Raw genomic sequence first — 223769 nt, forward strand, 5'->3', positions numbered from 1 at the left:
AAGCCCGCCAGCGGTGGTATCCCCCGACACGCCCGCGTTGATGACCGTTACATCCGCCCCGTTCTGATCCAGCCAGTTTTGCAGTTGAGGCACGAACCCGTCTTCGGCAGGCAGACCGTATCCCTGCGTCAGACTGTCGCCCAATGCCGCAAGAACAAGCGGTTCCGCCAGTGCGGGGCCTGCTAATACCAGAACAAGTGCCGTCGTAACCTTGCGCATCATGGTCGAACCTCCATATCCAACAGGGACCGTATTTCAAAAAGGCAGCCCTATGACCGACCCGGTGTTCCAGCTTCAAGATGCATCCCTGAAACTGAATGGCAACGCCGGAAAGGTCGATATCCTACATGGGATCACCTTGGACGTCGCACAAGGCGAGACGGTCGCCTTTACCGGCCCGTCGGGGTCGGGCAAGTCTTCGCTGCTAATGGTCATGGGCGGGCTCGAGAGGGCCACAGGCGGATCGGTGCGCGCCTTGGGCGAAGACCTCAGCACGCTGTCCGAAGATGGGCTGGCCAAGTTTCGCCGCGGAAGGATGGGCATCGTGTTCCAGTCTTTCCACTTGATCCCCACCATGACCGCGCTGGAAAACGTCGCCACCCCGCTTGAACTGAACGGCGTGGCTGATGCCTTTGACCGCGCCGAGGCGGAATTGCACGCTGTGGGTCTGGGGCACCGGCTGAACCACTATCCCGCACAGATGTCGGGCGGCGAACAGCAACGCGTCGCACTGGCCCGCGCCTCTGCCCCGCGTCCGGCGATCCTTTTGGCGGATGAGCCGACAGGGAACCTCGACAGTACCAATGGTGCCGCGATCATGGAGCTGTTGTTCGATCTACGCGAAAAACATGGGGCGACGCTGGTGCTGGTGACCCACGCCGATGATCTGGCCGCGCGCTGTGATCGGGTGGTGACCCTGACCGACGGGCGCATCGTTGGCGGGACCGGCGCATGAGCCTGCGTCTGGCCGGCCGTTTCGCCCGTCGCGAAATGCGCGGGGGGCTGCGGGGCTTCCGTCTGTTTCTGGCCTGCCTCGCCCTTGGCGTCGCGGCGATTGCTTCCGTAGGGTCTGTACGGTCCGCCATCGAAGGCGGGCTGCAACGCGAAGGCGCGGCCCTGCTGGGGGGCGCGGCAGAGATCGATTTCACCTATCGTTTCGCCACCCAAAATGAACGCGACTGGATCGAAACCCAAGCCAGCGCCGTGTCCGAGGTCGTCGAGTTCCGGTCCATGGCTGTCGCTGGTGACGGGGCCGCCGCAGACCGTGCGCTGACGCAGGTAAAGGCGGTCGATGATCTGTACCCGCTGGTGGGCGAGATGGCACTGGAACCGGCGATGCCGCTGGAACAGGCGCTCGGGCTGGAAAACGGGCTGTCGGGTGCCGTGATGGAGCGCGCCTTGTCCGACCGTCTGGGCCTTTCCCCCGGCGACACCTTCAAGCTTGGCGTCAAGGAATTCCGCCTCTCCGCCCTGATCGTGCGCGAACCCGACAGCGCCGCCAGCGGCTTTGCCCTTGGGCCCCGCACCCTGCTCCGGACCGAGGCGCTGAACGGGGCCGGCCTGCTGGCGGAAGGGACGCTGTTCAATTCGAAATACCGGATGCTGCTGCCTGCCGATACCGACCTTGATCAACTGCGCTCTGCCGCCCGTGCGCGGTTTGAAAACAGCGGGATGCGCTGGACCGATGCGCGCAATGGTGCACCGGGGGTATCGCGCTTTGTCGAACGGCTCACTGCGTTTTTGATCCTCGTGGGCCTGTCCGGTCTGGCCGTGGGCGGTGTGGGCGTATCGGCTGCTGTACGGTCCTACTTGACCGGCAAGACCGAAGTCATCGCCGTGTTGCGTGCGCTAGGGGCTGACCGCGCGACGATCTTCCAGACATACTTTATCCAGATCGGCGCCCTGTCGCTTTTAGGCGTCGCCATCGGCGTGGTGTTAGGGGCCGTGGCCCCGCTGGTTTTTGCGCCGCTCATTTCCGCGCGGCTGCCGATCCCTGCGGCCTTTGCCATCTACCCCGCGCCACTGGCCGAGGCGGCGATCTACGGGCTGCTCACGGCGTTTGCCTTCACGCTCTGGCCGTTGGCGCGCAGCGAGAACATCCGCGCGGCGACCCTGTTTCGGGATGCATGGGACGGGGCCGCGCGTTTTCCGGCACCGCGCTATGTGGCGATTATCGTGATGACCGTGGCGCTGCTGGTCGCGCTGGCGGGGTGGTTCAACGGCAGCTGGTGGCTGACGCTCTGGACATTGGGCGGCATCGCAGGCGCGCTTGGGATCCTCACGCTGGCGGCACTGCTGGTGCGTTTCCTTGCGCAACGCGCTGCCGTTCTGGCACGCGGACGACCGCGGCTTCGCTGGGCCTTGACTGCGATTGGCGGCAGTGGCGAAGGGGCGGGAGCCGTGGTGCTATCGCTCGGTCTTGGCCTATCGGTACTGGCCGCCGTGGGTCAGATCGACGGCAACCTGCGTCAGGCGATCTCGGGCAACCTGCCCGATGTGGCCCCGTCGTATTTCTTTGTCGATATCCAGAAAGACCAGATCGAGGGCTATACCAAACGGCTAACCGAAGACCCGGCTGTGCGGCGCATCGACAGCGCACCCATGCTGCGCGGCGTCGTGACCCAGATCAACGGCAAGCCCGCCAAAGAGGTTGCGGGCGACCACTGGGTCGTGCGCGGCGACCGCGGGCTGACCTATGCCGAGGCCCCCGACGACGACACGGTGATCACCGCGGGCGAATGGTGGGCGCCTGACTATGACGGCCCGCCGCTCATTAGTTTTGCCGCCGAAGAGGCCGAGGAGATCGGGTTAGAGCTTGGCGATACGCTGACCATCAACGTGCTGGGGCGCGACATCACCGGCACCATCGCCAGCTTCCAAGAGGTTGATTTCTCGACCGCGGGGATCGGGTTTATCCTGACCATGAACCCCGCCGCCCTGACCGGCGCGCCGCATACCTATATCTCGACCGTCTATGCCGACCCCGAGGCCGAAGCACCGATCCTGCGCGATCTGGCCACCGCCTACCCCAACATCACCGCCATCCGCGTGCGTGATGCGATCGACCGCGTGGCGGCGGTGCTGAGCGGGTTGGCAGCGGCGACATCCTACGGCGCGGCGGCTACTCTTCTGACCGGCTTTCTGGTATTGATCGGGGCAGCCGCCGCAGGTGCAGATGCCCGCCGCTATGAAGCCGCCTTGCTGAAAACGCTAGGGTCCTCGCGCCGCAGTATCGCCACCAGCTTTTTGTTGCGCGCCGCCCTGTTGGGGCTGTTCGCAGGGACCGTCGCGCTGCTGGCAGGTATTTTGGGCGGGTGGGCCGTCAGCCGCTTTGTGATGGACACCAGCTTTGCCGTGGTTTGGCCCTCGGCGCTGTTGATCATCACCGGCGGAGCGCTGGCGTCGATCCTTGCGTCGCTTGGCTTTGCGATCAACGCCTTGAACGCCAGACCCGCACAGGTGCTGCGCGCCCGCGAATAAGATGGATCCGATAGACTGCAAAGGGATACGACAATGACGCAGACCACCCAGACACTGCCAGCCCCCCTGCCGCCGGTACTGACGGCGGCCCAGCAAACCCATGTGATAAATGTCCTGCGCCGTGCCGCGCGGGCCGAGGTGCTGCCGCGGTTCCGCAATCTGGCACCGGCTGACATCGACACCAAATCCGGCCCGCATGATCTGGTCACCGCCGCCGATCTGGCCGCCGAAGCGATGATCACCCGCGCCCTCGCCACGGGCTATCCGGATGCGCTAATCGTCGGCGAAGAGGCGGTGTCGGCAGACCCCGGATTACTCGACAAGATCGCCGAAGCCCCTCTGGCCTTTATCCTTGATCCGATCGACGGCACATCGAACTTCACCCACGGGCTATCGATCTTCGGCATGATCCTTGCGGTGACACGCTTCGGTAAACCGGCCTTTGGCGTGATCTATGATCCGGTGAACGATGATTGGGTGATTGCCGATGATACCAGCACCCCGCGCTTTGAACGCGCTCTTGGCGTCTCGCGCCCGCTGCGGGTCAGCATGGGCAAGCAGATCGAAGAGCTCAGCGGATTTGTCCCGCTGGGAAACTTCAGCAATGAGCTGCGGGTCAAAGTCGCCACCACCCTGCCGAGCTTTGCCAAGGTGAACTCCCTGCGCTGTTCGGCCCACGAATACCGCACCGTCGCCCAAGGCCATGCCGATTTCATCCTAAGCGGCACGCTGCACCCTTGGGACCACGCCGCCGGAGCGTTGATCTGCGCCCAAGCCGGTGCCCACGTCGAGATGCTGTCGGGTGGCCCCTATGACGCGACCCTGCGGACGGGGCATATTCTGGTGGCCCCTGACAAAACCACATGGAACCGCCTGCGCAAGGTCTTTGCCTTTCTCGCCGACAGCTAAGGCCGCCCCACGCAAAACGGGCGCGAGGTTTCCCCCGCGCCCGTTTTGTCATTCAGATCCCTTGAAGCTTACTCAGCCGCCTCTGCGTATTCCTCCATCGGGGGGCAAGTGCAGATCAGGTTGCGGTCGCCATGCACGTTGTCGACGCGGTTGACCGGCGGCCAGTATTTGTCGACGCGGAACGCACCGGGGGGGAAGCAACCCTGTTCGCGGGTGTAAGGGCGATCCCATTCGCCGACCAGATCCTCGACCGTGTGCGGCGCGTTCTTGAGCGCGTTATTTTCACGCGGCATATCACCGTTCTCGATCGCACGGATCTCTTCGCGGATCGCCAGCATCGCATCGCAGAAACGGTCCAGCTCGGCCTTGGTCTCTGACTCGGTCGGTTCCACCATCAAGGTGCCCGCGACGGGGAAGCTCATCGTGGGCGCGTGGAAGCCCGCGTCAATCAAACGTTTGGCGATGTCATCCACCGTCACGCCTGCGCTTTCCTCGAACGGGCGCACATCGAAAATACATTCATGCGCGACACGGCCCGTTGGCCCTTTGTACAGCACCTCGAACGCCCCTTCGAGCCGCTTGGCGATGTAGTTGGCGTTCAGGATCGCGACGCGTGTGGCCTGCGTCAGCCCGTCACCGCCCATCATCAAACAATACGACCACGAGATCGGAAGAAGCGACGGCGACCCGTAGGGTGCAGCGGAAACAGCGCCTTCACCACCGTTCGGATGTCCCGGAACATGCGCGATGAGGTGCGATTTCACACCAATCGGACCCATGCCGGGGCCACCGCCGCCATGCGGAATGCAGAATGTTTTGTGCAGGTTGAGGTGGCTGACATCGCCGCCCACATCGCCCGGACGCGCCAAACCGACCATGGCGTTCATATTCGCCCCGTCGATATAGACCTGACCGCCGTGATCGTGGGTGATTTTGATCACCTCGGTCACGGTTTCCTCGAACACACCGTGGGTCGAGGGATAGGTGATCATGCAGCCAGCAAGGTTTTCGCTGTGCTTTTCCGCCTTGGCGCGGAAGTCGTCCAGATCGATATCGCCGTTGGCAGCTGTCTTGATCACGACCACCTTCCAGCCGACCATATTGGCGCTGGCGGGGTTGGTGCCGTGTGCCGACATCGGGATCAAGCAGATGTTGCGATGCCCCTGCCCGTTGGCACGGTGATAGGACGCAATTGCCAGCAGACCCGCATATTCACCCTGCGCACCCGAGTTGGGCTGCATCGAAATCGCGTCATAGCCCGTGATGTCACAAAGCTTGGCCGACAGATCGTCGATCATATGCTTATACCCAAGCGCCTGATCTTGCGGCACAAACGGATGGATCATCGAGAATTCGCGCCAGCTGACCGGCATCATCTCCGCAGCCGAATTCAGCTTCATCGTGCACGACCCCAGCGGGATCATCGCACGGTCCAAGGCCAGATCACGATCGGCCAAACGACGCATATAGCGCATCATTTCGGTCTCGGCGCGGTTCATGTGAAAGATCGGGTGAGTCAGATAGGCGCTTTCGCGCAGCATGTCGTCGGGGAAGCGATATTGCGCCTCGAACTTCTCATCTGTGCGGCGGATGCCAAAGGCGCGCCAGACGGCTTCGATCGTGGCAGGCACGCTGCGCTCGTCGAGGCTGATGCCGACGCGGGTCTCACCGACGCGGCGCAGGTTAATGCCCTCGTCCACGGCAGATTTCATCACAGCGGCCTGCAAGGGGCCGACATCGACCGTCACCGTGTCAAAAAAGGATTTCGGATCGACTTTGAAACCGGCTTCTTCCAGCCCGTTGGCCAAGCGTACAGCCTTGCGATGAATACGCTGTGCAATCGCCTTTAGACCGTCTGGCCCATGAAAAACCGCATACATCGACGCCATCACCGCCAGCAGCGCTTGCGCGGTACAAACGTTCGACGTCGCCTTTTCGCGGCGGATGTGCTGTTCACGCGTCTGCAGTGACAAACGGTAGGCACGGTTGCCGTGGGCGTCAATCGACACGCCAACAATGCGGCCGGGCATGGCGCGCTTATAGGCGTCCTTGCAGGCCATATAGGCCGCGTGCGGGCCGCCATATCCTTCGGGCACGCCAAACCGCTGGGTGGACCCGACAGCGATATCCGCGCCCATGGCACCGGGTTCTTTCAACAACGTCAACGCCATCGGATCAGCGGATACGACACCCAAAGCACCAGCGTCATGCAGCGCGGTCATATGGTCGGTAAAGTCGCGCACATGGCCGTAGGTGCCGGGATACTGGAACAGCGCCCCGAAAACAGCGTTCGCGTCCATCTTGTCGGGGTCACCGATGATCACTTCGATATCCAGCGGGGCCGCACGGGTCTGGATCACGGCGATGTTCTGGGGGTGGCAATCGCGGTCGACAAAGAACGCCTTGGCCTTCGATTTCGACAGGCGCATCGCCATCGTCATCGCTTCGGCACAGGCCGTCGCTTCGTCCAGCAGAGACGCGTTGGCGACCTCGAGGCCGGTTAGATCGCTGATCATCGTCTGGAAGTTCAGCAGCGCCTCAAGACGCCCTTGGCTGATCTCGGGCTGGTAGGGGGTATAGGCGGTGTACCACGCGGGGTTTTCAAAAATATTACGCTGGATCGCAGGCGGCGTCACCGTGCCGTGATAGCCCTGCCCGATCAGCGAGGTCAGCACCTTGTTCTTGCCCGCCACCACGCGCATGTATTCTAATACTTCGCGCTCTGACATCGGCTTGCCAAAATCCAGCGACTCTTTCTGGCGAATTTGGGCGGGCATCGTGTCATCAATCAACGCGCCAAGGCTCTGCGCGCCGACGGCTTTCAACATGTCCGACATCTCTGCCGGAGAAGGCCCGATATGTCTGCGGTTGGCAAAATCATACGGCAAATATTCGGTCGGCTTGAAAACCATGGCGCAAGGCCCCTCTTCCAAATGGTATAAAATCCCCGCCGGAGGCTCCGGCGGGGCAGCGGGCTTTACCCGATAAATTTTTGATAGGCGGCTTCGTCCATGAACTCGTCCATCTGGCTCGGGTCGGACGCCTTCATCTTAAAGAACCACGCCTCGCCCTGCGGGTCGTCATTCACCAAGGCGGGGTTGTCGGACAGCGTGCTGTTGACCTCGATGATCTCGCCATCAATCGGTGCCAGAATATCGGACGCCGCCTTGACGGATTCGATCACGACAACTTCGTCGTCCTTGCTGACAGTCGTGCCTTCATCGGGCAGTTCGACAAACACCACGTCGCCCAGCTGTTCGGCCGCGTGAATGGTGATGCCAACGACGATTTCATCGCCTTCAACCCGCAGCCATTCGTGTTCTTCGGTAAACTTCATTCTTCCATCCTTCACTAGATTATCTTTTAAAATTCGCCGCAACAAAGGGCAGCTTGGCAACGGTCACTGGCAGACGCTTGCCGCGGACTTCGCCCCACAGCATCGTATCAATACCCGCCTGCGCTTCACTGACATAGCCCATTGCGACAGGCCCGCCTACCGTCGGCCCGAAACTGCCCGACGTCACTTCGCCCACCTGCGTGCCACCTGTCGCGGCATCAAAAAGCGGTGTGCCGTCGCGCATGGGGGCGCGCCCTTCGGGGGCCAGACCGACACGCTTGCGCGCCGTGCCAGTTTCGAACGCGGCTTGCACAGCGTCGGCACCGGGGTAGCCCCCCGCACGGTCGCCACCAGCGCGGCGGGCCTTTTGGATTGCCCATGTCAGGCTTGCCTCTACCGGGTTTGTGCCCGCGTCGATATCGTTGCCGTACAGACACAACCCCGCCTCAAGCCGCAGCGAATCCCGTGCGCCCAGACCAATCGGCGCAACGCCCTCGATCTCCAGCAAATGGCGGACCAAGGCTTCGACCTGCGCTTCTGGAATAGACAGTTCGAACCCATCCTCGCCGGTGTAGCCCGACCGCGAGGCCCAGACCTCTACCCCGTCCAGCGTCAACGTCGCAAAATCCATGAACCGCATCGCGTCAGCCGCCGGATCAAGCGAGGCGATGGCCGCGCCTGCGGTTGGTCCCTGCACGGCAATTAAGGCACGGTCGGTGATCGGGGTCACGGTGAGCTCAGGCTCAAGCGCCGCTTTCATCCGCGCGATGTCGGCCTCCTTGCAGGCGGCATTCACGACAACAAACAGGTCATCGCCACGACGCGCAAACATCAGATCATCCTCGATCCCGCCCGCGTCATTGGTGAAAAACCCATAGCGTTGACGCCCGTCTTCCAGCCCCAGCACGTTCATCGGCACCAGTGCCTCAAACGCCAGTGCTACGGCGTCCCACGACGGGCCGGTCACCATCACCTGCCCCATGTGGCTGACGTCAAAAACGCCCGCAGCGGCACGGGTGTGCAGATGTTCTTTCATCACGCCCATCGGATACTGCACAGGCATGGAATAGCCCGCAAAGGGCACCATCTTGCCACCCAGGTCCAGATGAAGATCGTATAGCGGTGTCTGTTGCAAATCGCTCATGGTCACGCGGCCTTTTCCATATCCAGAAGGCCATTGACCATACTGGCACCCAGCAGACCGCAGGAATGCAGCCCGTCAAATGCCCCCTCTGTCCTTTCGCCTGAGATCGTTATCCCTTCGGCGGACGCTGTTGCGTCACTCTCCAGAGTTGTTAGGTCCCGTTGCGGTCCTTGCGCCTGAGAGTTTCCGGGGCGGTTGCTCCTTCGGCACCGGCTTGCGCCGGTTCTCCCGTAACGGTGTGGGCAAGTGCTATGCCGGATCGCGGCGCTGCGTCAAGCAAAGTTGACAGCGCAGCGCTAAAACTTTCATCCCGTGCCGCGATATTGAGCAGCCCACCGCGACCTGCGCGTGCAAGATGTGGACATCAGCGCCGCGCGGCGCCAAAACACGCATATGACACCATATTTTTTCGGCTATGGCAGCCTCGTAAATCGCAATACCCACGCCTACCCCGACGCCCGTCCGGCGCAGTTGCACGGCTGGCACCGGCTTTGGGTTCGCATCGCAGGGGCATCGCATGTCTTTCTCAGCGTGCTGCCTGAAAAAGACACCGTCATCGACGGCTTGATCGCGGCTGTGCCTGGTGCCGATTGGGTGGCGCTGGATACCCGCGAAACCAACTACAACCGCATCGGGTCGAACGGGGCTGTCGTACACGACATCATTCCCGCCCCCGATATGGCGCATTATTCCGTGCCGACGGACACCCATGTGACATCCGGCGACCACACCATTTTGCTCAGCTATATTGATGTCGTGGTCCAAGGGTTCCTGCGCGAATACGGGGTCGACGGCGTGCAGCGGTTCTTTGACACGACGCGCGGCTGGGACACGCCGATCCTGAACGACCGCGCAGCGCCGAAATACCCGCGCGCACAAGCACTTACCGTGCAGGAAACCGCGCTGGTGGACGACAATCTGACCCGCCTATCGGCGCAGGTGCAGTAGCGACATCAACCGCCCGTCGCGGGCAAAGACCTCGGGCTTGGCGCGTTTGCGCTGCCCCCCTTGCGCGATCATCCGACGCGCCAAAACCCACGCCAGCGTCCCAAAGACCACCCCCGCCGCCGCCTGCCCGATCAGCACGCCGGGCGCGCCGAACAGCAGGCTGCCGGCCCAGACCAAGGGGATCATCCCCAGCGTGTTGCGACCCCAGTTGGTGACCGTCGAATAATAGGGGTGGCCCATATTGTTGAACGCTGCATTCGACACGAACAACACGCCGTTGAAAAAGAACGCCAGCGAAAGCGGGCCGCAGAACAGATAGATCAGCGTCAACGTAATGCCTTCGGCGTCAAACATCGCCGCCAGCGGTGCGCGGAACGCAAACAGCGCGGCGGAAATCGCCACGATCACCAACGCGGCAAAGCTGACCCCCGCGGCATAGGTCCGTTTGACCCGCCCCAGATCGCCTGCGCCAAAATTCTGCCCGATGATCGGCCCCACCGCCCCAGACAGAGCAAAGATCACGGCAAAGGCTACAGGCATCATGCGGCTGACAATCGCCATGCCCGCCACCGCGTCTTCACCATAGGCCGCCATGGCGCGGGTGACATATGCCTGCCCGACAGGCGTTGCGACCTGCGTCAGGATGGCGGGCACCGCGATGGACAAAACCGGCAACAGATCGCGCCACAGTCCCGCAGGACGTGGCATCGCGATCCCGCCATAATGGCGCACAATCGGCATCAACGCGGTATAGGCAATCACCACCCGCGCGACAAAAGACGCCCAGGCGGCACCGGTCAGACCCAGGTCGAAGGTAAAGATCAGGATGGGGTCAAGAATGGCATTCACAATACCCCCTGCGATCGTTGCCATCATTGCGCGGCGTGCATCCCCATGCGCCCGCAGGATGGCGCTGCCCATCATACCAACCATGAGGAACGGGACGGACGGCACAACAATCTGCAAGAAATGCACCGCCAGTGTCGCCGTCTCACCGCGCGCGCCGACCAATCCGACCAGAACATCCAGCGATAGAAACACACACAGCGCAAAGATCACGCCGAAAAGCGCCCCATAGCACAGCGCATGGGTCGTTCGCTCTCGCGCAAGCTGCGCATCATCCTGCCCCAAGGCCCGCGCGACCAAAGCACCGGCCGCAATCCCCAGACCGATCCCGAAAGACGTGGTGAAAAACAGGATCGCCCCGGCATAGCCGATGGCCGCCGCCAGCTCGGCCTTGCCCAGCATAGAAATGAAGATCATGTCGACGAAATCGACAAGGAACACGGCCACCAGCCCGACCGAGGCCAGCAAAGACATGTTGGCCACATGCCCGAACAGGTTGCCCGATAAAAATTTGGCGCGCCCATCAACCATGATGGACGCGCCTTATGTCAGCCGACAGTGGCTTCATTTTGCCAGATAAACTCTCGCCGAAGGCTCCCGAACTTGCGCCCGCGAACCCGACCCGTTTCACCCGCGTGCCTTCACGACTTGCAGCAGCGGCAGCACGGCACCCATATCGGGTCCGTGGGGCTTGCCGGTCAGCGCCAGACGCAGTGGCATGAACAGCCCCTTGCCCTTGCGGCCCGTCTGCTCTTTCACGGCGGCAGTCCATGTGCTCCATGTGTTTTCGTCAAATTCGCCCTCGGGCAGAAGCGCCAAGGCTTCGGCGACGAACTCTTTATCCTCGTCCGCGATCACAGGCTCCGCGCCTTCGTTAAACATCTGCCACCATCCCTCAAGATCGTGAAGTGTCGTGATGTTTTCGCGGGTGACCTGCCAGAACAGGCCGGCCTTATCTGCGGGCACACCAAGGGCTGCGATATCATCGGCGACCGCCTCAAGCGGGAGGGTCTGCAGATAGCGGCCCGTCATCGGGAACAGGTCTTCGACGTCGAACTTGGTCGGCGCAGAGCCAAAGCGTTCGATGTCAAAGCCATCGATCAAGGCCTCCATATCGGTGCGCAGCTCGACCGGATCAGACGACCCCAGACGCGACATGATCGACAGCAAGGCAAACGGATGCACGCCGCGTTCGCGCAGATCGCGCAGCGCCAGCACGCCCAGACGTTTCGACAGCGCCTCGCCTTGCGGACCGGTCAACAGCGAATGGTGCGCAAAGGAGGGCACGGTGCCGCCAAGTGCGTGCATGATCTGGATTTGTGTCGCCGTGTTGGTCACGTGGTCGGACCCGCGCACAACATTGGTCACGCCCATCTCTGTATCATCGACAACCGACGCAAGTGTGTACAAAATCTGGCCGTCACCGCGGATCAAAACGGGGTCCGAAACCGACGCCGCATCAATCGAGATGTCGCCAAGGATGCCGTCCTTCCACTCGATCCGTTCCTGATCCAGCTTGAAGCGCCACACGCCCGGGCCGCGTTCGTCGCGCAGCTTGGCTTTTTCCGCATCCGACAGGTTCAGCGCAGCGCGGTCATAGACCGGCGGCTTGCCCATGTTCAGCTGTTTCTTGCGCTTGAGGTCCAGTTCGGTCGGCGTTTCCCACGCTTCATAGAAGCGCCCGATCTTGCGCAGCTCGTCCGCGGCAGCGTGGTATTTGTCCAACCGCTCGGACTGGCGTTCAACGCGGTCCCAATGCAGGCCGAGCCATGTCAGGTCTTCTTTCAGACCGTCGACGTATTCTTCTTTGCTGCGCACCGGATCGGTGTCGTCGATCCGCAGGATGAACTCGCCGCCGTTTTTGCGAGCGATCAGATAGTTCATCAGCGCCGTGCGCAGGTTGCCTACGTGGATATAGCCGGTCGGGGACGGGGCGAAGCGGGTGATGGTCATTGGGTTCTCCTGATTGGCCGCTGGCTTGTCACAGCGCGGCGTCATTGTCTAGATAACGTGCGGCATCGCCCGCGTGATCAACTGGGGTCGCGCCAGCGGTTCACGATGGGATAGCGGCGGTCCAACCAGAACGCGCCCTTGGTCAAACGGGGACCGGGTGCGGACTGAAACCGTTTGTATTCACTGATATAGAGCAGGTGTTCGACCTTTTTGGCAACATCGCGGTCAAAGCCCGCTGCCACGCAATCGGCGATGGACCCGTCGTCGTCGACAAGGATCGTCAGCATCGCATCCAGATCGGGATAGTCGGGCAGGCTGTCGCTGTCCTTCTGATCCTCGCGCAGCTCGGCCGAGGGCGGCTTGTTGATGATGCGCGGCGCAATCACCTCTCCCTCTGGGCCCATCATCCAGTCGCGGTGGTTCTCGTTGCGCCAGCGGCAGCTGTCAAAGACGCGGGTTTTATACATATCCTTGATCGGGTTATACCCCCCCGCCATGTCGCCATAGATCGTGGCATAGCCCACCGCGACCTCTGACTTGTTGCCCGTGGTCAACAACATCTCGCCGAACTTGTTACTGACCGCCATCAACAACAGCCCGCGCAGGCGCGACTGGATGTTTTCCTCGGTCAGGTCGGGTTCGGTGCCGTCAAACAGCGGGGCCAGCGTGTCGGTGATCGCGGCACGGCCCTGCGCGATCGGCACATAGTCATAGCGGCAGCCAAGCGCCTTGGCGACGGATTCAGCATCATCAAGAGAGGCTTGGGACGTATATTCGGACGGCAGCATCACACAGCGCACATTGTCAGCGCCAAGCGCATCCACAGCGATCGTGGCCACAATCGCCGAATCGATGCCGCCCGACAGGCCCAGCAACACTTTCTTAAAGCCGGTCTTGCCCATGTAGTCGCGCAAGCCCTGCACCATCACGCGGTAGTCCTGCTCAAGCTCCGATGGCATCGGCACCTTCTCGCCCTCGACCACGCGCCAGCCTTCCGGGGTCTGCTCAAGGTCGACATGGGTGATTTGCGCGTCAAAGGCCGGCATTTGAAACGCCAGCTTGCCGCCGGGGTTCAGCGCAAAGCTCGCCCCGTCAAAGACCTGATCATCCTGACCGCCCACCATATTGAGGTAAATCAGCGGCAGTTCAGTTTCGACCACACGGGCGACCATATGGTTCAACCGCGTCTCGAACTTGCCGCGATAATAGGGCGATCCGTTGGGCACCAACAGAAACTCCGCCCCGGTTTCGGCGAGTGTTTCGGCCACATCGGGGTGCCACGCGTCTTCGCAGATCGGGCTGCCGATGCGGGTATCGCCGACGGCGTACGGCCCGCCCAAAGGCGCGCTGTCGAAAATACGCACCTCGTCAAAGACAGTCTCGTTTGGCAGGTTGTGTTTGAACACGCGGCTGGCGATCTTGCCGCCTTTGAGGATCACATAGGCGTTATAAAGCTTGGCCCCTTCGACCCAAGGTGCGCCAATGGCCAGCGCGGGCCCATCAGCACAATCAGCGGCCAGCGCTTCGAGGTGGGTCATGACATCCAGCTGGAACGCCTGCTTCATCACAAGGTCTTGGGCATTGTATCCGGCCAGAAACATTTCTGGCAAAGCGACCAGATCGGCATCGGCCTCTTTGCCTTGGGCCCAGGCATCCCGCGCGAGGTCTGCGTTTCCGGCCAAATCCCCGACGGTGGGGTTCAACTGGCCAAGCGTGATGCGAAAACGCGATGTCATGAGGCGATCCTTCGATAATCTACGCAAGTGATGTAGCAGATCACGCGCCAAGTAAAAGACCAAGGCGCACCGCCGGGCAAAAGACGATTGCCCCCTCGCAGGCCATTGAATAGGCTAAGCGTTAACAAACTCGCCCGCCGCTCTTGGCCGCACTCTCTTTTGAAAGTTGCTGTATGACGAAATTGAACCTGACCCCGCTGATCCTTTGCCTTGGGCTGCTGCCCTTCACCGCACTTGCGCAAGACGGCGAAGTACAAAGCAAGCAATACGACGATGGTGGCGTCTATGAGGGGACGTTTAAAGACGGCGTTCAGCACGGGACAGGCACCTATACGCTGCCCAACGGCTATGAATACGAGGGCAATTGGGTCGACGGAGAGATCAAGGGAAAAGGCGTCGCGCGCTTTCCCAACGGATCGGTCTACGAAGGCAACTTTGAAAAGGGCAAGCCGGACGGGTTCGGCAAGATCACCTTTGCTGACGGCGGCACTTACGAGGGCGAATGGGAAGCCGGCGCGATCACCGGTCAGGGCATCGCACAATATGCCAATGGCGTGCGTTACGAAGGGTCGTTCCGCAATGCAAATCACCACGGCAAGGGCGTTATGCAGTCCCCCGGCGGCTATGAGTATCAGGGCGACTGGGTGGACGGCGTCAAGCAGGGCGTGGGCAAGATCACCTACCCCGATGGCGCGCTGTATGACGGTGACATCGTCGATGGCGACCGCAATGGCACCGGCACACTGACCATGCCTGACGGGCTGACCTATACCGGCCAGTGGAAAGACGGACAGATCGACGGCACCGGCACGCTGACCCAGCCCAATGGCGACATCTACGAAGGCGATCTGGTCGCCGGCCAGCGCCAAGGCACCGGCAAAGTGACCTACGCCACGGGCGACATCTACGAGGGCAGCTTTGCGGAAGACCGCCGCGAGGGACAGGGCACATTCACTGGCACCGATGGCTATGTCTACACAGGCTCTTGGGTTGCGGGAAAGATCGAGGGGATGGGCAAGGTAACCTACCCCGACGGTTCAGTCTACGAAGGCAGTTTTCGCGATGATCTGGCAGACGGTCAGGGCAAGATCACCTATCCGGACGGATCAACCTATGAAGGATCATGGGTCGTTGGCGTCATCGAAGGCCAGGGCCGTGCGACCTATCCCAATGGCATCGTCTATGAGGGCGGGTTCAAGAATGCCCGCAATGATGGTCAGGGTGTAATGACCTATGCCGACGGCTATAAATACGATGGCAGCTGGAAAGACGGCCAGCGCAGCGGCATGGGCACGGCGACCTATCCTGATGGCACCGTCTATACCGGCAGCTTTGCCGACGGGTTGCGCGATGGCACCGGCAAGATCACCATGCCCGACGGGTTCACCTATGACGGCCAGTGGTCCGGCGGAGAAATCGACGGCGCCGGCACCGCGACCTACCCCAACGGTGATATCTATGACGGGTCGTTCGAGGGCGGCAAACATCAGGGTCAGGGCACCATGCGCTATAAAACGGGCGAGGAAGTCTCGGGCCAGTGGGTGAATGGTGCATTGCAGGAAACGGGCGCGGCCCCTGCCGAGGATACTGGCGCCGCGACCACGCCTGACGCTACGGATGAGGCCACGGATGACGCCCCAGCAGAGTCCGAGACTCCGTCAGAGGCACCTGCCGACAGCACGGACGAGGCAGACAGCAACGACGGTTAAACCACCTCGCCCGCGTCCAGACGGGCGAGCAGGGCATCCCCTTCGGCCAGAACCGTCTTGCGTTTGTCGGCGTCCATCCGGTCCCATGTGCGGTACATATTGCCCATACGTGGATTGTTCGAGAACCGGTCGCGATGCCGGTCAAGAAAGTGCCAGTACAACAGATTGAACGGGCAGGCTTTTTCGCCCGTTTTCGCACTGACCGAATAATGGCAGCTTTTGCAGTGGTCCGACATGCGGTTAATGTAAGCCCCCGACGAGACATAGGGCTTGGACGCGATGACACCGCCATCGGCAAACTGGCTCATGCCGATTGTGTTCGGGGCCTCCACCCATTCGAACGCGTCGGCGTAGACGGCCAGATACCATTCATGCACCTGCGCCGGATCAATCCCCGCCAGCAGGGCAAAGTTGCCTGTCACCATCAGCCGCTGAATATGATGTGCATAGGCCTGCGTCTTGGTCTGCCCCACCGCCTTGGCCACACAATGCATCCGTGTTTCGCCACCCCAGTAGAACCAAGGCAGGGCGCGGTCATGCCCTAGGACATTGCGACTGGTATAGTCAGGCCCCTCGAGGAAATAGATGCCGCGCACATATTCGCGCCAGCCAATGATCTGCCGGATGAACCCTTCGGCAGCGTTGATCGGCGCATGACCTGCGGCATAGGCGTCGGCGGCGGCCTTGCAAATCTCGGTTACGTTCAGCAGCCCGATGTTGAGGTAGGGCGACAGGATCGCGTGATACAGGAATTCATTCTCGTTCAGCATCGCGTCTTGGTAATCACCAAACCGCGGCAGGGCGTTCGCGATGAAATGGTCCAGCGCCTGCAAGGCCTCTGCACGGGTGGTGGCGAACCAGAACGGCTCCAGATCCCCGAAGTTATCGCCGAAACGCGCCTGCACCAGATCGAGCACCTCGCGGGTGGTGGCATCCGGTTCAAACCGCAGGGGGCCATCGACGGTCACATCATCGGGCGCCGCCTTGCGGTTGTCGTGATCAAAGTTCCACTTGCCGCCAGCGGGTTGGTCTCCGTCCATCAGCAGGCCGGTCTTGCGGCGCATCTCGCGGTAGAAATACTCCATCCGCAGCGCCTTGCGCCCCTCGGCCCATGCCTCGAATTCGGCATGCGATGCGAGAAAGCGGTCGTCGGGCAGCAGATGCACCTTCAGCGGGGCGTCTTTCAGCTTGTCGATCAAGCGCCACTCCCCCGGCTCTGTCGCCAGAACCTCGCTTGCCCCCGTCTGCGCGGCACGGCGCAGCAATTCCCCCACGATAGAGCCCGCGTTTTCCGTATCGTCCAGCTGCGTATAGGCGACGGTCCAGCCGTCCGCCTCTAGGGCTTGGGCAAATTTGCGTATCGCGGCAAAGATCAGGGCGATCTTTTTAGGGTGATGCCGGACATAAGCCGCCTCGTCCGCGACTTCGGCCATGACGACGGTGTCACGCGTTTTATCCGCCTGTGCCAACGCGCTAAGCGTTTCGGTCAGCTGGTCGCCCAGAACCAGCACCAAGCGCCCTACCATGGCACCGGCTTTCCGGCCCAGTCAAAGAATTGGCCTGTGTCCGCAGGCGTCAGCCCGTCGATCACCGCCAGCAGATTTTCCGCCGCCTCCGACGGTGCGACAGCGGGATGGCGGGCAAGGTATTTCGCGGTAAATTCGGTTTTGACCGTGCCGGGGTGCAGGGCAACGCAGATGCTGTGCTTGTGGCTGCGCGTCAGTTCAATCGCGGCAGTGTGCACAATCTGGTTCACCGCCGCCTTGGCGCTGCGGTAGCTGATCCAGCCGCCGATCCGGTTGTCCCCGATCGACCCCACCCGCGCCGAGAGCACGGCAAACACGCACGCCGTGTCGCGCCGCAGCAGGTCACCCGCATGGCGCAACACCAGCGCGGGGCCGACGGCGTTCAGCGCGAATTGGTCCATCATCGCATCGCGGCTGATGGATTTGATAGATTTTTCGGGCGCAGCGCCGTTTATCTCAAGCGCGCCGGTGGCGACCAGCACCACGTCGAACGGCCCGCCCACAGCGGTGATGTGGCGATCCACGCTTGTCTCGTCGGTGATGTCGAACCCGTCCACCGACCGTGACAGCCGCGTGACCGCATCGCCGCGCGCCTCGTAGGCGGCGGCCAAGGCGGCACCGACACCGCCCGAAGCCCCTATAATCAAAACCTGTTTCATGCAGGGAAACCTAGCGGAAAACAGCCCCCCTTCAAGCGCGGGAAAAAGGGCGCAGAAAAACCCTTCCCATTTGCGAATGCGCGGGTATAACTTGTCGCCATGACACACGCCGATCATATGTCGATCCTGCCGCGCCACTGCGCGACTTTCCTGCGTGCCAACCTACTGCTCCTAATCCGCCTCTGAGCGTGCCATCCGGCGCGCCCGCTCAGAGGGATGTGCCGCGCGCCACGGATTTAGACAGCAGAATGAAAGAACCCAAAAGATGACAGATACTACACAACAAGACCGCGTCTTGATTTTCGACACGACATTGCGCGATGGCGAGCAATCCCCCGGTGCCACCATGACCCACGCCGAAAAGATAGAGATCGCGGGCCTGCTGGACGAGATGGGCGTCGACGTGATCGAAGCCGGTTTCCCCATTGCTTCCGAAGGGGATTTCGCCGCCGTCAGCGAGATCGCGAAACTGTCGAAGACTTCGGTCATCTGCGGCTTGGCCCGCGCCCAGTTTGGCGACATTGATCGGTGCTTTGAGGCGATCAAACATGCCGCACAGCCCCGCATTCACACGTTTATCGGCACCTCGCCGCTGCACCGTGCCATTCCGAACCTCACGATGGACGAAATGGCGGACCGCATTCACGAGACGGTCACCCACGCGCGCAACCTGTGTGACAACGTGCAATGGTCCCCGATGGATGCCACGCGGACAGAGCTGGATTACCTTTATCGCACCGTGGAAATCGCGATCAAGGCAGGGGCCACCACGATCAACATCCCCGATACCGTGGGCTATACCGCACCACGCGAAAGCGCTGATCTGATCCGCAAACTGTTGGAGAACGTGCCCGGCGCGGACGAAATCGTCTTTGCCACGCACTGCCATAACGACTTGGGCATGGCGACCGCCAACAGCCTTGCCGCCGTCGAAGCGGGCGCGCGTCAGATTGAATGCACGATCAACGGCCTGGGCGAACGCGCGGGCAACACCGCATTGGAAGAGGTCGTGATGGCCATGAAGGTCCGCAACGACATCATGCCGTTCCAGACCAAGATCGACAGCACCAAGCTCATGAACATCTCGCGCCGCGTGGCTGCGGTGTCCGGCTTTGCCGTGCAGTTCAACAAGGCCATCGTCGGCAAGAACGCCTTTGCCCACGAAAGCGGCATTCACCAAGATGGCATGCTGAAAAACGCCGAAACATTCGAGATCATGCGCCCCGAAGACGTGGGCCTGACCGAAACCAACATCGTCATGGGCAAACACTCTGGCCGTGCAGCGTTGCGTTCAAAGCTGGAAAACCTCGGCTATGAATTGGGCGACAACCAGTTGAAGGACGTCTTTGTCCGCTTCAAGGAACTGGCCGACCGCAAGAAAGAGATCTACGACGACGATCTCATCGCCCTGATGCGCACCGCGACCGACCCTGAAAGCGACCGTATTGTGCTGGGTAGCATGACCGTGGTCTGCGGCACCGAAGGTCCGCAAAAGGCCGAAATGACCTTGAGCGTTGATGGCGTCGAAGCAAAAACGTCGCAGACCGGTGATGGTCCTGTGGATGCGTCGTTCAACTGCATCAAAGCGCTGGTCGAGCATTCAGCGCGCTTGCAGCTGTATCAGGTACACGCCGTGACCGAAGGCACCGACGCGCAGGCGACGGTTTCTGTACGCCTCGAGGAAGACGGCCGGATCGTCACAGGGCAGTCAGCGGATACCGACACGGTTGTCGCATCGGTCCGCGCCTATATCCACGCGCTGAACCGCCTGCTGGTGCGCCGCGAGAAAGGCGGCACGGACAAGCGCGAGATCAGCTATAAGGACGTGGGCTGAACCATCGGCACCACGGCCCCGAAGATGCAAAAAAGGCCCCCGATTTCGGGGGCCTTTTCTTTGTCTGTCGTCTTGTTAGCGCAGATTAGAAATCTGTCAGACCTGCAAAGGAACCTGTCGCGCTCGAGAAGATGTTGCCCAACGAACGACGCTTGGATGTGCGGCGGCCCAGTTCGTAGTTCACGCCGAATGTCACTTGATCCACGTCTGCGCCACTGTCGAAGTCCAAGCGGCCCAGGGCCAGCTCTACGTTCGCACCGGGGGTGAATTCATACTGACCACCGATGGTGATCGCACGTACATCTTCCGAACCCAGATCAAGGAAACCGACAGAACCGATGGCCGAAAAACCGTTGGCGAATTCATAACCGCCTGCAACGGCGACGATGCTCAGATCGTCCAGTTTCACCAGATCGGCCTGCACGTTGTATTGCGCAACGTCATAGTCGGCGTAGGCAGCGTACAGTGTTTCGTCTTCGATGTGAACGAGGTCCAGACCGACGGTGCCTGTGGGTGTTACATCCCAAGCGGCGAAAATGCTGAAGGTCATGTCGTCCAGATCAGAGGAATCACCGATCGCGGCACCAAAAGTGTGTGCGCCTGACTGATACATCCCGAAGAGGCTGGTCACATCGGCATCCATCCCCGCAAGGTCGAAACGCGAGTAGTCCAGACCGATGTTGAACCCGTTGGCCAGCGCGTATTCAACGCCCACGGTACCCAGTTCAATGTCGACGCCTTCGATGTCGATGTTCGACAATTCGCCCGAGAAGATGAAGTTGTTGTAGCGGTATTCGATGCCACCGCCCAAGGATTTCACGTCGATCGTGCCTGCGCCGTCAACGTCAAAGTCGTGAAGCTTCGCGAATGCTGCGCCATAGGTCAGTTCGGCTGCAGCGGCGGTTGCCGACACGCTCAAGACGGAGGCGATAAAAAGATTACGGATCATGCTGGTTCCTTCACACAATTTATGATTGCTCGTGTGGCAGCTCTTAGGCGCGGCGGAATCCGCCTGCAACCACCAAGAGAAATCACCGTCATGATGCGTTTGAATGTGGTATTTTTGACCCGCCTGTATTCGGTACCGGACGGCCTTTAGCGATAGGGGTTCTTTGCGCTGCGATCCTCTGACAGGGACCTCTGCGAGCGCTTTACGATCATCACGGTGGCATCGGCCAGATGCTGGCGTTCGATGTGGTGATCGCCGCGGGCAACGCGCAGTTTATGCGCTTCGAGCATGACCTCGGCATGGGATGACCCGCGCGGCGGAATAAAGGTATAGCAGGCCAGTTCGATCAGGAACCCAAGCGGATCCTTGAAATAGATCGAATGCATGAACCCGCGATCCTTGACGCCGGAATTGCCGATCCCGCGTTCCTTGAGCCGATCCTGCACCTGGTCGAACATGGCGCGGTCGACTTCAAACGCGACATGGTGCACGCAGCCTGCATCGGTTGGCGTGCGGTTGTGCACGGGGTTGCGGTTTTCATTGGTAAAGATCGTGATCAAACGGCCATCGCCGGGATCAAAGTACAGATGTCCTTCGTCGGGATCGTCCAGATTTGGCTGGTCAAAGATAAACGGCATGCCCAGCAACCCCTCCCAGAAATCAATACTGGTCTGACGATCCGCGCCCATTAAAGTGATGTGATGCACACCAATAACTTGAATCTTCTGCATTTCTCGCATCCCCGTTTATCTGCCCTGACGGAAACCATAGCGCAGCGGCGGCATCATGCCACCCCAAAGGTCAACCCCCCTTTCGTCTTTGACGTCATCAGCCTATAAGCCGATGAGCCCGGGACTTGTCAGAGTCGACGGGCCAAAATGAATTTTTGCAAGGTCCGCTGCTCATGTCCTTTTTTGATCAATTCCGTGGTATGTTCTCGTCCGATATGGCCATCGACCTCGGGACCGCGAACACGCTGGTTTACGTCAAAGGCAAGGGCATCGTTTTGTCGGAGCCGTCGGTCGTGGCCTATCACGTCAAGGACGGCGTCAAAAAGGTACTTGCGGTGGGTGAAGACGCAAAGCTGATGCTGGGCCGGACCCCCGGCAGCATCGAAGCGATCCGCCCCATGCGCGAAGGCGTGATTGCCGATTTCGACACCGCCGAAGAGATGATAAAACACTTCATTCGCAAGGTGCATAAACGGTCGACCTTTTCTAAGCCCAAAATCATCGTCTGCGTGCCACATGGCGCGACGCCGGTCGAGAAACGTGCGATCCGCCAGTCGGTGCTGTCTGCAGGTGCACGCCGTGCCGGGCTGATTGCCGAACCGATTGCCGCCGCGATTGGTGCAGGCATGCCGATCACCGATCCAACCGGTAACATGGTCGTTGATATAGGTGGCGGTACAACAGAGGTTGCAGTGCTGTCGCTGGGCGACATCGTTTACGCACGCTCCGTACGTGTCGGTGGGGATCGCATGGACGAAGGGATCATCAACTACCTGCGCCGCCAGCATAACCTGTTGATCGGCGAGACAACTGCCGAGCGGGTGAAAACCTCTATCGGGACGGCGCGGATGCCTGACGACGGACGTGGCACCTCGATGCATATCCGCGGACGCGACCTGTTGAATGGCGTCCCCAAAGAGATCGAAGTGACCCAAGCCCAGATCGCCGAAGCGCTGGCCGAGCCCGTACAGCAAATCTGCGAGGCCGTGATGACCGCGCTTGAGACCACTCCGCCCGATCTGGCAGCCGATATCGTGGACCGCGGCGTCATGCTGACCGGCGGCGGCGCGCTGCTGGGAGATCTTGATCTGGCACTGCGCGAACAGACCGGGTTGGCCATTTCTGTGGCGGACGAGCCGTTGAACTGCGTGGCTTTGGGCACCGGCAAGGCGTTGGAGTACGAAAAACAGCTGCGCCACGCCATCGACTACGACAGCTAACCCAACAGCTCGGGATGCGGCAGGACGGCGCGGCCCTCGCGGTAGGAAACGTATAACGCATGGCCATCGACCGATCCTCTTCGAACGATTTTGGGCGCCCGTTGCGCCGCTTGTTGCTGGCCGTGATCGTGCTGGTGCTGGCTGGTATCTTTCTGCTGTGGCGGATCGACAGCCCTCGTGTGGAGCGGTTTCGCGCCCAGATCACCGATCGCTTTGTCCCTAATCTGGAATGGGCCATGGCACCGGTTACCGGTACCGTAAACCTGTTTCGCGACTTCCAAAGCTATCAACGGCTGACCGTTCAGAACCAGGAACTGCGTTCCGAGCTGCGCAAGATGCAGACCTGGAAAGAAGCCGCCTTGCAGCTTGAACAGGAAAACGCGCGCCTGCTGGACCTGAACAAGGTCCGCCTGGACCCGCGCCTGACCCATATTACCGGCGTGGTACAGGCAGACTCGGGCTCGCCCTTCCGGCAATCGGTGTTGCTGAACGTCGGTGCGCGGGATGGCATCGTCGATGGTTGGGCGACCGTGGACGGCATCGGGCTTGTGGGCCGTATCTCTGGTGTGGGGGAAAATACCGCGCGCGTGATACTTGTGACCGACACCTCAAGCCGGATACCAGCCGTAATTCAGCCGTCGGGGCAACGGGCGATTATCGCGGGCGACAATTCAGCCGCACCGCCGATTGATTTCCTTGAAAACCCTGATTTGGTGCGCCCCGGTGATCGCGTCAGCAGTTCGGGCGACGGTGGTGTCTTTCCCGCCGGCATCTTGATCGGTCAGGTTGCCGCTGACCCGGGAGGGCGGCTGCGCGTGCGGCTCGCGGCTGACTTTGAGCGGCTGGAGTTCCTACGCGTGCTGCGCCACCACGGGTCTGAAAAGGTAAACGAAGACGCGGCGGTCATTCGCGAAGACGGGCCCCGCCTGATCGCGCCTTTGCCAATCGCACCCGAGACTGAATGATGGATGATCTGTCGACCCTGCGGTTATGGCTGATGCGCGCGGCGTTTCTGCTGTTGGCGCTGGTGCTGCTGTTTTTCCATCTGCTGCCGCTTGATACCCAGCCGATCGCATTGTTCGCGCCTGACCTGTCCCCCCCCCTCGCGACCATCGACCCCGCAGAGGCGCGGCTGCGCGCGTTGCTGGATCAAGGCAGCGACCGCATCTGGATTGCCCCCGATCTGTTGATCGCCTTTGCGCTGGCGTGGTCTGTGCGGCGGCCCGACTATGTGCCTGCGGTGCTACTGGCTGTTGCGTTTCTGATGACCGATCTGCTGCTGCAACGGCCCCCGGGCCTATGGGCGCTGCTCGCGCTGCTGGCATGCGAAAACATGAAGACCCGCGGACGTACCCTGCGCGACAGCACCTTCGGCGCCGAATGGCTGGCGGTGTCGCTGTGGCTGATCGGCATTTTGATACTGAACCGGATCGTGTTATCTTTGCTGCTGGTCCCGCCGCCCCAATGGTCGCTTAGCCTGCTCGAGCTGGGCATGACGATCCTGACCTATCCGGCTGTGGTGTTCGTGACCCATGCGTTGATGGGCGTGCGCAAATCCGCCCCCGGTGATCTGGACAGTATGGGCGGTCGCTCATGAGGAGAGCAGAATGAGACGCAGCAGAGCCGATAGCGACGCCAGCCACTCAAAGCTGAGCCGCCGTGCTGTATTGCTGGGCGGCGCACAGCTGTTGTTCATGGGCGGGCTGGCGGCTCGGATGAACTACTTACAGGTCGATCAGGCCGATCAGTTTCGCCTGCTGGCCGAAGAGAACCGGATCAACATCCGGCTGATTCCGCCGGCGCGTGGCGAAATTTTCGACCGCAACGGGGTGCGGCTGGCGCAGAACGTGCCGTCCTACCGTATCGTGATCGTGCGCGAAGACGCCGATGATGTCGACGCGGTGATGCAACGTCTGGGAGAAGTGATCGACCTTGACCCCGAAGTACGCGCACGCGCAATGGCCGAGATCAAGCGCTCTGCCCCGTTCCTGCCCGTCACTGTCGCCGACGATGTCAGCTGGGACGAGGTCAGCCGCGTATCAGTGAACGCCCCCGCCCTGCCCGGTGTCAGCCCCGAAGTCGGCCTGACCCGTGTCTATCCGCGCGGATCGGATTTTGCCCATATCGTTGGCCGGGTGGGCCGCGTCAGCCAAGCCGATCTGGACGCGCTGGAAAACCCTGATGCAGTTCTGCGTATCCCGCGGTTCCAGATCGGCAAGATCAACGTAGAGGCCCGCCAAGAATCCCTTTTGCGGGGTTCTGCCGGTACCAAACAGGTCGAAGTCAACGCCACCGGCCGCGTGATGCGCGAACTGGCCCGCCGCGAAGGGCAGTCCGGTGCTGATATTCAGCTGACCATCGATTCCAATTTGCAGAACTTCGTACAGGCCCGACTGGGTGACGAAAGCGCTGCGGTGGTGATCATGGATTGTGACAACGGCGATCTGGTCGCAAACGCATCGTCGCCCAGCTATGATCCGAACCTCTTTATCGGGGGGATTTCGTCGGCCGATTACAACCCGCTGCTGCAATCCATCTACCGCCCGCTGGTGAACAAGACTGTGCAGGGCACCTATCCGCCCGGATCGACCTACAAGATGGTCGTCGCCATGGCCGCACTTGAAGACGGCATCGTCGGCCCCGAGGAAACCACATACTGCCCAGGGCACCTCGAAGTGGGCGGACGCCGGTTCCACTGCTGGAAACGCGCAGGGCACGGCTGGATCGACCTTGAAAACTCGCTCAAGCAATCCTGCGACGTCTATTACTATGATCTGGCGATGAAAGTCGGGATCGAGAAAATCTCGGCCATGGCAAACCGCTTTGGGCTGGGATGGAAACATGACCTGCCACTGTCCTCTGTTGCGGCAGGTCTGGCCCCGACGAAAGCATGGAAACAAAGCGCGCGTGGCGATTCATGGGTGATCGGGGATACGGTGAATGCCTCTATCGGGCAGGGCTTCACGCTCAGCTCGCCACTGCAACTGGCGGTGATGACGGCGCGGCTCGCGACCAACCGCGCCGTGGTCCCGCGGCTGATCAAATCGATCGACGGCGTCGAACAAGCCAGCGGTGCGGGCGAGCCCTTGGGCATGAATGAAAACAACATGCGTCAGGTCCGCAAAGGCATGTATTCGGTGGTCAACGACCGGCGCGGTACAGGCTACCGGTCGCGGGTCATCGCCGACGGGGTGCGCATGGCGGGTAAAAGCGGCACCAGTCAGGTGCGCAACATCACCGCCGCCGAACGCGCGCGCGGGGTCAGCCGCAACGAAGACCTGCCTTGGGAACGCCGTGACCATGCGCTGTTCGTCGCCTTCGCCCCCTTTGACAAGCCGCGCTATGCAGTATCGGTGCTGGTGGAACACGGTGGCGGCGGATCGACCGCAGCCGCCCCCATCGCCCGCGACGTCATGCTGCAAGCGATCTATGGCGGAGAGCCCCCGCTGGACGCCTACCCCACCGCCGACCGTGGCCGCATCGCCGAGCAGCAAAAAGCCCTGCGCGCGATCCAGCCCCAAGCGGATTTCAGCGGGAAAGACCAAGCATGAGCTACCTTGAATATACGGTCAAACATGTCCCCACAGGCTTTGCCAAGATCCTGCATCTGAACTGGCCGCTGACCATCCTGCTGGCTGCTGTTTCGGGGGTGGGGTTCTTAATGTTGTATTCGGTCGCAGGGGGCAGTTTTAATCCTTGGGCTGAACCGCAAATGAAACGCTTTGCGCTCGGCATCGCGCTGATGATTGCCGCCGGTATGGTGCCGATCTGGCTTTGGCGGAACCTTGCGGGCGTGGCCTATTTCGGCACGGTGATCCTGCTGATCGGGGTCGAACTTTTCGGCGCGGTCGGCATGGGTGCGCAGCGCTGGATCGAGCTCGGATCGTTCCGCCTGCAACCGTCAGAACTGATGAAGATCACGCTCGTGATGATGCTGGCGGCCTATTATGACTGGCTCCCGCCCAAGAAGACCTCGCGGCCGCTGTGGGTGTTACTGCCGGTCCTGATGATCTTGATCCCCACAGCGCTGGTGCTCAAGCAGCCCGATCTGGGCACCGCGATCCTGTTGATGGCCGCCGGCGGCGGGCTGATGTTTCTTGCAGGGGTGCACTGGGGCTATTTCGCGGTCGTTATCGCAGGCGCGGTGGGGCTGGTGTCGGCGGTGTTCCAGTCCCGCGGCACCCCGTGGCAACTGATCAAGGACTACCAGTTCCGGCGGATTGATACCTTTATCGACCCCAGCACCGACCCGTTGGGCGCGGGCTATCACATCACCCAATCCAAGATCGCGCTCGGCTCTGGCGGGTGGACCGGTCGCGGGTTCATGCAAGGCACCCAGTCGCGCCTGAACTTCCTGCCCGAAAAACACACAGACTTTATCTTTACCACGCTGGCCGAGGAATTCGGCTTTGTCGGCGGGTTCTCCCTGCTGGGTCTCTATGCGCTGATCATCGTCTTCTGCGTCGCTGCGGCGCTGATCAACAAGGACCGTTTTTCGTCGCTGCTAACCCTTGGTATCGCGCTGAACTTCTTTTTGTTCTTTGCGGTGAACATGTCGATGGTGATGGGGCTGGCACCCGTTGTCGGTGTGCCGCTGCCGCTGGTCAGCTACGGCGGGTCGGCAATGCTGGTGTTGCTGCTGGCCTTTGGCCTTGTACAATCGGCGCATGTCCACCGCCCCAGATAGGAAACCTATGTCCCTGAACGTCCTTTTCGCCGCCCGCCCCGAACGTTGGGTGACGTATGAAGCCCCCCTGCGTCAAGCGCTTGATGCCGCGGGGATCACGGCTCACCTATCAACGGATATCACCCCGCAGGACGTGGACTACATCGTCTATGCACCCAATAGCACGCTACAGGATTTCACTCCCTACACGCGGGCCAAGGCGGTGCTAAACCTCTGGGCGGGGGTAGAAAATATCACCAACAATGACACGCTGCATATCCCGCTGGCGCGGATGGTGGATCCGGGCCTGACCAAGGGCATGGTTGAATGGGTCACGGGCCATGTGATGCGCTACCATCTGGGGCTAGACACGGACATTCGCAAGACGGACACCGATTGGACCCCGCGCACCCCGCCGCTGGCACAGGAACGTCAGATCACCATTCTGGGCCTTGGTGCCTTAGGCGCGGCTGTGGCCGAGACATTGGTGTCTCTGGGTTTCAACGTCACCGGCTGGTCGCGCAGCCCCAAAGAGATTTCAGGCGTGACCTGTCTGCATGGGGACGACGGGCTAAGAGATGCCCTACACAGCGCCGAGATCGCGGTCCTGCTGCTGCCCAACACCCCTGATACCGAGAACACGCTGAACGCCGAAACCCTAGCGCAGATGCCCAAGGGCGCGTTTATTATAAACCCAGGCCGTGGGGCGTTGATCGATGACGACGCGCTGCTGGCTGCGTTGGATACCGACCAGATCGCCCATGCCACGCTGGATGTGTTCCGCATCGAACCGCTGCCTTCCGAGCACCCCTATTGGGCGCACCCCAAAGTCACTGTTACCCCCCATATCGCCGCTGAAACCCGCGCCAACACAGCAGCACAGGCCGTCGTGGAAAACATCCGCCGCGGCGAATCCCAAGAGCCTTTTTTGCATCTGGTGGACCGCGCCAAAGGCTACTGAGCCGCCCCGTATCGAGGGCGGGATTTGAGTTTATTTGGCAAAATGAAGCTGCAGCCCTGCGCCCCTTCATTTTGCCTCTTAAACTCTCGCCGAAGGCAGGTCAGCTGCGGGCGCTCAGCCCGCTGTCAGACCGCGCCCTTTCAACAAAGCCTCTACCCCCGGCAATCTGCCGCGGAACGCCTTGTACAGCTCCGCCGCATCCTGACTGCCGCCGGTCGACAGGATGTGTTGCTCTAGTGCCGCCGCGCGGCCGGGATCAAAGGCGCCGCCGGCTTCTTCAAAGGCGGCAAAGGCGTCTGCGTCCATCACCTCGGACCACATATAACTGTAATAGCCGCTGGAATAGCCATCGCCTGAAAAGACATGGGCAAACTGCGGCGTGGCGTGGCGCATGGTGATCGCGTCGGGCATCCCCAGATCGGCCAGAACCTGTGCCTGTTTCGCCAGGGGGTCAGCGGGTGCCGCGCCATCGTGGAATTCAAGATCCACCAGCGCAGAGGCGACATATTCGACCGTGGAAAACCCCATATCAAAGTTTGCAGCCCCCAAAACCTTTGCAAGCATTTCTGCCGGCATCGGTTCGCCTGTCTTGGCGTGTGTGGCGTACTGGCTCAGGACCTCGGGCACCTCCAGCCAATGCTCGAACAGCTGGCTTGGCAGTTCGACGAAATCACGGGCGACCGATGTACCGCTAACGGATTCATAGGTCACGTCCGACAGCATCTGGTGCAGCGCATGGCCGAATTCATGGAAGAGCGTGCGGGCGTCGTCGTAGGACAGCAGCGCAGGCGATGCTTTGGCAAAGTTGCACACGTTCATCACCACCGGCGACTGCACCTCGGGGAATTTAGCCTGAGACCGCATGGCGCTGCACCACGCGCCAGACCGTTTTGACCCGCGCGCAAAATAGTCACCGATGAACACCGCCACATGTTCGCCGTTGCGGGTCACTTCCCACGCGCGACAATCGGGGTGATAGAGCGGCACGTCGAGGGGTTTGAATTCGAGAGAAAAGAGCCGTGTGGCGCAGTCGAAGGCCGCGTCGATCATCCGGTCCAACTGGAAATACGGTTTCAACGCGGCTTCATCGAGATCATGTTCCGCCACCCGCCGTTTTTGCGCATAGTAGCGCCAGTCCCACGGGGCCAGATCGCCGTTTACGCCATCGTCGTGCATCATGCGGGTCAGCACCTCGGCGTCCGCCTCTGCCTGTGCTTTGGCCGGTGCCCAGACATCCATCAGCAGCTGGCGCACGGCCTTTGGCGTTTTCGCCATCTCTGTTTCCAGCTTGTAGGCGGCAAAGTTGTCATAGCCCAGCAGCTTGGCCCGTTCCTCGCGCAGCGCAAGGGTTTCAGCAGCGATGCCGCGGTTATCGGTCTCATTGCCGTTGGCCCCACGCGCCTGCCACGCCAGAAACGCCTTTTCGCGCAGATCGCGACGCGGCGAGAATTGCAGAAACGGCGTGATCAAAGACCGCGAGAGGGTAATGACCGGCGCGCCCGCCTCTTTTTCTTCGCCAGCAGCGCGGGCGGCATCGATGACGAAGTCGGGCAGCCCCTCCAGATCGGATTCTTCCAGCGGCATGAACCAACTGCGTTCATCGGCCAACAGGTTCTGGGTAAACTGTGTCCCCAGCACGGCAAGCCGGTTCTTGATCTCTTTCATCCGCGCATCCGCCGTCCCGTCCAACGCCGCGCCTGCGCGGACAAAGCCGCGGTGGGTCAGCATCAGCACCCGTGCCTGCTCTGGCGTCAGGTCAAAGCTGTCGCGGTTTTCCCAGACCGATGCGACCCGCGCGAACAGCGCCTTGTTGCTTGAGATGTCAGAGAAATGCGCCGACAGCAGCGGCGAGAATTTGCGTTGCAGGTCTTCGCGCACGGGGTTGCTATCGGCCCCTGCGACGGTGAAGAACACGCCCAACACGCGGTCAAGCTGGCTGCCTGCTTCCTCGAGCGCCTCGATCGTGTTTGAGAATGTCGGCTCGTATTCGCACGCGGCGATGGCTTCGATTTCCATGCGGTGCGTCTGCAGCGCCTCGTCCAGCGCAGGGGCGAAATCATCGTCGGAGATCTGGTCGAAGGGGGCAATCTCGAACGGGGTGTCCCAATCATGTAGCAACGGGTTTGTCATGGCGGTCTCCTTTACGGGTCAAGCTATGCACTGCAGCAGGGCAATACAATCGCAATAGCCGCGCGCGGAACCCCCATGACGGGTCGTCTATTCGCCCGCGTCGCCACAGATCGGGCAGTCGTCGCGCTTGGAGACACCGATCACGCGGTTCTCGCCATAAAGCGCGTCATACATCAGCATTTGACCGCGCAGCGGCGCACCGGCACCGGTGATAAGCTTGATAGCCTCGGACGCCATCATCGCACCGATCACACCGGGCAGCGGGCCAATTACACCAGCCTGCGCACAGCTGGGGGCCAGATGTGCCGCAGGGGCCTGCGGGAAGATGCATTGGTAGCAGGGCGCACCCTTTGAAGGGTCAAAGATGCTGAGCTGCCCTTCCCATTGCGACAGTGCGCCCGAAATCAACGGCAGCCTTGCGGCGACGCAGGTGCGGTTCACCAGATAGCGGGTGTCGAAATTGTCGGTGCCGTCCAGCACCAGATCGTAGTCGGCGAAAAGCTCTGCCGCGATGTCGTCGGTCAGGCGGCGATGGTAGGGGCGCACGGTGACAAAGGGGTTCTGTGCCTCCATCTCGGCTTGGGCTGAAAAGACCTTGGGGGTGCCGATGGCGCTGTCCTTATGGATCACCTGCCGTTGTAGGTTAGCGTTTTCAACGATGTCGTCATCGATCACGCCGATGGTCCCGACACCGGCAGCCGTCAGATATTGCAGCACCGGCGCCCCAAGCCCACCTGCCCCGATGACCAGAACCCGCGCTTGCTTGAGCGCCTTTTGACCCGATCCGCCGACTTCGCGCAGCACGATATGACGGGCATAGCGGTTCAGCTCGGTCTCTGAAAACGTGCCGGTTTGCGCGGCGGGTTTGGTGTCGTTTGCGGGTTCGGCCCGCGCACGCAAGCGGTTCAGCCCCCAGCCATAGCCAAAGATCAGTAGCAAAAATCCGGTCAGCAGTAGCCAAGGCGCCGCCGTACCCCCCGTCGCGACACGCAAGGGATGCGTCGCCGGCAGCAACAGGTTCAAGCCGATCACCAGACCAAACACCATGCCCAACATCACGACCCGTCGTTCGCGTGGCTGGCCAAACGCGGCCCCCGCGCCCCAGATCAGCGCGGCCAGTCCCAAAACCAGCAGCATCAGGCGGCCCCGTCTGAGGCGCGCAGTTTTGGTTGCGTATGTGATTGGCGCATAAGGCCCCCGCTTTGTTTTTCGGGTATTCAGACCCTAAAGCGGCAACCTAAGCATTTTTCCGCCGACACCAACCCAAAACGTAAACGGGCAGGCCCGCAGAGCGGCAAGCGTCGCACCGCTGCATCAGGTTAAAAGACACGCGCCCCCTCGACCCATGTTTCGTGCAGGATCGGCAACCCGTCGAGTCGCGCGAACCGGATCACATCGCCACGTGCCCCGACTTCAAGCGTCCCGCGATCCATCAAGCCCGCACGATGTGCCGGAGCGCGGGTCACCGTCGACAGACCACGCGACAGATCGCCCCAAAGATCGCCCAATTGGAGCGCCGCGATCAACAGCCCCGCGGGCACATAATCCGACGAAAGAATATCAAGCCGGTCTGCCTTGGCCAGATCGAGCGCTGCGACATTGCCGGAATGGGACCCCCCGCGAATGACATTCGGCGCGCCCATAATCGTCGCGATCCCGTTGGCGTGGCAGCGGTTGGCGGCCTCTACGGTGGTGGGAAATTCGGCCAGCCGTACCCCGTAGTCGTGACTGGTATCGACTTGCTCTGCCGTGGTGTCGTCATGACTGGCCAGTGCCGCGCCATAGCGGGCGGCAGCCGCAACCGTCGCGGCCTCATGGGCTTTGCCGTACTGCTTTTGCACGTCGTAAAGATACGCGACATGGCGCTGGAACGCGGCTGCGTCAAAGCTGTGTTTGCCGCGCACGTAGGCCTCGAATTTCGACAGGTCCCGAAACTGGCGCTGACCAGGGGTGTGGTCCATCATAGACACAATGCCCACGCGATCCTCGGGGCCGAACTCTGCCAGCTCTTCGGCCAGCGTTTCCGAACAAATCTCGGCGCGCAGGTGGATGTGGTGGCTGATCCGCAAGGCGCGGGCATCGCGCATGGCCAGAATGGTATCAACCATGCCGCGCGCGTATTTCTGATACTGATGCTCGGCCGAAATCATCGACCCCACGCGGATCGCATCAAACACCGTGGTGATCCCGGTCCCGGCGAGCTCTCGGTCATGGGCGAGGATCGCGGCGCGGTGCGGCCAGTCGACCTTGGGGCGCGGCGACATGTGCCGTTCAAGGTTATCGGTATGCAGTTCCACCAGGCCGGGCGCGATGTAATCCCCCTGCATGTCCCGCGCGCCCTTTGGCACGGCGGCGCCGGTATCGATATTGGTGATCACCCCATCTGCAATGCGGATCGCGCCGGTTTCGACCCTATCGCGCAGAATCAGACGGGCATTGGCGAAAATCGTCTCTTGGGTCATGGCTTTATCTTCTGATTGGATTGGCCAGCCGTACAGGCTGTTTGGGAAAGATGCTGGCGTATTGTGGCAACGGTCTGCGCCAGCGGGCCGTTATTACAGATAACCTGGTGGCGCATACCCGACGGCATCGCGAAATCTGCCCGCGCCAAGCGACGCTCGATCTCGTCTGCGTCCTCGCGGTTTCGCGCAGACAGACGGGATGCAAGCACATCGCGATCCGCGCGCAGCAGGATGACACAGAACCGCGCGAACAAAGCCTGCGCCTGTGGCAAAACGGCCCGCGACAGGTTCACCATCACGTCACGCCCCTGCGCCACCTCCAGTGCCACAGACTGCGGGATACCGTAGTGCCACCCGTGCGCATGCCAGCTAAGAATAAACGCGCCGTCATGCTCGGCCTTCCGAAAGGCACGTTCCGACACGCCGTCAAAATCCTCGCCGCCCAGCGCGGTGGGACGCGAGATCACGCGTCGGGCGAGCACGAGCGACGGGTCTGCCGCAGCCAAACCTTCCATCACGCTGTCTTTGCCAACGCCCGAAGGACCGACGACCGCAATAAACCGTCCCCTCATGCGGCCAGCCCCGGCGTGTACTGCGTCACATCAAACTGGCGGTCGCATATCTCATCGCGGGCGGCGTGGTCATGGAAGATACCAATGATCGCAGCGCCCCGCGCCTTCGCCTCGGCAATCATCGCAAGCACGGTGGCACGGTTTGTCGGGTCAAGACTGGCGGTAGGTTCATCCAGCAAAAGCGCCGGATAGGGATAGGCAAAACCGCGCGCGATATTCACGCGCTGCTGCTCCCCGCCAGAGAAGGTCGTGGGGCTCAGCTGCCACAGGCGTTCGGGGATGTTCAGTCTGTGTAACAGGGTTTTTGCCTGCGCCTCGGCCGTCGCTCGGTCCGATCCGGTCGCCATCAGCGGCTCGGCCACTACATCCAGTGTCGAGACACGCGGCACGACCCGCAGGAACTGGCTGACATAGCCCAACGTCGTGCGGCGCAGCTGGATCACCTGGCGTGGTGCCGCGGTTACGACATCCAGATCGCCTACCATAATCCGGCCCGACTGGGTCAGATAATTGCCGTAAATCATCCGCATCAGGGTCGATTTGCCGGCCCCCGACGCGCCCACCAAGGCAATACATTCCCCCTGTGCCACCGACAGCGACGCCCCCGCCATAACAGAGATTTCGGCAGCCCCCTGATTGTGCAGCACAAAGGATTTCGATACGTTTTCAACAGTAATCATCGGGTTCATACCTGTAGGACAGAGGAAACAAGAAGCTGCGTATAGGCATGCTGCGGATCGTCGAGCACCTGATCGGTCAGGCCGCTCTCGATGACATGGCCGTCTTTCATCACCATCAGCCGGTCGGCGAGCAATCGCACCACAGCCAGATCGTGGGTCACGATGATGGCGCTCAGCCCCATTTCGCGCACGAGACCACGCAGCAGATCCAGCAATCGCGCCTGTACGCTGACATCCAGACCGCCGGTAGGTTCGTCCATGAATACCAACCGCGGGCCCGTCACCAGATTGCGCGCGATCTGAAGCCGTTGCTGCATCCCGCCGGAAAAGGCCGTGGGGCGGTCGTCGATCCGGTCGGCGCTGATCTCGACCCGGCCCAGCCAGTCGATCGCCTTGTCCCGGATGTCTCCGTAGTGGCGTGCGTTCACGGCCATCAGCCGTTCGCCGACATTGCCGCCCGCACTGACGTTCATGCGCAACCCGTCGCGGGCATGTTGATGAACGAATGCCCAGTCAGTGCGCGACAGCATGCGGCGTTCGGGCTCGCTCATCGTGACAGTATCGCGCAAGCCCTCAGTGCGGGTGTCAAAGCGCACCGCACCTGCGTCGGGCTGCAAATGCCCCGCCATACAGTTCAGCAAGGTCGACTTCCCCGACCCGCTTTCCCCGACGATGCCCATTACCTCGCCCGGGTAAAGATCAAAGGACACATCCGTGCACCCGATCCGCGCGCCGTACATCTTGGCGATGCCTTCCACTTGCAACAACGGGGTCATGCCGCGTCCTCCGCCAAAGGGGTGCCCTGGGCGCCACAATGCCCCGCCGCACAGCGAGTGCCGCAGTAATCCGTATCCGAACACATGAACATCCGACCGCCGGCATCATCCATGATAAGCTCGTCCAGATAGCTGTCTGTCGCGCCGCACAGATCACAGGCGTGATCTGCTTTGGTCGGCTCGAACGGGTAGTCATCAAAATCCAGACTGACGACATGGGTATAGGGCGGCACCGCATAGATACGCTGTTCACGGCCCGCGCCGAACAACTGGATACCTGCCATCTCCAGCTTTGGGTTGTCGAACTTCGGGATCGGCGACGGGTCCATGACATAGCGCCCCTCTACCTTCACCGGATAAGCATAGGCGGTGGCAATCGCACCATGCTGGCTGATGTCCTCGTAAAGTTTCACGTGCATCAATCCGTATTCTTCAAGGCTGTGCATCTTGCGGGTCTCTACCTCTGATGGCTCGAGAAACCGCAGCGGTTCGGGGATCGGCACCTGATAGACAAGGATCTGGTCCTCGCGCAGGGGCGCTTCGGGGATGCGGTGACGGGTCTGGATCACGCTGGCCTCGGTGGTGGCTTCGGTCACGGCGACACCCGCCGTTTTCTCGAAAAACCGTCTGATAGAGACTGCATTGGTGGTGTCATCGGCCCCCTGATCGATCACCTTGAACCGGTCTTCGGGCGTCAATACCGCCGCCGACACCTGTACACCGCCCGTGCCCCAGCCATAAGGCATCGGCATCTCGCGGCTGGCAAAAGGCACTTGGTAGCCCGGGATCGCCAGCCCTTTCAGGATCGCGCGGCGGATCATGCGTTTGGTCTGCTCGTCCAGATAGGCGAAGTTATAGTCGCTCATGACGCCACCCCTTCTTTCATTTTGCCTGTTAAACTCCCCCCGGAGGGGCCCTTCCCTTCGGCTTGTTCCCCCGCCTGCGACCCTGCCTGCGCCTCCCGGCGTAGCTTGCGGATCAGCTCCAGTTCGGATTGGAAATCGACGTAGTGGGGCAGTTTGATATGCTCCAGAAACCCCGTCGCCTGAATATTGTCGGCGTGGTACAGCACGAATTCCTCGTCCTGCGCGGGTGCGCCCAGATTATCCTCGCCCAACTCCTTCCAGCGCAGCGCGCGGTCGACCAGCGCCATTGATATCGCCTTGCGTTCAGCCATCCCAAAGACCAGCCCATAGCCCCGCGTGAACTGTGGCGGCTCCGTCTTAGAGCCGGTGAACTGATTGACCGTCTCGCATTCGGTCAGGGTGATTTCGCCGATGTCGATGGCAAAGCCCAATTCGGGTATGTCCATCTCTACGGCCACGGCACCGATGCGCAGCTCTGCCACAAAGGCGTGGTTGCGTGCGTAGCCCCGTTGGGTGGAGTAAGCCATGCCAAGGATAAACCCCTCATCCCCCCGCGTTAGAGCCTGCAATCGCAAGGCACGGCTGGCCGGAAGCTCCAGCGGGCTGCGGGTCAGATCGTCAGGTTTCTCTGCTCCTGCGGGTTCCGACTGGATCAGATCCTCGCGGTCAAGGAACCCCATGATATGAGGCGTTTCACCTGCATTAGGCTCTGTTTGCGGCATCTCTGCGACCTCGCCATCGGCGGCGAGTTTGAAGTCCAGCAGACGGTGGGTATAGTCGAATGTCGGCCCCAGAACCTGCCCGCCCGGTGCGTCCTTGAACGTGGCCGAGACACGGCGGTCACACGCCATCGCAGCGGTGTCCACCGGATTAGAGCCGCCAAAACGGGGTAGCGTGGTGCGGTAGGCCCGGATCAGAAAGATTGCCTCGATCAAATCACCACGCGATTGTTTGATCGCCAGCGCGGCAAGGTCGGGATCATAAAGCGACCCTTCCGCCATCACGCGATTGACGGCCAGCGTCATCTGTTCGCGGATCTGATCGACGCCCAGTTCCGCCACATCGCGATCACCGCGCCGTTCCTCGGCCAGCCACGCATGAGCGTGGTCGATGGCGCGTTCGCCCCCTTTGACTGCAACATACATCAGCGAACCCTCGTCGTGCGTGGCAGCGCAGCAAGCCGGTCTGCGCAAGTAAAAATGAAATCCAGCCCCAGTGGGAACAGCATGGCATTCGCTTGAAAAGCAGCGCAGTCCGGCAGCGACAGGCTAGCGGTATCCTTGATGCCCGGCCCGCTCAGGGTCGCACCATGGGAGGACAGCTCGGGCATTTCGACGATCAGCGTTGCTGACCTATCGGGGTATTCTGCGGTGCCGATGGCGAACTTTGCGAGAGGCAGATCATCCCAGCCCCCCACGGCGAACATCGCCTTATCGGCAGGCGCAAAAGGCGCGCCGGTTTGAAAGGTAATCCAGTCGCGCACATCTTGCGTATCACAGGCCGCCCCCAGATAGATCGGCGTATCGGGATCACACAGCGTCAGGATCGCGGTACCTGCTGCCACGCTAAGCGGCGCGGGCGCGGTGGCACCTGATACGTCACAAATCGTGCCGGGGCGGGCCATGGCGGTCATCAGCCCGCGAAAGGCGCGGGCGGCGTCGATTGGGGCGTTGGTAAAGCCGCCCTCCAAAGCATGGGCCTGCATCAGTCTTCCCCTCGTACCATTGTAAAGAAATCAACCTTGGTCGCCGCCGCCTTGGCCGCGCGGGTGGCCTTGGCCGTGTCACGCGCCTTGCGCAGGGGGGCAAGTATCGCGGCCTCTACCTGCGTCGCTGCTTCGGTTTGCATCAGTGCGTCAATCAGCGCTGTCTGCAGCGCGTGGTCCTTGCTGCGGCCCTGCACATAGCCGTGACCGACCGTACCGCAGCCCAGTTTGACCGAGGCGCGGGTGACGGACATTTCGCCAAGGTTAAACGCGGCACCCACGGCTCCTGCCCGCCCGCGCACCATCACGCCGCCAATCTCTGGCGCGCGCAAAATACTGTGATCGGGGTGGGTGTCATAGGCGGTCCACAGGCGTGCGATCTCGGCTGCGGGGGATTTAGCGAGCAGCCCCAACCACGACTTACGAGGCGCGTTGGGGTCGATTTCTGAGTTCATCATATTCATCTAGACACCTTTTCGAGTTGTCTATACAACTAGACAAATAATAGCCGCCGCGCGGACCAGCGCCAAGCCCTCCTTTTGCGAAATATTTGTGACATGCCCGAACGCACCCCGATCTGGACCGCCATCGCCCATAGTCTGCGCAGTGATATTGGCGCTGGCGTCTATGGCCCTGATGACAAGCTGCCGACCGAAAGCGCGCTGGCCGCGCGGTTCGGGGTGAACCGGCACACGGTGCGGCACGCGATAAAGGCGCTGACCGACGAGGGGCTGGTCCTGCCGCGGCGCGGTGCGGGGGTGTTCGTGACCTCTACCCCTACCGATTACCCCATTGGCCGCCGCGTCCGTTTTCACCAAAACCTCACCGCACAGGGGCGCATTCCGGGCAAGGAGTTCCTGACGCTGGAAACCCGCACCGCACGGCCCGAGGAAAGCAGCGCGCTTGCCTTGGCCGAGAACGCCCAGGTGCAGGTCTGCGAGGGGCTTTCCTTTGCTGATGATCAGGTGATCGCGCTGTTTCGCAGCGTCTTCTCTGCCGCGCGCTTCCCCGACATGCTGGCGCATCTTGAACAGGCGCAATCGGTGACGGCGGCGCTGCGACTGGGGGGGGTGACGGACTACACCCGTGCCTCGACCCGCATCAATGCCAAGCTCGCCAGCGCCACCCAAGCCTTGCATCTGCGCGTGACTGAGGGCGCGCCGATCTTACGCACGATCAACCTGAACGTGGATGATCAAGGCCAACCGCTGGAATACGGGCGCACGTGGTTTGCGGGGGACAAAGTGACCCTAACACTGGCAGATTCCTGAGGCGGCCGGCGTTATTCGTACCGTTCCAGAAACGCCTCTGCTGAAAGCGATCGGAAGTCCCCAAGCGCGCGGTGCAGCGCGTCGTGGGACCAGTCCCACCATGCCAGTGCCATCATGCGGTCGGCGATACTTGGGCTGAACCGCGCGCGCAGCGGCACTGCAGGGATGCCCGCTACGATCATATAAGGGGCGACGTCCTTGGTCACGATCGCCCCGCCCGCCACAACGGCCCCGTGGCCGATCGTTACCTCTGGCCGGACCTGTGCGCCGTTGCCCAGCCACGTGTCGTGTCCAAGGGTGACGCGCCGCCCACGACGGTGCGCGAACCAAGCGTCATCGTCAGTCGCATCGTCAAAGTAGTCGCCTGCACGGTAGTGAAAGTGATGCAGGCTGGCTTTCTCCATCGGGTGGTCTGTGGCCCCGATCCGCACATAGGCCGCGATGTTTGCAAACTTGCCCACGGTGGTGTTGGCAATGTCGGCGTAGCGGTCGCAGTAGCTATAGTCACCAAACTGGCTGTGCGCGATACGCGACCCGCGTCCAGCCTCTGTGTAGGCTCCGAATGTCGCATCTTTGATCTCGCAGTCGGGGTGCATGTAGGGGGTGTCAGCAGTAAGACGCGGCATCAGTGACCACCCTCGTCGCCATTGATCAGCTTGCGGCGCAGCCAGCCCGAAAAGCTGTCCATCGCCATGACCATCAGCACGATCAGCACGATGTAGTAGGTCACCTCTTCCCAGTCCTTCTGGGTGGCAATCGCCTGGGTCAGCAGCAAACCGATGCCGCCACCGGTGATCGCCCCGATGATCGTCGCGGACCGCGTATTGGATTCAAGGAAATACAGGATCTGGCTCAGCAGCACCGGCACGATTTGCGGGATCACCCCAAAGCGATAGCGTTGCAGCGGTTTCGCCCCGGTGGAGGTGATGCCTTCGATCTGTTTGCCGTCCACATTCTCAAGCGCTTCCGAGAACATCTTGCCGAAGGACCCCGTGTCGGTCAGCAGGATCGCCAGTGCCCCCGTCAGCGGCCCCGGCCCAAAGGCCCGCGATAAGACGATGGTCCAGATCAGCCCGTCAACCCCGCGCAGAAAGTCGAACATGCGCCGTGCAGCAAAGCGCAAGGACCGCAGCGGGGTAAAGTTCTTGGCGGCCAGAAACCCCAGCGGCAAAGCGATGATCGCTGCGCCAAACGTGCCAAGGAATGCCATCAACAACGTCTCGTACAACGCCCAAGCCACATCGCCATGACGCCACATGCGGTTGGTCCAGAAATCGTGGAAAATCGCGCCTGCTTCGCCGCTGACCGCGCGCCCCAGCAGTGCAACAGGGCCAAGCCCGTGATAGGGGCTATCGAGCGTGAAAAAGAACAGCTCCCAGCCGTAGTTGTACTTGAACACCTCGGTCCGGTTGCGGGTGATCGTCAGGCGCCCTGCATCCGTGTTAATCATCACACGGTTCTTGGATGCGCTGATATAGTCGGGGATATCGCCGGGCGGGAATGTCGCCTGAACGCCGCGCTGTCCCGGTTCGGCCACCACGGTACCATAGCCCGGGATGTCATAGGTCACTTGCGGGCCGAAGGTCACGATATGCCCGCCCCCCAGATCAGCAACGGGGCGATCCCCCAGCGTAACCCAGTCAGGGGCCGTACCGGTTTCATATGCGCCCTTACGCTCGCCTTCGATTGCGATGGAAAACGCGCCGTCACGGTTGTCCTGCGTGACATGGGTTTTGTAGCTATAGGTATCAGACACCAGCGTGCGGGCGTTGCCGACGTTGATCCGATCCCCCAGCCCCGCAATATCAAAGGCAAAGAAGATATAGACGAAATAGGCCAGCGCAATCAGGGGCAGCGCCAAAGCGGTCATCCGCTTGCGCGAGAAGTGCACCATCGTCTGGGCGTGAAGGGCGGTCGCGGTCATAGGGTCACCTTTGCACTCGGCAGTCCGTGGGTCAGACGGTTACGGAAAACGGAAGAAAGCTGATCGACGATCACAATCGTCAGGAACAGCAAAAGGAAGATGGCGGCAGCCTCGTCGAACTTGCCCTGCCCCCAGCTCATGGTGTTGCGCAGGTCGTAGCCGATGCCCCCTGCCCCGACGAAGCCAAGGATCGCAGAGGCGCGGATGTTGATCTCGAACCGCAGCAGAGCATAGCTGACGTAGTTCGGGGCCACTTGCGGGATTACCCCCAGCCACATGCGCTGGCTCCAGCTGGCCCCGACAGAGGCAAGACCTTCTACCGGTTTGAGAGAGGCGTTTTCATTCACCTCGGAAAAGAGCTTACCCAACGCACCGATGGTATGCAGCGCAATGGCAATCATCGCGGGCACTGGCCCGCCGCCCAGCATAAAGATCAACACCAGCGCGATGACGATCTCGGGGACGGCGCGCAACAGGTCCAGCACGCGGCGCAAGGGACCGACCAGCCACGGCAGAGGGGCAAGCCCGCGCGTGACCATCAGCGACAGAAACAGACCGATCATTGCGCCTAGCAGGGTCGACGCCGCGGCAATATTCACCGTCTCGATCAACGAAGGCAGGTATTTCGCCATATATCCGGGTAAAAGGTGCCCGCGCTCAATCGCTTCGGCGATCACGTCAGCGGGGAAATCGAGAACGTTCGGCAGCCCGTCCCAGAACCCGCCTGCATTGCGGTCGCCCGCGGTATTAAAGCCGCCCACCAGCAGTGCCACAAAAAGGATCAACAGCACCAGATTCATCCAGCGCTTCGATCTGGCCAGCGCCAGATAGCTGTCCTGAATCCCTGCTCGGTCGGGGTTGGTATGCGATGTCGCAGTCATGGGAAGCCTTTACGTAAAAATGCTGACCCCGATGAGGATCGGAGCCAGCGACAGTGCTTAAATTACTTTAATCAATTCGATTTTGCCTTGCGTGCCTCGATGATCGACACATAGGCGTCATGGGTGATCGGATCGAAACCAAGGCTGTCCCCTGCGGCAACGCCATAGGTACAGTCGGGATCGGTTTCATACAGGGTGTCCACCAGCGTGGTCATCTTGTCTTTGACGTCCTGCGGCAGATCACTGCGCAAAACGACGGGGCCTTCAGGGATCGGCTTAGAGCGCCAGATTTCCACCAGATCGTTCATATCAACCAGCCCCGAATCCACCGCTTTGCGCAGCGCCCCCGAGTTATAGCCGTCTTCCCAGTTGCCCTGACCGTCGGCCCAGGTCACCCCTGCGTCGATGTCGCCATTGTTGACCGCAACGATTGTCTGCTCGTGACCGCCGGTGAATTTGACCTCCCCAAAGTAGCCACCGGACTCCATGGTGATCCCTTCGCCCATCTGCGGGATCTCGATCGACGGGATCAGATAGCCTGAGGTCGAGTTCGGATCGCCAAAGCCAAAGACCTTGCCCTTGACGCCTTCGAGCTTGGTGATGCCGCTGTCGGCGCGGGCAAACCCGATGGAGTGGTAGCCATAAGACCCGTCCAGGTTCATTTTAACCAGTACAGGCTCAACCGCTTCGGGGTCTTGCAGATACACCGCCGCATAGCCCGAAGCGCCCAGCCACGCCATGTCCAGCGTGCCGCCCAGCAGACCCTGAATAACGCCGTTATAGTCGGCAGGGGCGAAAATCTTGGTCGGCACACCCAATGCATCTTCGGTCATGACGCGCATACATTCGTTAGAATTCATCCGGTCTTGGGCGTTCTCCCCGCCCAGAATACCGATACGGAATTCAGAGATGGCTTCGGCCTGCGCAGCCGCACCCGTCGCAAGGGTTGTCGTCGCCAGAGCAGCAGCAAGTAACTTGTTCATCGGTCGTCTCTCTTCTTTTGTAGATAGGCCCCCAAGGAACGGAGGCAGGGGTGATAGAAAAAACGAAGGGCTATAGCGCCGCCGCCACCTTGGGGCGGGGCTCAAGCGTTTCGATCTGGGTCGATGTCGTTGCTTCGGAAAAGCTGGCATCGGCACCGTAAATGTCGCGCGCCACACCGGTGGTCAGCTGCGCAGGCGTGCCGTCAAACACGATCCGCCCCTGCCGCATGCCGATGACGCGGTCGCAATAGCGGCGGGCTGTATCCAGCGTGTGCAGGTTCGCGATCACCATGCGCCCGTCCTGTTCGTGGATGTCGCGCAGCGCCTGCATCACCAGCTGCGCATTCATCGGATCAAGCGAGGCGATGGGTTCATCCGCGAGGATAATCGTCGGGTCCTGCATAAGCGCGCGCGCAATGGCGACACGTTGCTGCTGCCCGCCCGATAGGGCCTCGGCACGTTTGGGCGCGTGTTCAGCGATGCCCAGACGATCAAGGATATCAATGGCGTGGACAATGTCGTCTTGGGGAAAGATGTTGAACATCGTCGACAGTGTAGACCGGCGGTTTAACGTGCCGTGCAGCACGTTCGACACCACATCCAGCCGGGGCACCAGATTGAACTGCTGAAAGATCATTGCGCAGTGGGATTGCCAGTCACGCTTCTCTGATCCGCGCAGCTTGGTGATGTCGCGCCCGTTCACCAGTATCTCGCCCGAGCTGGCGGGGGTCAGACAGTTCATCATCCGCAGCAGCGTCGATTTACCGGCACCGGAACTGCCGATGATGCCGATCATCATCGGACGGTCGACGGAAAAGCTCGCTGCGTGAACGGCTGTATTCGCGCCAAATGTTTTCGTGACGGCTTGAAGCTGAAGCATTCGGTTCCCCTTTTTTCGGGAAACCTACGGCTGCATTAAGTCACATTCATTTCAGCTATGTTAAAGTTTCGCGACAGCGCAACCCTTTGCGATCAGACCCTATTTCAGCCCCGTAGAGCCGAATCCCCCGCCGCCCCGTGTCGTGTCCGACAAGGCGTCCACCTCGACACAGTCGTATTGCTGGACCTGTGCAATAACGGCCTGGGCGATCCGGTCACCGTGCCGCATCACGAAAGGCGCATCCCCCACATAGTACAGCCCGACCATCACCACGCCGCGATAGTCTTCGTCCACGGTCCCTGGCGCGTTGGGGATTAAAAACCCGTGCTTTAACGCAAGACCGGACCGCGGCCTGATCTGCATCTCGGTCCCGCGGGGCAGCTCCACCGAAAACCCTATAGAGATCAGGCTGATCTGCCCTTTGACAAATGTTAACGGGCCATCCGGCAGGAATGCGCGCAGGTCCATCCCCGCAGCCCCCGCCGTGGCATAAGCCGGAAGCGGCAGGTCATCATTGCCGCTGACACGTTTGAATTTAATCTCCGCCATCATTCGCTCCGCGACGCCCGCTCGGACGTTTTCCAAATGGTTCAAAATCCTCGCCGAAGGCAAGAAAACTCTAGCTTAACGCGTCTGCAATGCGTGCCGCCAACTGCTGCGCCACCTGATCCTTGCCCATGCGCGGCCAGCTTTCGGCACCCGCGTCCGAAATCAGGGTCACGGCGTTTTCTGCCCCGCCCATAATCCCCGTGGCTGGCGACACATCATTGGCGACAATCCAGTCACAGCCCTTGCGCAAACGTTTGGCGGTGGCGTTTTCCACCACATCATTGGTCTCGGCGGCAAAGCCCACGACCAGCTGCGGACGCCGTGCGCCTGCTGCGCTGACAGTCTTGAGAATATCAGGATTTTCCGCAAAGCTCAGCACCGGCAAGCCGTCTTTCGACTTTTTCAACTTTCGGTCGCTGGCGCTAGCCATACGCCAATCGGCCACAGCTGCCGCAAACACGCCGGCGTCGACGGGCAATGCCGCCTCTACCGCCTCTTGCATCTGCTGTGCCGTTTGCACCCGGATCACCTCTACCCCGTCGGGGGGGGGCACATCGGCGGGACCGGTGACAAAGATCACATCTGCTCCCAAAGCAGCCAGCGCGCGGGCAATCGCCGTGCCCTGCGCCCCTGACGACCGGTTCGCGATATAGCGCACAGGATCAATGGGTTCATGCGTCGGGCCAGAGGTCACCAGAATACGCCGGCCCTTCAGCGGGCCATCCGCCAGCTTCGCCTCTATTGCCGCAACTATTTCAAGCGGTTCGGACATACGGCCCGGGCCGAATTCCCCGCAGGCCATATCACCGTCGTTGGGCCCGACGACGCTGATGCCATCGCCGCGCAAAACCGCAAGGTTGCGCTGCGTTGCAGGGTGATCCCACATGCGCACATTCATTGCTGGCGCGACCAACACCGGCGTATCCGTCGCCAACAATAAGGTAGAGGCCAGATCATTCGCTGCACCCGTCGCCATCTTGGCCATCAGATCAGCCGTGGCAGGGGCGACAACAACCAGATCAGCGACGCGGCTCAGCTGGATATGCCCCATCTCTGCCTCGTCACCCAGATCGAATAGGTCACGATACAGCTTTTGCCCCGCCAGCGCAGAGACAGACAAGGGTGTCACGAACTCCTCGCCCGCGCGGGTTAAAACAGGGGTGACAACAGCACCGCGCTCACGCAGACGGCGGATCAGATCAAGGGATTTGAAGGCGGCAATACCGCCCCCGATTATAAGCAGAATATGTTTGCCAGCCAGCATGATCGCCCCCATCGTCGGTGTTTGGCCAGACAATAGGGGGGCGGGTCATTTTGCGCCAGCCCGTTCCTGCGCAATGCGGCGCGGAAGACAGGCCAGTGCTACCGGTACAGACCGCCGGATCACATCAGGAAATGGCGCACCTCGGACGATTGCGTTTCAAGCGTCTTGCGCATCTTACCAAATGCAGCAGCCTCAAGCTGGCGTACACGCTCTTTTGACAGGCTCAGCTCTGCGCCAAGGCTTTCCAATGTGCGGGGCTGGTCACGCAATTTGCGTTCGCGCACGATAAACTGCTCGCGTTCGTTCAGCGCCTGCATCGCCGAGAACAACCAATTGCGCAGCGTCAATGTGTCGTGACTATCCTCGACCCGTTCGGCAGCTTGCGCGCTATCATCGACCAGCGCATCGATCCATTCGCGGCCCTCGTCCTCGGCAGATTGCGTCGCATTCAAAGAAAAGTCCGATCCCGACAGGCGGCCTTCCATCATCTCGACGTCATGCATCGGCACGCCAATCTCGGTAGAGATCATCTGCCGCAGCTGGTGGCGATCCAATGTCTCGCCCGCGGCCTGAGCTTCACGCTCCAACCGCGCCTGGACACGACGCATATTGAAAAACAGGGATTTTTGCGAGGACGTCGACCCGGTACGGACCATCGACCAATTGCGCATGACGTGATCTTGAATGCTCGCCTTGATCCACCAAACGGCATAGGTGGAAAAGCGTACCCCGCGATCAGGATCAAACTTGTCGGCGGCTTTCATCAGGCCCAGTCCGGCCTCTTGAACAAGATCGTTCATCGATGCGCCATAGCGCTTGAATTTACCCGCCATCGAAATAGCTAAGCGCATGTAGGCCGTGATCAGCCGATGCAGTGCTTGCTCATCACGCTGGTCACGCCAAGCATATGCGAGCCTCAGTTCTGTCTCCGCATCCAAAAGCTCTGCTTTCATTGCGGTGCGGGTCAAAGAAAAGTCACGTGATTGCGCAAGCGTCATGATGTCCATCCCTACAAACTAGGCACATGTCCTTGCGCCTTTTCATGTAAACGCGGAAAACCGCCAGTTGGTTCACGTGGATTCGAAAAAGAATTGGCTTTTCGTCCGCTGCCCGCTTTGACTTTGGCGCAGCAACGCTAAATAAATTGCAAACCACCCGCGGCAAAAGGCGCTTTGATCATGACAATTTGGCATTGGGTGCGCCACGGCCCGACTCACGAAAAAAACTTTGTCGGCTGGCGCGATGTCCCTGCTGATCTGTCCGATCACGCATTGATCGCTCGGCTGAACGCCCATCTGCCACAGTCCTCGGTTTTGATCTCCTCCGATCTGATCCGTGCCTCTGCCACGGCCGATACGCTCGCCTCGGACAGCCGAATGCGCCTGCCGCACGATCCTGACCTACGCGAGCTTGATTTCGGGCTGTGGGACGGTAAGCACGCCCGCGATGTGTCACAAAGCCATCCGGAGCTCAGCCGCGCCTACTGGACCACCCCTGGCGATATTGCGGCCCCCGAAGGCGAAAGCTGGAACGACGCGGCCCACCGCATCAACGCAGCCGTTGACCGGATCACCCAAGCCCACCCGAACACGCACATCATCGCTGTGGCGCATTTCGGCGTGATATTGACCCAAGTCCAACGCGCGCTTGGCGTCGATGCCCATGCCGCGATGGCGCATAAGATCGACAACCTCTCTGTCACTGATATTCACATCACGCCACGCGGCTGGGACATTGGCACCATCAACTATCAGGTCTGACGGTCACCCGCGCCCTGCTTCATTTTGCCAAATAAACTCAAATCCTCCGGTTTCCACATCCGTTAACGCTTCTTAAACACCCCCGCCCTACCCCTGAAGGCACGACAGGACAGCAGGGGAACAATGGTCGCACGGGCATATACGGTCGCATTCCAAGGCATCGACGCGCGCATCGTCGAGGTGCAATGCGCGCTGTCCGCCGGAATGCCGGCCTTTTCGATTGTGGGCCTGCCCGACAAAGCGGTGTCAGAAGCACGCGAAAGGGTGCGCGCCGCCCTTGGCGCGATGGCGATTGCCTTGCCCAGCAAACGGATTACAATCAATCTCAGCCCTGCCGACCTCCCCAAAGAGGGCAGCCATTTCGACCTTCCCATTGCGCTGGCGTTGTTGGGGGCGATCGATATCCTCCCGCATGATGTCATCCAAAGTACCGTTGCTCTAGGCGAACTGTCACTGGACGGCAGCCTGATCCCCGTGATCGGCGCGCTGCCCGCTGCGATGGCAGCTGCGGAAAACGGGCGCAGCCTGCTCTGCCCCGCCGCCTCCGGGGCCGAAGCCGCTTGGGTGGGCAATGCACAGGTGATCGCGGCCCCGAGCCTCGGCGCAGTCGTGCGTCACTTTACCGGACAGTCCCCCCTCCCCGCAGCTACGCCGGGCGAGGTGACACAAAGCCCCAGCCGTCACGACCTGCGCGACGTCAAAGGTCAGGAACGCGCCAAACGTGCGCTTGAGATTGCGGCAGCGGGGCGGCATCATCTGATGTTCGTCGGCACCCCCGGATCGGGCAAATCCATGTTGGCGGCACGGTTGCCCTCGATCCTGCCTGCGCTCACCCCGCAAGAGGCGCTTAGCACCTCTATGATCCATTCGCTGGCGGGGCTGATGGACGATGGGGGCATCTCGCGCGTGCGGCCCTTTCGCGAACCGCATCACACAGCGTCTATGGCGGCGATTATCGGCGGTGGTCGTCTCGCCAAACCCGGAGAGGTCAGTCTGGCGCATAATGGCGTGTTGTTTATGGACGAATTCCCCGAATTCCCCCGCACCGTGCTGGAAACTCTGCGCCAACCGGTTGAGACGGGTGAGGTCATGATCGCCCGTGCGAATGCGCATGTGAAATACCCGTGCAAATTCATGCTCGTGGCCGCAGCCAACCCCTGCAAATGCGGCTACCTCAGCGATCCGTCCCGCGCCTGCAGCAAGGCCCCCGCTTGTGGTGAGGATTACATGAGCCGCGTTTCCGGCCCCCTCCGCGACCGGTTTGACCTGCGCATTGATGTACCCCCTGTGGGGTATACGGACCTGGACCTGCCGCCCAGTGCCGAAGGATCGGCCCACGTGGCCCAGCGTGTCCTTGCCGCACGATGTCGCCAGCACGACCGGTTTGCGGGACATCCCACCGCAACTTTAAACGCCGATGCCGAAGGGGGGCTGCTTGAACAGATTGCCACACCTGACACCGAGGCCCGCGCCCTGCTGTCGCGCGCGGCAGAGCGGTTTCATCTATCGGCCCGAGGGTATCACAGGGTCTTGCGCGTCGCGCGCACCATCGCGGATCTAGAAGGGGTCACTGACGTCCGTAAACCGCATCTTGCCGAAGCGCTCAGCTTTCGTCTGCCGTCGATGGCACTTGCTTGATCCACTGTGTCAGCGCATCCAGCGTAGTACGCGCCTCTGGCAAAAAGTTGTGAAAAATTGGCCAGACATGGGGAAGATCATGTTCCTCCACCAGCGTCACGTTGACGTTTTGATCCTGTAGATACGTCGACATGCGCCGCGCATCATCCCGCAGGATTTCGGTCGAGCCGACTGTGATCCAGACTGGCGGCGCACCGCGATAATCGGCGCGCAGCGGGCTCACTGCAGGGTCGCTCGGGTTTGCCCCCGCCAGATACATCTCTGCCATAAGACCGGCCTGCGCCGCCGGCAAAACGGCCTCTCGCGCAGCATTCTCGCGAAAGCTGACCCCCTCGTGCAGGAAATCTGTCAGTGGTGAAAACACAAACAGCGCACGCGGCAATGGACCTGCGTCAGCGCATAAACGGCTTAGCAGATTGAACGCCAGCGCGCCCCCTGCGCTGTCGCCGCCGAGGATAATATTGTGCGCAGCCACGCCGCTGTCCAGCACCGCCTGATAAGCCGCGGCAACATCTTGGATCGCGGCGGGAAAGGGTGCTTCGGGGGCAAGACGATAATAGGGCAACACCGCCGCCGCGCCAAGCCGCTGCGCCAATGCGCCCAGCATGGCACTGTGGGTATCGGGGCTGCCAAAGATAAAACCACCGCCGTGGATGTAGAAGATGACCAGATCGGATCGCGTCTGTGCCGGGGACACCCGCAGAACCTCGCCCGCGCCGGTCAAACGGCTGCGCGTGATCTTCGTGCGGCGCGGTGCCCGGAACAGCAGCCGCGCGGTTCTGGCGAAATCACGCCGGATCTTGTGAACGTCGCGCGTCCGCGCCAACTTGCGCTTCTCTACCAAACGCAAATAGCCGTTCAGCAGAGGGCGCAGCAGGCTCATGCGCGTTTGCGCTCGATTGCCTCCCAGATTTTACCGGCGATGTTGGTGCCGTCGAACCGTTCAAGCTCTTGGATACCGGTGGGGGAGGTCACGTTGATCTCTGTCAGATAGTCACCGATCACATCGATGCCGACAAAAATCTGACCCTTTTCACGCAGCAACGGCCCGATTGCGGCGCAGATTTCCAGGTCGCGCTCTGTCAGGCCCACCTTTTCAGGACGCCCCCCCACATGCATGTTTGACCGTGTTTCACCCTCTGCCGGGACACGGTTGATCGCGCCCACGGGTTCACCATCGACAAGGATCACGCGTTTATCGCCCTTGGACACGGCAGGCAGGAATTTCTGCACAATCAACGGCTCGCGCGAGAAACCGCTGAACAGTTCATGCAGTGAGCCCAGATTGCGGTCATTCGCATCCAGCCGGAAGACACCCGCACCGCCATTGCCATACAGCGGCTTGAGGATGACGTCTTTGTGCTTGGCTTTGAATGCTTTGATCGTGTTCAGATCGCGGGCGATGGTCGTGGGCGGGGTGAGCTGCGGGAAATCCAGCACCAGTAGTTTTTCGGGATAGTTGCGCACCCAGAACGGGTCATTCACCACCAGCGTTGTGTCTTTGAGACGGTCCAGCAAATGCGTAGAGGTGATGTAGTGCATGTCGAAGGGCGGATCTTGGCGCAGCCAGACCACGTCGAAATCTGCCAGATCGACTTCGCGCTCGGGACCCAGCGTGGCATGGTCACCTTGCACACGCTGTACGGTCAGGTCATGGCCCCGCGCCGTGATGCGCCCCTCTTGATAGGCGAGATGGTCGGGGGTGTAGTAGAAAAGCGTATGCCCGCGGGCCTGCGCCTCCTCTGCGAGACGAAAGCTGCTGTCCGCGTTAATGTTCACGTCCCCGATCGGGTCCATCTGAAAGGCGATTTTCATAAGGGGTCTCCCTGTTGTTCCTTTCTAGATGGCGCAGCAGGGCGTGGGGTGCAATGGGTCAGTCGTGCCCGAAGGCGTTTTCAAGGATGCGCAGGTCACCGGTTTGATCGACCAAAGCCACGTCGAACCGTACGTCCGTCAGCGCGCCTTTGGGTTCGCCGCCGATGAATTCTTCGGCAGAGCGATAGATACGGCGCATCTGTTTCCGGTTCAAACGCTGCAGGGCGCTGTCGTGGCTTTTGCTTTTCTTGACCTCGACAAAAATGATCCCGTCCCCGTCGCGCAGGATCAGATCAATTTCACCTGCCTTACCGCGCCAGCGTTCGTGGGCCAGTGCAAAACCGCGCCGACGATAATCCTGCGCGACCTGAAGCTCGGCCGCGCGTCCTGCGTGATAGGAAACAGCCCCCTGAACAGATTTTGCCAGTGTCGCCAGTGTTTCGGTCATCCTACGTATCTTTCCCCAATTCCAACGCCGCCTGGTACACCTGACGGCGCGGCACGTCGTATGCCTGCGCCACCATATCGACGGCATCGCGCATCGAATTTGTTTCCAATGCGTTCGCAAGGTCAGAGGTTAGATCACTTTCACTAACAGACGGTAAACGCCCGCGATCAATCAGCACCACGATTTCGCCTTTTGGGGATTTGCCGCTGTAGCGCTCGGTCAGCTCATCAAGGGTACCGCGCTGAATTTCTTCGAATTTCTTGGTCAGCTCGCGGCATACAGCAGCGGGCCGTTCCCCGCCAAGCGCTTGTGCCGCGTCACGCAGCATAGCCCCGACGCGTTTGGGTGATTCGTAGAATACCAGCGTGCCTTGCACCTCTTTCAGCTTTTGCAGTGCCGTCAGCCGTGCCCCTTTCGCACTCGGCAGGAAGCCCGCAAAAAAGAACGCGTCAGTCGGCAGACCCGCCAATGCGAGCGCCGTCAGCACTGCCGAAGGGCCCGGCGCGCAGGTCAGCATCACGCCCGCCTCGCCGGCGGCACGCGACAGTTCGAACCCCGGATCAGCGATCAGCGGCATCCCAGCTTCTGAGGCGTAGGCGACAGATTGCCCATCGCGTATCGCGGCCACGAGCTTGTCCTGCACGCCGTTGCCAGAGTGGTCATGCAACGCCATGATCCTGCGGCCGTTCAACGGGACTCCGTGGATATCCATCAACTTACGCAGGCTGCGCGTATCCTCCGCGGCCAGCACATCCGCCGAGGCCAACACGTCCAGCGCCCGCAAAGTGATGTCGCGGGCGGTACCAATGGGCACCCCGACAAAATAAAGCCCCGCTGCAAGGGGAATCTTTTGGTAATTCAAGCTGGACCCGCCTTTCGCACTCTCTATGATCGGTGCATATGTGCCCGGGGCCATTGCCGCCGACCTGCCACCAATGGAGTGACACTGTTATGATCGCTGTTTTCAACATCCTTCGCAAGCCACTGAGGCTTTTGATTCTTCCCCTTATCGCTTTAGCGCTTGCCGCGTGCGAGCCCGTGGGGATGACAAATCTGAACGGGGTCAAAGGCCCCAAAGTGGACACCACCAAACCTATTCCGGTGGCCCTGCTGATCCCGCGGGGCGGATCGGCGGCAGATAATCTGCTGGCGCAAGAGCTTGAGAACGCCGCCCGTCTGGCAATTCGTGATTTGGCCGGCGTGCAAATCGATCTTCGGGTCTATGGCACGGGCGGTAATGCGGCCACCGAAGGCACCACAGCCGCGCAGGCCGTGACGGATGGCGCGCAGATTATTCTGGGCCCGCTTTACGGTGAGGCCGCGAATGCCGCAGGCAACGCGGTTGCGGCACAGGGTGTGAACGTCCTGTCGTTCTCGAATAACCCCAGCATCGCGGGCGGTAACGTCTTTGTACTGGGCCAAAACTTTAACGATACATCAAACCGGCTGGTGCGGTATGCCAAGACCAACGGCAAGGACCGCATCCTCGTGCTGCATGGTCAGGACCTTGCAGGCCAGCTGGGCCGTGATGCGATCCTCAAGGCGATCGCCGCAAATGGGGCGACCTCTGCCGGTACTGTCGATTACGCCCTTAGCCAGACCGCTGTGACTGCTGCCGTACCCCGTGTAAAAGCGGCCATTGATACCAACGGTGCTAATGCGATCTTCCTCACGACATCCTCGGCCAGCGCGCTGCCCCTATTTGCCGAATTGCTGCCCGAAGCCGGCATCAACGGTGCCACCACGCAGTACATCGGCCTGACACGCTGGGACATCCCTCCGCAAACACTCGCGTTGCCGGGTGTTCAAGGCGGCTGGTTCGCCCTGCCTGACCCTGGTGCCACAAGCGCCTTTACGCAACGCTACAAAGCGGCCTATGGCGATACACCTAGCCCGGTTGCAGGGCTTGCCTTTGACGGGATCGCAGCCGTAGGGGCCTTGGCGAAATCCGGCAAATCCGACGCACTGTCGGCGCGCCGTCTAACGCAAGGTGCGGGCTTCCGTGGGGCCAACGGCGTGTTCCGTCTGATGTCCGATGGCACCGCTGAACGCGGTCTCGCCGTCGCCACGATCCGCGACAAGCGCGTCGTCATCGTCAGCCCCGCGCCCCAAGCCTTTGGCGGGGCCGGTTTCTAAGGGACACCTGTACGTGAAACCCCTTGTTGCACCAGCAGAATCGGGTGAGGCCACCGCGCGTCACCTGATCAGCACCCCGACACGTATCTTTGACGAAGCTGCCGTCTCGGCCGCGCTGAGCGCAGCCCTGGACGGGCTCAGCGACCCGACAGAGATACAGGCGGCTGCTGTTGCGGTGCTTCAGGACGCGCAGAAAAACGGGCGCGCGGAAATTGCGCGCGCCTTCGCCGCGTCGCCGTTCAATGCACGGCCAATGACCTCGGCCTATTGCTATCTGACCGATCAGCTTGTCCGCACCACCCTGCAAATCGCCGGCCAGCGGCTGCACCCGCTAGAGGCACCTGGACCCGACGACAAGCTCGCGGTGATCGGTGTTGGTGGCTATGGCCGCGGTGAGATGGCACCTTTTTCCGATGTGGACCTGCTGTTCCTCATCCCTCAAACCCCCAGCCAGCGCACTGAAAAGCTGATCGAATCCATGCTCTATATGCTGTGGGACCTGAAGCTAAAGGTCGGGCATTCAACGCGCACCATCCGCGATTGCGTGACCCTTGGGCGCGAAGATTTCACCATTCAGACCGCTTTGCTGGAACACCGGTTTATCGCTGCAGATACCGCGCTGGCGCAGAATCTTGACGAAACGCTCAAGACCGATCTGTTTGCAGGCACCGGTCGCAGCTTTATCGAGGCCAAGCTGGAAGAGCGCGACGCGCGGCACCGCAAGCAGGGTCTGCGCTATGTCGTCGAACCCAACGTCAAAGAGGCCAAGGGGGGCTTGCGCGATCTGCAATCGCTGTTCTGGATCGCGAAACACATCTATAGCGTCGAAAACGCCGCCGATCTCGTCGACCGCGGCGTATTTCTGGAAGAAGAGTTCAAAACCTTCGTCGCCGCCGAGAATTTTCTTTGGGCGGTACGGGGGCATTTGCACCTGCTCTCGGGACGCGCGACAGAGCAGTTGACCTTTGATATGCAGGTCGCCGTGGCCGAGGCCATGGGATACCGCGACACCCGCGGTCGCCGCGGCGTCGAAGTGTTCATGCAGGCCTATTTCCGCCACGCCACCGAAGTCGGCGAGCTGACGCGCATCTTCCTCACCAAGCTCGAAGCGCTACACGTCAAGGCCGAACCACTGCTAGAGCGTATCTTTCGCCGCCGCCCCAAACTGCGCGATGGGTACGAGGTCGTGGGCGGGCGTCTGGCTGTCACCGATGGCCAAGCGTTCATCAGCGACAAGCTGAACCTGCTGCGCATCTTCGAAGAAGCGCTGCGCACGGGTATGCTGATCCACCCCGACGCGATGCGTCTGGTCAAATCGAACTTGGCGCTGATCGACGAAGACATGCGCAACACACCAGAGGCGCGGCGGATCTTTCTGGATCTGATGCTGAAACACGGCAACCCCGAACGCGGACTGCGCCGGATGAACGAACTGGGGGTGCTGTCGGCCTTTATCCCCGAATTCGAACCCATCGTGGCGATGATGCAGTTCAACATGTACCACAGCTACACCGTCGACGAACACACGATCCAATGCATCACCAACCTTGCTCTGATTGAAAAGGGCGAGCTGGAAGAAGACTTGCCCGTCGCCTCGTCGATCCTCAAGCACGGTGTGAACCGCAAGGTGATCTACGTCGCGCTGCTGCTCCATGATATTGCCAAGGGCCGCCCCGAGGACCATTCGATTCTTGGTGCCCAAATGGCCCGCAAGATTGCCCCCCGTCTTGGCCTCAACAAGGCAGAGGTCGACACCGTGGAATGGTTGGTGCGCTATCACTTGCTGATGTCGGATATGGCGCAGAAACGCGATATCTCTGACCCACGTACGGTGCGGGACTTTGCCAAGGCCGTGCAAACCGTCAAGCGGCTTGATCTGCTCTGCGTGCTTACCGTCTGCGATATCCGGGGCGTGGGACCGAACACGTGGAACAACTGGAAAGCCGTGTTGATCCGTGGATTGTACCGCCAGACCAAGCGGGCGCTTGAAACCGGCCTCGAAGACCTCAACCGCGAGAACCGTGGCGCAGGAGCTAAAAAGGCGCTGCGTGCCGCGCTCGCCCATTGGCCACGCAAAGACATTCAGGCTGAAACCGCGCGCCACTACCCGCCCTATTGGCAGGGGCTTCATACGGCATCGCAGGTCGTGTTCGCCGAACAGCTGCGCGACATTCAGGATGGTGAAATCCGCATTGACCTGCACCCTGACGATGACCGCGACGCCACCCGCGCCTGTTTTGTCATGGCGGACCATCCGGGCATTTTTGCACGGCTTGCGGGGGCGCTGGCGCTGGTCGGGGCCAATGTCGTCGATGCCCGCAGCTACACCACCAAAGACGGCTGGGTGACCGATGCCTTCTGGATACAGGACGCCGAAGGCAATCCCTACGATGTCTCGCGCCTGCCGCGCCTGCGGCAGATGATTTCCAAGACGCTCAAGGGTGAAATTCTGGCCCGCGATGCGCTAAAATCCCGCGACAAGGTGAAAAAACGCGAGAAGGTGTTCAAGGTCCCGACGCATATCACCTTTGATAACGACGGGTCGGAAATCTACACGATCATCGAGGTGGACACCCGCGACCGCCCCGGCCTGCTCTATGATCTCACCCGATCGCTGGCTGAATCCAACGTCTATATCGCCAATGCGGTGATCGCGACCTATGGGGAACAGGTGGTCGATACCTTCTACGTCAAGGATATGTTCGGGCTGAAATATTATACCGAAAGCAAGCAGAAGACGCTCGAGAAACGATTGCGCACGGCGATCATCGACGGTGTGGCACGGGCGCAGGACTGACATCGGCGCTTTCGCGCGGGCATGACGGCTGTCTTCGCATTTCCCTGATTGCGCAGTGCGGCGCCAACGGCTAGGCCATTTGCACCGCAGTTACGGGGCAGCACCACCATGAAACCTATCCGCCTTATGTCCGGCTTCTTCACCGTCGGAATCTGGACCCTCCTCAGCAGGGTCATGGGGTTCGTGCGCGATGTGATGATCGCGGGCTACCTTGGCTCCGGCCCCGCAGCCGAAGCGTTTCTGGTCGCCTTTTCCCTGCCCAACATGTTCCGCCGCTTCTTTGCCGAAGGCGCGTTCAACATGGCCTTTGTGCCGATGTTCTCGAAAAAGCTCGAAAGCGGCGATGATCCGGAAAAATTCGCGCAGGATGCTTTCGTCGGCATGGCGTTCATCCTGACGCTGTTCACCATCATCGGGATCGTCGCGATGCCGGGGCTGGTACTGCTGATGGCGTCAGGCTTTGCGGGCGACGAACGCTTCGATCTGGCGGTCGAATACGGACGGCTGGCCTTCCCCTACATCTTGTTCATCTCCCTTGCCGCCCTCGTGTCAGGCGTGCTGAACGCTACGGGGCGGTTTATGGCAGCGGCGGCGGCCCCTGTGGTGCTGAACATCGTTTTCATCCTTGCTGTGCTGATCGGGGCCGCCCTTGGCCGCGACGGATCAGAGGCGATTGGCATGGGCATCGACAAGGCGCTTGGGCTGCAAATCGGCGATACGCTGGCGCTGTCGGTCCCGCTCGCCGGGATCGCGCAGCTGGCGCTGGTCTGGTGGGCGGCGAAACGCGCAGGCTTTACGCTGGGCTTCAGCCGGCGCCCGCGCCTGACACCCGAGTTAAAGCGGCTCGCCATCATCGCCGCACCCGCAGCCTTGGCGGGCGGGGTCATGCAGATCAACCTGCTGGTGGGCCGTCAGGTCGCCAGCTTCTACGAAGGCGCTGTGGCATGGCTCAACTATGCCGACCGGCTCTACCAGCTGCCCTTGGGCGTGGTTGGCATTGCAATTGGCGTAGTGTTGCTGCCCGACCTGTCGCGGCGGCTCAAGGCTGGGGACGAACAGGGATCACACACCCAGATCAGCCGCGCTGCCGAGGTGTCTCTGGCGCTGACCATCCCGTCCGCGATCGCTCTGATGGTGATTCCGTTCACGCTGGCAACGGTGCTGTTCCAACGCGGGGCAACAACCACGGATGACGCAGCAGCCATCGCCATTGCCGTGGCGATCTATGGCCTTGGCCTGCCTGCCTTCGTTCTGCAAAAAATCCTGCAGCCCCTGTATTACGCCCGTGAAGACACCCGCCGCCCGTTCTACTTTGCCGTGGTGGCGATGGTGGTGAACGTGGTGCTGGCCGTCGGTCTCAGCCCCGTCCTCGGCTGGATCGCTCCTGCCATCGCGACGACATTGGCAGGGTGGGCGATGTTTGGCCTGCTGGCCTATGGCGCACGCGGCTTCGGGCTGGCCGCAAAATTCGATGCGCGGTTCCATAGACGTATATGGCGGATCATGGCAGCCTCGGCTGTCATGGGCGGCACACTGTGGATTGGAAATCTGGCGCTGCAGCCCATGATTGCCGAACCCTGGTGGCGCGGTATCGCCCTACTGATCCTGATCGCCCTCGCCGCCATTAGCTATTTCGGCACAGGCCAATGGATCGGCGCGTTCAAGCTCGGCGAATTCAAACGCGCCCTCAAACGCGGCTGAGCCAGCCTACTTCCAGATGGCGCAAAATCCCGGGGGGCAGGGGGCTGGCCCCCTTTCCGCCCCTTCGACACGCATTATCGATGCCGGATACGGCCCCGCAGCTTGCTCCATTCGCCCGGCGCAAAGATAAAGCAAAGTGCAAAGCCGCAGACAAAGCCTAAAAGCTCTGCCAGCCACTGGGTGCCCGCGTCAAAGAATACGCCCCAGATCAGCTGCAGCCCCATCAGCACGGCAATCAGTGAAAACGCCCGATATTGCTGTTCCCCTTGCCCCGCCAGCTTGCGCCACATGACAAAGGAATAGCCGCCGATCAGCCCATAGACCGAGGGATAGGCCCCGACCAACCAGACCGGATCATTAAGCACCAGCGCATAGACCACCGCCCCGAAAATGCCTGACACAAAGAAGATCGCCAGAAACGCCACCTGCCCCATTGCCTCGGCCACCATCTTGCCAAGCGCCAGCAACAGCACGCAGGCAAAGATCGCATGGGTGAACCCCAAATGGATGAAACTGTAACTGACCACGCGCGACAGTTCGCGCAGGGGGAATTGCATATTCGCAACCATCCAGTCGAACACATCGCCCGAGAACCCGTAGTCGCGGATCAACGCCAGACGCCAGCCCACCGCCGCAGGGCCGCCGATGATCCCAGCCTCGGCCAGCGACAGCACGATCTCTATCCCCGCCAACGCCAGAAAAAGCAGCGTTACGGTCGCGGGCATCGGGTTCACGGGGGGGTGAAAATCTGGGTCTTCCATAGGGCCTCCTTGACGGGCATGGTGCGCATGGGTAAGCCCATCTGGCCGTAGTTTCCAGCCTTATCGGAGCATCCAATGACCGACACCACTTTCACCCCGCGTGTGTTTTCCGGCATCCAGCCGTCGGGCGATTTGCATCTTGGAAACTACCTGGGCGCACTAAAACGTTTCGCCGATGCGCAGGACAAGGGGGTGCAGTCGATCTACTGCATGGTCGATCTGCACGCGATCACTGTCTGGCAGGACCCTGCCGACCTCAAGAAAAGCACGCGCGAGCTTTGTGCCGGCTTCATCGCGTCGGGCATCGACCCGAATAAATCCATCCTGATCAACCAAAGCCAGGTGCCAGAGCATGCACAGCTCGCGTGGATATTTAACTGCGTCGCCCGCATGGGCTGGATGGGCCGCATGACCCAGTGGAAGGACAAGGCCGGCAAAAACGCCGAAGCTGCCTCGCTGGGGCTCTTTGCCTATCCCGCGCTGATGGCCGCCGACATCCTGATCTATCACGCGACCCATGTGCCCGTGGGCGAGGATCAGAAACAGCATCTTGAACTGACTCGCGATATTGCAGCCAAGTTTAACCATGACTACGGCGTCGATTTCTTCCCGCTGACCGAACCGGTGATCGAAGGGGCCGCAACCCGCGTCATGTCCCTGCGCGACGGGTCCAAGAAGATGTCGAAATCCGACCCTTCGGATGCCAGCCGCATCAACCTGACCGACGATGCAGACACTATCGCCAAGAAAATCCGCAAGGCCAAGACCGACGCCGATGCGCTCCCCTCCGAAGTGGACGGTCTCAAGGACCGGCCAGAGGCGCGCAATCTGGTGAATATCTTTGCCGCGCTGAACGACCAGACCGTTGAACAGGTTCTGGCCGATGTGGGCGGCCAGCAGTTCGGCACCTTCAAGCCCGCGCTGGCCGAACTGGCCGTATCCAAGATGGGCCCGATTACCCAGGAAATGTCGCGCCTGATGGCCGACACTGCCGAGATCGACCGCATCCTAGCACACGGCGCGACCCAAGCCCGCGAGATCACCGCACCGATCCTCAAGAAAACCTACGAGATCGTAGGCATGGTAGGCTGAAAACGCGGGGGCGGACCCAAACCCGATAGGCCAGACCCCCTCTGATTAGGGCAGCTGGCTTGCGCCCCTGCCCTTCACCCTTTTGTCAAATACTCATCCTAGCGCCCCGCACCGAACCACGGCTGCGGCCCCTGCCCCCATGGACAATCCTTTAACGTTGGGCCAGCTTTGACCCGAAACCTCGGGGGACACATCATGACGACCGGCTTTTTCATGGATGAACGTTGCTTCTGGCACGCGGGCGGCAACTATGCCTTTACCATGCCTGTGGGCGGCTTGGTGCAGCCGCTGGCCGCGGGCGGTCTGCCTGAAAACCCCGAAACCAAACGCCGCCTGCGCAATCTGATGGAGGTCACCGGCCTGATGGCTGAACTCGACGTGCGTAGCGCGCCGCTTGCCACCCGCGAAGAACTGCTGCGTGTTCATCCTCCCGCCTATCTCGACGACTTCAAACGCCTCTCCGACGCGGGCGGCGGAGAGCTGGGCCTGCGCACCCCTTTTGCCGCGGGCGGGTTCGAAATTGCGGCGCTGTCCGCGGGCCTCTCTATCGCCGCGGTAGAGGCCGTCGCCAAGGGCGATCTCGACAATGCCTATGCGCTCAGCCGTCCCCCCGGACACCATGCGCTGCCTGATTTCCCCAACGGGTTCTGCCTGCTCGCCAATATCGCCATCGCGATAGAGGCGGCAAAGGCCAAGGGGCTGGTGCGCCGTGTTGCCGTGCTGGATTGGGACGTGCATCACGGCAATGGCACCGAAGCAATTTTCTATGACCGCGACGATGTGCTGACGATCTCGCTCCATCAGGAAGGCAACTATCCGCTTGATACCGGCGCGTTGGCGGATCGGGGCGTCGGGGCCGGGACGGGTTACAACATCAACCTGCCGCTGCATGCGGGGTCGGGGCATACCGCCTATCTGCATGCGCTCGAGCGCATCGTGATCCCCGCGCTCGAGGCATTCGCGCCCGACATGATCATCGTCGCCTGCGGCTTTGACGCCTCTATCGTCGATCCTCTGGCGCGGATGCAGGCCACAGCCGAAACGTTTGCCGATATGACCCATCGTATCAAAGCTGCGGCGCAAAAACTTTGTGGCGGCAAGCTGGTGCTCGTCCACGAAGGCGGCTATTCAGAGGCCTATGTTCCCTTCTGTGGCCACGCCACCATCGCAGCCCTCGCAGACAGTGACATCACAGCGCCAGATCCCCATGCGAAGAACTTTCGCATTCGCCAGCCCAGTCCCAAATTCGACGCGTTCCTGCGCGCGTCCATTGACGCGATGGCGCAAGAGCTGAACCTATAAGAGAGACCCCGATGCCGACACCAAATCCCGACGCGCTGCATTTCCTGCAAACCCGCCGTTCGCGCCCTGCAAAGACGCTGACCACACCAGTTCCCGACCGCGACACGCTGACCGAGCTGCTGACCGTCGCCTCGCGTGCGCCAGATCACGGGATGCTGGAGCCGTGGCGTTTTATCGTGATCGAAAAGCCCGCGATGGCGCATCTGGCCGACATTGCCGAAGCACGCGGCACCGCCTTGGCGCTCGATGCGGAACAGATCCAGAAAGATCGCGGGCAATTTGATCAGGGCGATCTGGCGGTGGTTGTGGTCGAGGTGCAAAAGCCGTCGCCCAAGATCCCGCCATTGGAACAGACCTATGCCGTGGGCGGGGTCTGTCTGTCGCTGGTCAACGCCGCGCTCGCATCGGGATGGGGCGCAAACTGGCTGAGCGGTTGGGTCAGCCACGACCGCGCCTTCATGACCGAGGCTTTCGGCCTCGCGGAACATGAACGCATCGCAGGCATCATTCATATCGGCACCGAAACCTCAGCCCCGCCAGAGCGCGGGCGCCCCGACATCACGGCGATCACCACATGGCAATAGCACAGATCTTTCGCGCCTTCGGGCTGGCGGTCGGACAGGTCGGCGATCCAAGCTTTCGCCGCGTCCTGCTGCTGGGTGTCGGATTGGCGTTGCTGCTGCTGGTCGGTGCGTCTGCGGGCTTTGTCTGGCTGATCGACTGGCTGACCGGAGAGGATAATTGGCTGCCCGTTCTGGGCGAAGTGTCCTGGCTGGACGATTTGTTCAGCTGGGGTGCTGCGCTGTTGCTGATGGTGCTGTCGGTGTTCCTGATGGTGCCCGTCGCCTCGGCGATCACATCAATGTTTCTGGACGATGTGGCCGACGCGGTAGAGGCCGAACACTACCCCCATCTGCCGCCCGCCACGCATGTGCCCTTTGGCGATGCGCTGCGCGATACGGTAAACTTCATGGGGGTGCTGATCGGTGTGAACATCGTGGCGCTGGTGCTCTACCTGATGTTCGCCCCCTTCGCGCCCCTGATCTTCTGGAGCGTGAACGGTTTCTTGTTGGGGCGCGAATATTTCACGCTTGCCGCGATCCGGCGGGTGGGCCGGACCGAGGCAAAGCGTCTGCGTGGCAAACATGGGCTTACGATATTCGTCGCCGGAGTGTTGATGGCGATTCCCTTGTCGGTGCCCCTGCTGAATCTGGTGATTCCGATCCTAGGGGCGGCGACCTTTACCCACTTGTTCCACCAATTGGTGTCGGTGCCCCGTGCAACAGACGTTCTACATCGGCCACGGTGAACCATCCCGACAGGATGATCCCCGCAATGATCGCCCAGAGAATCACCGAGATACCTGTGGTCCACAGGGCTTTCTTCTTAAGGTAGTGATGTTCGGGGGCCCCTGCATGGGTGCCCTCGACGATCTGCCCGAGATCCCCCTGCGTCTGCACCCGCACCGGCAGCAGGATCATAAAGACCATCGACCAGATCACGGTGAACAGAACGATGCCTGACATGACGGCCATGTTTACACCTGCTCCAGCTCGACCAGCGCGCCGTTAAAGTCTTTGGGGTGCAGGAAAATCACCGGTTTGCCGTGGGCACCGATCTTGGGCTCTCCGTTGCCCAGAACGCGCGCGCCGCTTTGTGTCAGACGGTCCCGCGCGGCGATGATGTCTTCGACCTCATAGCAGATGTGATGGATACCACCGGCAGGGTTCTTTTCCAAAAACCCGTTGATCGGGCTGTCATCACCCAGCGGGTACAGCAATTCGATCTTGGTGTTGGGCAGTTCAATAAAGATCACCGTGACGCCGTGGTCGGGCTCGTCCTGCGCAGGACCGACATTCGCGCCCAAAGCGTTGCGGTATTGATCCGCAGCGGCCTCAAGGTCCGGCACGGCGATGGCTACGTGGTTTAGGCGACCGATCATCATTCTTCTCCCTCAAATCAACATTTGACGCAGTTTATGGGCTGCCGCTGCCACAAGAGCAATGCGTCACGTTAACACCGTATTAGCGAAGCGCGCCTAACCATAGGTCACCCACAAAGCATAACGGAGGAATCATGGATACGCTTGAACATCAGGCCCAAAGCCTGCCCGCCCCCACGGCCGACCGCCCGCTTTTGGGCCTTACGGTTCTGGTGATCGAAGACAGCCGCTTTGCCTGCGAGGCGATGCGCCTGCTCTGTCTCCGCTCTGGCGCGCGGATCAGACGGGCCGGCAGCCTGCGCGCGGCGCGGCGGCATTTGCAGGTCTACCGCCCGTCGATCGTGATTGCCGATCTGGGGCTACCAGACGGAAACGGCATTGATCTGATTGCAGAACTAGCCCGCGCGCAGCCCCGCGTTGATGCCCTGCTGGCCATTTCGGGCGATACCCATTTGGCGGCGGATGCGCTGGCCGCTGGGGCGGACCGGTTCATGAGCAAACCGTTGCAATCGCTGTCGCAGTTTCAGCAAGTCGTGCTGGCCGCCCTGCCCCCGCATCATCGCCCACCGGGCCTGTCGGCGCTGAGCGATGACACAGTTAGGCCCGACGATATCGCGCTGCAGGATGATATGGCGCATATGGATGACGTGCTCACCGGCCCCTGTACGCCAGAGACGTTGGATTACGTCGCACAATTTCTGGCAGGCGTGGCGCGCAGTGCGCAGGACGCAGCACTGGAACAGGCCGCGACAGCGCTGGCAGCACGACGTGCCATGGGGCTGCCCACCAATGAAGAAAAACGGGTGATCCGGTCGGTCCTGCGCCAACGGCTGACGCGTCAGATCGCGATCTAGCTGCGGCGCATCACGTCAACGGATCGCTTGATACCCGCACAAGGCTGGTCAGATCGCCTAGACGTTCGCGCTGCTTGCCCTCTGCGTCGAAATTGGCGGGGGAAAGCCACGCTTCGAAGGCTTCGCGCAGGCCGGGCCATTCGGCATCGATTGCGGCAAACCACGCAGTATCACGGTTGCGCCCCTTGGCGACAGCAGCCTGCCGGAAGACGCCCTCGTAACTGAACCCCAACCGCTGTGCCGCGCGACGCGACGGCAGGTTCAACGCATTGCACTTCCATTCATAGCGACGGTATCCGGCGTCGAACGCCCATTTCATCATCAGATACATCGCATCCGTCGCTGCCCGCGTGCGCTGCAACGCTGGCCCGTAGGTGATCGACCCGACCTCTATCGATCCTGCCTCCGGTGCGATGCGCAGATAGCTCGCCACCCCTTCAATGTGCCCTGTCTCAAGGTTTTTGATCGCGTAGAACAGCGGATCGTCCTTGGTTTCGACCTCTCGGACCCAGCGATGAAACTGGGCAGATGATGAAAACGGCCCGTCGTACATGTAATGCCACAGCTGGTCCTGCCCCTCGAAGGCGCGGAACAACAACGCGGCGTGGGCTTCTGCGTTCAACGGTTCAAGCTGAGCATACCGGCCCGTCATCACCGCCCGCGGCGGGCGTGGCGGCACAGTGAAATTCGGGACAGCGGCACCAAGGGGGCCAGAGGGGTGGTCATCTTGCTTCATACACTTACGTTAGGGCCAAGCATCGCCACCGCCAAGGCCCGAATGTCATATGACATTACCCAACCTGACGCTCAAAAATGACCTTCTTTCGCCACAAACGCCTGCAAGTTTGGTGACAACCACAACGGGCACCGACCCACGCCATCCATCCCAAGGGGGCAAGATATGTTCACCAAGCTGCGCCGCATCTATATCAAAGAGACCCGCTTTGACTGGACTGTCTTTGCGGCGAATGTGGTGGGTGGGGCAATCGTTGCTTTGGCGTTCACCCAAGCACGGGCGACTGGCGCAGATGCGATCGTGCAATTGGCCCACGCCGGTTTCTGACCACCGGTGCCGCATGCGGAACGCCTGTCAGACACCACGCGTTAATCCCCGATACACATCGCACCAGGGGGTTAAGCCATGACATCCATTTATGACGCAATCAAAGCCGACCACGAAACACACCGCGACCTGCTGAACAAAATCGCCGAGACATCGGGCGACAGTACAGAGCGGCAGACCGCGTGGAAAGAGTTCTATGAGGATGTAAAATCCCATGCCGCGGCCGAAGAAGAAACGTTCTATTCGAAGCTGCTTCACGAAACATGGGGCCAAGACGCCGCGCGGCATTCGGTCTCGGAACACAAAGAGCTGGACGATCTGATGGAAGAACTGAATGACACGGATATGTCGTCGTCGGGCTGGCTGGCCAAATTCAAGACCCTCAAACACGACTATGAGCACCACATGGACGAAGAAGAGGAAGACGTGTTCAAACGCGCCAAAGACGTGATCGGCCAAGAGAATAACGACGCCTTCGACCAACGTTTTGAACAGCGCAAAAAGGAAGAACGCGGCCTGATCGCCCAGAAACGCAAAGACAGTCTGGAAGACTAGAGCGACCATGTCTAAACGAAAAAGCCCGCCGTTGATCTCTCAACGGCGGGCTTTTCAACTATATTCTAAAGCGCTTAGTCCTGTGGAATGACCCGCAGACCCAGCTCCATCAACTGGTCCGACTGTGGTTCGCTTGGCGCGTTCATCATCAGGTCTTCGGCGCGCTGGTTCATCGGGAAGAGGATCACCTCGCGGATGTTCGCCTCTTCCGCCAGCAACATGACGATCCGGTCGATACCGGCGGCACAACCACCGTGGGGCGGGGCACCGTATTGGAACGCGTTCACCATGCCGCCAAAGCGTTTTTCGACTTCGTCCTTGCCGTAGCCTGCGATCTCGAACGCCTTGAACATGATCTCGGGCTTGTGGTTCCGGATGGCACCGGACACCAGTTCGTAGCCGTTGCACGCAAGGTCATACTGATAGCCAAGCACCTCAAGCGGGTCGCCCATCAGCGCGTCCATCCCGCCTTGCGGCATGGAGAACGGGTTGTGTTCAAAGTCGATCTTGCCGGTTTCTTCGTCTTTTTCGTAGATCGGGAAATCGACGATCCAGGCAAAGGCGAAACGGTTTTCGTCCGTCAGACCGAGCTCTGCGCCGATGACGTTGCGGGCACGTCCCGCGACACCTTCGAAGGACTTGGGCTTGCCACCAAGGAAGAATGCAGCATCGCCGACGGTCAGACCCAGCTGCTGGCGGATCGCTTCGGTCCGTTCAGGGCCGATGTTCTTGGCCAGCGGGCCTGCCGCTTCCATGCCGCCTTCGACTTCGCCGGCTTTCAGCTTGGCTTGCGCTTCTTTCACTGTGATGCCCAGCTCTTGCGCGACGCTATCGGCGGTTTTCTCGCGCCAGAAGATATAGCCCATGCCGGGCAGACCCTCTTTTTGCGCGAAGGCGTTCATGCGATCACAGAATTTACGGCTGCCGCCTGTGGGCGCAGGAATGGCGCGGATTTCGGTGCCTTCCTGTTCCAGCAGTTTGGCAAAGATCGCAAAGCCGGAGCCCGCGAAATGGTCGGACACGACCTGCATCTTGATCGGGTTACGCAGGTCGGGCTTGTCAGAGCCATACCACAGCGCCGCATCTTTATAAGAGATTTGCGGCCATTCCTGATCCACAGCCTTGCCGCCGCCGAATTCTTCGAAAATGCCGGTCAGCACGGGCTGGATGGTGTCGAACACGTCTTGCTGTTCGACAAAGGACATCTCGAGGTCGAGCTGGTAGAAATCTGTGGGCGAGCGGTCAGCGCGCGGATCTTCGTCACGGAAACACGGTGCGATCTGGAAATACTTGTCAAAGCCGGACACCATCAACAGCTGTTTGAACTGCTGCGGGGCCTGCGGCAAAGCGTAGAACTTGCCCGGGTGCAGACGCGACGGCACCAGGAAGTCGCGCGCGCCTTCGGGGGAAGACGCGGTGATGATCGGCGTCTGGAATTCTTTGAAGTTCTGGTCCCACATGCGCTTGCGGATCGACGACACAACATCGGACCGCAGCACCATGTTGTCCTGCATTTTCTCGCGACGCAGGTCGAGGTAGCGATAGCGCAGACGGGTTTCCTCGGGGTATTCTTGATCGCCAAAGACCTGCAAAGGCAGCTCTTTCGACGGGCCCAGCACTTCGATGTCGCGCACGAACACTTCGATTTCACCGGTCGGGATCTTGGTGTTGACCAGATCATCGGCCCGCGCCTTCACTTCGCCATCAATGCGGATACACCATTCGGACCGCACCTTTTCCACATCCGCAAAAACGGGGGAATCAGGGTCGCACAGCACTTGGGTGATCCCGTAGTGGTCGCGCAAATCGATAAACAAGATACCGCCGTGGTCGCGCACACGGTGCACCCACCCGGACAGGCGCACCTTGTCGCCAACGTTTTTCTTGCTCAGATCGGCGCATGTATGGCTGCGATATGCGTGCATGACGGGTCCCTTTCGAGGGCTAGAATTGTTCGGGGCAGGTACACCGTTTGAGGCCGCGGAAGTCAAGAGTTTCCCGTAAAAACGGCACAAACCGGGGGCAAAACTGCCCCTCAAAAACGGCACTGCGGAAAATAGATGGGCCGCCTGCTCCTCCCAAAGCAGACGGCCCTTCCCGCGCGACGGTGCTGATCCTCTTACAGGACCAGTACATCAAGCGGCGGAAACCCGTTAAAGCCGACCGAACTGTACGAGCTGGTGTAAGCGCCGCAGTTCTTGATCAAGATTTTGTCACCGTCCCTTAGGTCAAGTGGAAGGTCAACCGGATTCTTTTCATAAAGCACATCGGCGGAGTCGCACGAGGGGCCGGCTAGCACGCAGGGCCCTGTGGGTTTGCCGTCATGCGGGGTCACGAACTCATAGCGGATCGCCTCGCCTTCAGTTTCGGCCAGACCGGAAAAACGTCCGATATCCAGATACACCCAACGGCGCGCCGCCTCTGCCGATTTGCGCGAGACCAGCAGCACTTCAGCCGCGATGTGCCCTGCTTCGGCCACCATGCCCCGGCCCGGTTCAGCCATAAGAACAGGGATATCGCCAAAGCGTTCGTTAACCGCCGCAACAACAGCAGCGGCGTAGCCGCGCGGCGCATCAACGGGGTCACCGTGATAGGCAGGGAAACCACCACCGATATTCAACAGTTGCAGGTCGTGACCTGCTTCTTTCGCCGCGTGCCAAAGGGGTGCAACCTGATCCAGAACGGGGTGCCAGTATTCCGCCCGACGGGTTTGCGAACCAACGTGGAAGGACAGGCCATAAGGCACAAGGCCGACAGCCTTGCTGTAGTCCAGCAGGCTTGGCAGCAACGAGCCTGCGCAGCCGAATTTACGGGTCAACGGCCAGTCAGCCATCGAATTTTCGACGATTAGACGGATATAGACCCGCGCACCGGGGGCGTGCTCTGCGATTTTGTCGAGCTCAGCCTCGCAGTCGGCGGCGAACATGGTCACCCCGATGGAATGGGCAAACGCAATGTCCACGCCACGTTTAATCGTATTCCCGAAAGAGATCTTTGCAGGGTCCGCCCCTTGGGACAGGCACAGTTCGATTTCCTGACGCGACGCCGCATCAAATCCCGAACCCCGTTCGACCAGCATACGGATCACTTCCGGCGCAGGGTTTGCCTTGACCGCATAATGGATGCGGGCATCGCCCAAGCCCGCCTGAAGCGCGTCATATTGCACACCCACGCGGGCGCGGCTGATGACGAGGGTCGGTTTGTCGAAGCTGTTGTTCCAGATGTAATCAGCCGCTTCGTCATGGGTCGATGCTGCGGATGGGTTCACGGTGGCGGTAGCTGTGGCGTTCATGGTCATCTCCAAAGAGCAAGGAAGGGCGGGAGTACCCTAACATGTCGTTTCAAGAGACGTTACCGTCGCTGCATAGGCGCGGGGTCGATCCGCAGACAGACGAACCGGCCAGAGGCGCGTGCGTTGGCGTCTGTAAACGCGCATTTACGCTGTTTTCAGATTCGCGCAAGTGGTAAAATTCTTGATACGACAATTGATTATTCAGGTGGGCACGCAAGGCGCTGCGTGCCCAAAGGTCGGGACGGATCGGGGTTACTTTTCCCAGTCCGTGCCGATGGCTTTGCGGTCCTTTTCGCGCTCCTCGTCTGCCATTTCCCGCACCTCGGCGCGCTCTTCAGCGTCGCTTTTCTCGGGTATGGAATTCGCCTCCGCATTATCCGTCAACGCGAGCGAGAACAGGATCGGAAAGTGGTCGGACCCGATGTTGGGCAGGCGTGACATGCGGATCAGGCGAAACTCTGCATCGTGGAACAGATGGTCGAGCGGCCAGCGCATGACAGGGATACCGGCGTGGAAAGTGTTATAGAACCCCCGCCCGACACGCGGGTCCAGCAGGCCCGACAAGCGCTGAAAGCGACGGGTGGTTGTGGACCAGGCGACGTCATTGAGATCGCCGGTCACGATGGCGGGCACATCATCCTTGCTGGCCTCGATTCCGACCAGCGCAATTTCACCGTCGCGTCCCTTGGTATCGTGGTTGGGCACTGGGGGCTCGGGGTGAACGATGTACAAACGCCAGATCCGACCAGAGGGCATCGCGACTTTGGTTCGGATGGACGGCACATCATCGACCAGCAAGTCGCGGACCTGCGTCTCTGACAGCGCCATCTTGGACATCAGCACCACGCCATAGGAATTGTCTTTGGCCACCTTTATCCAGTGGGGATACCTATCGTGCAACCCGTCATACAAGGCATCGACCCAGTCCGGATCGACTTCAAGCGCCGTGGCAATATCGGGGTCTTCTTTGTGGATCAGATCGACGAGCCGATGATACTGCCGGTTTGATTGTTTCACGTTTGATGCCAGGATCGTCACCCGATTGCGCGCGTCCGCAGCCTGTTCAGGAGTGGCATCAACCGACTGGCGCGGCCAAAGCGGCGTGAATTTCACGATGTATCCGGTGTGGATCGCACCGATTATCGCAAGGGTCGCCAGCGCATAATTGCGCGGCTCGGGCGCAAGCCAGAAAAGCGCCACGACAGCCAAAAGGGCCGTGAGGATAAACAGCTGTTCACGCGGGAACGCCATGCCGCGAATGGCACCATGGGGTATCTTGCTGAAAGGAAGAACGCTGACCACTGCAATGATCGCAACAATGCCCCAAAATAGACTGAGTAGTATCGTTGCTAGCATTCATGCCTCCTAAATCAAAAAAGGGACGCAGAGCGATTGCCCTGCGTCCCTAGCCCAACACGAGCTTAGGCGGAATTGTTCCGAATATGCCGCGAGGGCGGAACTGAATTACTTATCTTCGTCTTCATCTTCGTCATTGCCACCTTCGGGCAGCTTGAAGAAGCTGTCGGCGTCGGAGTAGTCGCCGTGATCTTTTTCGTCATCATCGGCAGGGTTGCCGGACAGCGTGAATGTTTCCAGACCTTCAATGGCCGATGGAATCTTGGGATCGGTTTCCATGCCAAGCGATTGCTCGGTGCTGACCAGACGACGGCGTTCGTCATCGCTCATCAGGCCGCCTTCGGCAGCTTTCTTGGCAGCGGCTTTCTGGACGGCAGCATCCAGTTCGGACTGTTTGCACAGGCCCAATGCCACGGGATCAATCGGCTGGATGTTTGCAATGTTCCAGTGGGTCCGCTCGCGGATCGCCTGGATCGTCGGCTTGGTGGTGCCGACCAGCTTGCTGACCTGTCCGTCGGACAGTTCAGGGTGGAATTTAACCAACCAGTAGATCGACGCAGGACGGTCCTGGCGTTTGGACAGGGGCGTGTAGCGCGGGCCGCGACGTTTCTCTTCGCCCTGCGCCGAAGCGTTGAACTTGAGCTTGAGCTTGTGCAGCGGGCTTGCCTGACCCTTTTCGATTTCTTCTTCGGTCAGCTGGTTGTTGGCAATCGGGTCAAAGCCCTTCACACCTTGTGCCACGTCACCATCCGCGATGCCTTGCACTTCAAGCTCGTGCATCTCGACGAAATCCGCGATCTGCTTGAAGCTCAAGGTTGTGTTATCCACCAGCCATACGGCAGTGGCGCGGGCCATAATCGGTTTTGCCATGTCGGTCTCTCCTTAAAACGCACCTTCCCCGTCGCCTGAAATAGGCTGTCCTGCGGGGCAGAACGGTTTCCATTGTGGGGGAACTTGAACGCTTTATACTCAGCCAAGCGAAATAAGGAAAGACCTGAATGCGACTGCTGATCCTATGCCTCTTTCTCCTCCTGGCCCCGATGCCCCGCCCTGCGGCGGCAAAGGGTGAAATCGCGGGGGAATTCGACTATTACGTGCTCGCGCTCAGCTGGTCGCCGAACTGGTGTGCGCTGGAAGGCGATGCGCGCAATTCCGCGCAATGCGACGCGCGCCACGATCACGGCTGGATCATGCATGGTCTCTGGCCGCAGTTACATCGCGGGTTTCCATCGTATTGCCGCACCGCCGAACGCCCACCTGCCCGCAGCATGACCGCTGCGATGGCCGACATTATGGGAACGCCCGGTCTGGCCTGGCATCAGTGGAAGAAACATGGCAGCTGTACCGGCCTGCCCGCCGCCGGATATTTCGATCTGTCCCGAAAGGCCTTCGATGCCGTGACCCGCCCCGTCGTCTTTCGCAAGATCACGGGCGACATCCGCCTACCCGCCTCTGTCGTGGAAGAGGCATTCCTAAAAGCAAACCCGACGATGGAGGCCGATGGCGTCACCGTCACCTGCAAAAGCGGCTACATTCAAGAGGTCCGTTTGTGCCTGTCCAAAACGCTAAAGCCCGTGCCCTGCGGACGTGACGTGATCAAGGATTGCACGCTGAATGACGCGCTTTTTACCCCGATCAGATAAAGCCGGCGTTGCGGGCAATCATTGCGGCGTCGGTACGGTTGCGGGCGTCCAGCTTGCGGCACAGGGTCTTGACGTGCAGCTTGATCGTGACCTCTTGCAGCTCGAGATCGCGGGCGATTTCCTTGTTCGATTTCGCCTCCATCAAACCGCGCAAAACCTGACGCTCCCGCTCTGACAGGGCTTTTTCAAAGTCTGTTTCTTCGGGGTCATCCTTGCCGGACATAAAGTTCACCGGTGCGTAAATCTCGCCCGCAGCCATAAAGCGCACCGCGTTTACCAGTGACTTTGCCGGCAACGTCTTGGGCAGGAAACCGATCGCCCCCATCGCCAGTGCCTGTTCTGCAATCAGCCGCGTCGCTGTGCCTGAAATGAGCCCGACCGGCTTGTCTTCATTGGCTTTCATCACCTTCGGCAGCGCCTCAAGCCCCTTCATGCCCGGCATAGTATAATCAAGCAGGACCAGATCGAACGGCCCATCCGCTTCGATCTTGGCCATTGCTTCGGGCAAATCGCATGCAGCAACTGTCTCTGTTCCACCATCTGCGTCCAGAAACATTGCAATCGTTTCCCGAACCATATCGTGATCGTCTGCTATCAGTATCCGTAATGCCATTTATTCGTCCCTTCCCTCATCACCACCTCAGTGCTGCTTAAGTATTTGTAGACCAACTTTAAGGCGAAGAATAGGAAACATGAGAATAGGAAAACTGTGTCAAATTTTTTGCGACTATACCTTCGTATAGTTAAAATACCCTTAATCTTCGTCGCGCCACTCAGCACGTTAACCTAAGGTTGATGGTACAACACAGGGGAAGGATACCGAGTTATGACATTTCACGCTTTTACCAAAACGATCACCACCGCATTGTGCGGCATCGCATTGGCCACTGCTGTTAGCGCGCAAGAAGAAGCCGTTTTGACGGTCACAGCTGGCGACGAGGAACAAAGCTACACGATGGAGCAGCTGAAAGAACTGCCCTCTTCCAGCTTTACGACCGAAACCATCTGGACCGAGGGACCCCAGACCTTTCAGGGTGTCTCGCTTAAGGATTTGCTTGATACGCTAGAGGTGACCGAAGGCATGATCGAGGCGACCGCGATCAATGACTATGCCATTGAAATCCCGATTGAGGATGCCGTGCTGGACGGGCCGATCATCGCCTATGCCAATAATGACAAAGAAATGTCGCGCCGTGGCAAGGGCCCACTGTGGATTGTCTATCCCTATGACAGCGACGTAAAGTACCAGACAGAGACGATCTATAGCCGCTCTATCTGGCAGTTGAACCGGCTGGCGATCAAGTAAACGCAAGGCGAGATCCCCATGGCCGATTCGGTACATCACGGCCCGCAGCGCAGCAGGGTAAGATACGTTCTTGTCCTGGCGCTGATGGCTGGGATGATGCTGGCTGGCTATCTGGCGTTCAACGTCTGGGACCGCGTACGTGCGCTTGATAGCGCGCAGCAGGACCATGCCGAATGGGTGTTTTCGCAGCTTGAAATCGATTTCCTCAAACTGGACGCCGCGGTCGAACAGGCGCGCTCGGGCGACGAAAGCGATCTGGCCAACCTGCGCAAACGTTTTGATATCTTCTACAGCCGGACCGAGGTCGCTGAACGCGTGCAGCAGAGCGGCGACCTGACCCGCGAAATTCAAAAAATTCAGGCGGTTCTAGATACGCAGATACCCCTTATTGACGGTGGCGACGCGACGCTCATTTCTGGCCTTACGGCTCTCTCCGACGCGCTGCGCAGCATAGAAAACCTACCCCGCAATATCGGCCTCGCCTCTATCACCTTTGCCGCCAAAGCCGCAGAGGCCGAGCGCAAGCAGATCGCCCAGCTTATCGAAATCCTTCTGGTGATCGTGGTGACAGTGACCATCGCGCTGCTGGGGGCGATCCTCCGGCTGTCGCGCCAGACCATCACCCTGAACCGCGCCTCGCGCGAGGTCGAACGCAATCACTCGCAACTTGAAACCATGCTGCGGGCGTCGCTTGACGCGGTGATGGTTCTGTCTGTCGATGGAGAGATCATCGATTTCAACGGCTCCGCCGAGGACGTCTTTAGCATCTCGCGCAATCACGCGCTGGGGCGCAGCTATATCGAACTGCTGGTCCCGCCCGAATTGCGCAACCGCCAGCGCGACAACATCGCGCATTTCAACGCCACGGGTAAAACGCGACTGGCAGAAACAGGCCGCCACGAGACGAAGATGATCGACGGCAAGGGTCGGATTTTTCCTGTTGAACTGTCGGTATCCTTGGCACGGTCGAACGACGCACCGGTTTTTGTGACCTACATCCGCGACATCACCGACAAGCTCCAAAAAGAGAAAGAAATTATCCGCGCCCGCGACGAAGCGCTGGATGCCTATCAGGAAAAATCCCGCTTTTTCGCGATGATGAGCCACGAGATGCGCACGCCGCTCAACGGTATACTGTCTGCAATCCACCTGCTGCATGACGACCGGCTGGACGCCGAACAGCGCAACTACGTGGAGGCGGCGCTGAAATCCGGTGACATCCTGCTGGGCCACATCGACGACGTGCTGGCGATCGAACGCAGCGAGGCCGAAACGAACGCACATGAATTGCAAGCCAGCGATATGGTCGCGCTGACCTCGGGTTTGATCAACACCATGACGCCCCTGGCGCGAACTTCGGACACGCGGCTGCATCTGGATCAGGACGGGCTGACCGATACGCCGATTCTGACCGACCTGCGTGCCGTGCAGCAAATTCTGGCCAACCTGATCAGCAATGCGATCAAGTTCAGCCCCGACGACGACATCGTGCTCAGCGCATCCTATGACATGGAGGACGCCGAAGCACCGATTTTGCACATCGAAGTGGCCGATAATGGCCCCGGCATCCCATCCCACGACCTGAAACGCATCTTTGAAGATTACGTATCGCTCGACAGCCGGTACGAGCGGCGCACAGGGGGCACCGGGCTGGGACTGGGCATCGTGCGGCGTCTGGTGCACCGACTGGGCGGCACCATCACCTGCGTCTCGGAAGTCGGTAAAGGGGCGCGTTTTATTGTGCGGCTGCCGGCGAAATTCACTGAAACGGAAACGCCGCTGCCCGTCGCCCCCCTGCCGCTTGAGTGCGAAGACATGCCGGCGTTGACCCTGCTTGTTGTCGATGACAATGAAATCAACCGCGACCTGCTCAAGGCAATGCTGGTACGTCTGGGTCACACGGTCATGCTTGCCGACAGTGGCCAAGAGGGGATCGACCGTGCGGCAGAACACCGTTTCGATGCGATCTTGATGGATATTTCCATGCCGGGGATCAGCGGGCTTCAGGCGACACAGGTGATTTTGCAAGGCGAAGGCCCCAACGCCGACACCCCGATTATGGCCGTCACCGCCCACGCTCTGCCCAATGAACGCGCCGCCTTTACGGCCGGCGGCATGACCGGCTTTTTGCAAAAGCCCATCAACACCCAGACCCTGAAAACCGCGCTGAGCAATCTGGTACAGCCCCCCGCTTTGGCGCTAACAACGCCGAGTGACGCACAGACCCCGCCGCAGCATCCGGTGCTGAACAGCCATCAGGTTGACGAATTATTCGAACTTCTGGGACCTGAAAAACTTGCCGACCGGATCGGCGACCTGCGCCGCCGGGTGGAGGGGCAGTTGCCCCCGCTCGCCTCTGCCCAAGACGGTGACGAATTGCAACGCAAGACCCACGACCTTGCCGGGCTTTGCGGGATGTTCGGGGCAGAACGCCTGCACGCCCTTCTTGCCACAATAGAGAATGACTGCAAACGGGGCGACGTCCAGAAAGCCCGCGACCAGGTTACCAAAGTCCCTGCCGCCTGGGCCGAAACCATTGAAGCTTGGGAAGCGCGCCTGTCGGCGTAACGCCCGCCGCTGAACGACAAAGAGCACCCTGAGATCAGAACGCCCTTTGCTATATCTTATTGCTTGCCGGTTATGCGTTGGCGTCGACTTTCAACACGATCTTACCGATGTGGCCGCTGGTTTCCATACGAGCGTGGGCCTCGCTTGCGTTCTCGAAGGCATATTCGCTGTCCATCACCGGAGAGATCTTGCCCGCGTCCAGCAACGGCCAGACCTTTTCGCGCAGTTCTTCGGCGATTTTGGCCTTGGCCAGATCGCTTTGCGGACGCAGGGTGCTGCCTGTCATCGTCAGACGGCGTGTCATCAGCGTGGCAAAGTTTACCTCTACCTTCGGTCCGCTAAGGAAAGCGATCTGCACAAGGCGACCGTCCTCGGCCAGCGCCTGAAGGTTGCGCGGGATGTAATCGCCCCCGACCATATCAAGGATCAGATCCGCGCCGCCTTCGGCTTTCAGCACGTCAACGAAATCCGTGTCGCGGTAGTTGATCGCGGCCTCGGCCCCCAGTTTCGCACAGGCGTCGCACTTGGTGTCTGTGCCCGCCGTGGCAAAGACCCGTGCGCCAAATTCGCGTGCCAGCTGGATCGCTGTCGTCCCGATGCCCGACGACCCGCCGTGCACCAAGAACCGCTCGCCGGCTTTCAGACCACCGCGCATGAACACGTTGGACCAGACCGTAAAGAAGGTTTCGGGCAGGCAGGCGGCTTCTTTCATGCTCATGCCTTTGGGCACGGGCAAACAATGGGCGGCGGGCGTTGCGACATATTCCGCATAGCCACCACCGGGCAGCAATGCGCAAACCTTGTCGCCCACGGCCAGACCGCTGACGCCTTCACCTACCGCAAATACCTCGCCCGACGCTTCAAGCCCGGGCAGATCACTGGCGGTGGGGGGCGGTGCGTACATGCCAGCGCGTTGCAGCGCATCGGGGCGGTTCACACCGGCATACGCCACCTTGATCACAACCTGCCCGTGGGCGGGCTGCGGCATCGGCCGGTCTGTCGGCTGAAGCACTTCGGGACCACCCGCTTTGGTGATTTCTATCGCGCGCATTGTGTCTGTCATTGTCTACGTCTCCTCCGTAAATCTGCGTTGCCGCACCATAGGCACGGATTTCACGGCATACAATGCGAACTGACAGACGTCAGGCCGGCACGGTGTTCCGCGTCACAACCCACCGCGAGCGCGCAGCGCCTCGGCCACATGTTCAGCGTCATCAATTGCCAGCACGGCAAAGGGAATGATCATGCGCCAGCCGACCCGTTTGGTCGACCGCGCGCGCCAAGACTGCGCCAGCAACTGGCCTTTTTGGGCCAGCACGGGCGTAAAGCGGATCACCAGAGCGATGCCCAGCTCGATCGCGCGGGTCTGGATGCCAAGACGGCGCAGCGGTGTGGTCAGCCATGTCACCACCGCCACCATCTGCGCCAGCTTTGTCGTCATTGTAACCAGATTGGCCAACGCCACCGCCGTCATCATCCGCAGGGTAATTGTCGCGCCCGCCATGACGTCGTTGGTGAGGATATGCCAGACCATGATCAGCACGACGAACGGCAACAACACCCGCAGCCGCGACAGTCCGACCTTGAAAAAGCGCCTCCCCGGCAACGCGTAGAACAGCAGGGTCAGCGCCAATGCCGCTGTATGATGCGCAGGATGGGTCAGGCTGAACAGCCCCATCGTCGCGATACAAAGCGCCGCCAACTTGGCCCCCGCGGGCCAACCGTGGGCGCGGGTCTCAACCGGTGAGGTGAGTGAAATCATCGCTTTCCCCGATATCATGCATCTTTGCCACAAAGGCGTCGGTCACGTCCGGCACCGCGCCGTCCTGCACAATTCGCCCCTGATCAATCCAGACCATCCGGTCATAGGTGGCAAGATGCGCGGGATCATGGGTGATGTGAATCAGATGCGCCTCTACCGCGTGCAATACCCGCGTCAGATGCAGCATCGTCGGGATATCGAGCCCCGCAAACGGTTCGTCGAGGATGATCAAACGCGGCTCCATGGCGAGGATCGACATCAGACAAACAAGTTGCCGCTGCCCCTGCGATAGCTGATGAATCGCCGCCTTGGCCCAATGGCTACGGTTAAAGCGGGCGAGGATATCTGCCGTTTTCTGCGCCGCCTCTTTCGGGGATTGCTTTAGCTGGGTCAGACCAAAGCTGATCTCTTCCTCGACGGTGGGAAAAATAATCTGGTGATCGGGGTTCTGGAACAGGATACCGACCTGACGCAGCGCGGCCTTGCGATCCTTGACCACATCCACCCCGTTGATCCGCAGCTTGCCCGACGACGGTGCCACCAGCCCCGCCAACACCCGCGCCAAAGATGTCTTACCCGACCCGTTGCGCCCCACGATACCTATCCGCCGCTCGGAGGCTCGCAGTGTCACATCACACAGCACATTGACGCCGTCAGGTGTGTAGGTGACGTCATTGAGATCAATCAGAAACGGTTGCATGTGCGTGAGTACCAACTAGCCGCGCCCGCGCCGAATGCGGACGCGCAGCACCTAGCAGGTCTGAGCTGCCGCGTGAAGCCAGCCTAAGAGCGCGGCCCACCCCAGCTGCCGGGCAAGTCGCTGCGCGCCGTGCGCGAAGGCGCTTTTACGTGGGAAAGCAACCAGTTGGGCCCCGCCATCAGCATGCTCAGCGTGGGGCTGCTGTTGACCTGCGCCTTGACCTTTTCGATCTGCATCACGTTTTCTATCCGGCGATCAAGGAAGGCCCATGTCTCTGCATGGCCTTCGCTGGTGTCACCCAGCCAGAACAGCACGGTCGCGGAATAAACCGCGCTCAGCGTGGCGCGTTTGGTGTACCAGTTCACGTCTTCGGACGTGTCGCCCAACGCGTTCCATATGGCGTCGGCGGTACCCCAAACCAATTTGGCCCCCTCGGGTGCATATTGCGGTAGGGCAAATAGGGTTGTCCCACGACGTACCGCTTCCTTGTCTGTCGCAGCCTCAAGCCGGAAGCGGACCATGGCGGCGACCTTGGCCGAGAACTTCATCTGGCTCATGTCTTCGGACTTCATGCGGTCGATCATCTGCTGATCGCCGCGTTTGTGATAGGCAACGGCCAGATCAACGGCACCACGCGGACAAACGGCACGGGCGACGGTCGGGTCCATGCCTGTGTCGCGGACAGCGGCCTTGAACGTTGCCTCTGACCAGCCGTCAAACGCGACATGGATCAATGCAGCATCCAGTAGTTGCTCTTTCGGGGTCTGGGATGTGTTCGTCATAGCGGCCTCCTCAAGGTGATTGGCTTTGCTCTAGACAATATAGGTTTCGGTTGCTATATGGCCAGTTCCTGCAAATCCTTGCAACTTCAAACTAGAAAGGTGGTGAAAACCACATGCAGGTTAGTGTTCGCGATAATAACGTCGATCAAGCGCTGCGCGCCCTGAAGAAGAAACTTCAGCGCGAGGGTGTGTTTCGTGAAATGAAGCTCAAGCAACATTTCGAGAAGCCTTCCGAGAAAAAAGCACGCGAGAAAGCCGAAGCGATCCGCCGTAGCCGCAAACTGGCACGGAAAAAATTGCAGCGCGAAGGTATGATGTAAATCATCCAAGCGACGCATATGGATATGAACCCCCGTTACCTTTCGGTGCCGGGGGTTTTCTTTTGTCCGCCTGCGCCTTTGTGGTGACGCACGGGTACGGTGGACAGTGCCCCGCGACTGCGCCTATCGCGGAACGGCCACGACACAGGACAGACCATGACCCAGCCCACCTACCCCAGCGTTGCCCCGATACACCGACGGGCTGATCTGATCGTTCACCTCGTGGGCTTGGCCCTGATTGTGGGGGCGGGCGGCGCGCTGGTGGTGAAAACCGCCACGTCCCTGACCACGGGCGTGTCCATCGCGGTGACGGTTTATGTTCTGTGTGCGCTGGCATCGAACCTCGCGTCCTGCGCCTACCACTTTGCGCCGTGGCATGACGCGCGCAAATTGATGCGGCGGATTGATCATGCAGCGATCTATCCCAGCATCGCGGGCACTTTCACACCGTTCTTTGTGCAGGCGGGCACCACATGGACGATCACGCTGCTTTGTGTGTCATGGGGGCTGGCGCTGGTCGCGATGTATAAAAAGATCACCGACCCGCAGGTGCAGGGCAAATGGTCTACCGCGTCATACCTGGGCCTTGGTGCCGTTGGTTTATGTGCCCTGCCGGACCTGACAGGCGTGCCGCTGGCGACGCTCTGGAGCATTCTGGCGGGTGCCTTTGCTTATGTGATCGGTGTCGGATTTTATGTGCGCCGTGCCATGCGCTTTCGTTATGCCATCTGGCACGCGTGGGTGAACATCGGCGGTATCGCGATGTTTGTGGGCATTTGGATGGCGCTTTTTCCGTCTGCGGGTTAACCGACCGGCAGTGCCGTGGTGTTGCACACGGTGCGCAACGCAAAGCTCGACTGCATCTGCCCCACACCCGGCAACCGCGCCAAATGCTGGCGGTGGATACGGGCGAAATCTTCGGTGTTCTCGGCCACGACCTTAAGCAGATAATCCGCGGCCCCTGCCATCAGATGACATTCCAACACATCAGGAATACGCGCGACCGCTTTTTCAAAGGCATCCAGCACCTCATCCGCCTGCCCCTGTAGCGTAATCTCGACAAACACCGTCGTGGGCACGCCCATCTTGCGCGGGTTCAGTAGGGCGACATAATCACGGATGTAGCCGTCAGTTTCCAGCCGCTGCACCCGCCGGTGACAGGCCGAGGCCGACAGGTGTACCTTTTCCGACAGGTCGGAGTTCGAGATCCGCCCGTTGCGTTGTAAGGCGGTCAGGATGCGGCGATCAATGTCGTCAAGGTTCATGCTACACAATACTTTCGCGTGGAATGGCACAAATACAACGTTTTATTCGAACAGAGCAAGGGAGAGCGCAGCGTAAACCGTGCTTAATTGCGCAATCAGAGGCGTACCGTAATCCACATTCACCCTTTTAATAGGCCAAACAGTATGAAAATCGGTTGCCCGAAAGAAATCAAACCACAGGAATTTCGCGTCGGCATGACGCCGAACGCCGCCTACGAGGCGGTAACCAAAGGACATGAGGTCGTGATCGAAACCGGCGCGGGCGTTGGCGCGGGCTTTGATGACGCAGCATATACCGATGCTGGCGCGACAATCCTTGCCACTGCCCAAGAGGTTTTCGCCAGCGCCGACATGATCGTCAAGGTCAAGGAACCCCAAGCGGCAGAACGCAAGATGCTGCGCGAGGGGCAGATCCTGTTCACCTATCTGCACCTCGCCCCTGACCCCGAACAGACAAAGGATCTGCTGGCTTCTGGTGCGACCTGTATCGCCTATGAAACCGTTACCGACCGCAACGGCGGATTGCCCCTGCTGGCACCGATGTCCGAAGTCGCGGGCCGTTTGGCCCCGCAGGTAGGGGCATGGACGTTGCAAAAAGCCAATGGCGGACGCGGCGTCTTGCTGGGCGGCGTGCCCGGTGTTGGCCCCGCCCGCGTGATCGTGATCGGCGGTGGCGTTGTTGGCACCCATGCGGCCCGAATCGCTGCGGGTATGGGCGCCGATGTGACCGTGCTTGACCGGTCCTTGCCCCGCCTGCGCTATCTGGATGATATCTATGGCGGCGTGTTCAACACCTCCTATGCATCAGCGGGCAACACGATCGAACTGGCACGCGAGGCCGACATGATCATCGGTGCCGTTCTGATCCCCGGTGCCGCAGCACCCAAGCTGATCAGCCGCGCGCAACTGTCCGAGCTAAAGACCGGCGCAGCACTGGTGGACGTGGCCATTGACCAAGGCGGCTGCTTTGAAACTTCAAAGGCGACCACGCACCAGGATCCAGTGTACGAGGTCGATGGCATCATGCATTACTGCGTTGCCAACATGCCCGGCGCGGTCGCACGGACCTCTACCATCGCGCTTGGCAACGCCACGATGCCCTTCATGCTGACACTGGCCGATAAAGGCTGGAAGCAAGCCTGCGCCGACGATCCCCACCTCAAGGCGGGACTGAACGTGCACGCAGGCCAACTGACCTACGCCGCCGTGGCCGAAGCCCTTGGGCTAGAGGCGATCACAGCAGATCAAGCCATCGCTGGTTAAGCGCCCCGAAAACAAGGAAAGGCCCGCAGTGAACCTGCGGGCCTTTTGCGTTTCACCAGTCGAGCCGGACTTACTTCTTGGCAAGCTCGTCCCGGATTTGGAGCAGCACGTCCAACTGGCTCGGGCCTGTTACCACCTCGGGTGCCACATCGTCGGGGCGCTCTGCCAACGACTTGATCCGGTTGACAAATTTAACCAGCATAAAGACTACAAAGGCGATGATCAGGAAGTTGATGCAGGCGGTGATGAACGCGCCATAGGCAAAGATCGCAGCGCCGGTTTCGCGGGCCGCATCCAGACCGGCGTCGGCAGGCACATCGCCAGACAGCACGACATACATGCTGGTGAAATCAACGCCCCCAAGCACCAGACCGATGACAGGGTTGATCAGGTCGCTGACCAGCGAGCTCACAATCGCGGTGAATGCGGCACCGATGATGATACCCACCGCCAGATCCATCACATTGCCCTTGGCAATGAAATCCTTGAATTCTTGAAGCATATTCGTCCCTCGCAAGTTTAAAAGCCGTGTCTGTTACGTCGCACGACATACTGTAGATGCGTTAGCACAGGTTTTCGAACGCGCGAGGTCTTTTTGTCAGATCAGCACAGTTTTCCCATGCATGGAGGCGAAAAACGCGCGATCCGGTCGTGCGTCTGGCTATTCGGGTAGGTCGCCCGTCAGGACATAGCGCAGGATTTGAACGACTTGCGCGGGGTCTTCGGCAACGGCCATCGCCGCAGCGTCGACTTCTTTCAGCGCGTGCGCGTGATCAGCGCCATGCAGAATGACCAAAGATTTTCCCAAAGCCGCCGCATAGCCCGCATCAAAAGCCGCGTTCCACTGTTTGTACTGCTCGCCAAAGCGGACCACAACGACATCCGCTTCTTCGATGCCCTTGCGGGTGCGGATCGCATTGAGCTGCGCGCCCTTGCGGTCGTGCCAGAATTTGTTGGCCTCGGGCCCCAGAATAGCCACACCGCAGTCATCGCTGGCCGCGTGGTCGGTGACAGGGCCGGTGAACACGACATCCAGTTCAGCCGCGCCATCAATGATCTGATCGCGCCAATCGGTGTGGATTTCACCAGAGAGATATACATGCAACGTCATAACGCCTCCGTTCGCTTTAACCGCGCAGCACACCGCCGCTGGCTTTGGTGACTTTGTCGATCACCTTGGCACTCACAGCTTCGATATCCGCGTCTTTCAAGGTCTTGTCACTGGGTTGCATCCGCACGGTCAGCGCGAGCGATTTCTTCCCCTCGCCCAAAGCCCCGCCGATGAATTCGTCAAACACGCGCACATCGTCAATCAGGGCCTTGTCCGCCCCCATCGCTGCATTGACCAAGGTCAGCGCATCCACGTCCGCATCCACCACAAAGGCAAAGTCGCGTTCAACCGCCTGCAACGCACTGACGTTCAGCGCCGGACGGGTGGAACCCGCTTTGCGCGGCAAAGGCACTTCGGCCGGCCAGATGGTAAAGCCCATCGCGGGCCCTTTCATATCCATCGCCGCCAACACCCGCGGGTGAATTTCGCCAAAGACGCCAAGCACTTTTTTCGGGCCAAGGCAGATCTGCCCGTGACGCCCGGGGTGGAACCAGTCAGCGCCATTGCGGTTGATCTGCACCTTGGCGGGGGCACCGATGGCGGACAAGACCGCCTCGATATCCGCCTTGACGTCGAAGACATCGACCGGACGGGATGCGCCGTGCACATCTTTGGGGCCGGTGCTGCCGGTCAGCAGACCGCTGATCTGCAGATGCTGATCGCCGGGCTCCCCTCCGGTGAAGACGGGGCCGACCTCGAACAGCGCCATGTCAGGGAAGCCCCGCGCCTGATTGCGGGCCGCAGCCTGAAGCAAGGCAGGCAACAGCGAGGGGCGCATATGGCTCATGTCGGCGCTGATCGGGTTTTCCAGACGGGTGTCATCGGTGCCGCCGCCAAACAGCGCGGCGGATGGCTGATCGATAAAGCTGTAGGACACACATTCGTTATAGCCCAAGGCGGCGCAGGCACGGCGTGCGATGGCCTCGCGACGCTGCATGGGCGACAGGACAGGCTTGGGCACGCCGGCGGTCAAACGCGGCAAGGGGCGCCCTTCAAGCTTGGTCAGCGAGGCAATCCGCGCGACTTCCTCGACCAGATCGGCCTCGCCCTGCACATCGGGGCGCCAGCTTGGCACATGGGCCATGTCGCCTTCAAGACGGAAGCCAAGCGCAGTCAGCGTCTTGCGCTGCTCGCTTTCCGAGATGGTCATCCCCACCAACGACTGCACGCGCGCCGCGTCCAGCTTGTAGGCGCGAGAATAGTCCGGTACCTTGCCCGCGACGACAACTTCGGACGCCTCACCGCCTGCGATGTCCAGGATCATCTGGGTCGCATGTTCGATGGCATAGGGTGTCCATTCGGGGTCGATCCCCCGTTCAAAGCGATAGCGCGCGTCCGAGTTGATCTTGAGCGCGCGGCCCGTGTAGGCGGTGCGGACCGGATCGAAATAGGCCGCTTCGACAAAGACATTCACCGTGTCCATCGAACAGCCGCTTTCCGCGCCGCCCATCACCCCCGCGATGCTTTCAACCTTTTCGGCGTCCGAAATCAGGGTCATGCCTTCGCTGAAGGTATATTCCTTGTCGTCCAGCCCCATCAGGGTCTCGCCGCCCTTGGCGCGGTGGATGCGCAGGCTGTTGCCCGCGACCTTATCCGCGTCGAACACGTGCAAAGGACGGTTGCGGTCATAGGTGAAGAAGTTCGTCACATCGACGAGGAACGAGATCGGGCGCAGGCCAATAGCGCGCAGCTTGTCCTGCAACCACGCCGGCGACGGGCCGTTTTTGACGCCTCGGATCACACGACCGTAGAAAACCGGACATTGGTCCAGCGTGTCTTCGTCGATCGAAACAGAGATCGGGCACGGGAACTGCCCCTCGACCGCGGGCACATCGCGCTGTTTCAGCGTGCCCAGACCACGGGCTGCCAGATCACGCGCGATCCCGCGCACACCCAAGGCATCGGGTCGGTTGGGGGTAATCGCGATCTCGATCACGGGGTCAACCTTGGCGGGGTCGTTTTCCGCCAGCCAGTCGATGAAACGGTCGCCGACATTGCCCGAGGGCAGTTCAATGATACCGTCATGTTCTTCGGACAGCTCAAGCTCGCGCTCTGACGCCATCATGCCAAAGCTTTCGACGCCACGGATCTTGCCGACGCCGATGGTGGTATCAATGCCCGGCACATAGACGCCCGGCTTTGCCACCACCACAGTGATGCCCTGACGCGCGTTCGGCGCACCGCAGATGATCTGCTGCACGCCTTCGTCGGTATCCACCTGACAGATCTGCAAACGATCCGCGTCGGGGTGCTTTTCCGCCGACTGCACGTAGCCCAGCGTAAAATCCGCCAGCTTTGCGCCGCGATCCTCGACGCCTTCGACCTCGAGCCCCAGATCGGTCAGCGCATAGGTGATTTCATCGATCGACGCGGTGGTGTCGAGATGTTCCTTCAGCCAGGACAGTGTGAATTTCATGGCGGTGATCCTCATGCAATGCTTGCGCTAGGGCGTAGCGTTTAATCGGCGCGGTTTCAATGCGGTGCGGCTGCGTTTTGCGCCTAGCCCGGTGTTTTGGGCATCAACCCGTCCAGCTGGTAGCCAAGCCATCCGGTCGGGATGAAATGTCCGCCGGTATGGATGTCCAGCGTCACGCTGCGGTCGCCGGCGCAATTGTCCCAGGTGAAATGCGCGAACTCTACCCCCGGGGCGAGGGTCAGCGCGCCGTCCAGCCGGCCCTTGCCACAGCGGAACGCCTTGCGCCAGAGGGCGACAACATTGGTGGTGTCATGGTCCGGCCCGCGCGGCAGGCTCATCCACAGATCGTTCAGCCCGTGCACATGGCGGACCTGACGCGGCGGGTTGGCGCAGGTGCTGGCCTGTTTGATGGTGCCCGACATGGTCATCAGCCCCGCGATCCGGTCGCCGCGCGCGCAGGCATAGCGCCACGCCATCGCCGCGCCAAAGCTGAACCCCGAGATATAGATCTGGCTTTGATCCACCGGATAGCGTTTCGCCACATCCGCGAGCACCGCATCCCCAAAGGCGATATCCGCAGGGTCATCCTGCCAGAACCGCCACGCCCGATGCCGCGCCGACGGGGCCACCAGCATGACACCACGCGGCTTTGTCTCGGACCCGATACGCGGATGATTAATCACGGTGCGCCCCCGCCGCAGGAAAGCGTGGAAATGCATCATAACAGGCAGGGGCGTCACGCCATCCCAATCGTCGGGCATCAGGATGTTGTAACTGCGGTCACCGACAGGGCAGACGGCATCCCCGCCGCAGGGCGGGAGGGTTTGGGCGGCGGCGGGGGAGGTGAGGAGAATGCTAAAGCAGAACAGAAGTATTAGGTATTTCACCAGCGCAGCTCACAGAAGGGGTTGAAGACTTGGTGGGTCAGAAAGCCGGTCCGACAGGACCTAGCCTATCTCAGCACTCGAGATCGTGGGGTCGAGAAAGCCCTTGAGTTATTAGTGGGGAGTGAATTTCATTTATTTCCCCACGAAATCGCAATTTTTTTTGGTAGTCCGAAAACGCCGACTGTCATCTCCGCCGAAATTTTAGTGTCCTCGAACGTATCTTTTCGCATTTCATGAAGGATCGCGCCTAATTTTTCACCAAACTCCTTTAGTGCGTTAGCCTTCACTTCCTCGCCCACGTTCTGCATACAATAACTAGGCAGACGCGTGTAAGCCTCCTCGAAAGCAACCAAGGCGTCACTGACGCTATCTGGCGCAGAAACCAGAAGTTCGGCTTTTAACTGTTCTCCCCTTGCAACTGCTTGAAAGAAAGCTTCGTCGTTTCTACTGATTGTACAGAAGAGGTTATACTCAGCCATCGTAGAAACAAACTGACGATACAATACCCTTCGCTCGCGCAGAATTTCATTCTTTCTGTCCGCTTTTTTCTGGAAATGGTAAATGAACGCACCTCCAGCCAACGTAACCAAAGTAATTACTAGTGGAAGCCAAGTACCGATTGCGGCCGATCCGCTCACCGGCTCAAACCACCATGCAGCGTCGGCTGGTCCAAGCTCGCGAACCCGTAGTGGCGCAGCCAGCGCAGGTCTGAATCAAAGAATGCCCGCAAATCAGGAATGCCGTATTTCAGCATCGCGATGCGGTCGATGCCCATGCCGAAGGCAAAGCCCTGCCATTCGTTCGGGTCGATCCCGCCTGCTTGCAGCACCTTCGGGTGGACCATGCCGGAGCCCAGCACCTCCATCCAGCCGTCGCCTTCACCGATGCGCAGCTGCCCGTCGACCCAGGAACACTGGATGTCGACCTCTGCCGAAGGTTCGGTGAAGGGGAAGTGCGAGGCGCGGAAGCGGGTCTTGATGCCCTCGACCTCGAAGAACGCGCTAAAGAATTCCTCAAGCGTCCATTTCAGGTTCGCCATAGAGATGTCTTTGTCGATCGCCAGACCTTCGACCTGATGGAACATCGGTGTGTGGGTCTGGTCATAGTCGGCACGGTACACGCCACCGGGGCAGATGATGCGCAAGGGCGCGCCTTCGGCCTCCATCGTGCGAATCTGCACGGGGCTGGTGTGGGTGCGCAGCACGTGGGGCGGACGGTCGTCGCCCTCGGCACGTGCCATATAAAACGTATCCATCTCGGCACGCGCAGGGTGGTGGCCGGGGATGTTCAGCGCGTCGAAGTTATACCAATCGGTGTCGATGCGCGGCCCTTCGGCGACAGAGAACCCCAGCTCGGCGAAGATCGCGGTCACTTCCTCGGTCACTTGGCTGACGGGGTGGATCGTGCCTTGGCGGGTCGCCCGCGTGGGCAGTGTCACGTCCAGCCATTCGCTGCGCAGACGCTCATCAAGGGCCGCATCCCCAAGTGCTGCTTTCTTCGCGGCAATGGCGGAGTTGATCTCGTCCTTGAGCGCGTTTAGCGCGGGGCCGACTGTCTGGCGTTCTTCGGGCGTCATACGGCCCAGCTCGCGCATCTTCAGGGCGACTTCGCCCTTTTTACCCACGGCGGTCAGACGGATGTCCTCCAACGCGGCTTCGTCGGCGGCACCAGCGATCTGGCCCAGATATTTCGCTTTCAGGTCGTCCATATCGGCCTCATGTCTTTTGCTCGGGCTGGTGCTAGCAGAATTGGCCCCGAATACAAGCGGCAGGGCCATTTGAAGCGGGTCTTGTGATGCTGAAACCGCGGGCACATAGTGGCGCAAACCATCAAGGGGGTGCCGCGCGTGGCAGAGATTTTACAACCCGACGGCAACCCGTCCCTGCCCCGACCTGTCACACGGCCCTGGCTGGCGCTGCTTGGCCTGACGCTGGGGGTGACGGTCACCAACGGGTTCGCGCGCTTTGCCTACGGGCTGATCCTGCCCGCGATGAAGACCGAGCTGGATTGGACCTACGCGCAGGCGGGCTGGCTGAACACGGCGAATGCGCTTGGCTATATCATTGGCGCGGTGCTGACGTTGCTGCTGATCGGGCGCATCGCGCCGGCGCGGCTGTTCGGCTTTGGCATGGTCGCGACCACGCTGACCCTGCTCGCCACGGGATACGAGGCGACGATGGGCTGGCAAACCTTCTGGCGGTTCGCGGCAGGGGTATTCGGGGCGATGTCATTCTCTACTGCTGGCGTGCTAACCGCGCGGCTGTTTCCCGGCGACGCGCGGCGCAATGCACTGGCGATTGCGATCCTGTTCGGCGCGGGGGGCGGTATCGGGATCATGCTCGCAGGCGCGTCCCTGCCCCTGATGATAGAGCTCTGGGGCACCGGATCATGGCGCTATGGCTGGTATATCATCGGCGCGATCAGCACCGCCTGCCTGCCCCTGTCCCTATGGGCCGCGGCGCGTCTATCGGTGCCTGCGCAGCGCAACACGGCGGCAGGCGGCATCAAGCTGCACCTGATCTGGAGAGAGCTTGCAGGCTACGTCGGTTTTGCCATGGGCTATATCGTCTATCTGACATTCCTGTCTGCGTGGATGACGGATCAACAGGCACCGGCGCTGCTGATCTCGGCGGTGTGGATCATCATGGGGCTGGCGCTGATCGCCTCGCCCTTCGTGTGGCGCGGCGTGCTGGCGCGGCACGCATCGGGCAAGCCCTTGGCGATGATCCTGACCGGCATCGCAGTTGGGTCAGCGCTGCCGCTCGTCCTGCCCGCCGGTGGGGCCGTGGTGATTTCAGCCGTGGTTTTCGGGCTGTGCGTCTTCATGGCCCCCGGCGCGATCACCAGCTTTATCCGCCAGAACCTGCCCGCAGAAAGCTGGGCCGCCGCGATGAGCCTGTTCACCGTGGTCTTTGCTATCGCGCAGACCGCAGGCCCCTTTGCCGCCGGTGCCTTGGGCGACCTGACGGGCAACATCGGGTCCAGCTTGCTGGCCGCCGCTGCGATCCTGCTGACAGGGGCCGCTGTGGTGGTGTTTCAAAAACCGCTGACGGCGCAAGACTCCGCCTAAACGAAAAACGCCGCCCCGATGTCAGGGCGGCGTTCTAAAACTCTGGATCGTCAAAGGGCGCTTATGCGGCCAATGCGTCTTGTGCTTGCTTTACGATGGCACCGAATGCTTCGGGCTCGTTGACTGCCAGGTCGGACAGAACCTTCCGGTCCACTTCGATACCAGCCAAGGACAAACCGTTGATGAAGCGGCTGTATGTCAGTGCTTCGTCGTGGCTGCGCACAGCGGCGTTGATCCGCTGGATCCACAAAGCGCGGAAGTTCCGCTTGCGGTTCTTACGGTCGCGCGTGGCGTATTGGTTGGCTTTGTCGACCGCCTGACGGGCGACCTTAAAGGTGTTCTTGCGGCGGCCATAGTAACCTTTGGCTGCCTTGATTACCTTTTTGTGACGGGCGTGGGTGACCACACCACCTTTTGTACGGGACATATCGGCTCTCCTATCTTAGCGGTCGTAGGGCATAAAGCCCTTGATGATCTTGGCGTCGGGAGCAGACAAAGCTGTTGTCCCACGCGCGTCACGGATAAATTTCTTAGACCGTTTGATCATACCATGCTGTTTGCCAGCCTGACCGCCGATGACCTTGCCGGTCGCCGAGATCTTAAAGCGCTTTTTTGCGCTCGATTTCGTCTTCATCTTGGGCATTTCCGTCTCCTTAACTTGAGTTCGGTAAGTGCGCGACTCGGCATGCCACGAAGGCCGGACGCGCGGAACGAAGCTGGCGTATAGGAGGGACCGCCCCTCAAAGCAAGGGCAAAAGCGCGAAACGCGGGCGGTTACCAGAACTTATAGCGCGCAACGACATGCAGGACGGAGGTGGGGATATCTTCCAGCGCATAGCCACCCGGATGGGTGTTAATCGCATAGACAATCATCCCGCCCGCGATCAGCACCGTCAAGGCAGACGCCCGTGGCGCACGGCCATCAGAGAAGGCCGACACGACAGAGGGGATAGAAAGCACAGCAAGGGCAAGACCAATCACCAAAATCAGATCAGTATCCATAGTCTTTGCCCCTGCTCGATATATTTTTATTGCCTGACCAGAGGTTATTCCGGATCAGTATTAAAAATCAATCGTTCGTCGCAGGGTGCGACGCGCAGGATATTTGTGCTGCCCTCGACGTTGAAAGGCACACCTGCGGTGACGACGATCATATCTTCGGGCCCGGCATAGCCTTCGTCACGGGCAACCCGTGCAGCGCTGACCACGGCCATTTTGAAGCGTTCCAGCGTGCCGGTCTGAACGCAATTGACGCCCCAGGTGAGCGCCAGACGGCGCGCGGTCTTGACCAGCGGCGTCAACGCGATGATCGGCACCCGAGGGCGTTCCCGCGCTGTCAGCAGTGCGGTGGTGCCGCTTTGCGTGAAACAGCAGATCGCCTTGATGTTCGCGGTTTCCGCAATCTCGCGGGCAGCGGCAACGATACCGTCGGCCACTGTCATGCGATCCACCTTGCGCGACGATTCAATGATCTGCGTATAGGTCGGGTCCTGCTCTACCTCGGTGGCGACGTTGTCCATCGTGCGCACCGCCTCGACCGGATAGGCACCGGCAGCAGATTCCGCCGACAACATCACGGCATCCGCGCCTTCATAGATCGCGGTCGCCACGTCCGACACCTCGGCCCGTGTGGGGATCGGGCTTTCGATCATCGATTCCAGCATCTGCGTCGCGACGATCACCGGCTTTGCCGCCGCGCGGCACTTGCGCACCAGTCGTTTCTGGATCGGCGGCACATTCTGCACCGGCAGCTCGACCCCCAGATCACCGCGCGCCACCATGATCCCGTCACTGACAGCAAGGATATCCTCGAACCGGTCCACCGCCGACGGCTTTTCAATCTTGCTCAGCAATGCGGCACGGCCTTTGGCCAGTTCACGCGCTTCTGTCACATCTTCGGGACGCTGCACAAAGCTTAGCGCCAGCCAGTCGACCCCCAGATCGCAAACAAATTCCAGATCGGCGCGGTCTTTTTCCGATAGCGCGGCGAGCGGCAGAACCACATCCGGCACGTTCACGCCCTTGCGGTTAGAGATCACGCCGCCGATCATCACTTCGCACTCTGCGAAATCGGGCCCACATTCCTTGACCTTCAAACGGATTTTACCGTCATTGACCAACAGCGATGCCCCCGGTTCAAGCGCTTGAAAAATCTCTGGGTGGGGCAAGCATACGCGGCGGGCGTTGCCCTCTGCCTCGTCCAGATCAAGCCGGAACGACGCACCCTCGACCAGCAGCTCGCTGTCCCCAGCGAAGACACCCACACGCAACTTCGGCCCCTGAAGATCCGCAAGGATACCGATCGTGGACCCCGTTTCCTCTTCGATCTGGCGGATGATCTTGTGCTTGATCCTGATTTCGTCATGGCTGCCGTGGCTCATGTTCAACCGGAACACATCCGCGCCCGCTTGAAACAACGCCGAGATCGTCTCGTGCGTGTCCGAGGCCGGACCCAAGGTGGCAACTACTTTGACATTCCGCGTGCGTTTCATACTGGTGACGTCCCTTTTCATCTGTGGGCTTTGCAGCCCCCGCGCTCTGATTACCTTGGTTTAACACGCGCAGCGATCAGAGTGGATAGCAAATAAGTTAGCGTTAACATTTAGCAAGGCTGGCCCATACCGTCTATGCCCCCTTCAGTGTTACAGCACCATGACGATTGCAAGCAGACCACAAGACACGCAGCCAGGCGCCCGCCTTGAACCCACACCGACCAACCCATAACTTTACGGTACCGACACCGAGGAGAGCATAATGCCCACACAACAGGAAATCGAACTGCAGGCTGCGGCGTTCCGCCGACTGCAACAGCATCTGATGCAAGACCGCACGGATGTTCAAAACATCGACATGATGAACTTAGCCGGCTTTTGCCGCAATTGCCTGTCGCGCTGGTATCAAGAGGCCGCAAACGAACGCGGCATCGACATGGGCAAGGAAGAAGCGCGTGAATTGTTTTACGGCATGACCATGGACGCATGGAAAGCCGGCTATCAGACCGACGCGAAAGACACGCAGAAAGAAGCGTTCAAAGTTGCGTTTGAACAGAACGTGGAAAAGGGCTGACCGCGCGCAGCCAGCCCCTTGGCAAGGCGGGTTACACCGCCGCCTTGCGCATCTCGTCCAGATAGATCTCGCGCAGACGCGGCGCGACCTTGCCTGGTGTCCCGTCGCCCAAGGCGACGCCGTCGATCTCGACCACGGGCATGACAAAGGCGCTGGCTGATGTGGTGAACGCCTCATCCGCCTGCTGCGCTTCATGGATGGTAAAGTTACGCTCTTCCACGACCATCTGCGCCTCTTTGGCAAACCGCAGAACCGCAGCGCGGGTGATGCCGTGCAAAATCTCGTTGCTCAGGGCTCGGGTGATGATCTTGTTGCCCATGACGATATAGGCGTTGTTGCTGGTGCCTTCGGTGACAAACCCGTCCTCGACCATCCACGCATCGTCACAGCCCGCTTTCTTGGCCATCATTTTGCCCATCGACGGATACAGCAGTTGCACCGTCTTGATGTCGCGGCGGCCCCAGCGGATGTCCTCGATGCTGATGACCTTGGCCCCCTTCTTGGCGGCGGGGCTATCGGCCATGCCAGGCTTGGATTGGGTGAACAACACGATCGTAGGCTCGGTTGTGTCGGGATCGGGGAAGGCAAAGTCTCGATCCCCGTCCGACCCGCGCGTGATCTGCAAATAGATCAGCCCCTCGTCGATCTCGTTCACACGGACCAGCTCGCGATGCACCTCCAACAGATCCTCTTTCGAGATCGGGTTGCGCATCTGCAATTCATTCAGCGACCGGCTCAGCCGGATCGCGTGGCCGTCAAAGTCGATCAGCTTGCCATCCAGCACGCTGGTAACCTCATAGACCCCGTCCGCCATCAGAAACCCGCGATCAAAGATCGAAACCTTGGCTTCGGTCTCGGGCAGGTATTCGCCGTTCACATATACAGTCCGCATGTCTTATCCCCAAAGCTTGGCCGCAGGCGGGTGCACCCCGGCGGCGTCAAATGTCAAAGCGTCCGCGCGGTCTTCGGCCAGAAGCAGCGGGCCGTCAAGGTCCACCACCTTGGCCCCCTGCGCCACCAAGGTCGCCGGTGCCATTGCCAGCGAAGACCCGACCATGCAGCCGACCATCACCTCAAAGCCCTGTGCGACAGCGGCATCGCGCAGCGCCAGCGCCTCTGTCAGACCGCCGGTTTTGTCCAGCTTGATGTTGACCACATCGTATTTTCCTTTCAGCGCAGCAAGGCTCGCACGGTCATGACAGCTTTCATCCGCACAGACCGGCACAGGCCGATCCATCCCGATCAAGGCATCATCATCGCCTGCGGGCAAAGGCTGCTCCACCAATGACACGCCAAGCCGTACCAGATGCGGGGCAAGATCGGCATAAACCTCTGCCGACCAGCCCTCATTCGCATCGATGATGATCTGCGCGTCGGGGGCACCGGCGCGCACGGCCTCAAGACGGGGCATATCGTCCGGCGTACCAAGCTTGATCTTCAACAACGGACGATGCGCATGCAATGCAGCCTGTTCGCGCATCTTTTCGGGGCTATCCAACGACAGGGTAAAGGCCGTGATCTCGGGCTCCGGCTGGGCCAGCCCCGCCAGTTCCCACACACGTTTGCCTGCCTGTTTGGCCTGCAAATCCCATAGGGCACAATCCACTGCATTGCGCGCAGCCCCGGCGGGCAGCAGATCGTACAGCGCCTCGCGGGTCAGGAACCCGCTTAACGCTTCGATCTCTGCCGTGACCGATTCCAATGTCTCGCCATAACGGGCGTAGGGCACGCACTCGCCCCACCCCGTCACGCCGGCTTCGGTGATCCGAACCGTGAGCACCTGCGCCTCGGTCCGCGATCCACGCGAAATCGTAAAGACCTGTGCCAGCCGAAAGACATCCCGGCTTACCTCAATACGCATATCCGCTCCTTCATTTTGCCACTTAAACTCTCCCCGAAGGGCCGATCAGAGGGCTGCCAAAGCATCCGCCAGTTTCGCGGCACCTTGGCGGAACGGGTCCACGGCTGGCAAGCCCAAGCGTTGCTCAACCTCGGCGAGGTACGCGTCTGCCTCTGCTTCCGACAGATGCTGCGTATTGATCGAGATGCCGACCACGTGACATCCGGCATTGGCGACCTTTGCCAGCGTCAGTGCCACGTCGCGCACCTCTTCCAGCGTGGGCAGCGTGTAGTCGGGCAGACCGCGCATGGTCTTGCGGGTTGGCTCGTGACACAGGATCAACGCATCGGGTTGGCCGCCGTGGATCAGCGCCATGGTGACGCCGGAATAGGACACGTGGAACAGGCTGCCCTGCCCTTCGATGATATCCCAGTGATCGTCGTCATTGTCAGGCGTCAGATACTCGATCGAGCCGGCCATGAAATCCGCGATCACGGCGTCCAACGGCACGCCTTCGCCGGTGATCAGAATACCGGTCTGGCCCGTCGCGCGGAAGCTGCATTTCAGCCCCTTTTCCTTCATCGCCGCGTCCAGCGCGAGGGCAGTATACATCTTGCCGACAGAACAATCGGTGCCGACTGCCAGCACCCGCTTGCCGGTGCGTTTGACACCGTTCGCGATGGGATATTGCACCGACGGGATGCGCACATCGTGCAAGGTGCGTCCGTGTTTCTCGGCGGCGGCAACCAGTTCTGGTTCGTTACGCAGCAGGTTATGCAGGCCGGATGCCAAATCAAAGCCGGCCTCCAGCGCTTCGACCAGCACGGCGCGCCATGTGGCGCTGATGGTGCCACCGCGGTTTGCGACACCGATGACTAACGTCTTTGCGCCCGCTTCTTTCGCCTGCGCTAGGGTCATATCGGTCAGGCCCAGATCCGCCTTACACCCGTCCAGCCGCAATTGGCCGACAGCATTATCGGGACGCCAGTCCTTGATGCCTTGCGCTACTTTAGCAGCAAGATGATCTGGCGCGTCGCCCAGGAAAAGAAGGTATGGTGTTTTGATCATGATCACATGCTCCTGTAATTTGGCTTTGGCTCAGTTTCGCAGCCTTTCGGCGCGATAAGGTTGCAAATGAATGGCCGACGCAAGAGAGACCGGAGAATATTTGCAAAGATCCGCCCATCTGCGCAAGAATTGTGCATAGAAATTTAGCGCCCGATGCTGCAGCTGCGAGATCACTCTTGCAGGGCGCAGCGCAATTTAATACCACCCAAGGCAATCAAGTCGTAACTTTATTACTCAAGGAGTTCGCATATGAGCTTTCGCATCCAGCCCACAGCCCCTGCACGCCCCAACCGTTGCCAATTGTTCGGCCCGGGTTCGCGCCCGGCAATCTTCGAGAAAATGGCAAGCTCTGACGCAGATGTCATCAACCTGGATTTGGAAGACAGCGTTGCCCCCTCGGACAAAGACAGCGCCCGCGCCAATATCATCAAAGCGATCAGCGACGTAGACTGGGGCGACAAGACGTTGTCCGTACGGATCAACGGCCTGGACACACCTTATTGGTACCGTGATGTCGTCGACCTGCTGGAACAGGCGGGCGAGCGTCTGGACCAGATCATGATCCCCAAGGTCGGCTGCGCCGCTGACGTCTATACCGTTGACGCGCTGGTCACGGCGATCGAAACCGCCAAGGGTCGCACCAAGAAAATCTCGTTCGAGGTGATTATCGAATCGGCCGCAGGCATCGCCCACGTCGAAGAGATCGCCGCCGCCAGCCCGCGCTTGCAAGCGATGAGTCTTGGCGCGGCCGACTTTGCCGCCTCTATGGGGATGCAGACCACCGGCATCGGCGGCACGCAAGAAAACTACTACATGCTGCGCGACGGGACCAAGCATTGGTCCGATCCGTGGCATTGGGCGCAGACAGCCATCGTCGCCGCTTGCCGGACCCACGGCGTGCTGCCGGTCGATGGTCCGTTCGGTGATTTCTCGGACGACGAAGGCTACCGCGCGCAGGCGCGCCGGTCGGCAACTTTGGGCATGGTCGGCAAATGGGCCATTCACCCCAAGCAGATCGCCGTCGCGAACGAGGTGTTCACCCCCTCTGACGAGGCCGTCGCCGAAGCCCGCGAGATTCTGGCCGCGATGGAAACAGCCAAGGCCAACGGCGAAGGTGCGACCGTCTACAAGGGTCGTCTGGTCGATATCGCCAGCATCAAACAGGCCGAGGTCATCGTGCGCCAGTCCGAGATGATCGCCTCGCGCTAACCCCGCAATACGACACAGCGGCGCGGGCCTTGCCCCTGCGCCGCTGTTGCCCCCGCCCGTAGCGAAGCGGGCTTGGCATACCCTGCGGCTTGGGGCATCAAGGCGGCATGTCCATTGATGTCCTTTCCGCGCTCGCGCTTTTCGCCCTCATCACCTCTATCACGCCGGGGCCGAACAACCTGATGCTGATGGCGTCCGGGGCGAATTTCGGCTTTGCGCGCACAGTGCCGCATATGCTGGGGATTACCCTTGGCTTTATGGTCATGCTGCTGCTTGTCGGCTTTGGACTGATCCGCGTGTTCGACGCATTTCCCATCATATATACCGTGCTCAAGCTGCTGAGCCTGATCTATCTGATCTACCTTGCCTATAAGATCGCCACCGCCGCGCCGGTACAAACCGCCGATCCCAATGCCAAGCCGCTCAGTTTTCTGCAAGCCGCTGGATTCCAATGGGTCAATCCCAAGGCCTGGGCCTTCGGGCTGAGCGTCATCACGATCTATGTGCCTTCCGCCGGCATATTGCCGCTGGTGATCACGGCGCTTGTCGTCGCGGTGATGGCGCTGCCCTCGGTAACGCTCTGGACGCTTCTTGGCGGGCAGATGGCCCGCGTTCTAACCAATCCCCGGCGTTTGCGGGTGTTTAACGTGACCATGGCCGCGCTGCTTGTGGCATCTCTGTTGCCTGCCCTTTGGCCGGCCAGCTGACAGGTCACGTTGCAAAGACCGCAAATCAACGCCATATAGCCCTGAACAAAGCGCGGAGCAGGTGATGACACAGTATCTGGATTTCGAAAAACCACTGGCCGAAGTTGAAGGCAAAGCGGAAGAACTGCGCGCACTGGCGCGGACCTCTGAAGGGATGGACGTCAGCGCCGAAGCCAAGACGTTAGACGAAAAAGCCCATCAAATGCTGGATGATCTGTACAAGTCCTTGACGCCGTGGCGCAAATGTCAGGTGGCACGTCACCCCGACCGCCCCCATTGCAAAGACTATATCGAAGCCCTGTTCACCGAATTCACGCCGCTGGCGGGCGACCGGAACTTTGCCGATGATCTGGCTGTCATGGGCGGTCTGGCGCGGTTCAATGATACACCTGTCGTCGTGATCGGCCACGAAAAGGGCAACGACACCAAATCCCGCATCGAACGCAATTTCGGTATGGCCCGCCCCGAAGGCTACCGCAAGGCCGTGCGCCTGATGGAGCTGGCGGATAAATTCGGCCTGCCCGTGATCACGCTGGTCGACACCCCCGGTGCCTACCCTGGTAAAGGGGCCGAAGAGCGCGGCCAGTCCGAAGCCATCGCCCGTGCGACTGAAAAATGTCTGCAAGTCGGCGTGCCGCTTGTGTCGGTCATCATCGGCGAAGGCGGATCGGGCGGGGCTGTGGCCTTTGCCACGGCGAACCGTGTCGCCATGCTGGAACATTCCGTCTATTCCGTGATCTCGCCCGAGGGCTGCGCGTCGATCTTGTGGAAAGACGCCGAAAAGATGCGCGAAGCCGCCGAAGCGTTGCGCCTGACAGCGCAAGATTTGAAACAGCTCGGCGTGAACGATCGCATCATCCCCGAACCCCGCGGCGGCGCGCATCGTGACCCCAAAGCCGCCATCGCATCGGTACGCAGCGCGATTGCCGCGATGCTGGATGACCTGTCAGGCAAAGACGCCAAGGCGCTGGTCGCGGATCGCCGCCAAAAGTTCCTTGGCCTCGGGGCCAAAGGGCTGGCGGCGTAATTCTACGCCGCCCCGCAGGGCCCTAGGACACCAGCATCCGCAAGCCTTGCGTCACATCCGTACGCACCGCCAGACGCAGACCGGGTTCATCCCCGGCGCGCAGGGCTGCGATAATCAGCTTGTGAAAATGCGGCGGCTCTGTCCGTCGCAACCGCCCATAGAGCGCACGCATCGTCGGGCCCATCTGTAGCCAGACAGTCTCTGCCATCGCGAGCATCGCAGGTGCCTGCGCCCGCAGATACAACGTGCGGTGAAATTCGAGGTTTGTACGGATATAATTCACGGCGTCGCGATTGTTCACCGCGTCGGAAATGGCATTGTTGATCGCCTGCATCCGGTCAATCAACGCAAGGTGGGCACGGGGCAAAGCACGACTGGCGAGCTCTACCTCGATCAGCGCCCGTAGCGCGGCCAATTCTTCGATGCGTTCGTTGCTCAGCTCGGGTGTGGAAATCCGGCCCGACGCCGACATGGTCAGCGCCCCCTCTGCCGCCAACCGGCGCACGGCTTCGCGCGCGGGGGTCATCGACACCTCGTATTCCTTGCCAATCCCCCTCAGGGTCAACGCCTGCCCCGGTGGCAGATCCCCGTACATGATACGGGTCCGCAACTGCCGGTACACGCGGTCATGCGCCAATGGATGCGCATCAAGAGGACGAGGGTTCAGGTTCATATCGTCGTTGTGATCACGAATCGCCGGTGCGTCAATGTGGTAAACGCGCCGAGGTGCTGCGCTACGCAGTAAACTTGAACCGGTGCAGGTCGCTGCCATGCCTGCGCAACCAGCCACGCGCCTCCTGATAGGGTCCGTAAATCCGTTCGACCTCGGCCCAGAAGGCGGGCGAATGATTCATCTGCGCCAGATGCGCGACCTCGTGCGCGGCAACATAATCAAGCACGTCGGGCGGGGTCAGGATCAACCGCCACGAAAACATCAACCCCCCGTCAGAGGTGCAGGACCCCCACCGCGACCGCGTATCGCGCAGCGTCAGCTTGGCATAAGGACGCCCCAGCAACGCACTATAGTCGTCACAGGCCCCCGTCAGCCGGTCGCGCGCAAGCTCCTTTAGATGGGCAGCCAGCCGCACGGGCACGCGATCCGCGGGTCCGGGGACACAGATCGTATCGGCCCCCAGAACCACCCGCCTGCCCTGTCCCGCCTCGACCCGAAGCATCCGCCCGCCCAAGGGAAATTCTGCTCCGATGCCCACCACGACATCTTCACCGCGCGCGTCGAGATGCTGCCGAATCCAGGCCTCCTTCTCGCGTGCAAAGGCGATTCCCTCGGCTTCCTTCAGACGTTTTGGCATCGTCAGCGTCACCCGCCCGTCCAGCTGCGATATCCGCAGCGATATGCGCCGCGCCCGTGCAGAGCGGCGCAGGATCAGCGGGATAGGTGGGTTTCCGGGCAGGACAGGATCAGGCATTTCAGGGTTCCGGGTCGCGATGAGGTGGCGATTGCCTTTGACAGTGCCTATCTCATATGGCACTTGGCCTGAATCATCTATACGCAACAACACTTTCAAAAAGGGGTCTTCGATGCCCAATGAAGAATGGGGAACCAAGCGCCTGTGCCCCACAACGGGCAAACGGTTCTACGACCTGAACAAAGATCCGATCATCAGCCCATACTCCGGCGAAGTGGTCGAGGTTGATAACTCCAAATCCCGCATGATCGCCGCAGACGCCGAAGATGCCGTCACTGCCAAATCCAAGAAAGGCAACTCTGATGATGAAGAGTCGCTGGTGGATGATGACGACGTAGACGTAGATCTGGACGACGACATTCTGGACGATGATGACGACGATGAGGATACTGTTCCTCTCGAAGAAATCGCGGACGTTGCCTCCGAAGACGACGATTAATTGAATTTTGCGATGGCGGGATAGATTTTCCTCTTGATCCCGCCCTCGCGACCGCCTATTCAGCGGCGCATCGGCCTTACACGGTTGATACACTTCCCGGATCTTTGATCCACGATGGGGCCTTAGCTCAGCTGGGAGAGCGCCTGCATGGCATGCAGGAGGTCAGCGGTTCGATCCCGCTAGGCTCCACCATTCACTCACTAGAATTCCAGCATAAACATTTCGCACCCTTCGGGGCTGACTGACGCGCGTCCGCGAGGCCGCCACGCTGAGTCAGCGGTTCGATCCCGCTAGGCTCCACCATTCACTCACCAAAAATCCAGCATAAATGTTTCGTACCCTTCGGGGCTGACTGACGCGCGTCCGCAAGGCGTTACATGTGCTGCGCATCTTTAGCGCGGCTCGACGCTGACAAAGATTTCTGCCCCGGCACTAGACGACCGGTCTAATAGTTCCTATCTCCCTCCTATGACAGAGCAAAAGAAATCAGATCAAACGCGGCAGAAAATTCTGACCGCCGGACGATCGCTCATCAGCAAGCACGGGTTCGGTGCCGTCGGGCTGGCGCGTATTCTGAAGGAAAGCGACGTTCCCAAGGGGTCGTTCTATTACTACTTTCCGTCCAAGGATGCCTTTGGTCAGGCGTTATTGCATGATTATGTCGCCGACTATCTGGCCCGCATCGATACGCTGTGCAGCGGGGCGGGGTCTGCGCATGACAAGCTTACGGCCTTTTGGTCAGCATGGCTGGCGCATGCGGATTCCGAAGGGATCGCCAACCAGTGCCTTGTGGTCAAGTTGGGTGCCGAGGTCGCTGATTTGTCTGATGAGATGCGCCGTATTCTGAATGACGGCGTGGCAGAACTTGTGACCCGTATCGCCGACCTGCTGGTTGCCGGAGCGAAAGACGGCTCCGTCCCGCCGATCAGTGACCCACGTGCGACCGCGCAGACGCTTTATGCCAAGTTCCTAGGGGCCGCGATCCTGTCAAAACTCTCGCAGGATCAAATCCCGCTACAGCAGGCTTTGTCACAAACCACCGATTTTCTAGCCATACGATAAACACAAGAAAGCGAGACACCTATGAAAGCAGCAGTCCACAACAGCTTTGGCGAACCCATCGACGTCATTGAAGGCACTGAAATCGACACCCCCACCGCAGGCGCGGGCGAGGTTCTGGTCAAGATGACGCTGTCCCCGATCCACAACCACGACCTTTGGACAATCCGCGGCAACTACGGTTACAAGCCCGAGCTTCCCGGTGCGATTGGCGGGAGCGAAGCGCTTGGCACGGTAGAGGCCGTTGGCGAGGGCGTTGATGCAGCGATGATCGGCCAGCGCGTGTCGATTGCGGGCGTGCATGGCACATGGGCTGACTACTTTGTTGCCCCCGCCACTGGCGTTCTTCCCCTGCCTGACGCGATCTCTGATGTCGCCGGTGCGCAGTTGATCGCCATGCCGTTCAGCGCGATTTCCCTACTGGAAACGCTGAAGGCAAAGAAGGGCGACTGGATCGTCCAGACCGCTGCGAACGGGGCCGTGGGCAAGATCATGACCACACTCGCCAAAAGCCGCGGCATCAACCTGCTGAACCTTGTGCGCCGCGAAGAGGCGGTGAAAGAGCTCACCGATCTGGGCATCGACAATGTACTGTCGACCTCCGAAGACGGCTGGCAGGACAAAGGCCGCGCGATCATCGGTGAAAAGGGGGCCGCATCTGCAATCGACTCTGTCGGTGGTGACATCTCTGCCGTTCTGGTCGATCTGCTGGGACTGGACGGCGAGCTTGTCGTTTTCGGGACAGCCACCGGTGCGCCGATGCCGCTGAACTCGGGTGCGCTGATCATGAAGCACATCACGGTCAAAGGCTTCTGGGGTTCCCGCGTGAGCGGCGAGATGGACCCCGAAGAGCGCAAGCGCCTGATCACAGAGCTGGTGACGCTGGTCGCCAAAGGCGAGCTGGTGCTGGAAGATGGCGGGCAGTTCGGGTTGGACGATCTGTCTGGCGCACTGAAAGCGTCGCTGACACCGGGTCGCTCTGGTAAGGTGATGATCCGCGGCTAAACGCAGCTGCACCGAAAACAAAGACGCGGCCCGTTCCCTGATCATGCGTCAGAGGGCGGGCCGTTTTCGTATCGCAAGCCCATCTTGGGCCGCGATCTTTAGAACGGCAGCCCTGTATAATTTTCGGCCAGATCCCGCCGCGCCGTTTCGCTTTGTGCCAGATGGGCAAGCGACGCCCGACGCATCTGTGGCGCAAAGCTGTCTTCGCCCTCGAACTGGTGCAGCATGGTCGTCATCTGCCAGCTGAACCGCATCGCCTTCCAAACCCGCGCCAGCGCATGGGCGGAATAACCTTCAACCCCGCTGTGATCCCGCCGCTTCAGCGCGGCAATCAACGCGTCGTGCAAATAGAACACATCCGAAACCGCAAGGTTCAGCCCCTTGGCACCGGTCGGGGGGACGATATGCGCAGCGTCGCCCACCAGAAACAGATTGCCCCACCGCAACGGCTCGCTCACAAACGACCGTAGCGGCGCGATGGATTTTTCGATCGACGGACCGGTGATCAACGCGCTAGCCACGGACTGAGGCAGCCGTTGCTTCAGCGCCTCCCAGAAACGGTCATCGCTCCAGTCTGCGACGTTCTCGGAGGAGGCCACTTGAATGTAATACCGGCTCAGACTTTCGCTGCGCATAGAGGCAAGGGCGAAGCCGTGTTCGGAACTGGCATAGATCAATGCGTCATTCACCGGCTTCGTACGCGACAAAACCCCCAGCCAGCCAAAGGGGTAAACCCGTTCGAATTCCTTGCGTTTGGCGGCGGGGATCGTGTTGCGGCTGACACCGTGGAATCCGTCACAGCCTGCGACGTAGGTGCAGGTAATCTCTTGGTATTGGCCATCTTTGGAAAAGGACACCGTGGGCGCGTTGGTGTCTGCGCCGGCAATGACCACGTCCTCGACCTCGTGGATGATCGTCGCACCCAGTCTGTCCTGAGCCTCGTATAGATCGCGGGTGACTTCGGTCTGGCCATAGACCATGACCTGTTTCCCGATCAGCTTGTGAAAATCGATATGCACCATCGAATCGTTGTCGGTCAGGTAGCAGCCCTTGTGCGGCAAGCCCTGCTGATCCATCCGTGCGCCCACACCGGCGTGGCGCAGCAGGTTCATTGTGCCGTCTTCCAACACACCGGCGCGGATTCGAGACAGAACATGGTCGCGGGTGGTCCGTTCAAGAACGACAGTGCTGACACCTGCATTATTCAGCAGTTGCGACAATAACAGACCAGATGGCCCGCCCCCGATAATGACGACTTGCGTTTTCATATTAAACTTTCCTGCCCGACTATCGGATTAACCTATTGTACGAAACGTGCAGGAAGAATGGATCGTTAGGGCAACTTCTGGTACTATTCGTGCATGACACAGCTTTCCCCGATCCCCAGCTATGCGCTTTTTGGTGAAACCAAAGGCTTTCCCGATGTGCTGCATTGCGAACGGATCAAGGACCGCGCACCGGATCACGCTTGGCATATCGCGCCGCATCGCCACGCTCAGCTTGCTCAGGTACTGTATATTCTTTCGGGCGGTGGCACCGCAAATATCGAGGGCGACCGCTTTGCCCTGACGCAGGGGTCGGTTGTGTTTATTCCACCGCGCATGGTGCATAGCTTCGACTTTACCCCTAGCACCCAAGGCATGGTGCAGTCCTTTCCCATCGCGATCCTGCACAGCATCGGGCCGGTGAATGCAGAGCTGGGCAATGCGCTGTCCAAACCCGCGGTTGGGCGGGCGGCGGGCACCTTGGTTGCGCTGATGACACAGCTTGAAACGGTGACCGCCCAGACGACTGCCCCGTTTCGGGCGCAGATCGCTGTGGGGCTAGGGCACGCTGTTCTGTCCAGCATCGCGGCATGGGGGGCGCTGCAAAAGGACGGCAGCGCCCCGCACGACGACCGGCTGTCGCGACTGGACCAGTTGATCAGTGATCCGGCCAGCGCGGGCTGGACAGCCAAGGATTTTGCCGGCAGCATTGGCGTCAGCACCGGACATCTGTCGCGCCTGTGCCGCGCAGCCAAAGGCCAGTCCGCCACCGTCTATATCGAAGCCCGCCACATCGACGAGGCCTGCCGCTTGCTAGCATTCACGCGCCTTTCAGTGGCCGAGATAGGCTACCGTCTGGGCTTTGCCGACCCGTCCTATTTTTCGCGGCGATTTCGTACCGTTCAAGGCGTCACCCCGTCGCAATACCGCCATCAGTTCGCAACCTGACCGCTGTTTTCCTGCACCACAGGTTGAAGAGTCGGCAATTCCGTGCCCCAAAGCTGACAAACGTCAGATTTATTAACCGTTATCGCTAGCAGCCGTTTGACCTCCTCCTGACGATGCGTGAAGGTGACGCTAGGGAGCCTGCGTAAATCGTGATGCGCAGAATAAAGAAACCAAAGTTTCTGGGAGGAAATCTAATGACTAAAGGCAATATGAACCGCCGCACCATGCTGCGTGGGGCCGCCCTTGGCGCGCTGGCAACACCGGCGCTGGTTGGCAAGGGTATCGCACAAGGTAAGGTAAACTGGCGCGTGCAGGCGCACTGGCCAAAGGCGTCCAGCTCTTTCAACGACAGCCTTGGTAAACTGGCAGAAGTGCTTGAGGCGCGCACCGAAGGCGCGTTCAAGATGGATCTGCTGGGTGCGGGCGAATTCGCCAAAGGCCCTGACATCTACAACATCGTGCGCAAGGGCGTCGTGCCCATGGGGACGGTCAGCCCGTCCTATGTGCAGGATCAGGCGCAGGCCGCGTCCTTCCTGTTCGGCATCCCCGGCACTTTCCGTCAGGCGTGGGAAATGGAACACGCGGTCAAGAACCTCGGCCTTGAGGCGCTGGTAAACGAAGACCTGAACGCCGACGGCGTGATGATGAAGACGGAAAAAGTTCTGCCCGTCGAGATCGTCGTGTCGAAAAAGATCGAATCCGCCGAAGACTTCAAAGGGCTCAAGCTGCGGTCGTCCGGCACAATGCTTGATTACCTGCAGTCCGCCGGTGCCGCGCCGCAATACATTCCAGGCTCCGAGCTTTATCAATCGCTCAGCTCGGGCGTTGTGGATGGCGCACACTGGGGCGCTGCCGTGGGGGCGAAATCCATGTCCCTATGGGAGGTCTGCAAATACCATTACAAACCCGCGCTTGGTCAGACCACTGACGCCTTTATCCTGAATATGGAGGCCGTTGACGGGCTGGAAGACGATCTGCGCACTGCCCTGCTCGACACAATGGAGACGCGGTTCTTCCAGCGGTCGGCCGAATACCAGCACGCCGAAGCCATCGCGATTTCCGAAGGCATTGCCGAGAACAACATCGAAGTATCTGAACTGCCCGACGATGTGCTGGCAATCCTTGCGGATGCGTCGTCCAAGATCCTCGATACAGAGGCGCAGAAAGGCGAACGCGCGGCGAAGGCGGCAGACATCTACAAAACCTTGATGACCGACCTCGGCTATCTTTAAGCGTCTGATCCGGGGGGATCCCCCCCGGTAAGGCCGCGCTGAAAATCATTGTAGCCGCCTGATATGTCCTTGCATTTCTGGCGGCTCGTTTTTGTCCTGAGGGAGAAACGTTTTGTTTAAACTTGCGCGCTTCATCACGCAATTGAACCGCATTATCGGCTATTGGATCAGCTTTTGCGTGCTGATTATCTTTGCCCTGCTCTTGGCCGATGTGGTCATGCGCTATCTGATCGGACAGCCCGCGATCTGGACTGCCGAACTGGCGACGCTGATCTTTGGGGTCTATGCAATCATCGGGGGCGGGTACCTGCTGACCGAACGCGGCCACGTGAACGTCGATATCATCTACGGCCAGTTTTCACCCAAGCGCAAAGCGCTGGTGGACATCGTGACATGGCCGCTGTTCCTGATCTTTGTCGGCGTGCTGCTGTGGCAAGGCTACGACATCGCGTCCGAGGCCATTGCGGATATGGAGCGGTCGAACTCTGTCTGGAAAGCCCCGCTGTGGCCGACTAAATCCCTGATCCCCGTCGCCGCCTTGCTGCTGCTGTTGCAGGGGTTTGTACGCCTTTGGGCCGATGTGCGCACCCTGATGGGACTGCCCAATGATCCCGCTATTTTTGGTCAACCCGCCACCGGTGACACCGAAGCCGCCCAAGCCGCTGGAGGCCACTCATGAGCGTTGAAATTCTGACCATGCTATTCTTTGGCGCGCTGCTGCTGTTTGTGATGCTCGGCACGCCGCTTGCCTTTGCCCTTGGGGGAATTTCGGTCATCTTCCTGTACGCCGAAATGGGCGATCTGGGGTTCTATCTGCTCGCCTCTAAAATGTGGGAGACGATGCAATCACCCACCCTGATGGCGATCCCGCTGTTTGTCTTCATGGCGATCCTGCTTGAAAAATCGGGGGTCGCGAATGACCTTTACGATATGATGCACGAATGGTGGGGCGGCCTGCGTGGCGGTCTGGCAATTGGCACGGTGCTGATCTGCGTGATCTTTGCCGCCATGTCGGGCATCTCGGGTGCGGCGGTTGTGACAATGGGTACCATCGCACTGCCCAAGATGCTGGAACGGGGCTATGACAAAAAGCTCGCACTTGGGGCTATTAACGCGGGCGGCGGCTGGGGCATCCTGATCCCGCCGTCGATCCTGATGGTGCTCTATTCGCTGCTCACCGAGGTGTCTGTCGGTCGGCTGTTCGCAGCGGGCATCGGGCCGGGGCTGCTGCTGTTTTTCCTCGTGTCCGTCTATATCGGCGGACGCTGCTGGATGCAGCCGGAACTGGGTCCCGCCCTCCCGAAAGAGGAACGCGCGAACTGGGGGCAGAAACTGCGGTCTCTCAAGGCGGTGATCCTGCCGATCCTGATCGTGGTGATCGTGCTGGGGGCCATCTTTGGCGGGTTCGCCACCCCGACCGAAGCCGCCGCCATCGGTGTCTTTGGTGCGATGGTCGCCACGGGCGTGAACCGGCAACTGTCATGGGCCGTGATCCGTGCCGCCTCTGTCGCGACGCTGAAACTGACCGCGCTGATCATGTGGATCCTGTTCGCGGCCCACGCCTTTAGCACGGCCTATACCGCGCTTGGGGCACAAAGCCTGATCCAGGACATGATGAACCTTGTGCCCGGTGGGCGTTGGGGGTCGCTGGTATTTATGCTGGCGGTGCTCTTCATCCTTGGCATGGTGCTGGATCCGGTGGGGATCATGCTGATCACCCTGCCTGTGTTCCTGCCCGTGGTGCAGAGCTATGGCTTTGATCCGATCTGGTTCGGCATCCTCTTCATCATCATGATGGAGGTCGGGTATATGACCCCGCCCTTCGGCTTTAACCTCTTTTACCTCAAAGGGGTGGCCCCGCCGGATGTGACGATGGGCGACATCTATGCCTCTGTGACGCCCTATGTGATCGTCACGCTGATCGGGGTCTTGCTGATCATTCTGATCCCCGAGATCGCGACCTATCTGCCCAAGTACTTCTACGGGTAGGCCGACCGCAAAACTGCTTTGACCCGCGCCCAAGCTGCGGGTCAAAGCCACTGACGGGATATGCCCAAATTATAGGCATCCGTCGCGAAGCAGCCTCAAATTGCGCCAAAAATGCCCGTTTCGGATCGCACCCGACGGGAATCACGCTATCCAGATGGGAGTTATTTTCAACTGGACGAGGCCCCCCATCAACATCGCCGCCCATACCGATCAGGCTTTCGCCGTGCCGATGCAACCCCGCGCCCGCGGGGCGTTGCGCATCAGCAGCAAGACCTACGGCGGGACGTCGGTGATCGACGATCTGTACCAGCAGGGCTGCTTCAAGGCGCTCTTTCCGCGTGCGGCGGCGGGTGGTCTGACGGGGGTCTTCCTTAACACTTCAGGCGGGATGACGGGCGGCGACGAACTGTCGATCCACGCCACTGCCGGTGCGGACAGCCGCCTGACCTTGACCAGTCAGGCTGCCGAACGTGTCTATCTGGCACAACCCGGCCCGATGGCGCAAATGACGACGCGGCTGGTCGCAAAAGGCGGGGCACGGATCGATTGGCTGCCGCAGGAAACGATCCTGTTCAACGGCTCTGCCCTGCGCCGCAAGCTGGAGGTGGACCTGACGGGCGATGCCTGTTTCTTCGGCGTAGAGCCGCTGGTCTTTGGCCGCGTCTCCATGGGCGAAACGCTAAGCGACGCGCGCTTTGCCGATAACATCACGATCCGCCGCGACGGGCACCCCATCTTTGCTGATGCCGTGCGCCTGTCCGGCGATATCCACACGCAACTTGCTGGCACCGCCACGGCGGGCGGCAACTGCGCTATGGCCAGCGTGATCTACGCCGCCCCCGATGCCGAGGCGCTGCTTGCCCCCCTGCGCGCGCTGCTGCCCGCCAGCGCCGGTGCCAGCCTGATCCGCGACGGCGTGCTTTATGCGCGGCTCCTCGCGCCCGACAGTTACATCCTGCGCCAGTCTCTGGTGCCGATCATCGCCCGCCTGCACGGCGCGGCCCCTCCCAAAACATGGATGCTTTGACATGCAGCTGACCCCCCGTGAAAAAGATAAATTGCTGATCGCCATGGCGGCCGAAGTCGCGCGTAAGCGCTTGGCCCGCGGCGTCAAGTTGAACCACCCCGAGGCAATTGCCCTGATCACCGATACCGTCGTCGAAGGCGCACGCGATGGCCGCAGCGTGGCCGAGATGATGCAGGCCGGTGCCCAAGTCATCACCCGCAACGACTGTATGGAAGGCATCGCCGAGATGATCCACGACGTACAGGTCGAAGCCACTTTCCCCGACGGGACCAAGCTGGTCACCGTGCACAACCCCATCCGCTAGACCCCGTTCGCAAGAAAGGCCCCTGCTATGAAACATCTGATGATCCTGCCCGCCGCCCTGATGGCCGGCCCTGCCCTTGCCCACCCCGGTGTGCATATCGCCCCCCACGGGGCCGAATGGATGCCTGTCTTCATGGGGCTCGCCGTCATCGCAACCGCCGCGGCCATCGCGCTGCGCGGGCGGGTCAAGGCCCCCCGCAAGGCGCGCAAATGATCCCCGGAGAGGTGCTTTGCGCCACAGGGGACATCACCCTGAACGCCGATCGCACGGCCATCACCCTGATGGTTGCCAATACCGGTGACCGGCCCGTGCAGGTCGGCAGTCACTACCACTTTGCCGAAACCAACCCCGCGCTCGACTTTGACCGCGCCGCCGCGCGTGGTCACCGGCTGGACATCGCCGCCGGCACCGCCGTGCGCTTTGAACCCGGTCAACGCCGCGAGGTGCAGCTGATCCCGCTCGCGGGCGACCGTAAGGTGTATGGGTTCAACGCTGAAGTGATGGGCGCGCTTTAAGGCGCTTCGAGGAAAGAGAGACCGATGACCACCACACTCCCCCGCTCTGAATATGCAGCGATGTACGGCCCCACCACGGGCGACCGGCTACGGCTGGCTGACACCGATCTGATCATCGAGGTCGAACGCGATCTGACGACCTATGGCGAAGAGGTGAAGTTCGGCGGCGGCAAGGTAATCCGTGACGGCATGGGCCAGTCGCAGGTCACGCGGGCGAATGGTGCGGTGGATACCGTGATTACCAACGCGCTGATCGTCGATCATTCGGGCATCTACAAGGCGGATGTCGCGCTGAAAGACGGGCGCATCGCGGCGATTGGCAAGGCGGGCAACCCCGACACCCAGCCCAACGTTGATATCATCATCGGACCGGGGACCGAGATCATCGCCGGCGAAGGGCGCATCCTGACCGCCGGCGGTTTCGACAGCCACATCCACTTTATCGCGCCCCAGCAAATGGAGGACGCACTCCACTCCGGTGTGACCACTTGCTTTGGCGGGGGCACCGGCCCTGCACATGGCACGCTTGCCACCACATGCACCCCCGGCCCGTGGCACATCGGGCGCATGTTGCAGGCAATGGACGGCGTGGTGATGAACATCGGCCTCGCGGGCAAGGGCAATGCCAGCCAGCCCGGTGCGCTGATCGAAATGGTGAACGGCGGGGCCTGTGCGCTGAAGCTGCACGAAGATTGGGGCACCACCCCCGCCGCGATTGATTGCTGCCTGTCGGTCGCGGACGACATGGACGTGCAGGTGATGATCCATACCGACACGTTGAATGAATCCGGCTTTGTCGAACATACGCTTGGCGCAATGAAGGGCCGGACCATCCACGCCTTCCACACCGAGGGCGCGGGCGGCGGCCACGCCCCCGACATCATCAAGATTTGCGGCGAAGAGCACGTGCTGCCGTCTTCGACCAACCCGACACGCCCCTTCACAGTGAACACGCTCGAAGAGCATCTGGACATGCTGATGGTCTGTCACCACCTCGATAAATCCATCCCCGAAGACGTCGCCTTTGCCGAAAGCCGCATCAGACGCGAGACGATTGCCGCCGAGGATATCCTGCATGACATCGGTGCGTTCTCTATCATCGCCTCTGACAGTCAGGCCATGGGCCGTGTGGGCGAGGTGCTGATCCGCACGTGGCAGACCGCAGACAAGATGCGCAAGCAGCGCGGGCGCTTGCCGGAAGAAACCGCCGACAACGACAACTTCCGCGTCAAACGTTATATCGCGAAATACACGATCAACCCCGCCATCGCCCATGGTGTCAGCCGCGAGGTCGGGTCGATCGAGGTCGGCAAGAAGGCCGATCTGGTGCTGTGGAACCCCGCCTTTTTTGGGGTGAAGCCCGAAATGGTATTGATGTCGGGCATGATCGTCGTGGCGCAAATGGGCGACCCGAATGCGTCGATCCCCACGCCGCAACCGGTCTATACCCGCCCGATGTTCGGGGCCTATGGCAGCGCGCTCCAACATTGCGCGGTGACCTTTATCTCGGAAGCCGCGCAATCGAACGGGCTGCGCGACAGCCTTGGCCTGCGCAAACAGACCATCGCGGTGCAAAACACCCGCAACATCGGCAAATCCGATCTGATCCATAATTCGGCCACCCCCAAGGTAGAGGTGAACCCCGAAACCTACGAAGTCCGCGCGGACGGCGAGCTGCTGACCTGCGCGCCCGCTGAAACCGTCCCCATGGCGCAACGCTATTTCATGTTCTGAGGCCCCTAGATGACCGACCTTCCCCCCGCCCATACCATCAAGCGCCACGGCCAGTGGGACCATGCGGATGACAGTTGCGTGCTGACCTATGACGACCGCTTCCTGCGCCGCAAACGCTTGCTGACCAGCCATAACCGCGGGTTCCTCGTCGACCTCGCCCATACGGAATCGCTGAACCACGGCGATGCGTTCGAGCTTGAAGGCGGGCAGATCATCGAAGTCATCGCCGCACGCGAAGCCCTGCTCGAGATCACCGGTACCGATCTGGTGCGTCTGGCATGGCATATCGGAAACCGGCACTGCCCCTGCCAGCTTGAACCGGGTCGGCTGTTGATCCAAAACGACCACGTGATCCGCGACATGCTGACAAAGCTCGGCGCGACGCTGCGCGATGTGTCCGAACCCTTCATTCCCGACGGCGGTGCCTATGGCCACGGTCGCACCCACAGCCACGCGCATTAGGCCGCTTTGACGATGCAGACCCAAGCGCTGATCACATTGGCCCAATGGCTGTCGCCCAGCTTTCCCATCGGCGCGTTCAGCTATAGCCACGGGCTGGAAATGGCCGTGCAGGACGGCACCATTCACGATGCGGCCAGCCTTCAGGCGTGGCTCTCGGATCTCATCACCCACGGTGCGGGCCGGACTGATGCGATCCTGCTGAACGCTGGCTTTGCGGGCAAGGGGGTGGACGAGGTGGATGCGCTGGCGCGCGCGCTGGCACCCTCGTCGGAGCGACTGACAGAGATGACCCAACAGGGCGCGGCTTTTGTGCGGGTGGTCAATGACGTCTGGGGGCATGAGCTCCCCGACCTGACGCTGCCCGTCGCCTTTGGCGCGGCCTGCACAGCGCAGGGCTTGCCTGTGGATCAAGGCGCGCAGCTGTTCCTGCACGCCTTCGTCAGCGCGCTGGTGTCTGCCGCGATCCGTGCGGTGCCGTTGGGGCAAACGGACGGGCAGCGGGTCATCACCGCCCTTGCCCCTTTGTGCCACCAAACAGTGACGCTGGCCCTGTCACAAACCGTCGACGATATCGGCAGCGCCTGTTTTCTGGCCGATATCGCATCGATGCGACATGAAACGCTTTACTCTAGGATGTTCCAGACATGACCTCTCCCCATGGACCGCTTCGTATTGGCATTGGTGGCCCCGTTGGCGCGGGCAAGACCACGACGACCGCCGCGCTGTGCCGCGCCATGCGCGACCATTGGTCAATCGGCGTGATCACCAATGATATCTACACCCAAGAGGACGCCGAAGCGCTCATGCGGCTTCAAGTCCTGCCGCAAGACCGGATCATCGGTGTCGAAACCGGCGGCTGCCCACATACTGCTATCCGCGAAGATGCCTCGATCAATCTTGCCGCCATCGCGCGGATGCGTGATCGCCATCCCGATCTGGACTGTGTGCTGATCGAATCCGGCGGCGATAACCTGTCTGCGACCTTCAGTCCCGAGCTGGCAGATGTGACGCTTTACGTGATCGATGTGGCCGCAGGCGAAGAAATCCCGCGCAAGGGCGGGCCGGCGATTACAAAGTCAGACATCCTGATCATCAATAAAACAGACCTCGCGCCGCATGTGGGCGCGTCGCTTGAGGTGATGGATCGTGATGCAAAACGGATGCGCGGTGATCTGCCCTATCTCTTTGCAGAGATGAAACACGATAGGGGTGTGGCAGAGTTGCTGGACCTGATTGTCAAAATCGGAGGCCTTCGTCCGGTTCCCGAAAATTAACAATTTGCAATAATACTGGCGGAATTTTGCCCACAGGAATCCAGACGCTTTGATTTTGGCCAAGAATCGCGGAATGTCTGCCGGACTTTACTGGGACAGTAAGGTGAGTGGAAACGAGCAGCAGGACAGATAAATGAGCGTGAAACGCCAGTGGACGTCGAAAATCGGTATTTCAATTTTGTCCGCAGCCCTGCTGCTGACAGCGGCCTGTGCCCGCGGCCCGGTTGAGGTTCAAACCATCAGCCAAGCGGGCATCAACCCTGACCTACACGCCATGGCGATCCGCGAAGTTCGCGTTCTGCAATCCAAAGGCCAGCGCGTTTGGTGCGTACCCTTCGCGCGCAACGCCAGCGGTGTCCAAATCCGCGGCAACGCCAACACTTGGTGGGCCAAAGCCAACGGTCTTTACGAGCGCGGCACAAAACCCGCTGTTGGCGCCGTCATGGCGTTCAAAGGCACCCGCCGGAACCCGATGGGCCATGTCGCCGTGGTCTCCGAAGTTGTTTCCCCCCGCGAGATCAAGGTTGATCACGCCAACTGGAAGCGCAACAAGATCTCTCTGGCGATGACCGTCAAAGACGTGTCGCCCCGCAATGACTGGTCCGATGTGCGGCTGGAAAGTCAGGCTGGTTCATTCGGCAGCGTTTATCCGATCAACGGGTTTATCTATCCCAACACGAAAAAGGGCCCGTCCAACGAGATGGCCCAGGCCCCCGTGTTTGCATTTTCAGCGACACCGACACAAAGCAACTAATCAGCGGGGCGGCAACGCTCCTCATGGTTGCAAATCTGCTGACACTGGCGTTGGGTAGGCACACCTAGATAACAGGATGCCCCCAATGACCCAGCAGCAAAACGCCTCTTGGCAGATCACCAAACCCGCAACCCGCAGCCGCAAAGGCATCGTCGCGTCGCAAAGCCGTGTGGCGGCTCAGGTCGGGGCGGATGTCATGGCGCAAGGCGGCAATGCGGTGGATGCCGCCATTGCCACCTCCTTTGCGCTTGGGGCGGCTGAACCGTGGATGAGCGGAATGGGTGGCGGCGGCTTTATGGTCGTGCGTATGGCCGGCGAGAAGACTGCCAAAGTCATTGAGTTCGGAATGAAATCCCCCAAGGGGCTGGATGTTGCCGACTATCCAATCGTCGGTGGCAAGGCGAGCGATCTGTTTCCGTGGCCTTCCGTGCTGGACGATCGCAACGTTTTCGGGGCCAAGGCGATTGCAATTCCTGGTCAGGTCGCAGGCATGGGGCTGGCGCATGAACGCTTTGCCACGAAGCCCTGGGCCGATCTGCTCGCCCCTGCGATCAAGCTTGCCGATGCGGGGCTGCCCGTCGATTGGTATACGCAGCTGATCCTTGGTGGATCGGCCAAAGACCTCGCCCCCTTCCCCGCCTCGGCCGAGACGTTCCTTAATGAAGACGGCTTTCCGAAATCCTCGGGGTGGACCGCCTTGGGCGAGACGACATGCGACCTGAGCCGTCTTGCGGCATCGCTGCGCACCGTGGCAACAGATGGGCCGCGTGCATTTTACGAAGGGCCGCTGGCGCAGTCGATTGTCGCGGATTTGCAAGCGGCGGGCGGACACCATGCGGCAGAGGATCTGGCGCAATATCAGGCGACACTGGTCGATGCGATGCACTATGCCTATCGCGACCACGAGGTGATCGCCACGCCGACGCTGACCGCAGGCCCCACCATGCGCCGCGCACTTGATCTTATGACGGCTTGGCAGCCCGGCACTGACACCCCCGACGCCGATGCGTTCATCGCCTATGACCGCGCCATCCGGCAGGCCAATCAGGAACGCTATGATACGATGGGCGATACCGAACATGAACCGGATCCGTCCTGCACCACACACTTTAGTGTCGTGGACGAAGCGGGCAATATGGTCGCCGTCACGCAAACGCTGCTGTCGATCTTTGGCTCGCGGATGATGCTGCCGCAATCCGGCATCCTGATGAACAACGGTATCATGTGGTTCGACCCCGAACAGGGCAAGCCGAACTCGCTCGGGCCAAACAAGCGTTGCCTTGCCAATATGTGCCCCACCCTGCTGCACCGCGCTGATGGCTCGCAGTTCGCGCTTGGTGCATCTGGCGGGCGCAAGATCATGCCCGCGGTGGTCGAGCTGACGTCGCTCCTGCTCGATTACGGGATGGATCTGGAAACCGCCTTTCACGCGCCGCGCACGGATATGAGCCTTGCCGATATCACCATCGTGGATCAGGCGCTCCCGCCGCAGGTGATCGCGACGTTGAAAGAGACGCTGGAAAACGTCGTGACTGCACCGCGCACGATCTTCCCCTATCACTTCGCCTGCCCCTCTGCTGTCGGCCGAAAGGGAGATGAAAACACCGGCGCGACAGAGGTGATGTCGGCGTGGGGGGATGCGATCAGCGCCTGAAAGAAAGGCGGCGGAGCATAGCCGCTCTCACCTGTGCGCCTGACAAAGAGATGTACATTCGCGTCATAACCGACTAGGGACGGGCGCAACACGTGGCTGGCGTATCCGCTTTTGCCGCGACGCGCGTATTTGTAGCGCGACATTTTCTCAGACAGGACAATCCCTTGATCCAAACCATCGCAGACGCGCTTGCCACCCAAGGCTATGATTCGCTTACCCCCGTCCAAGAGGCGGTTACCAACCCAGATCTGGTCGAAGCCGACCTTCTGGTGTCAGCCCAGACGGGGTCCGGCAAGACAGTGGCCTTTGGTCTGGCCATCGCACCGACCCTTTTGGGCGACGATGAAAAATTCGGACACGCTGGCGCGCCACTGGCGCTGATCATTGCACCGACCCGCGAATTGGCCATGCAGGTCAGCCGCGAACTGACGTGGCTGTATGGCAAGGCCGGTGCGGTCGTGACCACCTGCGTTGGCGGCATGGACACACGCACCGAACGCCGTGCGCTGGACCGTGGCGCACATATCGTCGTCGCGACACCGGGCCGCCTGTGCGACCACATCAAACGCAACAACATCAACCTGTCCGACATCCGCGCCGTGGTGCTGGATGAAGCGGACGAGATGCTTGATCTGGGTTTCCGCGAAGAGCTGGAATTCATCCTCTCCGAAGCGCCGGAAGAGCGCCGCACATTGTTGTTCTCGGCCACCGTGCCTGCGGCGATTGCCAAGCTGGCCAAATCCTACCAGCGTGATGCGCAGCGCGTCGAAACCGTAGGCGAAAAGAAACAACACGCCGACATCGAATACCGTGCGCTGAACGTGCACCCGCGTGATACCGAAAACGCTATCATCAACGTGCTGCGGTACTACGAGGCAAAGAACGCCATCGTCTTCTGCAACACCCGCGCCGCCGTTGCGCGCCTCACCACCCGCTTTACCAACCGTGGTTTTTCGGTCGTGGCACTGTCGGGCGAACTGACGCAGTCTGAACGGACCAACGCGCTGCAAGCGCTGCGCGACGGACGGGCCCGCGTTTGTATCGCGACAGATGTGGCCGCACGTGGCATCGATTTGCCCAACCTTGAACTGGTTGTGCATGCTGATCTGCCGTCGAACTCTGACACGTTGCTGCACCGGTCGGGCCGTACCGGCCGTGCGGGTCGCAAGGGTGTGTCCGCCCTGATCGTCCCTGCCAAGATGCGCAGCAAAGCCAACCGCCTGATTGGTGGTGCCAAACTGAAAGTCGAATGGGCCAACCCGCCCTCCGCCGAAGAAGTGAACGCCGAAGACGAAAAGCGCTTGTTGGCCGATTCCGCTTGGTCGAACCCGATCCCCGATGATGCAGCGGGCTTTGTTGCGAACCTCGTGGATCAGTTCAGCCCCGAGCAACTGGCCACCGCTTTTGTGAACCTCTATCGTGCGCGCCAGTCGGCACCCGAGCAGTTGGCAGAGCCCGGCACACCAGCGGATGAACGCCCCCGTGGCGACTTTGGTCCGTCGGTCTGGTTCTCGATCTCGATCGGGCGCAACGACGAAGCCGAACCGCGTACGATCTTGCCGATGATCTGCCGTATGGGCGATCTGACCAAGGATGACGTGGGCGCGATCCGTGTGCAGCCAAGCCATACTTTTGTCGAAATCCTCGCGACGTCGGCTGATAAATTCACCACCGCCCTTGGCCCCGAAATGAAAGTCGAAGACGGCGCTGTTGTGACCAAGCTCGACAAGGCTCCTGATCTGTCGCGCGGGCCCAAGCCCGGCGGCCGCGGCCCGAAACCCCAGCGTGGCGGTTCGCGTTTTGATGACAACGCGCGCCCGGATCGCGGGCCGCGCCCGGACCGTGCACCTTACGATCCCGACGCGCCACGCGCACCGCGCAAACCCCGTGCGGCGGGCACCGAAGAGGCCTCGGTCTCTTATGACAAGCCACGCGGGCCACGCCCCGACAAAGGGTTCGACAAACCACGCGGCGACAAGCCCAAGTTTGACAAGCCCAAGGCCCCCAAAGGTGAACGCCCGCCCAAGTCGCACAAGACCGAACGGTCCCCAATGAAGCCCGGTGCCGCACCAAAGCCAAAGACTGCGGGCAAGCCCGACAGCTCTGACAAGCCCAAGGCCAAAGCCGTCTGGAAAAAAGACAAGCCGGCGGATCGCTCGGGTGGGGACAGCAAGCCTGCGGGCGACAAGCCGTTTAAGGCGCGCGCGTCTGACCCTTCGAAACGTTTTGTCCCTCCGGGCAAAGTGGGTGCCAAGCCCAAGGGTGGAAAGCCTGCAGGCAAACCCGCCGGTGGCGACGCATCCCCCAAGCGCGGAAAATCGAGCTTTCGCCCGAAATAAGCGCATAAGCGCACGCCCCGCGTAGAACCGGGGAAATATAGATCAATCAAATGCTTAGGGGCTGGAATTTTAATCAATTCCAGCCCCTTTTGCGTGCGTCACCCCCCCAAAGCTCCCCTGCGTGGCAGGTTTTTGCTTTTCAGAGGGGGACGTTGCTCCTAACAATCACTGCATAGGGACCGAAACAGGCGCAGGACGCCTGCGCACGGGCCGTTAGAAACAGGGTGCTTTGCCACCCGTCCCAATCCCAACCTCGGAAAGGTCACGCACATGGATGGTACATTTAGCGAAAACGATATCTCCCGTGTGGTCGAGGCAGATCGCGCGCACATCTGGCACCACCTCAGCCAGCATAAAGCCTATGAAACCACCGACCCGCGCATCATCGTCGAAGGCAAGGGCATGCGTGTCTGGGATCAAAAGGGCAAAGAGCATCTGGACGCTGTGTCCGGTGGCGTCTGGACGGTCAACGTCGGCTATGGCCGCGAAAGCATCGCCAATGCGGTACGCGACCAGCTGATCAAGCTGAACTATTTCGCGGGCTCTGCCGGGTCCATTCCGGGGTCGATCTTTGCAGAAAAGCTGATCGCCAAGATGCCGGGCATGAGCCGTCTCTACTACTGCAACTCCGGCTCCGAGGCGAACGAGAAAGCCTTTAAAATGATCCGCCAGATCGCCCACAAACGCTATGGCGGCAAGAAGCACAAGATTCTCTATCGCGACCGTGATTACCACGGCACGACCATCGCTTGCCTGTCTGCAGGCGGACAGGACGAACGGAACGCGCAATACGGCCCCTTTACTGATGGTTTCGTCCGCGTGCCCCATTGTCTTGAGTATCGCAAGTTCGAACAGGACGGTGCCCCCGAGGATAACTACGGCATTTGGGCCGCCGACCAGATCGAGAAAATCATCCTTTCCGAAGGCCCCGATACCGTGGGCGGGCTCTGCCTTGAACCCGTTACAGCGGGCGGCGGTGTTATCACGCCTCCGGACGGCTATTGGGAACGCGTGCAGGAAATCTGCCGCAAATATGACGTTCTGCTGCACATCGACGAAGTCGTCTGCGGCGTCGGGCGTACCGGCGAATGGTTTGGCTATCAGCACTTTGGCATCCAGCCGGATATGGTCACAATGGCCAAAGGCGTCGCGTCGGGCTATGCGGCGATCGCCTGCCTTGTGACAACCGAAGAGGTGTTCAACCTGTTCAAGGACGACGCCAGCGATCCGATGAACTATTTCCGCGACATCTCGACGTTTGGCGGCTGTACCGCAGGCCCTACCGCCGCAATTGAAAACATGGCCATCATCGAGCGCGAGAACCTGCTGCAAAATACCTGCGACATGGGGCAATATATGCTCGAAGAGCTCGAAGAACTGTCGGACAAATACGATGTGATCGGTCAGGTGCGCGGCAAGGGTCTGTTCCTTGGCGCTGAGTTGGTCCAAGACCGCAGCACCCGCGTTCCCGTTGTCGAAGCGCAGATTCAAGCGGTCGTCGCAGACTGTATGGCGCAGGGCGTGATCATCGGGGCGACCAACCGGTCGGTGCCGGGCAAGAACAACACCCTTTGCTTCAGCCCTGCGTTGATCGCGAAGAAGGACGATATTGATCAGATCATCGCGGCTGTAGACGGGGCAATGGGTCGGGTGTTCGGCAGCAAATAGGCTGCCGCTCCGGCACTTTGTTGCCGATCAAAATAATCTTACTGGAACCAAACCCGTCACATAGCGTTAAGTACTGAAGCTAGTATGGAGTATATCATGAAAAAGCTACTTTTGGTCCTGCCTATGGTTGGCGCACTCGCCGCTTGCGAAACGCAGACTCAATCTTCTGTAACCGGCGCTGCTGCTGGTGCGGCTCTGGGTGCTGTCGTGTCGGGCGACGATGACAAAACCAAAGGCGCCGTTCTGGGTGGCTTGGCTGGCGCTGCTGCAGGTGCATACCTGGGCCGCGGCAAAAACGGCCAGTGTGTCTACCAGAACTCCGCAGGTCAGCGTTACACAGCTGCTTGCCCATAAGCGTTTTCTGCTCCCGAAGGCAGATATTCACATCAGGCCTCGGCGTTTTGCCGGGGCCTTTTTTATGCGCTGACCGATTGGCTGGGTCTTGCCCATAAAAAAAGGGCGGCTAGATGCCGCCCCGTCTTACCCGTGATTTTACCGCGTGATCAGCCCAGCAAACCCGCGTGCTTCAACCCGTGATCCACGAGCGCTTTGGTGGCATCGGTAAGCGGCACCAGTGGCAGGCGCACCTCGTCCGAACACAACCCCAGACGCGCCATCGCGTATTTCACACCCACCAGGCCCGGCTCGGTGAAGATCGCGTTGTGCAGCGGCATCAGCTTGTCCTGGATTTCCAGCGCCGAGGCATAGTCCCCCGCAAGGCAGAACGCCTGCATCTGGCTCAGCAGCTTGGGCGCGACATTCGCGGTGACAGAGATACAGCCAACGCCACCTTGGGCGTTGAACCCGTGCGCTGTGGCATCCTCGCCCGAGAGCTGGACAAAATCCGGCCCGCACAGCATCCGCTGGTCACAGACCCGCGCCAGATCGCCGGTGGCATCCTTGACACCGATGATGCGCGGCAGCTTGGCCAGCTCCGCCATGGTTTCGGGCAGCATATCAACGACCGAACGGCCGGGGATATTGTAGATGATGATCGGCAGACCGCAGGCCTCGTGGATCGCGGTGAAATGCGCGATCAGACCGGCTTGGGTCGGCTTGTTGTAATAGGGCGTGACAACCAGAACCGCATCGGCACCGACGCTTTCGGCGTGTTTGGCCAGACGGATGCTCTCGGTCGTGTTGTTCGAACCGGCACCTGCAACGACGGGGATACGCCCCGCGGCGGCTTTGACGACTTCGGCGACAACGGTTTCATGCTCGGCATGGGTCAGGGTGGGCGATTCACCGGTGGTCCCGACAGGCACCAGCCCGTTCGATCCTTCCGCGATGTGCCATTCCACCAGCTTCTTGAGCGTGTCCAAATCCAGCGCGCCGTCCGTGAACGGCGTGACGAGTGCAGGTAGTGAACCTTGTAGCATATGCACGCTCCTATTCTTGCGTTGCTGGGCAAGCGCCCAATTGCTGATAGCGGCAAGTTGAGTTGAAACCCCCGCGCCGCGCCGTATGTTGCAAGGCTGTAGCCTTTGACCAGTAGGAAATGCAAGTGATGAGACGCGCCTTGGCGACGCTGACGATGGTTTTTGCCCTCGCCCTTCCGGCCCATGCCGAAAGGCCGCGTCCGCTGGGATGGGCGATGGACGCCATGCGCGCGGGCAGCTGGGATAATGCCGCCCTGATTGCGCGCCGTGATGGTGCCGTTGCGGTAGATGTGATCGAATGGCACCGCCTGCGCGCTGGTCGGGGCACCTATGCCGAGGTGACCGATTTCCTCAGCCGCCGCCCAGACTGGCCGGGCGAAGCCTATCTGCGCAGACAGTCCGAAGAGGCCGTGATCCGCGAAGGTGACAAGGCGATACTGGATTTCTTTATCGGTCAGGGCCCGCAGACGCCCGAGGGTGTGCTGGCCCATGCCGCAGCGCTGCTGCGTGCGGATCGTCTGGGCGAGGCACAGGCGCGGCTGGTGCTGGCGTGGCGTACCCTCCCCATGAGCGGGAACGATCAGGCAAAGTTTATTGACGCGCATGGGTCTTTGTTGAAACAGCACCACGCCGCCCGTCTGGACGAGATGCTATGGCAACGGGGACACGCCGAAGCCCGCCAGATGTTCGATCTGGTCAGTGATGCCGACAAGGCGCTGGCCGAAACCCGCATCGCCTTGCAAAATCTGGACGGCGATGTAAACGCCCTGATCGACGCGCTGCCCGCCAGCAAGGCCGGTGATCCGGGGCTGCAGGCCGACCGCTTTGAATGGCGCATCCGCAAGGGCTACGGCGACAGCGCCAAGGATCTGATGCTGTCGCAATCGATCAGCGCTGCGGCCCTTGGTCAGCCCGCTGCATGGGCCAACCGCCGCCGCGCGCTGGCGCGGGATGAAATGCGCAATGGCGATCCGGCGCGGGCCTATCAGATGGCGTCGAAACACTTCCTTTCCGAAGGGTCGCATTTTGCGGACCTTGAATGGCTGTCGGGCTATATCGCCCTGCGGTTTCTCAAAGACCCCAAGCTGGCGCTTGGTCACTTTCAGGCCCATGACGGCGCAGTAGAATCCCCCATCAGCCAAGGGCGCGCGGGCTATTGGCAGGGTCGCGCTTATCAGGCCATGGGCGACGCCGAGGGCGCCGCCAAAGCCTATGCCCAAGGCGCGAAGTTCCAATCCTCTTTCTACGGTCTGCTTGCGGCAGAGCGGGGCAATCTGCCGTTCGACACGAGCCTTGCAGGCGCGCGCCCTGAACAGGATTGGCGCACATCGGCGCTGGCACAGGCACCGCTGTTTCAGGCGGGGCTGTTCCTTCAAGCCTCGGGCGAGCTGTCGACCGCGGAACGGTTCTGGACCCATCTGGCAGAGCAGTTGATCACCGAGGACGCTGCCCTTCTGGGACAGGCCGCGATTGACGTGGGCCAGCCGCATCTGGCCGTGATGATCGGCAAACGTGTGGCGCAACGGGGCATCACCATCGCCGGCCCCTATTACGCGCGGCATGATGCGATCAAGCTGGACCTGAACATGGCCCCCGAAATGGTGCTGGCCATCGCCCGCCGCGAAAGCGAATTCGATCCCGTGGTCCAAAGCCATGTGGGCGCGCGCGGTCTGATGCAGCTGATGCCCGCCACGGCCAAGGATGTCGCCCGCGATCTGGATATCAGCGCGCTGCACACCACCGACCGGCTGACCGCCGACCCGGAATACAATGCTTTGCTAGGGTCCGAATACCTGTCGCAGATGGCGGGCCGGTTTAACGGGAACGTGGTCATGGTCTCTGCCGCCTATAACGCCGGCCCCTCGCGTCCGACGCGCTGGATGGACACCTACGGCGACCCGCGCGAGGGCGACATCGATATCGTCGACTGGATAGAGATGATCCCTTTCCGCGAGACGCAGAACTATGTGATGCGGGTGACCGAAAGCCTGCCCGTTTACCGCGCGCGCATGGGCAAAGACCCCCTGCCCCAACCCTTTACCGAGGAACTAACGGGCACGACCCTTTTGCCGTTCGCGCCAAAAGGTGAATAGCCCCGCCGCGACGATCAGCGCCGCCCCGATGGCGACATTGGGGCGCACGGTTTCGCCAAAGGCGCTGATGCCGATGATCGCGGCAAAGACCAGCTGCAGATAGGCAAAGGGCTGCACCGCGCTCGCCTCGGCCACTTCGTAGCAGCGGATCAACAGCCAGTGGCCCGTGACACCGGTGATGCACAGGCACCCCATGATCAGCCAGTCGCTGGCGATCATCGGCTCCCAGTACCACAGCCCCGTGGCTGTCATCGCCACTGACCCTGTGACGCCGGTCCAGAAAAAGCTCGTGGCGGTCTTGTCCTTGCGCCCGACATAGCGGGTCAGTAGCCCGTAGACCGCGAACATCGCGGCCGCCACCAGCGGGATCACGGCGGCGGGGTCAAAGACGCTCATCCCCGGCTGCAGAATGATCAACACCCCGATAAAGCCGACCCCGATCGCCGCCCACCTGCGCCAGCCGACGCTTTCCCCCAGGACGGGGCCGGACAGGGCGGCCACCAGCAGCGGATAACAGGTAAAGACCGCGTGGCTTTCCACAAGGCCAAGGATCGTAAAGGCGACGATCATCACGCAGATCTCGGCCGCCAGCAGCAGCCCGCGGAATATCTGGAGCACCGGCTGGCTTGTCCGCGCCGCCGCCCGCAGCCCGCCCGCATGGCGTTTGGCCAGAGCGATGACAAAGGCCGCGAAGAACCAGTAGCGGATCATCACCACCATCATCACGTTGTATTCAGAGGCCAGATGCCGCGACAGCCCGTCCTGCACCGCAAACACAAAGGTCGTGATCACCATCAAAGTGATGCCAAGCGGGATATTGTTCGACTGCGCCGCAGCCGCCGCGCGGTTGGTGGCCATGCTCATACGCGCACAGCCCGCGTCATGTGCCGCTTGCGTCCATAGCCGGTCGTGCGCTCAACCGCGAAGCCCGCACTTTCCAGCGCGCGACGGACCGCGCCAGCGGCGGTATAGGTCGCGGCCGTGCCGAACGGTGCCGTGTGCCGTGCTACATCATGCAGCAGCTCCGGCTCCCACAGCTCGGGGTTTTTGGCGGGGGAAAACCCGTCAAGAAACCACGCATCCGCCAGCCCGTCCCATGCGGGCACCGCACGCCGCGCGTCGCCAATCACCACGGTCAGCACCACATCGCCAAAGCGCATCTCTCCACCCTCGGGCGACCACGCGGCAAGCAACCCGTCACGCTTGCCGTCGAAATCGGGAAATGACTGATGCGCTTGCGCCATATCTTCGGACGACATCGGGAAGGCTTCGAACGAGGTGAAATGCAGCGTGCCTTTCGCGCCATTGCGCTCCCATGCGTCCCAAGCCACGAGAAAATTCAGCCCTGTCCCGAACCCCAACTCTGCGATGCGGAACCCGTCGCGGAAGCGGTTGGCCAGATCGTTGCCCTCGATAAAGACATGCTGCGTTTCCTCTACCCCGTTATCAAGGCTGAAGTACGGATCATCGAATTTAGAGGACACCGGAACACCGCTGTCTTTCCATTCAATCTCAGCTGTCTGGTTCTCCATGGGATGGCCTTGTGCTATGGGCTTTGCCGAACACTGCGCAAAAAGGGCAAGGATTGGCAATGGCCGAAATCACGATACGCGGCGCGGGGATATTTGGCCTGTCGGTGGCATGGGCCTGCGTGCAACGCGGGGCGACGGTGCACGTGATTGACCCGAACGGGCCAGCTGCAGGCAGCAGCGGCGGCATCGTCGGCGCGCTGGCCCCGCATGTGCCCGAAAACTGGAACGCCAAGAAAGCCTTTCAACGCGACAGTCTGCTGATGGCTGAAGGCTTCTGGCGAGAGGTTGAACAAGCGGGCGGCGGCAACGCGGGTTATGCCCGCAATGGGCGACTACAACCCGTCGCGGATGACGCAGCACTGGCCTTGGCGCAGCAGCGGACCGAAACGGCCGAGGCGCTGTGGCAAGGTCAGGCCACATGGTCCGTGATCCGCGCGACTGATACACAATGGCAGCCCGACAGCCCGACCGGCTGGTTGATTTACGACACGCTCAGCGGCCTGATCCACCCCCGCCGTGCCTGTGATGCGCTGGTGCGGGCACTGGCGGCCAAGGGCGTGACCGTACAGGCCGAGGGTGCGGATCGCGGACAGGTGCTATGGGCGACAGGCGTCGCTGGGCTAGAGCAGATGACCGCCAATCACACGCGCCTTGTGGGCGCTGGTGTCAAAGGTCAGGCGGCGCTGTTGCAGTATGACGCAGGCGGCCTGCCGCAACTTTTTGCAGGGGGCGTTCATATGATCCCGCATAGCGACGGGACCGTCGCCATCGGATCAACCACCGAGCGGAATTATTCTACGCCCGACCAGACCGATGCACAGCTTGATGATGTGATTGCGGCGGCGCGTGCCGCGGTGCCCGTCTTACGCGATGCGCCGGTGATTACCCGCTGGGCCGGCGTGCGCCCGCGCAGCCGCAGCCGTGCCCCAATGCTGGGGCCCTTGCCCGACGCTCCTGGGTATTTCGTGGCCAATGGCGGGTTCAAGATCGGGTTCGGCATGGCGCCTAAGGTGGCCGAGGTCATGGCTGATCTGATGCTGGAAGGGCGCGATATCATCCCCGACGGGTTCCGCGTCGAAGACAACCTTTAGCGCCGCCGCGCACTGTCGCCTACCGAAAGCCCCCCCCTCAAACGCAAAAGGGCCCCGACAAATGCCGAGGCCCTTTCAGATGAGTGACGCCAAAGCTTAGCCAGCGTTTGGCAGAATCACGATCTCAACGCGGCGGTTTTGTGCCTTTCCGGATGCGTTCAAGTTGCTCGCAACCGGCTGGCTTTCACCGCGGCCCACGGACCGGATACGGCTGGCTGGAACGCCATTCGACACCAGCACGTTTGCGACGGCGCGCGCACGGCCTTCGGACAATTGCTGATTATAGGACGCTTGCCCATCGCTGTCAGTGTGACCGATGACTTGCAGCGTGGAGTTGCTGTACACGTTCACATTGCGTGCCAGTGCGGCCAGATCGTTCTGCATGCCGGACTGAACCTGCGTGCTGTCTGTCGCGAACAGAATGTCCTGTGGCAAGGTCACGATCAGGCGATCACCGGTGTTGGTGATGATGACGTCGGAATCCAGCTGACGGCGCAGGTCGGCCTCTTGCTTGTCCAGCGAATAGCCATAGCCGGCGCCCAGTGCACCGCCTGCGACCGCACCGGCCAACGCGCCTTGTGCGCGGTTGCCGTCACCTTTGGACAGCGCGCCGATCACGGCACCGGTACCTGCACCGATCAGCGCACCGTTACGTGTGTTGGCGTTCGGGTCGTTGGGGTTGCCACCAATCGGACCGGGTTCACAAGCAGCCAGCGCCAGAACGCTTGTCAGAGCTACAGCAATGGAGGTTTTCGAAAGTGTCATATCTTATTCTGCCTTTAAGTTGTGGCCCCGTTCGGGCGAGGCAATCTTCACATAACGCCTTACACCAGCCTTTGTTCCCGTTGAACCGGCAGGATTATGTGCATAGGCAGCAACCCGCCGACGCCACCTCAAGCATCAGCGCGGGCGGATTCAAACGCCAGCATCACGCGCTTGACCGGTAATCCCCAGTGATAGCCTCCCAAGCCGCCGGATTTGCGCAAGGCGCGATGGCAGGGGATCAGCCAGCTGATCGGGTTGCGCCCCACCGCTGTGCCCACGGCCCGCACCGCTTTGGGCGTGCCAATGGTCTGGGCGATCTCGGAATAGGTGGTGACATGGCCCGACGGGATCGCCAGCAGCGCCTCCCACACTTTGATCTGGAACGGCGCTCCGATCAAATACATCGGTGCCTTCTCTGCCCCGCCCCCCTGCACGCCGAATGCAATTTGCACCCAGTCGCGCAGCAGTGCCGGATCTTCGCAAAAACGCGCCCCCGGCCAGCGGCGGCACAAATCCTCCATCGCGGCATCGGTGCCCATTTCTGCCGAAAAGGCGAGCCCGCAAATTCCGCGTGGCGTGCCCATGACCAGCGCAGGGCCAAAGGGGCTGTCGAACCACCCCCACGAAATCACAAGCCCCTCCCCCTTACGGGCGAAATCACCGGGGCTCATCGCCTCCCATCGCAGGAACATATCGTGCAAACGACCGGAGCCGGACAGCCCCAGCTCATGCGCCGTGTCCAGCGTGGTAAAGCGATCGCGCAGCAGCGATTTGGCGTGATCCAGCATCAGGTATTGCTGATAGCGTTTGGGCGACACGCCCACCCACTGCGAGAAAAGCCGCTGAAAATGGGCCGGGCTCATCCCCATTTCGCCCGCGATCTGATCCAGCGCCAGCGGGTCGGCGGCGGCATCGATCAGATCAATCGCCCGCCGCATCACACCGTAGTGATAGGCGCTGCCGTCTGCGGTAGCGGCATCTTCGGGGGCGGCGGTTTGGGGCGTGTGCTGTGCTTGTGTCATAGGGGCAGACTACGGCAGGCCCCGCCCCCGCGCGACCCGAAACATGCGCCTAATGACGCAGCCCCCTGCCGCAGCGACGCCCGTAAAATCCGCCGCGCGCGGCTTGCCCTGAGAGGCGAAACCACGCATACCTTGGCGCATGGCCAAAACCCTTGATTATCACACGATCCGCGAGATTTTTATCCGCTTTCAGGACGCCGAGGCGGAACCGAAAGGCGAGCTGGATCACACCAACGTCTATACGTTGCTGGTCGCTGTCGCGCTGAGCGCGCAGGCGACGGATGCGGGGGTGAACAAGGCCACGAAATCCCTGTTCGAGATCGTCGAGCATCCGCAGCAGATGCTGGACCTCGGGCTGGACGGGTTGACGGACCATATCAAATCTATCGGCCTGTTCCGCCAAAAAGCCAAAAACGTCATGAAGCTCAGCCAGCTTCTGGTGGATGACTATGGCGGGGTCGTGCCCAACAGCCGCGCGGCGCTGCAATCGTTGCCCGGCGTGGGCCGCAAGACGGCGAATGTGGTGCTGAACATGTGGTGGCACTATCCGGCGCAGGCGGTAGACACGCATATCTTTCGCGTTGGCAACCGCACCCGGATCGCGCCCGGCAAAACCGTGGACGCGGTAGAGCGCGCCATCGAAGACAATATTCCCGTTGATTTCCAACACCATGCCCACCACTGGATGATCCTGCACGGGCGATACCATTGCAAAGCACGCAAACCTTTGTGCAGAACCTGCATCATCCGTGACCTTTGCCCCTATGAGGAAAAAACCGAATGACCCAATACGAAGTGGTTGGCATCGGCAACGCCGTTGTCGATGTGATCTCGCATGCGGATGACACGTTTCTGAACGACAACGGCATCGAAAAAGGCATCATGCAGCTCATCGAGCGTGACCGCGCCGAAAGTCTTTATGCCACGATGCAGGACCGACTGCAGACCCCCGGCGGGTCGGTTGCCAATACCATCGCGGGCATCGGTGCGCTTGGCCTGTCCACTGCCTTTATCGGGCGGGTCCGCGATGATGACCTGGGCCAGTTCTATGCCAAAGCGATGACCGACATCGGCATTGATTTTGTCAACGCGCCTGTGACCGGGGGCGAGAACCCGACCTCGCGCTGCATGATCTTTGTGACCCCGGATGGGGAACGCTCGTTGAACACCTATCTTGGCATCTCCACGGGGCTTACCTCGGACGATGTTCCGCAGGCGGTGGCCTCCAAGGCCAAGCTGATGTTCCTCGAAGGCTACCTTTTTGACCACGACGCGGGCAAAACCGCATTCCGCGAAGCGGCGCGCGCGGCGACGGCGGGCGGCGGCATGGCTGGAATCGCTATTTCCGACCCCTTCTGCGTGGAACGTCACCGGGATGACTTCCTTGCGCTGATCGAAAACGATCTGGGCTATGTCATCGGCAACGAAGCCGAACTCCGCGCCCTGTGGGAAACCGACGATACCGAAGTCGCTCTGGCCAGAACGGCCGAGATTTGCCCGCTGGTGGTCTGCACCCGCTCGGGCGACGGGGTCACGCTGATGCGCGGCGAAGAACGCGTTGATGTGCCCGTCGAAAAGGTCGTGCCAGTCGATGCCACCGGCGCGGGTGATCAATTCGCGGCAGGATTTCTGTACGGCATGGCCACGGATCGTGACCTCGAGACATGCGGCAAGATGGGCAACATCTGCGCGGCCGAGGTCATCAGCCACATTGGCCCGCGCCCGCAAACCTCGATGATGGACCTGTTCAAAGAGCAAGGGCTGGTCTGATGCTGACGGACGGATACCACGACGTACCTCTTGGCAAGCTGGCGATGGTTGTCACACATCTTGAGATGCGCGAGGCCGCGCCCTCGCGCGATGTACCCGCCCCCGAGGGCGTGACCTTGCGCGCGCTGAGCCCGACACTGGACTGGTACCGTGATATCTTTCGCCGGGTCGGACAGGACTGGCTCTGGTTCGGACGGCTCACAAAAACCGACGCCGAATTGCAGGCGCTGTTGTCGGATGCGGACACGCAGTTTTTCACGCTGACGAAAGATGGCAGTGACGAGGCGCTGCTCGAGCTCAAGTTCACCGCCGACGGCACCTGCGAGCTGGCTTATTTTGGCCTGACGCCCGCGCTGATCGGGTCGGGTGCAGGGCGCTATCTGATGAACCACGCGATCCGTACCGCTTGGGCAAGGCCGATCTCGCGGTTTCATCTACATACTTGCACGCTTGATAGTCCGCAGGCGATGTCTTTCTATATCCGCAGCGGGTTTACACCATATAAACGGCAGGTCGAGGTCGCGGATGATCCGCGCTTGATCGATCTGCTGGACAAGGATGCAGGGGCGCATGTGCCGACTATCGGCTAGCGCCCCCCGCGCCGGTCACCCCATCCGTTCAGAGGCGTAGGACCCCGGCGAGGCAGGAAAGACCACCGTCTTGTTGCCATTCACAAACACGCGCCGGTGGATATGCGCGTGGATCGCCCGCGCCAATACCTGACTTTCGACATCCCGCCCGAGCGAGACATAGTCCTCGGCGGATTGCGCATGGGTGACGCGCACGATGTCCTGCTCGATGATCGGGCCTTCATCCAGATCGGCGGTTACGTAATGCGACGTCGCCCCGATCAGCTTTACCCCGCGCTGGAACGCCTGCTTATAGGGGTTCGCCCCCTTGAAACTGGGCAGGAACGAGTGGTGGATATTGATGATCCGCCCCGACATCTTTTGGCACATCTCGTCTGACAGGATTTGCATGTAGCGTGCCAGCACGATCAGCTCGGCGCCTGCGTCTTCTACCACCGCCATGATCCGCGCTTCGGCGTCGGCCTTGTTTTCCGCTGTGACCTTGATGCAGTGGAACGGGATGTCGTTGTTCACGACGACCTTTTGATACTCCATATGGTTGGACACCACCGCGACGATATCAATCGGCAGTGCGCCGATGCGCCAGCGATACAGCAGGTCATTCAGGCAATGCCCAAAGCGCGAGACCATGATGACGACTTTCATCTTCACCGCCTCGTCGTGGAACTCATAGGCCATGTCAAAGGGCCGCGCCGCATCGGCAAAGCCGTCCGAAAGCGTCGCCAGATCAACGTCGGCCTCGCTTTCAAAGCTGACGCGCATGAAGAAACCGCCGGTTTCCTTGTCGTCGAACTGAGAGCTGTCAGAGATGTTGCAGTCTTGATCGGCCAGATAATTCGCGATCGCCGCGACGACCCCACGCGCAGAGGGGCATTTCACGGTCATGGCATATGTCTTCATCGGGTGTATCCTAGGGCTAGACGGTCCGACGTCGCGCGCCGATAGCTACCTGTTCCCTATCCATCCCAGCCCCGTCAAGTTCGCGATGCGCAAAAAAGGGTAGGTGCCGACCGCGCTGCCCGCCAAATCAACGCAATCGGTTTCCGATCATGCACATTGGACGATATCCGCTACGCAATCGGGCAAAGGTCGAACGTCGCGCGCCTGTTTGTCAGGCGTTCACGAAATGGCCTGCAAAGGCGTTGACCACAGCGGTATAGACCTCGCGCTTGAACGGCACGATGTTGTCGACCAGATCGTGCACAGGCAGCCAGCGCCATTCAGAAAATTCGGGGTGTTCGGTATCAAGGTCGATCTCGTCATCCGACCCGTGAAAGCGCAGCAGGAACCATTTCTGCTCTTGCCCGCGGAACCGGCCTTTCCAGATGTTGGGCACCAGATCGACCGGCAGGTCATACGGCAGCCATCCTTCGGTCTGTGCCACCACGGTGACAGAGCTTGGGGGGATACCGGTTTCTTCCTCCAGCTCGCGCAGGGCGGCGACTTCGGCGTGTTCACCCTTTTCGACGCCACCTTGTGGCATCTGCCATGCATCTTGATCACGGTCCCGACGCTGCCCGACAAACACGTGCCCGTCGGCATTGACCAGCATGACCCCGACACAGGGGCGATAGGGCAGTTGGGCGATTTCGTCTGGCGTCATGTCAGGGGCCTTTCGCGGCAAGAGAAGTCCCACGGGAATTAGCACGAATCCCGCGCCCATGTATATTGGCTTACGCAGCGTTGTGCGTGACAGAACCGCAGGCTTAAGGTGAACTGCAGCACAGAACTGCCCAGTACCATACATTCAGCCCTCGAAAGGTTTGCCAAATGTCCGACTATCCGCACCTTCTTGCCCCGCTTGATCTGGGCTTCACGACGTTGAAGAACCGCGTGCTGATGGGGTCTATGCATACCGGGCTTGAGGAAACGCAGGATTGGAACCGCGTGGCCGAATTCTATGCCACCCGTGCACGCGGGGATGTGGGGTTGATGGTCACGGGCGGCATTGGCCCGAACCCCGAAGGCTCGGTCGCCCATGGTGCGGCAATGATGGTTTCGCAAAAGGACGTGGACAACCACAGCATCGTCACCGATCGCGTGCACGAGGCCGGCGGTAAGATCGCGATGCAGATCCTGCACGCGGGGCGCTATGCCTTCAGCCCCGATTGCGTCGCCCCATCCGCGATCAAATCCCCCATCTCGATGTTCGCCCCGAAAGAGCTGGACGCCGACGGCATTGAAAAGCAGATCAGCGATATCGCCGCCTGCGCCCTGCGTGCCAAACAGGCAGGCTATGACGGGGTAGAGGTGATGGGCTCCGAAGGGTACTTCTTGAACCAGTTCCTTGTCACTCACACCAACAAGCGGACCGACGAATGGGGCGGGTCATACGAGAACCGCATGAAGCTACCCGTCGAGGTCGTGCGCCGCGTGCGCGAGGCCGTGGGCCCTGACTTCATCCTCATCTACCGTCTGTCGATGATCGACTTGATCCCTAACGGATCGACATTCGATGAGGTCGTCCAGCTTGCCAAGGCGGTTGAGGCCGCAGGGGCCACGATCATCAACACCGGCATCGGCTGGCACGAGGCGCGCATCCCGACGATCCAAACCTCGGTGCCGCGGGCGGCCTTTGCATGGGTCACGAAAAAGCTGATGGGTCAGGTGGGCATCCCGCTCATCACCTCCAACCGGATCAACACCCCCGAAGTCGCCGAAGAGGTGCTGGTGGACGGCTGTGCTGATATGGTGTCGATGGCCCGTCCCATGCTGGCCGATGCCGATTTCGTCGCCAAGGCAGCGGCAGGCAAGTCCGACCAAATCGCGCCCTGTATCGCCTGCAATCAAGCCTGTCTGGACCATACCTTTGGCGGCAAAATCTCGAGCTGTCTGGTCAACCCGCGCGCCTGCTACGAGACTGAACTGCGCGTCGATCCCGCCGATGCGGTCAAATCCATCGCTGTGGTGGGGGCCGGCCCTGCGGGTCTGTCAGCGGCCATCACCGCGGCAGAGCGCGGCCACAAGGTCACGATCTTTGACCGCGCATCAGAGATCGGCGGCCAGTTGAACCTTGCCAAGCAAGTCGCCGGCAAAGAGGAATTCTGGGGCCTCGTCGACTGGTACCGCGCGATGATCAAGGAACATGGCGTCGCGGTCCAGTTGAACACCGAAGTCTCGGCCAATGATCTGGGCAATTATGACGAGGTGATCATCGCCACAGGTGTTGTCCCGCGTGATCCGCAAATCCCCGGTCAGGACGCAGGCAATGTCGTCAGCTATATCGATATCCTGAACGGCACCGTTACGGCGGGTCAGCGCGTTGCCGTCATCGGTGCAGGCGGCATCGGGTTCGATGTGTCTGAACATCTGGTCCACGATGGAGACAGCACCACGACCAACCTGCCCGAATGGATGAAGGAATGGGGCGTCACGGACCCTGCCGATCACCGCTCTGGCCTTGCGCCCGAAGGGCCGCAACCCCACGCCCCTGCCCGCGAAGTCACCATGTTGCAGCGCAAGACCACCAAGGTCGGCAAAGGCCTGGGAAAAACGACCGGATGGATCCACCGCGCATCCCTGACCATGAAAAACGTGCAGATGATTGCGGGCGTCAACTACGAAAAGATCGACGCAGAGGGGCTGCACATCAGCTTTGGCGAAGCACGTGAAAAGCCGCAGGTAATCGCGGCGGATACGATCGTGCTTTGTGCCGGTCAGCTGTCGGATCGGTCGCTTGCCGATGCGCTTGAAGCCAAAGGCATCCCTTGTCACGTTATCGGTGGCGCGGATGTCGCGGCAGAACTGGACGCGAAACGTGCGATTGACCAAGGCACCCGTCTGGCCGCCGCGCTGTAAGCTATCGTTCCGACATCAGGGCAGGCGGTGGCGGGCTGCCCTGCCCTTTGCCCGCCTTACCCCACGCAGCACGTCTTGCGCCTCGGCTCCGGTCTGTCAAAATGCGCGAGATTAATAGTTGTTTCAGGGTGTGGCCATGCCGATTTGCGTTTTCGATATCTTTGCCGACGGCACGACCCAAGTGCCCGCCGATACAAAGCTGACTGGGCCGGGCATCTATCGCTGGTGGCACTTTGATCTAGCTGACCCGATGCTCGACCCTTGGGTGCGCGAACACCTGCATGAAATCCCCGCCGGATCGCTGATCCAGAAACAGACCCGCCCGCGCTGTGACCGCTTTGAAGGCGGGCTGATCCTGAACCTGCGTGGCATTAACATGAACGAGGGGCAGGACGCCGATGAAATGGTATCGGTACGGATGTATGTGGATTCCGACCTGCTGATCACCGTGCGCCGCAAGAAAGTCTTTGCCATCGACGCGATCCGCCGCGACGCCGAAGCGCAAAAGGCCCCTCCCAGCCCTGCCGAGTTCCTTGAGGAATTGGTGGGCCGTCTGACCCAGAGGGTGCAAGAACACGTCGCGGGGCTGGATGAACAGGCGGAGTTCTTTGAGGATGATCTAGAAGACAAGAATACCCCGATGCCGCACGAACTGCCCGAAATCCGGCGCAGCGTGATCCGGCTGCGGCGCTATCTTGATCCGCAACGGGTGGCCCTGACCAAGCTTGCAGCCTTTGATATTCCGCTAATCCCCGACGACAGCCAGCTGGAACTGCGCGAACAAGCCAACAGCGCGCTGATTGCCGTCGAAGAACTGGACGAGTTGCGCGACCGCCTGGTGTCGGTTCAGGAAGAGCATGACGCCAATACGGCGCAACGGCAGGCGCGGCATGGGTATGTGCTTTCGGTGGCTGCCGCGATCTTTCTGCCGCTGGGGTTTCTGACCGGTCTGTTCGGGGTCAACGTCGGCGGCATGCCGGGTGTGGATCATCCATGGGCCTTTGCCATCTTGTGTCTGGGCATGGTCGGACTGGCGCTGCTGATGTTTCTGGCCCTGAAACTGGTGCGCTGGATCTAGTCCCCGCCTGTTTCTCCGCCGCGAACGATCCCTACAAATACCTCTCCACTGTCTCACCACTGCCGTGATCCTGCCTGATTTGGCCGCCATACCATTTTCAGACGCAGATGATGAAAGGGAACGGGTATGGACCGCCTGACAGAGATGGAAGCATTCGCCACGGTCGTGGACCAAGGTGGCTTTACCGATGCTGCCAAGAAGATGGGTATCTCCAAATCCGCCGTATCCAAACATGTCTCATCGCTTGAAGCGCGGCTTGGGGCGCGCTTGCTGAACCGGACGACCCGCCGTGTCAGCCCGACAGAGATCGGCCTTGCCTATTATGACCGTGCCCGCCGTGTGTTGAATGATGCGGGCGAAGCCGATGCGCTGGTAACGTCGATGCAATCCGCGCCCTCGGGCCTTTTGCGTATTTCGGTCGCGACGGACTTTGGCGTTAACCATCTGTCGCCTGCCCTGTCCGACTTTCTGGCCGATTTCCCCGATATCACCGTCAACATGGTGCTGAACAACCGCTATGTTGAACTGATCAGCGAAGGCTTCGACATGGCCGTCCGTATCGGAGAGCTGGAAGACAGCACCCTACGCGCCCGCAAACTGACCGAGACGACCAAACGCATGATCGCGTCGCCCGGCTATTTCGAGAAATACGGCCGCCCCGAAAAGATCGACGACTTGAACGATCACAAGCTGCTGCATTATTCGAACCAATCCAGCGGCAATATGTGGAAGCTGACCTCCCCCTCGGGCGAAAAGCGTCAGGTGCGCACGGCGGGCTGGCTGTCGGTCAATGATGGTCAATCGCTGTTGAATGCCGCCATCTCGGGTCTTGGCATCGCCTATCTGCCCAGCTTTCTTTACGCCGACGCGATGGAAAAAGGGCTGGTCGAAGACGCGATCCCCGATCTGCCGCCCGAAACCCAAGGCATTTATGCCGTCTATCCTCCGGGCCGGTTCACCCAGCCCAAGGTGCGCGCTTTCATTGATTTTCTAGCCCATACCTTTGCCGAAAAAGGTCCTACGGACTGGTAACACGAGATCACCAACTGCCCTCGGTGAACTTGGCCCGCATGTGGCCGACCCCGCTCCCTTTTTAGGGCAGCGGGGATTTTTTTGAATGCGGTATTCAGCTGGCAGGCAACAGGACGGCTTCGACACGGCGGTTGGCATCCCGCCCCGCTTCCGTTTGATTAGACGCAATCGGCGACAGATACCCCATGCCCTGCGCGTCGATCCGGTCGGCCGCGATCCCATGGACGGCAATCAGACGTTGCCGCACCGCCGCTGCGCGGTTCTTCGACAGCGTGATATTGCCCTGTAGCCCCCCTACGCTGTCCGTGTGCCCCACCAGAGCAATCCGCAGATCGGGTTGATCCTTCAACACCGCCGCAAGATTGACCAACGCGTCGAACTCCCCCTGTCCCAAGGCCGCCGTGCCGGTATCGAAATCCAGCGCCGCGAGCACAACATGGCCGAATTCCTCCAACGCAGATGCCATCTTGGACGGGCTTTGCGCCGGAGCGTCGGGGGCTGCGGGGGCTGCGGGTTGGGTATCTTGTGCCACGACCGAGGCGACGGGGCTGGCTGCGCCCGCTTGGGTATCGGCTTGCACGATTTGCAGATAGGCCGAGGTGTCGGTGGTGCTGATCAATAGCGTCACAACCGCGTCTGGCGCTTGCAGCGACCCTTTGACGGCGGTGACAAACTGATACTGACGCAGATCGACATACATGTTCGGCGCGGGCAGTGTTTCAATCGCAAAGCGGAAATCAAAGCCCCCGCAAACCGTAGCACTGCAATCTAGCACGATCCTGTAGTCCGCATTCTCTAGCTGGGTGCGCAAGGGGCGCATGATCTGCAAGGGGGTCAGGCCCGGAGCCTCTAACCGCCAAGCAGATCGCGCGATCGCGCCTTCGATCTTGACGCTGGCAAAGCCGCCGTCCTCATAGGCAGAGACCGGCGCAAGGTAGCTATCGGGACCGGTATCGCGCGCCACGGTTTGCCGCGCCGCGGCGGGCAAGGACAATTCCAACGCGTTAGCCCCACCCGCCAGTAAAAGCCAGATCAGCCCGGCACGCCAGCCGATCATCTGAATTGCGCGTGATAGCCGTCGTTCGGCTTCATCTCGGTGGCGCTGGCGACGCGGTTGGTCATGTTGAAGAACCCTGTGACCGATGCGATGTCAAAGATGTCGCGGTCCGAAAAGCCCACATCGCGCAGCGCCTGACGGTCCGCCTCCGTGGTTTTGGCACTGGCAACGGTCAGATGTTCGGCGAACGCCAGCATCGCGGTTTGGCGTGCGTCCAGATCAGCGACGCGCCAGTTCATCACCATCTGTTCGCCAAGGATCGGGTTGCCCGACAGTTGCCGCACAGCCGCGCCATGGGCCGTCAGACAATAGTAGCATTTGTTCACGGACGACACGACGACCGCAATCATCTCGCGCTCGAGCTTTGACAGTTTCGACGCGCCCAGCATCAGATCGTTATACATCGCGGTAAACGCGTTCAACTTGTCCATGTCAAAGGCATAGGCCTGCAGCACATTCGGCACCATCCCCAGCTTTTCCTGACAGACATCAAAGTATTTCTGCGTGTCCTCGGGCAGCGGATCAACCATCGGCAGGTTCAGGGCAGTGGGGGCATCATGCGCCATGGGGCGGCTCCTTTAGTCAGGGGATTGACGGGAATGATAGTGGCCTACCAGATCAAAGCCCAGTCCTTGATACAGGCGGTTCGCGGCCGCGTTCGCCTTTGTGCAAAGAACCGCCACCTGCGTCGCTCCCTGCGCCTGCGCCCAGAAACCGGCGCTGCGCATCAGCCATTTGGCGACGCCCTGCCCGCGCTGGTGTTCCAGCACCTCGACCGCATGGACCATGCACACCCCGTCATGCAGTGCGGCAAAGGCCACGCCACCGGGCATCTCATTCCAGCGGGTCAGGATCGCGGTTTTGGTCGCGGCGCGGTGCATCACGTTGATCCGTTCGGGGCCGACGCCGCCCTTGGCCCAAATCTCGGTCATGATGGCCAGCGGTTCCCATATCTGGAACGCGGTCACCCGCGGCATCGGCACATCGGTCAGCTTGCCCACAGGGGCCACATAGAGGTTCACCGGATCGACAATATCATACCCACGCGCGGCAAGCTCTGCGTCTAACGTGTCGTCGCCATCGCGGATCATGAAAATGGGCCGCTGGTCCATGGCGCGCATCGCAGCTTCTGCCTGACCGATATCGGCATTCGGTTCGGCCATCGTCGCGGCAGAGACGCGTTTGCCCCCGCCCTGCCCGTCGCGCAGGGTCCAACCTGTTTCAGTCCAGATTTTCGCCGCGGGCCAGGTGTGGTCAATGACGTGATAGAGCTGTGACAGATCGGTCATGGGAACACCTTTGCAAGGTCGGCAATGGCCGCGTCGATCTCGGCCTGATCATTACCACGGATCACGATATGCGCGCCGTATTTGCCGTCTTTCTGGAACGGATAGGACCCGATGGCGAGGGTCGGATAGGCCGTTGCCAACTCTCCCAACGGTCCAGCGATATCGCCTTCGCCCCGTTCGATACGATGGGTGGCGCTGATCAGCGGCGCACCACCGGTCAGCGTCGGTAAAACGCTGGCAACCATCGCTTCGAACACCGCGGGCACACCAGCCATGACATAGACGTTCTCCAGCTTGAACCCCGGTGCGGCGGACACAGGGTTATCAATCAGAGTGGCATCGTCAGGGATACGCGCCATGCGCAGGCGGGCGGTGTTCAGCTCGGTTGCGCTTTTGGCATAGTGTTCGGCCAGTATGGCGCGGGCATCCTCGCGCACATCGATATTCTTGTTGAACGCAGCGGCAATGCAATCAGCGGTGATGTCATCATGAGTCGGCCCGATGCCGCCACTGGTGAACACGCTGTCATAGACCCGCGACAGTTCCTGCACCGCGGCGATGATGGTGCCGTTCTCGTCGCCCACCACACGGACTTCTTTCAGGTCGATCCCGACGCTGGTCAGCTGCCCTGCCAGATGGTGCATGTTTGAATCGCGGGTGCGCCCCGACAGGATTTCATCGCCGATGACGATCATCGCAGCAGTGGGATTGGGCATGGCTGTCTCCTTGAGGGGCCGTTGATTGAGGTATAGGTCACACCCCATGCGCTTTCAAACCGAACTTGTCCCCGCCCGCCTGATCCGCCGCTACAAACGGTTTCTGGCCGATTGCCAGCTAGAGGACGGCACCGAGGTGACGGCCCATTGCGCCAACCCCGGGTCAATGATGGGTTTGGCGACTCCCGGTATGAAAATCTGGCTCGAGCCCAATGATGACCCCAAGCGCAAGCTGACCTATGGCTGGCGGCTGGTTGACCATGAAAACGGGCATTTCACCGGCGTCGATACCGCGCTGCCGAACCGCGCGATCAAGGCCGCATTGATGGATCGGCAGATCGCCCCCTTTGCCGGCTACACCACCGTGCGGCCCGAGGTGAAATACGGTGAAAACTCGCGCATCGACTTTCTGCTGACCGAAACCGGTCTGCCCGACGCCTATGTCGAGGTAAAGTCTGCCACCCTGTCACGTACCGACGGTTTGGTCGAATTCCCCGATAGCGTGACCAAACGCGGCACCAAGCATCTGGGCGAACTGGCGCAGATGGCGCGTGACGGGCACCGCGCGGTGCTGCTTTATCTGGTGCAGCGTACCGATTGCGGCACCTTTTGCGTGGCTGCCGACATTGACCCCGCTTATGCGGCGGCCTTTGCCGACGCCCGTGCCGCCGGACTGGAAACCCATGTCATTGGCACCCATATCAGCCCCCAAGGGGTCAGCGTTGCAGGTACAATCCCCCTAATCGACCCGCCTGCACTGGTTCTTGGGAACCAAGCGGGTTAGACAACACCAAATTCATATGACGGAGACAGCGGTGATGAACGAACACCGAGGACGCCAGACCAAAGATGGCATTCGCATTTACGACCCCTCGGATTTCGCGGGGATGCACGCGGCGGGCAAGCTGGCGGCGCAAATCCTTGATGATATTGCCGAACATGTCTTTGTCGGGCAGACCACGGGTGCCATCGACGGCGTCATCACGCAGATGGTCGAAGACGCAGGCGCGAAATCGGCCACCATCGGGTACAAAGGCTATCAGCACGCCAGCTGCATCTCTTTGAACCACGTCGTGTGCCACGGCATCCCAGGTGACAAAAAGCTCAAGGATGGCGACATTCTGAACATCGACGTCACCGTGATCGTCGATGGCTGGTTTGGCGATACCTCGCGGATGTATGTCGCAGGCAAGCTGTCGCGCAAGTCAGAGCGGTTGATTAATATCACCCATGACGCACTGATGCGCGGCATAGAGGTCGTGAAACCCGGCAACACTTTTGGCGACATCGGTCACGCGATCCAGACCTTTGCGGAATCCCACCGGATGAGCGTTGTCACTGATTTTTGCGGTCACGGGCTGGGGCGCGTTTTCCATGCCCCGCCAAACGTACTGCACTATGGCCGCCCCGGCACCGGTGCGGTGCTAGAGCCCGGCATGTTCTTTACCATCGAACCGATGGTCAATCTGGGCCGCGCCGAAACCAAGGTACTGGCCGATGACTGGACAGCCGTGACCCGCGACAAATCCCTGTCAGCGCAGTTTGAACATTCGATTGGCGTGACGGAAACCGGCTGCGAGATCTTTACCCAATCCCCCGGCGGCATGTTCCACCCGACCTATAGCCAGGGCTGATTTTCAGCCCCGGCGCTTGGCGAGCTCAAGCTCGATCACGGCCCACAACACGCTGCCCGCATAGGCAAAGCAGCAGATCACCAAGGTGGCCCAGGGAAAGCTGACAAGACAGGCGATGAAGCCGGTAAAGAAGATCAGGAAATAGGTCACGTTGGTCCGCGAAAAGCTGACCGACTTTAACGACCATGTCGGGATGCGGCTGACCATGACCCAGCCGACCAGCACGATATAGAGGCACGTCAACGCATCCGGCATCGCAGCACCGGGGCCAAAGGCATAGGGCAGGTAGATCGGCAACATCACCAGCATCGCGCCTGCAGGCGATGGCACGCCGGTGAAATAGCCACCGTCGTCCAGCGGGTCTTTGGTCCGCGAATCCACGTTGAACCGCGCCAGTCGCATCACGCAGCAAATCGCAAAGACCAGCACACTAAGCCAGCCCGCGCGGTAGAAATCCTGCAGCCCCCAGAAATACACCACCAAGGGCGGTGCGACGCCAAAGTTCACGAAATCCGCGAGACTATCCAGTTCGGCACCGATCTTGCTGTTGCTGCCCAGATAGCGCGCAGTGCTTCCGTCCATGCCGTCAAGGATGCTGGCCAGCGTAATCAACGCGACGGCCAGCGAAAAATTCCCCTCGGCGGCAAACCGGATAGCCGAAATACCTGCACAGATCGCGGCAATGGTCAGCATGTTAGGTAACAGCTGCAGCAGCGAAAATTCGGTTTTCACTTTATCGGGTGCGACGGGGGGCATATCTGTCATTTAGGAAAGCTCCGCCAGAACGGTTTCGCCTGCGACCATGGTTTGCCCGATGCTGACGCGCGGGGTGACGCCTTCGGGCAGATAGACATCAACACGCGAGCCAAAGCGGATCAGGCCAAAGCGCTGACCCGCCTGCGTATGCGCGCCTTTCTTGGTGAAGCAAACGATACGACGCGCCACCAGTCCGGCGATTTGCACGGCTGCCACCTCGCGGCCATCGGCCATTTTGATACGCAGGCTGTTGCGTTCGTTATCCTCGCTCGCCTTGTCCAGCGAGGCGTTGAAAAACTTGCCGGGGCGATAAGCGATTTCGGTGATCTCGCCTGCGACGGGCGCGCGGTTCACGTGGCAGTTAAACACGTTCATGAACACGCTGACCCGCGTCAGGGGGGTGTCTGCCATCCCCAGCTCTGCGGGTGGCACGGCAGGTTCGATCAGGGACACGATACCATCGGCAGGGCTGATGACAAGGTGGTCGCCCTTGGGTGTCACACGTTCTGGGTCGCGGAAAAAGTAGTAGCACCACACGGTTGCGCCGACACCCAGCCACCCCAGAGGTTCAGCGATGATGAAAAGCACCACCGTGATCGCCGCAAAGATAGCCACGAACTTGCGCCCCTCGGGGTGCATCGGCTTGATGAAGGTGCTGGTCATGCTCAGGCTCATGGCGGTCTACTTTCCTTTAGGTCTTTGTGTAGCACATAGGCCGCAGCGCTCCGAATGCAAAGCGGCATCTAGCAGCGGACCTGTCGGCTACTTAGGTGTCAGCAGCGTGATCCATGTGTCGCCATATTTGCGCTTGTCCTCGCGGGTGAACCCTGGGGGCGGATCAAGCGGGGCGTTTTCCTCGCAGACGATCATGGCACTGGGGGTCAACCAGCCGCCTGCACGCGCCTTGATCAACGCGGCCTGCCCCATGCCTTTGCCATAGGGCGGGTCAAGAAAGACCAGATCGAACGGTGCCGCGATCCAGTCGCCAAGCGCTGTCGCATCCGACCGCATCAGCGTCGTTTCACCCTCGACCCGCAGCTTTTTGATGTTCTCGGTGATCAGCTTTTGCCCGACGCGCCCGTTCTCGATGAACACGACTTCGCGGGCGCCACGCGACAGCGCCTCTAGGCCCAAGGCACCCGTCCCTGCGAACAGGTCCAGCACCCGCGCGCCGTTGATGACGTTGTGATGGGTCAGCATCGAAAACAGGCTCTCGCGCACACGATCAGAGGTGGGGCGCAAATGCGCTTCGGTGTCGCCCTTGCCCACATCAGCCAGCTGCGTACCACGGTGTTTGCCGGCGATGATCCTCATGATTTCAGCAGCGCTTTCATGTCTGTGGCGGGGTCTTCGATCAGCGCGGGCGCGGGGGATTTGCCCGCCTCGATCAACCGGCGCCCGATCATGAACCCGCGCGGATCGTTCATCGCGTCCACCGCCAGCAGTTCGTCCCCGCGATAGTACCAAAAGGCCACACTATCGGCATCGGTGCGGCGGGTGATGACACGGTCATAGCCCATGTTCAGCCCTGCGATCTGCAGTTTCACGTCATATTGGTCGGACCAGAACCACGGCTTTGCGACATATTCCTTATCCGCACCCATGATATTCTCTGCCACCAGTTCAGCCTGATCGATGGCGTGTGGCACAGATTCCAACCGGATGCGCCCGCTGCGATAGGGGAAGGACGCGCAATCGCCCGCGGCCCAGACATGCGGCGCAGAGGTGCGGCCGTGCGTGTCCGTCATGATCCCGTTGTCATTCACAATGCCTGCCGCATCGGCCAGCGCTGTTGCAGCCCCGATACCAACGCCGACAATCACAAAATCCACCGCAAGTTCAGACCCGTCCGACAGCTGCGCGCCGGTGACATGGGTATCGCCTATCAAACGTTCCAAACCAACGCCCTCGCGGATGGTCACCCCATGCGCGGCATGAAGGTCGCGGAAAAAATCTGATGTCTGCGGCGCGGCAACCCGTTGCAAGATGCGGTCGCCCATTTCTACCAGTGTCACCTGCAACCCCAGCTTGGCCGCAACCGAGGCCGCCTCTAGCCCGATATAGCCACCACCGACGATCAGCACCCGCGCGCCTTTGGCAAAGCGCGGGCCCATCGTATCGACGTCGCTGAGGTCACGCACCACATGCACGCCCTCCAGATCGCCCCCGATGCTGGCAGGCAGGCGGCGTGGGAACGATCCGGTGGTCAGCACCAGATCATCATAGGGCATGTTCCCGCCGTTCACCCGAATGGTCTGCGCTGCCGGATCGATGCTGTCGACTGTGGTGCCCAGCATCAGGTCGATCCCGTGATCGGGATAAAAGCTTTCGGGCCGCAGATAGAGCCGTTCAAGCGCCATGTCGCCCAACAGATAGGCTTTGGACAGGGGGGGGCGTTGGTAAGGGGGCACGGCTTCGGCCCCGATCAACGTGATTTTCCCTTCAAAGCCGGAGTTGCGCAGCTTGGCCACACAGGATGACCCCGCCTGACCTGCCCCGATCACCACCACATGACCCATCCTAGCCCCTTTCGAAAAAACCGTGTTCCTGCCTGCGTGCAAAGCCTATATCTTCCTTGAAGACAAACGCAATGACACGAAAGGTCTCGCATATGACGATTTCCCAAGGTGACACGCTGCCCGACGCAACGCTGGTGCAAATGGGCCCCGACGGGCCAAAGCCTGTGCAGATGGCTGACAAGCTAAAAGGCCGCAAGGTCGTCGTCTTTGCCGTGCCCGGTGCCTATACACCGACCTGTGATTCCGCGCATGTGCCCAGCTTTGTGCGCACCAAGGACCAGTTCGACGCCAAGGGCGTGGACGAGGTCATCTGCGTATCGTGCAACGACCCTTTCGTTATGGCGGCTTGGGGTGAGTCAACCGGCGCGACAGCGGCGGGCATCACCATGCTGGCCGATGCCAGCAGCGCCTTTACCAAAGCCATCGGCATGGAATTCTCGGCCGAGCCCGCGGGCCTGATCTCGCGCTCCAAACGCTATGCGATGCTAGTGGATGATGGCAAGGTCACGCTGTTCCAAGCCGAAGTGCAAGCCGGTGTCTGCGATATGTCGGGCGGCGAAGCGCTGCTGGACAACATGTAATCCTGCACGCCCCTGAAAACGAAAAACGCAGCCGCGGGTGCACCGGGGCTGCGTTTTTCTTTGGTGACGGTGACTGGGCCTGTGACTGGCGGTTTAGCCCGCTTTGACCTCGCCCATCAGCCCGTCCATCTTGCGCGCCAGCTTGGCGTCGAGCGAGCTTAGGCCATCAACGTCATGGGTCGTCAGGGTGACGATGACCTTGTTATAGACGTTCTCCCACTCTGGGTGGTGGTTCCACTTTTCGGCCCAGATCGCCGCGCGGGTCATCCAGCCGAACGCATCCGCGAAATCATTGAACTTGAATGTTTTGACGATGGCGTCGCGGTCATCCACCATGGCCCAGCCTGTGCTGAACAAGGGTGCCAATACAGTTTTGCGCGTCTCTTCGCTTAATCTTTCGCTCATTCCTGTTCCTCAACCTCGACCCTTTTGAACGGGCCGTAATCTGTCAAAATATCTATCTCTTCGTCAACGGCTGCCCGTTCCTGTACAAGATAGTCTTGAACGGCCCGCATAAAACCCTCGTCGCGCATCCAATGGAGCGACCACGTCGCCTTTGGCAGGTAACCGCGCGCCAGCTTGTGTTCACCCTGCGCCCCTGCCTCTACCGTGGACAGGCCCAGTTTGATCGCGATATCGATGGCCTGATAATAGCACAATTCAAAGTGCAGGAACGGGTGATGTTCGCTGCAGCCCCAGTAACGCCCATATAGCGCATCGGCACCGATAAAGTTCAGCGCGCCCGCCACCCACTCACCATCCCGCTTGGCCAGCACCAACGCGATGTCGTCGCGCAGCTGGTCTTGCGCAATGTCAAAGAAGGCGCGCGTCAGATAAGGCGTGCCCCATTTGCGCGCGCCGGTGTCCTGATAGAACCGCCAGAAGGCATCCCAATGTTCAGGACGCAGGTCATCGCCGGTGAACACCTCTATCTCGCCGCCGAACGCCTGCGCCTGCAGGCGTTCCTTGCGGATGTTCTTGCGCTTGCGCGAGCTGAGCGTGTCAAGGAAGCCGTCGAAATCTGCGAACCCGTGATTGTGCCAATGGAACTGCTGGCTTTTGCGGGTCAACAGGCCCAGCTGCTCGGCTGCTGACGCCTCTGACTTGGTGCAAAAGGTAATGTGAAGCGATGACAGCCCATTGGAATCGGTCAGCTGGACCGCGCCTTGGATGAGCGCTGCGGTGCCCGTCTCTTCGAACCCCGGACGCGTTAGGAACCGGCGGCCCGTGGCGGGAGTGTGAGGCACGGCGATCTGCAGCTTGGGGTAATAGCGCCCGCCGGCGCGTTCGAACGCATGGGCCCAGCTGTGATCAAAGATGTATTCCCCCTGACTATGCGACTTGGCGTACATCGGGGCGACCGCGATGACCTGCCCGTGGATAACGGCACTGAGGTACTGGGGCTGCCAGCCTGTGCCGGGGCCGACACTGCCGCTTTCCTCTAGCGCCGACAGGAAGCGATAAGTGGTGAAAGGGTCCGCAGGGCGCCCCCCTGCTGCGACCTCGGAGCAGGCACATGCGTCCCACGCGTCCTGACCAATTTGCGCGATGCCCGAAGCAATTCTGATTTCGACGTCGCGCGCGTTCATTCTGGGTGTCCCGTTGTCATAGTCCTTATCTGTGGCCAAAGCCGGACGGTTCAACCTTGCAGCGGCGCGTCATAGCCTTCGAAGGTGATATTATGCGCAAATTCGCGCGCGCCGTTTTCAACCGATAAACTGCGCACCGTCCAGCAGCAGATCATGGCACCTGCCTCGCGCAGCTCTGCCACGCGGGGGCGGGGCAGGTCGTCGACCTCGTGGCTGATAAAACAGGCCCCTGTGCTGTCGTAATCAGGGATCTCGCGCAGGTGGTCACAGGTGGCTTTGGGCAGCGGCCATTCGACATAGCGATAGGCGCTGGTCACCAAACCGCGCGGCACATCCGGCAGCAGGTCAGCCATGCGCGCAACGCTGTTGGGGTTGAACGACATAACGGCGACATCGCCCGCATAGCCCCGCAGCGCATCTGCCGTCGCTTGCTCTAGCGGGCCGATATCTTTGCCCATGGCACCGTCCTGATCCTTGATCTCGATCAGCAAGGGCACGCGCCCCGCGACCAGCGCCAGTACCTGCGGCAAGGTGGGAATGGTGTCGCTGCCGCCGGTCAGCGTAATTTGGCACAGGTCATCCGCATCGCGCTGCCGGAGGGCTCCGGTCTGGGCCGTCAGACGGTCCAGCGCGTAATCATGAAACACCAGCGCCACACCGTCGCGCGACAGCTGCACGTCAAGTTCGATCCCGTATCCGCGATCCATCGCTGCTTGAAACGCGGCAAAACTGTTTTCGGGCCGACCGGCATCGCGGTGATGAAAACCGCGATGCGCTATAGGGATCGTATAGAACGCCTCGGGTAGGGTCATTCGATTTCAAAGATGCCTTCGATTTCGACCGCGACACCCAGCGGCAAGGACGCTGCAGAGACTGCCGAGCGTGCATGACGGCCCGCGTCGCCCAAGGCTTCGACCAGAAAATCGGAGGCACCGTTAACCACTTTGGGCTGATCGGTGAAATCGGCGGTGGAGTTCACAAACGCCGTCAGCTTGACCACCCGCTTGAGCCGCTCGATATCGCCGCCACAGGCTGCTTGGACTTGCGCCAGCAAGCTGATCGCGCATGTCTTGGCCGCTTCGGCACCGGCGGCCACGTCCATATCTGCACCCAGTTTGCCCGTGATGAACCCGTCCGGCCCGTTCGAGATCTGCCCCGACACATAAACCGTGTTTCCGGTGACCACAAAGGGCACATAGTTCGCCGCGGGGGCCGGCGCGTCAGGCAGGGTAACGCCAAGATCGTTTAAACGGCTGGTGATGCTCATGGGAGGCTTCCTTGAAATGAGTGGTCGTTGGCGGGACGATAGCGCTGCGATACGCAAACGAAAAGGGCCAAGAGGGACGAACGGCAACACCTGCCAGCAACACGGGGGCGACCAAGGAGACTCATGTTGCGTATTTCAGGTACCCTGCGCATAACAAACCATGTTTTTCACGTGTTTTCGGGATTTTTACCATGATTAAGGCCACGACCCTCTCCACATCGCTGCGCGCCCTTGCGGGTGTCACTTTGGTTGCGGGCCTTGCGGCCTGTAGCGGTGCCTCGCGCACCCAGCCAGCCGGGATCAATGACCCGCACGAGCCTAGCAACCGCAAGATACATGCGCTCAATCAAAAGATCGGCGGCTCTGGCAAACCGAACCGCGTGGCGGCTGCGGTCCCGACCGAGTTCCAGTCTGTCATTCACAACGTGTCTGAAAACCTGTCGATGCCACAGGCCGCCGTGAACAGCGCCTTGCAGGCCGACTTTGCGGGCTTCGGTTTGGCGACATACCGCTTTTTGGTGAACAGCACGCTGGGTATGGGTGGCCTCTTTGACGTGGCAAGCGACTTCAAAGTGCCCGAGCATGATACGGATTTTGGCGAAACGCTGTATGTCTGGGGTGTGGGCGAAGGCCCCTACTACGAACTGCCGGTGCTTGGTCCGTCGACCCGCCGTGACACCGCCGGTCGCGTGGTGGATCTGTTCACCAACCCACTGTCCTATACGCTCGATAGCCCCGAGAAATACGTGGGCACGGTCACCGGCTATGCCGATAGCGTGTTTGAAAAGAACCGCCGTATCGTGAATGGCCAGCAGGTGCCTATGTCAGCTGCGGGCGACAGCTATGCTCAAGCGCGTCAAGAGTATCTGCAACAGCGCCGTGCGGATCTGGCTCGCCCGACCAGCACCGCCGCCACGACCGGCCCGCGCAGCACCAACTAAGGTAGCTGTCCGCGAGGGCGTTCGGGCTAAAAGCCGGTGCTAGCCGCCAAGCCGTATTATAGAATCAAGAAGGGAGGCCGGATCGTTCCGGCCTCCCTTCTTTCGTTTCGGTGTCCCCTAAGGAGAGGGGCGGGCCCGTTACCCGCCAAAGATATCGCGGAGCACCCTGTCGATGACCCCAAGCGGGTTGTCCTGACGCGGTAGGCGCTGCGGCTGCTGCGGTTGTTGGGGCTGTTGTGGCTGCGGCGGCGGTGCCTGAACCACAGGCGGTTCGGGCACAATCATCGGCAGCGGCGTGTTGGGTAAGCCTTCGTGCACCCGCACCATGACCTGCTTCCAGATCTCGGTCGGCAACCCACCCCCCGATACGCCTGTCAAAGGTGTGTTGTCGTCATACCCCATCCAGACACCGGCCACGTAATCAGCCGAAAAGCCGATGAACCACGCATCACGGTTGGCCTGTGTCGTACCGGTTTTACCAGCCAGCTCGCGCCCACCGAACTGTGCCCGCTGACCGGTCCCCTCGGACACGACTTTTTCCATCATATAGACCAGCTTCAGGGCGGCATCTTCTTGAATGACCCGCTCACCGATACCACCGCCGGTGCCCATCACCGGTTCGCTATCCCCCTGCAACGTCAGATCAAGCAAACCGTAAGGTTTAACCGAAGACCCGCCGTTCAGGATGCCCGCATAAGCCCCCGTCATTTCGAGCAGCGTGCTTTCGGAGGCGCCAAGCGCCAGTGCAGGACCGGCAGCAAGATCGCTTTTGATCCCGAACTGCTCTGCCACTTCGCTGACCAGATCACGCCCGACGCTTTCGGATACTTTGACGGCCGGAATGTTAAGCGAATCCTTCAGGGCATTGGTCAGGGTCACATTCCCCTTAAACCTATTGGTATAGTTCTTGGGGCACCACTCGCCTGACCCGGGGATGTTCAAACAATAAGGCGCGTCGTCAATCAGATCATTCGGGGAATAGCCCAGATCCAGGGCGGCGGCATAGATAAAGGGTTTGAACGCGGACCCGGTCTGGCGCATCGCTTGGGTGGCGCGGTTAAAGGCACCCGCAACCTTGGTCTTGCGCCCGCCAACCATACCGCGCACGGCACCATCTGCAGACATGATCACCACAGCGGCTTGCGCCTTGGACCCGTCACGCACCTGATTTTCAAAAACCCAGCTGAGCCCCTCTTCGGCGGCGCGTTGGATCTTCTGGTCCAGCGTGGTTTTTATCACCACATCTTCGGTGGTGTTGCGGGTAAAGAACTCGGGGCCGGACGACATTACCCAATCAGCGAAATACCCGCCCGCTTCGGCCTCTGCGGCCTCTGACAGCTCTGCGGGGTTGGCGATGGCGTTATCCGCCTCGGCCTTACTCAGATAGCCCTGATCTTCCATCAAACGGATCACGGTGGCCGCGCGGCTTTGGGAACGATCAAGGTTATTGGTGGGTGACAGCGTGGTCGGGGCCGTCAACAGCCCTGCAAGCATCGCGCCCTCGGCAGGCTTCAACGCCGCCGCCGGTTTGCCAAAGAAACGCTGTGCGGCAGCTTCGGCCCCGAACGCACCGCCGCCCATATAGGCCCGGTTCAGATAGATAGAGAGGATGTCATTCTTGGAGTACTTTGCCTCCATCGCCATGGAAAACAGCGCCTCTTTGCCCTTGCGCGACAGCGAGGACCGGCGGCATTCGGATTCGTATTCCTTTTCCGTTTGCCCCGACGTAGCATCATAGGGTTCACCCAGACACAGCAGCTTGGCGACCTGTTGCGTAATCGTTGACCCGCCGTGGCCCGACAACGGCCCGCGCCCTTCGCTCAGGTTGATCTTGACCGCAGACGCGATGCCGCGCGGGCTGATGCCAAAGTGCCGGTAGAACCGCTTGTCTTCGGTTGCGACCACCGCGTTTTTCAACGCAGGCGATACGCTTTCGGCGGTCACGATCCCGCCGAACTGATCGCCACGCCACGCAAAGACATCACCATAGCGATCCTTGAGCGTGACAGACCCGCGGGCGCGCCCGTCCAGCAACGCCTCTAGCGGCGGCAGCGTGGTGTAGAAATAGCCAACAGCAAGTGCCACCATCAGCACAGCGACAGCCGTCACACGCCAGATGATCGTCCAGATCAAACGGAACACCCACCGCACCAATGCAGCCAGCCAACCGATCGGCCCCTTGGGGCGCGCGGGGGCGCGCCGCGCGGGCTTACGTTTGGCAGAGGCCTTTTTCGCAACAGGTTTGCGGGGCGAACTGCCGCCTTTGCCCGCAGTGCGCTTGTCAGCAACCAAGGGCCGCTTCCGTTTGGATGAATCACTCATATACTGCTCACTGAACCGTTCTTTTTTTCGCACTCTATCCCGAAGAGCGCGGTTTGTTTAGCGTCGACGCCGCTTTGTGCCACCTAATTAACGCACAATAATCAGGCACTCCGCCTCGATACGCCCAACAATTACGCATCCGCGCCTTGCACCAGGGGGACTAAGCGCGATGAACCCTTCCTTCAAGGGCCACCGGCCGGTCTTTTGTTCAAGGCATACCGCAGGAGATACCTGCCATCTGAAAGAGGGATTATAGGTGAAACTCATTATCGCAACAATCAAGCCGTTCAAGCTCGAGGAAGTGCGTGAAGCACTGACCGAAGCGGGCGTGCGCGGCCTGATGGTGACCGAGATCAAGGGCTTTGGTGCCCAGTCCGGCCACACCGAAATTTACCGCGGCGCTGAATATGTCGTGAACTTCGTGCCCAAGGTGAAGCTCGAGCTGGTGGTCGCAGACGCGTTGGCCGACCAGATGGTCGAGACAATCACCCGCACCGCGCATACCGGCAAAATCGGCGACGGCAAAATCTTTGTGCTCGACGTTGAACAGGCCGTGCGCGTGCGCACTGGCGAAACCGGCGAAGATGCCATCTGACCCCCACGTCCGAGGAATTGACGACATGACATCACGACTTCTTATCCCCCTTGCCGCCGCAGCCACGCTGCTGCCGTCCTTGGGCTTCGCGCAGGAGGCCGAATATGCAACCGCGGCTGACACTGCATTTATTTTCAACACGATCCTTTTCCTGATCGGCGGCTTTCTGGTGTTCTGGATGGCGGCGGGTTTTGCCATGCTCGAAGCGGGCTTGGTGCGGTCCAAGAACGTGACCACACAGCTGACCAAGAACATCGCGCTGTTTGCGCTGGCGGCCATTCTGTACTGGCTGGTGGGCTATAACATCATGTACCCCGGCGACGCATGGATCATTCCCGGCGTGTTCGGCACCTTTGCCACCAAGGACATCAAGACGGCGATTGACGCGGGCGGCTATTCCAACGCGTCTGACTTCTTCTTCCAGCTGATGTTCTGCGCGACCACCGCATCCATCGTTTCGGGCACCTTGGCCGAGCGTATTAAGCTGTGGCCCTTCTTGATCTTCACCGTTGTGCTGACCGGCTTTATCTATCCAATCGAAGCAAGCTGGCAGTGGGGCGCAGGCTGGTTGTCTGACGCGGGCTTCAGCGACTTTGCGGGCTCGACTTTGGTGCACGCAGCTGGCGGCTTTGCGGCTCTGGCAGGGGTGCTGGTTCTTGGCCCTCGTATCGGCAAGTACAAAGATGGCCGTGTGATCCCGATGCAGGGTTCGAACCTGCCACTCGCCACTTTGGGTACGTTCATCCTGTGGCTGGGTTGGTTCGGCTTTAACGGCGGCTCGCAGTTGGCCATGGGAACGATGATCGACGCCGACGCTGTTGCGCAGATCTTTGCCAACACCAACATGGCCGCAGCTGCGGGTGCCATTGCCGCGCTGGTCCTGACGCAGATGCTTTACAAAAAGCCCGACCTGACAATGGTCCTGAACGGCGCGCTTGCCGGTCTGGTGTCCATCACGGCTGGTCCGCTTGACCCGACCCTGTTTGGTGCGCTTTGGATTGGTGCTGTCGGTGGTGCGATCGTGGTCTTCGCAGTGCCCTTCCTTGACAAGCTCAAGATCGATGACGTGGTCGGTGCGATCCCGGTTCACCTGATGGCGGGTTTCTGGGGCACTTTGGTCGTGCCGGTTTACACCGAAGGCACATCCTTTGTGACACAGATCATCGGCTTTGCCTCTATCGGTGCCTTTGTCTTCATCGTGTCGCTGATCGTCTGGATGATCCTGAAAGCCACCACCGGCATCCGCGTGAGCGAAGAAGCAGAGATCGTCGGCCTGGACGTGTCCGAACTGGGCATGGAAGCCTATCCCGAGTTCTCGAAGAGCTAAGGCCTAAACCCCTGCAGGCAGGCAGGTGCCCGGGCGTTCGCGCCCGGGTTTTTCTATGGGTCGAGGCTGCGTGTGACCCGCTGTGCGCTTGAACAAAAATCGCCGCGCTGAGGTATCAGCGCGGCGGTTTGAGTATTTTTAAAAGGGTGAAGCGGCAGGCGGTTTAGATACCAACCTCGATGATCGCTTTGGCGAGGATCGGTACGGTTTCAGCGTTCAGGCCGGCGATGTTCATGCGGCTGTCGCCCACCATATAGATGCCGTGGTCTTCGCGCAGCTTGTCGACCATTTCAGACGTGGTACCAAGGCGCGAGAACATGCCACGGTGATCGGCGAGAAAGCCAAAGCGGTCCGAGCCGGACAGACGCTGAAGCTCGCCTGCGAGTTGGGTGCGCAGACCCAGCATGGTGTTCCGGATGTCTTCGAGTTCTGCCATCCAGTCGCTGCGCAAGGCATCGTCGTTCAGGATGGTGGTGACGATGCGGGCACCGTGATCTGGCGGGAAGCTGAAGTTCTGGCGGTTGAGGAAGGCCAGCGTGCCCTGGTTCAGCTTTTGCGCCGAGGTGTCTGCCGAAAGCGCCATTAGGATGCCGGTGCGTTCACGGTAGATCCCGAAGTTCTTGGAGCAGCTTGCCGCGATCAGACACTCCGGCACCGCTGCCGCGACCTTGCGCGTGGCCGCCGCATCAGCGTCCAGCCCGTCGCCAAAGCCCTGATAGGCGATGTCGATCATCGGGGTGGCACCGGTGTCTTGCAGAACCTTGATCACCGCATCCCACTGCGATGCGTTCAGGTTGGCACCGGTCGGGTTGTGGCAGCAACCGTGCAACAAGACCACATCGCCTTTTTGCGCGGTCTTGAGGTCGGCGATCATGCCATCGAAATCAACGCCACGGGTGTCGTCGTCGAAATAACGATATGGCACCATCTCCATACCCAGATACTTGAGGATCGACAGGTGGTTCGGCCATGTCGGGTTGGACACAAAGACCCGTGCGCTCGGGCGGGCCATCTGGATCAGTTCAAACGCCTGACGGATCGCGCCGGTCCCGCCCGGGGTCGCCGCCGCGGCGACCTGTGCGCGGGGAACCGCATCGCCAAGTACCATCTGCACCATCGCATCGCCAAAGGCAGGATCGCCTGCCAGACCGGTATAGGCCTTGCTGGTCTGAGCTTCCCACAGTTGGTGTTCAGCCGCCTTGACCGCGCGCATGACGGGCGTCAGCCCCGTGGCATCCTTGTATACGCCCACACCAAGGTCGATCTTGGTCTCGCGAGGGTCGTCCTTGTACATCTGCATCAAGGCAAGGATTTTATCGGCAGGCTGCGCCTGTAGGGTTTCGAACATTATGCGTCTCCGGTCGCAACGGGCACGGTGGGGAACATCCCCCATTCTGCCCAAGATCCATCGTAAAGGGACCAATCGGTGTGGCCTATCCGTTCCAATGCCAACGCTAGTATGGCGGCAGTGATGCCCGACCCGCAGGTGGTGATCACGGGCTGCGTCAGGTCGATCCCTGCTGCCTCGAATGCAGCTTTGGTCTCGGCTACGGATTTCAGTGTTTTGTCGTCGTTCAGCAGCTCTGTGTAGGGCAGGTTGCGCGAACCGGGGATGTGACCTGCGCGCAGACCTTCGCGTGGCTCGGGGGCCTCGCCGCGGAAGCGGGCGGCTGCGCGGGCATCAACGATTTGTGGTGCCCTGAGTTTCGAAGCTTGTGCCACCTGTGTCACGTCGCGCACCAGCTGGTTCTGGAACCGCACGGTCATGTGACGGTCGCGCGGGATCGGCGGCATGTCTTCGGTCGGGCGGCCTTCGGCGACCCATTTGGGCAAGCCACCGTCCAGCACGGCCACATTTTCCTGGCCCATCAAGCGAAACAGCCACCACACGCGCGCAGCAGACAGCAGCCCGGATCCGTCATAGATCACCACCTGATGCCCGTCGCCCACACCCAAAGCACGCATCCGCGACATGAACTTTTCCGCAGGCGGTGCCATATGCGGCATGTCCGACCGCGCATCCGAGATTTCATCGATGTCAAAGAAGCGGGCACCGGGAATATGCGCTTGGTTGTAGTCGGCTTTGGGGTCACGCCCCGCATCGGGCAAATACCATGATGCGTCCAGCAAGCGCAGGTCCGGATCCTTGAGGTGCTGTGCCAGCCAATCGGTTGAAACAAGCGTTTTCGGGTTGTCAGCCATGGGTCCACCCCCTTTTAGAACAGGTTTTTCAATGCCTACCCGCGACGGCCCCCGCAAGCAAGAGCCCGTGGCAGTGCACATGCAGCATAAGCCGAAAATGAATAAGGAGTTACCAGTTCAGCAGGGTAAACGCCAATGAGCAGGCCTTAGCCGTGGTCTTTCAGCAGACGTTGCTTTTGCCGTGACCAATCCCGTTTGGCGGCAGTTTCGCGTTTGTCGTGCAGTTTCTTACCCTTGGCGATGCCTATCTTGATCTTGGCCATGCCGCGGTGATTGAAATACATCACCATTGGCACCAGCGTCATGCCCTTGCGTTGGGTTTCATTCCACAGGTGCGACAACTGTTTTTTGGACACTAGCAGCTTGCGGCGACGGCGCTCTTCGTGGGTAAATGTCTTGGCCTGCGTATAGGGCGCGACGTAGGAATTCACCAACCACAGCTCGCCATCTTCCACGGCGGCATAGCTTTCGGCGATGTTGGCGCCGCCATTGCGCAGGGATTTCACCTCGGAGCCTTCAAGGATGATGCCGCATTCAACGTCGTCGTCGATAGCGTAATCAAACCGCGCCCGGCGGTTTTCTGCGATGACCTTGTAGTTCGGGTCCGATTTGGAAGATGATTTAACCTGTGACATGCCAAGGATGTAGGGCGTCACGGCGCTGCGCGCAAGATGCAGCTGCGGGGTTTGCGCGGCGGGTGCCTGCGCGCCCCGCCGACAGTTTAGTCCCCCAGCTTGGCATGTACCTCTGCAAGGTCGATCTCGCCCGTGGGCATCTTGTTTGCCGGGTTGTCGAAGTCGTATTTGAACAGCTCGAAATCCCGTTTAAAGATTTCGCGCACAAGATGCATCGACAGATCGTCAAAGTAGTCTTCTACCGGATGGGCGCGTTTGGGGCCGTGACCTTCGGATTCGTTAAAGCGCGGGATATCACCGAGATTGACGGGATGGGGCGTGTCGATAGCGTCCAGAACGCTTTGCATGCCGTCATTGAATTTCTCGGTCCAGATGATCTTGTCGTAGGTGCCGCCGTTCACAATGAACGTACTGACATGGCCCGATTGCGCAGACCAGTGAATGTCGGGGTCCATGGGCCGACGCCAGCGGATGGTGTCGCGGGCAAACAGCAAGAACCGGCGGAAGCTGGCGATCTGGTCAAACTCTTGCTTGCCGTCATCGCCGCCGACTTCGATCCCATATTTCTGCATCAAAAGCGGCACCAGATTGCCGCGGTAACGGCGCCCATTCCGTTGAATACCGCAAATCTTGTCAAAGAAAGAGCTTAGAATCCGCGTGTAAGGGTTGCGCACGCACGTGAACGCGAAGGAATTGTGGTTTTCCACGTTGTTCGTGATCAGCGGCTGGGACGCGTCTTGCGCCCATTTGTGCATCCCCGATTTTGAATCGTGGATATCCCCATCAAAGAATTCGCCATGATCCGAATAGAACATGATTTGTCCAATGGTCGAGCAGGCGCATTTGGGCACCACCCGGTACACCACGCTCTCGCTTTCTGTCATCCATGTCCCTGGAAAACCCATATTCGGCTCGGCCTCCTAAATTTTTTTGTACTTATGCTGCCATTTATGGCGACAGAATGGCCCAAATAAAGAAAAAGCAAATATTCGTGGTTTATTCAATCGCTGTTCGCCTTTATCTAACAAACTCGTCCAGAGCAGAGGGGATGCGTGTTTCGCGATGGCCAGCATAGCCTATATCCTTTTGTGTCATAAAGACCCCCTTGCCGTCATCAAGCAAGCGGAGAGATTAACGGCGTCTGGTGACTATATGTCGATCCACTTTGACGCTTCGGCCAACCCGTCTGATTTCGCCCAGATCACCCAGACGCTTGGCAAGAACCCGAATGTGACATTTGCCAGCAAACGCATCCGCTGCGGCTGGGGGGAATGGTCGCTGGTGCAAGCGACGCTGAACGCGGTCGAAAGCGCGATCGACGCCTTCCCGCGCGCCACACACTTCTACATGCTGTCGGGCGATTGCATGCCAATCAAATCCGCCGAATACATCCACGATTACCTCGACGATAATGATTATGACTTCATCGAGAGCTTTGACTATTTTGAAAGCGACTGGATCAAGACCGGCTGGAAAGAAGAACGGCTGATCTATCGGCACTGGTTCAATGAGCGCACCCAGAAAAAGCGGTTCTATGGCATGTTCGAGCTGCAAAAGCGCCTTGGCCTGACGCGCGAGATACCTGCGGACCTGCAGATCCAGATCGGCAGTCAGTGGTGGTGTCTGCGCCGTCAGACCGTCGAAGCCGTGATCGCATTCACCCGTGCGCGCAAGGATGTGATGCGGTTCTTCAGGACAACCTGGATCCCGGACGAGACGTTTTTCCAGACCATCGTACGCCATATCGTGCCCGAAGCCGAATTACGCGTGCGCACCCTGACGTTCCTGATGTTCACCGATTACGGAATGCCGGTGACATTCTATAACGATCACTACGATCTTTTGCTGTCGCAGGATTATCTATTTGCCCGCAAGATTAGCAGCGAGGCGCTGGACCTGAAGCGTCGGCTCGGGTTGCTGTATTCGGCCCGCGATGTCGAGGTTCAGATCAGCAACGAGGGGCGCAACCTGTTCAAGTTCCTCACCGGTCGAGGTCGGATCGGGCGGCGCTTTGCCACCCGTTTTTGGGAAAAGGAAAGCACGCTGGGGCGCGAACGCGCGTTGCTGATCGTGGTGTGCAAGAAATGGCATGTGGCCAAACGTGTGCTTGAACAGATGCGTCAGGCGACCAACCTGCCTGCGCTCGAATACCTGTTCAGCGAACAGGACACCGCCCTGCCCGATCTGGGTGGTATCCAGAACTCCTTGGGCAAGCGCACCCGTCACCGTCGGTCTTTGATGCGCATGCTGTTTGACTATTACGACACCGACCAGTTGATCGTCTGCATGGACCCCGGTGATATCGATCTGCTGAACGACTTTGCCGCTGACAGATCGGTCACGCGGGTGCTGGAGATCGAATGCCAGTTCTCGGACGACTACCTTGTCGGGCATGCCAAGCGTGTCGGGCTGGCGGGCGAGCGGACCTCTGTCGACACACTAGAGCGGCTTTTGCCCACGATCCGCAATGATCTGACGCTGGAATCCGATCGTATCCGCGACGCGCAGTTCGAAAACTACGCCCGCGTGCGCGAAACAGCGTCGGCACAGGAAAACACCGAAGCGCTGGCCGCTTTTCTGCGCATATCGCCGGAGCAGGCACGCCCCATCGCCGAGACCCACCATCTTTTTACCGACTGAGGACTGCCCATGGCCTATACCTACGACGATCAGAACATCTTTGCTAAAATCCTGCGCGGCGAAATTCCGAACAACACGGTTTACGATTCCGAACACGCACTGGCGTTCCGGGACATTGAACCGCAGGCCCCCACGCATGTGCTGGTGATCCCCAAGGGGCCGTATATCAGCTTTGACCACTTCGCCGCAGAGGCAACCGATGCCGAAATCATAGGCTATGTCCGCGCCATTTCAGAAGTGTGCAAAGCCGAAGGCGTCACGCTGGATGCGGGCGAAGGCTTTCGCATGATCGCCAATGCAGGCGCGCATGGCGTCCAAGAGGTGCCGCATTTGCATGTGCATATCCTGGGTGGTCGACCCATGGGGCGCATGGTGGCGCGCCCCAGCTGACCACCACCACTTTAAGAACAAGCGCGACAGGCGCGGCGTGATCTCGCGCCGCGCTTATTTGTTTTTGCGGCCCGCCCGCCAGCGCGCAAAACGCCCCTGCTTTTCGGCGATATCGTCTTCCAGCCGCTCGAGCGTCGGGTCAATGCGGGCGCGTCTGAACCGACGCCAGCGTACCCAGATCGCATACACCAGCGCCGCGAACAGGATCAGGATGATGATGTTCAGGAAACGGATGCCCTTGCTTGCATCCGGCCCGTCCACTGGACGTACAGACACCGCATTGGGGAAGATCGACAGGAATTCATTCCGCCAACCATAGTGTTTCAGCGCGACGTACTTCGGGGTCCCCGCGGCAGATTTGAGATCGGACGCTTCGGCCTGCAGGTTCGTCGTGTCGAACTTGAAATACGGCGGCCAGCCCCAGCCGGTGTCTTCGTTGCGATAGACCATAACGTCGCCCTTGGCCCGACGCGACTGGATAAAGAACACGTCGCGGTTGCCTACGGCGGTGCTGTTGCCCACATCAGCGTTCGACCAGAAGATCGAATTATCGCCAAAATCGATGCGCTTTTCATAGGTGTCGGTGATCCGCACGATATCGACCTGAGGCAACGTATAGTGAAAAAACCCGGCAATGATCAGCCAGATCACACCCCAAAAGGCCCATTTGATAATCGCCATCGGCGTTTCCCCTTAATTAAAGTTGGTGAGGTAGACGGTCAGGATGACCAGCCCCACCGGGACAACATAGACCCCAAGGATCAGCTTGCGGCGGATTGACCCGTCATATCGCTTGAGCCCTCGTTGCACGAATGTGTCGCGATCCACAAGGCGCGGTCCCGCCGACCACTTTTGATGCAGTTTGCCCCGCCGGACCTGACGAGAATAAATCGACAGCGCGATATAGAAGATGGTCAGAACGACAAAACCGATAACGATCAACTTTAGCAAAGCCAGCATATGCCTGAGCCTCTTTTGTGTCGCGTGCTAGTCGGTCAACGGCCAGGTGACCTTTAACTCGCCGCCGCTTTCACGTTCGGGCGTTACCAGCTCTCCGCCCAATTGTTGTGCCGCGGCAAGCAGAATGCGCATACCAAGGCCTGTGCCGGCTGTCTGATTGTTGGGAATACCGGGGCCATCGTCAATGCAGCTCAGGTGGTAAAAACCATCCTTGCGTTCACCGCGCAGCTCAAACGTCCCGCGTTTACGCCCCTCATAAGCGTATTTCGCAGCATTGGTCATCGCCTCGTTCACGATCATCCCGACAGAGGACGCGCTACGCGACGACAGATGCGTCGGTTCCACCTCTACGGTCAGATGTACCCCATCTGGCATCTGTTGGCTGGTAGAATGCGCAACCTTTCGCAAGAAGGCCGCGATATCCACTGCTGCACCGGTGTCGGTCAGATACAAAGCTTCGTGCAGGCTGCTGATGGTCGAAAGACGCCCCTGAATGGTGTCGAGTGCAGCGCGGGCCTCAGGGGATTTTTCGCTTCTGATCTGGATGCGGATCAACGCCTCCAGCGACTGGAGCGAGTTTTTCACGCGGTGGTCGACTTCCTTGCGCAAGACTTCGGCATCGGCCAGCGCCTTGTGCAATTCGATCTGCCGCATCGCCTGCCCCGCCAGAACCTTAAGAGCACGCCGTTGAAAGTCGTTCAGCTGGTGCGGTTTTCGGTCGAGCACGCACAGGGTACCAAGCGGCAGGTTCCTGTCGTCTTCCAACAGCGCTCCGGCGTAAAACCGGATAGAGTCGTCGCCGGTGACGAAATTATTGTCAGCTGTGCGCGGGTCGATGGTGGTGTCGTTCACCTCGAGGTAATCATCCCCCGCAATGGCATGGGCGCAAATGCTATCGGTGATGTCGCTGCCGTCAATCTCTAACCCGATTTTGGATTTAAACCACTGGCGATCATCATCCACGAGAGAGATCAGCGCAATCGGCACCTCGCAAATTTCTGCGGCGAGGCGGGTGATGTCGTCGAACCCTTCTTCGGGCGACGTGTCTAGAATGTTATACCCTCGCAGCAACGCGAGGCGCATTTCTTCTTGCTTAATTAAAGATGCTTTCATCGACAATACTCACGAAACGGCGTGCAGAAAGCACTTTTTACAACCCCACAGATCGGAGGACAGAACGCATATGGCCTGTCACCCCACCCTGCGACAGCGATGGGTCAAAATATCTACGTTATGGTATACGTCAAGCCGTATTCCCGATTTGTCCCGCCGGGGTCATCCGCCCCTCTGGGCAAACGGGTGCCCCCTGAAGAACAAGGGGCACTGCAATTAACCTACGACGTTGAAATCAGGGCCATAAGGGTAACCTGTGATGTTGTCGTTTCCGTCTTCGGTAATCACCAGAATGTCATGTTCGCGGTAGCCGCCCGCGCCTGGCTGGCCTTCTGGCAGGGTCAACATCGGCTCCATCGAGATGACCATGCCGGGTTCAAGCACCGTATCAATGTCCTCGCGCAGCTCCAGCCCCGCTTCGCGGCCATAGAAATGCGACAGCACGCCGAACGAGTGGCCATAGCCAAAGGTGCGATATTGTAGCAGGTCCCGTTCTTCGAGGAAGGCGTTGATCTTGTGGGTGACATCGGCGCAGCTGACACCGGGTTTCAGCAGGCTCATCCCGTATTCATGGGCTGCGACGTTGGCTTCCCATATCTTCAGGCTCGCGGGGTCCACATCTCCGGCGAACAGGGTGCGTTCCAGCGCCACGTAATAGGCCGAGATCATCGGGAAGGTGTTCAGCGACAGAATATCACCGCGTTGCAGCTGCCGTGCGGTGACCGGATTATGCGCGCCGTCGGTGTTGATGCCGGATTGGAACCACACCCATGTGTCGCGGTATTCGGCGTCAGGGAACCGCTTGGCGATCTCAAGCTCCATCGCGTCGCGGCCGGCCATGGCAATGTCGATCTCGCGCGCGCCAACCTTAACGGCATCGCGGATCGCATAGCCGCCCACATCGGCCACTTGAGCCGCCTGCCGGATCAACGCGATTTCTGCCGGAGATTTATGCATCCGCTGGCGCATCGTGGTCTCGAACAGGTCGATCATCACCACCGGCTCTAGGAAATCTTCCAGCTTGTCGCGCTGCATCAGGGTCAGGTGGTCGCCCTCATAGCCAATCGTCGCGCCCTTGCCCGTGACCGACGCCACTGCGCGCCAGTAATTGTCGCGCTGCCAGTCGGTGTAGGTGATGTTGTCGGCAAAGCTGCGCCGCCACGGCTGGCCTGCGTCAATGCCCGCCGAAATGGTCACACATTCTGTCTCTGTTACCACCAGCCCATAGGGGCGGCCAAAGGCGCAGTACAGAAAGCCCGAATAATAGGCGATATTGTGCATCGACGTGAAAACCGCAGCCGTCGCACCGGCCGCATCCATGCGTTCGCGCAGTTCTTCCAGACGTGCTTCGTATTCGGCGGCGTCGAACGGCAGCGGGGACTTCGTGCCGTTGTGGAAACGGTACATATCGGGACGTGCGGTTTTGGATGAATTGGTCATATCAGACCCTCCTTCTCAGAAAGGTCCCGGCGTGCAGGACGCAAGGGCCGTGAAATGCTGGACGACGCCATCGTCCAAACCCGCCCCCTGTTTCGCCGATTTACGCCGTCCGATCAAGGCTCACTTTATCCCAAGCAGCGCTTTCACCATATCGCTTTCGGGATCTTCAAGCAGATCGATAATATCAAAATGGTGTCGCCCCTCGACGACGAACTGCTTGGCCCCCCAAACACGCGAAAACTGCTCGGCTTGCTCAAGGAAAGCGGGGCGTTCATTGGCACCGACCCAAATCGTGACATTCACCCCATGCGGCGGGGTCATGTTGACGGGGCTTTCAGCGGTTGCTTCGGCTTCGTCCAGTTTCAAGATCTCGTTCATAGAGGTCTGCAGCAGCGGCATCAAATCTGCCACGGGCGAGATGGCGACAATATTATCGATGCGGTCACGCACGTCTCCGGACAGGATCAGGGGGTCGGTCATCCGTGCGACCTGCTGCCCGCCGGCGGAATGCCCTACCAAAGCCAAAGCGCCTTGCGTCCGTTTCGCGATTTCACTGATGGCGCGGGCGACCTGCCCCGTGATCTGAGCGATCCGCACATCGGGACATAGATCATAGCCGACCATCGCAACCGCATAACCGCGCGCCAATGGACCAGCGGCCAGATGTGACCAATCGGCAGGGGCAAAGGCCTTCCAATAGCCGCCGTGGATAAAGATTACGGTGCCGCGTGACACGCCTTCGGGTTCGAAAAGATCAAACACCTCGCGGTCCGTCGGCCCGTACGAGATGTTCTTTTGCGCACGAAATCCCAGCTTCTTGCGGAATGCCGCTGCAGCCTTTTGCCAGCGGGGCGGAAATGCCTCTGCGTTCTCGATATAAGCGGCGTTTGCATAAGCGTCGTCTAGCTGCATGTGGTCCTCCGTCAGCGTCCCTTAATGATGTGGAACTAGACAATCATAGCGAATGTTGCTTTGGGTACCACAGACAAAAGCGGAGAGATCAAAATGACTGACGCAAAGACTGACCTAAAATCAATGCTCAAAGATCCCAGCCTGTTGGAAACCCGCGCCTATATCGGCGGTGAATGGGTCGATGGCGATGATGGCACCTTTGATGTGGTGAACCCCGCCCGCGGCGATGTGATCGCCAAGGTGGCCAACCTCAGCCGTGCGCAGGTGGCCGGTGCCATCGCCCAGGCGGAAAAGGCGCAAAAGGAATGGGCCAGCTGGACCGGCAAGGAACGTGCCGGCGTCATGCGCAAATGGTTCGACCTGATGATGGATAATCAAGACGATCTGGGCACCATCCTGACTGCTGAACAAGGCAAGCCCTTGGGCGAAGCCAAGGGCGAGATCGCCTATGGTGCGTCGTTCATCGAATTCTTCGGCGAAGAAGCCAAACGTGTGTACGGCGAAACCATCCCGGGCCACCAGCGCGACAAGCGGATTACCGTGATCAAGCAGCCCATCGGCGTTGCCGCCTCGATCACCCCGTGGAACTTCCCCAACGCGATGATCACCCGCAAAGCCGCGCCCGCGCTGGCCGCCGGTTGCGCCTTTGTTGCGCGCCCTGCTGCGGAAACACCGCTGTCGGCGATCGTCATGGGTGTGCTCGCCGAACGTGCAGGCATCCCCGCGGGCGTGTTCAATGTGGTGCCATCCTCGTCCTCCTCCGCCGTGGGCAAGGAATTCTGCGAAAACCCCGCCGTGCGCAAACTGACCTTTACCGGATCAACCGAAGTGGGCCGCATCCTGCTGAAACAGGCTGCCGATCAGGTCATGAAATGCTCGATGGAGCTGGGGGGCAATGCGCCGTTCATCGTGTTTGACGATGCCGATCTGGACGCCGCTGTCGAAGGCGCGATCCTGTGCAAGTTCCGCAACAACGGCCAGACCTGCGTCTGTGCAAACCGCATCTATGTGCAGGCCGGTGTCTATGACGCCTTTGCCGCAAAGCTGAAGGCCCGCGTCGAAAAGATGAAGGTCGGTGACGGCTTTGAAGACGGCGTAGAACTGGGGCCGCTGATCAACGGCGATGCCTCCGAAAAAGTGAAAGAGCATGTCGAGGACGCGCTGTCGAAAGGCGCTGAAATCCTGCTGGGCAGCAAAGAAGAGAAGATGGGCGGCAATTTCTTGGCCCCGACCATCATCACGGGTGTGACGCAGGATATGAAGGTCTCGAAAGAGGAAACCTTTGGCCCGCTGGCACCGCTGTTCAAATTCGACAACGAAGACGACGTGATCGCAATGGCCAATGATACGATCTTTGGTCTTGCGTCCTACTTCTACGCCAAAGACCTGAGCCGCGTGTACAAGGTCGCCGAGGCGCTGGAGTATGGCATCGTGGGCGTGAACACCGGCATCATCTCGACCGAGGTCGCGCCGTTTGGCGGCGTCAAACAGTCCGGTCTGGGCCGCGAAGGCAGCCACCACGGGATCGAAGACTACTTAGAAATGAAATACATCTGCATGTCGGTCTGACCTGCGGATATTGGAAATGTGAAAACGGGCGGCGGGGTGATCCTGCCGCCCGTTTTTCTTGGTAGTCAGACGTTTAGCGCACGGGAGATCAACTGGCCCAAGCGCTCGATCCCTTCAGCAATCTTGTCTTCGGTCGAGGTCGAATAGCTCAGTCGTAGCGTATTGCGCCCCGACCCATCCGCGAAAAACGCGTGCCCCGGCACAAAGGCGACCCGTTCGCTTTCCAGCGACTGCTTCAGCAGTTCGGCCCCGTCCAGCGTGTCGGGCAACGTCACCCAGATGAACATGCCGCCTTCGGGCTTGGTCCAGCTCACGCCTTTGGGCATATGGGCTTCCAATGCCGCAAGCATCGCATCCCGACGGGCGCGATAGGCGCTGCGGATCGTGTCGATATGGCTCTCGAAATGCTGCTCTGCGACCGACGATATTGCGATCTGGTTCAACGTGGCACTGTGCAGATCGGCAGCTTGCTTCATCAATACCAGCTGCGAAATCACGGGCATGGCGGCACAGACCCATCCAACGCGCAGCCCCGGCGACAACGTTTTGGAAAAGCTGCCACAATAGATCGTACGGCAGGCTTCAAGATCGCCGCCTTTGCGCGCTGCCTCCAGCGCGAGAATCGGCGGGATCGGGTCCCCGTCGAAACGCAGGGATTGATAGGCCGCGTCTTCGATCACCGCGATCTCCATCTCCTCGGCCAGATCAATCACCCGTTCGCGCGCGGCACGGCTGACGGTGGCACCGGTAGGGTTGGCAAAATCGACGGAGAGATAGGCGAACTTTGCCGCCCCGCCTGCATCCTTCGCGGCAGCGGTATAATCCGCGCCGCTGCGGTTGCTCAGCGGATCAAGCTTGTCATAGCGCGGCTCGTAAGCGTTAAAGGCCCCCAAGGCCCCCAGATACGTCGGCCAGCCCACCAGCGCCGTATCACCGGGCGACAGGAACAGCTTGCCCAGATAATCCAACGCCTGCTGCGAGCCTGATGTGATCAGAATGTTGTCCGGCGTCGCGGGAATACCGATCGCCTGCATCTGCGCCGCGATCCAGACGCGCAAAGGTTTGTGCCCCTCGCTGGTGGAATACTGCAACCCCTGCGCCGCCATCGGCCCGTTCAGCGCCTCGGCAAAGGCGTCCTGAAACGCGGCCTTCGGGAACAGATCAGGATCGGGAATGCCACCAGCAAAAGAGATTATATCAGGCTGATCCAACAGCTTGAGAAGCTCGCGAATTTCCGACGCCTTCATGCGTGTGGCGCGTGTGGCAAAAATTTCCTGTAATGACATCCCGCGTTCCTCCCCCGACTGGATCGGGGCACTCTGACGGCAGCGGTATTTTAAGTCAACAACTGTGACCTAGACCCCATGCGCGCACAAAAAGCCCGGCGCAGATGCACCGGGCTTCGTCTATCGCACTGAAAGTGCCTTAGTTGACGGTATTCGCGTCAACTACATCCTTTTCGATCGCTTTGCGCGCGCGCGAGATCTGGATCTGGCGCGGCTTCAGCGCTTCGGGCACCTGACGTTCCAAATCGATATGCAGCATACCGTCGGCGTGGGCCGCACCGGTGACCTGCACGTGGTCGGCCAAATGGAAGCGACGTTCAAACGCACGGGTCGCAATGCCGCGATGCAGATAGGTTTTATCCGTATCCTTATCGACTTTGCGGGCCGACACGATCAGCGACTTTTCACGCACTTCGACGCTCAGATCACCTTCGGTGAAACCGGCGACGGCGATGCTGATACGATAGGAATCATCGTCCAGCTTTTCGATATTATAGGGGGGATAGCTCGGCTGCGGCACGTCGCTGGCCATCACGCGGTCCATCAGGTTGGCGATTTGGTCAAAGCCGACAGTCGAACGGTGCAGCGGTGCAAAATCAAAACTACGCATAGGTATTCATCCTCGTTTGAGCGATAATATGGTCAGACCTTCCATCATGGACAGGCCTTGGGTTGCTGTCCGAAACCCTTTCAAAGGCGTTCCGGTGAAGTGAATGTGGGGTTGGGTAAATCGCGTTTCAAGGGCCGAAAAACAGGCACGCGATATCTGAATCAGGGTTTGATGAATTTCGCGCCTGTGGTGCGGCGGCGATCCTCTGATGTGATGCGTTTGCTGACGGTGCCTCCACGTAGAAACACCCCTTTGCCCGCGACCAGATCGGCCTGAAGACGGGCCAACGGCGCGCCAAGTGCGGTGCCAAGCGACACTTCCTTGTTGTCGACATTTGCCTTGGCAGACACCACCGACACAATCTGCGGCACACCGTTTTCGAAGGTAAAAATCGGCGCACCGCTGGCTCCGAAATCGACGGAGCATGTGGTCACCAGCACGCCCTCTTGGCGGGCCAAAACGCTGCAGACCTCTTGCAGGGACGGAGCCTCGGAGCGGTCCTTGGCATAGCTGACGACACCCAGCTGGTCGCCTTGTCGCGGGCGGCGGGCTGTGTCGAAAGGTTTGATCGTGGTGTTACGGATCGGGCGGTCGAGCTCCAGCAGCGCCAGATCGTTGCGCACGCGGTCCGACGACACGACGCCATCATAGACATAGTCGGGATGTACCACTGCACGGCGCACGTTCCGGTACGCGCCCGCCCGTCCGTTGCGCCAACCTGCCAGAAATTCGACTTCCGAGTGGTCAATGCGTTGTTTGCTGTCTTTGTCATACAGGCAATGCGCTGCCGTCAGCACCAGCCGGGGCGCGATCAACGCACCGGTGCAAAAGCCCTTGCCGCGGATATCCAGACGGCCCACGGCCTCCCACGCGCCGGCATCCACCCCCGTATCCAACCTGCGCAGCCGCCCATCCTGAGCAAGCCCGGCGGTTGCCACAGTCAGACACATAATAGAAATAGCTACCCAACGGCGCACGGATATCGCTCCTACTTCGGCAAAATGAGGTCTTATGACGTCCCTCGTATTTCCGAGATAAGGCGAAAATGCGGCGAAACCGCTATCTCAATCGAGGAATCTGCAAATTTGCGCCTTTTTCTTGCGACAACGCAGGAGGCTTCGGCCCGCCCGACGCCCAATCCAGCAACTCTACCGTGTGCACCACGGGCACGCCCGCCGCCGATCCAATCTGCATCATGCAGCCGATATTGCCAGCCGCAATCACGTCCGGGTTCTTGGCCTGCAGGGTTCTGACCTTGCGTTCTTTCAACTGCTTAGAGATTTCGGGCTGCATCAGGTTATACGTCCCCGCCGACCCGCAGCACAGGTGTGAATCCGCAGGCTCGACCACGGTAAAGCCTGCGCGTTTCAGCAAATCCTTGGGGTAGCTCTTGATCTGCTGGCCGTGTTGCAGGGAACAAGCGGCATGATAGGCCACGGTCAGCCCGTGAGGGGCGGGCGCGGGGGCCTTTGGCGCATCGATGCCCGCGATATCCCCCTTGGCGGGGTTGGGCATGGCGTCTGGGTCTGCGTCCCCCGCAAGATCGTGCAGCACCTCGGACACGTCCTTGGCGATCGCCGAAACCCGCGCCGCATCCGGCGCCAGCGGGTCGTTGCGGAACATATGGCCGTAGTCTTTCACCGTGGTGCCACAGCCCGAGGTGTTGATGACGATGGCGTCCAGCCCCTGCCCGTCCATCTCGGCGCACCACGCCTTGATGTTGCGCGCGGCGGTCGCATGGCTTTCGCTGGTTTTACCCATGTGATGGGTCAGCGCCCCACAGCAGCCCGCGCCTTCGGCCACGACCACCTCGCAGCCCTGCCGTGTCAGCAGCCTGATGGTAGCGTCGTTGATATCGGTGTTCAGCGCCTTTTGCGCACAGCCCGTCATCAGCGCCACCCTTTTGCGCAGTGTCCCTTGGGCGGGGAAGCTTTGCGGATCATCGTTGCGGCTGACCGGCGGGATCGTCTTGGGGGCCATTTCGAGCATCGCACGCAGCCGCGCATCAGGCATCAGCCGCGCAAACGGGCGCCCGATCTTGGCCCCCAGAAGCGCCAGCCGAAACCGCGTCGGATACGGCAGGATACGCGCCAGAACCCACCGCAAGGCACGGTCGCTGAACGGCCGTTTGTAACGTTTTTCAATGTAGTCGCGGGCGTGATCTACCAGATGCATATAGTGCACGCCCGAGGGGCAGGTTGTCATACAGGCCAGACAGGACAGGCAGCGGTCGATATGTTTGACAGTCTTTTCATCCGGATCGCGGTCATTCTCGAGCATGTCCTTAATCAGATAGATACGCCCGCGCGGGCTATCCAATTCGTCCCCCAGAACCTGATAGGTTGGACATGTGGCAGTGCAAAAACCGCAATGGACACAGGCGCGCAGAATTTCGTTACTGCGCGCCGTCGCGGGGTTTTTCAACTGTTCTGCGGTGAATGTGGTTTGCATGGAAGCTCCGGCATTGCGGGCACAAGACCCTGACGAGGTAAGAGTTAAGCGGCGACGGTGCTTGCCCAGATCAGGCCGAACCACGGCAGCGTGGTGGCCAAGATCCCCAGTACATTGGTCCATCGCTGCGTGACGGGGCCGGGATAGGCGCGGCGCAACACCTGCGTGACAAAGGCCAGAACCGCGATCCAGCCTAGCCAGATACAGGCAATCGCCCCCATCGACGCCAGCAGGTTTTCGTCCCAATACTGCGCCACGCCATAGCGTATCGCCAACCCCGCCACGGCACAGAGAAAGGCCAAGAGCACCAGCCCACGCAGGCTGCGCCGGTCAGGCTTGCCACGGATCAAGAGGCGAAACACCAACGGCCCGCCGATGAAGACGATGAGGAAGACCGCAAGCAAGGTCATGCCGCGCGGTCCAGCTGGCCCGCGTTGAAGATGCCCTTGGGATCGAACTGCGCCCGCAGCGCCGCTGTCAGCCGCGCCACACCGGCGGGTTCGGGGTGGAACACGCCCAAACGCGCCTTGGTCTGCGCATCAGCCCGAACAAGCGTTGCATGCCCATCCATCGGCCCGATGGCCGCGCGCAGATCATGGCCCGCGGCGCTGCGCAGCCAGATCAGCCCGCCCGCCCAGTCATAGGTCCAGCGCTCTGCCCCCGACCGCGCCGCGATCCCTGGCGCGTCAGAGGGTTTGCACGACACGCGCCACACATCACCCTGCCCGTCGTGAAACGCCGCCACATCGCGGATGCCGGACCAAATCGCCTGCGTCGCCGTTGCGTCGCGTTGCTCAATCTCTGCCCCCGCGCCGGCGAGCAACGATTGAAGCTGGCTCAGACGGTAGCTGACCGATGCCTCGAACCCTTCAATCCGCAGCGCGGTTTCGCGCGTGGCGGGATCGTGGGCGGCACCTGTCACCTCGAACGGACTGCCAAGGGCGCGGGCCATCGCAGCGACAGCGGCTGCGTCCTCGAGGCCGTGCAAAACCAGCGTCGCTTGCGTCTCGGGACGCGGCAGCACCTTCATCGACACTTCGCTGAGCACACCAAGGGTACCAAAAGACCCTGCCATCAGCTTGACCAGATCATAGCCGGTCACGTTCTTCATCACGCGCCCACCGTTCTTGACCACGGCACCGCGCCCGTCGACAAAGCGCACCCCCAACAGAAAATCCCGCGCGGCCCCGACCGAAATACGCCGCGGACCGCTGATGTTGCCCGCCATGACGCCGCCGATGGTGGGCGTGCCGGTGGTGCCCAACAGCCCGCGATGGTCCATCGGCTCGAACGCGAGGCGCTGGTTCTCGGCGGCCAGCGCCTCTTCGATCTCGGCCACAGGGGTGCCCGGTTTCGCGACCAGCGTCAGCGCACCGGGCTCATACAGCGTGATCCCCTGCAGCCCCGCGACGCTGACAACCTGACCTGTCGCAGGCAGTCCACGCGTACCGCCCCCCTGAACCGAGATCGAGCCAGCGGCGTCTTTGACCGCATCGACCAGCGCCTCTTCGGATGTGATGGCCATGTCTCGGCTCCTTCGTCGTAAGTGTGATCGGCTTGCGATCATCGGTTCATCGGGTATCGAGGGGTTATTCCGCCGCCAGCGCCACGGCGCGGCGTGTTTCTGACGCGTCCAGCGGAAAGACCTTGGCGGGGTTCAGCAGCCATGCGGGGTCGAACACATCCTTCACCGCCATCTGCGCCTCAAGGTCGTCGTATGCATATTGCACATGCATCAGGTCGCGCTTTTCGATGCCGACGCCATGTTCGCCGGTCAGACAGCCGCCCACCTCGACGCAGAGTTTAAGGATCTCGGCCCCGAATTCCTCACACAGCTCCAGATCGCCCGGTTTGTTGGCATCAAACAGGATCAACGGATGCATATTACCGTCGCCCGCGTGAAACACATTCCCGACCTTGAGCCCGAACTGATCGCTCATCTCTTTGATCCGCTTCAGCACGAAGGGCAGCGACGATACAGGGATGGTGCCATCCAGACACATGTAATCGTTGATCTGCCCCATCGCACCAAAGGCCGATTTGCGACCCAGCCAGATTTTGGCGCTTTCCTCTGCGGATTTGGATTGCCGCAGCTCCACCGGATTATGCCGCTGTGCTATTTCAGAGATCAGGCCCAACTGGTGGTCAATCTCCGCGTCGGAGCCTTCCACCTCGATGATCAGCAGCGCCTCGCACATGGGATAACCAGCCTTGGCGAAGGCTTCCGTCGCCTCGATGCAGGGTCGGTCCATAAATTCGATCGCGACAGGCAACACCCCCGCCTTGATGATGTCAGAGACACATTCCCCCGCAACCTCGTTATCGTCGAACCCGATTAGCACAGGCCGCGCGCCTTCGGGTTTGTGCAAGATGCGTAGCGTGGCTTCGGTGACGACCCCCAGCTGCCCTTCAGAGCCGCAGGTTAACCCCAATAGATCCAGTCCGCCCGCGTCCAGATACCCGCCACCGACTTCGATCACCTCGCCGTCCATCAACACCATGGTGACGCCCATCAGATTGTTTGTCGTCACCCCGTATTTCAGACAATGCGCACCCCCTGAATTCATCGCGATATTGCCCGCTATGGCACAGGCCAGCTGGCTGGACGGGTCCGGCGCGTAAAAGAAGCCATCCTCTTCGACCGCGCCGGTCACGCTCAGGTTGGTACGTCCGGTTTGCACCTTGATGATCCGGTTGGCGTAATCGGTTTCGATCACGTCATTCATGCGGGCCACGCCAAGGATCACGCAGTCGGCTGTGGGCAGCGCCCCACCCGCCAGCGACGTGCCAGAGCCGCGCGGCACCACCGGCACGCCTTCCTCGTGGCAGATGCGCAACACGTCCGACACCTGCTGCGTTGTATAGGGCAACACCGCCACCATCGGGGCGCATTTATAGGCGGTCAGCGCGTCACATTCATAGGCGCGCGTCTCGCGTTCGTCGGAAATCACGGCATCATCAGGCAAAACCTGACGCAGCCGTTCAACGACACGCGCCTTGCGGGCGATCACACCCTGACTGGGAATAGGCATTTCCATGTCGCACCTCCAATTTGGTAAAATATTATGACCAATTAATAGCGTTGGCAACACAGAACCAGTCGGCGTATGCAGCTTAGCATGACTTGGATGGATCGCATCGCCCTGTTTCAACCGCTGGATTATGCCGCTTTGGCGATAATCTTTTGCGCCTGGCTCGCCATTGGTTGGCGCATCGAACACTCAAACCCCGCGAAGCCGTCAGTGTCGCTGATCATGGCGCAATACCGGCGCGAGTGGATGACCCAGATGGTCACCCGACAACCGCGCATCTTTGATTCACAGATGATCAGCACGCTGCGCCAAAGCACGGCGTTTTTTGCCTCGACCAGCATGATCGCACTGGGTGGGACGCTGGCGCTGTTGGGCAATAGTGAACGGCTGTCCACCGTGGTCGCAGACCTTGCGCTGACCGACCTGCCAACCGTGGTCTGGGAATTCAAAATGCTGTTGCCGCTGTTCTTTTTGACCAACGGCTTTTTGAAATTCGTCTGGTCAAACCGGCTATTCGGGTACTGCTCTGTTTTGATGGCCGCCGTTCCCAACGACCCGAATGACCGCCGCGCACGGCCACTGGCATCCAAAGCAGCCGAGATCAACATCACAGCCGCCCGCAGCTTCAATCGGGGGTTACGGTCGCTTTATTTCGCACTGGCTAGTCTGGGATGGATCATCGGCCCGATCCCCCTGATCATTGCCGCCATTGTCACAGTTGTTATCATCTGGCGCCGCGAATTCACGTCACTGTCAAGACGCATTCTATTGGAAAGTGAGGACGGCTAGTCTATATGTTTGTTTTGAGGCATTGGTGTAGTCATGAACAAATTGATCCTTTCCATCCCGCTGCTGATTGCAGCACAGGTCGCTTCGGCCGACCCTGCTGCGATTAATTCGGTTCGCGTCTCGAAAGAGGGCGGCCTGTATAAATTCGACGTGACCATCAGCCATGGCGATACTGGCTGGGATCACTTTTCCGACGCTTGGCGCATTTTGGATACCGACGGCAATCAGCTGGCGATCCGCGAGCTGATCCACCCTCATGTAGAGGAGCAGCCGCTGACACGGTCGCTGTCCGGCGTCGAACTGCCTGCAGGCACGACCGAAGTCCGCGTACAGGTGCGCGAAACGCAATCCGGTTGGGGCAAAAAGATCAGAAAAGTTCAGATCAAGTAAGGTCCACGGCCCGCTAAATGCGGTGATATGGTCCACCCGACAGGATAGAGGTCGCGCGATACAGCTGTTCTGTCAACATGACTCGCACCATCATGTGCGGCCAGACCATCTTGCCGAATGACAAGGCGTGATCCGCATCGCGCCGCAGCTCCTTATCGATCCCATCTGCGCCCCCAATGACAAAGCAAAGATCGCCCCGCCCTTGATCGCGCCAGCCACCAAGACGGTTGGCGAAGCCGGGCGAGCTTTCGACGCGGCCACGTTCGTCCATTACACAGATCAGTGACCCTGCCGGAATGGCGCGGCGCAATAAAGCCGCTTCGGCGGGCATGCCACCGTTTTTCTTATCCTCAACCTCGATCACGCGCGCGGGCCCAAGGCCCAGCGCGCGACCGGTTCGATCAAACCGGTTTAGATAATCGTCAATGAGGTCTTTTTCCGGTCCGGCGCGCAAGCGCCCGACCGCACAAATGTGAACACGCATGAAGCCTACCGCAAAGGCGGCCTTAATGCGGCATCACGGCTGGGGCTTCTGTGGTCATCCACATCTTCTCCAGCTGGTAGAATTCACGGACTTCCGGGCGGAACACGTGAACGATCACATCGCCAGTATCGATCAGAACCCAATCACCGGTTTCCTTGCCTTCGACCTTGGGCGAACGGCCATAGTCATCTTTGACCATCTGTGCCAGCTTTTCCGCGATTGCAGAAACCTGACGCGAAGACCGGCCCGAGCACACGACCATATAGTCGCCGATTGCCGTTTTGCCGCGCAGATCGATCTGCACAATTTCTTCGGCTTTATCGTCGTCGAGCTGGGAAAGAATTGAAGCCAGCAAGGCGTCGCTTGTGGCAGTGTTTTGTTCAGCAGTCATCAGGGCTGCCTGCGGGGTAGCAGTCGGAACTGCATTTGAAAGCGTTGACAGGACATTGTCCTCCTTTAGACGCGCCGACAGTCCCCCGGCGCTGGGGATGTCCTAGAATAGGCGTGCCGAAGTGAAATTTCAATGACAAGCAGGCCAAACAGGCATTTACTGGCTCTTTACTGTCACGACTGGCGCTTTGTCCGCTGCACAACTCAAGCAGCACGGCGCGCAAGGTCGTGAAGGAACCGAGCATGCGCATATAGTGGCAAGGGCCGTGTTCCGCGGGAAATTTTCTTTTCTGGTAACGCTTTGCCGGATCATGCCATGACGCTCCCCGCCGCATAGCCCCCAGCGTTTGACGATCCACACCTTACGCGCCCTGTATAACCTGCTGGGCCTCACAGAAGACCTGCGGTCTCAGCTCTTTATCAAAAAAGACCAACGGCCACCTGCGCCCGCCCTATCACAGCGCAACCCTGACAACGGCCATTCACGACTGATTCCCGTTGCAGCCAAAGCCTCGCACCGCTTTGTCGCTGCTGGCCTTAGCCCCCGTCAGCAGGACCTTCAGGTGTGATGCGCGACAAGGCCAGCTTGCTGTCATCCAGCATTTTAACCTCGCGCTGCGGGAAGGGGATGGAAATGCCGTTCTCTTTGAACGTATCCCACAGCGCGAGATAGACATTCCCCCTGATGTTGGTCAGCCCGCCTGTCGGGTCCTTGATCCAGAAGCGCAAGATATAGTCGACGCTGCTGTCGCCAAAGCCAACGATGTGACAGACTGGAGCCTTGAAGCTCAGCACCCGATCTACCCCACTCGCCGCATCCACGGCCAGCTTGCGCACCACATGCGGATCATCGTCGTAGGCCGTGCCGAAATAGATATCGAGCCGCACAAAATCGTTGGAATGGGACCAGTTCACCACTTGCCCGGTGATCAGGTCTTCGTTCGGGATCAGGTATTCCTTGCCGTCTCGTGTCACCACGGAGGCATAGCGCGCACCCAGCGTCTGGATCCACCCAAAGGTATCGCCAAGGCTGATCACATCCCCCGGCTTGATGGATTTGTCGATCAGGATGATGATACCCGACACAAGGTTCGACACGACCTTTTGCAGACCGAAACCAAGGCCTACACCGATCGCCCCCGACAGCACCGCAAGGCCGGTCAGATCAATCCCGACCGCCTTGACGCCCATAAAAAATGCAACGCCGTAGAGGGTCAGCTGAACCCCCTTGACCGCCAGCACCTGCATGGAGGGGCTGATGTCTTCGTTCTTGCGGATCGTGGCCGCGCTGGTCTGACTGATGATGCGCGCCACAGAAAAGAACAGGCCGATCACCACCAGCGCTGTGATCACGGTCAGCAGCGACAGGCGGAAATCACCGACAGACAGGGCAACAGAATCCAGAAACGCCGAGACATCATCGACGACGTTCAGCGCATAGAGCGTAGCATAGATCCACAGCCCCCATGTCACCAGACGCCGCATGGGTCGGTTGCGCACCAGACGCGCGGCAAAGGCGATACAGACCCAAACCGCAACCAGCGTCGCGAATATACCGATCAGATAGGACCGCGACGGCCAAGTGATATTCTGCATCACCAGATACACCGCCCCCGCCAATGCAGCGAACCACATCAACCCGAGCCGGCGTTTGACCTGCACCACCATGCGCAGCTGCCATTTCGACCACCCCTCGCGCGAGCGGACCCAGTTTTGCAACCAGCTGCCCGACGCGTGATGCAGCCCCCAAGATACCAGCGCCAACCCCAGCAGGATAAACATCTGATACTGCCGCCAGCCGGGTTGCATCAGACTCTCTGCCAGCCCGATGCCCCCCGTTATCAACGCCTGAATGCTTTCAAGGAAGTGGGCAAAAGGGTCTGGGGTCATCGTGAACTTTCTAAGCAGGAAACATATACCGCGCTGCAATGGTGGGACAATCCCGAGCACCGCGCAAGAACCGATCCCCGCCCCGACGTATAAGCATGCAATCCGATGCAGCCCTGCCACCGCCCTGCGCCGTCACACACCTTGATCACAGGGGCGAAAGCGGCTAGCAAAGCCGCTATGACACATGTTTCAGACGATCTGTTCAACATCTGCGACCGCGCCCGTTTGCGCGAACGCTTTTATGGGGCAACCCACACTGTGCTGGCGCGACTATAAACGCCTGCCTGCGCCTTGGCGCTCGTCTTTCGTACACCCCAATACCTTGCTTACATAACATACGGGAGAGGACCACATGTCCCCCAAAACGCTCTATGATAAAATCTGGGATGCCCATGTCGCGCACGAAGCCGACGATGGTACCTGCCTTTTGTACATCGACCGTCACCTCGTCCACGAAGTGACGAGCCCGCAAGCCTTTGAAGGGCTGCGGATGACGGGCCGCACCGTGCGCCGCCCCGACCAGACAATCGCCGTGCCCGATCACAACGTGCCGACCACACTGGACCGCGCCAACGCTGCGACAATGACCGAAGACAGCCGCGTTCAGGTTGCGGCCCTTGATACCAACGCCAAGGAATTCGGGCTGCACTATTACCCCGTGTCCGACGTGCGTCAGGGCATCGTGCATATCGTTGGCCCGGAACAGGGCTGGACCCTGCCCGGCATGACCGTTGTCTGCGGCGACAGCCACACGGCGACACATGGCGCGTTCGGCTCGCTGGCCCACGGGATCGGCACCTCTGAGGTCGAACACGTATTGGCGACGCAAACGCTGATCCAGAAAAAGTCCAAGAACATGAAGGTCGAGATCACCGGCAAGCTTGCCCCCGGTGTGACTGCCAAGGACATCACCATGACCGTGATCGGTGAAACCGGCACGGCAGGCGGCACCGGCTATGTCATCGAATATTGCGGCGAAGCGATCCGTGATCTGTCGATGGAAGGCCGCATGACCGTCTGCAACATGGCGATCGAAGGCGGCGCGCGCGCTGGCCTGATTGCGCCAGATGACAAGACGTTTGAATATTGCAAAGGCCGCCCCCACGCGCCCAAAGGTGCCCAGTGGGAAGCCGCAATGGGCTGGTGGAAAACGCTGTATTCCGATGACGACGCGCATTGGGACAAGGTCATCACCATCAAGGGTGAAGACATCGCGCCAGCCGTGACTTGGGGCACCTCGCCCGAGGACGTTCTGCCGATCACCGCCAAAGTGCCCGCCGCATCTGATTTTACCGGCGGCAAGGTCGACGCGGCGAAACGCGCGATTGAATACATGGGTCTGACCGAAGGCATGGCGTTGACGGATATCGAGATCGACACCGTGTTCATCGGGTCCTGCACCAACGGCCGCATCGAAGACCTGCGCGCTGCCGCGGCAGTCCTGAAGGGCAAGAAGATCAAGGAAGGCATGCGTGCCATGATCGTTCCCGGCTCGGGGTTGGTGCGGGCACAAGCCGAAGAAGAAGGCCTTGCCGATATCTTCAAGGACGCTGGCTTTGAATGGCGGCTTGCGGGCTGTTCGATGTGTCTGGCGATGAACCCCGACCAACTGGCACCGGGCGAACGCTGCGCATCGACATCCAACCGCAACTTCGAAGGCCGTCAGGGCTTTAAGGGGCGCACCCACTTGATGTCACCCGCGATGGCTGCCGCAGCAGCGCTCACCGGACGTTTGACCGATATCCGCCAGCTTGACGCGTAAGCGGCCAGCAGATCAAAGGACAACAAGACAATGAATAAATTCGACAAGCTTTCCGGGATCGCGGCCCCCATGCCGATGGTGAATATCGACACCGATATGATCATCCCCAAGCAGTTCCTGAAAACAATCAAACGGTCGGGCCTTGGCGTGAACCTGTTTGACGAGATGCGCTATGACCGCGACGGCAACGAAGTGCCTGATTTCGTCCTGAACAAGCCGCAATACCGCGAAACACAGATTCTGGTCGCAGGCGATAACTTTGGCTGTGGCTCTTCGCGTGAACACGCGCCTTGGGCGATTGCCGATTTTGGCATCACCTGCGTGATTGCGCCCAGTTTTGCGGATATCTTTTACAGCAACTGTTTCAAGAACGGCATCCTGCCCATTGCCCTGCCGCAAGAACAGGTCGATCTGCTGATGAAAGACGCCGAAAAAGGCTCCAACGCGCGGATCGAGGTGGACCTTGAGGCGCAGACGATCACCAGTTCCGATGGCGACGTCTTCACCTTCCAGGTCGACGCGTTCAAAAAGCACTGCTTGATGAACGGTCTGGACGATATCGGCCTGACCATGGAAAAAGCGGCTTCGATCGACAGCTTCGAATCTGCTGCCGCACAGGCGCGTCCTTGGGTGTAAAACCTTTGGCCGCGGCCCCCTGGGGCCGCTGGCTTGACCTAACCGTGGGTTGAGAGCTATAAATAGTTGTGGGCGTCGTGTGAACGCCCACAACATATCGTGGGTAGCGTCATTTGCGCCGCAGCAATGATGCAATACCGCACCATACCTGCGCCCTAATTGCCTCAGGTCCATCGCCATTGTCAGGAATCCTCTTGAGGAATGTGGCGAAAGAAGACACAATTGAGGCAATTCTGAGGCAGGCCTTCGACACCCGAGGGCATCAAGTTGGAACAAGCACGCGGCAAAGTATCGTGGCTGGCCAGTTTGGAAGGGTAGTTTTGTGATTGCACGTATATCCGGCGCGGCAGCGCGTGGCATTCTGGTGGCATTGCTGATCGCAACGCCGGCCCTCATGTTACCCGCTATGCTTAATGATGCCAGTCAGATCACCATGCTGGTGGCGCTGATTGCCTGTTTCCTCACGTTTATCGAATACAATTCCAACTTCCCCAGCATCATCGAATTTCGCGATGCCGCGCCGTTCAACCGGCTGCGCTATGTCTGCCTGCTGGTGACGGTCATCGTGTTGACGCTGATCCTGAAGCAAAAGGTCAGCCCGTCGGTTCTGGGCGGGGCGATGACCTCTATCGGGACGATCCTCGGCAACGCGATGGACTTTCCTTTCTCACCCGTGCGTATGATCGTGCTGATGCTGCCCGAAAACGCCAGCGACGCGCTGGTCGCGTCGGTGCGCACATCGGCGGGCATGGCCTATCTGATCTCGCTGATCTCGATGGGCGCGTTTCTGGTGCTGGTACGCATCATGAACTGGCCTGTGCGTCAGGGGGCCTTTAACGTCTGGGTGAACCTGCCGCTGTTTGACCCAACAGCGGGCGGAGACGTCATCTATCGGCTGCAACGGGATGCGCGGATCAATATCGCGCTTGGTTTCCTGCTGCCCTTCCTGATCCCCGCGGTGGTCAAAGCGGCCTCTGATCTGCTAGACCCGATTACATTGCAGAACCCGCATACCCAGATCTGGACAGTCGCCGCATGGGCCTTCCTTCCTGCCAGTATCATCATGCGCGGCATTGCCATGGGCAAGATCGCCGAGATGATCGAAGAGAAACGCCGTCGCGCCTATGCCGACGACGCGGAAAAGGACCACGGCTTGCAGCCAGCCTGATCGCGGGTGCCCTGCTAGCCGCGACAGCCGCCAACGCGGACCCGCTGCGCATCGCCACCTTTAACACCGAATTATCGCGCGCCGGACCAGGTCTGCTGCTGCGGGATCTGGCCAAAGGGTCGGACCCACAGATCAGCGCCGTGATGCGTCTGCTGGCGGATGTCTCTGCCGATATCATCGTGCTGCAAGGCATCGACTATGACCTCGACGGGACCACGCTTGGTGCTTTCGCAGATGTGCTTGGCGCAAGGGGTCCCGTCTACCCCCATCGTTTCGCGCTGCCCCCCAATGCCGGACGCCCCACAGGGCTGGATATGGATGGTGATGGCCAAACAGGCGGCGCACGCGATGGTCAGGGGTATGGGCGGTTCTTTGGCGCGGGCGCGATGGCGATCCTGTCGCGCTATCCTGTGCTGAACCCTGCCGTGCAGGATCATACCGCATTTCTGTGGCGCGACCTGCCCGATGCGCTGCTGCCCCGAACAAAGAATGGCCCCTTCCCCTCTGATGCAGTGCAACAGGTGCAGCGCCTTGCGTCGCACGGCGCGTGGGTCGTACCGATCGCCATCCCCGATCAGCCGCCCGTGACCTTGCTGACCTTCTATGCCACGCCCCCTGTGTTCGATGGACCAGAGGACCGAAACGGCAAACGCAACCATGATGAAATTCTGTTTTGGGATCACTATCTGGCAGGCACCTTTGGTCCACCGCCAAACGAACGCGTTGTCCTGTTAGGGGATGCAAACCTCGATCCGACCAAAGGCGAAGGGTTGAAAACCGCAATCCAGACCCTGCTGGATCACCCCGCCCTGCAAGACCCGCTGGCGGATCAACCCACCGTCACCTTCGACAGTTTGGGGGACATGCGCGTCGACTATCTGCTGCCCTCGACCGATTGGCGCGTTGTGGCGGCCGGCGTCGCGCGTGACCCCGCTGCCAGCCGTCACGGCCTGGTCTGGGCCGATCTTGACCGCTAGCCGTTCTTGACCCCTCCCCCTCCCCGCGCTACGCCGCTGTGAACGTATTTTTCAGGAGACATCGCATGGCCAACCCCACATTGCTAATCCTCGCCGGTGACGGCATCGGCCCCGAGGTCATGGGCCAGGTTGTCCGCATCATCGACTGGTTTGGCGACAAGCGCGATCTGGCCTTTGACGTGGATCACGATCTGGTTGGCGGTGCCGCCTATGACAAGCACGGCACGCCCCTGCATGACGACACAATGGCCAAAGCACTGGCGGCGGACGCTGTTTTGCTTGGTGCCGTCGGTGGGCCAAAGTACGACGCGCTTGATTTCAGCGTCAAACCCGAACGCGGCCTGCTGCGTCTGCGCAAGGAAATGGACCTGTTCTCGAACCTGCGTCCCGCACAATGCTTTGACGCGCTGGCAGATTTCTCATCGCTGAAGAAAGACCTCGTCGCCGGGCTCGACATCATGATCGTGCGCGAACTGACATCCGGCGTCTACTTTGGCGAACCGCGGGGAATTTTCGAGGAAGGCAACGAGCGCGTCGGCATCAATACACAGCGCTACACCGAATCCGAGATTGACCGCGTTGCGCGGTCGGCTTTTGAACTGGCGCGTCGTCGGGGCAACAAAGTCTGCTCGATGGAGAAAGCCAACGTCATGGAAAGCGGCATCCTGTGGCGCGAAGTCGTGCAAAAAGTGCATGACGAAGACTACCCCGATGTCGAGCTGTCCCACATGTACGCCGACAACGGCGCGATGCAGCTGGTCCGCGCGCCCAAGCAGTTCGACGTAATTGTCACCGACAACCTGTTCGGCGACATCCTGTCCGACTGTGCTGCGATGCTGACAGGCTCGCTGGGGATGCTGCCCTCTGCCTCGCTGGGTGCGCCCAATGCCGATGGCCGCCCCAAGGCGCTTTACGAACCCGTCCACGGCTCTGCCCCCGATATCGCGGGCCAAGGTAAGGCGAACCCCATCGCCTGTATCCTCAGCTTTGCCATGGCGCTGCGCTATTCCTTCGACCAAGGCGATGAAGCCGCGCGTCTGGAAAAAGCCGTCGAACAGGTTCTTGCTGATGGTGCCCGCACCGCAGACCTGATGGGCCCCGAAGGCGGCTCCCCTATCTCGACCTCGGAAATGGGCGACGCTATCCTCGCAGCGCTCGACGCGAGCCTGTAAGACAAAGAACGCAGCCCTGCCGGACCACCGGCGGGGCTACTCCGATCCCCGCTGCACCGCCGCGATCGCGAAAGCGGCTTCGTTATAGCCAGACGCATCAGACGCCGCCGCACAGCACTTTCCCTAAATTTCGTGAAACCCGCACCCGCCCTGACCATTGGCACGCAGGCAGCAATGGTGACCCCGATTGGATTCGAACCAATAACCTGCCCCTTAGGAGGGGGCTGCTCTATCCAGTTGAGCCACGGGGCCACGGGTTTGACTTAGCGCAAAATGCGGTGGTGATCCAGTCACAGAACCGGACATCTCGGCAGGTCTGAGGCGGGGTGCTTGATATGGTGATTGCCTGTGATCATGGGACGCACTACGCTGTTGATAGAATACCACTTTCAAGCAGGACAAGCGCCTTTGACACAGCCTCCGAAACGCCCGTTGACCCTTCGTGATGTATCCGATGCCTGCGGGGTGTCGGAAATGACGGTCAGCCGGGTCCTGCGAAAACGCGGCGATGTCTCAGACGCGACGCGGCGGCGGGTGTTGGCGGCGGCCAAGGAACTGGGATACGTGCCCAACCAGATCGCCGGATCGCTGGCCTCCCAGCGGGTCAATCTGGTCGCTGTGATCATTCCATCGCTGTCGAACATGGTCTTCCCCGAGGTGCTGAACGGCATCAATCAGGTGCTGGAAGACACGCCGTTGCAGCCGGTTGTGGGCGTGACGGACTATATGCCCGAAAAAGAAGAGCGCGTTTTGTACGAAATGCTGTCCTGGCGGCCTTCGGGCGTGATCATCGCGGGACTGGAACATTCCGAGGCGACGCGTGCCATGCTCAAGAACGCGGGCATCCCCGTGGTCGAGATCATGGACGTGGACGGACGTCCGATTGATGCGATGGTCGGCATCTCGCACCGCCGTGCAGGGCAGGAGATGGCCAAGGCGATCCTCAAGGAAGGCTATGAACATATCGGGTTCATGGGCACCAAGATGCCATTGGACCACCGCGCACGTAAACGGTTCGAAGGGTTCACCGAAGGGCTTGCCAAAGCAGGAATAGAGATAGAGGACCGCGCGTTCTATTCCGGCGGCTCCGCACTGGCCAAGGGGCGCGAGATGACGCAAGACATGCTCGAGCGGTCGCCCGAACTGGATTTCCTGTACTATTCAAACGACATGATCGGCGCAGGCGGGCTGTTGTATCTGATCGATCAGGGCATTGATATTCCGGGCCAGATTGGCCTTGCCGGCTTTAACAACGTGGAGCTTTTGCAGGGTCTGCCCCGCCAGCTTGCTACGATGGACGCCTGCCGGCTTGAGGTCGGACAGGCCGCTGCGCGTATTATCCTGAATGATACGCTGGATGAACCGGACCCGGATCTGCAAACGCAAATCACCCTGACACCCACCTTGTCGCTGGGGGATACACTGCGCCGCAACCGCAAGGTATGACCCTCGCCACGCTTGGCAATCGTGACGCGCGTCGCATCTTTTTGCACCGTCACTTGCTCGGCGATGCGCCGCAAGGCCCCGCCGGCGGGGATGCCCTGTTGCAGCTGATCCGCGGCTTGGGGTTTGTGCAACTGGACAGCATTAACACAGTGGCGCGAGCGCATGACCTGATCCTGTTTTCGCGCCGGCAACGCTATCGTCCGCAGGCGCTGAAAAACCTGTATGAACGCGATGGCGCGCTGTTTGAACACTGGACCCACGACGCCGCTGTGATCCCGATGGGCTTTTACCCTTATTGGGAATTGCGCCGGCAGCGCGACGCGCAGATGCTGCGCAAGCGGTACGAAAACTGGCACAAACATGATTTCGAAGGGCGGTTCCAAACCGTGCTGGACCAGATCCGGTCAGATGGTCCGGTGTCGTCGTCTGACGTTGGACAGGACGAACCGCGCTCAAATGGCGGGTGGTGGGATTGGCATCCGTCAAAGACCGCGCTGGAATATCTGTGGCGTGCAGGGGCGCTGTGCGTGGTGGGGCGCGACGGTTTCCAGAAACGCTATGACCTGACAGAGCGGGTAATTGACGCCGCGCTATGCGACCCGTCACAGGCACCGGATGAGACGCAGACCATCGACTGGTGCTGCACCGGGGCGTTGGACCGTTTGGGCTTTGCCACACCGGGCGAACTGGCGGCGTTTTGGGCACATATTACCCCCGCAGAGGCGAAAGCCTGGGTCCAGCGTGAACAAGCCGCCGGTCGGATTGAGCAGGTCCAGATCGCGGGTGCCGACGGCACGCCTCATCGCAGCTATGCCCGTCCCGGTCTGGCAAGCGACCCCGCGATAGACATGGCTCCGACCGCACGGCTGCGGGTGCTGAGCCCCTTTGACCCTGCGCTGCGCGATCGCAAACGCGCCGAACGTCTGTTCGGGTTTCGCTACCGGATAGAGATGTTCGTCCCCGCACCAAAACGGGTTTATGGCTACTATGTGTTCCCGATCCTGCAAGGCGACAGCATCATCGCCCGCGTGGACATGAAGGCGCACCGCGACCGCGATACGCTGGTGGTACGCGCCCTTTGGCCAGAGCCGTGCACGCGGTGGGGCAAAGGCAAACAGGCCGCGTTAGAGGCTGAACTGGCCCGTATTGTCCGTCTGGCTGGCGTCAGTCAGATCGCCTTCGAAGACGGCTGGCTCCGTTAAACCACTCCGTTTCGATGAACGAATTGGCGGTACATGCCTACGCACGCACCAACGATGACAATTTGTAAACATTTTGTTGACGTATTGCTTTTCCCTGCCAAAGTAAGCGGAAAGGAATCAAGAACCATGCCGCACCGCCTTTATTTTCATCCGATGGGTCGCCCATGACACGCCATGTGGTCGTCGTGGGGGCGGGTATCGTCGGTGTGTCATCGGCGATCTGGCTGCAACGCGCAGGCGCGCAGGTCACGATCATTGATCGCGCGGCACCGGGCACAGGGACGTCGCATGGGAACGCGGGCGTGCTGGCCGCTTGTGCCGTCGCACCCGTCACTGCGCCCGGCCTGATTGCCAAAGCGCCCGCGATGCTGCTGAACCCCGATGTGCCGCTTTATCTGCGCCTGTCCTATCTGCCGCGCTTGTTGCCGTGGCTGGGCAAGTATCTGCGTGTGGCGAACGACCGGGACACCCGCCGGATCGCGCAGGGTCTTGCGCCTATCGTGGGTGACAGTGTCGACCAGCACAAAAGCCTGACCTCCGATCTGGGCCTGTCCGACTGGGTGACAGACAGCGACTATGTCTTTGCCTATCGCAACCGCGCGGCCTTTGACGCCGAGGCCTATACCTGGGCGCTGCGGGCGGATGCCGGCTTTACGCCCGATCTGATCGAAGGCGGGCAGGTGCGCGAGTATGAACCGACCCTTGGGCCGGACATTCACCTGCTTGCCACCATGAAGGACCACGGCTTTATCCGCGACCCCGGCGGATATGTGACCGCTTTGGCACAGGCCTTTGAACAGGGCGGCGGCACAATCATGCAGGCCGAGGTCAAGGATTTTGACCTCTCAGCCGGCGCGATCAGCGGCATAGAGACAACCCAAGGCCGCGTGGCCTGTGATGATGTCGTGCTTGCCACCGGCGTCTGGTCAAAACCGCTGATGGCCAAGCTGGGGCTGAATGTCCCGCTGGAAACCGAACGCGGCTATCATGTGATATTCGAGGGGGCGACGGGCGTTCCCGCGCGCCCCGTGATGATCGCCAGCGGTAAATTCGTTGCCACTCCCATGGCGCAGGGCCTACGCTGCGCGGGTATCCTAGAGTTCGGCGGACTTGACGCAGCCCCGTCCAAAGCACCGCTGGCGCTGCTGCGGCGACAGGCCAAGGCCGCCTTTCCCCAGCTGACTGCCACGCGTGAAATCGAATGGCTGGGGCACAGACCTGCCCCCAGCGACAGCCTGCCCCTGATCGGACAGGTTGGCACAAGCCGGGTCTTTACCGCCTTTGGGCATCACCACATCGGGTTGACAGGCGGGCCCAAAACAGGCCGCCTCGTCGCAGGATTGGTTATGGGGCAACCCGTCAACACCGACCTGCAGCCCTATGCACCGCAACGGTTTAGCAGGGGCTAACCCCGCAAGCCAAAGACATTCCAACAAGGAGAGAACCACATGAAACGGACCACCACATTGATGACAGGCGTCGCGACCGCCGCCCTGACGGTCACCACCGCCCTGCCCGCTTTCGCGGCTGAGAAATGGGACATGCCGATGGCCTATTCGGCATCGAACTTCCATTCCGAGAACGGCGTTGAATTTGCCAACTGCGTGACCGAAGGCACCGCAGGCGAAATCGAGATCACCGTACACTCCGGCGGGTCGCTGATCGCGGGTGCCGATATCAAACGCGCGATTCAGACAGGTCAGGTCCAGTTGGGCGAACGCATCCTGTCGGGTCACCAGAACGAAAACGCGATCTTCGGCTTTGACTCGATCCCGTTCCTTGCGCCGTCCTTCGAGGCGTCTGACAAACTGTGGCAAGCCGCCAAACCCAAGATCGAAGAGCTGCTTGCAGAGCAGAACCTGACCCTGCTTTATAACGTGCCATGGCCGCCACAGGGTCTGTACTTCAAGAAAGAGGTCAACACAGTCGAGGACATGAAAGGCGTCAAGTTCCGGTCCTACAACAACGCGACCAGCCGTCTGGCAGAGCTGACAGGCATGCTGCCCGTCACCATCGAAGCCGCCGAGCTAAGCCAAGCCTTCGCCACCGGCGTTGCGGAATCCATGATTTCGTCCGGTGCGACCGGCTATGACCAGAAAGTCTGGGAAAGCCTGACGCATTTCTACGAGGTCGACGCTTGGCTGCCGCGCAACTACATCATGGTCAACAACGACGTGTGGAACGATGTCTCGGAAGAGAACAAATCCATCATCACCACCTGTGCCAGCGATGCGGAAACGCGCGGGCTGCAAGCCTCCAAGGACTATACACAGTTCACCTATGACGGGCTGCGCGAAGGCGGCATGACCGTGGAACCCGCCAGCGAAGATCTGATGTCCGGCCTGCGCGACATTGGCGGCACCATGACCTCCGAATGGCTGGAAAATGCGGGCGAGGACGGTCAGGCGATCGTCGATAGCTACAAATCCATGCAGTAAATCAGCGAACGGCGGCACCCCACACAGGTGCCGCCGTTTTCCTGCGATCCGCCAAACCGGAGACCTTTCCCATGAACATCCTGCGACGCCTGCTTGATTTCATCTATTTCGCATCTGGTGCCTTGGCTGCCGTCAGTCTTGTCGCGATCCTGCTGCTGATCGTGGTGCAGATGATTGCACGATGGACCGGCGAGGTTTTCCCCGGTGCGGCAAGCTATGCCGGCTATGCGATGGCCGCCGCCAGCTTTCTTGCCTTTGCCAACGCGCTGAACCGTGGCGCGCATATCCGCGTGTCGGTGCTGCTGAACGCCCTGCCCGCTGGCCCGAAACGGCTGCTTGAAATCTGGTGTTTCGGCCTTGCCGCGGCGATTGCGTGGTATTTCACCTACTATGCCTATTGGTTCGTCTACTGGTCATGGAAGTTCAACGAAGTCAGTCAGGCACAAGACGCCACGTCCTTGTGGATACCGCAGTCGGTGATGGTTGTGGGCGGCGGTATCCTTGCCGTCGCGCTGACCGATAACCTGCTCTATCTGATCGTAAAAGGCGAACACCGTCTCACCCGCGATCTTGTCGATCAAAGTTTTGGGGAGTGACGCTGTGACGGAACTTTACGCGATCATTCTATTTATCACCGTCCTGTTGTTCTTGCTGGGCTCCGGCGTCTGGGTCGGTCTGGCGCTGATGGGCGTCGCCTGGTTCGGGATGGAGCTGTTTACCACCCGCCCCGTTGGCGATGCCATGGTCACGACGATCTGGGCCTCGTCCAGCTCGTGGACGCTGACCGCGCTACCGCTTTTCATCTGGATGGGCGAAATTCTGTTCAGGACACGACTATCCGAGGATATGTTCAAAGGGCTTTCGCCGTGGCTGGCAAAATTGCCGGGCGGGTTGGTGCATACCAATATCGTCGGCTGCACGGTCTTTGCCGCCGTATCGGGGTCCTCTGCTGCGACGCTGTCGACCGTGGGCAAGATGTCGATCCCCGAACTGCGCGCGCGTAACTATCCTGAAAAGATGATCATCGGCACCCTTGCTGGTGCCGCGACCCTTGGGTTGATGATCCCGCCGTCGCTGGCGTTGATCGTTTACGGCGTGACCGTGAACGAAAGCATCACCGAACTGTTCTTTGCTGGCGTCCTGCCGGGGCTTATTCTGGCGCTGATGTTCATGGCCTATGTCGCTTTTATCGCGCTGACCTCGAAGGATTGGAACCCCGACGTCGAGACGGGGATGAGCTTTGCCGCCAAACTGCGCAACTCGCGGTTTCTGTTGCCGGTCTTTGGGCTGATCACGGTGGTGATCGGGTCGATGTATCTAGGCTACGCCACCGCAACAGAGGCCGCTGCTATTGGCGTGTTGGGATCACTGGCGCTGGCATTGATGCAGGGGTCACTGAACTGGACCAGCTTTCAAGAAAGCCTGATGGGCGCAATGCGCACCTCTGCGATGATCGCGCTGATCCTTGCAGGTGCGGCCTTTCTCAAGCTGTCGATGGGCTTTACCGGCCTGCCGCGTGCGCTGGCGGACGGGATTGCCGCGCTTGAACTCACGCGCTTTCAACTGCTGATGGCGCTGCTGGTGTTCTATATCGTGCTAGGCATGTTCCTTGATGGTATTTCGTCGGTCGTGCTGACGATGGCTGTGGTCGAACCTATGGTGCGCGGTGCGGGGATCGACTTGATCTGGTTCGGTATCTTTGTTGTGGTCGTGGTCGAGATGGCGCAGATCACGCCGCCGATCGGGTTCAACCTTTTCGTTATCCAAGGCATGACGGATCACGAGATGGGATATATCACCAAAGCCGCCTTGCCGATGTTCCTGATCATGGTGGTGATGGTCTTTGTCCTGATCTTTTTCCCCGACATCGCGACATGGCTTCCCGACAACCTAAGGCAGGTGCCGCAATGACCGACTTCCCCCTGATCCAGACCGTTGGCCTATCAGGTGTGCTGGTGCGTTTTGCCGACACGATGTCAGAGCCCGCGAACCGCGCTGCCCTGTCGTTTCGCGCCGCCGTGGACGCCGCCGACTGGCCCGAGGTGACAGAGACGAGCACCTCGCTGGTGTCCACCTTCCTGCAGATCGATTTGGTCGCCGTGTCAGTGGGCACCATGCTGGACCGGCTTCAAGACCTGCTGGCAACGCGTGACTGGTACACCTCTGACCTGCCGACGGGGCGGACGCTGTGGCATGTGCCCACGGTCTATGGCACCGATCTTGCGCCGCAACTTGAAGAAGCGGCTGAGCTTGCGGGGCTGGACCCCGACGCGGCGATTGCGCAGCTGTCGCAGGCGCGCGTGCGGGTGCTGACCATCGGCTTTGCCCCCGGCCAGCCCTATATGGGCGAGCTGCCGCAGAACTGGGATATTCCGCGCCAACAGGGGCTGACAAAATCCGTCCCCGCCGGCGCGCTGATTGTGGCGATCAGACAGCTCATCATCTTTACCAACGCGTCCCCCACCGGATGGCGCCACATCGGGCAGACCGCTTTCAAAACGTTCCGCCCGCGCAGTGACACGCCCTTTGCCCTGTCACCGGGGGACGAGCTGTGCTTTCCCTCCATATCGCGCGCCGAATACGACAAGATCACCGCGGCGGATGAAACCGGCCAGGGCGGTGCAGAGACAGAGGTACTGGCATGACCGTGACCCTCACCATCGCCCAGGCCGGCCCCGCCCTGACGATACAGGATATGGGCCGACCCGGCTGGCGTGCCCAAGGGCTGACCAAGGGCGGGGCCGCTGATCCTGTTGCAGTTTACGAGGGGGCCGCCTTGCTGGGCCAGTCCCCCGACCTTGCTGCAATAGAGATGACGGGCACCGGCGGGACCTTTACCGCTGACGCCGACATCCGCATCGCGCTGACAGGGGCCACAATGGCCGCCAGCATCGATGGCGATGCCATCGTCTGGAACGCCAGCCACATGCTGCCCGCAGGGGCCAAGCTGACCATCGGCGGCACCACAGGCGGCACCTATGGCTATTTACATGTGGGTGGGGGCATCGCTTCTGATACGCTGCTGGGGGCCCGTGCCAGCCACCTGAGCGCCGGTCTTGGGCAGCCCTTGGCCGCGGGCGACGCGCTCCTCCTTGGGGCGGACAAATCGCGCGAGACGGGACTGCAACTGCCGCGTGACAGCCGCTTTGACGGGGGCACCGTACGCGTCGTGGCCAGCATGCAGACCGATCACTTTACCGCCGAAGAACGCCAACGCTTTGAGACCACCGCCTTTACCCGTGATCCGCGTGCCAACCGCATGGGCGTGCGCATGGATCACGACGGTACAGGTTTCAGCGCCGAAGGCGGGCTGACCATCCTGTCCGAAGTCATCGTGCCCGGCGATATCCAGATCACCGGCGACGGCGCGCCCTTTGTGTTGATGGGCGAATGCCAGACCACCGGCGGCTACCCTCGTATCGGGACCGTCATTCCTCGCGACCTGCCACGCGTGGCGCAAGCCGCCTCTGGCACCGCGATCCAGTTCGAATTCATCACCCTCGAAGATGCCATCACGCTCGAGACGCAGCACCGTCGAGACATCAAGGCGCTTGGCGGCCAGATCACCCCGCTGATCCGCGACCCCGCCAAAATCCGCAACCTGCTGGCCTATCAGCTGGTGGGCGGTGCGATCTCTGCCACCGACAACCCCTTTGAAGAGGAGCATTAAATGCCGACCGTCGATCTAAACGCCGATATGGGCGAAAGCTTTGGCCCATGGAAAATGGGCGATGATGCCGCGTTGTTGCAAATCATCAGCTCTGCCAACATCGCCTGTGGTGGCCATGCAGGCGACGCCGATGTGATGTCAGCGACGATGACGCTGGCCCGCGACAACGGTGTCGGCATTGGCGCGCACCCCGGCTTCATGGATCTGGCCGGCTTTGGCCGCAATCGCATGTCGGTGCCACGGGCCACGCTGCAAAATCAGGTCCGCTATCAGGTCGCCGCCAGTGTCGGTATGGCCCGCAGCCTTGGCACCTCGGTCCGTCACCTGAAACTGCACGGCGCGCTGGCCAATATGGCGTCAGAGGATGAAGTGTTGGCCCGAGACCTTTACGAGGCTGCGCTCAGCGTCGCGCCTGATCTGATCGTCATGGTACTGGCTGCCACAGCGCAACAGGACGCGGTCCAATCGCTTGGCTGCAAATGGGCCGGAGAAATCTTTGCCGACCGCGCCTATAACGACGACGCGACGCTGGTCGACCGCTCTAAACCCGGCGCGGTGATTCACGACGCAGCGCTTGCGGGCGCGCGAATGGTGAAAATGGTCAAAGCCGGCGCGATCCTGACCGAAGGTGGCAAAACGATCCCAGCGGCCATCGACACGATCTGCCTACACGGCGACACCCCCGAAGCGGTCGATATTGCCCGTGCGGTTAAATCATCGCTGCAAGAGGCAGGGATCGCGCTGAAATCCTTTGAAGGCCATCGCGATTAAGTTCTAACTCCCTACCCCGAAACGAAAAACAGCGCCCCGAGGGACGCTGTTTTTTTCGTTCCAGTCAAACTGGAAAGGTAGTGGTGAGCCCGTCCGGGTTCGAACCGGAGACCTACTGATTAAAAGTCAGTTGCTCTACCAACTGAGCTACAGGCCCACTAGGCGGCTTACTAGAAAGGTGTGGCCTTGGGGTCAAGCAGAAACGTACGAAAAACTTCACTCAAGCTGGATTAGTTTCAAATGCCGCGTTATATGCGCCGAATGTATAGTGATTTGACCAACGGTTTGCCCTTCATGAAGATGCATGGGCTGGGAAATGATTTTGTCGTGCTGGATGCGCGCCAGAAAGATGTGCCGGACGCAGGACCTGAAGGCGTGCCGGACGTGGGACCTGAAGGCGTGCCTTCTCTTCCAGAGGTAACCCCTGCCCTCGCGCAGGCCATCGGGCATCGCCAGTTCGGTGTGGGCTTTGATCAGTTGGCAGTTATCACGGATGGCGCGGCAGACGCCCACCTGACGTTCTTTAACGCCGACGGGTCCACCTCTGCTGCTTGTGGCAATGCCACCCGCTGCATCGCGCGCTTCCTGATGGACGAGACCGGCAAGACGCAGCTGCACCTGACCACGGACCGCGGTGATCTGGCGGCGCGGGACGCGGGGAACGGGCTGACAGCCGTGAACATGGGCCACCCGCAGCTTGAATGGGACGAAATTCCACTGGCCCGCCAGATGGATACGCTCGAGTTGCCGATGGATGGTGCCCCGACGGCCACCGGCATGGGCAATCCGCATTGCACCTTCTTTGTCGACGATGTGGACGCGATTGATCTGGCCGCTTTTGGCCCCGGCATAGAGCATCACGCGCTATATCCCGAACGCACCAACGTGCAGATCGCGCAAATTGTCGGCCCCGATCATATCCGCATGCGCGTGTGGGAACGCGGTGTGGGCATTACGCTGGCGTCCGGCTCCTCTAGCTGTGCGACGGCCGTGGCAGCGGCGCGCAGAGGGCTCACAGGGCGTGCTGTGCGCATCGATCTGGACGGCGGCACCCTGCACATCGACTGGCGCGAGGATGGCGTCTGGATGACCGGCCCGTCGGCGCATGTATTCAGCGGCGTGCTGACCCCTTCTTTTCTGGAAAGCCTGACATGAGCACCCCGATCTTTTCGAATCACGGTTGCCGCCTGAACGCCTATGAGACCGAGGCGATGAAGGAACTGGCCGAGCAGGCGGGCCTGAAGGATGCGGTGATCGTCAACACCTGCGCCGTCACCGCCGAGGCCGTACGCAAGGCGCGTCAGGACATCCGCAAACTGCGCAAGGCGAACCCGAACGCACGGCTGATCGTCACCGGCTGCGCCGCGCAGACCGAACCGGATACCTTTACCAAGATGGCAGAGGTCGACGTCGTGATCGGCAACACCGAAAAGATGGTTGGCGCGACGTGGCAGGGACTCGCGGCTGATTTTATCGGCGAGACAGAGGCGCTTCAGGTTGACGACATCATGTCGGTCACCGAGACGGCAGGCCACTTGATCGACGGCTTTGGCACGCGCAGCCGCGCCTATGTTCAGGTCCAGAACGGCTGCGACCACCGCTGCACTTTCTGCATCATCCCCTATGGCCGTGGCAATTCACGGTCGGTCCCTGCGGGCGTTGTCGTGGATCAGATCAAGCGGCTGGTCGACAAGGGCTTTAACGAGGTCGTGCTGACCGGCGTGGACCTGACCAGCTGGGGCGCGGACCTTCCCGCGACGCCCAGACTGGGGGATCTGGTCATGCGCATCCTGCGGCTGGTGCCCGACCTGCCGCGTCTGAGAATCAGTTCTATCGATTCCATTGAGGTGGACGAGAACCTGATGCAGGCCATCGCCACCGAACCGCGCTTGATGCCGCACCTGCATCTGAGCCTGCAGCATGGCGACGACATGATCCTGAAACGGATGAAACGTCGGCACCTGCGCGACGATGCGATAAACTTTGCCCAAGAGGCCCGCAAACTTCGCCCCGACATGACTTTTGGGGCCGATATCATCGCCGGCTTTCCGACTGAAACCGACGCTATGTTCGAAAATTCGCTTAAGCTGGTGACGGAATGCGATCTGACCTGGCTGCACGTCTTCCCCTACTCCGCCCGCGAAGGCACCCCAGCCGCACGGATGCCCGCGGTGAACGGTACGCTGATCAAGGAACGCGCCGCACAGCTGCGTGCTGCAGGCGACGCCCAGGTCAGCCGCCATCTTGCGGCCCAACAAGGGCGCGCGCATCAGGTGTTGATGGAAAGCCCCACGATGGGCCGGACAGAGCAATTCACCGAGACCCATTTCGCCACCCCCCAAACCGAAGGCACGATTATCGCCGCCACGATTACCGGCCAGACAGAAGGCTATCTGCTGGCTGTGTGAGCCGTCGCAGTTTGTAAACCTTTCTCCACTAGGATGATTCCCGAGTGAGAAAGGGTGAGTATGAGCGAAATTATCGAATGGGTCCTTGAGATGGACGTGCGGGATGGTCAGGGCGATCAGGTCCAGCCGCTGCTCGATGACATCACAAAAGCCGCGCTGGTTGATGAACCGCGTACGCTGCACTGTGAATTTTATATGTCCGATGACCGCCGCAGCTGTACCGTGCTAGAACGTTACGCCGATAATGCCGCCGTGATGGCGCATTTCGCGCAGTTCGGCGAGCGCTTTGCCGAAAGGTTCACGCAGATCTTTATACCCGCGCGCCTCACCGTCTACGGGCCGGCAAACGATTCCGTTATGATGGCGCTGGCAGGCTTTGGCGCTACTAGAATGGATCGGGTCGCGGGATTTCATCGCTAACGGGGCGGTTTCAATGCGGGCGGCGGCGGCAGGCCACACAGGTGCGCCCTGCGCCTTGCCGCAAAGAAAAGCCCCCCGGATCGCACAGGATCCGGGGGGCTTTTGTCAGTCGTTAGCCGTGTGAAAGACGATTAGTCTTCCTTGTGCTTTACAGGGGCCCAAAGACGTTTGTTGGTCAGGTACAGCAAGACCGACAGAAGCGTCAGGAACAGAACGCCCGCAAAACCCGCTTGCTTGCGTGCCATCAACTTGGGCTCGGCTGTCCACATCAGGAAGGCCGCGACGTCTTCGGCTTCGTGGTGCAGATCGGACTCGTGGCCGTCGTTATACGTGACGTCATCGCCGTACAGCGGCGGTGCCATTGAGATCCAGCTACCGCCAACTGTGGCGTGGCCTTCTTCGTCCTTACAGGACTCGGGGAAGCCGCCGCTCGCGAAGGCTGTGTTGTAGTGGCCGGGGAAATCCTCGGGGGCACAGGCTGGGGCTTCTTCGTAGCCAGTCAAAAGCGACGCGATATATTCGGGTCCGCCCATGCCTTTGAAGAACTGGTTGATCCCCAGACCGTAAGGCCCGTGGAAACCGGCGCGCTTTTTGGCCATCAAGCTAAGGTCTGGCGCGGTTTCCAGCGCAGACCCAGGGAAATGGTCGACCGGCGTGCCGGGGCGGATATCGTCCAGCTCGGCGTCAAAGATATCAAAGTTCGCTGCATAGGCGCGGACCTGATCTTCGGGAAGTTGAGGGCCACCATCATCCGCAAGGGTACGGATCGGCACGAACTTCATACCGTGGCATGCAGAGCAGACCTCGGTATAGATTTGCAGACCGCGTTGCAGCTGGTTGGTATCGAAGGCCCCGAACGGCCCTTCGAAAGAGAAGTCGAAGTCTTCGATATGCGCTTCACCACCAGCGGCGAAAGCAGCGGAACCTGCAAAGCCCAGGGCGACAACAGCCGAAAGGAAGGTTTTCTTGATCATTGTCATGGTCCTTACTCTGCTGGCTTGACCAGCGTCTTGGTGCCGCCGGTTTTTGGCGCGTAATGCGCGTCAAAGTCGGCTTCGATGGTTTCAGGCTGCGCGCCCGGCTTTTCGATCACACCCAGAAGCGGCAGGATCACCAGGAAATACGCAAACCAGTAGGCCGACGCGATGAGAGAGAAGCTAGCATAGGGTTCTTCCGCAGGCATGGCACCCAGCCACATCAGCGCGAAGAAGTCGATCACCAGCAGCGCAAACCACCATTTGAACATGGGACGATAGCGGCCCGAACGCACCGAGGATGTGTCCAGCCAAGGCACCAACGCCATCACCGCAATCGCACCGAACATCGCCAGGACACCAAAGAACTTGGCGTCGATGATGCCACCGGTCACGAAGGACGCAATCTGAACGACCCAGACTTCGGCGGTAAAGGCACGCAGGATCGCGTAGAACGGCAAGAAGTACCATTCAGGCACAATATGCGCAGGCGTCGAAAGCGGATTTGCCTCGATATAGTTATCGGGGTGGCCCAGATAGTTCGGCATAAATCCCACGATCGCAAAGAACACAACCAGGATCACGGCCAGCGCGAACAGGTCTTTCATCACGAAGTAGGGCCAGAACGGCAGCGTATCTTTTTTCGCGTCTTCCTTGCTGGTGCGACGGACTTCAACACCTGTGGGGTTGTTGTTCCCGGTGGTGTGGAACGCCCAGATGTGGACGATCACCAGACCGGCAATCACGAAGGGCAGCAGATAGTGCAAGCTGAAGAAGCGGTTCAGCGTGGCGTTATCAACCGCAGGCCCGCCCAGCAGAAGCGTTTGCAGGCTTTCCCCGATGAACGGGATCGCACCGAACAGACCGGTGATAACCGTTGCACCCCAGAAAGACATCTGACCCCAAGGCAGAACATAGCCCATAAAGCCGGTTGCCATCATCAGAAGATAGATCAGCATGCCGATGATCCAGGTGATTTCACGTGGCGCTTTATACGACCCGTAGTACAGGCCGCGGAAGATGTGCGCGTAGACCGCAACAAAGAACAACGAGGCACCATTCATGTGCATGTAGCGCAGCATATAGCCGCCGTTCACGTTACGCATAATGTGCTCGACGCTCGCAAACGCCGCATCAACGTGAGGCGTGTAATGCATCGCCAGAACGATGCCGGTCACGATTTGCAGCGCCAGACAGAACGTCAGAACAATGCCCCAGATCCACATCCAGTTCAGGTTCTTCGGTGTCGGGATCATCAAAGTGTCATACAGCAGCCCAACAACGGGAAGACGGCTATGAAGCCACTTTTGCCCGTTTGTTTTCGGCTCGTAATGGTCGTGAGGAATTCCAGCCATTCCAGTTCTCCCTTAACCTAATTTGATCGTGGTTTCATCCACGAATTCTGCGACGGGCACCAGCAGGTTGCGCGGTGCTGGCCCTTTGCGGATACGGCCCGCAGTGTCATAGTGAGACCCGTGGCAAGGGCAGAACCAGCCGCCAAAGTCACCCGCGTCGCCCAGTGGAACGCAACCCAAGTGGGTACAGACCCCAACCATGACTAGCCAGTCTTCCTTGCCAATCATCGCCCGATTTTCGTCTGTTGCGGCAGCACCGTTTGCAAGGTTGTTGTTCTCTGCACCTGCGTCCGGCAGATCAGCCAGATCAACCGATCTCGCTTCGTCGATTTCTTCTTGGGTGCGACGGCGGACAAAAACCGGCTTACCCAACCATTTGACCGTGAGCTGTGTACCCGGCTCGACCGCGGACACATCGACGCGGATGGACGACAGCGCCTTCACATCTGCGGACGGGTTCATCTGATTGACCAAAGGCCAGACGGCAGCGCCGACGGCGACCGCACCTGTACCAGCTGTGGCGTAGTAGAGGAAATCCCTCCGGGTGCCTGCGTGATCTTCTGCTTGGGACACGGGTTAACTCCAAATCGAGGGCCTGACGGCCATTAAATCAAGGGGCGGCGCTAACGCACCTCCCACAATTCTTTTGGTTACTAGCGGGCTGCGTCGCGCACGTCCAGATACCTTTGTCGCGCAAACCGTCGCAGTGTTGCATTCCTTCAAGGGTGAAGATCGAATTTTTTGCGCTTTTATCCTGCCGGAGGGGCGGTTGCCTGCATGGATGCCCGCGAATCAAAGCGGCGCGCCCAATCGGCCAGGGCGTCATTGCCCTGGCGCCAGTTGCGCGCGTCATGCCGGAAATCAAGGTATCCCAAGGCGCAACCGACCGCGATCTGCCCCATATCCAGCGGACCGGAAAGCTGGCTGATCCAGCGCGTGTTCAATGCGGAACAAGCGCGGTCAATCTTTGCCCACTGGCCTTCGACCCATTCAGGCATCTGCTTGTCCGCCGGACGCATCCGCCCTTCGTACACCATGGCCAACGCCGCATCCAAAATGCCGTCCGCCGTCGCCTCGAGCGTCAGCGTGTCCCAGCGGCGGCTGCCGGTCGGGTACAGCTTGCCCCCTGCGCGATCGTCCAGATAGGCGCAAATCACGCGGCTGTCGTACAGCGCCGGCCCCTCGTCGCGCACCAGCGCGGGCACTTTGGCGAGCGGGTTATTGGGCAGCAGCGCCGCATCAGCTGCAAGCGGCGTGGTCGTGATATTCTCAAGCGTGAGGTCTTCAAGCTGGCCGGTTTCGTGCAGCAACACCATGACTTTGCGGACATAGGGCGATGTCGGGGAATAGGATAGTTTCATGCGTGTCTCCTCCTCAGGGTTCAGGGGGACTATCACCGTCAACCGCGCCCTGTGCAATCGCTTGTTGATCAGGCGCCTTTGGCCGCGCGCATCTGGCGGGCGAGCGTGCCTGTTCCAGCGCCAAAGCCGTGCGCCTCCACGCCATCTGCAGCCGCAAGCCGCACCGCGTCCGGTTTGTTCTGGCTGAGCTTCCACGTGCCATCGACGCCGGTGATCCGCATCCGGCAGGGCACGATCATGCGCATCATTTTCTGCATGGTCAGGGGGTTCATCTTGGCGGTGGTCCACGGCGGCTTGGGCAGCAGACGGTCCTCGAACCAGGCGGACTGGCGATCCAGCAGGTCCAGCAGCTCTTCTTGCGGACGCAGTTCCAGCGTGCCGGACAGATGCACCGCCACATAGTTCCACGTCGGCACCTGATCGTCGATGTCGTACCAGTCGGGCGAAACATAGCTGTCGCCCCCGCTGATGGCGAGCTTCACCGGCAACGCCGACGTTAGCGCCCGCGCGATCGGGTTTGACCGAACCAGATGCAGGTCGGCCTGATCCCCCGCTTCGTTCAGCAAAAACGGAACATGGCTCATCAATGGCTCATCGTCGCCAGCGGCAGCAAGCACACCAAAACTGCGGTCGCGCGCAAAGGCGATGTTCTTGGCGGTGTCGGCGTCGTGGTAAACGGGATTGGGGTGCATAACGTAGGGTCCAAACTGCAAACGCACTTTTGGTATTGCAGACCTGCCCCCGCCTTGGCAACGTACAAGCATTCTCAGGGCGGGGCGCAATTCCCCACCGGCGGTATGTGGCCCCAGTGTCACGAGCCCGCGAGCGCAACGCGCCCCTAACGGGACGCTTGGTCAGCAGATCTGGTGAGATGCCAGAGCCGACGGTCATAGTCCGGATGAAAGAGAATGCGTTTGCTGCGGCCCCACGGGGTCCGTCCGTAATCGTGATCGCCTTGGGTGACTTGTGTCGCTGACGAAAAAAAGGAGATCACTATGACACACACCCGCTACGCCTTTGTAAAAGCACGCTGGCACGCCGATATTGTGGACCGCGCTTATGACGGGTTTGCAGAATCCATCCCCGCCAGCCAAATCGACGTGGTCGATGTCCCCGGCGCGTTCGAGATGCCGCTGATGGCGCAGACCCTCGCCAAATCCGGCAAGTATGATGCAATCATCTGCGCGGCCTTTGTGGTCGATGGCGGCATCTACCGGCATGATTTCGTGGCGACAGCTGTGGTCGACGGGTTGATGCGCGTGGGGCTGGATACGGGTGTGCCCGTGCTATCCGTATCGCTGACGCCGCATCACTATCAGGAAACCGACCATCACAATGCGATCTATCGCGCGCATTTCGTCGAAAAGGGCCGCGAGGCAGCTTCGGCGGCGCTTGGCATCGTGGCAGCGCGGCAATTGCTCGACGCCTGATACCCCTTTATTGCGCGGGCCTGAGCGTCAGGCCCGCTGCGCCCCGATGCTGGCAATGCCCAGAACATCCAGCACTTTGGCCTCGATGTGTTCGGCGTTCATCCCCGCGACCGCATACATATCGGCAGGGCTTGCCTGATCGATAAAGGTATCGGGGAGCACCATCGACCGGTACTTCAGCCCCGCGTCGAACACGCCCTCATCCGCCAGAAGCTGCGCCACATGGCTGCCAAAACCGCCAACGGCGCCCTCTTCAATCGTAATCAGCGCCTCGTGATCGGCGGCCAGCGACAGGATCATCTCGCGATCCAGCGGCTTGGCAAAGCGTGCGTCGGCGATGGTCGGCGTGATCCCCTTGGCCCGCAGCGCCTCGGCGGCTTTTTCCACCTCTGACAGGCGCGTGCCAAAGGACAGCAGCGCCACGCGCTTGCCCTCGGCGATGATGCGCCCTTTGCCGATCTCCAACGGCACCCCGCGTTCGGGCATGGTCACGCCCGCGCCTTCGCCCCGTGGGAAACGGAAGGCAATCGGCCCATCGTCATAGGCCGCCGCCGTGGCCACCATATGCACCAGCTCTGCCTCATCCGCGGCGGCCATCACGACGAAATCGGGCAGGTTCGCCAAAAACGCCACATCAAAGGCACCGGCGTGGGTGGCCCCATCGGCCCCGACCAGTCCCGCGCGATCAATCGCAAACCGCACCGGCAAACGCTGGATCGCCACGTCATGCACCACCTGATCATAGCCGCGCTGCAGGAAGGTCGAATACATCGTGCAAAACGGCTTCATTCCGCCCGCCGCCAATCCGGCAGAGAATGTCACCCCGTGCTGTTCCGCAATACCCACGTCGAAACACCTGCTGGGGTAGCGTTCAGCGAAAAGGTTCAGCCCCGTCCCGTCCGGCATCGCGGCGGTCACGGCGCAAATCTTGTCGTCGTTCGCCGCTTCGGCAATCAAGCTGTCCGCAAACACACGGGTATAGCTTGGCGCGTTCGACGGCGCTTTCTTTTGCTCGCCTGTCAGCACATCGAACTTGGCGGTCGCGTGGCCCTTGTCGCGGGCGGCTTCGGCGGGGCCATAGCCCTTGCCCTTTTTGGTGATCACATGGATCAACACCGGCCCCGTCGCCCGTGCCTTGACCGTGCGCAACACGGGCAGCAATTGGTTCAGGTCATGCCCGTCAATCGGCCCGAGATAGGAAAACCCAAGCTGTTCGAACAACGTCCCACCCACGGCCATGCCCTTGAGCATATCCTTGGCGCGCTTGGCCCCTTCGCGGAACGGGCCAGGCAACATGCTGACCGCACCCTTGGCTGCGGCCTTGAAGTCCTGAAACGGTTCTTCGGCGTACAAACGGCTGAGGTATGTGGACATCGCCCCCACAGGCGGCGCGATCGACATTTCGTTGTCGTTCAAGATGACGAACATCCGCTTTTTCAGATGGCCCGCGTTGTTCATCGCCTCATAGGCCATGCCTGCCGACATGGACCCATCGCCGATCACCGCAATCGCATCGCCCAGACCTTCGGGGACATTGCCCCCCAGATCACGTGCGACTGAAAACCCAAGAGCCGCGCTGATAGAGGTCGACGAATGCGCCGCACCGAAGGGATCGTAGGGCGATTCACTGCGCTTGGTAAAACCGCTCAACCCGTCCTTCATCCGCAGGGTGCGGATGCGGTCGCGGCGTTCGGTCAGGATCTTATGCGGGTAGCACTGGTGGCTCACATCCCAGATCAGCTTGTCCTTGGGTGTATCGAACACCGAATGGATCGCGACCGTCAGTTCAACCACGCCCAGACCTGCGCCCAGATGGCCGCCCGTCTCTGATACGGCAGAAATCGTCTCTGCCCGCAGTTCATGGGACAGTTTCACCAGCTCTGCGTCCGAGAAATTCTTCAGATCGGCAGGGCGGTTTACACGGTCCAAAAGGGGCGTATCGGGTCTATCGGTCATCTGGCTCTCCACCGGATCAGCTTTTGCGGGCAATAACGAAGCGGGCTGCGTCTCGCAAGGTTTCTCCGTCTGTGCCGTAAGGGGACAGGGCATCACAAGCAGCATCGACAAGATCACGGGCACGGGCGCGGGCGGGGTCCAGCCCCAGCAGCGACACAAAGGTCGCCTTGCCCGCATCGGCATCCTTGCCGACGGCTTTGCCCACCGTGGCGGCGTCGCCTTCGACGTCAAGAATGTCATCCGCGATCTGGAACGCCAGACCAAGGTTGCGGGCATAGCTGCGAAGGGCGGCGGGATCATCGCCCGCCATTACCGGCCCTGCTGTCGCAGCCCATTCGATCAACGCACCGGTCTTGCCGGCCTGAAGCGTTGTGATCTGGTCTAGCGTCAGCGGTTGGCGCGCGGTTTCGGCGGCGATGTCCATCGCCTGCCCGCCCACCATGCCGCGCACACCGGCGGCCCGCGCCAGCCCCGTGACCAGCGCAACCCGTTCAGCATCACCACAGCCCGTCGCCGCGACCAGTTCAAACGCCAGTGTTTGCAGTGCATCGCCTGCCAGAACCGCCGTCGCCTCGTCCCACTTTAGGTGCACTGTGGGCTGACCCCGACGCAGCGCGTCATCATCCATGCAAGGCATATCGTCGTGAACGAGTGAATAGGCATGCAGCGCCTCGATGGCACCGGCGGCGGGGGCGGCCTGCGCATCCATCACCCCGTGCAACCGCGCGCTTTCGATCACCAGAAAGGCCCGCAGACCCTTACCGCCTGTCACAGCATAGCGCATCGCTTCGGCCACAGTGCCGTCCAGCCCGCCAAGTCCGTGCAATATCTGACCAATCGCCAATTCCGCAGCCTTTGGCAGTGCCTCTGCAAAGGGGGGGCGTGTCAGCTCGGCCTCAATCGAGATGTCAAACCCCGCCAACAGGAGCCACTCCGACAGGGTTGCCATCGCCGTCCAGCGTGATCTGCGCGACTTTCTCTTCGGCTTCCTTGAGCTTGGTCTCGCAGCGTTTCTTGAGCTTGGCACCGCGCTCATAGAGCGAAATGCTTTCGTCCAGCGCCACATCGCCCCGCTCTAGCTGGCCCAGAACCTTTTCCAGTTCCGCCATCGCCGCCTCAAAGCTCATCTCTTCTACCGGAGTATCTGTCATTGCTGTGAATCCCATCCATCAAACTTGGCCCAAACATAGCCCGCCCGCGCTTTGGCTTCCAGTGACCGTGCCGATTTATTGGGCGCAAATTCTCTGGCACCAATTTTGCGGATCACCCCCTGCAGCTAGGGAGCGTCAGTCGGGGGCCAGCATATAGCCCGCGCCACGTACGGTTTGCAGATAGCGGGGCTGTTTGGGGTTATCTTCGATTTTGCGGCGCAGACGCGTGATCTGCACATCGACAGCACGTTCCTGCGCCTGCCCGCGGTCGCGACCCAGTTCCTCGACCAGTTTGGATCGGCTGAGCGCCATCCCCGGTTGGGCGGCAAAAATGCGCATCAGCTGGATTTCGGTGGCGGTCAATCGAACCAGATCTTCGCCCTGCCACAGCTCGCCGCGTTCGATGTCATAGCGGATCGCGCCCATCGACAGCACCTTGGGCGTTGCATCTGCAACGCGGGTGTCCGGCATGCGGCGCAGGATTGCGTTGATCCGCAGCAACAGCTCCTTGGGTTCAAACGGTTTTGCAAGATAATCATCCGCCCCTGCTTCCAGCCCATCGATCCGGTTTTCCGTCTCGCCTTTGGCGGTCAGCAGCAGAATTGGTGTTTGCATGGTTTCGCGCAGACCACGGGTCAGGCTCAACCCGTCCTCGCCCGGCATCATCACATCCAACACGATCAGATCAAAATCCAGCCCCGCCAGAATGCGCCGTGCATGGGCCGCGTCGCGGGCCGTGGTCACTAGAAAGCCATGCCGCATCAGAAACTTCTGCAACAACGACCGGATACGTTCGTCATCATCGACGATCAGCAGGTGCGCATCTGCCTCGTTCACGCGCCATTCTCCTTGAGGCGCGTGTAGCTGTGGTGCATTTCAGGGTCCATCATCGCCTCTAGTACGGTGCGGAAACCCGCGACCGCTTCTGGTCCGGCATCGCGGAACGCGCTGCGCATCCGCATCCGTTGTGCATCAGATAATGCCTGTTCGAGCGCGCGCCCTGCGTCGGTCAGATACAAATGCCGCTCCCGCTTGTCGGTTTTTCCCACTTGGCTTTTGACAAGACCATCGGCGATCAACGTGCGCAAGACACGATTAAGGGATTGTTTTGTAACACCCAAAATCCCCAGCAGATTGTTCACCGTCGTGCCCGGTGCACGGTTAATAAAGTGAATTGCACGGTGGTGTGCGCGACCATAGGCCATGTCCACCAGTATCTTGTCGGGGTCGGCCGTGAAACCGCGGTAGGCAAAGAACATCGCCTCGATCCCCTGACGCAGCTGTTCATCCGTCAGGAATAGCAGGTTCTCGCCCGTGTGTGATGATGGGCCGCGTCCGTCCGCCATTTTAGTCTCCCGTTGCTGCGCCAAGAGCTTACGTCAGCGTTATTGACTTTCCAAGTGTCAAAGGCTATCGAATCCCATGTTTTGCGTAATTATATGTCTGCACGCAGCGGGTTTGACGCAATTTTCATAAACCCCAAGGTGCTTTTAGGAAGGATACATCATGGACGGCGCATATGACGATCGCGACGGCAAAATCTGGTTGGACGGCAAAATGGTCGATTGGCGCGAGGCCAATGTCCATATTCTGACCCATGCCATGCACTATGCGTCATCGGTGTTCGAAGGCGAACGCTGCTACAACGGCAAGATTTTCAAAAGCCGCGAACACTCTGAGCGGCTGCGGAAATCGGCACAGTACCTCGACTTTGAGATCCCCTATTCCGTCGATGCAATCGAGACCGCGAAATACGAAATGCTTAAGGCGAACGGCTGGACCGACGCCTATGTCCGCGCAGTCGCATGGCGCGGTGCCGGCCCTGATATGGGTGTCTCGGCGGCGCGCAACCCTGTGCGGCTGGCCATCGCCGGCTGGGAATGGGGCAACTATTATGGCGACGCCAAGATGCAGGGTGCCAAGCTCGACATCTCAAAGTGGAAACGCCCCTCGCCCGAGACGATCCCCGTGCACGCCAAAGCGGCGGGCCTGTATATGATCTGCACCACTTCCAAACACGCGGCAGAAGCCAAGGGTTGTTCTGACGCGCTGTTCATGGACTACCGCGGCTATGTGGCCGAAGCGACCGGCGCGAACATCTTTTTCGTCAAAGACGGCGAAGTGCACACGCCGCTGGCCGATTGCTTTCTTAACGGGCTGACACGTCAGACCGTGATCGGGATGCTCAAAGACAAGGGCCTGACCGTGCACGAGCGCCACATCATGCCCGAAGAGCTGGAAGGCTTTGAACAGTGCTGGCTGACCGGCACCGCAGCCGAGGTCACGCCCGTCGGCCAGATCGGCGACTACACTTTCGAGGTCGGCGCGCTGACCCGCGAGATTTCGGAAGACTACGAAAAGCTCGTCCGGGCCTGAACCGACCCACTAAGACAAAACGGCGCGAGGGTTCACACCCCCGCGCCGTTTTCGTTTCCACACCTGCGATACAGCAAGCCGCCTTAGTAAAGCGCGACCGGATTGATCATCGCCTGCACCGTGCCTTTGATCAGCGGCTGTCCCAGCACGAACATAAACTCTTGCACGCCTTCAGCGACCAGCGGGCCTGTGTTCATGGTTTCCAGAATATAGATGCCATTGTCCTTGAGCAGCGTGACGTGGCCATAGAATACCTTGTCACCTTCTTTCGGCGGAATGGCTTCGAGGCCCCATGTGTCAGCGCCCACGGCCAGCGGGTTCATCGACGCGACAAACACCGCGCCTTCGTTGTTCAGCCCCGGTTCGGTAGACCCCCACGCGCTTGGGTCGCTTTCCATCATGCCATCGGTCCAACCGGTGTGAAACAGCACGATATCGCCTTCGTTCACGGTGACCTGCTGCGCTTCCATCGCGGCGGTGATCTCTGCCTCGCCGAAATGCTCTCCGGCGGCCAGCACGTCCTTGCCCATATGTTTGGCCATATCGATGATCACAGCGCGCCCGACCAAGGGCGGCACAGCGTGGGTCCCTAGTTTTGTCAGGCCGCTGATTGCCGAGATCTCTTTCTCATCCAGACAGTTATAGTACATCCCGTTTTCCCCGAGATGCCCCAGCCCGTCCAGCTGCGACCCGATTCCGATCCAGGTTTGCAGCAGGTCGTCGTTATAGTTGCCTTCATAGCCAAAGGACGACAGTTTTTGCCCACCGTGCTGGTTGGGCTGAACGATTTGCAGGTTCAAAGACCGAGGCGGAAAGGCAGGGGTGTCCGGCCCGATCACGATCCCCAGCGGCATCGATTTGCCCTGTTTGATCAATTTAGCCGCCTCTAGCGTGCGTTCAGTCGAGATCAGGTTGGCCGATCCCAATTGATCCTCCGCCCCCCATTGCGATGGGGCGCAGTCTTGCGCCCATGCGGCAGTTGCCCCGAAACCAATGGATACGGCAGTAGCAATAATCTTGGTTAATTTCATGTTTCCCTCCCAGAAAGCAGGGTGCGGAACACTCAGGAGACCTGCGATTCCACACCCTAGAGGGTCAGGCTAGCACAAAATGCAATCCTGACACGCATTTTCGCGTGCTGTCAGCTTGGGGTTCCTTGGGGGGTGCTGCTCGCCTTGGATTTGGACCGGTCCAGCCCCAATTGCCGTTCCCGCCAGATGATCGCCGCACCGCCGGCGATGACCAGACCCGCCCCGATCAGGATCGCAGGTGTCGGGATTTCGCTGAACAAGACCCAGCCGATCAGCACCGCAAAGATCATTGATGCATAGTCGAATGGGGCCAGCATCGACACCGGCCCATAGCGATATGACGCGGTGATCATGATCTGCGACACCCCGCCGATCATGCCCGACAGGATCAACAACGCCGAGACCTGCCAACCGGGGTTCACCCACCAAAGCGGCTCCCAGTTGATCACCATCCCTGCGGGCAGGGTAAAGAACGACAGGCAGGTCGCGGTGAGTGAAAAGTAGAACACGATGGCCGCCGTGCTGTCGGTTTGCACCAGACGGCGCACGTGGATCTGGACCAGCGCACGCATGATCGACGCAGCAACCACCATAATCGCGCCCATCATCGCCAGTTGCGACACGCTATCCCCGTCCACGGTGAAGCGGGGGTACAAAACGATCAACACCCCGATCAACCCGATCGCCACAGCGGACAGGCGGAACACACGCACCTGTTCGCCCAAGAATATCGCGGCAAAGATCACGGTGAACAGCGGCGTGGCATAGCCGATGGCCGTCACCTCTGGCAGGGGCAGCAGGCTTAGCCCCGCAAAGGTCAGCGCCATCGCCGTGGTTCCAAAGACGCCGCGCCAGACGTGGCCCATCAGATTGCTTGGCTTTAGCCCGTCGCGCAGGTCACCGCTTTGCCACAGCCACAGGATGATCATCGGGAAGGCAAAGAACGACCGATAGAACACGGCTTGGGCGGCGGGCACGGTGGCCGTCGCGATCTTGATGAGGGCCGCCATGACCGAGAACAGGAAGACCGCCCCCAGTTTGAGGGCGATGGCCCGGCCGGGGCGGTGCTCTGTCGTAGTGCTTTGCATGGCGCATGCTTGCGCCTGTGCGTTTCAAGTTGCAAGACCCCGCGTCAACCTGCGCGTGCTATTCCCGCCCATGTGCGAAAAATACGAGCGCCCTGCGCAGCTTAGCCGATGACGCCCTGATTTTCGCCGACCTGACCACGGTGCAGCAGCATGTGATCCAGCAGCACACAGGCCATCATCGCCTCGCCCACGGGCACGGCGCGGATACCAACGCACGGATCGTGGCGACCCTTGGTGATGATCTCTGTGTCTTCGCCGGATTTGGTGATCGTCTTGCGCGTGGTCAGGATACTCGACGTCGGTTTGACCGCGAAACGCAGCACGATGTCTTGGCCGGTGCTGATGCCGCCCAGAATACCGCCCGCATGGTTCGACGAATAGACAGGGCCGTTGGGGCCCATGCTGATCTCGTCTGCGTTCAACTCTCCGGTCAGCATGGCGGCGGACATCCCTTCGCCAATCTCGACACCTTTGACGGCATTGATGCTCATCATCGCAGCGGCTAGATCGGTGTCGAGCTTACCATAGACCGGCGCACCAAGGCCCGCGGGCACGCCGCGTGCCGTGATCTCGATGATCGCACCGACAGAGGATCCGGATTTGCGCAAACCGTCCAGATACGCGGCCCAGTCGTCAGCTGCCTTGGCGTCGGGCACCCAGAACGGGTTCTGTTCGATTTGGTCCCAATCAAACGCATCTCGGTCGATTTTATGCGGGCCCATCTGCACCATATAGCCGGTAATCTGCACATTCGGCGCGATCGCCTTGATCGCTTCGCGCGCAAGCCCGCCTGCGGCCACACGCGACGCGGTTTCACGTGCTGACGACCGCCCGCCGCCACGGTAATCGCGGATGCCGTATTTCTGGAAATACGTGATGTCGGCGTGACCGGGGCGGAACTTGTCCTTGATGTCACCATAGTCTTTGGACCGCTGGTCGGTGTTCTCGATCATCAGCTGGATCGGTGTGCCGGTGGTGACGCCTTCGAACACACCTGACAGGATCCGCACCTCATCCGCTTCGCGGCGCTGCGTGGTGTATTTGTTCTGGCCGGGTTTGCGCTTGTCCATCCACTGCTGGATCATCTCTTCGGTGATCGTCACACCGGGGGGGCAGCCGTCCACCGTGGCCCCCAAAGCAGGCCCGTGGCTTTCGCCCCAGGTGGTCACACGGAAAAGATGGCCAAAGCTGTTGATCGACATGGGATGTGCTCCTTTGGCGGTGATCCTTAACGGGGGCTGCACCATGCCTCAAGGGGTTTCACCTTGCGCGCGGGCGACAGGCGTTCTACCGATAAGGCACCTCGGGGGGCCTGACAGGCTGAGATGTGCGCGCACGGACCCGTTGAACCTGAACCGGTTAACACCGGCGGAGGGAAGGTCTGGATACACCTCCAACGCTTTCTGACGCCGCATTTTGGAGGATGCCATGAAGTATCTTACACTTGCTGCCACCACGCTTTTCGCCACGCAGGCATGGGCCGACACGCCCGAACTGGTGGTCTATACCTACGATAGCTTTGTCGCCGAATGGGGCCCCGGCCCTGTAATCGAAGCGGCCTTTGAAGCAGAGTGTGCCTGCGATCTGAAATTCGTAGGCATGGGCGATGGCGCGGCGCTGTTGGCGCGGCTCAAGCTGGAAGGCGCACGGTCTGACGCCGATCTGGTGCTGGGGCTTGATACCAGCCTGATCGCGGCGGCCAAGGAAACAGGGTTGTTCGCGGCGGCCACAGTTGATGCGGATTACGACCTGCCCGTCACATGGGAGGACGACAGCTTTGCCCCCTACGACTGGGGCTATTTTGCCTTTGTCCATAACGCCGATCTGACACCGCCTGCGAACTTTCGCGCGCTAGCCGACAGTGACCTCAAGATCGTGATTCAGGACCCCCGGTCCTCTACCCCCGGTCTGGGCCTGCTGATGTGGGTCAAGGAGGCTTACGGCGACGAGGCCCCCGCGATCTGGGAAGGTTTGGCGGATAACGTCGTGACCGTGACCAAAGGCTGGTCCGAAGCCTACGGCTTGTTCCTTGAGGGCGAGGCCGACATGGTGCTGAGCTATACCACGTCCCCCGCCTATCACCTGATCGCCGAAGAGGACGCGACCAAAGCCGCCGCCGCCTTTGACGAAGGCCATTACATGCAGATCGAAGTGGTCGGCAAACTGGCGGGCACCGACCAGCCCGGGCTGGCCGATCAATTCATGCAGTTCATGGTATCGGACGCGGCGCAATCGGTGCTGCCCACGACCAATTGGATGTACCCCGCCGTTACGCCCCAAGGCGGGCTGCCCGAAGGCTTTGAACAGTTGATCGAACCAGACAAGGCGCTGCTGATCCCGAACGGTGACGTGCCCGCCCTGCGCGAGGAAGCATTGGCCGAATGGCTCTCCGCGCTGTCGCAATAAGCACGAAAACCGGCATCAGCGCCGCCATTCTGGTTGCGGCGCTGATCCTTGCTGCGGTGGTGGCGGTACTTTGGCGGGCGGAGTTCGGCAGCGGGCTTGGCCCGGCCGATTGGGCCGCGATCCGGTTTACCGTGCTACAGGCCGTGCTTTCCGCTCTGCTGTCTACCGTGCTGGCAATCCCTGTCGCCCGTGCGCTGGCGCGGCGGCGCTTTGTCGGGCGCGGGCTGCTGGTGACGCTGCTTGGGGCACCTTTTATCCTGCCGGTGATTGTCGCCGTGCTGGGGGTGCTTGCGGTGTTTGGCCGCGCGGGCTGGCTGAATGCGGGTCTGACGCTGGTCGGACTGCCCGGCATCTCTATCTACGGGCTGCATGGAGTCGTGCTGGCACATGTCTTTTTTAACCTGCCACTGGCAACGCGACTGCTGTTGCAGGCGTGGCAAACCGTGCCCGCTGAACGTTTCCGGCTGGCAGCGCAGCTTGGCATGACCCCGCGCGCCGTGTTCCGCAGCATTGAACTGCCCCTGCTCCGCCAGATCCTGCCCGGCACAGCGGCGTTGATCTTTGTGATCTGCCTGACCAGCTTTGCCGTAGCGCTGACCCTCGGCGGCGGCCCCCGCGCCACGACAATCGAGCTTGCGATCTATCAGGCGTTCCGTTTCGACTTTGACCTAAACCGTGCTGCACTGCTGTCGCTGGTGCAGCTTGGCCTTGCCGGCAGCACCGGCGCGCTGGCGCTTTGGATCATCCCCGCGATCAGTCTGGGCGGCGGGCAGGACCGACCCCTGCACCGCTGGGACGCGCGCGGCGGGTTGCAACGGGGGATCGATGCGCTGTTCATCACGCTGGCGGCGGGGTTTCTTCTGTTGCCCCTGACCTCGGTCCTGCTGCGCGGGGTGATCGGCCTGCCGCAAATGCCCGCCAGCGTGTGGCAGGCGGCGGGCACCTCTGTCACCGTGGCGTTAATCAGCGTGGTGGTCTTGCTGGCCTTGGCCCTCCCCCTTGCCGGATGGATCGCGACCCGCGCCCGCGGCGGGGTAGAGGCGGTGGGCCTCTTGGGTTTGGCTGCCTCTCCGCTGATGATCGGCACCGGCTGGTTCATTCTGATCAACCCCATCGCCAGCCCTTTTACGCTGGCCCTGCCCGTCACAGCACTGGTCAATGCGCTGATGGCCCTGCCCTTTGCCCTGCGTATTCTGGTGCCCCGCCTGCGCGACACGGTTCAGGTTTACGGCAGGCAGGCGCAAATGTTGGGGCTGCGCGGCTGGCCGCTTTGGCGCTGGCTGATCCTGCCACGCTTGCGCCCGCAGATCGGATTTGCCGCGGGGCTGACCGGTGCCCTGTCGATGGGAGATCTGGGGGTCATCGCCTTGTTCGCCGACCCCGACAGTGCCACCCTGCCACTGCAAATGTATCGCTTGATGGGGGCCTACCGGATGGAGGCCGCGGCGGGTGCGGCCCTGATCCTGCTGGCGCTGTCGCTGGGGATTTTCTGGATATTCGACAAGGGAGGGCGCTGGCATGCTGACGCTTGAGACCGCACAGATCACCCAAGGCAGCTTTACCCTGCACGCCGACCTGACCCTTGCGCCCGCGCAGACCTATGCGGTGATCGGCCCCTCGGGTGCGGGGAAATCCACCCTGCTGGGGGCGCTTTGCGGGTTCATTCCGCTCAGTACTGGCAGGCTGCTGTGGCAGGGCACAGACATCACCCAAGCGGCCCCCGGTGCGCGGCCGATGACGATGCTTTTTCAGGACAACAACCTCTTTCCCCATCTCAGCGTGATGCAAAATGTGGGGCTGGGGCTGCGCCCCGACCTGCGGCTCAGCACTGCGGAACAAACCCGTGTACACGAGGCGCTCGATCGCGTCGGGCTGCAGGGGATGGCTGCCCGCAAACCTGCCGAGCTTTCCGGCGGGCAGCAAAGCCGTGTGGCCCTCGCACGGGTACTGGTACAAGCCCGCCCGCTTGTACTGCTCGACGAACCCTTTGCCGCACTTGGTCCTGCCCTGCGTAACGATATGCTTGATCTGGTGGCAGAGCTCGCCGCAGAAACCGGCGCAGCGCTGATCATGGTGACCCACGCCCCCGAAGACGTGCGCCGTATCGCGGATCAGGTGATTTTTGTCGAAGGTGGCACCGCGCAGGCACCTCAGCCTGCCGCAGCGTTGATGGACAATCCGCCCGACGCGTTGCGTGCCTATCTGGGATGATCAGAAAATGACGGCGTAAAAGGTCAGCGATGTCAGCAAGATCGTCAGATACCCCAGCAACACATAAAGCCCGTCACGGGTGAACAGACCAAAAGCAAACAGCGCCACCGTTCCGCCCCCGAAAGACGACGCGAAGGGCACGAATTCAAGCAAGGGCCAGCCCACGGGCAGGATCACGCAGGTCACCAACGTCAGCAGACGCATCGGGCCTGTCGTCAGAAACTGGAGCCTCTTACCCGAGTGGCGATCAAAGAACGCCGCGGGCTTGCGCAGCCACCGCACGCAAAACAGCAACCGTGTTGATTTGACCTCGCGGCGCAGCAGGAATTGCGGCAACCACAGACGTTTGCGTCCATAGACCGCCTGCGCCGACAGCACGATGACGACCATCGCCATGAAACTGGACACACCAAAGACACCGGACAGCGGCGACACTAACAGCAGCGCGGCCACCAGAATGAAGGGGAGCAGGGACCGCTCTCCGAATTCGTTCAGCACATCGTTGATCGTGACCGTCTCGCGGCTGGCCGCTTGCTCCATCCCGTCCAACAGATGGGTGAGGCTACGCTCCTCGATATTGTGCATATACCCCCCAAAGGTCAGCTGTCTCGTGCAAGCAATGCCGTCAGCCCAGCCCGATAGGTGGGGAACTGCGGTGCCCAGCCTAACGCCTGCTTAATACGGTCGTTCCGAACCTTCTTGCTTTCCGCGTAAAAGCTGCGGGCCATGGGGGTCATATCGGCCTGATCAAAGGGGATCGCGGGGGGCACGGGAAGGCCAAGCAGCTCTGCCGCGTGGGCGATCACGTCTTGCGGTGGCGCGGGGTCATCGTCGCACAGATTATAGACCGCGCCCGGGTCGGGCCGCTGCAAGGACAGCTCAAGCGCTTGGGCAATATCCTCGACATGGATGCGAGAGAAGACCTGCCCCTGCTTGATGATCCGCCGCGCCGTTCCGGCCCGCACCTTGGCAAAGGGGCCGCGTCCGGGGCCATAGATGCCTGCGAGGCGAAAGATATGCAGCGGCAGATCGGGGATCGCCTGCCATCTTGCCTCTGCCGTGACACGGGCGCGTCCGCGCTTGGTCGATGGTGTCAGCGGCGTGTCCTCGTCCACCCAATCGCCGTCGTGGTCGCCGTAAACCCCTGTTGTCGACAGGTAACCGACCCACCGCAGATCGGGCGCGGCGCGGGTGACTGCATCCTCGACCGCATTCAAAACCGGATCGCCTGCGCTGTCCGGTCCCGCCGAGACGAGCACATTGGGAAACTGCGCGATCAACGCCCCCAGATCGGCCCCCGGCCAGACCACGGGTTCAACGCTCGTGTCCGCAATGGCATCTGCCTTGTCGGGACTGCGCGTGGTGCCGACGATGCGCCAGCCCTGCGGCACCAGCCGTGCGGCGAGGGCGCGCGCGCTAAAGCCATGCCCGATCGACAGCAGCGTTTTCTCCATGAGGCGTCCTTTCTATGTGGTGGGGGTCCGGGGCAAGGCGATCCGCTGCCCCTCGGGGACCAATGCATTCATCTGCGCGATATGTTCCGGCAGGCATTTGCTCAGGAAGTCATAGGTCTCGACCACATGTGCCCGCGCCGCCGGCCCCAGATGCGCATAGGCCGCCGGATTGCCCAGCACATCCGCCACCTGATCGCCCAGCGCATCGGGATCGAAGAAATCGCATAGCAGACCGGTTTCGCCGTGGGTAATCGCCTCGCGCACGGGGGCCACGTCAGAGCCGACAATCGTCGCGCCCATCGCCATCGCCTCGAGCAGGGACCACGACAGCACAAATGGCATGGTCAAATAAAGATGGCAGCGGCTGATCTGAATAACCTTCTGGTAATCCTCGTAGGACAGCTTGCCCAGAAAATGCACCCGCGACCAATCGACGTGCTTGCCAACCTCTGCCTCCATCTCGGCGCGCAGCCCGCCGGGGTGTTTGCTTTTGCCCCCATAAGACGTGTCGTTGCCGCCCACCACCAGCACCCGCGCATTGGGCCGCTGTTTCAGGATGCGAGGCAGCGCCCGCATGAACACATGAAAGCCCCGCGTGCGTTCAAGGTTGCGCGACACAAACGTCAGCACCTCGTCGTCCTTCGTCAGTACGTGGTCCAGCCGCCCCAGTTTCAGTGTCACCGACGGGTTCGGCCGCAACTGATCGGTGCGTATCCCGTCGTGGCAGACATAGAGCTTACGATGAAAGCTTTGTGGGAAACGGTCGCGCTGCCAGTATGTCGGGCTGAGCCCCACATCGACGGTTTCGATATTCGCCAGCGGCACGGCGTTGCGCGCATGCAGCAAAAACGGCGTGTTCTCGGTTACAGGCTCTTCAGGGTCAAAGCCCACGGGCCCGCCGGTTTCGCTGTAATAATATTCGAAAAAGCCGATGATCGGGACATCGGGCCATATCTGTTTGAAAAACGTCAGCTCCCCCCACCCCACGTGGCCCACGACAATATCCGGCTTGAACCCTTCGCTGCGTTCGATCTGCTTGGCGGCACGGGCAGCGCCCAAACCGTTGCCCGTGGATTCCTCCCAGTTCTTTGACAGCCCATAGGCGTTCTCTGCCGGTCGGTGGTGTGTCTTGTAGAACCGTGTTTCGACGCCATCAAAGCGGGGCGGGTTCTTGCGTTGGGTCAGAAAATAGATCTGGTGCGCACGCTGGTCGGCCAGCCATTGCACCAGCTCGCGGTATTGGCCGGGCATATTTTGGTGCACAAACATAATTTTCATGGGATGGCCTTACGTGCTGTTGGTCGCCCACAGTTAGCCCAGTCGGCACGGACAGTGCAAACGCCACAAAGCCTCGTGCTTGAACCTCGGGCAATCTTCGTGTCAACGTCAGGTATGAAAGAACACACATTCCCCTCATGGCCCGATGTGGCCGATCAACTGGTCGCTGTTGCGGCGGGACGCAGCGCTGCGGATACGATCATCACCGGCGGTATCTGGGCCAACGTGCATACGCGCGAAACCCTGCCGGACCATGATATCGCGATCAAGGCGGGCCGCATCGCCTTTGTCGGGCCGGACGCCAGCCATTGCAAAGGCGACACGACCAAGGTGATCGAGGCCAAGGGCCGCTACATGATCCCCGGCCTGTGTGACGGGCATATGCACATCGAAAGCGGTATGTTGACACCTGCGGAGTTTGCTCGCGCCGTAATCCCCCATGGCACCACGTCAATGTTCACCGACCCGCATGAAATCGCCAATGTGCTGGGGCTGGAAGGCGTGCGCATGATGCATGACGAAGCCCTGATGCAGCCGGTGAATATCTTCACGCAAATGCCATCCTGTGCGCCCTCCGCCCCCGGCCTCGAGACCACCGGCTTTGAAATCACAGCAGAGGATGTCGCCGAGGCGATGCACTGGCCCGGTATCATCGGTCTGGGCGAGATGATGAACTTCCCCGGTGTGACCGCGGGCGACCCCAAGATGTTGGCCGAGATCGCGGCGACGCAACGCGCGGGCAAGACCGTGGGCGGGCACTATGCCTCGCCCGATCTGGGGCCGGCCTTTGCTGCCTATGTGGCGGGCGGTCCGGCGGATGATCACGAAGGCACCTGCGAGGCAGACGCGATTACGCGGATGCGTCAGGGGATGCGGTCGATGATCAGGCTGGGGTCTGCTTGGTACGACATTGAAACACAGATCACCGCGATCACCGAAAAGGGGCTGGATTCGCGCAATATGATCCTATGCACCGACGACTGCCATTCCGGCACTTTGGTGAATGACGGCCATATGAACCGCGTGGTGCGCCATGCCATCGACTGCGGCTGCGACCCTTTGATTGCGCTGCAAATGGCGACGATCAACACCGCGACGCATTTCGGGCTTGAGCGCGAGATAGGGTCGCTGACGCCTGGACGACGGGCCGATGTGATCCTGACCTCTGACCTCAAAACGCTCCCCATCGAAACGGTGATCGCACGCGGTCAGATCGTGGCCGAAGATGGCGTGTGTCTGGCAGAGTGTCCACATTACGACTGGCCGCCCCATGCCCGGCAAACCGTCAACATGGGCAAAGACCTTGGCGCGGATGATTTCCAGATCACGGCGCCTGCGGGGGCCAATGCTGTTACCGCCAATGTGATCGGCGTCGTCGAAAACCAAGCCCCGACCCGTGCGCTGAAGTTCGAGCTGCCCGTGACCGAAGGGCGCGTGCAATCCACAGGCGAGGTGTGCCAGATCGCGCTGGTTGAACGGCATCGCGGCACGGGCACTGTTGTCAACGCGCTGGTGTCTGGCTTTGGGTATCAAGGGCCGATGGCGATGGCGTCGACGGTTGCCCATGACAGTCACCACATGATCGTGGTGGGCACTGATACCGACAATATGGCGATGGCCGCGAACCGTCTGCGCGAGGTTGGCGGCGGGATCAGCATCTTTAAGGACGGGGCAGAGCTGGCCATGGTCGAACTGCCGATTGCTGGCCTGATGTCCGACAACCCCGCATCCGATGTCGCCGCCAAGACCGAAGCGATGATGCAGGCGATGCGCGATTGTGGGTGCACGTTGAACAACGCCTATATGCAGCATTCCCTTCTGGCACTTGTTGTCATTCCCGAATTGCGCATCTCTGACCTCGGACTGGTCGATGTACGTAGTTTTGAATTTATTCCTTTGTTAGAGCCTGTTTCATGACCAAAATCCTGACCCCAGATGCCCGCCCCGCCGAACAATTCACCGACGCTGCCGCCGCCGTTGCGCGCCTGATCGAACTTTACAGCCAAGCAACGGGTTTCCTGAGCGAACATTTCCAGAAAGCGATGGACAATGCGGCCCCCGAAACAAGGATCAGGGCGTTCTACCCCGAGATCCGGTTCACCACCTCCAGCTATGCGCAGGTGGATTCGCGGCTGTCCTTTGGTCATGTGTCGTCGCCCGGCACGTTTTCGGCGACGATTACGCGGCCCGAACTGTTCAAACACTACCTAACACAGCAAATCGGGCTGCTGATCGAAAACCACGGCCAGCCCGTGACCATCGCGGTATCCGACACACCGATCCCCGTGCATTTCGCGGTTAGCAATGACGACAGCGTGACGATCCCGCAGGAAGGTGCGGCGGATTTCACCCTGCGCGATGTGTTCGACGTGCCGGACCTGAGCACCACAAATGACGATATCGTAAACGGGACCTATCTGCCGGTGGATAATGTACGCCCGTTGGCCCCCTTCACCGCGCAGCGTGTCGATTATTCGCTGGCACGGCTGACGCATTACACCGCCACCGATCCCGACCATTTCCAAAGCCACGTGCTGTTCACCAATTACCAGTTCTACGTCACCGAGTTCGAGGAATACGCCCGCGCCATGCTGCGCGACCCCGATAGCGGCTACACGTCCTTCGTCTCTACCGGCAACGTCGAGATTTCGGACGGCGACGCGCCGCTGCATGCGTCGGTCAAAACCCCGCAGATGCCGACCTATCATCTGAAACGCGCGAACGGGTCGGGCATCACGCTGGTTAATATCGGCGTCGGACCGTCCAACGCAAAAACCGCGACGGACCACATTGCCGTGCTGCGCCCCCATGCGTGGCTGATGGTTGGTCACTGCGCTGGCCTGCGCAACACCCAAGCGCTTGGGGATTTCGTGCTGGCGCATGGCTATCTGCGCGAAGACCACGTGCTGGACGACGACCTGCCGGTCTGGGTTCCGATCCCCGCGCTGGCCGAGATCCAGATCGCGCTGGAGGACGCCGTTGAACAGGTCACCCAGCTTGAAGGCTACGAGCTGAAGCGGATCATGCGCACAGGCACCGTCGCCACCATCGACAACCGCAACTGGGAACTGCGCGATCAATCCGGTCCGGTGCAGCGGCTTAGCCAGTCCCGCGCCGTGGCGCTGGATATGGAAAGTGCCACGATCGCAGCCAACGGCTACCGGTTCCGAGTGCCCTACGGCACGTTGCTTTGCGTCTCTGACAAACCGCTGCATGGTGAATTGAAACTGCCCGGTATGGCGTCAGATTTCTATAAAACGCAGGTCGCACGGCACTTGATGATCGGCATTCGCGCTATGGAACAGCTGCGCGATATGCCGCTAGAGCGGTTGCACAGCCGAAAATTGCGCTCGTTTGACGAAACTGCTTTTCTCTAAAGGCCGAAATCGGCTGAAAATAGCATGTTTTCGCGGTTTCTTGCGACCTATTCGTTGTGTTCAACCACAACATACCGTTACATTCTGCGCGTGAGGCCCTAATCCGGGCGGACGAAGGAGAAAAACAAGATGGCAACTAAACCAATGACAAAAACCCAGCTCGTCGCGGCTTTGGCTGAGGAAATGGGCGAAGACAAGAAAACAGCAAGCGCGGCACTGGACGCGGTTTGCGCGTTGATCACGAAAGAGGTTTCCGGCGGTGGCGCTGTGACCCTTCCCGGCATTGGCAAAATCTACTGCCGCGAACGTCCCGAGCGTATGGTGCGTAACCCTGCCACCGGCGAACAGTTCAAGAAAGACGCGGACAAGGTTGTTAAGATGACCATCGCGAAAGCGCTGAAAGACAGCGTTAACGAATAAGACTGATTACAGTCTGTTCTGACAAAGGGTCGCCCACGGGCGGCCCTTTGCGTTTGGCGCAGGTCTGTGTTGCGCCGAATGCGCTTGCTCCTGTCGGGCAACTACGGAAGTCTCCGCCCACTGGAAAACCTGAAAGGCCCCCTCATGGATATACGTGCAATTCTCATGGGGCTGGCCTTCGCCGTAATGTGGTCCTCTGCCTTTACGTCGGCGCGGATTATCGTCGCGGATGCGTCCCCCTTGATGGCTTTGTCGGCGCGGTATCTGATCTCTGGCCTGATCGGCGTGGGGGTCGCGCTGGCGCTTGGGCAGACGTGGCGGCTGACGCGCGCGCAATGGCGGGCAACGATCATTTTCGGCGTGCTGCAAAACGCGGTCTATCTGGGGATGAACTTTGTCGCGATGCAGACCGTACAGGCGTCACTGGCGGCGATCATCGCCTCGACCATGCCGCTTCTCGTCGGTCTGGCAACATGGCTGTTTCTGGGGGAAAAGCTCAAGCCGTTGGGCATTGCAGGGCTGATCGCCGGTGTGATCGGGGTGGCCATCATTATGGGGGCACGGATCAGCGGTGGCGTCGATCTGACGGGGCTGCTGCTATGCGGCGTCGGTGTGGTCGCGCTATCTGCGGCGACCCTGCTGGTGCGCGGTGCGACCTCTGGCGGGAACTTCCTGATGGTGGTGGGCTTGCAGATGCTTGTCGGCTGCGTGGCGCTGTCGATTGCGACCTTGCTGTTCGAGACGCCGCACATCAGCCCAAGCTGGCCGCTGGCGCTGGCGTTCCTTTATACCTGTCTGGTGCCGGGGCTGCTGGCGACGGTGGTCTGGTTCTGGCTGGTCAACCGTATCGGAGCCACCCGCGCCGCGACCTTCCATTTCCTCAACCCGTTTTTCGGGGTGGCGATTGCTTGGCTGTTGCTGGGCGAACCGCTGGGGGTTCAGGATATCATCGGCGTCGCCGTGATTGCCTTGGGTATTCTTGCAGTTCAGGTCTCGCGGCAGCGCCGCGCCTGACCTGCAAGCCAAGGGGTTGGGCGACAGGCGGGCGGTCACAGATCGGTGCGCCGCTGCATTACCCCTTTGAAAAACCCGCGCAGGCCCCATTTAATGTATCAAACCGCAAAGGAGCCTCGCATGCCGACCTATGAAAAGACCGACGCCGCCATTAACGCTCTGTCCCCCGAAGAATTCCGTGTCACCCAGCAGGACGGCACCGAACGTCCCGGCACGGGCAAACTGCTCGATAACAAAGAGCCAGGCATCTACGTAGACATCGTCTCTGGCGAGCCGCTGTTCGCGTCCTCTGACAAATACGAATCCGGCTGCGGCTGGCCGAGCTTTACCAAACCCATCGAACCGGCCCATGTCAGTGAATTGCGCGACGCATCGCTGGGGATGGTTCGCACCGAAGTGCGCAGCGCCCATGGCGACAGCCATCTGGGTCACGTCTTCCCCGACGGTCCCGCAGACCGTGGCGGACTGCGCTATTGCATCAATTCGGCCTCGCTCCGCTTTATTCGTCGTGACGACATGCAAGACGCAGGCTATGGCGATTATATCAACCAAGTGGAGGATGTAGCATGAGCGAACAACGCGCAGTACTGGCCGGAGGATGCTTTTGGGGCATGCAGGACCTGATCCGCAAACGCGAGGGGGTTCTATCGACCCGCGTGGGCTATTCGGGCGGCGATGTACCCAATGCCACCTACCGCGACCACGGCACCCACGCCGAGGCGATCGAGGTGATGTTTAACGACGACGTGATCAGCTATCGTGATCTGCTGGAGCTGTTTTTCCAGATCCACGACCCGACAACGCTGAACCGTCAGGGCAATGACCGCGGGCTGAGCTATCGTTCGGCGATCTACTATGTCGACGAAGACCAGAAAGCCACGGCGCTGGACACGATTGCCGATGTAGAGGCATCGGGCATCTGGCCAGGCAAAGTCGTGACAGAGGTAGAACCCGTCAGCGATTTCTGGGAAGCAGAGCCCGAGCATCAAGATTATCTGGAGCGTATTCCAAACGGTTATACCTGCCACTTCCCGCGCCCCGATTGGGTCCTGCCCAAACACGCGGCAGCAGAATAAACGCAAAACGGCGCAGCCCCATAGGGTTTGCGCCGTTTTCTTTGAGGGGTGTCTAGACCAATGCGACCCTCGGTCGGCCCGTCGCTTCAACCGTGAGCACCGCTTCGATAAAGACCTTGCGGCTTTCGACTTCGGCATAGCGGATTTCGCGCTGCGTTTCGGTTTGCATGTCGATCACGCCGGCTGCTCGTGCCGCTGTCTCTGCCTTTTCCCGCAGCGTGTTTTCAAGCGTGTTAAGCGCCTGTGTCTGATCGGTGAAATCCTGCGGCCCGTCGGTCAGGTACACTCTGAACCGCCCCTCTGCCGGGGACGTCACCGTGCCGCTTTCCCGCATGGTCACCCGCCCGACGACAGCGCCGATGGCATTGGCCACCGCGGCGTGTTCAGGCAGGATCATCTGCGTGCCCAGCCGTTCCCCCACCGCCGGATAATAGGCCGCGGCAGAGGCCCCCAGCCCGATTACCGGCACGTTCAACGCCGCCTCGATCCGCACAAGCCCCGCGTGACCGCGCAACCCGCGCTGCAACAGCTCATGGCGTGCCAGCGTTTCGGGTTCTGCATCAAAGGCAGGGTCTTCTTCGGCAAGCGCCGCCTCTAGCAACGCCAGGCTGGTCTGTTCGGTCAATTGGTCCACGATCATCTGCGCCATAACGGCAGGATCAGGTGCCAACATCTGCCCCGCCCCTGTACGCCGCCGCCCGAACAGCCGCAGCGCCTTTTGTGCGGCCTTTGCGTCCCACGCATCCACGCGGCCCAGCGCATGGCTCGCATCCGAAGGGGTGACGCCAGCAAGCTGGACCAGCCCGCGTTCGACCAGCCGTTTAAGAGCACCGGTTTCGATCCGCGCGCGCACGATATCCGCCATCGGGCGCAGCCCGTCACCGATACGGTCCAGCAGCGTTTGTTCACGCGCCGAGATGCCTTCGCGCGGTTGACCTGCCACGGCACTCACAAAGCGCCCGTCATATTCGCCGGGGGTGGTGCTGCGCAGCTGCGCATCAAGCGCGGTATGGACGACCTCGGGTGCCTCCGCCGCGATGAGCGCAATGGGCAAGATACGCTTGGGCCCCAGCGTCACGCCGCCCTGCAAGCCTTCGGTCAGGAAATGCACCTCGCTGTCGCCCCCCAGACCGGTGGTACGCATGGCAACGGCCTCTACCATCGTGCGGTAGCTGCCGACGCGAGCCCCTGCGGGGTCGATCGCGGGCCGGCCATCGCGTAACAGGGCTACATCCGTGGTGGTGCCGCCAATATCACTGACCAACGCATGTGCCGCGCCGGTCATCCACCGCGCGCCGACAATCGAGGCCGCAGGCCCGCTGAGGATCGTTTCAATCGGTCGCGCACGCGCTTGTGCCGCAGAGATCAGCGCCCCATCGCCGCGCACAACCATCAACGGGGCCGTCACACCGATGTCAGTCAGCACATCCTCGGCGCGGCCAATCAACCTGTCTATCATCCCGATGAGCCGCGCATTCAGCACCGCCGTTAGCGCCCGTTTCGGCCCGTTGAGCTTGGCCGACAGTTGATGTGAGGCCGACACAGGCCGGCCCGTCACCTGCGCCACCAACGCAGCAACCCGCTGTTCGTGAATAGGGTTGCGCGTGGCAAACTGGCTGGCGACCGCGAACCCGCTGACCTGCGATTTTTGCGCGGTCAGAAACGCGACCAGCGCGTCTTCATCCAGCGGGGAAAGCTCTGCGCCTGCGTGGTCATGTCCGCCGCCCAAGATCAGATAGGGGTCACCGTTCAGCGCCTCTGCCAGTCCGTGCGCCTGAAGGTCACGTTCTTTGAAACCGACATAGATCAGCGCCACGCGCCCGCCCTGCCCTTCGACCAATGCATTAGTTGCCAGCGTGGTGGACAGCGACGCCATCGCCACCTGACCCGCTGAAACATCAGCAGCCTCCAACACGTGGCGCACGGCTTGCCCCACACCGATGGCCAGATCGCCGCGGGTGGTCAGCGCCTTGGCCGAAGCGATCACCGTGGTTTCATCCCGGATCAGTACCGCATCCGTATAGGTGCCGCCCGTATCCACCCCAAGCAAAAGCGCCATTCAATTATCCTTGCACCGTTTTCCTAGGGTTTACCTGTTCCCGCGCAGCGGTCCAGCCCTGTCTAGCCGTGGTTTTCGCCAAGACGCGCCACAGCCCATTGTGCAGCATCAACAACTGTGGCGTCAGGATCGTCCAGCAGACCCTGTGCCACAGGGACCAGCCGCGCCTGACCGGAGTTGCCGATGGCGTAAAGCACGTTGCGCATGAACCGGTTGCGCCCGATCCGCTTGATCGGCGACCCACTGAACCGCAGCCGGAACGCGGCATCATCCAGCGTCGCCAGCTCTGCCAGATCAGGGGCACCGACACCGCCGTGATAGCGCAGATCGCTCGCCGCGACGGCGAACTTGTTCCACGGGCAGGCGGCAAGGCAATCGTCACAGCCGTAAATGCGGTTGCCCATCTTGCTGCGCAGCTCAAGGTCGACCGGCCCGTTGTGCTCAATCGTTAGATAGGAAATGCAGCGCCGCGCATCCAGTTGATAGGGCGCGGGGAACGCATTGGTGGGGCACGCCGTGAGGCATGACCGGCACGACCCGCAGTGATCCACCTCTGCCGTGTCGGGGGTGAAATCCAATGTGGTGAAGATCGCGCCAAGAAAGGCCCAGTTCCCCCAGTCGCGGCTAAGCAGATTCGTGTGCTTGCCCTGCCAGCCCAGCCCCGCCGCCTGTCCCAACGCCTTTTCCGGCACGGGGGCTGTATCGACAAAGACTTTCACCTCGCACGGTTCTTGCGCCACCAGCCAGCGCGCCACCCGCTTGAGCCGTTTCTTTACGATATCGTGGTAGTCGCGCCCCTGCGCATAGACCGACACGCCCGCCTTGTCGGGGTGGTTCAGCACCTCGGTCGGGTCGTATTCGGGGGTGTAGCTTTCGGCCAGCATGATCACCGACCGCGCTTCGGGCCAAAGCGCTGCGGGGTTGCCCCGCCAAGCCATGCGGTCGGCCATCCATGACATCTGCCCGTGGTACCCTGCCTCGACAAAGGCCTGCAGCCGTTCGGGCACCTCGGGCACTGCATCGGGTCGGCAGATACGGCACGAGACAAAGCCCTCGTCCAGCGCCTGCGCCACCAACCGGCCCCGCAGGGCGTCCGTATCAACCGCCGGCGTCACAGACATCCGGCACGGCGTGGATCAGAAATCAAGGTCATTGTAATGCTTCGGCGGTGGGAAGCCCGGCACCTGATCGGCCAGCAACGACCGGAAGGCCGGGCGGGATTTGATCTTGGCGTACCAGTCCTTGACCACGTCCGACCGGTTCCAGTCCACATCCGAAATATAATCAAGCGAGGACAGATGTGCCGCCGCTGCAAAATCGGCCAGCGTCATCACGTCACCCGCCAGCCAGCGCCGGTGGTCCAGCAGCCACGCCATATAATCGATGTGGTATTTGATCGCCTTGGCCCCGTCCTTGACGTTGCGGCTGTCAGGAAACCCCTGCTTCATCACCTTTTTATTCACCCGTTCGTACAGCAGCTTTGAGGTGACTTCGTCGTGGAACTTGTCATCGAACCAGCTGACCAGACGGCGGACTTCGAGCCGCTGAATCGGATCACTGGGCATCAGCGACGGTTCGGGGCGGGTTTCTTCGATGTATTCACAGATCGCAGCGCTTTCGGACATGATGATACCATCAAGTTGTAAGACGGGCACCTTGCCCGCCGGATTGCGACGCATGAAATCTGGGTCTTGCTCCCAATACCGCTCTTCGACGCGTTCTACCTCGATCTTCTTCTCGGCGAGGCTCAGCCGGACTTTGCGGCAGAACGGCGACAGCGGGACGTGAAACAGGCGGGCCATAAAGGGGTTCCGGTACTAACAAACAAGGGTTTCATCCTCATGCCCGTCTTGGTTGGGTTTTTCAACTCTCGAAACAGGCTGCCCGCCCGTCCTTGCTGATTGTCGCCGCACCATCACGGATTTGGGCACTGCGCTTGCGCACCGACGCCGACGGGCGTGTAGCAGAGCGGGTTTTGGGCGAGGGCAGGATCGCGGCCAGCCGTGCGGCTTGTGTCGCCGTCAGCTTGGCGGGAATCACTCCGAAATAATGCTGCGCTGCTGCATCGATACCAAAGATGCCTTCGTCAAACTCGGCGACGTTCAGATAGACCTCGATGATCCGTCGTTTGGTCCAGACGGTTTCGACCAGCGGTGTGATGCCGGCCTCAAGCGCTTTGCGCAGCCAGGTGCGCCCGTGCCACAGATAGACATTCTTGACCGTCTGCTGCGAGAGAGTAGAGGCGCCACGGTTCGACCCTTCTGCAATAGCGCGCTTGATCGCAGCCAGATCAAAGCCCCAATGATTGCAGAAATTCGCGTCTTCTGCCGCCACCACAGACCGTGCCATGACAGGGGCAACTTCTTCCAGGGCGACCCATTGCTGATCGACGCCCCCCAACCTGCGGCCTTCGCTAAACATATAGGGCGTGGTTGGCGGGTTGAGCACCGCAAACAGCAGCACCATTGCGACCAACAGGCCAAGCACGGTTAGCACCAGCTTGAACGTGCCCCTGACGACGCGCCGCTTCAATGACCGCAGCTGCGCCGCGGGTGACGGCGGCTTGGCCTTGGTCTTGCTTTTGGATT

Annotated in this window: 226 protein-coding genes, 3 tRNA genes and 3 riboswitches (2 of these 232 cut by a window edge); of the genes, 105 read left to right on the forward strand and 124 right to left on the reverse strand. The window is 60.5% G+C overall.

Features of this window, described 5'->3' with window-relative positions; translation table 11 throughout:
- On the reverse strand, positions 1 to 222 hold the beginning of the coding sequence (locus tag BLQ98_RS00580; RefSeq protein ID WP_093731417.1) for an arylesterase. It extends 429 nt beyond the left edge of the window; only the first 222 of its 651 coding nucleotides appear in the window; its start codon is at positions 220 to 222; the stop codon falls past the left edge of the window.
- 49 nt (positions 223 to 271) lie between these two features.
- Between BLQ98_RS00580 and BLQ98_RS00585 the strand changes: the two genes are divergently transcribed.
- The 3 genes from BLQ98_RS00585 to BLQ98_RS00595 are packed head-to-tail and all read left to right on the forward strand — an operon-like array spanning position 272 to position 4389.
- Entirely contained in the window at positions 272 to 955 is a 684-nt protein-coding gene (locus BLQ98_RS00585; RefSeq protein WP_093731418.1) for an ABC transporter ATP-binding protein, read from the forward strand.
- Entirely contained in the window at positions 952 to 3480 is a 2529-nt protein-coding gene (locus BLQ98_RS00590) for an ABC transporter permease (protein WP_093731419.1), read from the forward strand. Before BLQ98_RS00585 ends, BLQ98_RS00590 begins: the two co-directional genes overlap by 4 nt.
- Positions 3481 to 3513: 33 nt before the next feature.
- Positions 3514 to 4389 carry an inositol monophosphatase family protein gene (locus BLQ98_RS00595; protein WP_093731420.1) on the forward strand — a complete coding sequence of 292 codons (876 nt, stop codon included), beginning with the start codon at positions 3514 to 3516 and terminating at the stop codon, positions 4387 to 4389.
- A 68-nt stretch (positions 4390 to 4457) separates the two neighbouring features.
- Here the strand turns inward: BLQ98_RS00595 and gcvP are convergent, their stop codons facing one another.
- From gcvP to gcvT, 3 genes are all read right to left on the reverse strand, one after another.
- Positions 4458 to 7301, reverse strand: coding sequence for an aminomethyl-transferring glycine dehydrogenase (gene gcvP / locus BLQ98_RS00600; protein WP_093731421.1), 2844 nt, complete (start codon positions 7299 to 7301; stop codon positions 4458 to 4460).
- Positions 7302 to 7366: 65 nt separating this feature from the next.
- Positions 7367 to 7726 carry a glycine cleavage system protein GcvH gene (gcvH, locus tag BLQ98_RS00605; protein WP_093731422.1) on the reverse strand — a complete coding sequence of 120 codons (360 nt, stop codon included), beginning with the start codon at positions 7724 to 7726 and terminating at the stop codon, positions 7367 to 7369.
- 19 nt (positions 7727 to 7745) lie between these two features.
- Entirely contained in the window at positions 7746 to 8870 is a 1125-nt protein-coding gene (gene gcvT, locus BLQ98_RS00610) for a glycine cleavage system aminomethyltransferase GcvT (RefSeq protein WP_093731423.1), read from the reverse strand.
- A 154-nt stretch (positions 8871 to 9024) separates the two neighbouring features.
- A riboswitch (glycine riboswitch) is annotated at positions 9025 to 9111 on the reverse strand.
- Between the two features lie 152 nt (positions 9112 to 9263).
- Between gcvT and BLQ98_RS00615 the strand changes: the two genes are divergently transcribed.
- Positions 9264 to 9818: a gamma-glutamylcyclotransferase family protein gene (locus BLQ98_RS00615; protein ID WP_093731633.1), complete on the forward strand. Its 555-nt coding sequence runs from the start codon at positions 9264 to 9266 to the stop codon at positions 9816 to 9818.
- Here BLQ98_RS00615 and BLQ98_RS00620 read toward each other — a convergent pair.
- The 3 genes from BLQ98_RS00620 to BLQ98_RS00630 form a co-directional block, all read right to left on the reverse strand.
- Entirely contained in the window at positions 9798 to 11195 is a 1398-nt protein-coding gene (locus tag BLQ98_RS00620) for an MATE family efflux transporter (RefSeq protein ID WP_093731424.1), read from the reverse strand. The genes BLQ98_RS00615 and BLQ98_RS00620 overlap by 21 nt on opposite strands.
- A gap of 96 nt (positions 11196 to 11291) precedes the next feature.
- Entirely contained in the window at positions 11292 to 12617 is a 1326-nt protein-coding gene (gene gltX / locus BLQ98_RS00625) for a glutamate--tRNA ligase (RefSeq protein ID WP_093731425.1), read from the reverse strand.
- Between the two features lie 77 nt (positions 12618 to 12694).
- Positions 12695 to 14353: an NAD+ synthase gene (locus BLQ98_RS00630; protein ID WP_093731426.1), complete on the reverse strand. Its 1659-nt coding sequence runs from the start codon at positions 14351 to 14353 to the stop codon at positions 12695 to 12697.
- A 173-nt stretch (positions 14354 to 14526) separates the two neighbouring features.
- Between BLQ98_RS00630 and BLQ98_RS00635 the strand changes: the two genes are divergently transcribed.
- Positions 14527 to 16062 (forward strand): 2-isopropylmalate synthase, encoded by a 1536-nt coding sequence (locus BLQ98_RS00635; protein WP_093731427.1) that lies wholly within the window; start codon positions 14527 to 14529, stop codon positions 16060 to 16062.
- On the opposite strand, the gene BLQ98_RS00640 is transcribed toward BLQ98_RS00635, so the two are convergent.
- Together BLQ98_RS00640 and BLQ98_RS00645 are read right to left on the reverse strand one after the other, a co-directional pair.
- Entirely contained in the window at positions 16059 to 17588 is a 1530-nt protein-coding gene (locus BLQ98_RS00640) for a cryptochrome/photolyase family protein (RefSeq protein WP_093731428.1), read from the reverse strand. The genes BLQ98_RS00635 and BLQ98_RS00640 overlap by 4 nt on opposite strands.
- A complete protein-coding gene (locus BLQ98_RS00645) occupies positions 17582 to 18247 on the reverse strand; it encodes an SDR family NAD(P)-dependent oxidoreductase (protein ID WP_093731634.1) in 666 nt (221 codons plus the stop codon). Before BLQ98_RS00645 ends, BLQ98_RS00640 begins: the two co-directional genes overlap by 7 nt.
- 265 nt (positions 18248 to 18512) lie before the next feature.
- Here BLQ98_RS00645 and BLQ98_RS00650 point away from each other — a divergent pair, with 265 nt between their 5' ends.
- Positions 18513 to 20081: a 2-isopropylmalate synthase gene (locus BLQ98_RS00650; RefSeq protein ID WP_093731429.1), complete on the forward strand. Its 1569-nt coding sequence runs from the start codon at positions 18513 to 18515 to the stop codon at positions 20079 to 20081.
- 85 nt (positions 20082 to 20166) lie between these two features.
- Here BLQ98_RS00650 and BLQ98_RS00655 read toward each other — a convergent pair whose 3' ends face one another.
- Together BLQ98_RS00655 and BLQ98_RS00660 are read right to left on the reverse strand one after the other, a co-directional pair.
- Positions 20167 to 21030: a porin gene (locus tag BLQ98_RS00655; RefSeq protein WP_093731430.1), complete on the reverse strand. Its 864-nt coding sequence runs from the start codon at positions 21028 to 21030 to the stop codon at positions 20167 to 20169.
- Positions 21031 to 21176: 146 nt separating this feature from the next.
- Positions 21177 to 21761: a VOC family protein gene (locus BLQ98_RS00660; protein WP_093731431.1), complete on the reverse strand. Its 585-nt coding sequence runs from the start codon at positions 21759 to 21761 to the stop codon at positions 21177 to 21179.
- A 173-nt stretch (positions 21762 to 21934) separates the two neighbouring features.
- Here BLQ98_RS00660 and BLQ98_RS00665 point away from each other — a divergent pair, with 173 nt between their 5' ends.
- From BLQ98_RS00665 to BLQ98_RS00690, 6 genes are read left to right on the forward strand one after another with little or no spacing between them, the layout of a single operon-like run.
- The gene (locus BLQ98_RS00665) at positions 21935 to 22981 is read left to right on the forward strand and encodes a rod shape-determining protein (RefSeq protein ID WP_093731432.1); all 1047 of its coding nucleotides are present in this window, start codon (positions 21935 to 21937) and stop codon (positions 22979 to 22981) included.
- Positions 22982 to 23040: 59 nt separating this feature from the next.
- Positions 23041 to 23946, forward strand: coding sequence for a rod shape-determining protein MreC (mreC, locus tag BLQ98_RS00670; protein WP_093731433.1), 906 nt, complete (start codon positions 23041 to 23043; stop codon positions 23944 to 23946).
- On the forward strand, positions 23943 to 24578 hold the full coding sequence (locus BLQ98_RS00675; protein ID WP_093731434.1) for a rod shape-determining protein MreD: 636 nt from the start codon (positions 23943 to 23945) through the stop codon (positions 24576 to 24578). The genes mreC and BLQ98_RS00675 overlap by 4 nt, the downstream gene beginning before the upstream one ends.
- A 10-nt stretch (positions 24579 to 24588) precedes the next feature.
- Complete coding sequence (mrdA, locus tag BLQ98_RS00680; RefSeq protein ID WP_093731435.1) at positions 24589 to 26532, forward strand: penicillin-binding protein 2; 1944 nt, start codon at positions 24589 to 24591, stop codon at positions 26530 to 26532.
- Entirely contained in the window at positions 26529 to 27668 is a 1140-nt protein-coding gene (gene rodA / locus BLQ98_RS00685; RefSeq protein ID WP_093731436.1) for a rod shape-determining protein RodA, read from the forward strand. The genes mrdA and rodA overlap by 4 nt, the downstream gene beginning before the upstream one ends.
- A gap of 7 nt (positions 27669 to 27675) precedes the next feature.
- Complete coding sequence (locus BLQ98_RS00690) at positions 27676 to 28608, forward strand: 2-hydroxyacid dehydrogenase (protein ID WP_093731437.1); 933 nt, start codon at positions 27676 to 27678, stop codon at positions 28606 to 28608.
- 114 nt (positions 28609 to 28722) lie between these two features.
- Here the strand turns inward: BLQ98_RS00690 and BLQ98_RS00695 are convergent, their stop codons facing one another.
- From BLQ98_RS00695 to phnG, 10 genes are all read right to left on the reverse strand, one after another.
- A complete protein-coding gene (locus BLQ98_RS00695) occupies positions 28723 to 30738 on the reverse strand; it encodes a M3 family metallopeptidase (RefSeq protein WP_093731438.1) in 2016 nt (671 codons plus the stop codon).
- 87 nt (positions 30739 to 30825) lie between these two features.
- A complete protein-coding gene (locus tag BLQ98_RS00700) occupies positions 30826 to 31875 on the reverse strand; it encodes a HesA/MoeB/ThiF family protein (protein ID WP_093731439.1) in 1050 nt (349 codons plus the stop codon).
- 182 nt (positions 31876 to 32057) lie between these two features.
- Positions 32058 to 33200 carry an alpha-D-ribose 1-methylphosphonate 5-triphosphate diphosphatase gene (locus BLQ98_RS00705; protein WP_093731440.1) on the reverse strand — a complete coding sequence of 381 codons (1143 nt, stop codon included), beginning with the start codon at positions 33198 to 33200 and terminating at the stop codon, positions 32058 to 32060.
- Positions 33197 to 33772 carry a phosphonate metabolism protein/1,5-bisphosphokinase (PRPP-forming) PhnN gene (gene phnN / locus BLQ98_RS00710; protein WP_093731441.1) on the reverse strand — a complete coding sequence of 192 codons (576 nt, stop codon included), beginning with the start codon at positions 33770 to 33772 and terminating at the stop codon, positions 33197 to 33199. Before phnN ends, BLQ98_RS00705 begins: the two co-directional genes overlap by 4 nt.
- Positions 33769 to 34452, reverse strand: coding sequence for a phosphonate C-P lyase system protein PhnL (gene phnL, locus BLQ98_RS00715; RefSeq protein ID WP_093731635.1), 684 nt, complete (start codon positions 34450 to 34452; stop codon positions 33769 to 33771). Before phnL ends, phnN begins: the two co-directional genes overlap by 4 nt.
- A 5-nt stretch (positions 34453 to 34457) precedes the next feature.
- Positions 34458 to 35228, reverse strand: coding sequence for a phosphonate C-P lyase system protein PhnK (phnK, locus tag BLQ98_RS00720; protein ID WP_093731442.1), 771 nt, complete (start codon positions 35226 to 35228; stop codon positions 34458 to 34460).
- Positions 35225 to 36094: an alpha-D-ribose 1-methylphosphonate 5-phosphate C-P-lyase PhnJ gene (locus tag BLQ98_RS00725; RefSeq protein WP_093731443.1), complete on the reverse strand. Its 870-nt coding sequence runs from the start codon at positions 36092 to 36094 to the stop codon at positions 35225 to 35227. Before BLQ98_RS00725 ends, phnK begins: the two co-directional genes overlap by 4 nt.
- Complete coding sequence (locus BLQ98_RS00730) at positions 36091 to 37239, reverse strand: carbon-phosphorus lyase complex subunit (protein ID WP_093731444.1); 1149 nt, start codon at positions 37237 to 37239, stop codon at positions 36091 to 36093. The genes BLQ98_RS00725 and BLQ98_RS00730 overlap by 4 nt, the downstream gene beginning before the upstream one ends.
- Entirely contained in the window at positions 37239 to 37799 is a 561-nt protein-coding gene (gene phnH, locus BLQ98_RS00735; RefSeq protein WP_093731445.1) for a phosphonate C-P lyase system protein PhnH, read from the reverse strand. The genes BLQ98_RS00730 and phnH overlap by 1 nt, the downstream gene beginning before the upstream one ends.
- Entirely contained in the window at positions 37799 to 38254 is a 456-nt protein-coding gene (gene phnG, locus BLQ98_RS00740) for a phosphonate C-P lyase system protein PhnG (protein ID WP_418896411.1), read from the reverse strand. The genes phnH and phnG overlap by 1 nt, the downstream gene beginning before the upstream one ends.
- A 102-nt stretch (positions 38255 to 38356) precedes the next feature.
- Between phnG and phnF the strand changes: the two genes are divergently transcribed.
- Positions 38357 to 39070, forward strand: a complete 714-nt coding sequence (gene phnF, locus BLQ98_RS00745) for a phosphonate metabolism transcriptional regulator PhnF (RefSeq protein ID WP_093731447.1) — start codon at positions 38357 to 38359, stop codon at positions 39068 to 39070.
- 11 nt (positions 39071 to 39081) lie between these two features.
- Here the strand turns inward: phnF and BLQ98_RS00750 are convergent, their stop codons facing one another.
- From BLQ98_RS00750 to BLQ98_RS00785, 8 genes are all read right to left on the reverse strand, one after another.
- Positions 39082 to 39696, reverse strand: a complete 615-nt coding sequence (locus tag BLQ98_RS00750) for an LbetaH domain-containing protein (RefSeq protein WP_093731448.1) — start codon at positions 39694 to 39696, stop codon at positions 39082 to 39084.
- Positions 39696 to 40994, reverse strand: coding sequence for a phosphonate ABC transporter, permease protein PhnE (gene phnE, locus BLQ98_RS00755; protein ID WP_093731449.1), 1299 nt, complete (start codon positions 40992 to 40994; stop codon positions 39696 to 39698). The genes BLQ98_RS00750 and phnE (BLQ98_RS00755) overlap by 1 nt, the downstream gene beginning before the upstream one ends.
- Positions 40991 to 41875, reverse strand: coding sequence for a phosphonate ABC transporter, permease protein PhnE (phnE, locus tag BLQ98_RS00760; protein ID WP_093731450.1), 885 nt, complete (start codon positions 41873 to 41875; stop codon positions 40991 to 40993). Before phnE (BLQ98_RS00760) ends, phnE (BLQ98_RS00755) begins: the two co-directional genes overlap by 4 nt.
- A gap of 71 nt (positions 41876 to 41946) precedes the next feature.
- A complete protein-coding gene (gene phnD / locus BLQ98_RS00765) occupies positions 41947 to 42858 on the reverse strand; it encodes a phosphonate ABC transporter substrate-binding protein (RefSeq protein ID WP_093731451.1) in 912 nt (303 codons plus the stop codon).
- A gap of 70 nt (positions 42859 to 42928) precedes the next feature.
- Entirely contained in the window at positions 42929 to 43738 is an 810-nt protein-coding gene (gene phnC, locus BLQ98_RS00770; RefSeq protein WP_093731452.1) for a phosphonate ABC transporter ATP-binding protein, read from the reverse strand.
- A 99-nt stretch (positions 43739 to 43837) separates the two neighbouring features.
- A complete protein-coding gene (gene dut, locus BLQ98_RS00775) occupies positions 43838 to 44287 on the reverse strand; it encodes a dUTP diphosphatase (RefSeq protein WP_208595999.1) in 450 nt (149 codons plus the stop codon).
- 70 nt (positions 44288 to 44357) lie between these two features.
- Complete coding sequence (coaBC, locus tag BLQ98_RS00780) at positions 44358 to 45551, reverse strand: bifunctional phosphopantothenoylcysteine decarboxylase/phosphopantothenate--cysteine ligase CoaBC (protein ID WP_093731636.1); 1194 nt, start codon at positions 45549 to 45551, stop codon at positions 44358 to 44360.
- Positions 45552 to 45670: 119 nt separating this feature from the next.
- Positions 45671 to 46558: an RNA polymerase factor sigma-32 gene (locus BLQ98_RS00785; RefSeq protein ID WP_410468930.1), complete on the reverse strand. Its 888-nt coding sequence runs from the start codon at positions 46556 to 46558 to the stop codon at positions 45671 to 45673.
- Between the two features lie 171 nt (positions 46559 to 46729).
- Here BLQ98_RS00785 and BLQ98_RS00790 point away from each other — a divergent pair, with 171 nt between their 5' ends.
- On the forward strand, positions 46730 to 47311 hold the full coding sequence (locus BLQ98_RS00790; RefSeq protein WP_093731454.1) for a histidine phosphatase family protein: 582 nt from the start codon (positions 46730 to 46732) through the stop codon (positions 47309 to 47311).
- A 123-nt stretch (positions 47312 to 47434) separates the two neighbouring features.
- A complete protein-coding gene (locus tag BLQ98_RS00795; protein ID WP_093731455.1) occupies positions 47435 to 48949 on the forward strand; it encodes a YifB family Mg chelatase-like AAA ATPase in 1515 nt (504 codons plus the stop codon).
- Here BLQ98_RS00795 and BLQ98_RS00800 read toward each other — a convergent pair.
- From BLQ98_RS00800 to rsmI, 4 genes are read right to left on the reverse strand one after another with little or no spacing between them, the layout of a single operon-like run.
- Positions 48915 to 49832: an alpha/beta hydrolase gene (locus tag BLQ98_RS00800; RefSeq protein WP_093731456.1), complete on the reverse strand. Its 918-nt coding sequence runs from the start codon at positions 49830 to 49832 to the stop codon at positions 48915 to 48917. The genes BLQ98_RS00795 and BLQ98_RS00800 overlap by 35 nt on opposite strands.
- The gene (gene gshB, locus BLQ98_RS00805) at positions 49829 to 50764 is read right to left on the reverse strand and encodes a glutathione synthase (protein ID WP_093731457.1); all 936 of its coding nucleotides are present in this window, start codon (positions 50762 to 50764) and stop codon (positions 49829 to 49831) included. The genes BLQ98_RS00800 and gshB overlap by 4 nt, the downstream gene beginning before the upstream one ends.
- Before the next feature lie 58 nt (positions 50765 to 50822).
- Positions 50823 to 51212, reverse strand: coding sequence for a YraN family protein (locus tag BLQ98_RS00810; RefSeq protein ID WP_093731458.1), 390 nt, complete (start codon positions 51210 to 51212; stop codon positions 50823 to 50825).
- Between the two features lies 1 nt (position 51213).
- Positions 51214 to 52074 (reverse strand): 16S rRNA (cytidine(1402)-2'-O)-methyltransferase, encoded by an 861-nt coding sequence (gene rsmI, locus BLQ98_RS00815; protein WP_093731638.1) that lies wholly within the window; start codon positions 52072 to 52074, stop codon positions 51214 to 51216.
- Between the two features lie 89 nt (positions 52075 to 52163).
- Here rsmI and BLQ98_RS00820 point away from each other — a divergent pair, with 89 nt between their 5' ends.
- The 3 genes from BLQ98_RS00820 to murJ all read left to right on the forward strand — a co-directional run bounded on the left by BLQ98_RS00820 (position 52164) and on the right by murJ (position 57846).
- Positions 52164 to 53348, forward strand: coding sequence for a penicillin-binding protein activator (locus BLQ98_RS00820; RefSeq protein WP_093731459.1), 1185 nt, complete (start codon positions 52164 to 52166; stop codon positions 53346 to 53348).
- A gap of 13 nt (positions 53349 to 53361) precedes the next feature.
- Positions 53362 to 56145 carry a [protein-PII] uridylyltransferase gene (locus tag BLQ98_RS00825; RefSeq protein ID WP_093731460.1) on the forward strand — a complete coding sequence of 928 codons (2784 nt, stop codon included), beginning with the start codon at positions 53362 to 53364 and terminating at the stop codon, positions 56143 to 56145.
- Positions 56146 to 56253: 108 nt separating this feature from the next.
- A complete protein-coding gene (gene murJ, locus BLQ98_RS00830; RefSeq protein ID WP_093731461.1) occupies positions 56254 to 57846 on the forward strand; it encodes a murein biosynthesis integral membrane protein MurJ in 1593 nt (530 codons plus the stop codon).
- Positions 57847 to 57920: 74 nt separating this feature from the next.
- Here murJ and BLQ98_RS00835 read toward each other — a convergent pair whose 3' ends face one another.
- On the reverse strand, positions 57921 to 58607 hold the full coding sequence (locus BLQ98_RS00835) for a rhomboid family intramembrane serine protease (RefSeq protein ID WP_093731462.1): 687 nt from the start codon (positions 58605 to 58607) through the stop codon (positions 57921 to 57923).
- Between the two features lie 75 nt (positions 58608 to 58682).
- Between BLQ98_RS00835 and trpS the strand changes: the two genes are divergently transcribed.
- The 4 genes from trpS (at position 58683) to BLQ98_RS00855 (ending at position 62310) form a co-directional block, all read left to right on the forward strand.
- On the forward strand, positions 58683 to 59699 hold the full coding sequence (gene trpS / locus BLQ98_RS00840) for a tryptophan--tRNA ligase (RefSeq protein WP_093731463.1): 1017 nt from the start codon (positions 58683 to 58685) through the stop codon (positions 59697 to 59699).
- Between the two features lie 195 nt (positions 59700 to 59894).
- Positions 59895 to 61001, forward strand: a complete 1107-nt coding sequence (locus BLQ98_RS00845) for a class II histone deacetylase (protein WP_093731464.1) — start codon at positions 59895 to 59897, stop codon at positions 60999 to 61001.
- An 11-nt stretch (positions 61002 to 61012) separates the two neighbouring features.
- Positions 61013 to 61585, forward strand: coding sequence for a nitroreductase family protein (locus BLQ98_RS00850; RefSeq protein WP_093731465.1), 573 nt, complete (start codon positions 61013 to 61015; stop codon positions 61583 to 61585).
- Positions 61576 to 62310 carry an EI24 domain-containing protein gene (locus BLQ98_RS00855; protein WP_093731466.1) on the forward strand — a complete coding sequence of 245 codons (735 nt, stop codon included), beginning with the start codon at positions 61576 to 61578 and terminating at the stop codon, positions 62308 to 62310. The genes BLQ98_RS00850 and BLQ98_RS00855 overlap by 10 nt, the downstream gene beginning before the upstream one ends.
- On the opposite strand, the gene BLQ98_RS00860 is transcribed toward BLQ98_RS00855, so the two are convergent.
- Positions 62243 to 62536 carry a DUF1467 family protein gene (locus tag BLQ98_RS00860; protein ID WP_093731467.1) on the reverse strand — a complete coding sequence of 98 codons (294 nt, stop codon included), beginning with the start codon at positions 62534 to 62536 and terminating at the stop codon, positions 62243 to 62245. The two genes, BLQ98_RS00855 and BLQ98_RS00860, sit on opposite strands and share 68 nt — an antisense overlap.
- A gap of 2 nt (positions 62537 to 62538) precedes the next feature.
- Positions 62539 to 62943, reverse strand: a complete 405-nt coding sequence (gene mce / locus BLQ98_RS00865; RefSeq protein ID WP_093731639.1) for a methylmalonyl-CoA epimerase — start codon at positions 62941 to 62943, stop codon at positions 62539 to 62541.
- A 134-nt stretch (positions 62944 to 63077) separates the two neighbouring features.
- On the opposite strand from mce, the gene BLQ98_RS00870 reads away from it, so the two are divergent.
- Positions 63078 to 63797, forward strand: a complete 720-nt coding sequence (locus tag BLQ98_RS00870) for a response regulator (RefSeq protein WP_093731468.1) — start codon at positions 63078 to 63080, stop codon at positions 63795 to 63797.
- A 10-nt stretch (positions 63798 to 63807) separates the two neighbouring features.
- On the opposite strand, the gene BLQ98_RS00875 is transcribed toward BLQ98_RS00870, so the two are convergent.
- Entirely contained in the window at positions 63808 to 64533 is a 726-nt protein-coding gene (locus BLQ98_RS00875) for a GNAT family N-acetyltransferase (RefSeq protein WP_093731469.1), read from the reverse strand.
- A gap of 165 nt (positions 64534 to 64698) precedes the next feature.
- On the opposite strand from BLQ98_RS00875, the gene BLQ98_RS18410 reads away from it, so the two are divergent.
- Positions 64699 to 64860: a hypothetical protein gene (locus BLQ98_RS18410; RefSeq protein ID WP_237272367.1), complete on the forward strand. Its 162-nt coding sequence runs from the start codon at positions 64699 to 64701 to the stop codon at positions 64858 to 64860.
- A gap of 78 nt (positions 64861 to 64938) precedes the next feature.
- Positions 64939 to 65415 (forward strand): hemerythrin domain-containing protein, encoded by a 477-nt coding sequence (locus tag BLQ98_RS00885; RefSeq protein ID WP_093731470.1) that lies wholly within the window; start codon positions 64939 to 64941, stop codon positions 65413 to 65415.
- Between the two features lie 74 nt (positions 65416 to 65489).
- On the opposite strand, the gene aspS is transcribed toward BLQ98_RS00885, so the two are convergent.
- The 4 genes from aspS to BLQ98_RS00905 form a co-directional block, all read right to left on the reverse strand.
- Complete coding sequence (gene aspS, locus BLQ98_RS00890; RefSeq protein ID WP_093731471.1) at positions 65490 to 67340, reverse strand: aspartate--tRNA ligase; 1851 nt, start codon at positions 67338 to 67340, stop codon at positions 65490 to 65492.
- 194 nt (positions 67341 to 67534) lie between these two features.
- On the reverse strand, positions 67535 to 68713 hold the full coding sequence (locus BLQ98_RS00895; RefSeq protein WP_093731472.1) for a type III PLP-dependent enzyme: 1179 nt from the start codon (positions 68711 to 68713) through the stop codon (positions 67535 to 67537).
- A 246-nt stretch (positions 68714 to 68959) separates the two neighbouring features.
- Positions 68960 to 70063: an endonuclease/exonuclease/phosphatase family protein gene (locus BLQ98_RS00900; protein ID WP_093731473.1), complete on the reverse strand. Its 1104-nt coding sequence runs from the start codon at positions 70061 to 70063 to the stop codon at positions 68960 to 68962.
- Between the two features lie 108 nt (positions 70064 to 70171).
- Positions 70172 to 70933 carry a DUF1013 domain-containing protein gene (locus BLQ98_RS00905; RefSeq protein ID WP_093731474.1) on the reverse strand — a complete coding sequence of 254 codons (762 nt, stop codon included), beginning with the start codon at positions 70931 to 70933 and terminating at the stop codon, positions 70172 to 70174.
- A 128-nt stretch (positions 70934 to 71061) separates the two neighbouring features.
- Here BLQ98_RS00905 and BLQ98_RS00910 point away from each other — a divergent pair, with 128 nt between their 5' ends.
- Positions 71062 to 71706: a ribonuclease T2 family protein gene (locus tag BLQ98_RS00910; RefSeq protein ID WP_093731475.1), complete on the forward strand. Its 645-nt coding sequence runs from the start codon at positions 71062 to 71064 to the stop codon at positions 71704 to 71706.
- Here the strand turns inward: BLQ98_RS00910 and BLQ98_RS00915 are convergent.
- A complete protein-coding gene (locus BLQ98_RS00915) occupies positions 71699 to 72319 on the reverse strand; it encodes a response regulator transcription factor (RefSeq protein WP_093731476.1) in 621 nt (206 codons plus the stop codon). The genes BLQ98_RS00910 and BLQ98_RS00915 overlap by 8 nt on opposite strands.
- Positions 72320 to 72532: 213 nt before the next feature.
- Between BLQ98_RS00915 and BLQ98_RS00920 the strand changes: the two genes are divergently transcribed.
- Positions 72533 to 73012, forward strand: coding sequence for a putative pterin-binding protein (locus BLQ98_RS00920; RefSeq protein ID WP_093731477.1), 480 nt, complete (start codon positions 72533 to 72535; stop codon positions 73010 to 73012).
- An 18-nt stretch (positions 73013 to 73030) separates the two neighbouring features.
- Positions 73031 to 75580, forward strand: coding sequence for a hybrid sensor histidine kinase/response regulator (locus tag BLQ98_RS00925; protein WP_093731478.1), 2550 nt, complete (start codon positions 73031 to 73033; stop codon positions 75578 to 75580).
- 70 nt (positions 75581 to 75650) lie between these two features.
- Here BLQ98_RS00925 and BLQ98_RS00930 read toward each other — a convergent pair whose 3' ends face one another.
- From BLQ98_RS00930 to BLQ98_RS00945, 4 genes are all read right to left on the reverse strand, one after another.
- On the reverse strand, positions 75651 to 76643 hold the full coding sequence (locus tag BLQ98_RS00930; RefSeq protein WP_093731479.1) for an NAD(P)H-quinone oxidoreductase: 993 nt from the start codon (positions 76641 to 76643) through the stop codon (positions 75651 to 75653).
- A 102-nt stretch (positions 76644 to 76745) separates the two neighbouring features.
- Positions 76746 to 77342: an energy-coupling factor transporter transmembrane component T family protein gene (locus BLQ98_RS00935; RefSeq protein ID WP_093731480.1), complete on the reverse strand. Its 597-nt coding sequence runs from the start codon at positions 77340 to 77342 to the stop codon at positions 76746 to 76748.
- Entirely contained in the window at positions 77317 to 78042 is a 726-nt protein-coding gene (locus BLQ98_RS00940; RefSeq protein WP_093731481.1) for an energy-coupling factor ABC transporter ATP-binding protein, read from the reverse strand. Before BLQ98_RS00940 ends, BLQ98_RS00935 begins: the two co-directional genes overlap by 26 nt.
- 83 nt (positions 78043 to 78125) lie before the next feature.
- A complete protein-coding gene (locus tag BLQ98_RS00945) occupies positions 78126 to 78824 on the reverse strand; it encodes a COQ9 family protein (protein WP_093731482.1) in 699 nt (232 codons plus the stop codon).
- Positions 78825 to 78937: 113 nt separating this feature from the next.
- Between BLQ98_RS00945 and rpsU the strand changes: the two genes are divergently transcribed.
- Positions 78938 to 79144, forward strand: a complete 207-nt coding sequence (rpsU, locus tag BLQ98_RS00950; protein ID WP_005851231.1) for a 30S ribosomal protein S21 — start codon at positions 78938 to 78940, stop codon at positions 79142 to 79144.
- Positions 79145 to 79300: 156 nt separating this feature from the next.
- Positions 79301 to 79951 carry a PAQR family membrane homeostasis protein TrhA gene (gene trhA / locus BLQ98_RS00955; protein WP_093731483.1) on the forward strand — a complete coding sequence of 217 codons (651 nt, stop codon included), beginning with the start codon at positions 79301 to 79303 and terminating at the stop codon, positions 79949 to 79951.
- Here the strand turns inward: trhA and BLQ98_RS00960 are convergent.
- Entirely contained in the window at positions 79948 to 80409 is a 462-nt protein-coding gene (locus tag BLQ98_RS00960; protein WP_093731484.1) for an Lrp/AsnC family transcriptional regulator, read from the reverse strand. The genes trhA and BLQ98_RS00960 overlap by 4 nt on opposite strands.
- A 144-nt stretch (positions 80410 to 80553) precedes the next feature.
- Between BLQ98_RS00960 and ald the strand changes: the two genes are divergently transcribed.
- Positions 80554 to 81672, forward strand: a complete 1119-nt coding sequence (gene ald / locus BLQ98_RS00965; protein WP_093731485.1) for an alanine dehydrogenase — start codon at positions 80554 to 80556, stop codon at positions 81670 to 81672.
- Between the two features lie 70 nt (positions 81673 to 81742).
- Here the strand turns inward: ald and mscL are convergent, their stop codons facing one another.
- From mscL to pheS, 6 genes are all read right to left on the reverse strand, one after another.
- On the reverse strand, positions 81743 to 82174 hold the full coding sequence (gene mscL / locus BLQ98_RS00970; RefSeq protein ID WP_093731486.1) for a large conductance mechanosensitive channel protein MscL: 432 nt from the start codon (positions 82172 to 82174) through the stop codon (positions 81743 to 81745).
- Between the two features lie 159 nt (positions 82175 to 82333).
- Entirely contained in the window at positions 82334 to 82783 is a 450-nt protein-coding gene (locus BLQ98_RS00975) for a YtoQ family protein (protein WP_093731487.1), read from the reverse strand.
- A gap of 16 nt (positions 82784 to 82799) precedes the next feature.
- Entirely contained in the window at positions 82800 to 85199 is a 2400-nt protein-coding gene (gene pheT / locus BLQ98_RS00980; RefSeq protein ID WP_093731488.1) for a phenylalanine--tRNA ligase subunit beta, read from the reverse strand.
- 83 nt (positions 85200 to 85282) lie between these two features.
- Positions 85283 to 86086 carry a CE1 family esterase gene (locus BLQ98_RS00985; protein ID WP_244148356.1) on the reverse strand — a complete coding sequence of 268 codons (804 nt, stop codon included), beginning with the start codon at positions 86084 to 86086 and terminating at the stop codon, positions 85283 to 85285.
- 128 nt (positions 86087 to 86214) lie between these two features.
- Positions 86215 to 86724, reverse strand: coding sequence for a hypothetical protein (locus BLQ98_RS00990; protein WP_141135295.1), 510 nt, complete (start codon positions 86722 to 86724; stop codon positions 86215 to 86217).
- Positions 86721 to 87794, reverse strand: a complete 1074-nt coding sequence (gene pheS, locus BLQ98_RS00995; protein WP_093731640.1) for a phenylalanine--tRNA ligase subunit alpha — start codon at positions 87792 to 87794, stop codon at positions 86721 to 86723. Before pheS ends, BLQ98_RS00990 begins: the two co-directional genes overlap by 4 nt.
- 138 nt (positions 87795 to 87932) lie before the next feature.
- On the opposite strand from pheS, the gene BLQ98_RS01000 reads away from it, so the two are divergent.
- Positions 87933 to 89156: a YbfB/YjiJ family MFS transporter gene (locus BLQ98_RS01000; RefSeq protein WP_244148357.1), complete on the forward strand. Its 1224-nt coding sequence runs from the start codon at positions 87933 to 87935 to the stop codon at positions 89154 to 89156.
- A 61-nt stretch (positions 89157 to 89217) separates the two neighbouring features.
- Here BLQ98_RS01000 and rplT read toward each other — a convergent pair whose 3' ends face one another.
- From rplT to pyk, 4 genes are all read right to left on the reverse strand, one after another.
- Positions 89218 to 89583: a 50S ribosomal protein L20 gene (gene rplT / locus BLQ98_RS01005; RefSeq protein ID WP_093731492.1), complete on the reverse strand. Its 366-nt coding sequence runs from the start codon at positions 89581 to 89583 to the stop codon at positions 89218 to 89220.
- Between the two features lie 15 nt (positions 89584 to 89598).
- Positions 89599 to 89799, reverse strand: coding sequence for a 50S ribosomal protein L35 (gene rpmI, locus BLQ98_RS01010; RefSeq protein ID WP_093731493.1), 201 nt, complete (start codon positions 89797 to 89799; stop codon positions 89599 to 89601).
- 131 nt (positions 89800 to 89930) lie between these two features.
- Entirely contained in the window at positions 89931 to 90158 is a 228-nt protein-coding gene (locus BLQ98_RS01015) for a hypothetical protein (RefSeq protein ID WP_093731494.1), read from the reverse strand.
- A 44-nt stretch (positions 90159 to 90202) separates the two neighbouring features.
- Complete coding sequence (gene pyk / locus BLQ98_RS01020) at positions 90203 to 91648, reverse strand: pyruvate kinase (protein WP_093731495.1); 1446 nt, start codon at positions 91646 to 91648, stop codon at positions 90203 to 90205.
- Positions 91649 to 91910: 262 nt separating this feature from the next.
- Between pyk and BLQ98_RS01025 the strand changes: the two genes are divergently transcribed.
- Entirely contained in the window at positions 91911 to 92222 is a 312-nt protein-coding gene (locus BLQ98_RS01025; RefSeq protein WP_093731496.1) for a DUF1244 domain-containing protein, read from the forward strand.
- Positions 92223 to 92253: 31 nt separating this feature from the next.
- Here BLQ98_RS01025 and BLQ98_RS01030 read toward each other — a convergent pair whose 3' ends face one another.
- The 3 genes from BLQ98_RS01030 to dgcN are packed head-to-tail and all read right to left on the reverse strand — an operon-like array spanning position 92254 to position 95130.
- Complete coding sequence (locus BLQ98_RS01030; RefSeq protein WP_093731497.1) at positions 92254 to 93114, reverse strand: D-amino-acid transaminase; 861 nt, start codon at positions 93112 to 93114, stop codon at positions 92254 to 92256.
- A 3-nt stretch (positions 93115 to 93117) separates the two neighbouring features.
- The gene (dgcA, locus tag BLQ98_RS01035) at positions 93118 to 94083 is read right to left on the reverse strand and encodes an N-acetyl-D-Glu racemase DgcA (protein WP_093731498.1); all 966 of its coding nucleotides are present in this window, start codon (positions 94081 to 94083) and stop codon (positions 93118 to 93120) included.
- A gap of 45 nt (positions 94084 to 94128) precedes the next feature.
- Positions 94129 to 95130, reverse strand: a complete 1002-nt coding sequence (gene dgcN / locus BLQ98_RS01040) for an N-acetyltransferase DgcN (RefSeq protein WP_093731499.1) — start codon at positions 95128 to 95130, stop codon at positions 94129 to 94131.
- Between the two features lie 249 nt (positions 95131 to 95379).
- Between dgcN and BLQ98_RS01045 the strand changes: the two genes are divergently transcribed.
- The 3 genes from BLQ98_RS01045 (at position 95380) to BLQ98_RS01055 (ending at position 98073) form a co-directional block, all read left to right on the forward strand.
- Entirely contained in the window at positions 95380 to 96339 is a 960-nt protein-coding gene (locus BLQ98_RS01045; protein WP_093731500.1) for an L-malyl-CoA/beta-methylmalyl-CoA lyase, read from the forward strand.
- A 107-nt stretch (positions 96340 to 96446) separates the two neighbouring features.
- Positions 96447 to 97046 (forward strand): LysE family translocator, encoded by a 600-nt coding sequence (locus tag BLQ98_RS01050; protein WP_208596000.1) that lies wholly within the window; start codon positions 96447 to 96449, stop codon positions 97044 to 97046.
- Between the two features lie 64 nt (positions 97047 to 97110).
- Positions 97111 to 98073, forward strand: coding sequence for an acetyl-CoA carboxylase carboxyltransferase subunit alpha (locus BLQ98_RS01055; protein ID WP_093731502.1), 963 nt, complete (start codon positions 97111 to 97113; stop codon positions 98071 to 98073).
- A 22-nt stretch (positions 98074 to 98095) separates the two neighbouring features.
- Here BLQ98_RS01055 and BLQ98_RS01060 read toward each other — a convergent pair whose 3' ends face one another.
- Together BLQ98_RS01060 and BLQ98_RS01065 are read right to left on the reverse strand one after the other, a co-directional pair.
- Entirely contained in the window at positions 98096 to 98746 is a 651-nt protein-coding gene (locus tag BLQ98_RS01060) for a GntR family transcriptional regulator (RefSeq protein ID WP_093731503.1), read from the reverse strand.
- Positions 98747 to 98807: 61 nt separating this feature from the next.
- Positions 98808 to 99500 (reverse strand): M48 family metallopeptidase, encoded by a 693-nt coding sequence (locus BLQ98_RS01065; protein ID WP_093731504.1) that lies wholly within the window; start codon positions 99498 to 99500, stop codon positions 98808 to 98810.
- A 112-nt stretch (positions 99501 to 99612) separates the two neighbouring features.
- Here BLQ98_RS01065 and BLQ98_RS01070 point away from each other — a divergent pair, with 112 nt between their 5' ends.
- From BLQ98_RS01070 to BLQ98_RS01085, 4 genes are all read left to right on the forward strand, one after another.
- Complete coding sequence (locus BLQ98_RS01070) at positions 99613 to 99939, forward strand: TIGR02300 family protein (protein ID WP_093731505.1); 327 nt, start codon at positions 99613 to 99615, stop codon at positions 99937 to 99939.
- 116 nt (positions 99940 to 100055) lie between these two features.
- Positions 100056 to 100131, forward strand: a tRNA-Ala gene (locus BLQ98_RS01075).
- Between the two features lie 276 nt (positions 100132 to 100407).
- A complete protein-coding gene (locus BLQ98_RS01080) occupies positions 100408 to 101001 on the forward strand; it encodes a TetR/AcrR family transcriptional regulator (protein ID WP_093731506.1) in 594 nt (197 codons plus the stop codon).
- A gap of 21 nt (positions 101002 to 101022) precedes the next feature.
- Positions 101023 to 102003 (forward strand): zinc-binding dehydrogenase, encoded by a 981-nt coding sequence (locus BLQ98_RS01085; protein ID WP_093731507.1) that lies wholly within the window; start codon positions 101023 to 101025, stop codon positions 102001 to 102003.
- Between the two features lie 98 nt (positions 102004 to 102101).
- Here BLQ98_RS01085 and pobA read toward each other — a convergent pair whose 3' ends face one another.
- The gene (pobA, locus tag BLQ98_RS01090; protein ID WP_093731508.1) at positions 102102 to 103271 is read right to left on the reverse strand and encodes a 4-hydroxybenzoate 3-monooxygenase; all 1170 of its coding nucleotides are present in this window, start codon (positions 103269 to 103271) and stop codon (positions 102102 to 102104) included.
- A 93-nt stretch (positions 103272 to 103364) separates the two neighbouring features.
- Here pobA and BLQ98_RS01095 point away from each other — a divergent pair, with 93 nt between their 5' ends.
- From BLQ98_RS01095 to BLQ98_RS01175, 17 genes are all read left to right on the forward strand, one after another.
- The gene (locus BLQ98_RS01095) at positions 103365 to 104216 is read left to right on the forward strand and encodes a helix-turn-helix domain-containing protein (RefSeq protein WP_093731509.1); all 852 of its coding nucleotides are present in this window, start codon (positions 103365 to 103367) and stop codon (positions 104214 to 104216) included.
- A gap of 194 nt (positions 104217 to 104410) precedes the next feature.
- Positions 104411 to 105448 carry a TRAP transporter substrate-binding protein gene (locus BLQ98_RS01100; protein ID WP_093731510.1) on the forward strand — a complete coding sequence of 346 codons (1038 nt, stop codon included), beginning with the start codon at positions 104411 to 104413 and terminating at the stop codon, positions 105446 to 105448.
- 112 nt (positions 105449 to 105560) lie between these two features.
- Positions 105561 to 106127, forward strand: a complete 567-nt coding sequence (locus tag BLQ98_RS01105) for a TRAP transporter small permease subunit (protein WP_093731511.1) — start codon at positions 105561 to 105563, stop codon at positions 106125 to 106127.
- On the forward strand, positions 106124 to 107437 hold the full coding sequence (locus BLQ98_RS01110; protein WP_093731512.1) for a TRAP transporter large permease: 1314 nt from the start codon (positions 106124 to 106126) through the stop codon (positions 107435 to 107437). The genes BLQ98_RS01105 and BLQ98_RS01110 overlap by 4 nt, the downstream gene beginning before the upstream one ends.
- A gap of 154 nt (positions 107438 to 107591) precedes the next feature.
- Entirely contained in the window at positions 107592 to 108464 is an 873-nt protein-coding gene (locus BLQ98_RS01115) for an urease accessory protein UreD (RefSeq protein ID WP_093731513.1), read from the forward strand.
- A 1-nt stretch (position 108465) separates the two neighbouring features.
- Entirely contained in the window at positions 108466 to 108768 is a 303-nt protein-coding gene (locus BLQ98_RS01120) for an urease subunit gamma (protein ID WP_093731514.1), read from the forward strand.
- 27 nt (positions 108769 to 108795) lie between these two features.
- On the forward strand, positions 108796 to 108981 hold the full coding sequence (locus BLQ98_RS01125) for a hypothetical protein (RefSeq protein ID WP_005851166.1): 186 nt from the start codon (positions 108796 to 108798) through the stop codon (positions 108979 to 108981).
- Entirely contained in the window at positions 108978 to 109283 is a 306-nt protein-coding gene (locus BLQ98_RS01130; RefSeq protein ID WP_093731515.1) for an urease subunit beta, read from the forward strand. Before BLQ98_RS01125 ends, BLQ98_RS01130 begins: the two co-directional genes overlap by 4 nt.
- A 24-nt stretch (positions 109284 to 109307) precedes the next feature.
- Positions 109308 to 111017, forward strand: a complete 1710-nt coding sequence (gene ureC, locus BLQ98_RS01135) for an urease subunit alpha (protein ID WP_093731516.1) — start codon at positions 109308 to 109310, stop codon at positions 111015 to 111017.
- A 9-nt stretch (positions 111018 to 111026) separates the two neighbouring features.
- Complete coding sequence (locus BLQ98_RS01140) at positions 111027 to 111479, forward strand: urease accessory protein UreE (protein ID WP_093731517.1); 453 nt, start codon at positions 111027 to 111029, stop codon at positions 111477 to 111479.
- 12 nt (positions 111480 to 111491) lie between these two features.
- Complete coding sequence (locus BLQ98_RS01145; RefSeq protein ID WP_093731518.1) at positions 111492 to 112127, forward strand: urease accessory protein UreF; 636 nt, start codon at positions 111492 to 111494, stop codon at positions 112125 to 112127.
- Positions 112124 to 112753 carry an urease accessory protein UreG gene (ureG, locus tag BLQ98_RS01150; protein ID WP_093731519.1) on the forward strand — a complete coding sequence of 210 codons (630 nt, stop codon included), beginning with the start codon at positions 112124 to 112126 and terminating at the stop codon, positions 112751 to 112753. The genes BLQ98_RS01145 and ureG overlap by 4 nt, the downstream gene beginning before the upstream one ends.
- A gap of 133 nt (positions 112754 to 112886) precedes the next feature.
- On the forward strand, positions 112887 to 113507 hold the full coding sequence (locus BLQ98_RS01155) for a CHAP domain-containing protein (protein WP_093731520.1): 621 nt from the start codon (positions 112887 to 112889) through the stop codon (positions 113505 to 113507).
- 85 nt (positions 113508 to 113592) lie between these two features.
- Positions 113593 to 115161, forward strand: a complete 1569-nt coding sequence (locus tag BLQ98_RS01160; protein WP_093731521.1) for a gamma-glutamyltransferase — start codon at positions 113593 to 113595, stop codon at positions 115159 to 115161.
- A 164-nt stretch (positions 115162 to 115325) separates the two neighbouring features.
- A complete protein-coding gene (locus tag BLQ98_RS01165; protein WP_093731522.1) occupies positions 115326 to 117500 on the forward strand; it encodes a DEAD/DEAH box helicase in 2175 nt (724 codons plus the stop codon).
- 270 nt (positions 117501 to 117770) lie between these two features.
- Positions 117771 to 119168, forward strand: a complete 1398-nt coding sequence (locus BLQ98_RS01170) for an aminotransferase family protein (RefSeq protein WP_093731523.1) — start codon at positions 117771 to 117773, stop codon at positions 119166 to 119168.
- A gap of 96 nt (positions 119169 to 119264) precedes the next feature.
- Positions 119265 to 119522: a YMGG-like glycine zipper-containing protein gene (locus BLQ98_RS01175; RefSeq protein WP_037944890.1), complete on the forward strand. Its 258-nt coding sequence runs from the start codon at positions 119265 to 119267 to the stop codon at positions 119520 to 119522.
- 149 nt (positions 119523 to 119671) lie between these two features.
- Here the strand turns inward: BLQ98_RS01175 and dapA are convergent, their stop codons facing one another.
- Entirely contained in the window at positions 119672 to 120547 is an 876-nt protein-coding gene (gene dapA / locus BLQ98_RS01180) for a 4-hydroxy-tetrahydrodipicolinate synthase (protein ID WP_093731524.1), read from the reverse strand.
- Between the two features lie 119 nt (positions 120548 to 120666).
- Between dapA and BLQ98_RS01185 the strand changes: the two genes are divergently transcribed.
- Positions 120667 to 122640, forward strand: a complete 1974-nt coding sequence (locus tag BLQ98_RS01185) for a lytic transglycosylase domain-containing protein (RefSeq protein WP_093731525.1) — start codon at positions 120667 to 120669, stop codon at positions 122638 to 122640.
- Here the strand turns inward: BLQ98_RS01185 and BLQ98_RS01190 are convergent.
- Together BLQ98_RS01190 and mnmC2 are read right to left on the reverse strand one after the other, a co-directional pair.
- Positions 122596 to 123504: a DMT family transporter gene (locus BLQ98_RS01190; RefSeq protein ID WP_051577598.1), complete on the reverse strand. Its 909-nt coding sequence runs from the start codon at positions 123502 to 123504 to the stop codon at positions 122596 to 122598. The genes BLQ98_RS01185 and BLQ98_RS01190 overlap by 45 nt on opposite strands.
- Positions 123501 to 124172 (reverse strand): tRNA (5-methylaminomethyl-2-thiouridine)(34)-methyltransferase MnmC2, encoded by a 672-nt coding sequence (gene mnmC2 / locus BLQ98_RS01195; protein ID WP_093731526.1) that lies wholly within the window; start codon positions 124170 to 124172, stop codon positions 123501 to 123503. The genes BLQ98_RS01190 and mnmC2 overlap by 4 nt, the downstream gene beginning before the upstream one ends.
- A 59-nt stretch (positions 124173 to 124231) precedes the next feature.
- Here mnmC2 and BLQ98_RS01200 point away from each other — a divergent pair, with 59 nt between their 5' ends.
- Entirely contained in the window at positions 124232 to 125263 is a 1032-nt protein-coding gene (locus BLQ98_RS01200; RefSeq protein ID WP_093731527.1) for an NAD(P)/FAD-dependent oxidoreductase, read from the forward strand.
- Positions 125264 to 125359: 96 nt separating this feature from the next.
- Here BLQ98_RS01200 and BLQ98_RS01205 read toward each other — a convergent pair whose 3' ends face one another.
- Together BLQ98_RS01205 and BLQ98_RS01210 are read right to left on the reverse strand one after the other, a co-directional pair.
- Positions 125360 to 126028: a YiaD family glycine zipper/OmpA-like lipoprotein gene (locus BLQ98_RS01205; RefSeq protein ID WP_093731528.1), complete on the reverse strand. Its 669-nt coding sequence runs from the start codon at positions 126026 to 126028 to the stop codon at positions 125360 to 125362.
- A 128-nt stretch (positions 126029 to 126156) separates the two neighbouring features.
- Entirely contained in the window at positions 126157 to 127050 is an 894-nt protein-coding gene (locus tag BLQ98_RS01210; protein ID WP_093731529.1) for a methylated-DNA--[protein]-cysteine S-methyltransferase, read from the reverse strand.
- 139 nt (positions 127051 to 127189) lie between these two features.
- Between BLQ98_RS01210 and nth the strand changes: the two genes are divergently transcribed.
- The 3 genes from nth to BLQ98_RS01225 are packed head-to-tail and all read left to right on the forward strand — an operon-like array spanning position 127190 to position 129410.
- Positions 127190 to 127834: an endonuclease III gene (nth, locus tag BLQ98_RS01215; RefSeq protein WP_093731530.1), complete on the forward strand. Its 645-nt coding sequence runs from the start codon at positions 127190 to 127192 to the stop codon at positions 127832 to 127834.
- Complete coding sequence (locus BLQ98_RS01220; RefSeq protein ID WP_093731531.1) at positions 127831 to 128820, forward strand: adenosine kinase; 990 nt, start codon at positions 127831 to 127833, stop codon at positions 128818 to 128820. Before nth ends, BLQ98_RS01220 begins: the two co-directional genes overlap by 4 nt.
- Positions 128820 to 129410: a GNAT family N-acetyltransferase gene (locus tag BLQ98_RS01225; protein WP_093731532.1), complete on the forward strand. Its 591-nt coding sequence runs from the start codon at positions 128820 to 128822 to the stop codon at positions 129408 to 129410. The genes BLQ98_RS01220 and BLQ98_RS01225 overlap by 1 nt, the downstream gene beginning before the upstream one ends.
- 15 nt (positions 129411 to 129425) lie before the next feature.
- Here BLQ98_RS01225 and purU read toward each other — a convergent pair whose 3' ends face one another.
- Both purU and BLQ98_RS01235 read right to left on the reverse strand, forming a co-directional pair.
- Positions 129426 to 130310 (reverse strand): formyltetrahydrofolate deformylase, encoded by an 885-nt coding sequence (gene purU / locus BLQ98_RS01230; protein WP_093731533.1) that lies wholly within the window; start codon positions 130308 to 130310, stop codon positions 129426 to 129428.
- Positions 130311 to 130521: 211 nt separating this feature from the next.
- Entirely contained in the window at positions 130522 to 131013 is a 492-nt protein-coding gene (locus tag BLQ98_RS01235) for an RNA pyrophosphohydrolase (RefSeq protein WP_093731534.1), read from the reverse strand.
- A 167-nt stretch (positions 131014 to 131180) separates the two neighbouring features.
- On the opposite strand from BLQ98_RS01235, the gene BLQ98_RS01240 reads away from it, so the two are divergent.
- The 3 genes from BLQ98_RS01240 (at position 131181) to BLQ98_RS01250 (ending at position 135318) form a co-directional block, all read left to right on the forward strand.
- The gene (locus tag BLQ98_RS01240) at positions 131181 to 133208 is read left to right on the forward strand and encodes an NADPH-dependent 2,4-dienoyl-CoA reductase (RefSeq protein ID WP_093731535.1); all 2028 of its coding nucleotides are present in this window, start codon (positions 131181 to 131183) and stop codon (positions 133206 to 133208) included.
- A gap of 136 nt (positions 133209 to 133344) precedes the next feature.
- Complete coding sequence (locus tag BLQ98_RS01245) at positions 133345 to 134286, forward strand: zinc transporter ZntB (protein ID WP_093731536.1); 942 nt, start codon at positions 133345 to 133347, stop codon at positions 134284 to 134286.
- A gap of 126 nt (positions 134287 to 134412) precedes the next feature.
- Positions 134413 to 135318, forward strand: coding sequence for a LysR family transcriptional regulator (locus BLQ98_RS01250; RefSeq protein ID WP_093731537.1), 906 nt, complete (start codon positions 134413 to 134415; stop codon positions 135316 to 135318).
- Positions 135319 to 135412: 94 nt separating this feature from the next.
- On the opposite strand, the gene BLQ98_RS01255 is transcribed toward BLQ98_RS01250, so the two are convergent.
- The 4 genes from BLQ98_RS01255 to BLQ98_RS01270 are packed head-to-tail and all read right to left on the reverse strand — an operon-like array spanning position 135413 to position 138380.
- Positions 135413 to 136375 carry an OmpA family protein gene (locus BLQ98_RS01255; RefSeq protein ID WP_093731538.1) on the reverse strand — a complete coding sequence of 321 codons (963 nt, stop codon included), beginning with the start codon at positions 136373 to 136375 and terminating at the stop codon, positions 135413 to 135415.
- Positions 136372 to 136941, reverse strand: a complete 570-nt coding sequence (locus BLQ98_RS01260) for a peroxidase-related enzyme (RefSeq protein WP_093731539.1) — start codon at positions 136939 to 136941, stop codon at positions 136372 to 136374. The genes BLQ98_RS01255 and BLQ98_RS01260 overlap by 4 nt, the downstream gene beginning before the upstream one ends.
- A 12-nt stretch (positions 136942 to 136953) precedes the next feature.
- Positions 136954 to 137664 carry a GNAT family N-acetyltransferase gene (locus BLQ98_RS01265; RefSeq protein WP_093731540.1) on the reverse strand — a complete coding sequence of 237 codons (711 nt, stop codon included), beginning with the start codon at positions 137662 to 137664 and terminating at the stop codon, positions 136954 to 136956.
- Positions 137661 to 138380, reverse strand: a complete 720-nt coding sequence (locus BLQ98_RS01270) for a competence/damage-inducible protein A (RefSeq protein WP_093731541.1) — start codon at positions 138378 to 138380, stop codon at positions 137661 to 137663. The genes BLQ98_RS01265 and BLQ98_RS01270 overlap by 4 nt, the downstream gene beginning before the upstream one ends.
- 46 nt (positions 138381 to 138426) lie before the next feature.
- Between BLQ98_RS01270 and sfsA the strand changes: the two genes are divergently transcribed.
- Together sfsA and map are read left to right on the forward strand one after the other, a co-directional pair.
- Positions 138427 to 139164: a DNA/RNA nuclease SfsA gene (gene sfsA / locus BLQ98_RS01275; RefSeq protein ID WP_093731542.1), complete on the forward strand. Its 738-nt coding sequence runs from the start codon at positions 138427 to 138429 to the stop codon at positions 139162 to 139164.
- A 34-nt stretch (positions 139165 to 139198) separates the two neighbouring features.
- Positions 139199 to 140014: a type I methionyl aminopeptidase gene (map, locus tag BLQ98_RS01280; RefSeq protein ID WP_093731543.1), complete on the forward strand. Its 816-nt coding sequence runs from the start codon at positions 139199 to 139201 to the stop codon at positions 140012 to 140014.
- 3 nt (positions 140015 to 140017) lie between these two features.
- On the opposite strand, the gene pssA is transcribed toward map, so the two are convergent.
- From pssA to BLQ98_RS01300, 4 genes are all read right to left on the reverse strand, one after another.
- The gene (pssA, locus tag BLQ98_RS01285; protein WP_093731544.1) at positions 140018 to 140779 is read right to left on the reverse strand and encodes a CDP-diacylglycerol--serine O-phosphatidyltransferase; all 762 of its coding nucleotides are present in this window, start codon (positions 140777 to 140779) and stop codon (positions 140018 to 140020) included.
- Entirely contained in the window at positions 140780 to 141439 is a 660-nt protein-coding gene (locus BLQ98_RS01290; RefSeq protein ID WP_208596004.1) for a phosphatidylserine decarboxylase, read from the reverse strand.
- A 93-nt stretch (positions 141440 to 141532) separates the two neighbouring features.
- Positions 141533 to 142084 carry a 16S rRNA (guanine(966)-N(2))-methyltransferase RsmD gene (rsmD, locus tag BLQ98_RS01295; protein ID WP_093731546.1) on the reverse strand — a complete coding sequence of 184 codons (552 nt, stop codon included), beginning with the start codon at positions 142082 to 142084 and terminating at the stop codon, positions 141533 to 141535.
- Positions 142081 to 143289: an NAD(P)/FAD-dependent oxidoreductase gene (locus tag BLQ98_RS01300; RefSeq protein WP_093731547.1), complete on the reverse strand. Its 1209-nt coding sequence runs from the start codon at positions 143287 to 143289 to the stop codon at positions 142081 to 142083. Before BLQ98_RS01300 ends, rsmD begins: the two co-directional genes overlap by 4 nt.
- Before the next feature lie 92 nt (positions 143290 to 143381).
- Between BLQ98_RS01300 and BLQ98_RS01305 the strand changes: the two genes are divergently transcribed.
- A complete protein-coding gene (locus BLQ98_RS01305; RefSeq protein ID WP_093731548.1) occupies positions 143382 to 143870 on the forward strand; it encodes a peroxiredoxin in 489 nt (162 codons plus the stop codon).
- A 93-nt stretch (positions 143871 to 143963) separates the two neighbouring features.
- On the opposite strand, the gene BLQ98_RS01310 is transcribed toward BLQ98_RS01305, so the two are convergent.
- From BLQ98_RS01310 to BLQ98_RS01325, 4 genes are read right to left on the reverse strand one after another with little or no spacing between them, the layout of a single operon-like run.
- Positions 143964 to 144275 (reverse strand): 4a-hydroxytetrahydrobiopterin dehydratase, encoded by a 312-nt coding sequence (locus tag BLQ98_RS01310; protein WP_093731549.1) that lies wholly within the window; start codon positions 144273 to 144275, stop codon positions 143964 to 143966.
- Positions 144272 to 145459 (reverse strand): GNAT family N-acetyltransferase, encoded by a 1188-nt coding sequence (locus BLQ98_RS01315; protein ID WP_093731550.1) that lies wholly within the window; start codon positions 145457 to 145459, stop codon positions 144272 to 144274. Before BLQ98_RS01315 ends, BLQ98_RS01310 begins: the two co-directional genes overlap by 4 nt.
- Before the next feature lie 50 nt (positions 145460 to 145509).
- Positions 145510 to 146271: a glycerophosphodiester phosphodiesterase family protein gene (locus tag BLQ98_RS01320; RefSeq protein WP_093731551.1), complete on the reverse strand. Its 762-nt coding sequence runs from the start codon at positions 146269 to 146271 to the stop codon at positions 145510 to 145512.
- Entirely contained in the window at positions 146268 to 146726 is a 459-nt protein-coding gene (locus BLQ98_RS01325) for a RidA family protein (protein WP_093731552.1), read from the reverse strand. Before BLQ98_RS01325 ends, BLQ98_RS01320 begins: the two co-directional genes overlap by 4 nt.
- Positions 146727 to 146917: 191 nt before the next feature.
- Here BLQ98_RS01325 and BLQ98_RS01330 point away from each other — a divergent pair, with 191 nt between their 5' ends.
- A complete protein-coding gene (locus BLQ98_RS01330) occupies positions 146918 to 147667 on the forward strand; it encodes an MlaA family lipoprotein (RefSeq protein ID WP_093731553.1) in 750 nt (249 codons plus the stop codon).
- Positions 147668 to 147805: 138 nt separating this feature from the next.
- On the opposite strand, the gene BLQ98_RS01335 is transcribed toward BLQ98_RS01330, so the two are convergent.
- On the reverse strand, positions 147806 to 149989 hold the full coding sequence (locus tag BLQ98_RS01335; protein WP_208596001.1) for a transglycosylase domain-containing protein: 2184 nt from the start codon (positions 149987 to 149989) through the stop codon (positions 147806 to 147808).
- Between the two features lie 256 nt (positions 149990 to 150245).
- Here BLQ98_RS01335 and BLQ98_RS01340 point away from each other — a divergent pair, with 256 nt between their 5' ends.
- Entirely contained in the window at positions 150246 to 150584 is a 339-nt protein-coding gene (locus BLQ98_RS01340; RefSeq protein ID WP_005851080.1) for a P-II family nitrogen regulator, read from the forward strand.
- Positions 150585 to 150609: 25 nt separating this feature from the next.
- Complete coding sequence (locus BLQ98_RS01345; protein ID WP_093731554.1) at positions 150610 to 151911, forward strand: ammonium transporter; 1302 nt, start codon at positions 150610 to 150612, stop codon at positions 151909 to 151911.
- Positions 151912 to 152074: 163 nt separating this feature from the next.
- Here BLQ98_RS01345 and BLQ98_RS01350 read toward each other — a convergent pair whose 3' ends face one another.
- From BLQ98_RS01350 to BLQ98_RS01365, 4 genes are all read right to left on the reverse strand, one after another.
- Positions 152075 to 153259 (reverse strand): amino acid aminotransferase, encoded by a 1185-nt coding sequence (locus BLQ98_RS01350; protein WP_093731555.1) that lies wholly within the window; start codon positions 153257 to 153259, stop codon positions 152075 to 152077.
- A complete protein-coding gene (gene sseA / locus BLQ98_RS01355) occupies positions 153259 to 154113 on the reverse strand; it encodes a 3-mercaptopyruvate sulfurtransferase (RefSeq protein ID WP_093731556.1) in 855 nt (284 codons plus the stop codon). Before sseA ends, BLQ98_RS01350 begins: the two co-directional genes overlap by 1 nt.
- A 146-nt stretch (positions 154114 to 154259) precedes the next feature.
- Positions 154260 to 154748 carry an SsrA-binding protein SmpB gene (smpB, locus tag BLQ98_RS01360; RefSeq protein WP_093731557.1) on the reverse strand — a complete coding sequence of 163 codons (489 nt, stop codon included), beginning with the start codon at positions 154746 to 154748 and terminating at the stop codon, positions 154260 to 154262.
- 86 nt (positions 154749 to 154834) lie between these two features.
- Positions 154835 to 155653: a sulfotransferase family protein gene (locus BLQ98_RS01365; protein ID WP_093731558.1), complete on the reverse strand. Its 819-nt coding sequence runs from the start codon at positions 155651 to 155653 to the stop codon at positions 154835 to 154837.
- A gap of 157 nt (positions 155654 to 155810) precedes the next feature.
- Here BLQ98_RS01365 and BLQ98_RS01370 point away from each other — a divergent pair, with 157 nt between their 5' ends.
- Positions 155811 to 157388: a DUF5928 domain-containing protein gene (locus tag BLQ98_RS01370; RefSeq protein ID WP_093731559.1), complete on the forward strand. Its 1578-nt coding sequence runs from the start codon at positions 155811 to 155813 to the stop codon at positions 157386 to 157388.
- Between the two features lie 9 nt (positions 157389 to 157397).
- Positions 157398 to 157778 (forward strand): histidine triad nucleotide-binding protein, encoded by a 381-nt coding sequence (locus tag BLQ98_RS01375; RefSeq protein ID WP_093731560.1) that lies wholly within the window; start codon positions 157398 to 157400, stop codon positions 157776 to 157778.
- Positions 157779 to 157832: 54 nt separating this feature from the next.
- On the opposite strand, the gene BLQ98_RS01380 is transcribed toward BLQ98_RS01375, so the two are convergent.
- From BLQ98_RS01380 to BLQ98_RS01400, 5 genes are all read right to left on the reverse strand, one after another.
- Positions 157833 to 158459: a DUF1523 family protein gene (locus BLQ98_RS01380; protein ID WP_093731561.1), complete on the reverse strand. Its 627-nt coding sequence runs from the start codon at positions 158457 to 158459 to the stop codon at positions 157833 to 157835.
- Between the two features lie 12 nt (positions 158460 to 158471).
- The gene (locus tag BLQ98_RS01385) at positions 158472 to 158738 is read right to left on the reverse strand and encodes a hypothetical protein (RefSeq protein ID WP_093731562.1); all 267 of its coding nucleotides are present in this window, start codon (positions 158736 to 158738) and stop codon (positions 158472 to 158474) included.
- A 27-nt stretch (positions 158739 to 158765) separates the two neighbouring features.
- On the reverse strand, positions 158766 to 159821 hold the full coding sequence (locus BLQ98_RS01390; RefSeq protein ID WP_237272422.1) for a sensor histidine kinase: 1056 nt from the start codon (positions 159819 to 159821) through the stop codon (positions 158766 to 158768).
- Positions 159822 to 160067: 246 nt separating this feature from the next.
- A complete protein-coding gene (locus BLQ98_RS01395; protein WP_093731564.1) occupies positions 160068 to 161291 on the reverse strand; it encodes an aminopeptidase P family protein in 1224 nt (407 codons plus the stop codon).
- Positions 161292 to 161411: 120 nt separating this feature from the next.
- Entirely contained in the window at positions 161412 to 162203 is a 792-nt protein-coding gene (locus BLQ98_RS01400) for a hormone-sensitive lipase (protein ID WP_093731565.1), read from the reverse strand.
- A gap of 93 nt (positions 162204 to 162296) precedes the next feature.
- Between BLQ98_RS01400 and BLQ98_RS01405 the strand changes: the two genes are divergently transcribed.
- Positions 162297 to 163772, forward strand: coding sequence for an NAD-dependent succinate-semialdehyde dehydrogenase (locus BLQ98_RS01405; RefSeq protein WP_093731642.1), 1476 nt, complete (start codon positions 162297 to 162299; stop codon positions 163770 to 163772).
- A 65-nt stretch (positions 163773 to 163837) separates the two neighbouring features.
- Here BLQ98_RS01405 and BLQ98_RS01410 read toward each other — a convergent pair whose 3' ends face one another.
- From BLQ98_RS01410 to BLQ98_RS01440, 7 genes are all read right to left on the reverse strand, one after another.
- Positions 163838 to 165058, reverse strand: a complete 1221-nt coding sequence (locus BLQ98_RS01410; protein WP_093731566.1) for an aminotransferase-like domain-containing protein — start codon at positions 165056 to 165058, stop codon at positions 163838 to 163840.
- 139 nt (positions 165059 to 165197) lie between these two features.
- Positions 165198 to 165668, reverse strand: a complete 471-nt coding sequence (locus BLQ98_RS01415; protein WP_093731567.1) for an Hsp20 family protein — start codon at positions 165666 to 165668, stop codon at positions 165198 to 165200.
- A gap of 161 nt (positions 165669 to 165829) precedes the next feature.
- Positions 165830 to 166618 (reverse strand): trypsin-like serine peptidase, encoded by a 789-nt coding sequence (locus BLQ98_RS01420; RefSeq protein WP_093731568.1) that lies wholly within the window; start codon positions 166616 to 166618, stop codon positions 165830 to 165832.
- 109 nt (positions 166619 to 166727) lie between these two features.
- Positions 166728 to 168119 carry a glycolate oxidase subunit GlcF gene (glcF, locus tag BLQ98_RS01425; RefSeq protein WP_093731569.1) on the reverse strand — a complete coding sequence of 464 codons (1392 nt, stop codon included), beginning with the start codon at positions 168117 to 168119 and terminating at the stop codon, positions 166728 to 166730.
- Positions 168120 to 168163: 44 nt separating this feature from the next.
- A complete protein-coding gene (locus BLQ98_RS01430) occupies positions 168164 to 168529 on the reverse strand; it encodes a hypothetical protein (protein WP_093731570.1) in 366 nt (121 codons plus the stop codon).
- Positions 168526 to 169644, reverse strand: coding sequence for an FAD-binding protein (locus BLQ98_RS01435; protein ID WP_093731571.1), 1119 nt, complete (start codon positions 169642 to 169644; stop codon positions 168526 to 168528). Before BLQ98_RS01435 ends, BLQ98_RS01430 begins: the two co-directional genes overlap by 4 nt.
- Before the next feature lie 64 nt (positions 169645 to 169708).
- Complete coding sequence (locus BLQ98_RS01440) at positions 169709 to 171157, reverse strand: FAD-linked oxidase C-terminal domain-containing protein (RefSeq protein ID WP_093731572.1); 1449 nt, start codon at positions 171155 to 171157, stop codon at positions 169709 to 169711.
- Between the two features lie 81 nt (positions 171158 to 171238).
- Here BLQ98_RS01440 and BLQ98_RS01445 point away from each other — a divergent pair, with 81 nt between their 5' ends.
- Positions 171239 to 171940: a DUF599 domain-containing protein gene (locus BLQ98_RS01445; protein ID WP_093731643.1), complete on the forward strand. Its 702-nt coding sequence runs from the start codon at positions 171239 to 171241 to the stop codon at positions 171938 to 171940.
- Between the two features lie 33 nt (positions 171941 to 171973).
- The gene (locus BLQ98_RS01450; protein ID WP_093731573.1) at positions 171974 to 172330 is read left to right on the forward strand and encodes a hypothetical protein; all 357 of its coding nucleotides are present in this window, start codon (positions 171974 to 171976) and stop codon (positions 172328 to 172330) included.
- A 13-nt stretch (positions 172331 to 172343) separates the two neighbouring features.
- On the opposite strand, the gene rlmH is transcribed toward BLQ98_RS01450, so the two are convergent.
- From rlmH to BLQ98_RS01465, 3 genes are all read right to left on the reverse strand, one after another.
- Entirely contained in the window at positions 172344 to 172814 is a 471-nt protein-coding gene (rlmH, locus tag BLQ98_RS01455; RefSeq protein ID WP_093731574.1) for a 23S rRNA (pseudouridine(1915)-N(3))-methyltransferase RlmH, read from the reverse strand.
- Between the two features lie 22 nt (positions 172815 to 172836).
- Positions 172837 to 173205, reverse strand: a complete 369-nt coding sequence (rsfS, locus tag BLQ98_RS01460; RefSeq protein ID WP_093731575.1) for a ribosome silencing factor — start codon at positions 173203 to 173205, stop codon at positions 172837 to 172839.
- 536 nt (positions 173206 to 173741) lie between these two features.
- Entirely contained in the window at positions 173742 to 175094 is a 1353-nt protein-coding gene (locus tag BLQ98_RS01465; RefSeq protein WP_093731576.1) for a mechanosensitive ion channel family protein, read from the reverse strand.
- Positions 175095 to 175271: 177 nt separating this feature from the next.
- Here BLQ98_RS01465 and BLQ98_RS18355 point away from each other — a divergent pair, with 177 nt between their 5' ends.
- The 6 genes from BLQ98_RS18355 (at position 175272) to leuB (ending at position 180809) form a co-directional block, all read left to right on the forward strand.
- A complete protein-coding gene (locus BLQ98_RS18355) occupies positions 175272 to 175370 on the forward strand; it encodes an isopropylmalate isomerase (RefSeq protein WP_206338723.1) in 99 nt (32 codons plus the stop codon).
- Between the two features lie 76 nt (positions 175371 to 175446).
- Positions 175447 to 176856, forward strand: coding sequence for a 3-isopropylmalate dehydratase large subunit (gene leuC, locus BLQ98_RS01470; RefSeq protein ID WP_093731577.1), 1410 nt, complete (start codon positions 175447 to 175449; stop codon positions 176854 to 176856).
- A 30-nt stretch (positions 176857 to 176886) separates the two neighbouring features.
- Positions 176887 to 177492 carry a 3-isopropylmalate dehydratase small subunit gene (leuD, locus tag BLQ98_RS01475; RefSeq protein WP_093731578.1) on the forward strand — a complete coding sequence of 202 codons (606 nt, stop codon included), beginning with the start codon at positions 176887 to 176889 and terminating at the stop codon, positions 177490 to 177492.
- Positions 177493 to 177814: 322 nt separating this feature from the next.
- Complete coding sequence (locus BLQ98_RS01480) at positions 177815 to 178660, forward strand: hypothetical protein (protein WP_244148358.1); 846 nt, start codon at positions 177815 to 177817, stop codon at positions 178658 to 178660.
- Between the two features lie 11 nt (positions 178661 to 178671).
- On the forward strand, positions 178672 to 179637 hold the full coding sequence (locus BLQ98_RS01485) for an endonuclease/exonuclease/phosphatase family protein (RefSeq protein ID WP_414718547.1): 966 nt from the start codon (positions 178672 to 178674) through the stop codon (positions 179635 to 179637).
- 65 nt (positions 179638 to 179702) lie between these two features.
- Entirely contained in the window at positions 179703 to 180809 is a 1107-nt protein-coding gene (leuB, locus tag BLQ98_RS01490; RefSeq protein ID WP_093731580.1) for a 3-isopropylmalate dehydrogenase, read from the forward strand.
- Positions 180810 to 180984: 175 nt separating this feature from the next.
- Here leuB and BLQ98_RS01495 read toward each other — a convergent pair.
- Positions 180985 to 181061, reverse strand: a tRNA-Arg gene (locus BLQ98_RS01495).
- A 156-nt stretch (positions 181062 to 181217) separates the two neighbouring features.
- Here BLQ98_RS01495 and BLQ98_RS01500 point away from each other — a divergent pair.
- The 9 genes from BLQ98_RS01500 (at position 181218) to BLQ98_RS01540 (ending at position 190336) form a co-directional block, all read left to right on the forward strand.
- The gene (locus BLQ98_RS01500; RefSeq protein WP_093731581.1) at positions 181218 to 182255 is read left to right on the forward strand and encodes a LacI family DNA-binding transcriptional regulator; all 1038 of its coding nucleotides are present in this window, start codon (positions 181218 to 181220) and stop codon (positions 182253 to 182255) included.
- Positions 182252 to 183457 (forward strand): winged helix-turn-helix domain-containing protein, encoded by a 1206-nt coding sequence (locus tag BLQ98_RS01505; protein ID WP_093731582.1) that lies wholly within the window; start codon positions 182252 to 182254, stop codon positions 183455 to 183457. The genes BLQ98_RS01500 and BLQ98_RS01505 overlap by 4 nt, the downstream gene beginning before the upstream one ends.
- A 164-nt stretch (positions 183458 to 183621) precedes the next feature.
- Entirely contained in the window at positions 183622 to 184866 is a 1245-nt protein-coding gene (locus BLQ98_RS01510; RefSeq protein WP_093731583.1) for an NAD(P)/FAD-dependent oxidoreductase, read from the forward strand.
- 39 nt (positions 184867 to 184905) lie between these two features.
- Positions 184906 to 185895 (forward strand): TRAP transporter substrate-binding protein, encoded by a 990-nt coding sequence (locus BLQ98_RS01515; protein ID WP_093731584.1) that lies wholly within the window; start codon positions 184906 to 184908, stop codon positions 185893 to 185895.
- A gap of 71 nt (positions 185896 to 185966) precedes the next feature.
- The gene (locus BLQ98_RS01520; RefSeq protein WP_093731585.1) at positions 185967 to 186491 is read left to right on the forward strand and encodes a TRAP transporter small permease; all 525 of its coding nucleotides are present in this window, start codon (positions 185967 to 185969) and stop codon (positions 186489 to 186491) included.
- A gap of 4 nt (positions 186492 to 186495) precedes the next feature.
- Positions 186496 to 187806, forward strand: a complete 1311-nt coding sequence (locus tag BLQ98_RS01525) for a TRAP transporter large permease (RefSeq protein WP_093731644.1) — start codon at positions 186496 to 186498, stop codon at positions 187804 to 187806.
- Entirely contained in the window at positions 187803 to 188540 is a 738-nt protein-coding gene (locus BLQ98_RS01530; protein ID WP_093731586.1) for a 5-oxoprolinase subunit B family protein, read from the forward strand. Before BLQ98_RS01525 ends, BLQ98_RS01530 begins: the two co-directional genes overlap by 4 nt.
- Positions 188537 to 189565 (forward strand): 5-oxoprolinase subunit C family protein, encoded by a 1029-nt coding sequence (locus BLQ98_RS01535; protein ID WP_093731587.1) that lies wholly within the window; start codon positions 188537 to 188539, stop codon positions 189563 to 189565. The genes BLQ98_RS01530 and BLQ98_RS01535 overlap by 4 nt, the downstream gene beginning before the upstream one ends.
- Positions 189566 to 190336, forward strand: a complete 771-nt coding sequence (locus BLQ98_RS01540) for a LamB/YcsF family protein (protein ID WP_093731588.1) — start codon at positions 189566 to 189568, stop codon at positions 190334 to 190336.
- An 81-nt stretch (positions 190337 to 190417) separates the two neighbouring features.
- On the opposite strand, the gene BLQ98_RS01545 is transcribed toward BLQ98_RS01540, so the two are convergent.
- A tRNA-Lys gene (locus BLQ98_RS01545) sits at positions 190418 to 190493 on the reverse strand.
- 104 nt (positions 190494 to 190597) lie between these two features.
- Between BLQ98_RS01545 and dapF the strand changes: the two genes are divergently transcribed.
- The 3 genes from dapF to BLQ98_RS01560 are packed head-to-tail and all read left to right on the forward strand — an operon-like array spanning position 190598 to position 193164.
- Positions 190598 to 191491, forward strand: coding sequence for a diaminopimelate epimerase (gene dapF, locus BLQ98_RS01550; protein WP_093731589.1), 894 nt, complete (start codon positions 190598 to 190600; stop codon positions 191489 to 191491).
- The gene (mtaB, locus tag BLQ98_RS01555; protein WP_093731590.1) at positions 191488 to 192744 is read left to right on the forward strand and encodes a tRNA (N(6)-L-threonylcarbamoyladenosine(37)-C(2))-methylthiotransferase MtaB; all 1257 of its coding nucleotides are present in this window, start codon (positions 191488 to 191490) and stop codon (positions 192742 to 192744) included. The genes dapF and mtaB overlap by 4 nt, the downstream gene beginning before the upstream one ends.
- Before the next feature lie 60 nt (positions 192745 to 192804).
- The gene (locus tag BLQ98_RS01560; protein ID WP_093731591.1) at positions 192805 to 193164 is read left to right on the forward strand and encodes a putative quinol monooxygenase; all 360 of its coding nucleotides are present in this window, start codon (positions 192805 to 192807) and stop codon (positions 193162 to 193164) included.
- 131 nt (positions 193165 to 193295) lie between these two features.
- Here the strand turns inward: BLQ98_RS01560 and BLQ98_RS01565 are convergent, their stop codons facing one another.
- The 5 genes from BLQ98_RS01565 to BLQ98_RS01585 form a co-directional block, all read right to left on the reverse strand.
- Positions 193296 to 194144 (reverse strand): cytochrome c1, encoded by an 849-nt coding sequence (locus BLQ98_RS01565; RefSeq protein WP_093731592.1) that lies wholly within the window; start codon positions 194142 to 194144, stop codon positions 193296 to 193298.
- A 5-nt stretch (positions 194145 to 194149) separates the two neighbouring features.
- Positions 194150 to 195493: a cytochrome b gene (gene petB / locus BLQ98_RS01570; RefSeq protein WP_093731593.1), complete on the reverse strand. Its 1344-nt coding sequence runs from the start codon at positions 195491 to 195493 to the stop codon at positions 194150 to 194152.
- Positions 195494 to 195505: 12 nt separating this feature from the next.
- Positions 195506 to 196066: a ubiquinol-cytochrome c reductase iron-sulfur subunit gene (gene petA, locus BLQ98_RS01575; protein ID WP_093731594.1), complete on the reverse strand. Its 561-nt coding sequence runs from the start codon at positions 196064 to 196066 to the stop codon at positions 195506 to 195508.
- A gap of 176 nt (positions 196067 to 196242) precedes the next feature.
- Positions 196243 to 196854 carry a glutathione S-transferase gene (locus tag BLQ98_RS01580; RefSeq protein WP_208596002.1) on the reverse strand — a complete coding sequence of 204 codons (612 nt, stop codon included), beginning with the start codon at positions 196852 to 196854 and terminating at the stop codon, positions 196243 to 196245.
- 68 nt (positions 196855 to 196922) lie between these two features.
- Positions 196923 to 197546 (reverse strand): FMN-binding negative transcriptional regulator, encoded by a 624-nt coding sequence (locus BLQ98_RS01585; RefSeq protein ID WP_093731596.1) that lies wholly within the window; start codon positions 197544 to 197546, stop codon positions 196923 to 196925.
- 66 nt (positions 197547 to 197612) lie between these two features.
- Positions 197613 to 197768: riboswitch (FMN riboswitch) on the forward strand.
- 75 nt (positions 197769 to 197843) lie between these two features.
- On the opposite strand from BLQ98_RS01585, the gene BLQ98_RS01590 reads away from it, so the two are divergent.
- On the forward strand, positions 197844 to 198284 hold the full coding sequence (locus tag BLQ98_RS01590; RefSeq protein WP_273098035.1) for a 6,7-dimethyl-8-ribityllumazine synthase: 441 nt from the start codon (positions 197844 to 197846) through the stop codon (positions 198282 to 198284).
- A gap of 27 nt (positions 198285 to 198311) precedes the next feature.
- On the opposite strand, the gene dxs is transcribed toward BLQ98_RS01590, so the two are convergent.
- From dxs to BLQ98_RS01615, 5 genes are all read right to left on the reverse strand, one after another.
- The gene (gene dxs / locus BLQ98_RS01595) at positions 198312 to 200240 is read right to left on the reverse strand and encodes a 1-deoxy-D-xylulose-5-phosphate synthase (protein WP_093731598.1); all 1929 of its coding nucleotides are present in this window, start codon (positions 200238 to 200240) and stop codon (positions 198312 to 198314) included.
- Between the two features lie 16 nt (positions 200241 to 200256).
- On the reverse strand, positions 200257 to 201189 hold the full coding sequence (locus BLQ98_RS01600) for a polyprenyl synthetase family protein (RefSeq protein WP_244148360.1): 933 nt from the start codon (positions 201187 to 201189) through the stop codon (positions 200257 to 200259).
- Complete coding sequence (locus tag BLQ98_RS01605; RefSeq protein ID WP_005850957.1) at positions 201149 to 201391, reverse strand: exodeoxyribonuclease VII small subunit; 243 nt, start codon at positions 201389 to 201391, stop codon at positions 201149 to 201151. Before BLQ98_RS01605 ends, BLQ98_RS01600 begins: the two co-directional genes overlap by 41 nt.
- 135 nt (positions 201392 to 201526) lie before the next feature.
- Positions 201527 to 202228, reverse strand: coding sequence for a response regulator (locus tag BLQ98_RS01610; protein ID WP_093731600.1), 702 nt, complete (start codon positions 202226 to 202228; stop codon positions 201527 to 201529).
- Positions 202225 to 202737: a MarR family winged helix-turn-helix transcriptional regulator gene (locus BLQ98_RS01615; protein ID WP_093731601.1), complete on the reverse strand. Its 513-nt coding sequence runs from the start codon at positions 202735 to 202737 to the stop codon at positions 202225 to 202227. The genes BLQ98_RS01610 and BLQ98_RS01615 overlap by 4 nt, the downstream gene beginning before the upstream one ends.
- A 160-nt stretch (positions 202738 to 202897) precedes the next feature.
- On the opposite strand from BLQ98_RS01615, the gene BLQ98_RS01620 reads away from it, so the two are divergent.
- Positions 202898 to 203767 carry a branched-chain amino acid aminotransferase gene (locus tag BLQ98_RS01620; RefSeq protein ID WP_093731602.1) on the forward strand — a complete coding sequence of 290 codons (870 nt, stop codon included), beginning with the start codon at positions 202898 to 202900 and terminating at the stop codon, positions 203765 to 203767.
- An 83-nt stretch (positions 203768 to 203850) separates the two neighbouring features.
- Here BLQ98_RS01620 and BLQ98_RS01625 read toward each other — a convergent pair whose 3' ends face one another.
- The 3 genes from BLQ98_RS01625 to aroC form a co-directional block, all read right to left on the reverse strand.
- Complete coding sequence (locus tag BLQ98_RS01625) at positions 203851 to 204798, reverse strand: cyclase family protein (RefSeq protein WP_093731603.1); 948 nt, start codon at positions 204796 to 204798, stop codon at positions 203851 to 203853.
- A 110-nt stretch (positions 204799 to 204908) separates the two neighbouring features.
- Positions 204909 to 205886: a DMT family transporter gene (locus BLQ98_RS01630; RefSeq protein ID WP_093731604.1), complete on the reverse strand. Its 978-nt coding sequence runs from the start codon at positions 205884 to 205886 to the stop codon at positions 204909 to 204911.
- A 101-nt stretch (positions 205887 to 205987) separates the two neighbouring features.
- Positions 205988 to 207088 (reverse strand): chorismate synthase, encoded by a 1101-nt coding sequence (gene aroC, locus BLQ98_RS01635; protein WP_093731605.1) that lies wholly within the window; start codon positions 207086 to 207088, stop codon positions 205988 to 205990.
- 92 nt (positions 207089 to 207180) lie between these two features.
- Positions 207181 to 207280: riboswitch (TPP riboswitch) on the forward strand.
- Between the two features lie 34 nt (positions 207281 to 207314).
- Here aroC and thiB point away from each other — a divergent pair.
- Genes thiB through BLQ98_RS01650 form a run of 3 tightly spaced genes read left to right on the forward strand, consistent with a single transcriptional unit; the run spans position 207315 to position 210503 of the window.
- Positions 207315 to 208292 carry a thiamine ABC transporter substrate binding subunit gene (thiB, locus tag BLQ98_RS01640; RefSeq protein WP_093731606.1) on the forward strand — a complete coding sequence of 326 codons (978 nt, stop codon included), beginning with the start codon at positions 207315 to 207317 and terminating at the stop codon, positions 208290 to 208292.
- Positions 208268 to 209824 carry a thiamine/thiamine pyrophosphate ABC transporter permease ThiP gene (locus BLQ98_RS01645; protein WP_093731607.1) on the forward strand — a complete coding sequence of 519 codons (1557 nt, stop codon included), beginning with the start codon at positions 208268 to 208270 and terminating at the stop codon, positions 209822 to 209824. The genes thiB and BLQ98_RS01645 overlap by 25 nt, the downstream gene beginning before the upstream one ends.
- On the forward strand, positions 209811 to 210503 hold the full coding sequence (locus tag BLQ98_RS01650; RefSeq protein ID WP_093731645.1) for a thiamine ABC transporter ATP-binding protein: 693 nt from the start codon (positions 209811 to 209813) through the stop codon (positions 210501 to 210503). The genes BLQ98_RS01645 and BLQ98_RS01650 overlap by 14 nt, the downstream gene beginning before the upstream one ends.
- Here BLQ98_RS01650 and BLQ98_RS01655 read toward each other — a convergent pair whose 3' ends face one another.
- The 3 genes from BLQ98_RS01655 to BLQ98_RS01665 are packed head-to-tail and all read right to left on the reverse strand — an operon-like array spanning position 210504 to position 213235.
- Positions 210504 to 211088 (reverse strand): exopolysaccharide biosynthesis protein, encoded by a 585-nt coding sequence (locus tag BLQ98_RS01655; RefSeq protein ID WP_093731608.1) that lies wholly within the window; start codon positions 211086 to 211088, stop codon positions 210504 to 210506.
- 14 nt (positions 211089 to 211102) lie between these two features.
- Positions 211103 to 211957: an SDR family oxidoreductase gene (locus BLQ98_RS01660; RefSeq protein ID WP_093731609.1), complete on the reverse strand. Its 855-nt coding sequence runs from the start codon at positions 211955 to 211957 to the stop codon at positions 211103 to 211105.
- Between the two features lie 12 nt (positions 211958 to 211969).
- Positions 211970 to 213235, reverse strand: a complete 1266-nt coding sequence (locus BLQ98_RS01665; protein ID WP_093731610.1) for a glycosyltransferase family 4 protein — start codon at positions 213233 to 213235, stop codon at positions 211970 to 211972.
- A gap of 114 nt (positions 213236 to 213349) precedes the next feature.
- Here BLQ98_RS01665 and ade point away from each other — a divergent pair, with 114 nt between their 5' ends.
- The 6 genes from ade (at position 213350) to msrA (ending at position 219122) form a co-directional block, all read left to right on the forward strand.
- Positions 213350 to 215152, forward strand: coding sequence for an adenine deaminase (gene ade / locus BLQ98_RS01670; protein ID WP_093731611.1), 1803 nt, complete (start codon positions 213350 to 213352; stop codon positions 215150 to 215152).
- Positions 215149 to 216612 (forward strand): AMP nucleosidase, encoded by a 1464-nt coding sequence (locus tag BLQ98_RS01675; protein WP_093731612.1) that lies wholly within the window; start codon positions 215149 to 215151, stop codon positions 216610 to 216612. The genes ade and BLQ98_RS01675 overlap by 4 nt, the downstream gene beginning before the upstream one ends.
- Before the next feature lie 144 nt (positions 216613 to 216756).
- Positions 216757 to 217032, forward strand: a complete 276-nt coding sequence (locus tag BLQ98_RS01680) for an HU family DNA-binding protein (protein WP_005850942.1) — start codon at positions 216757 to 216759, stop codon at positions 217030 to 217032.
- Positions 217033 to 217176: 144 nt separating this feature from the next.
- On the forward strand, positions 217177 to 218046 hold the full coding sequence (locus BLQ98_RS01685) for a DMT family transporter (RefSeq protein ID WP_037954066.1): 870 nt from the start codon (positions 217177 to 217179) through the stop codon (positions 218044 to 218046).
- A 120-nt stretch (positions 218047 to 218166) separates the two neighbouring features.
- Positions 218167 to 218616, forward strand: coding sequence for a peptide-methionine (R)-S-oxide reductase MsrB (gene msrB, locus BLQ98_RS01690; protein WP_093731613.1), 450 nt, complete (start codon positions 218167 to 218169; stop codon positions 218614 to 218616).
- Positions 218613 to 219122 carry a peptide-methionine (S)-S-oxide reductase MsrA gene (gene msrA, locus BLQ98_RS01695; protein WP_093731614.1) on the forward strand — a complete coding sequence of 170 codons (510 nt, stop codon included), beginning with the start codon at positions 218613 to 218615 and terminating at the stop codon, positions 219120 to 219122. Before msrB ends, msrA begins: the two co-directional genes overlap by 4 nt.
- A 52-nt stretch (positions 219123 to 219174) precedes the next feature.
- Here msrA and BLQ98_RS01700 read toward each other — a convergent pair whose 3' ends face one another.
- The 4 genes from BLQ98_RS01700 to mtgA form a co-directional block, all read right to left on the reverse strand.
- Positions 219175 to 221181 carry a hydantoinase/oxoprolinase N-terminal domain-containing protein gene (locus BLQ98_RS01700; protein ID WP_093731615.1) on the reverse strand — a complete coding sequence of 669 codons (2007 nt, stop codon included), beginning with the start codon at positions 221179 to 221181 and terminating at the stop codon, positions 219175 to 219177.
- Positions 221182 to 221243: 62 nt separating this feature from the next.
- Positions 221244 to 222302 (reverse strand): tRNA epoxyqueuosine(34) reductase QueG, encoded by a 1059-nt coding sequence (gene queG, locus BLQ98_RS01705; RefSeq protein WP_093731616.1) that lies wholly within the window; start codon positions 222300 to 222302, stop codon positions 221244 to 221246.
- 15 nt (positions 222303 to 222317) lie between these two features.
- Positions 222318 to 222983 (reverse strand): FtsZ-binding protein FzlA, encoded by a 666-nt coding sequence (fzlA, locus tag BLQ98_RS01710; protein WP_093731617.1) that lies wholly within the window; start codon positions 222981 to 222983, stop codon positions 222318 to 222320.
- 61 nt (positions 222984 to 223044) lie between these two features.
- A protein-coding gene (gene mtgA / locus BLQ98_RS01715; RefSeq protein ID WP_093731618.1) for a monofunctional biosynthetic peptidoglycan transglycosylase crosses the window boundary here: on the reverse strand, positions 223045 to 223769 show its 3' portion. Its footprint extends 22 nt past the window's final position; 725 of the gene's 747 nt are visible here — the last part of the coding sequence; its start codon lies beyond the right edge, outside the window; the stop codon is at positions 223045 to 223047.

It is taken from the genome of Sulfitobacter litoralis (assembly GCF_900103185.1).
Taxonomy (GTDB): Bacteria; Pseudomonadota; Alphaproteobacteria; order Rhodobacterales; family Rhodobacteraceae; genus Sulfitobacter; species Sulfitobacter litoralis.

Bases quoted from the DNA above. Each gene is read 5' to 3' on its own strand.
- BLQ98_RS01665 (WP_093731610.1), bottom strand. From the start codon at position 213,235: ATGAAAATTATGTTTGTGCACCAAAATATGCCCGGCCAATACCGCGAG.
- BLQ98_RS00690 (WP_093731437.1), top strand. From the start codon at position 27,676: ATGTCCCTGAACGTCCTTTTCGCCGCCCGCCCCGAACGTTGGGTGACG.
- BLQ98_RS01160 (WP_093731521.1), top strand. From the start codon at position 113,593: ATGACCCAGCAGCAAAACGCCTCTTGGCAGATCACCAAACCCGCAACC.
- BLQ98_RS00820 (WP_093731459.1), top strand. From the start codon at position 52,164: ATGATCGCTGTTTTCAACATCCTTCGCAAGCCACTGAGGCTTTTGATT.
- sfsA (WP_093731542.1), top strand. From the start codon at position 138,427: ATGCGCTTTCAAACCGAACTTGTCCCCGCCCGCCTGATCCGCCGCTAC.
- pyk (WP_093731495.1), bottom strand. From the start codon at position 91,648: ATGAAACGCACGCGGAATGTCAAAGTAGTTGCCACCTTGGGTCCGGCC.
- BLQ98_RS01260 (WP_093731539.1), bottom strand. From the start codon at position 136,941: ATGGCGCATGATGCCCCCACTGCCCTGAACCTGCCGATGGTTGATCCG.
- BLQ98_RS01600 (WP_244148360.1), bottom strand. From the start codon at position 201,189: ATGGCAACCCTGTCGGAGTGGCTCCTGTTGGCGGGGTTTGACATCTCG.
- pheT (WP_093731488.1), bottom strand. From the start codon at position 85,199: ATGAAATTCACACTGTCCTGGCTGAAGGAACATCTCGACACCACCGCG.
- BLQ98_RS01440 (WP_093731572.1), bottom strand. From the start codon at position 171,157: ATGGAAATGCCTATTCCCAGTCAGGGTGTGATCGCCCGCAAGGCGCGT.
- coaBC (WP_093731636.1), bottom strand. From the start codon at position 45,551: ATGCTGGCTGGCAAACATATTCTGCTTATAATCGGGGGCGGTATTGCC.
- phnG (WP_418896411.1), bottom strand. From the start codon at position 38,254: ATGAACTCAGAAATCGACCCCAACGCGCCTCGTAAGTCGTGGTTGGGG.
- BLQ98_RS01115 (WP_093731513.1), top strand. From the start codon at position 107,592: ATGGGAGTTATTTTCAACTGGACGAGGCCCCCCATCAACATCGCCGCC.
- BLQ98_RS01560 (WP_093731591.1), top strand. From the start codon at position 192,805: ATGAGCGAAATTATCGAATGGGTCCTTGAGATGGACGTGCGGGATGGT.
- phnK (WP_093731442.1), bottom strand. From the start codon at position 35,228: ATGACCCCGTTGTTGCAAGTGGAAGGCATCGCCAAGATGTACGGCGCG.
- pobA (WP_093731508.1), bottom strand. From the start codon at position 103,271: ATGAAAACGCAAGTCGTCATTATCGGGGGCGGGCCATCTGGTCTGTTA.
- BLQ98_RS01085 (WP_093731507.1), top strand. From the start codon at position 101,023: ATGAAAGCAGCAGTCCACAACAGCTTTGGCGAACCCATCGACGTCATT.
- BLQ98_RS01325 (WP_093731552.1), bottom strand. From the start codon at position 146,726: ATGAGCATCACCAGCCGTTTAAACGATCTTGGCGTTACCCTGCCTGAC.
- BLQ98_RS01190 (WP_051577598.1), bottom strand. From the start codon at position 123,504: ATGAGCATGGCCACCAACCGCGCGGCGGCTGCGGCGCAGTCGAACAAT.
- rplT (WP_093731492.1), bottom strand. From the start codon at position 89,583: ATGTCCCGTACAAAAGGTGGTGTGGTCACCCACGCCCGTCACAAAAAG.
- BLQ98_RS00920 (WP_093731477.1), top strand. From the start codon at position 72,533: ATGACATTTCACGCTTTTACCAAAACGATCACCACCGCATTGTGCGGC.
- BLQ98_RS01430 (WP_093731570.1), bottom strand. From the start codon at position 168,529: ATGACCTTGCTTGCGGTCTTCCTCATCGTCTTCATCGGCGGGCCGTTG.
- BLQ98_RS01365 (WP_093731558.1), bottom strand. From the start codon at position 155,653: ATGGGTTTTCCAGGGACATGGATGACAGAAAGCGAGAGCGTGGTGTAC.
- dxs (WP_093731598.1), bottom strand. From the start codon at position 200,240: ATGACCGATAGACCCGATACGCCCCTTTTGGACCGTGTAAACCGCCCT.
- BLQ98_RS00940 (WP_093731481.1), bottom strand. From the start codon at position 78,042: ATGCAACCGTTTCTGATTGATCTCAATGACGTCACCTACACACCTGAC.
- BLQ98_RS01445 (WP_093731643.1), top strand. From the start codon at position 171,239: ATGACTTGGATGGATCGCATCGCCCTGTTTCAACCGCTGGATTATGCC.
- ureG (WP_093731519.1), top strand. From the start codon at position 112,124: ATGACCTCTCCCCATGGACCGCTTCGTATTGGCATTGGTGGCCCCGTT.
- BLQ98_RS01255 (WP_093731538.1), bottom strand. From the start codon at position 136,375: ATGATCGGCTGGCGTGCCGGGCTGATCTGGCTTTTACTGGCGGGTGGG.
- BLQ98_RS01330 (WP_093731553.1), top strand. From the start codon at position 146,918: ATGATTAAGGCCACGACCCTCTCCACATCGCTGCGCGCCCTTGCGGGT.
- BLQ98_RS00665 (WP_093731432.1), top strand. From the start codon at position 21,935: ATGTCCTTTTTTGATCAATTCCGTGGTATGTTCTCGTCCGATATGGCC.
- phnD (WP_093731451.1), bottom strand. From the start codon at position 42,858: ATGAACAAGTTACTTGCTGCTGCTCTGGCGACGACAACCCTTGCGACG.
- phnH (WP_093731445.1), bottom strand. From the start codon at position 37,799: ATGCAGGCCCATGCTTTGGAGGGCGGCTTTACCAACGCCCCAATCGAC.
- BLQ98_RS00905 (WP_093731474.1), bottom strand. From the start codon at position 70,933: ATGGCAAAACCGATTATGGCCCGCGCCACTGCCGTATGGCTGGTGGAT.
- phnC (WP_093731452.1), bottom strand. From the start codon at position 43,738: ATGCTTCAGCTTCAAGCCGTCACGAAAACATTTGGCGCGAATACAGCC.
- BLQ98_RS01585 (WP_093731596.1), bottom strand. From the start codon at position 197,546: ATGCACCCCAATCCCGTTTACCACGACGCCGACACCGCCAAGAACATC.
- BLQ98_RS01580 (WP_208596002.1), bottom strand. From the start codon at position 196,854: ATGAAACTATCCTATTCCCCGACATCGCCCTATGTCCGCAAAGTCATG.
- BLQ98_RS00585 (WP_093731418.1), top strand. From the start codon at position 272: ATGACCGACCCGGTGTTCCAGCTTCAAGATGCATCCCTGAAACTGAAT.
- BLQ98_RS00785 (WP_410468930.1), bottom strand. From the start codon at position 46,558: ATGGACATCATGACGCTTGCGCAATCACGTGACTTTTCTTTGACCCGC.
- BLQ98_RS01515 (WP_093731584.1), top strand. From the start codon at position 184,906: ATGAAACGGACCACCACATTGATGACAGGCGTCGCGACCGCCGCCCTG.
- BLQ98_RS00845 (WP_093731464.1), top strand. From the start codon at position 59,895: ATGACGACCGGCTTTTTCATGGATGAACGTTGCTTCTGGCACGCGGGC.
- BLQ98_RS00930 (WP_093731479.1), bottom strand. From the start codon at position 76,643: ATGACAGACACAATGCGCGCGATAGAAATCACCAAAGCGGGTGGTCCC.
- BLQ98_RS01605 (WP_005850957.1), bottom strand. From the start codon at position 201,391: ATGACAGATACTCCGGTAGAAGAGATGAGCTTTGAGGCGGCGATGGCG.
- BLQ98_RS01060 (WP_093731503.1), bottom strand. From the start codon at position 98,746: ATGAACCTGAACCCTCGTCCTCTTGATGCGCATCCATTGGCGCATGAC.
- msrA (WP_093731614.1), top strand. From the start codon at position 218,613: ATGAGCGAACAACGCGCAGTACTGGCCGGAGGATGCTTTTGGGGCATG.
- BLQ98_RS01410 (WP_093731566.1), bottom strand. From the start codon at position 165,058: ATGTCATTACAGGAAATTTTTGCCACACGCGCCACACGCATGAAGGCG.
- BLQ98_RS01530 (WP_093731586.1), top strand. From the start codon at position 187,803: ATGACCGACTTCCCCCTGATCCAGACCGTTGGCCTATCAGGTGTGCTG.
- BLQ98_RS01320 (WP_093731551.1), bottom strand. From the start codon at position 146,271: ATGACCCTACCCGAGGCGTTCTATACGATCCCTATAGCGCATCGCGGT.
- BLQ98_RS01140 (WP_093731517.1), top strand. From the start codon at position 111,027: ATGACCGACCTTCCCCCCGCCCATACCATCAAGCGCCACGGCCAGTGG.
- BLQ98_RS01200 (WP_093731527.1), top strand. From the start codon at position 124,232: ATGGCCGAAATCACGATACGCGGCGCGGGGATATTTGGCCTGTCGGTG.
- BLQ98_RS01505 (WP_093731582.1), top strand. From the start codon at position 182,252: ATGACCCTCGCCACGCTTGGCAATCGTGACGCGCGTCGCATCTTTTTG.
- dgcA (WP_093731498.1), bottom strand. From the start codon at position 94,083: ATGCGTATTGAGGTAAGCCGGGATGTCTTTCGGCTGGCACAGGTCTTT.
- BLQ98_RS01170 (WP_093731523.1), top strand. From the start codon at position 117,771: ATGGATGGTACATTTAGCGAAAACGATATCTCCCGTGTGGTCGAGGCA.
- leuB (WP_093731580.1), top strand. From the start codon at position 179,703: ATGGCCAACCCCACATTGCTAATCCTCGCCGGTGACGGCATCGGCCCC.
- BLQ98_RS01465 (WP_093731576.1), bottom strand. From the start codon at position 175,094: ATGACCCCAGACCCTTTTGCCCACTTCCTTGAAAGCATTCAGGCGTTG.
- phnE (WP_093731450.1), bottom strand. From the start codon at position 41,875: ATGACTGCGACATCGCATACCAACCCCGACCGAGCAGGGATTCAGGAC.
- BLQ98_RS00650 (WP_093731429.1), top strand. From the start codon at position 18,513: ATGACAGATACTACACAACAAGACCGCGTCTTGATTTTCGACACGACA.
- BLQ98_RS01660 (WP_093731609.1), bottom strand. From the start codon at position 211,957: ATGGAGAAAACGCTGCTGTCGATCGGGCATGGCTTTAGCGCGCGCGCC.
- leuD (WP_093731578.1), top strand. From the start codon at position 176,887: ATGAATAAATTCGACAAGCTTTCCGGGATCGCGGCCCCCATGCCGATG.
- BLQ98_RS01625 (WP_093731603.1), bottom strand. From the start codon at position 204,798: ATGAAATTAACCAAGATTATTGCTACTGCCGTATCCATTGGTTTCGGG.
- BLQ98_RS01050 (WP_208596000.1), top strand. From the start codon at position 96,447: ATGTCCATTGATGTCCTTTCCGCGCTCGCGCTTTTCGCCCTCATCACC.
- murJ (WP_093731461.1), top strand. From the start codon at position 56,254: ATGAAACCTATCCGCCTTATGTCCGGCTTCTTCACCGTCGGAATCTGG.
- BLQ98_RS01565 (WP_093731592.1), bottom strand. From the start codon at position 194,144: ATGACAATGATCAAGAAAACCTTCCTTTCGGCTGTTGTCGCCCTGGGC.
- BLQ98_RS01235 (WP_093731534.1), bottom strand. From the start codon at position 131,013: ATGACGCCAGACGAAATCGCCCAACTGCCCTATCGCCCCTGTGTCGGG.
- BLQ98_RS01680 (WP_005850942.1), top strand. From the start codon at position 216,757: ATGACAAAAACCCAGCTCGTCGCGGCTTTGGCTGAGGAAATGGGCGAA.
- aspS (WP_093731471.1), bottom strand. From the start codon at position 67,340: ATGCACGCATATCGCAGCCATACATGCGCCGATCTGAGCAAGAAAAAC.
- BLQ98_RS00750 (WP_093731448.1), bottom strand. From the start codon at position 39,696: ATGCCGCGTCTTACTGCTGACACCCCCTACATGCACCCCGACTGCGAG.
- BLQ98_RS00700 (WP_093731439.1), bottom strand. From the start codon at position 31,875: ATGCTGCTGGTTTTGGGACTGGCCGCGCTGATCTGGGGCGCGGGGGCC.
- dgcN (WP_093731499.1), bottom strand. From the start codon at position 95,130: ATGATCAAAACACCATACCTTCTTTTCCTGGGCGACGCGCCAGATCAT.
- pssA (WP_093731544.1), bottom strand. From the start codon at position 140,779: ATGACAGATATGCCCCCCGTCGCACCCGATAAAGTGAAAACCGAATTT.
- BLQ98_RS00925 (WP_093731478.1), top strand. From the start codon at position 73,031: ATGGCCGATTCGGTACATCACGGCCCGCAGCGCAGCAGGGTAAGATAC.
- BLQ98_RS00945 (WP_093731482.1), bottom strand. From the start codon at position 78,824: ATGACGAACACATCCCAGACCCCGAAAGAGCAACTACTGGATGCTGCA.
- BLQ98_RS00910 (WP_093731475.1), top strand. From the start codon at position 71,062: ATGCGACTGCTGATCCTATGCCTCTTTCTCCTCCTGGCCCCGATGCCC.
- mscL (WP_093731486.1), bottom strand. From the start codon at position 82,174: ATGCTTCAAGAATTCAAGGATTTCATTGCCAAGGGCAATGTGATGGAT.
- BLQ98_RS00630 (WP_093731426.1), bottom strand. From the start codon at position 14,353: ATGACATCGCGTTTTCGCATCACGCTTGGCCAGTTGAACCCCACCGTC.
- BLQ98_RS01655 (WP_093731608.1), bottom strand. From the start codon at position 211,088: ATGCACAATATCGAGGAGCGTAGCCTCACCCATCTGTTGGACGGGATG.
- BLQ98_RS00885 (WP_093731470.1), top strand. From the start codon at position 64,939: ATGACATCCATTTATGACGCAATCAAAGCCGACCACGAAACACACCGC.
- rsfS (WP_093731575.1), bottom strand. From the start codon at position 173,205: ATGACTGCTGAACAAAACACTGCCACAAGCGACGCCTTGCTGGCTTCA.
- BLQ98_RS01535 (WP_093731587.1), top strand. From the start codon at position 188,537: ATGACCGTGACCCTCACCATCGCCCAGGCCGGCCCCGCCCTGACGATA.
- BLQ98_RS01335 (WP_208596001.1), bottom strand. From the start codon at position 149,989: ATGAGTGATTCATCCAAACGGAAGCGGCCCTTGGTTGCTGACAAGCGC.
- mreC (WP_093731433.1), top strand. From the start codon at position 23,041: ATGGCCATCGACCGATCCTCTTCGAACGATTTTGGGCGCCCGTTGCGC.
- mnmC2 (WP_093731526.1), bottom strand. From the start codon at position 124,172: ATGGAGAACCAGACAGCTGAGATTGAATGGAAAGACAGCGGTGTTCCG.
- BLQ98_RS00595 (WP_093731420.1), top strand. From the start codon at position 3,514: ATGACGCAGACCACCCAGACACTGCCAGCCCCCCTGCCGCCGGTACTG.
- phnL (WP_093731635.1), bottom strand. From the start codon at position 34,452: ATGATTACTGTTGAAAACGTATCGAAATCCTTTGTGCTGCACAATCAG.
- BLQ98_RS00645 (WP_093731634.1), bottom strand. From the start codon at position 18,247: ATGAAACAGGTTTTGATTATAGGGGCTTCGGGCGGTGTCGGTGCCGCC.
- BLQ98_RS00635 (WP_093731427.1), top strand. From the start codon at position 14,527: ATGACGAAATTGAACCTGACCCCGCTGATCCTTTGCCTTGGGCTGCTG.
- BLQ98_RS01375 (WP_093731560.1), top strand. From the start codon at position 157,398: ATGGCCTATACCTACGACGATCAGAACATCTTTGCTAAAATCCTGCGC.
- BLQ98_RS01395 (WP_093731564.1), bottom strand. From the start codon at position 161,291: ATGACCAATTCATCCAAAACCGCACGTCCCGATATGTACCGTTTCCAC.
- phnE (WP_093731449.1), bottom strand. From the start codon at position 40,994: ATGACCGCGACCGCCCTTCACGCCCAGACGATGGTGCACTTCTCGCGC.
- BLQ98_RS00895 (WP_093731472.1), bottom strand. From the start codon at position 68,713: ATGACCATGAACGCCACAGCTACCGCCACCGTGAACCCATCCGCAGCA.
- BLQ98_RS00790 (WP_093731454.1), top strand. From the start codon at position 46,730: ATGACAATTTGGCATTGGGTGCGCCACGGCCCGACTCACGAAAAAAAC.
- ade (WP_093731611.1), top strand. From the start codon at position 213,350: ATGAAAGAACACACATTCCCCTCATGGCCCGATGTGGCCGATCAACTG.
- BLQ98_RS01450 (WP_093731573.1), top strand. From the start codon at position 171,974: ATGAACAAATTGATCCTTTCCATCCCGCTGCTGATTGCAGCACAGGTC.
- BLQ98_RS01080 (WP_093731506.1), top strand. From the start codon at position 100,408: ATGACAGAGCAAAAGAAATCAGATCAAACGCGGCAGAAAATTCTGACC.
- gcvP (WP_093731421.1), bottom strand. From the start codon at position 7,301: ATGGTTTTCAAGCCGACCGAATATTTGCCGTATGATTTTGCCAACCGC.
- BLQ98_RS18355 (WP_206338723.1), top strand. From the start codon at position 175,272: ATGACACATGTTTCAGACGATCTGTTCAACATCTGCGACCGCGCCCGT.
- BLQ98_RS01620 (WP_093731602.1), top strand. From the start codon at position 202,898: ATGGACGGCGCATATGACGATCGCGACGGCAAAATCTGGTTGGACGGC.
- petB (WP_093731593.1), bottom strand. From the start codon at position 195,493: ATGGCTGGAATTCCTCACGACCATTACGAGCCGAAAACAAACGGGCAA.
- BLQ98_RS01225 (WP_093731532.1), top strand. From the start codon at position 128,820: ATGCTGACGGACGGATACCACGACGTACCTCTTGGCAAGCTGGCGATG.
- BLQ98_RS01015 (WP_093731494.1), bottom strand. From the start codon at position 90,158: ATGGATACTGATCTGATTTTGGTGATTGGTCTTGCCCTTGCTGTGCTT.
- thiB (WP_093731606.1), top strand. From the start codon at position 207,315: ATGAAGTATCTTACACTTGCTGCCACCACGCTTTTCGCCACGCAGGCA.
- dut (WP_208595999.1), bottom strand. From the start codon at position 44,287: ATGGCGGAGATTAAATTCAAACGTGTCAGCGGCAATGATGACCTGCCG.
- BLQ98_RS01700 (WP_093731615.1), bottom strand. From the start codon at position 221,181: ATGGCGCTTTTGCTTGGGGTGGATACGGGCGGCACCTATACGGATGCG.
- BLQ98_RS01205 (WP_093731528.1), bottom strand. From the start codon at position 126,028: ATGACACTTTCGAAAACCTCCATTGCTGTAGCTCTGACAAGCGTTCTG.
- BLQ98_RS00695 (WP_093731438.1), bottom strand. From the start codon at position 30,738: ATGACAAACCCGTTGCTACATGATTGGGACACCCCGTTCGAGATTGCC.
- BLQ98_RS01045 (WP_093731500.1), top strand. From the start codon at position 95,380: ATGAGCTTTCGCATCCAGCCCACAGCCCCTGCACGCCCCAACCGTTGC.
- trpS (WP_093731463.1), top strand. From the start codon at position 58,683: ATGACCGACACCACTTTCACCCCGCGTGTGTTTTCCGGCATCCAGCCG.
- BLQ98_RS01265 (WP_093731540.1), bottom strand. From the start codon at position 137,664: ATGACCGATCTGTCACAGCTCTATCACGTCATTGACCACACCTGGCCC.
- trhA (WP_093731483.1), top strand. From the start codon at position 79,301: ATGACCCAGCCCACCTACCCCAGCGTTGCCCCGATACACCGACGGGCT.
- BLQ98_RS01350 (WP_093731555.1), bottom strand. From the start codon at position 153,259: ATGTTCGAAACCCTACAGGCGCAGCCTGCCGATAAAATCCTTGCCTTG.
- BLQ98_RS00900 (WP_093731473.1), bottom strand. From the start codon at position 70,063: ATGCTAGCAACGATACTACTCAGTCTATTTTGGGGCATTGTTGCGATC.
- rsmD (WP_093731546.1), bottom strand. From the start codon at position 142,084: ATGAGGATCATCGCCGGCAAACACCGTGGTACGCAGCTGGCTGATGTG.
- map (WP_093731543.1), top strand. From the start codon at position 139,199: ATGAACGAACACCGAGGACGCCAGACCAAAGATGGCATTCGCATTTAC.
- smpB (WP_093731557.1), bottom strand. From the start codon at position 154,748: ATGTCACAGGTTAAATCATCTTCCAAATCGGACCCGAACTACAAGGTC.
- rlmH (WP_093731574.1), bottom strand. From the start codon at position 172,814: ATGCGTGTTCACATTTGTGCGGTCGGGCGCTTGCGCGCCGGACCGGAA.
- BLQ98_RS00935 (WP_093731480.1), bottom strand. From the start codon at position 77,342: ATGATTTCACTCACCTCACCGGTTGAGACCCGCGCCCACGGTTGGCCC.
- BLQ98_RS00860 (WP_093731467.1), bottom strand. From the start codon at position 62,536: ATGGCCGTCATGTCAGGCATCGTTCTGTTCACCGTGATCTGGTCGATG.
- BLQ98_RS18410 (WP_237272367.1), top strand. From the start codon at position 64,699: ATGTTCACCAAGCTGCGCCGCATCTATATCAAAGAGACCCGCTTTGAC.
- BLQ98_RS01520 (WP_093731585.1), top strand. From the start codon at position 185,967: ATGAACATCCTGCGACGCCTGCTTGATTTCATCTATTTCGCATCTGGT.
- BLQ98_RS01270 (WP_093731541.1), bottom strand. From the start codon at position 138,380: ATGCCCAATCCCACTGCTGCGATGATCGTCATCGGCGATGAAATCCTG.
- BLQ98_RS01240 (WP_093731535.1), top strand. From the start codon at position 131,181: ATGTCCGACTATCCGCACCTTCTTGCCCCGCTTGATCTGGGCTTCACG.
- phnN (WP_093731441.1), bottom strand. From the start codon at position 33,772: ATGAGGGGACGGTTTATTGCGGTCGTCGGTCCTTCGGGCGTTGGCAAA.
- BLQ98_RS00960 (WP_093731484.1), bottom strand. From the start codon at position 80,409: ATGAACCTTGACGACATTGATCGCCGCATCCTGACCGCCTTACAACGC.
- pheS (WP_093731640.1), bottom strand. From the start codon at position 87,794: ATGGACGACCTGAAAGCGAAATATCTGGGCCAGATCGCTGGTGCCGCC.
- gcvT (WP_093731423.1), bottom strand. From the start codon at position 8,870: ATGAGCGATTTGCAACAGACACCGCTATACGATCTTCATCTGGACCTG.
- BLQ98_RS01390 (WP_237272422.1), bottom strand. From the start codon at position 159,821: ATGCGCCTCGCGTTGCTGCGAGGGTATAACATTCTAGACACGTCGCCC.
- BLQ98_RS01110 (WP_093731512.1), top strand. From the start codon at position 106,124: ATGAGCGTTGAAATTCTGACCATGCTATTCTTTGGCGCGCTGCTGCTG.
- BLQ98_RS00875 (WP_093731469.1), bottom strand. From the start codon at position 64,533: ATGAAGCAAGATGACCACCCCTCTGGCCCCCTTGGTGCCGCTGTCCCG.
- BLQ98_RS01120 (WP_093731514.1), top strand. From the start codon at position 108,466: ATGCAGCTGACCCCCCGTGAAAAAGATAAATTGCTGATCGCCATGGCG.
- BLQ98_RS01220 (WP_093731531.1), top strand. From the start codon at position 127,831: ATGACCCAATACGAAGTGGTTGGCATCGGCAACGCCGTTGTCGATGTG.
- BLQ98_RS01175 (WP_037944890.1), top strand. From the start codon at position 119,265: ATGAAAAAGCTACTTTTGGTCCTGCCTATGGTTGGCGCACTCGCCGCT.
- mrdA (WP_093731435.1), top strand. From the start codon at position 24,589: ATGAGACGCAGCAGAGCCGATAGCGACGCCAGCCACTCAAAGCTGAGC.
- BLQ98_RS00915 (WP_093731476.1), bottom strand. From the start codon at position 72,319: ATGGCATTACGGATACTGATAGCAGACGATCACGATATGGTTCGGGAA.
- dapF (WP_093731589.1), top strand. From the start codon at position 190,598: ATGTATAGTGATTTGACCAACGGTTTGCCCTTCATGAAGATGCATGGG.
- BLQ98_RS01305 (WP_093731548.1), top strand. From the start codon at position 143,382: ATGACGATTTCCCAAGGTGACACGCTGCCCGACGCAACGCTGGTGCAA.
- BLQ98_RS01415 (WP_093731567.1), bottom strand. From the start codon at position 165,668: ATGCGTAGTTTTGATTTTGCACCGCTGCACCGTTCGACTGTCGGCTTT.
- dapA (WP_093731524.1), bottom strand. From the start codon at position 120,547: ATGCTACAAGGTTCACTACCTGCACTCGTCACGCCGTTCACGGACGGC.
- BLQ98_RS00725 (WP_093731443.1), bottom strand. From the start codon at position 36,094: ATGAGCGACTATAACTTCGCCTATCTGGACGAGCAGACCAAACGCATG.
- BLQ98_RS01675 (WP_093731612.1), top strand. From the start codon at position 215,149: ATGACCAAAATCCTGACCCCAGATGCCCGCCCCGCCGAACAATTCACC.
- BLQ98_RS01615 (WP_093731601.1), bottom strand. From the start codon at position 202,737: ATGGCGGACGGACGCGGCCCATCATCACACACGGGCGAGAACCTGCTA.
- BLQ98_RS01185 (WP_093731525.1), top strand. From the start codon at position 120,667: ATGCAAGTGATGAGACGCGCCTTGGCGACGCTGACGATGGTTTTTGCC.
- BLQ98_RS00835 (WP_093731462.1), bottom strand. From the start codon at position 58,607: ATGGAAGACCCAGATTTTCACCCCCCCGTGAACCCGATGCCCGCGACC.
- phnF (WP_093731447.1), top strand. From the start codon at position 38,357: ATGCCCGAACGCACCCCGATCTGGACCGCCATCGCCCATAGTCTGCGC.
- BLQ98_RS01030 (WP_093731497.1), bottom strand. From the start codon at position 93,114: ATGCGGACTGTATATGTGAACGGCGAATACCTGCCCGAGACCGAAGCC.
- BLQ98_RS00640 (WP_093731428.1), bottom strand. From the start codon at position 17,588: ATGGTAGGGCGCTTGGTGCTGGTTCTGGGCGACCAGCTGACCGAAACG.
- aroC (WP_093731605.1), bottom strand. From the start codon at position 207,088: ATGTCGATCAACAGCTTTGGCCATCTTTTCCGTGTGACCACCTGGGGC.
- ureC (WP_093731516.1), top strand. From the start codon at position 109,308: ATGACCACCACACTCCCCCGCTCTGAATATGCAGCGATGTACGGCCCC.
- BLQ98_RS01210 (WP_093731529.1), bottom strand. From the start codon at position 127,050: ATGACACAAGCACAGCACACGCCCCAAACCGCCGCCCCCGAAGATGCC.
- BLQ98_RS01510 (WP_093731583.1), top strand. From the start codon at position 183,622: ATGACACGCCATGTGGTCGTCGTGGGGGCGGGTATCGTCGGTGTGTCA.
- BLQ98_RS00655 (WP_093731430.1), bottom strand. From the start codon at position 21,030: ATGATCCGTAATCTTTTTATCGCCTCCGTCTTGAGCGTGTCGGCAACC.
- BLQ98_RS01155 (WP_093731520.1), top strand. From the start codon at position 112,887: ATGAGCGTGAAACGCCAGTGGACGTCGAAAATCGGTATTTCAATTTTG.
- glcF (WP_093731569.1), bottom strand. From the start codon at position 168,119: ATGCAAACCACATTCACCGCAGAACAGTTGAAAAACCCCGCGACGGCG.
- BLQ98_RS00590 (WP_093731419.1), top strand. From the start codon at position 952: ATGAGCCTGCGTCTGGCCGGCCGTTTCGCCCGTCGCGAAATGCGCGGG.
- BLQ98_RS01685 (WP_037954066.1), top strand. From the start codon at position 217,177: ATGGATATACGTGCAATTCTCATGGGGCTGGCCTTCGCCGTAATGTGG.
- BLQ98_RS01380 (WP_093731561.1), bottom strand. From the start codon at position 158,459: ATGGCGATTATCAAATGGGCCTTTTGGGGTGTGATCTGGCTGATCATT.
- BLQ98_RS01540 (WP_093731588.1), top strand. From the start codon at position 189,566: ATGCCGACCGTCGATCTAAACGCCGATATGGGCGAAAGCTTTGGCCCA.
- BLQ98_RS01055 (WP_093731502.1), top strand. From the start codon at position 97,111: ATGACACAGTATCTGGATTTCGAAAAACCACTGGCCGAAGTTGAAGGC.
- rpmI (WP_093731493.1), bottom strand. From the start codon at position 89,799: ATGCCCAAGATGAAGACGAAATCGAGCGCAAAAAAGCGCTTTAAGATC.
- BLQ98_RS01405 (WP_093731642.1), top strand. From the start codon at position 162,297: ATGACTGACGCAAAGACTGACCTAAAATCAATGCTCAAAGATCCCAGC.
- BLQ98_RS01125 (WP_005851166.1), top strand. From the start codon at position 108,796: ATGAAACATCTGATGATCCTGCCCGCCGCCCTGATGGCCGGCCCTGCC.
- BLQ98_RS01630 (WP_093731604.1), bottom strand. From the start codon at position 205,886: ATGCAAAGCACTACGACAGAGCACCGCCCCGGCCGGGCCATCGCCCTC.
- BLQ98_RS01645 (WP_093731607.1), top strand. From the start codon at position 208,268: ATGGCTCTCCGCGCTGTCGCAATAAGCACGAAAACCGGCATCAGCGCC.
- gltX (WP_093731425.1), bottom strand. From the start codon at position 12,617: ATGACCATCACCCGCTTCGCCCCGTCCCCGACCGGCTATATCCACGTA.
- BLQ98_RS01250 (WP_093731537.1), top strand. From the start codon at position 134,413: ATGGACCGCCTGACAGAGATGGAAGCATTCGCCACGGTCGTGGACCAA.
- BLQ98_RS00615 (WP_093731633.1), top strand. From the start codon at position 9,264: ATGACACCATATTTTTTCGGCTATGGCAGCCTCGTAAATCGCAATACC.
- msrB (WP_093731613.1), top strand. From the start codon at position 218,167: ATGCCGACCTATGAAAAGACCGACGCCGCCATTAACGCTCTGTCCCCC.
- mtaB (WP_093731590.1), top strand. From the start codon at position 191,488: ATGAGCACCCCGATCTTTTCGAATCACGGTTGCCGCCTGAACGCCTAT.
- mce (WP_093731639.1), bottom strand. From the start codon at position 62,943: ATGATCGGTCGCCTAAACCACGTAGCCATCGCCGTGCCGGACCTTGAG.
- rodA (WP_093731436.1), top strand. From the start codon at position 26,529: ATGAGCTACCTTGAATATACGGTCAAACATGTCCCCACAGGCTTTGCC.
- BLQ98_RS01100 (WP_093731510.1), top strand. From the start codon at position 104,411: ATGACTAAAGGCAATATGAACCGCCGCACCATGCTGCGTGGGGCCGCC.
- BLQ98_RS00870 (WP_093731468.1), top strand. From the start codon at position 63,078: ATGGATACGCTTGAACATCAGGCCCAAAGCCTGCCCGCCCCCACGGCC.
- BLQ98_RS01400 (WP_093731565.1), bottom strand. From the start codon at position 162,203: ATGCAGCTAGACGACGCTTATGCAAACGCCGCTTATATCGAGAACGCA.
- BLQ98_RS01145 (WP_093731518.1), top strand. From the start codon at position 111,492: ATGCAGACCCAAGCGCTGATCACATTGGCCCAATGGCTGTCGCCCAGC.
- BLQ98_RS01310 (WP_093731549.1), bottom strand. From the start codon at position 144,275: ATGAGCGAAAGATTAAGCGAAGAGACGCGCAAAACTGTATTGGCACCC.
- BLQ98_RS00855 (WP_093731466.1), top strand. From the start codon at position 61,576: ATGGCAATAGCACAGATCTTTCGCGCCTTCGGGCTGGCGGTCGGACAG.
- BLQ98_RS00660 (WP_093731431.1), bottom strand. From the start codon at position 21,761: ATGCAGAAGATTCAAGTTATTGGTGTGCATCACATCACTTTAATGGGC.
- BLQ98_RS01300 (WP_093731547.1), bottom strand. From the start codon at position 143,289: ATGGGTCATGTGGTGGTGATCGGGGCAGGTCAGGCGGGGTCATCCTGT.
- BLQ98_RS01065 (WP_093731504.1), bottom strand. From the start codon at position 99,500: ATGCCTGATCCTGTCCTGCCCGGAAACCCACCTATCCCGCTGATCCTG.
- BLQ98_RS01385 (WP_093731562.1), bottom strand. From the start codon at position 158,738: ATGCTGGCTTTGCTAAAGTTGATCGTTATCGGTTTTGTCGTTCTGACC.
- BLQ98_RS01420 (WP_093731568.1), bottom strand. From the start codon at position 166,618: ATGTGTCTGACTGTGGCAACCGCCGGGCTTGCTCAGGATGGGCGGCTG.
- BLQ98_RS00675 (WP_093731434.1), top strand. From the start codon at position 23,943: ATGATGGATGATCTGTCGACCCTGCGGTTATGGCTGATGCGCGCGGCG.
- BLQ98_RS00795 (WP_093731455.1), top strand. From the start codon at position 47,435: ATGGTCGCACGGGCATATACGGTCGCATTCCAAGGCATCGACGCGCGC.
- BLQ98_RS00975 (WP_093731487.1), bottom strand. From the start codon at position 82,783: ATGACGTTGCATGTATATCTCTCTGGTGAAATCCACACCGATTGGCGC.
- queG (WP_093731616.1), bottom strand. From the start codon at position 222,302: ATGTCTGTGACGCCGGCGGTTGATACGGACGCCCTGCGGGGCCGGTTG.
- BLQ98_RS00620 (WP_093731424.1), bottom strand. From the start codon at position 11,195: ATGGTTGATGGGCGCGCCAAATTTTTATCGGGCAACCTGTTCGGGCAT.
- BLQ98_RS01130 (WP_093731515.1), top strand. From the start codon at position 108,978: ATGATCCCCGGAGAGGTGCTTTGCGCCACAGGGGACATCACCCTGAAC.
- BLQ98_RS00705 (WP_093731440.1), bottom strand. From the start codon at position 33,200: ATGACCCAAGAGACGATTTTCGCCAATGCCCGTCTGATTCTGCGCGAT.
- BLQ98_RS00800 (WP_093731456.1), bottom strand. From the start codon at position 49,832: ATGAGCCTGCTGCGCCCTCTGCTGAACGGCTATTTGCGTTTGGTAGAG.
- purU (WP_093731533.1), bottom strand. From the start codon at position 130,310: ATGAAGACATATGCCATGACCGTGAAATGCCCCTCTGCGCGTGGGGTC.
- leuC (WP_093731577.1), top strand. From the start codon at position 175,447: ATGTCCCCCAAAACGCTCTATGATAAAATCTGGGATGCCCATGTCGCG.
- BLQ98_RS00850 (WP_093731465.1), top strand. From the start codon at position 61,013: ATGCCGACACCAAATCCCGACGCGCTGCATTTCCTGCAAACCCGCCGT.
- BLQ98_RS00810 (WP_093731458.1), bottom strand. From the start codon at position 51,212: ATGACCGAAACACTGGCGACACTGGCAAAATCTGTTCAGGGGGCTGTT.
- BLQ98_RS01345 (WP_093731554.1), top strand. From the start codon at position 150,610: ATGACATCACGACTTCTTATCCCCCTTGCCGCCGCAGCCACGCTGCTG.
- sseA (WP_093731556.1), bottom strand. From the start codon at position 154,113: ATGGCTGACAACCCGAAAACGCTTGTTTCAACCGATTGGCTGGCACAG.
- gcvH (WP_093731422.1), bottom strand. From the start codon at position 7,726: ATGAAGTTTACCGAAGAACACGAATGGCTGCGGGTTGAAGGCGATGAA.
- BLQ98_RS01025 (WP_093731496.1), top strand. From the start codon at position 91,911: ATGCCCACACAACAGGAAATCGAACTGCAGGCTGCGGCGTTCCGCCGA.
- BLQ98_RS01435 (WP_093731571.1), bottom strand. From the start codon at position 169,644: ATGGCCATCACATCCGAAGAGGCGCTGGTCGATGCGGTCAAAGACGCC.
- gshB (WP_093731457.1), bottom strand. From the start codon at position 50,764: ATGAAAATCGCCTTTCAGATGGACCCGATCGGGGACGTGAACATTAAC.
- fzlA (WP_093731617.1), bottom strand. From the start codon at position 222,983: ATGGCCCGCCTGTTTCACGTCCCGCTGTCGCCGTTCTGCCGCAAAGTC.
- BLQ98_RS01070 (WP_093731505.1), top strand. From the start codon at position 99,613: ATGCCCAATGAAGAATGGGGAACCAAGCGCCTGTGCCCCACAACGGGC.
- ald (WP_093731485.1), top strand. From the start codon at position 80,554: ATGAAAATCGGTTGCCCGAAAGAAATCAAACCACAGGAATTTCGCGTC.
- BLQ98_RS01095 (WP_093731509.1), top strand. From the start codon at position 103,365: ATGACACAGCTTTCCCCGATCCCCAGCTATGCGCTTTTTGGTGAAACC.
- BLQ98_RS01650 (WP_093731645.1), top strand. From the start codon at position 209,811: ATGCTGACGCTTGAGACCGCACAGATCACCCAAGGCAGCTTTACCCTG.
- BLQ98_RS00730 (WP_093731444.1), bottom strand. From the start codon at position 37,239: ATGTATGTTGCAGTCAAAGGGGGCGAACGCGCCATCGACCACGCTCAT.
- nth (WP_093731530.1), top strand. From the start codon at position 127,190: ATGGCCAAAACCCTTGATTATCACACGATCCGCGAGATTTTTATCCGC.
- rpsU (WP_005851231.1), top strand. From the start codon at position 78,938: ATGCAGGTTAGTGTTCGCGATAATAACGTCGATCAAGCGCTGCGCGCC.
- BLQ98_RS01370 (WP_093731559.1), top strand. From the start codon at position 155,811: ATGGCCAGCATAGCCTATATCCTTTTGTGTCATAAAGACCCCCTTGCC.
- BLQ98_RS01245 (WP_093731536.1), top strand. From the start codon at position 133,345: ATGCCGATTTGCGTTTTCGATATCTTTGCCGACGGCACGACCCAAGTG.
- BLQ98_RS01315 (WP_093731550.1), bottom strand. From the start codon at position 145,459: ATGAACGCGCGCGACGTCGAAATCAGAATTGCTTCGGGCATCGCGCAA.